This is a genomic window from Pseudomonas sp. G11, assembly GCF_029457515.1.
Classification (GTDB): Bacteria; Pseudomonadota; Gammaproteobacteria; order Pseudomonadales; family Pseudomonadaceae; genus Aquipseudomonas; species Aquipseudomonas gorinensis.
On record NZ_CP120377.1, the window covers coordinates 626,392 to 857,077 of the forward strand.

A 230,686-nucleotide genomic window follows, 5' to 3' on the forward strand; every position below is an offset into this window, starting at 1 on the left:
GTTCAATCCAGAGGGCTTGCTCCGGGCCGACAGCGCTGCCCGTGCTGCGTTCTACAGCTCCATGACGCAAAACGGCATCTATACCCGCGACGACTGCCGGATCAAGGAGAACCTTGCTCCTATGGGCGGTAACGCCGCGAAGCTCACCGTTCAATCCAACATGCTGCCGATCGACAAGCTAGGGGAAGGTGCTGGTGATGCCCAGCAAGCCCGATCCGCGCTGCTGGACTGGCTCAACGAAAAACCCAAGGGGAACCAGGAATGAAACGGAAAGACCAGTCCCTGGCGGTGAAGTACCGCTCTTTTGACTACGACGTGAAGGCTGTCAGCGATGACGGCCTTTTTTCTGGCTATGGATCGGTGTTCGGCGTCGTCGACAGCTACAACGAGGTCGTCGCACCCGGCGCATTTCTTGAGTCAATCGCTGACCTTAAGTCAAAAAGTCGGGCTCTGCCGGTCCTCTGGCAGCACCGCACTGGCGAACCAATCGGATCCTGGTCCATGGACACCTTGAAAGAGGATGCCAAGGGCTTGTTCGGCGATGGCGAGCTATGGCTTGCCGATGCGCCGTATGCCCGTATCGCCATGCGCGGCATGAAGTCGCGGTCGATCACAGGGCTTTCGATCGGCTACTACGTGCGGGAATCGACCTTCGACGAGAAGACCCGAATCCGCACGCTGACCAAGCTGGACCTGGTGGAAATTTCCATTGTGACCGTGCCGGCCAACGACGAGGCGCGCACCGACACCATCAAGTCGAAGCTGGCCCACGGCGGCCTGCCATCGCTTCCCGAATTTGAGCTGCTCCTGCGCGAGGCAGGCTTCTCGAAGACACAGTCCGCGGTGATTGCCAACCGCGGCCTGCAACACCTGCTCCGGAGCGAGTCCGCGGGCGACCTGGCTGAAGCTGAACTCGTCGAGGCGATCAAATCTCGCCCGGCACTGACTCTCCCATCGTTTTGAGGATTCACCATGCATAACGCCATGAGCAACGAGGCTCGCGCCGAAAACCGCCAGATTCAGCGTAAAGAACACGCTGGCGATCAGGTCCAACTGAAAGCGGTCACTGACCTGCTGGATCAGCGCGACAAGGAAATCAAGGCTTTTGCCGAGAAGGCAAGCCAGGAAATCAAAGAGCACGGCACCATCCTTGCCGACACCAAGACCGTTTTGGATGGTCTGGTCAAGGGCGGCCTGGGCTTGCAGGACCGTTTGCAGGACCTGGAGCAGAAGATGGCTCGCCGGTTCTCTGCCAATGACCCAACGGACGAAAAGTCCTTCGGTGAGCAGTTGGCCGAGTCGGATGGTTTCCAGAACCTGGTTAAAAATGACCACGGCCGCGCACGTCTTCGCCTGAAGGCGGTGACCAACATCACCAGTTCCACGTCCGGCACCGGCGGTGTGGGTGTAGGCATCCAGCCAACGCGTGTACCAGGCATCATTACTGACCCGGAGCGTCAGTTCACGATTCGCGACCTGATCATGCCAGGCCGCACCGGATCCAACGCGGTCGAGTTCGTGCAAGAGACGGGCTTCCAAAACATGGCCGCGCCGCAAGCAGGCGAGGGCGCAGCCAAGGCGCAATCCGATCTGTCCTTCGGTTTGGTCACCACCACCGTGAAGACGATCGCTCACTGGTTCCGCGCCTCGAAGCAGGTTCTGTCGGATATCCCCCTGCTGCAGAGCTATATCAATGGCCGCGCCATTTACGGCCTGAAGTATAAGGAAGAAGAGCAGCTGATCGCTGGTGACGGTACCGGTCAGAACCTGTTGGGCCTGATTCCTCAAGCGACCGACTTCAACAACGCGCTGCGCAAGGCGGGCGACACCAAGATCGACACGCTGCGCCGCGCAATCCTGCAGGTGCGCGTCGCTGAGTATCGCGCATCGGCTATCGCGCTCAACCCTGTGGACTGGGCAGACATCGAACTGACCAAGGACAGCACCGGTTCGTACATCTGGGTCAACGTCCAGGAAGGCGGCGCTCAGCGCTTGTGGAAGCTCCCGGTAGTCGATAGCAACGCGGTGCCTGAAGGTGAATTCCTGGTTGGCGCGATGAACATCGCGGCTCAGGTGTTCGACCGCGAGGACGCCGCTGTCGAGGTTTCCACCGAAGATGGCGACAACTTCCGCACCAACATGGTCACTATCCGTGCCGAGGAGCGTCTGGCACTGGCTGTGTACCGCCCCGAGTCATTCGTACACGGCGAATTCGCAGCGCCATAAGGCCTGGGCTCGCCGTCTCAAGGAGCGCGCCCGGGTAACCGGGCGTGTTTGCACATGGCAGATATCAAAGTCACAACCCGCAAGAGCTTTCGCGGAATCGAGGGTTATGTGAAGAAAAACACGACCATCGAAGTTGATGAGTTCCGCGCTCGAGAGCTTTTGCGCAGCGGTCTGATTGAGGACTACGAAATGAAAAGCGCCGAGAAGCCTGAAAACAAGCAGGCCCCAACCCCTTCGAATAAAGCTGCGCCAAAACCCGCAGCCAAGAAAAAGGCCGACTGAACATGAGTGTGATCGACATCGAACTGGCCATGAAGCATCTGCTCGCAGAGCCTGAAGACCAGGTCCTGGTGCAGTCGCAGCTGGATGGCGCTGAAGAGGCTGCCCAGCAGTTCCTGCAGCGCCGGTTCTTTGCCGATCAGGCTGCTGTTGATCTTGCCAAATCGACTGTAATCGCTCGAACCCAGGCGGCCCGCACTGTTTATAGGGCGGCTTTGGTGGTGGCAGATGATCCGGTTAATGCTGATGACCGTTGCCGGCTTCGTGAGCGTGCTCGCCAAGCGTTGTCCGACGCTTTCGAGGCCATCGACATGGACGACTTCGGGATCGTGATCAACAAGGCGATCGAGGCGGCCTGCTTGATCAAGCTGGGGCACCTGTTCGCCAATCGTGAAGAGGTGGTGGTTGGCAGCACTGCTGTGGAGCTTCCCCTCGCGAGTAAATCACTGCTGATGCCATATCGCATCAGGATGGGTGTGTGATGCGCGCCGGGCGCTTGCGGCACCGCATAGAGTTTCAGGCAAAGGCCATGGTCCAGAACCCCGAGAACGGTGAAATGGTCCCAACCTGGCAAAGCATTCGTGACAAGGTGCCGGCCGCGTATGAGCCGTTAAGCTCCAAGGACCTATTTGCGGCTCAGGCCGCACAGTCACAGGCCACAGTGAGATTCGTGATACGTCACTGGTCCGGGATTTTGCCGACCATGCGAATTCTTCACCGCGGCAAGATCTACAACCTCGAGGGCGAGCCTTTGCCCGATCGCGTGTCGGGCCTGGATTATTTGACGATCCTTGCAAAAACGGGGGTGAACGATGGCTGACTGGGTCTCGTACAACCTCACCGGCGCAGACGCGCTGTCAGCCAGGTTTAAGGGGCTGACCGAGGAGATGCGCCGCAAGGTCGTCATGCCGGCGGCCAAGGACGCAATGGACATCGTGCTGATCGACGCGAAGGACCGTGCATCGCGCATTGATGACCCGGAAACCGCCAACTTCATCCCGGCCAACCTGGCAATGGTGGAGCGTAAAGCCCTGGGCGAAGAGCTCGGCGCGGTAGTGATCTCGGTCGGCGTGCGAATGCGCAAGCGCGGACAGAAGGGCGGCAACACGTTCTACTGGTGGTGGGTGGAGCTCGGGACCGAAAAGAACCGGGCAAAACCATTCCTTCGGCCGGCCCTTGCCAACAACCGTGAGCAGCTGTTCCAGGAATTCCTCAGTTCGGCGAAGTATCAGCTGATCAAGCTGGGGGTGAATGAATGACCGCGCCTATTTTTCAGGTGTGCTGCGCGAGCCAGGCCGTCACTGCGCTGCTAGGTACCGGCCCGACGCGCCTTTACCCGCATGGCGAGGCCCCTGAGGGGGTAGAGCGGCCCTATGCCGTCTGGCAGGTCATCAGCGGATCGCCGATCAACTTCCTCAACTGCGTACCAAGCACGGACCGCTACGGCCTTCAGGTCGACGTGTACGCAGAAACCGCTTCTTCCGCTGAGGCCGTAGTGATGGCGCTGCGTCGGGTGATTGCCCAGCACGCGTATGTCACCGGTTTCGGGATCGACGACAAGGATAAGGACACACACAGCTACCGCAAAGGCTTCGACGTTGCCTGGTTGGTGAGTTTGTAGCCGTAAACCAGAAAAGAACGACCCGCTCCGGCGGGTTTTTTTATGCCCGCTCAAAAGTGATTTTCCAGGAAAATCGGGGAGTACAAATTGACGATTAAAACCCAAGGCACGGACCTCTATGCCATCGACCCCCTCACCAAAGCGATTTTGGTGGTGGGCTGCTTCACCTCCCTGGACGGGATTGATACCAGCATCGCGCAGATCGAAACGACCTGCATGAACTCCAGCGCGCGCGAATACGAGGCCGGTCTCGCAGAGCCTGGCTCGGCGTCGTTCGGTCTGAACATCGATCCGCAAAAACCCGCGCACGTACGCCTGCATCAACTCAAAACCGCCGGCACCAAACTGCTTTGGGCGATCGGCTGGTCTGACGGCCGCGTGGTGAACGCCCAAGGCGACCTGGAAGGCATCCCGCCGACTGTCACGCAGGAAGGCTCTCTTTCTGCCATCAGCCTCACCAGTGGCGGCACTGGCTACACCTCAGCCCCGGCTGTTGCATTGACCGGCGGCGGCGGTACCGGCGCGACTGCCACGGCTATCGTTTCGGCTGGCTCGGTGACCGGCTTCACCATCACCAATGCGGGCTCCGGTTACACCTCGGCCCCGAGCATCGCGCTCACAGGCGGTGGCGGCGGAACCGGCGCGGCCGCGACTGCTGTTGTCGGCTCTGAAGTCGATTTCGACCTGCCGAACACCCGCACCTGGATCACCTTCGAGGGCTACATGAACAGCTTCCCGTTCAGCTTCGCGCTGAATGACGTTGTGAAGTCCACCGTCGGCATCCAGGTATCGGGTGATCCGGTATTCGTCCCTAAAGTCATCGCTCCTTAAGGAATAACCATGGATCTCAGCATCAAAGCCCTGGCCGCCGCCGGCGCATTCGCCGGAACGGCTGTGAAAAAAGACATCAAGTGGTTTTCCGGCGGGAAGACCCAGGCGGCCACCATCTACGTGCGCCAGGAGTCGTTCACCGAGTTGACTCAGCGCTGGGATTCGAAAGAAGCCAGTGGTGATGTGTTCGCCGAGCGCATTGCAAACAACATCCTCAAGAAAGACGGCTCACCGGTGTTCTCGGTTGCCGATGTGCTTGGTACCAATGACACCGGCAACGGCCCCCTGTGCGCACAGTTGACCCTGGCACTGCTGGCCGCGCTCAACGAGGCGAACGGTGTCGGCGAAGGGGCTGAAGAAAAAAAATAGGGCCCGCCGATGAGTTCTGGCATGAGCTGGTGCTCAACGGCATCGGCGGGCGATCCGTAGCCGAAGCAAAGGCCAGCCTCAGTTATACCGAGGCGCTTTCGTGGATGGCTTACGTTGAGCAAAACGGAACGCTGAACTTGGGCCTGAAAATCGAGCGGGGTTTCGCCCTGCTCGCCACCATTTTGAACAACGTGCACGGCGGCAAGGCGACTTTCGACGATTTTCTGCCCGTGCGCGGCGCAGCGGCTGAGGAAGTTGAGACATCCGCATATGACCTGTTCAGTTTGCTGCAGTCGGTCAAGAGGTGATTTATGGCTGTTGATTCACTTGGCCAGCTGACGGTCGATCTGGTGGCCAACACCGGCGGCTTCGAAAAAGGCATGGATCGGGCAGAGCGCAAGCTCAAGTCCACCACCAAAGAGGCCGCTTACCAGGCGAAGGAGCTGGATAAGCTCGTAGGCCGCATTGATCCAGTCGTGGCGGCATACAGTCGCCTCGACAAGATGGAGGAGCAGCTCCAGGCCCACCGCAAGGCAGGGCGACTGCCCACCGCCGAGTTCGACCTTTACAAGAAAAAGATCGACGAGCAGCGCGCCTCGATTGAGCAAACCGACAAGGTAATGCTCAAGAACGGCCAAACTGCCAAGCAGTACGCGGCGAACTTGCGCGGCGTGCCTGCCCAGTTCACGGACATCGCCGTTTCACTTCAGGCCGGCCAGAACCCGATGACGGTGTTCTTGCAGCAGGGCGGCCAACTCAAGGATATGTTCGGTGGTGTCGTTCCAGCGGCAAAGGCTCTCGGGGGCTACGTACTCGGCCTGGTAAACCCATTCACCGTTGCCGCCGCTGCGGCCGCGGTTCTGGCCTTGGCGTACAAGCAGGGCAGTGACGAGGCCACCGCTTACAACACCTCCCTGGCGATGACGGGCAATACCGCCGGCACTACTTCGGGTCAGCTTTCAGCGTTGGCCCAGCAGATTGCGCAGTCCAACGGCACCGTCGGGAAAGCCTCGGCTGTATTGGCGCAGTTGGCCGGCTCGACGCGCATTCCGGTGCAGGCGTTCCAGGGCATTGCTGACGCTGCAATCCGTTTCGAGTCGGCGACTGGGCAGGCGGCAGAGGAAACGGTCAAGAACTTCGAGAAAATCGCGAAGGACCCGACTGCGGAAATTCTGAAGCTCAACGAGTCGATGAACTTCCTGACGGCTACGACCTACGAGCAGATCAAGGCGCTCCAAGAGCAGGGAAAAACCCAGGACGCGGCGGCGCTGGCAAACGACACCTATGAGAAGGGTCTCAACCGCACATCCGACTCAGTGAAAAAGAACCTCGGCTATCTCGAAGTCAGCTGGAACGCTGTCAAGAGCGCCGCCAAGGGGGCATGGGACGCCGCGCTAAACATCGGCCGTGAGGACACTCTCGATCAGCAGATCGAGGCGTTGGACAAGCAGCTAAACAGCATCGCTGAAGCGCGAAAGCTGAATAAGGCTGACGGCTTTGGGAATCTGGCACCCGACGATAGCTATCGAACCCAGGCCCTGGAAGCTGAGCGCACCCAAAAACTTGTGCTCAAGGCGGAGGAAGACCGGCGGGCAGCTTCGAAGGGTTTCCAGCAGCAGCAACAGCAGCAGGCTCTTTCAGATCAGGTTGCCCTGGACAAACTGAGAAAGGAAACGGAAACCAACGCCGACAAGCGCGCCCGGGAGTTAGGCGAATATCGACTACTGGTCGAGCGTCGAATCATCCAGGCTAAAGCCTCTGGCGATAAGTCACTGTTGATCTCTCCCGATCAGCAGGCGAAAGACATCGCCAATATCAACGACAAGTACAAAGACCCAAAGGCCGCAAAAACACCGCAATACCGCGAAGACGCGGGCATGAAGATGCTCGACTCGCTTCGTCAGCAAAACGCGGCGCTTCAGGTTCAGTCCGGTTCGATTGATGAGCAAACCGGGAAGTACGCAACGCTCGGTGTCCAGGCGCAAGCCCTGGCGAAGTTTGAACAGCAGATCGCCGATATCAAGACGAAGGATATCCAGACGGCCGATCAGAAGTCGCTGCTCGCAAATGAAGCGCTGATCACGGCACAACTCAAGCGCAACGTTGCGCTCGAGCAGGAAGTGGCCGCACGGAAAAGGAGCTACGAGGAGGCACAGAAACTTCAAGCCTTCGAGGAGAACCTGAAAAGCCAGCTATCAAGCGCCCAGGTTGGTATCGACAACACCCTGGCAGGCGCCGGCATGGGCCAGCAGCAAAAGCAGCGCCTGCAGGAGCAGCTGAGCATTCAGCAGTCCTACCAGTCCCAACTGGATAGACTCGAGGCTCAGCACAACAAGGGCGAGATCAGCGACGATCTCTACGCCAAGGAAACCACGGCCCTGCGGTCTGCGCTTGATCAGCGCATGGCGATGCAGACCAAGTATTACCAGGATCTGGACAAAGCCCAGGGCGATTGGACATTGGGGGCTCAGTCGGCTTACGAGGACTACCTGGAGAGTGCGCGCAACGCTGCCGAGCAAAGCCACAACCTGTTCAGTAATGCATTTAGCTCCATGGAAGATGCGATCGCGCAGTTCGCGTTGACGGGCAAGCTCTCCTTCTCGGATCTGGCCAAGTCGATTTTGGCTGATATGGCGAAAATTGCCGCCAGGCAGGCTGCGTCGTCGGCTCTGAGCGCCCTTTTCGGGGCGGCCAGTTCTGCCATAGGCGCCTATTTTGGCGGTGCAGGGGGGGCCACTGGTGCCGCAACAGCGGGCGGGGCGGCGCAAGGGGCAGCCAATTTCGGTAGCCAGTTTGACGCCAGCGCGGGCTCGGTTAAATGGCCGGCGTTCTCCGATGGAGGATGGACTGGGCCTGGAGGCAAGCATGAGCCTAAGGGCGTGGTGCACGGTGATGAATTCGTTCTCCGCAAGGAAGTGGTTCAGCAGCCTGGTATGCGCGAATACCTGGAGCGGCTCAACAAGCGCGGATATGCAGACGGCGGCTATGTCGGTCTTGGTGGCGGTTCTTCTTCATCTCCGGCGTCTGGCGGCGCGATATCCATTCAGCAAACGATCGTAGTGCCGGACACCGGCAGCGGATCGCCGGATGACGCCCAGGGCCAGGCTGTAGCACAAGCCTATGCGAAGGCGGCAAAACAGGGAGCCCAAGAACAGATCGCCCGAGATCTGAAGCCGGGCGGTCAAATTTGGGCGGCCATCAACGGTCGCTGATCAGACCCCGCTTCGGCGGGGTTCTTTTTTTGCCGAGTGATGAAATATGGCCATTGAGGTTTTTACGTGGTGCCCGAAAGTCGAGCCGGTTGGCACGACAAGCTTTCGAAACAAGTCGGCAAAGTTCGGGGATGGCTACGAGCAGAGGGCCAAGGACGGCATAAACAATCGATCGGAGTCCTGGCCGTTAACGTTCGTTGGCGCCAGAGCAAAGATCATGCTCATCAAAGACTTTCTGGATGCCAGGGCCGGTGTCGACCCTTTCTACTGGACACCACCGTTGGGCACCCAGGCGCTTTTCCGCTGCGACAGCTACCAGGCCTCACCACTGGGCGCTGATATTTTTTCACTGACAGCAACCTTCGAACAGGCATTTCACCCATGAGTATTGTTCCTCTCAACATCGGCTCCGCGCCGAACGATGGGAATGGCCAGGATCTGCGTTCAGGTGGCCAAGTCATCAACGCAAACTTCGCCGAACTCGATCAGCGCGCCGCGGCAGCTCAATCGGCGGCCGATGGCGCGCAAGCTGCTGCCGATGCCGCTATACCTGGAACACAGAAAGGCCAGCCGAATGGTGTCGCGGGCCTGGACGGAAACGGCACGGTACCTGCCAGCCAGTTGCCGAGCTACGTCGACGATGTGCTTGAGTTCGACAGCTTCGCCACGCTTCCCGCGACTGGCGAGACCGGCAAGATCTACATCACCAAAGACACCAACAGCCAATACCGCTGGAGCGGCACACAGTATATTTTGCTCACGGCCTCGCCCGGCTCTACTGACGCGGTGCCGGAGGGCGCGGTCAACAAGTATTGGACCTTGGCACGCACGCTCGGCAGCGTACTCACCGGTCTGGTAACGACGAATCCAGCGGTGATCGCGGCAACAGACACGGTCCTTGCTGCCTTCGGGAAGCTGCAAAAGCAGATCACCGACTTGGCCTCGAGCAAGGCCAATAACGGAGCCAATAGTGATATCACCTCACTTGGCGGTCTCACAACTCCGCTCAGCAAAGCACAGGGCGGCACGGGAAGTTCCAACGGAATCCCTGTGATGGCTGGTGCTACCGCTGCTGCGCCAGGGGTAGCAGGTCTTGCGCCGGCCGGCGCAGCTGGCGACCAGGATAAGTTCCTAACCGCCGGCGGGGTGTACAAGGAGGCTGGTGGTGCAGCTCTGCCAGTTGGCTCGATCGTTCCCTGGCCAGTTTCACGAAGCACGCTGCCGGCCGGATGGATCGCTCGCGACGGGCAGTTGCTCAATCGCGCGGACTGGCCGGATCTGTGGGCACTGGTATCGGCGAGCGCTGTAACTGATGCCGCATGGCTCGCTGCTCCATACACATCGCGAGGCAGGTACTCCAGCGGCGATGGCTCGACCACGTTCCGCATGCCGGACACCAACGCCAAGCACGCCGATGGCAATACCATTGCGGCGATGTTTCTTCGTGGTGATGGGAAGAATTCTGCCGGCACTGCCGGGCTGCATGCCGCAGATCAGGTTCAAGGCATGAAGCACCGCACGATGCTCGCTGCCTCGGCAGGTGGACAGGCGGGCTTTACTGCGGATGCGGCGATAACTAATGGGCTGGTCGCAGGTGCAAGTAACGTCAACCTCTATTCCTCTCACACTGGCGGCCCTGTAACGGACAGCATCAATGGCGCCCCACGGGTCGGCACAGAAACCCGCCCATCCGCCGAAACCGTCATCTGGTGCACCGTCGGCGCAGGCAAGGCGACCAACCCTGGATCTGTAGACGTGACGGCACTGGCTACCACGGTTTCACAGCAATCGGGTCGTCTTGATGCGCTTGAATCTTCCGCGGGATTCACTGTTCTTTACCCGAACGGAGGTACTGCTGCCTCACCAGCTGCAATTGGTGCAAATCAGAGGTATGTCGTTACAAACCCATTCCCGGGCTTTCATGTGTTTGTGAGGGTGGATGTTCTTTGGAACGGTATTTGGTCCGATCCAGGTTGGGGGGACAACGCAGGCAGCGCTGGCAACTCTTACGGAACAAGGGTTAGTCAGTTTTTCGGAACCGGTGATATTGCAGTTCAAACTGGCATTAACGCAGTTATGCTGGCAACTTCAGCTCAAGCCGGTGGCGGGCATGGCGCAACGGGGGGCGCACTTATCGCTAGCGCTCAGTGCAGACTGAAAGTCTGGAAACTCAAGGGAGCTGCGTAATGATGAGGTATTACGGGATTTTGGGCCAAAGCATCTGCGAAGTCGATGAGACCGATAAGGGCCCTGATGAAGGCTGGATTGAGATGTCAGGCCCCCGCCCAAGCTCAATCGATTACACCGCCAAAGAGGATGGCACTTGGGAAATCACAACCGAAACCCTAACTGCGAAACTTCGTCAAACTGAGATCGCGTGGCGTGACGCTGAGATGCCTACGGCGCAACAGAACGTGACTGCAATAGAATACGGCGAGGAAGATATCCCAGGCACCGCTCAGCAGTGGCAGAAGTACTGGCTGTCCCTGCGCAAGTGGACTAGTGATAACCCCGACTTTCCCGACAGCGCCAAGCGTCCAGTCGCGCCTACCTGATCGTTACCAGAACACCGATACCCGCGATGAGCGGGTTTTTTATTGCCCGAGGAAACCGTATGCCGATCACGGCCGACATCCAGACCCTGGAGCCCGGCGCGTGGGTGGAGCTATTTGAGCTCGATGCCACGTTGCTGGGTGCCGAGCTTTACCGATTTCACGGATACCCGCAGCAGTCGCCGATCTTCTGGCAAGGCCTGGAGTACTCGCCGTGGCCTATCAAGGCGGGCGGCTTCGAGATGACTGGCCAGGGCGCGCAGCCCACGCCAACGCTCTCCGTGGGCAACGTCGGCGGCTTCATCACTGCCTTGGTGCTGTATTTCGAGGACCTGGTGGGCGCGAAGCTCATTCGCCACCGAACCTTGGGCAAGTACCTGGACGGCCAGCCCGAGGCGGACCCTGACGAGGAGCTGCCGCCGGACATCTGGTACGTGGAGCGCAAGTCCTCAGAAGACAATGAAGTGGTCCAGTTCGAGCTGGCTTCTGCGCTGGACTTCCAGGGTGTCCAGCTGCCGCGCCGCCAGATCGTGGCCAACGTGTGCTGGTGGCTTTCCTGCGGCGGATATCGCGGGCCGTACTGCGGCTACAACGGGCCGCCGGTGGCAGACGAGAACGACATCATCGTGACCGATGCCGCCAAGGATAAGTGCGGCGGGCGGCTCACCAGCTGCAAGCTTCGCTTCGGCGCCAATAACCCGCTGCCGTACGGATCTTTCCCGGCCGCCGGCCTGATCAGGGCTTAACCCATGAACAAAGCAAGCAAGGCAGCAATTGAGGCTCATGCGCTCGCGGAGTACCCCCGCGAGTGCTGCGGGCTGCTGGTGCGCGAGGGCCGCAAGGAAGTCTACGTGCCGTGCCGCAACACCGCCTCGACGCCCAGCGAGCATTTCCGCCTGGCGCCGGAGGACTACGCCACCGCCGAGGACCGTGGCGCGGTCCTAGCAGTGGTGCACAGCCACCCGGACTACCCAGCAGCACCCAGCGAGGCCGATCGCATCTCTTGCGAGGCATCGGCACTGCCGTGGCACATCCTGGAAGTGCGAAAGGGAGACGACGACGTGGTGCGCGCCGGCGAGATGGTGAGTTTTGCGCCGTCCGGTTACCAGGCTCCGCTGATTGGCCGGGCCTTTGCGCACGGCGTCAGCGACTGCCTGAGCATCATCCTCGACTTCTACCGCCGCGAGTTGGACATCGAGCTTGGCGACTTCGAGCGCGAAGACGGCTGGTGGGATAAGGGCGGCAACCTGTACCTGGAGAATCTGCCGGCCGCCGGCTTCGAGAAGGTATCGACGCTGCAGCACGGCGACCTGGTGCTGATGCAGATTCGCTCACCGGTTCCCAACCACGCTGCGATCTATCTGGCCGACGGCGTGCTGAAGACTGAGCCGGACCACTACCCGGCGCCCGGGTCGATCCTGCACCACCTCTACAACCGCGACAGCAAGCGCGACGTGTACGGTGGCTACTGGTCCGAGGTGACGGTCGGCTACTGGCGGCACCGGGACGCCAAGCCCTGATCAAAATGTTATCGTCTGGCCAAATCACATGGAGTTGACGATATGCGTATTTTTGTCGCGGCCCTTGGCTTGCTGATACTTGCAGGCTGTGTCGGTCCCAGCGAGCTTGCCAAAAACAAGCCGTCGATCACGGTAAGTACAAGCAAAAGCCCCAAGGCGTACGCTCTTTGCGTATTCCCGAAGTGGCAGGCGGCCAGGACGGACTCGTCGATGGTTGAGACCGAAACCGGTTATAGGCTGCTGGTGGCGAGCAACAACATGGCTGATGAGCTTCTCGAGATCAATAAGTCCTCCTCAGGGAGCAAAGTCGCTCTCTATCAGCGCATGGCATGGTCCATGATGATGGGGCGCGAGGCTATCGAGTCATCGGTTAGATCGTGTCTTTGATTAAGCGAACCTAAAGCCGCCTCCGGGCGGTTTTTTATTGCCCGGAGAAATAATGAGCAGTTCGACCTCAGAAGAAAAAATGCAGACCGTTCTCCTCTCGGGCTCTCTGGCCCGTCTTTTTGGGCGCGAACACCGCATGACTACAAGTGGTGGATTCCGAGACGTGATGGGCTATTTCAAGCAGTTCCCTGGCTTCGAGAAGTTCATGGTTGGAAGCGCCGAAAAAGGTCTGAGATTCGCCGTTTTCAACGGTCGAGAAAATATCGGAGAGGCGGAGATGAATAAGCCGACCGGACGGGACGTGATTCGCATCGTTCCGGTAATCGCCGGCTCTAAGCGTGCGGGCCTGCTGCAGACGGTTCTCGGCGCCGTACTTTTGGTCGCGAGTATCTGGTTTCCTGGTCTAGCACCTTATGGATTCGCGCTATTCGCCGGCGGAGCTCTTCAGCTTTTGAGTCCGCAAGCCAAAGGCCTCGGCACCCAGGACGGCCCAAACAACCGGCCCAGCTACAGCTTCAACGGGCCGGTAAATACCAGCGTTCAGGGCAACCCCGTCCCGCTGCTTTACGGCCGGATGATCGTTGGCAGCGCTGTGATCAGCGCCGGCATTTACTCAGAAGACCAGATGTAAGCGCCCACCCACCACCAGGCCCGCCACCGCGCGGGCTTTTTTTCGCCTGAAGGAAAGCCATGACCAATCTAGCTATCGCCGGCAGCAAGGGCGGCGAGGATAAGCCGCGCCCGTCAGTTGAGGCCCCTGACAACCTGCAAAGCGTTGCGTACGCCCGAATTCTGGACCTGGTAAGTGAGGGTGAAATTGTCGGTTTGGTGGACGGCATGCGCTCCGTCTTCCTTGGTGAAACGCCGCTGGCCAACGCGGATGGTTCACTGAACTTCAGTGGTGTGACGCTCGATGTTCGGACGGGCAGTCAGGACCAGCTGCATATCCCAGGCTTCCCCTCGGTGGAAAGCGAGGTCGGGGTTGGCGTAGAACTCCGTTACGACCAGCCGTGGGTGAGGGCTGTCACCAATCTTCAGTTGTCGGCAGAGCGTGTCCGAATTTCAGTGCCTCGGCTCGCGCAGACAAACACCTCGAACGGCGACACCAACGGCTATACCGTGCAGTACCGGATCGAACTCTCTACTGACGGCGGCCCATACGTGCCTATGGTTATTTCGTCGTTCAGCGGCAAAACTTCGACGAAGTACGAGCGGTCCCATCGGGTTGATCTTCCCCCGGCCAACAGTGGTTGGCAGGTACGCGTGGTGAGAACCACCCCAAACGCGACCAGTTCCGCCATCGCCGACACCACTACCATCGACGCGATCACGGAAGTAATCGACGCGAAGCTGCGCTACCCGGGCTCGGCGATGATTGGCGTCCAGTTCGACGCTTCTCAGTTCCAGTCGATCCCGACACGCTCGTTCGACTTGTACGGTCGAATCATCAGGGTACCGAGCAATTACGATCCCGCGACCCGTATCTACTCTGGTGTCTGGGACGGCAGCTTTAAAAGCGCGTGGACCGATAACCCCGCCTGGATCTTCTACGACCTGCTGCTGCACTTTCGCTATGGGCTGGGTCACCTCCTGAACGCTGGCCAGGTCGACAAGTGGGAGCTTTACCGGATCGGCCAGTACTGCGATCAGCTGGTTCCGGACGGCAAAGGCGGGACTCACCCGCGCTTCACCTGCAATCTTTACTTATCTGTGCGCGCCGACGCCTTGCGCGTGCTGCAGGACCTTTCGACGACATTCCGTGGCATGGCTTATTGGGCTGCCGGGTCTGTCACTGCTGTGTGCGACATGCCAGAGGACCCCGTTTACACCTATTCGAACGCTAACGTGATTGACGGGAAATTCGGCTACTTCGGCTCGTCTAAGAAAACGCGCTACACCGTAGCCCTGGTTAGCTGGAATGACCCGACAGACTTCTACCGGCAGAAGGTCGAGTATGTTGATGACCAGGCGGGGATCAGCCGCTACGGCATTCAGCAGACAGAAATCACTGCTACGGGGTGCACTTCCCAGGCCCAGGCCCAACGGATCGGTAAGTGGGCTCTGCTCACCAACCGTCTGGAGACGGAGAGCGTGGGTTTCTCGGTTGGCCTCGACGGCACCCTGGCGCGCCCGGGGCAGATTATTCGCATCGCAGACAACGACCGCGCGGGTCGCCGCATTGGTGGGCGGCTGCGCTCTTCCACGCTCGATACGCTCGTCCTCGATGCCGACGTGACCGCTTACCCGGGCGATACCATCACGCTGATCATGCCGAACGGCAAAGCCATTTCCCGGGCGGTTAAATCCGTTGGCTATCCGCTGACCTGGGACAGTACGGGTATCACCTGGGACAACGGCAACATCACCATGGACACCACGGGATTCCCGTCGGACGTGCAACAGGTGGTGCTGGCCGAGCCGCTGGCCGATCTGCCCCCCACTCACTCCATGTGGGCGATCGATTCGCCGACCCTGGCGGTGCAGCAGTTCCGTGTAATGTCCGTGGTTGAGGATTTTTCCGACACGGAGATCAAGTTCACCGTCAACGCAGTTCGCCACAATTCCAGCAAGTACAGTGCGATCGATAACGGGAGCCGCATCGAGCAGCCGCCGGTGACCGTCATTCCGCCGAGCGTCCAGCCCCCACCGGAAAATGTGACAGTCAGCAATGACCACTTCGTCGACCAGGGCACAGCGGTCAGTGTTATGACGATCTCCTGGGAGAAGCCAGAGGCAGCGATCGCCTACGAGGTCTACTGGCGCAAGAACGACGGCGACTGGATCTATCAGGGCCGCACCGGCACCACCTCGGTCGATGTAAGCGGGATCTACGCCGGGCGCTACGTGGCCAAGGTTCGGGCTATCAACTCGCTCGATATTGGTTCCGTGTTTGCGACCTCGGCTGAAACCGTGCTGAACGGAAAGACCACGCCGCCACCGACGGTATCCTCGTTCACGGCTCAGTCGATCGTTTTCGGCATCAAGCTGCAGTGGTCGATCCCTCAGGACCTGAGCACCGCTGACTTGCAGCGCACGGAGATCTGGTACAGCGAGACCTCCGATATTGCCAGCGCGGTCAAGTTCGGTGATTACGCAAACCCGCAGACGGACCTGACGATCATGGGCCTGGCCGCCGGCAAGCGATTCTTCTTCTGGGCGCGCCTGGTGGATCGGATCGGCAACATGGGGGCGTTCTTCGGCCCAGTTAACGGCCAGTCGTCTTCGGATGCTGGCCCTATCCTGGACTACCTAAACGATCAGATCACCGAGACGCAACTCAGCCAGCACCTGCTGGAGAAGATCGATTCGGGCGGCGGTGCCCAGATTGAGATTGATGCCCTCAAGTCCGAGCTGGCGGCGATGTACAGCATCAAGACCCAGCTCACCGTGGACGGGAGGCCGTATCTGGCCGGCATTGGCGTTGGCGTTGAAAACAACGAGGGGATCATCACCAGCCAGGTGCTGATCGCCGCGAGCAGGTTCGCGATCATTGATCCGAACACCACAAACGTCTTTTACCCATTCGTGGTGCAGGACAACGCGGCCTACATCGACACTGCTTTCATCCGTGACGGCAGTATCACGATGCTGAAGATTGGCCAGGCGCTGGAGTCTGACGACTATGAGGAAGGCGTCCAGGGCTGGCGCCTTGATAAAGCGGGGAATTTGGAATTCAACGGGCCGGCACCTGGTGGCGGCCGCCTGACGATGACCAATCGCGCGATCAAGGTTTACGACGAAAACAACGTTAAGAGGGTCCAGCTTGGAGATCTGACCGCATGAGCTTCGGAATGAGAATCTGGGGGCCAACCGGCTTCCTTGAGCTAGATGAAACCTCGTTCACTGTTAGGATTGTGTATTCCGCAGTTGTTCAAAAAGTAGCGGGCGAGAATAGAACGAGGTGGATATCTATTCCTGGTATATCACCAGCAACTCACTCCGCTGTCTGTTTTCCAGTGGGGGCTTACGACACTAGCGCGCAAAACATTGCGTCCATTCAATACATACCCATAGTCGCTGAAGGAGGGCTGACTTTATATTTCGGGCAACCAGGAACAAGAGAGGGAGCCCCTCTAGGTATTGGGCCTCAAAGACTTATGGTGACGAGGTATAGATAATGTCTTTCGGTCTCAGATTCTTAAATAACGATGATGTCGTCACGCTCGACTCTGAGTTTGCAAGACTTGTAGTGCTTCATAAAGGAAGTTTTACGAATGGAGGCTCTGGTGCGAGCGTTTCATTCCCTTCCGTGATCACTTCAGCGGAGCCGCCGCTTGTTTTTGTTCGGCCCAGTTCCTCCTGCACGATGTGCTTTTGCCTTATCAATGGATCTCCGGGTGCCTGGACTGGGTTTTCCTTTCGAGGGATTGTGGGGCAAGCTTATTCGGGTAGTTATTTCGCAGCCGCGTTCAAGGCCTCGCCTGTTGGTAAGTTTGGTCTCAGGCTATGGGATGGCGCTGCAACACTGCTATTTGATAGCTCTAACCCCTGCGCCCAATTTACAAAGACAATTACATCATGGGGTTATCTTGGAGCATCTCAGACCGGGCAGGGAACACTGCGCCTTAGCTGGACGGCATTTACTCCGCTTAACACTGGTGAGTACATGCTTATCAACAATATAGCTATGGACGTTGCCGGTAGTACCTCTCGACAAGGTAATCAGTACGCGGTTTGGGAGTACGAGAACAACAGGTTGGTTATGCAAGTAGTTGGAGTCGATATTCAAACGACTTTGTATACGCCTGTCGTGTGGGCCAAGCCGGTGTCCTAAATATTCGCATTTACCTGTTTCCACATCCTGGAGAAAACTATGCCGATCACCCAGCAGCAGTTGCTGCTAATCCTCCCGAACGCCGGCCCTCGAGCCGGTATTTTTTTGCCTGCGCTGAACCGGGCGATGCTCCGTTTCAATATCGACACACCGAGGCGCCAGGCCGCATTCATAGCGCAGATCGGGCATGAATCAGGCCAGCTGTCGCGCGTTTCCGAGAACCTAAACTACAGCGCTGATGGCCTGGCCAACAGTTGGGCACCTCGTTATGCGGAGCCGGACGGGAAAGGCGGCTACCTGAAGGTCGACGTGAAGGGTAAGGCACGAAACAAGCCAAATGCTCTCGCGCTGAGCCTGGCTGGGAAGCCGGAGGCGATCGCGAACAATGTGTACGCCTCGCGCATGGGCAACGGCTCACCGGCCACTGGTGACGGCTGGAAGTACCGCGGGCGTGGGCTGATCCAGGTGACGGGCAAGTCGAACTTCCTGGCCGCCGGCACGGCGCTGCAGATCGACTTGTTGAATCAGCCCGAACTGCTTGAGCAGGCGGAGTGGGCGGCAATGTCTGCAGCGCACTACTGGGACGCGCGCGGCCTGAACGAGCTAGCAGACGCCGGCGCCTTCCAGGATATCGGCAGCATCATCAACACCGGGCAGCGAGGCAGGGTGCCGAATGGTCAGGACGACCGCCAGGCGCTGTACGAGAAGGCGTTGAAGGTGCTGGCGTGAGTGGCACAGGATTCACCAGGCTGTCGCGGGTGCTGGCCCAGGCCAAGGAGGGCGACCTCTTCTTCAGGTGCCCGGGCTGCGAAATGGTGCACGGCATCTCCACTGGAAAGGGCCCCGGCCCGCGCTGGGGCTACAACGGCAATGCCGAAGCACCTACATTCACGCCGTCGGTGCTTGCTCGAACCACCGGCGCACCTGATGGACGCAGTGTAATGACGCCTGAGGATGAGGCCGAATACGACGCCATCTATGCCAAGGGTGGAAGAGAGGCAGTTTTTGCCAGCCGCTTCGGCAAGGTCTGCCACTCATTCGTCACCAATGGTCGAATCCAGTTCCTGGGCGACTGCACGCATAAGCTGGCCGGTCAGACCGTTGACCTACCTGACTGGGAGGATGAGAAATGATGACGCCCGGGCAGATCCTGGCCGCAATCCTGCTGGCGCTGGTCGTCGGCTTTGGGGGCGCCTGGCAGGTTCAGGATTGGCGGATGGGCAAGCAGCTGGCCGAGCAGGCGGGCCTGCATAAGGATGACTTGGCGGCGATCAGCAACGCCGCATCCGCTCAGGCCCGCGCCGAACAAGATAAGCGGCTGGACCTGGAGCAAAAGCTCTCCGGCCAGGACCAACAACATACCAAGGAATTATCCGATGCCCAGCGCAATCAAGCTCGCCTGCGTGACCAGCTTGCTACTGCTGATGTCCGGCTGTCAGTCCTCCTCGAGGATTCAGCCAGTGGCTGCGACGTGCCTGCCACCCCCGGCGCCGTCGGCGTGGTTCATGCAGCCCGTCGAGCCCAACTTGACCCAGCGCATGCTAAACGAATTATCGCCATCACCGACGACGGGGATAACGCCGTGATCGCGCTGCGGGCGTGCCAGGCGTATGTCAAAACAGTTTCGGGAGCGAGCGCCGGGAGGTAACTTTCTGATGGGCGGCTCTGTGGATAACTCGCGAGCCTCAGAAAACAATTGTACGTCTATTTGTACGTTTGGCAGAAAAACAAAGGGCCTGCATCGCTGCAAGCCCTTGTTTTAAATGGTGCCGGCACCAGGAGTCGAACCCGGGACCTACTGATTACAAGTCAGTTGCTCTACCAACTGAGCTATACCGGCGTGTTAGGGCGACGATTATAGCGATTGGCAAGCATCTGTAAACCCCTGAATTCTGACTATTTTTACAAACCTTGCCGCGATCCCTTTTTCTTCCCCATGTCAGTAGGATTCATCCTCCACTGCCAGGCGCAGTCGCAAGCCTTTCCACCTAAAAGGAAGCTCCACATGAAACGGACTCTCTCCCTCCTCCTCCTCCCCATCGCCCTCGGCGCCTGTTCAACTCAGAAGCCCGCCAATGACCCGGCCCTGGTTGGTACTTGGAAGGGCTTGCGCGCGCAAACCGATAAATGCCAGTTCCTGTCGTGGACCACCCACCTCAAGCCTGATGGGCGTTTCACCATTACTTTCTTCCGCGATGTACAGCAGGCGCAGGCGATTCAGACAGAGCAGGGCACGTGGTCGGCGGTGAATGGCAAGAATGAGTTGCGCACGGATGGGGTGCGTATGCCGGATGTGTACACCTATCAGCTGGTGGACGCGGATACGGTGCGTTACGTGAGTGTGGCGGCGGGGCCTTCCGGGGATTGTCAGGAGGATTACGCGTTTACGGAGCGGCGGCTGCGTTAACCGCTGCGGCTTGCGCTAAAGGCGGGCGCGCCGTTATCGCGGTTGCACTGGGGTGGGCCGTTTTGGGCGTGCTGCTCGGGGTGAATAAAGGCAGGGCTGATTGACGGCCCGGCCGATGGCGGTTGTGGGTCTGGCGGCGCGGGTTTTGCTTCGCTGTGTGTCGGCGCTGGGGGCATCTGTGCAGGGGTACGGCGGCTGCGACTTTGCCAGCGACCGCCCGGCGGGTTTTGCCTTGAATCCGGCAGGGGTTTGAGTATTCTGTCGCGCGATATGAACGGTGGGTTTAATTACTTAACCGTGTAGGCAAATTTTCGAGACAGTGTGAGGCAACTGATTAATTGTTGAAGGCTATGTCAGATTTGTGCCGTTCTTGACCAGTCGGACAACAAGAAACCGGATAAATCAGTGCAAGTTCATGTTCTTACAGATAATACGTTTTTATCCGGTAAATCGTCATAAAAATGGCGCCACGCCGTTCGTCGGATAATTAAGAGCAAAAAGCATCAAAATACTGACACCATCAATGTGATATCACAGAATGCGCCTCACACCACATAACTAGAAAAATACAAGGTCAGCTCTTTGCTGACCTTTTTATCGCCTTTAAAGCGCAAATCAGGTGGGGAGGGGCAGTGAGTGAGTCGAGCAGATGACATTTCAAAACTATTCAACAAGCTGGGTGCCAACCCAAATGGCTACCGCGAAATCGAATTTGTCCATGAGTTCATTGAGGACGATGTAGAGGTCCTGGAAAGCCCGGCGCTTGTTAAGCCCCTGCCTGTCGCTGCGGCGCTTGTGGATGAAGCCCCGTCGGCGCCGCTGCTGCGCCTGCTGGAAGAGCTGAACCACGGCGAAGCCGACCATCTGCGCCCTGAAGTGTCTTCGGCGCAGCCCACACCGAAAGTCGTGGTGGTGGTCTCGGTCAAAGGCGGTGTCGGCCGTAGCACCTTGGCCGCGGCGCTTGCCAGCAGTTTGCAGCGCCAGGGGCGGCCGGCGCTGGCCCTGGACCTGGACCCGCAAAACGCCCTGCGTCATCACCTGTGCCTGGGTCTCGACATGCCTGGTGTGGGCGCCACCAGCCTGCATAACCAAAGCTGGGAAGCCTTGCCGGAATTCGGTTTTGCCGGTTGCCGCCTGGTGGCGTTCGGGGACACTGACTACGAACAACAGCAGAGCCTGAATCGCTGGCTGGGCCAGGATGAGCAGTGGCTGAGCCAACGCTTGGCCGGTCTTAAATTGAGCGGCCAGGACATCGTGGTTATCGACGTCCCTGCCGGCAACACGGTGTACTTCAGCCAGGCCCTGTCGGTCGCCGACGCGGTGCTGGTGGTGGTGCAGCCGGATGTGGCGTCGTTCAGCACCCTGGCGCAGATGGACGCGATGCTCGCGCCCTACCTCCAGCGCGAGAAGCCGCCACAGTCCTTTTATGTGATCAACCAGTTGGACGCTGCCCACCGTTTCAGCGTGGACATGGTCGAGGTGTTCAAGACGCGCCTGGGCAATGCCCTGCTGGGCACGGTGCATCGTGATCTGTCGTTCAGCGAAGCCCAGGCCTACGGGCGTGATCCCCTCGACCCAACCGTCAACAGTATCGGCAGCCAGGACGTCCACGCTCTGTGCCGCGCCTTGCTCGAACGCATCGACTCGGACCTTCCATGACCGACAATACGCTCTCCACGCCCTTCGTCGAAGGGCGCGCTGAACAGCGCCTAAATGGCGCCATCGCGCGCTTCAATCGCTGGCCTGCGGCGCTGCGCACGGTACTGGTCGTTACCAGTTGCGTGCTCGGCGCCTTGTTGTTGCTGAGCATTATCAGCGCGCCGCTGGACCTCTACAGCCAATGCCTGTTCGCCGCCGTGTGCTTCGTCGTGGTGCTGGTGCTGCGCAAGATCCCGGGGCGCCTGGCGATCCTGGCTTTGGTGGTGCTGTCGTTGGTGGCGTCGCTGCGCTACATGTTCTGGCGCCTGACCTCCACCCTGGGTTTTGAAACCTGGCTCGACATGTTCTTCGGCTACGGGCTGGTCGCGGCCGAGTTCTACGCGCTGATCGTGCTGATCTTCGGCTACGTGCAAACCGCCTGGCCGCTGCGCCGCACGCCGGTATGGTTGACCACCGAGCCGGAAGAGTGGCCGACGGTCGACGTGTTTATCCCCACCTATAATGAAGCCCTGAGCATCGTCAAGCTGACCATCTTCGCCGCCCAGGCGATGGACTGGCCCAAGGACAAGCTGCGCGTCCACGTGCTCGATGACGGCCGCCGTGATGAGTTCCGCGACTTCTGCCGCAAGGTCGGTGTGAACTACATCCGCCGCGACAATAACTTCCACGCCAAGGCCGGTAACCTCAACGAAGCGCTGAAGGTCACCGACGGCGAATACGTCGCCCTGTTCGACGCCGACCACGTGCCGACGCGCTCCTTCCTGCAAGTGAGCCTGGGCTGGTTCCTTAAAGATCCGAAGCTGGCGATGCTGCAAACGCCGCACTTCTTCTTCTCGCCGGACCCGTTCGAAAAGAACCTCGACACCTTCCGCGCCGTGCCTAACGAGGGTGAGCTGTTCTACGGCCTGGTGCAGGACGGCAACGACCTGTGGAACGCCACCTTCTTCTGCGGCTCGTGTGCGGTGATTCGCCGTAAGCCGCTGCTGGAAATCGGCGGCGTGGCGGTCGAGACCGTGACCGAAGACGCCCACACCGCGCTCAAGCTCAACCGCCTGGGCTACAACACCGCTTACCTGGCGATCCCCCAGGCCGCGGGCCTGGCCACCGAGAGCCTGTCGCGCCACATCAACCAGCGGATCCGCTGGGCGCGGGGCATGGCGCAGATTTTCCGCACCGACAACCCGCTGCTGGGCAAGGGCCTCAAGTGGGGCCAGCGCATCTGCTACGCCAACGCCATGCTGCACTTCTTTTATGGCCTGCCGCGCCTGGTGTTCCTCACCGCGCCACTGGCCTATTTGATTTTCGGCGCGGAAATCTTCCACGCCTCGGCGCTGATGATCGTCGCCTACGTGTTGCCGCACTTGGTGCATTCCAGCCTGACCAACTCACGTATCCAGGGGCGTTTCCGTCACTCGTTCTGGAACGAGGTGTACGAGACCGTACTGGCCTGGTACATCCTGCCGCCGGTGCTGGTGGCGCTGGTCAACCCCAAGGCCGGTGGCTTCAACGTCACCGACAAGGGCGGCATCATCGACAAGCAGTTCTTCGACTGGAAACTCGCCCGGCCCTACCTGGTGCTGTTGGCGGTGAACCTGATCGGCCTGGGCTTCGGTATCCATCAGCTGGTCTGGGGCGATGCGTCCACGGCCGTGACGGTGGCGATCAACCTGACCTGGACCCTCTACAACCTGATCATCACCAGCGCCGCCGTGGCTGTAGCGTCCGAGGCGCGCCAAGTGCGTTCCGAGCCGCGCGTCAGCGCCAAGCTGCCGGTGAGCATCATTTGCGCCGATGGCCGCGTGCTCGATGGCGTCACCCAGGACTTTTCGCAAAATGGCTTCGGCCTGATGCTCAGCGACGGCCACTCGATCACCCAGGGTGAGCGCGTGCAACTGGTGCTGTCGCGCAACGGCCAGGACAGCCTGTTTGAAGCGCGGGTGGTGTTCAGCAAGGGCGCGCAGATCGGTGCCCAGTTCGAACCCCTCAGCCTGCGCCAGCAAAGCGAACTGGTTCGCCTGACGTTCTCGCGTGCCGACACCTGGGCCGCCAGTTGGGGAGCCGGCCAGCCCGACACCCCGCTGGCAGCCCTGCGCGAAGTCGGCGCCATTGGCATCGGCGGCCTGTTCACCCTCGGCCGCGCCACCCTGCACGAATTGCGTCTGGCCTTGCGCCGCACCCCTACACAACCGCTCGATACGCTGATGGACAAGCCATGACCTCGAATATGTTCTCTCGTCCTCATCCGCGCCGTGCACTCGCGCTGATGATCGCCTCGCTGATGGGCCTGAATTCGCTGGCGCAAGCTGCCGAGCAAGCCGTCACCACGGTACCGGTACAAAGCACCGACACCGGCTACAGCCTGACGCTCAAGCAACTGGGCCGTCGCGACACCATGAACCTGCAAGGCGTGGAGTCGTCCGACAGCGTCAACTTCGACATCCGTGCCGATGAAGTGGTGAAGGGCGCGCAGTTGTTGCTCAAGTACAGCTACTCGCCGGCACTGTTGGCGGACCTGTCGCAGATCAACGTGCTGGTCAACGGCGAAGTCGCCGCCAGCCTGCCGTTGCCTAAAGAAGGCGCGGGCACCCAGCAAGAACAATTGGTGCAGATCCCGCCGAAGTTGATCACCGAGTTCAACCGTCTGAGCCTGCAGTTCATCGGCCACTACACGATGTCCTGCGAAGACCCCTTGCACAGCAGCCTGTGGGCAAAAATCAGCAACAGCAGTGAGTTGAAAGTGCAGGTCGAGCCGATCGTGCTCAAGGACGACCTGGCTGTATTGCCGCTGCCGTTCTTCGACAAACGTGATGCGCGCCAGGTCAGCCTGCCGTTCGTGTTCGCGACCACCCCGGACAGCGCCGCGCTGGAAGCTGCCGGCACCTTGTCCTCGTGGATTGGCGGCCTCGCCAGCTACCGTGGCGCGACCTTCCCTACCACCCTCGGTGACCTGCCGGCCAAGGGCAACGCGATCGTGCTGGTGCAAACCACCGATGCAATGGATGTACACGGTATCGCCGTGGCCAAGCCGACCGGCCCGACCCTGACCTTGCTCGCCAACCCCAACGATGCCAACGGCAAGCTGCTGATCGTGACCGGTCGCGATGGCGCAGAGCTCAAGCGCGCCGCCACGGCGGTCGCCTTGGGCAACCCGGTATTGGCCGGCAACAGCGTGGTCATCACCAAGCTCGACAGCCTCGCGCCACGCCGTCCGTACGACGCGCCGAACTGGCTGCCGAGCAACCGCCCGGTGCGCTTGGGCGAGTTGGTCGAGCAGCAGAAACTCAGCGTGTCGGGCTACAACCCCGGCGCCATCAGTGTCGACCTGCGCCTGCCGCCCGACCTGTTCAACTGGCGTGAAGAGGGCGTGCCGCTCAAGGTCAAATACCGCTACACGCCGCAGCAGGTGTCGACCAACTCGTCGCTGCTGATCGGCCTGAATGACCAGTTCATGAAGTCCGTGGCCTTGCCGTCAGTGAGCAACCTCGGCGGTGGTCAAACCCTGCTCGACCAGCTGAAGAAAGACGAAAGCCTGCCGCGTGAAGTGACGACCCTGTTGCCGATCAGCTCGGCGTCGCCCAAGTCCAAGCTGCAATTGCGCTTTATGTACGACTACATCAAAGAAGGCGAATGCCGCGACATCATCGTCGACAACATGCGCGGTTCCATCGACCCGGATTCCACCCTCGATGTCACCGGCTACCAGCACTTTATCGCCATGCCGAACCTGGGCGTGTTCAACGACTCCGGCTTCCCGTTCACCCGCCTGGCTGACTTGTCGGAATCGGCTGTGGTCATGCCCGACAACTACGGCACCGACGAACTCACCGCGTACCTGACCGTGCTCGGCCGCTTCGGCGAAGCCACCGGTTACCCGGCGACCGCCGTCAAAGTGGTGCAGGCCAAGGACGTGCAAAGCGTTGCCGACAAAGACTTGCTGGTACTCGCCACCGCAGGCAACCAACCGTTGCTCAAGCAGTGGCAGCAATACCTGCCGGCAACCAGCGATGGCGAGCAACACCAGTTCCTGCTGTCTGACCTGCCGCGTTATGTGCGCAGCTGGGTCAGCCCGGACCCTGCGGCTAACACCCACACCGCCAATACCGGGATCACCTTCAACAGCTTGAGCAGCAGCACCTGGCTGGCGGGTTTCCAATCGCCGCTCAAGGCTGGCCGCAGCGTGGTGCTGATCGCCAGCAACCAGCCTCAGGGCCTGCTGGAAGCCACCTCCGCGTTGATCGGCGGTGACAACTACAAAGACTCGATCCAGGGCAGCCTGGCGGTGGTACAAGGCACGCAAATCAGCTCGCTGGTGGCGGACGAGCAGTACTACGTCGGCAAGCTCAACTACTTCAAGTTCATGCAGTGGCAACTCTCGCAGAACCTGGGCTGGATGCTGTTGATCACCTTCCTCGGCCTCGCCGTGGTGACCAGCCTGATCTACCTGTCGCTGCGTGCCCGTGCAAAACGGCGGTTGGCATGAGCCCGCTGCGTAGCATGGCCCTGATAGCGCTGGGCTCGGTGATGTTTGCAGGCGCTGCGCAAGCGCAGACCTGCGACTGGCCGCTGTGGCAGAACTACGCCAAACGCTTCGTGCAGGATGACGGTCGCGTGCTGAACTCGTCGATGAAACCCACCGAGAGCAGTTCGGAAGGGCAGTCGTACGCGATGTTCTTCGCCCTCGTCGGTAACGACCGCGCAGGCTTTGACAAGCTCTGGACCTGGACCAAGGCCAACATGTCGGGGGCCGATATCGGTCAGAACCTGCCGGGTTGGTTATGGGGCAAAAAGCCTGATAGCACCTGGGGCATCATCGACCCTAACTCCGCCAGCGACGCTGACCTGTGGATGGCCTACTCGCTGCTCGAAGCGGCCCGCGTATGGAATGCCCCGCAGTACCGCGCAGACGCGCAATTGTTGCTGGCCAACGTCGAACGCAACCTGATCGTGCGCGTGCCGGGCCTGGGCAAGATGCTGTTGCCAGGGCCGGTCGGCTACGTGCATGGCGGTGGCCTGTGGCGTTTCAACCCGAGCTACCAGGTGCTGGCGCAACTGCGTCGCTTCCATAAAGAGCGCCCGAACGCCGGCTGGAACGAAGTGGCCGAAAGCAACGCGCGGATGCTCGCCGATACCGCCAGCAACCCCCATGGCCTGGCGGCCAACTGGGTCGGCTACCGCGCCACCAGCGCCAACACCGGGCTGTTTGTGGTCGACCCGTTCTCCGATGACCTGGGCAGCTACGACGCGATCCGCACCTACATGTGGGCCGGCATGACCGCCAAGAGCGATCCACTGGCGGCGGGCATGCTCAAGTCCCTGGGCGGTATGTCCCGGGCGACGGCTGCGGCGGCCACCGGCTTCCCGCCGGAGAAAATCCACGTCACCACCGGCGAAGTGGAGAAGAACAACGGCTACTCGCCGCTCAGCTTCTCGGCATCGACCATTGCCTTCTTCCAGGCCCGTGGCGAAACCGCCCTGGCACAACTGCAAAAGGCCAAGGTCGACGACGCGCTCAACAAAGCCCTGGCCCCGTCGGCACCTGACAGCGCGCAGCCAATCTACTACGACTACATGCTCAGCCTGTTCAGCCAGGGCTTTGCCGATCAGAAGTACCGTTTTGAACAAGACGGTACGGTCAAACTATCCTGGGAGGCAGCATGCGCCGTCACACGCTAGCCATTGCGATTCTCGCCGCCCTGGCCTCCAGTGCCAGCCTGGCCGAAACCAGCGACCCCCAGTCCCTGCTGATCGAGCAGGGCTACTACTGGCAGTCGAAGAAAAACCCTGAGCGCGCCCTTGAGACGTGGCAAAAACTGCTGAGCCTGAGCCCGGACCAGCCGGATGCGCTTTACGGCATCGGCCTGATCCAGGTGCAACAGAACCGCCCGGCCGAGGCGCAGAAATACCTGGCCCGCTTGCAAGCGCTGAGCCCGGTCCCGCGCCAGGCATTGCAGTTAGAGCAAGACATCACCGTCAACAAGCCCGACAACGCCAAGTTGCTGGAGCAGGCCCGTGAACTGGGTGAGCCCGATGACGAGCGCGAAAAGGCCGTGGCCTTGTACCGCCAGATTTTCCAGGGCCGCCAGCCCCAGGGCCTGATTGCCCGCGAGTACTACAACACCCTGGGCTTCACCGCCAAGGGCACCAATGAAGCGATCGCCGGCCTGCAGCGCTTGTCCCGTGAGCGGCCGAACGACCCGATCGTCGCGCTGTTCCTGGCCAAGCACCTGGCGCGTAACCCGGCCACCCGTGCCGACGGTATTCGCGCGCTGGCCAAGCTGGCACCGAACAACGACGTGGGCGGTAACGCCGATGAAACCTGGCGCTTCGCGCTGATCTGGCTCGGCCCGCCCAAGCCCGACCAGGTGGCGTTGTTCCAGCAGTTCCTCACTGCGCACCCGGATGACACCGAGATCCGCGCGCTGATGAACAAAGGCATTGCCCAAGGCAAAAATGGCGGTACCTGGCAGCGCGATCCGCAGATGACCAAGGCGTTCAAGGCCCTGGACGCTGGCGACCTGAAAACCGCCGAGCCGCTGCTGGCCGCGCGCTTGGCCGAGAAGTCCAATGACGTCGATGCCCTCGGTGGCATGGGCGTGTTGCGTCAACAGCAAGAGCGTTACAGCGAAGCGGAAAACTACCTGGTACAGGCCACCCGTTTACCGGGTGGTGCGGCGTGGCAAACGGCGCTCAATGACGTGCGTTACTGGAACCTGATCAGCCAGAGCCGCGACGCCCAGCGCGCCGGCCGTGGCGCCCAGGCCCGTGACCTGGTGGCCCAGGCCGAACGCCTGAACCCCGGTCAACCCGGCGCCGCCGTCGCCCTGGCGGGTTTCCAGGCCCAGGACAATCAGTTCGACGCCGCCGAAGCCGGCTACCGCAAGGTGCTGGCCCGTCACCCTGGCGACCCGGATGCACTGAGTGGCTTGATCAACGTACTGTCCCAATCGGGCCAGCCGGACGAAGCCTTGAAGCTGATCGACTCGGTGTCGCCCGCCCAGCGTGCCAAGTTCGCGCCAAGCGTGAAAATCAACGCACTGCGCGCCACCCAGGTCGGCAAGCTGGCCGAACAACGCGGCGATGTGAAGGCCGCGCAGGCTGCCTACCGCCAGGCCCTCGATGCCGACCCGGAAAACCCCTGGACCCGTTTTGCCCTGGCCCGCATGTACCTGCGCGACGGCCAGATCCGCAACGCCCGTGCCTTGATCGACGGTCTGCTCAAGACCCAGCCCAACCAGCCGGACGCGCTGTACACCAGCACCTTGTTGTCGGCCGAGTTGAGCGAGTGGAAGCAAGCCGAAACCACCTTGGGCCGTATCCCGACCGCCCAACGCACCGCTGACATGAACGAGCTGGCGATCGATATCGCGCTGCACCAGCAGACCGACATCGCCATCGAAACCGCTCGCCGTGGCCAGCGCCCCGAAGCCCTGGCACTGCTTGGTCGCTCCGAACCGCTGACGCGGCAAAAGCCTGAGCGCGTGGCCGTGCTGGCCGCCGCTTATGTGGAAGTCGGTGCCGCGCAGTACGGCCTGGACATGATGCAGAAGGTGGTGGAGAACAACCCCAACCCGACGGTCGACCAGAAACTGCTGTACGCCAACGTGCTGCTCAAGGCCAACAAGTACAGCGAGGCGGGCGAGATCCTGCGCGAAGTGCAAGGCCAGCCATTGACCGAGATCGGTCGCCAGCGCTACGACGATTTGATCTACCTGTACCGGGTCAAGCAGGCCGATGCCCTGCGCGAGAAGAACGACCTGGTGGCGGCCTACGACATGCTCTCGCCGGCCCTGGCCCAGCGTCCCAACGACGCCTTGGGCGTCGGCGCCCTGGCGCGCATGTATGCCGCCAGCGGCAACGGCAAGAAGGCCATGGAGCTGTATGCGCCGCTGATCCAGCAGAACCCGAACAATGCGCGCCTGCAAATGGGCCTGGCGGATATTGCCTTGAAAGGCAACGACCGTGACTTGGCGCAATCGGCCAGCAACAAGGCCCTGGCGTTGGAACCGGCCAACCCGGAGATCCTCACCTCCGCCGCGCGTATCTACCAGGGACTGGGCAAGAACAGCGAAGCCGCTGAACTGCTGCGCAAGGCCCTGGCGATTGAAAACGCCATGAAGGCCAAGACCCAGGTGGCCCAGGCCGACACTCAAAGCAAGTCGTATAACCCCTTCGTGGGCCTGCCGGGCCAGCGTCGCCAGGTCACCGACCTGACTGTCGCCGGCGCTGTACCGCCGCCGATCGATGCGCCGACCAAGACCGTGACGTCCAGCGCGTTTGCCAGCGCGACGTCCAACGACTTGAGCGAGCCGTTTGTGCCGCCTTCGAATATCGCCTCCATCGACAGCCCTGAGCTGAGCCCGGCGCGGCGCGCGTTGGATACGATCCTGCGTGACCGTACCGGTTATGTGGTGCAGGGCTTGAGCGTGCGCAGCAACAACGGTGAGAAAGGCTTGAGCAAGATCACCGACGTGGAAGCGCCGTTTGAGGCGCGGATGCCGGTGGGTGACAACACCGTGGCGTTGCGCGTGACGCCGGTGCACGTGAGTGCGGGTAGCGTCGGTAGCGATGCGTTGTCGCGCTTCGGCAAAGGCTCCACGACCCCGGCGGGTTCCCAGAGCGACAGCGGTGTAGGCCTGGCCGTGGCATTTGAAAACCCGGATGAAGGCGTTAAGGCTGATGTCGGTGTGAGCCCGTTGGGCTTCCTCTACAACACCCTCGTGGGTGGCGTGAGTGTGTCGCGTCCGTTTGAAGCCAATCCGAACTTCCGCTATGGCGCGAACATTTCGCGGCGTCCGGTCACTGACAGTGTCACCTCCTTTGCCGGTTCCGAAGACGGCGAGGGCAACAAGTGGGGCGGCGTCACCGCCAACGGCGGCCGTGGCGAGTTGAGCTACGACAACCAGAAGCTGGGCGTCTACGGTTACGCGTCGCTGCATGAACTGCTGGGCAATAACGTCGAAGACAACACCCGCCTGGAACTGGGCAGCGGTATCTACTGGTACCTGCGCAACAACCCGCGGGACACGTTGACCCTGGGGATCAGCGGCTCGGCGATGACCTTCAAGGAAAACCAGGACTTCTACACCTACGGCAACGGCGGTTACTTCAGCCCGCAGCGTTTCTTCTCCCTGGGTGTGCCGATTCGTTGGGCGCAAAGCTTTGACCGCTTCAGCTACCAGGTAAAAAGTTCGGTGGGCTTGCAGCATATCGCGCAAGATGGCACGGATTATTTCCCTGGCGACAGCACACTTCAGGCGTCCAGGGGTAATCCCAAGTACGAAAGCTCCAGCAAAACCGGCGTCGGCTACAGCTTCAACGCTGCTGCCGAATATCGTCTGAGCTCGCGGTTCTACCTGGGTGGCGAAATCGGTCTCGATAACGCCCAGGACTACCGCCAGTACGCCGGTAATGCTTACTTGCGCTACTTGTTCGAGGACCTGAGCGGGCCGATGCCATTGCCGGTCAGCCCGTACCGTTCCCCCTATTCCAACTGATTAAATCGGAGTCATTCATGCCTGTTTCTGCGATTGCCGGCCTAACCATGCTGGTACTGGGCGAAAGTCATATGAGCTTTCCCGATTCGTTGCTCAACCCGCTGCAAGACAACCTGACCAAGCAAGGCGCGGTGGTTCACTCCATCGGCGCCTGCGGCGCGGGTGCGGCGGATTGGGTCGTGCCGAAAAAAGTCGAGTGCGGCGGCGAACGCATGCCCACCGGCAAAGCGGTGATCTACGGCAAGAACGCCATGAGCACCACGCCGATCAAAGACCTGATCGCCAAGGACAAACCCGATGTGGTGGTGCTGATCATCGGCGACACCATGGGTTCCTACACCAACCCGGTGTTCCCCAAAGCCTGGGCCTGGAAAAGCGTGACCTCGCTGACCAAGGCGATCACCGAGACTGGCACCAAGTGCGTGTGGGTCGGCCCGCCATGGGGCAAGGTCGGTTCCCAGTACAAGAAGGACGACACCCGCACCAAGCTGATGTCGTCGTTCCTGGCCAGTAACGTGGCGCCGTGCACCTACATCGACTCGTTGACCTTCTCCAAGCCGGGCGAGTGGATCACCACCGACGGCCAGCACTTCACCATCGACGGTTACCAGAAGTGGGCCAAGGCTATTGGTACTGCGTTGGGTGACCTGCCGCCATCGGCCTACGGTAAAGGAAGCAAATAATGAAACGGATGACCCTGGGTCTGGCGGCCTTGCTCGCCAGCGTCAGCGCCTACAGCGCCGACATCCCGTTGTATCCCACCGGCCCGGAGCAAGACGCAGCGTTCCTGCGGTTTGCCAACGGCACCGGCAGCGAACTGAAGCTGGTGGCCGCCGGCTCCAAGGCCAGCCTGGTGTTGAATGGCGACAAGTTGGTCTCGTCCTTCCTGCCGGTGGTGGGCGGTGACAAGCCGATCAAGGGCGTGCTGAGCCGCGATGGCAAGGACGCCGACCTGTCGGTGACCGTCGCCCCAGGCGAATTCGCCACCGTGGTGGCGCTGGTCGACGCCAAGGGCGCCACGCGCCAATTGGTGGTGCGCGAACAGCCGGACGACTTCAACGCGCTCAAGGCCTCCCTGGCCTTTATCAACGCCGACGCCACGTGCGTCGATGCGAGCCTGGAAGCCGTGGCGCAAAAAGCCGAGCTGTTCAAGCAGGTCGCCGAAGGTTCGTTGCAGCGGCGCATGATCAACCCGGTGGAACTGTCGGTGCAGCTCAAATGCGCCGGCGCGCCGGTTGGCCAGCCGTTGTCGTTCACCCTCAAGGCTGGCGAGCGCTATAGCGTGCTGGCTGTTCCTTCGGCTGCAGGTTCGAAGTTGCTGTTCGCCTCTGACGCACTCGCTAACTGATCGGGCCCGACACCACCATGGTCTTTGCCTCACTCGAATTCCTCACGCTGTTCCTGCCGGCCTTCCTGTTGATTTATGCCCTGGCTCGTCCGAGCTGGCGCAACGTCATCCTGTTGATCGGCAGCTGGCTGTTCTACGGCTGGTTGAGCCCGCTGTTCCTGTTCCTGCACATGGTCTTGACCGTGGTGGCATGGGTCGGCGGCTTGCTGGTGGACCGCTCCCGCGAGGATGGCAAAGGCCGGGTGCGCCTGTTGATCGCGTTGATCGTGTTCAACACGGCGGTGCTGTGTTGGTACAAGTACGCCAACATCGTGGCGGGCACCGTGAGTGAGGTGATCACCTGGTACGGCGCCATGCCACTGGACTGGCAGCGCGTGGCGTTGCCAGCCGGCTTGTCGTTCATCGTATTGCAGGCGATTTCATACCTGGTGGACGTACACCGGCATACGGTGCCGGTGGAGCGCAGCTTCATCAATTACGCCACCTATATCTCGATGTTCGGCCACTCGATTGCCGGCCCGATCATTCGTTACGACTGGGTCCGTCGCGAGCTGAACCAGCGGTATTTCAACTGGCCGAATTTCTCCCTCGGCGCGCGGCGCTTCATGATCGGCATGGGCATGAAAGTGCTGGTGGCCGACACCTTGTCGCCGTTGGTGGACATTGCCTTCCACCTGGAAAACCCGAGCCTGGTGGATGCGTGGATCGGTTGCCTGGCCTATTCGCTGCAACTGTTCTTCGACTTCGCCGGCTACAGCGCCATGGCCATCGGCCTGGGCCTGATGCTGGGTTTCCACTTCCCGGAAAACTTTAACCGGCCGTATCTGGCCAGCAGCATCCAGGACTTCTGGCGCCGTTGGCACCTGTCGTTGTCCAGCTGGTTGCGCGACTACCTGTACATCGCCCTGGGCGGTAACCGTGACGGTGTGTGGCGTACTTATCGCAACCTGTTCCTGACCATGGCGATTGCCGGTTTGTGGCACGGCGGCGATAGCTGGAACTACCTGTTGTGGGGTTCGGCCCACGGGGTAGCGCTGTGCGTGGACCGCGCCTGGTCGCGTTCGAGCTTGCCGAGTATTCCGCCGGTGTTGTCCCACGTCCTGACGTTGCTGTTTGTGTGCCTGGCCTGGACTTTGTTCCGCGCGCCGGACTTCCATTCGGCACTGACCATGTATGCCGGCCAGTTCGGCATGCACGGCATGGCCCTGGGTGACGCAATGGCGGTCGCCCTGCGCCCGGCCCATGGCATGGCGGCCTTGCTGGGCCTGGTATGCATCATCGCGCCGATCTGGCAGGTGCGCTGCGAGCAACGCTTTGGTACTCAGCCGTGGTTTTTGGTGGCGGCTTCGCTGTGGCCGGTGGCCGGGTTTGTGTTGTCGTTCGCGCTGATTGCCAGCCGCGACGCCGTACCGTTTCTGTACTTTCAGTTCTAAGGAAGCCCGACCATGCCCGCTCCTACCGCACCGACTCCACCGAGCGAATTGGCCGTTCGTACCAGCCCCCTGGCGGCCTGGGTGCTGGTGCCCTTCCTGGCGGCGGGGCTTCTGTCTTGCGCCTGGCTGATGGTGAAGGGCCCGATCAGCTTCGTGCCGGCCAAGGTGGACACCGACATGCTGCTGCATGGCGACGTGACCCACCGTTTCGCCAAGGAACTGGCCAAGGCACCGATGGCGATCCAGGCCGCCAACCTGGAGCGTGGCTCCAGCTGGCTGGCCTTCGGCGATACCGGGCCGCGCGTGCGCCAGGGATGCCCGGGCTGGTTGTTTATCAGCGATGAGCTGCGCATCAACCGCCATGCCGACGCCAATGCACAGACCAAGGCCCAGGCCGTGATCGACCTGCAACAGCAACTGGGCAAAAAAGGGATCGACCTGCAAGTGGTGGTGGTGCCGGACAAGAGCCGCATCGCGGCCGCACAGCGTTGCGGCCTGTACCGCCCAGCCGTGCTCGATGGCCGTGTCCAGGCCTGGACTGCCGCGTTGCAGGCTGCCGGCGTCTCCGCGCTGGACCTGACTGACACGCTCAAGCCCCTGGGCCCGCAGGCATACCTGCGCACCGATACCCACTGGAGCGAAATCGGCGCCAACGCAGGGGCCCAGGCCCTGGCCCAGCGCATTCAGCAGCGCGGTATCAAGGCCACGCCGGAACAAATCTTCACGATCACCCAGGCACCGCTCGCCGTGCGCCCAGGTGACCTGGTGCGCCTGGCCGGCCTCGACTGGCTGCCGCCGAAATTGCAGCCACCGGGCGAGTCGGTCGCGGCCAGTTCCGCCCATGAAAGCGGTGGCGCCACCAGCAATGCCGACGACCTGTTCGGCGATGCCAGCCTGCCGAATGTGGCGCTGATCGGCACCTCGTTCTCGCGCAACTCCAACTTTGTGGGCTTCCTGCAAAAGGCCCTGAATGCGCCGGTAGGCAACTTCAGCAAGGACGGTGGCGAATTCTCCGGTGCGGCCAAGGCGTATTTCGACAGCCCGGCGTTTAAGCAAACCCCGCCCAAGTTGCTGATTTGGGAGATCCCGGAGCGCGACCTGCAGACGCCGTACGACCCGGTGACGATTAGTCAGTAAATTGACTTTTTGCCACTTGTCTAAAAAATAGCCAGCTCCTACAGCAAAATAATGACACTGTTGCTGGCTTGAAGCAGACTGCGGGCATTAAGGCGACGACAAAAAGACCTGCGGTAAGCAGTCGTATCAGCTGACCTTTTTCACGTCTTTAAGCTTCGCCGTGAGGAGGAATGTGCGATGAGCTTCACCGACAGTCTTCTCGTTCTTCTCGGCCAGGACGTGAGCCGAGACCCCCAAGGGCAGCATGCGCGGCTGCACTTTTTCGGCAGCATCCCGGTCGATGACGGCACACCGTTCTCCGGCCAGTCTCCCCGCGCCAATGAACAAACCCAGGCGGTAGCCGGCGCGGCGCCGCGCCCGAGCGTGGTGGCGCTGGTATCGGTGAATGGGGGTGTGGGCCGCAGCACCCTGGCCACCGCCTTGAGCAGTGGCCTGCAGCGCCACGGCGAACCGGTGGTCGCGCTGGACCTGGACCCGCAAAACGCCCTGCGGCTTCACTTCGGGGTCAGCCCGACTGCGCCGGGCATCGGCGTGGCCAGCCTGCAACATGCGCAGTGGGAGACTCTCCAGCAGCCGGGTTTTGCCGGTAGTCGGGTCATTCCCTTTGGCGACAGCGATACACAGCAACAGGAAAAGCTGCAGCGCTGGCTCAAGGATGAACCCGACTGGCTGGCGCAACACCTCGCCCCCCTGGACCTGAGCGCACGCCATACGGTGGTCATCGATACCCCTGCCGGAAATAACGTGTACGTGCACCAGGCGCTGAACGTGGCCGATGTGGTGTTGGTCATCGCCCAGGCTGACGCGGCATCTTTGGGAACACTGGATCAATTGCAGGCGCTGTTGGCGCCGCACCTGGAGCGTGAGCGCCCGCCGCAGGTGCACTTCGTGATCAACCAGCTCGATGAAGACAACGCGTTCAGCCTGGACATGGTCGAGGCGTTCAAGCAACGGTTGAACAAGGCGCCGTGGGAGGTGCATCGCGACATGGCGATCAGCGAAGCCCTGGCCTTCGGCGCAGACCCGTTGGACAGCCTGGCGGCGGGCCTGGCGAGCGACGATATCAACGACCTTTGCCGGTGGTTGATCGCCTGCAGAAAGCTGCGGTAAAGCGCGGTTTATACGCCTATCACCAGATGCTTATGCACAATTGGGCAGTGGCCGCTGTCACCCAATACACGTTTTGTGGAGCCGTTCTCATCACGCTGCAACTGCCTGTTTTGCGGGTGGTTTATGCCGTGGGTAAAAAATGAGCAGCATGGCTTTTTGCCGGTAGCGTTGTTGGCTACAGCTTCTGTAAAGATTCCATCAACAGAGTTATCCACAGGCTGGGGTGCGACAATTTTGCCCTTTAATCGCGCTCGGCAAGCACCATCAGGTTGCGCGGCGTCAGTGTCGATTCGCAGAAGCTGCCTACCTCGACCCTGTAGCCTTTCTCGGCCAGAAACAATGCCCGATCCAGTACCAGCCAGAGCTCCAGCGGGCGCCGAAACAGACCACGCAGCAATTCCAGGTTCCTGACCTCGGCCAGGCGACGCCAACCGCTGGCCTCCAGTGCGGGCCAATCCTGCTCGCCTGTGGATAACCCTTTGAGACTCGCCAGCTCCCGGCAGTAGTCGGCGAAGGGTTGGTCGAGCCAGCTGGAGGGCAGCGAGGGCGTGGGCAAATACTCGTCGCAGCCGCGTAATTGACGTTGCAACTGATCGAACCCCAGGCGCCGGGCCATCGACGTATCCCGTTGCGCGCGCACGCGGGCACCGGCGGTGACGGTTTCGCTCAGCGGCAGGCCAAGGTCCTCGACCGACAGTTGCAGCCGCGACGCACGGCCGGCGCCGGACAGCGCCTGGTAGCGCTCGGCGTTGATGCGGTTATAACAACACGGTGCCAGCGCCAGTTGCTTGCAGCCGGCGGCACTGGCCGCGTGCAGCAGGCGCACATGCAGGTCGCCACAGGCGTGCAGGGCGACGGGGGTGTGGTCGGGGTTGATCGCTACGGTTGCCATTACGTCTTGCAGGCGATGGGTGACCGGCAACCGATGGCGATCGCTCAAGGCTTGGCCGGAGGCGATCAACGCCGGATCGTATTCCAGGCAGGTCAGCTGTTGGCCAGGTTGCAGCAGGCGGCGCCCGAGATGGCCTTTGCCGGCGCACCAGTCCAGCCAATGGGTCGGCGTCTGCGCAAAGTGCAGCGCGGCGCCGAACGCTTCGATCTGCTGCCATTTACGCCCGGGGACGTCGACATTCAAGCGATGGCGCGCGGCTGCCAGGGGCTGGGTCGGTAACTTATCCACAGCACTGAGGCGCAGGGCTTGCGCGGCCAGCTGTGGAAAAGGTGCGGGGGCGGGCAGGTCGTGGGGCTGGTTATGGCTGCTTTCGGCATCGGCCAACGAGCGCTGGCGCAACCATTGGGCGAGTTGCGGATGCTGGGTTTCCCAGGGTAGCCGGGAGTGCGTGAAGGGCCGTGGTCGCCACAGCCCTTGGTGCTCGACCAGGAACGCATCCAGCACCTGGAAGCGTGTCTCAACGTCCCTGGCAGGCATCGACGCGCAGCCAGCGTTCCAGCAGTTTGAAGCCGCGTACCAGGAGGTAGGCCATCAACAGGTAGAACAGTCCGGCCGCGAAGAAGATCTCAACCGGCAGGTAGGTGCGCGCGATGATGGTACGCGCCATGCCGGTCAGTTCCAGCAAGGTGACGGTACTGGCCAGGGCGCTGGCCTTGAGCATCAGGATCACTTCGTTGCTGTAGGCCGGCAGGCCGATGCGCGAGGCGCGGGGCAGGATGATGTAGAACAGCGTCTTGGGCTTGGACATGCCCAGGGCGCGCGCGGCTTCGATCTCGCCTGGCGGGATGGCCTGGATCGCACCGCGCAGGATCTCGGCGATATAGGCGGCGGTGTGCAGGGTCATGGTGGCGGTGGCACACCAGAACGGATCGCGCAGGTAAGGCCACATGAAGCTGTTGCGCACTGCATCGAACTGCGCCAGGCCGTAGTAGACCAGGAACAATTGCACCAGCAGCGGCGTACCGCGGAAGAAGAAAATGTAGCAATAGGGCAGGGTGCGTACGTACCAGCGCCGCGAGGAACGGGCAATGCCCAAAGGGATCGCCAGCAGCAGGCCGGCGATCACCGCGATGGCCACCAGCTCCAGGGTCAGGGTCGCGCCCTGGGCCAGTTTGGGCAGCCATTTGATGATCACGGCCCAGTTCAGGCCCAGGTCGAAATGGGACAGCCAGCTGTAGTCGCCGCTCATTGGGTGCTCCTTGTAAAGCCACGGCTGGCGCGTTTTTCCAGGAAGTGCATGCCGGTCATGGCCAGTACGGTGAGGCCCAGGTACATGAAGGCGGCGACCATGAAGAAGGTGAACGGCTGCTTGGTGACGGTCACGCCGATCTGCGCGTGGCGCATGATTTCTTCAAGGCCGATGACCGAGACCAACGCAGTGTCTTTCATCAGGATCATGAACAGGTTGCCCAGGCCCGGCAGGGCGATGCGCCACATTTGCGGCATGATCAAGCGGGTGAAGATGCGAAATTTCGACAGCCCCAGGGCGACACCGGCTTCACGATGGCCCTTGGGAATGGCAAGGATCGCGCCGCGGAACACTTCCGTGGCATACGCGCCAAAGCACAGGCCCAGGGCGATGACCCCGGCGGCAAAGGCGCTGAGGGACAGGTCGGGGTTACCCAGCATCTCCCCGAGGGCGCGCATCAGGTTGACTGTGCCGAAATAAATCAGCAGTACCCACAGCAGTTCGGGAATACCGCGGACGATGGTTGAGTACGCACCGCCCAGCCATTGCAGCGACTTGTAGGGGGAGGTCTTGGCCAAGGCACCGGCCAGGCCGAGCACCAACCCCAGGCACAGGGCCGTGAGCGCCAACTTGACGGTCATCAGCGCCCCGGCGGCGAGGGCGGGGCCGAATCCGTAGAGATCGAAATTCATGGTGTTTTCATATCGCGGCAGGCAAAGCTGAAAGCCGGCGCGCTTAAAGGCGCGCGCCGGGCAGGCCGATCAGATCATTCGATGCTGAACGGGAAGTACTTGTCGTTGATCTTCTTGTAGGTGCCGTCTGCCTTGATCTCTGCCAGGGCTTTGTTCAGGCGTTCGCGCAGTGGGTCGCCCTTGCGTACGGCGATACCGATCTTGTCGCTTTCTACAACCGGGTCGCCCTTGAACTCATAGGCCGAACCGTCTTTGCTCTTGAGCCATTCGTACTGCACGTACTTGTCGGCGAGGATCCCGTCCAGGCGGCCGGAGGTCAGGTCGAGGTAGGCGTTTTCCTGGGTGTCATAGAGCTTGGCGGTGGTGTCAGGCAGCTTGTCTTCCAGGTAGCTACCGGCCAACGTCGCACGTTGTGCGCCGATGATCTTGCCTTTGAGGTAGGCCGCGTCGGTCTTGAAGTCTGCCGTGGCTTTAGGAGCAATGAACTGCAGCTTGTTGGAGTAGTACGGGTCGGTGAAGTCGACGGCCTGCTTGCGTTCATCGGTGATCGACAGCGAGGACACCAGGAAGTCGAATTTCTTGGCGTTCAGGGCCGGGATGATGCCGTCCCAGTCGGAGACATACACTTCGCACTTCTCGACTTTCATCTTGGCGCACAGGGCATCGCCGATGTCTTTGTCGAAGCCCACGACGTTGCCGCTGGCGTCTTTATTGTTGAACGGCGGGTAGGCCGCTTCGATCCCCATTTTTAAGGTTTCTGCCATGGCCGTGGCGCTGAACGCCATCGAAACGGCCGCGGCCAGAAGGAATTTTTTATAGTTCTGCATGCAGGTTGCTCCGTTAACGGTTGCTGGACATGAATTGTTTGCAGCGCGCCGAAAGCGGGTTATCAAACACCTGCTGTGGCGATCCTTGCTCTTCGACCAGGCCCTGGTGCAGGAATACCACTTCACTGGACACCTGGCGGGCAAAGCCCATTTCATGGGTGACCAGCAGCATGGTGCGGCCCTCTTCGGCCAGCGCGCGGATCACATTAAGTACTTCCTGGACCATTTCCGGGTCAAGGGCCGACGTGGGCTCATCGAACAGGATGACCTTGGGCTGCATGGCCAGGGTGCGGGCGATGGCCGCTCGTTGTTGCTGGCCGCCGGACAGTTGCGCGGGGTAGGCGTGGCGTTTGTCACCGATGCCGACCTTGGCCAGCAGGGCCTCGGCGACTTCGATGGCTTCGGCCTTGCTCTGGCCGAGCACACGGCGAGGGGCCTCGATGATGTTGTCGAGGATGCTCATGTGCGGCCACAGGTTAAAGTTTTGAAACACAAAACCGATTTCGCTGCGCAGGCGGTTGATCTGCTTGCCGTCGGCGGCCATCAGCTCGCCGTTTTTCGCGGCCTTGAGCTTGAGCTCTTCGCCAGCCACCAGGATCTGCCCCTGGTGCGGGTTCTCCAGCAGGTTGATGCAGCGCAGGAACGTGGACTTGCCGGAACCGGAGGAACCCAGGATCGAGATCACATCGCCGTCGCGAGCGGTCAGCGAGATACCTTTGAGTACCTCCAGCTCACCATAGCGTTTATGCAAGTTGCGGATTTCAAGCGCGGGCGTGGCCTCAGCCATGTGCGGTCCTCATTGTGTTCATTGCGTTCGACGCTGTTGGGCCGCCTTCCTGGCGAGGCGCCAAGCTAGCATAGCGTCTGGATGACAGCCAACAGCGCTGCGGACGGTTAACCGGGGCTCTGCGGCAGGGTGTCGCATCGGCACAGCAGCGTGTCGCGCCATCAACAACCGAACAACCGTTTGATCCCGAAAATCCACAGGCTTTACGTAAAAAGGGCGCGATGGTGCCAGCTTTGGCCGGGTGTTGGAAGGGTTAACCGGGCAAACGGTGCCTGGCAGCACTTTTATAGAGCGTCGCGGACTTTGTGTGTGTGTTTGTGGTGCACGCGCTGCTCTGGAAAGTGGGTCGCTCGGTAACGCTGTAGCGGAATGCCAGCATTCTCAATGACTTGCAACGGTTAATGAATTGTCCTACAGCCCGCGTCAATTGCGGCTTTGTAACATTTTGGCGCAAATCTTGCGTAAAAAATAAAGAACGCCTTGTTGGTTTCTTTTCACAAGAAAGACTGCAGACCGGGCGAACCGTTTTCGCAATTCCTCGCAAAGGTGTGTCAATGAGTAGTACGCAAAGCTCCAATGACCTCGAACAGGGGCTCAAACCGCGTCACGTCACGATGTTGTCGATTGCCGGCGTTATTGGCGCCGGTTTGTTTGTCGGCTCCGGCCACGCGATAGCTGCCGCCGGCCCTGCGGTGCTGCTGGCCTACGCCGCTGCCGGTACGCTGGTGGTGCTGGTCATGCGCATGCTGGCCGAGATGGCCGTGGCGTCACCGGACACCGGTTCGTTCTCCACCTACGCCGACCGGGCAATCGGTCATTGGGCCGGTTTCACCATTGGCTGGCTGTACTGGTGGTTCTGGGTCTTGGTGATTCCTTTGGAAGCCAACGCCGCCGCCACCATTCTCAACGCCTGGTTCCCTAACGTGGCCATCTGGGCGTTTACCCTGATCATTACCTTGCTGCTGACGGCGACCAACCTGTTCAGCGTGAAGCACTACGGCGAGTTCGAGTTCTGGTTCGCGTTGATCAAAGTCGTGGCGATCGTGGGCTTTGTGATTCTCGGCCTGGCCGCGATCTTCGGCTTTTTGCCGACCAGCCAGGTCAGCGGCGTGTCCCACCTGTTCGATACCCAGGGCTTCATGCCCAATGGCATGGGCGCGGTATTGGCGGCGATCCTGACCACCATGTTCTCCTTCATGGGCACCGAGATCGTCACCATTGCGGCGGCTGAATCGAAGAACCCAGGCCAGCAAATCACCAAGGCCACCAACTCGGTGATCTGGCGGATTGGTTTGTTCTACCTGCTGTCGATCTTCATCGTGGTTTCCCTGGTGCCTTGGAATGATCCGAGCCTGGCGGCCGTAGGTTCCTACCAGACCGTGCTGGAGCGCATGGGCATCCCGAATGCCAAGCTGATCGTCGACCTGGTGGTATTGGTCGCCGTGACCAGCTGCCTGAATTCGGCGTTGTACACCGCCTCGCGCATGCTGTTCTCCCTGGGGCGTCGTGGTGATGCACCGGCTGTGTCCAAGCGCACCAACAAAAGCGGTACGCCTTACTGGGCGGTGATGCTGTCCACGGGCGCAGCGTTCCTGGCGGTGTTCGCCAACTACGTGGCCCCAGCGGCAGTGTTCGAATTCTTGCTGGCCAGTTCCGGCGCCATCGCGCTGCTGGTGTACCTGGTGATCGCGGTGTCGCAACTGCGCATGCGCCAGAAGCGCACGGCGGCGGGCGAGAAGATCGTCTTCAAGATGTGGCTGTTCCCGGGCCTGACCTACGCGGTGATGGTGTTCATCGTGGGCACGCTGACCATCATGCTGTTCCAAGAGGCCCATCGCGTGGAAATCATTGCGACTGGGGTCTTGAGCTTGCTGGTAGTGGCGGCGGGGTTGTTGGTGTCGAGCCGTCGCAAGGCGCAGAGAGTCGGCGCGGTGGTGCTGAATTGATGTGATGGAATGCGGTGCTTGATTGCGCCGCAGTTCAGATGTGGGAGGGGGCTTGCTCGCCTTCTGTAGGAGCGAGCTTGCTCGCGAAAAACCTCAACGATAACGCGTGTTTCCTGAATCAACGCGGCGCCTGTGAGTTTTTCGCGAGCAAGCTCGCTCCTACAGAAGGCGAGCAAGCCCCCTCCCACATGTTGTTTGGCGTCAGTCTTGGGCGTTGGTGAGGGCCTGGGAGGCGGCCACATAGTCGGCCTGGAACTGCGGCGACTCGATCCACGCCAGGGCGGCAGCTTCATCCTCGCTGTCCGTGGCCCACTGCCGATACTCGATCAGTGCCGCCAGGATAAAGTCGGTGGCTTCTTCTTCGCCTTCCTGTTCCAGCACCAGTGCGAGCAGTGGGTGGGCCAGGAACACCGCACACAGTGCCTGCTGGCTGGTCTCGCCGGCGGTACGCATCGCCACGAACAGCTCGGTCAAATCCACCGACTCAAGGTCAATCCGGTCATCATCCCCGGCAAACGCATCCGGCTTGGTCGCGACGGCGCGCTGGGTACGGTTCTGCTTGGCCTTGGCCTTGGCCCGGTGGGCACGTTTTTGCTGCTTGTTCGGCGAGGCCATGGGCTCACGTCCTTGGGTCAGGATCTGGGTGGGGTATTGAAGCGCAGGTTGGGGGAAATCCCAAGGGTATCTGGCGCTAATTGGCCGTTTTGAAGCCAGGCCAATGCGATCGGCCACAATCGGTCCTGATACTCGCTGCGAAAGAATGCGAAATGCCCGACCTGTTTTTCGCCGATGTCTTGTGGAGCGATGCGCAGATGGGTGCGCTCACTGTTTGCGAAATAGCCCAGCAAGCGCTCAATCGCCGCCACGGTGCCGAACGGGTCGTCAGTGATGCTGATCGCCAACATCTGCGCCGTCACACGACTGAATGGCAAGTCGGCCAGGGCACGCCCGCTGGGCCGCGTCTCATACCTGGGCGTTGGCGTGCTCCAGTCGCGCACCACGCCTGCCGGCGTATCCTCCAGCCAGCCCAACCGCTTGCCGGGGAAATACCCACAGAGTGCCGTCACCAGCGGCATCACCACATGCCACTTGGCAAACATCTGCCAGCGCCCGGCGGCTGCGTAATCGCGCCAGTAGGCGAACTGCGCGCCCACGGTGACGATTCGCCGGATCACCGCGCCGGATGCAGCCAACCCCGCCGCACAGCCACCAAAGCTGTGGCCGACCACATCAATCGGTTGGCCTGGAAACTCGCGCTGTGCCCGCCGCAGGATCGCTTCGAAATCCCGCGTGCCCCAATCCGACCATGACGCCTTGAAACCGCGCAACGAACCGAGGCGGGATTCGCCGATGCCGCGATAGTCGTAGGTGATCACGTCGAAGCCGTTGGCGAACAGGTAATCGGCGAAACGTGAGTAGTGGCGGCAACGTACGGAGGTGGCGGCATTGATGATGACGACCGGTCGTTCGAGATCGGTACGCGGGTGGCGCCAGGTGGAGCCTGCGAGGGGGTAGCCGTCGGCGGCGGATTCTTTGAAGGATTCGCGTTGGCTATTTCTGGGTGTAGTTGCACGTTCTATTGAAGAGGCGTCATTCAAGTTCATCGTTTCAAAGCCCCTGCCTGGATTATTGTTTTTAGTACCGAAATTATTGATTGCATCGAGCAGTACAACGCCTCTTCCCTCGACCTCGCGCCAGTAGAAGCATAGGCTCACGCCTTTGCGATTTACACTGAGTGTTTTCATGACCCGCGACACCCTCGAGCACAATCAGGTCCCGGTCTACTTCGTCGCCGTCCTGCTGGCTGCCGCTTTCGGCCTGCTCGCGCCTTCGTTGGCCCATGGCCTTGGCGTGCTGGTTACGCCCGCCATCGCGGTGCTGATGTATGCGATGTTCCTGCAAATCCCGTTTCTGGATCTGCGCCAGAGCCTGGGTCACAAGCGCTTTCTGGCAGCGTTGCTGCTGGCCAATTTCATCCTCGTGCCGTTGCTGGTGTGGGGGTTGACCCGTGGCCTGGTGGAGCGCCCGGCGTTGCTGGTGGGCGCATTGCTGGTGTTGCTGACGCCGTGTATCGACTACGTGGTGGTGTTTACCCATATCGGTAAGGGCGATTCCCGCCTGATGCTGGCGGCGACGCCGTTGCTGTTGCTGTTGCAGTTGGTGCTATTGCCGGTGTACCTGGGTTTTATGCTGGGGGCGCAGGCCGACGTGGTGGTGCAGGCAGGGCCGTTTGTCGAGGCGTTCCTGTTGTTGATCGTGGTGCCGATGATCCTGGCGGTGATCACCACCTCCCTGGCGCGGCGATCATCGCCGGTCAACGCTTGGAGCAATGCCTGGGCGTGGTTGCCGGTGCCGGCGATGGCGCTGGTGTTGTTCGTGGTGATCGCCTCGCAAATCACCTCGGTGGTGCGGGATATCAACCTGCTGCTCCCGGTACTGCCGGTGTATATCGGCTTTTTGCTGCTGGCGCCGCTGATGGGGGCGTTGGCCGCGCGGTTGTTCGCGTTGCCCGCGGTCACGGCGCGGGCGGTGACGTTCAGTGCATCGACGCGCAACTCGCTGGTGGTGCTGCCCTTGGCGCTGGCGCTGCCCGAAGACGTGCGTGGGGTGGCGGCGACCGTGGTGATCCTGCAGACCCTGGTGGAGCTGGTGGGTGAGTTGGTCTACGTCCGGCTGATCCCGAAGTGGGTGTGGCCTGCGAGTCGCTAGAAGCGGCAATCTTCAGGTTGTTCAGGCGCTATTCAGGGGCGGGTTCGGCACCATAGGTCCGCGCTCCCTACCTGACAGGTCAACCGATGGATCAACGCTACCGCTTTCGCCTGGAGTCCCTGGGCATTTTTCTGATGGCTTTGTTGCTGTTCACCCTGGGTATCTGGGATCAGCAGCCCCAGGGTTTTGATGGGCGCTGGGCGTTGTTCCTGCAGGAGATGTTTCGCCATGGCGCGAGTCTTTTCCCTACGACCTATGGGCAGCCCTACGCCGACTACCCTGGTACCGCGACGTTTTTCAGTTTTGTATTTGCGCGCTTGTTCGACGCGCCAAACCATCTGGCAAATGTCCTGCCGACGGCGCTGGCCTCGGCGGGTGTGGTTGCCCTGATCTATCGCTTGCTGGTGCCTTACGGCCGCAACTGGGCGTTGCTCACGGTGCTGCTGACCTTGCTCACCACTCAGTTGCTGGAAAAGTCGCGCTCGGTCTGCCTGGACCAGATGGTGGCGCTGCTGTGCGTCGGCAGTTTCTATCTGCTGCACAGTGGGGAACGCCTCGGTTCGCGCCTCAGGCAATTGGCGGTGTTCCCGCTGTTCGTCCTGGGCTTTGCGATTCGCGGGCCGTTAGGGTTGATCGAGGTCTGCGGCGTGGTCTGCGTGTATTGGGCGTTGGGCCGTCCCGGCGAGCGGGTCAGGCAGGTGCTGGTGCACGGTATGGTTGGCCTGGTGCTGTTGGCGGCGTGCTGGTGGTTGCTGATGAAGCTGGCGCGGATCAGCGGTGGCGATGCCTTTGCCGATGAAGTGTTCAGGATGCAGGTCGGTGGGCGCCTCGACGAAACCGGTGAGCCGTTCTATTTCTATTTCCAGTTGAGTTTGTACCGCTACTTCCCCGTGGTGCCCCTGGCGTTGGCCACGATGGTTGCGTTGCGACATCGCTGGGCGCAGCGCCAATGCGATGAGAATGTGCAACTGACAATACGGCTTGCGGCCTGTGGCTTGATGATTTTGCTCGGGCTGTCGGTGCCGCACTTCAAGCGTGCCTATTACATCTTGCCCATGGTGCCAATGTTCGCCGCTGTCGCGGCCTATGGGCTGCTCCACGCGCAGGGCTGGTTTGCGGGCATACGTCGATGTTACGAAGGGCTCGTCGTGGCGTTGCCGGCGTTGGGTGGGGTTGTGGTGTTTGTGTGCCGCTATGGGTGGCAGAAACACGGTTACTGGCCTAACGTTTCGTTGCCTCTGCTGATTGGCGCCCTGGTGCTTTTGCAGGTGGCGGCGTTGCTTGCCTGGCGTCGCAGTGCGCGACTGGTGTCGCTCAGTGCGATTGCACTCGCGGCGCAGTGGTTGTTGCTGGTGACGGTGGTGGAGCCGGCCAAGGACCTGCAGTTCGACACCCGGCAGTTTGTCAGCCAGGTGGAAGCGCTGCGTGCGACGGAGCCTGGGCCATTGGTGTTCGTCAATCTCGGTCGGGACACCTGGGCGGTGCGCTACATGATGAACCTGGACCACGACGAGCAACCGCTGTTCGTTGGGCGCAATGAGATGGAACGGTTGGGCGAACTGCCTCGGCCGGCGTGGGTAATAGTGGCGCGTAAGGAAACCGCGCTGCTGCAGGGAACGCCAGTGGAGCATTTGACTCCGATGTACAACGGGCGCTTGAACGACAACCCGTTGCTGGTGTTTCTGCTCAAGTGAACAGGCGATTTAGAGCGTGTTGGTGTATGTTTGCCGGGTAAATGACCGGCGGGTCATATAACGCCTATCTGGCTTTACCGTTTTTGTAATCGTTGTAACGTGCGGATCAAGGAAATGATGGAAATGGACTTCAAGCGGCCCGGCGCTCAATCACCCGGTGCGACCTCCCTCGCGGGTGGCGGTCACGTGATCGGCCGCTCGCGGCTTGGCTTGCTGAGCATCTGTTTCGACGGCGGCTGCAGTTACCCCTCGATGATTATCATGTTGCAGGGCGTGTTCAAGCGCTACGGGCGGCTGGTGCGCTTTGGCGAGAAGTTGTCGGCGCAGGACTGGTTAAATCGGGTCGAGGAGCGCGGCTTCCAGGTGTCGGACCAAGAGAGGGCGGCGGTGGTGACGCTGATGTGGGATCGGCGTTGAGTGACCGAGTGGCAGGGGCGATGTTGAATCGCCCTTGATCAAGGCGCCAAATCCAAGGCAACAAAAAACCCGCACCAGGCGGGTTTTTTGTGTGTTCCAGATGATAGTTGCACCACCTGAAACTTAATAGTGGTGCCCAGAGACGGAATCGAACCGCCGACACGGGGATTTTCAATCCCCTGCTCTACCGACTGAGCTATCTGGGCAACGGGGCGCATTAAACGGGTTTTTCAGGGGGTCGTCAAGCAAGTTTTCAAAAAATATTTAATTATTACCGTCGCTTACGTGCCGACCCCGGTTTTTGATCAATTATTGAGCAGGCGGCACGTAGCCGTCGGCCTTGGCGTAATCCTCGCCGGAAAAATACTTGTCCATCTCACCTTGCAGGTATTTGCGGTCTTCGGCGTTCATCATGTTCAGGCGTTTTTCGTTGATCAGCAGGGTCTGGTGTTTTTGCCAGTCGGCCCAGGCTTTGGCGGAAACATGATCGAACACGTCCTGGCCTTTGGCGCCTGGGTATGGAGGGCGTTCCAGGCCGGGCAGTTCTTCTTTGTACTTGCGGCACATTACGGTGCGGGTCATGACGACTCTCCTGCGTTCAATACTTCAGCCGCGCGCTTCAGCAGTTTTTTCACCGGGGCGGCAAGGCCCAGGCGCGGCGGGGTGGCGAGGTTATACCAGAGCCAGTCGGCCTCGGCCACGTGATGGGCGGATTCCTCGACCTGGACCAGCCAGGGTTCGATGGCCAGCTGGAAGTGGCTGAAGGTGTGGATCAGCCCCGGCAGTGCCTGTTGCGTGCCCAAGGCCAGTGCATGCTGGTGGGCAAGGTGTTCGAGGTCGTCGAGGTCGTCCAGCTCCGGCAAGCTCCACAAACCGCCCCACAGGCCCGTGGAAGGGCGACGGTAAAGCAGGATAGCGCCCTCGGCGTTGGCCAGCATTGGCATCAGCGTGCGCTTCTGGGGGATGGCCTTGCGTGGCTTGGGGATCGGGTAGCGTGTCTCCAGGCCGAGCATATGGGCTTCGCAGCCTTTTTCCAGCGGGCATAACAGGCAACTGGGCTTGCTGCGGGTGCAGAGGGTTGCGCCCATGTCCATCATCGCCTGGGTGTAGGCGTTGACGCGGGTCTGCGGGGTGAAGCGCTCGGCGGTGGCCCAGAGTTGCTTGGCGACCTTCGGGTCGCCGGGGTAGCCCTCCTGAGCGGTATAGCGCGCCAGGACGCGCTTGACGTTGCCGTCGAGGATCGGTGCGCGCAGGCCCATGCTCAGGCTGGCAATTGCACCGGCCGTGGACAGGCCGATACCGGGCAGCCCGGTGAGTTTTTCGACATCGCGGGGAAACTCGCCGCCGTACTCGGCCACGACGATCTTCGCGGTCTTTTGCAGGTTGCGTGCCCGGGTGTAGTAGCCCAGGCCGGTCCACAGGTGCAGCACTTCATCTTCCGGGGCGGCGGCCAGGGCTTCGACGGTTGGCAGCGAAGCCATGAAACGGTCGAAGTAGTTGAGCACGGTGCTGACCTGGGTCTGTTGCAACATGATCTCCGAGACCCACACCCGGTAAGGGGTGATGCCCTGTTGCCAGGGCAGGTCATGGCGACCGTGGCGGTCGTACCAATTCAGCACCGCCTGCGAAAACTGCTCGTTTCTCATCGTTTGAACAGGCCTTTCAACGCATCTTTGAGTTGCGGGTTAACCTTGTCGAGCTTCTCTTCCAGCTTCTCGTTGAGGCGGTTGCCGGCAGCCTTGATAGCGACCTGGCCCAGGCCATCCTTGTCCAGGCGGCATGCCTTGGCGCCCAGTTCCAGCGGGCCACGGCAACGTAACGGAACTTCGATGCCCTGGAAGTTGGCGCCTACTTCACACGCCGGGTCCGGTACTTCGCGTTGGTCGCCTTCGACGATGATGCCCACCCGATAATCCATGCCGAGCACACGCAGGTCGATGTCACCGTTGCCGTTCACCGTGAGGCCTGGGATACGCACTTTCAGGTCAGGGTTATTGGCTACGCCATTGCGGAAGCTCAGGTTGCCCTTCAGTTCCTCGAACGGTGTGTCCTTGCCACGTGGCTCGCTGTTCAAGGTCTTGCGGTTGAGCAGGGCAATACCGGTGCACAACTGCTGTTCAAGGTTGGCGTTGAGCAACACGCCATTGTTGATCACGAAGCTGGCGGTGCCGTTGAGGCTGTCGATCAGGGCCTTTTGGCTGTTGCCGCGGCCGCTGAGGTTGCTGTCGAGGGTGACCAGGCCTTTCACCGGCGGATTTTGCCCTTGGGCTTGCAGGATGCGTTCGACCGGCACCTGCTTGATGCGGCTCTGCAGCGCCAGTACCGGAATATCCTGGCGCACATCGAGGGTGCCGTTGGCCTGGAAGGTGCCGTTGTAGAGGCCGCCGCTCAGGGTGTCGAGCTTGAGCTGGCCGTCGAGGCCGGTGGCCTTCAGTGCCGCGTTCTGGATTGGCAGCTTGCTCAGGGTCAGTTGCCCAAAGGTGAGGTCGGCATTCACATCCAGGGTGCGCAGGCGGGTCAGTGGCAGCAGCTTGTCGGTGCTCCAGGCGCCCTTGGTCGGGGCGTCCGGCAGCGGTGTGGTGCCACCGGCGGCCATCGCGCCGGCTTCGCTGTTCTGGACTTCGGCCTGGCGTGCAGCGGCGGCGCCTTTGGCGGCGTCGGACTTGGCCGGCAGGTAGTTGTCGGCGTTGAACGTGTCGCCCTTCAGTTGCACGCGCAGTGACTGCTTGGCGAAATCGTCCACCGCGATGCGACCGGTAAAGGTGCTGCCGTCGAGTTTCAGGTTCAGGTCTTCCAGCGCCATGCTGGTCGGCGTGCCCTTGAGGCGGCTGACCAGTTCGACCTTGCTCAGGCTGCCCTCGGCCATGTGCGGCAGCGGGCTGCCGATGCTGTCGAGGAACGTGGCCAGGTCAAACTGGGCGATGGACAGTGCGCCACTGATCTGCGGTGTCTTGTCGAGGTCGTTGACCTTCAGCTCGCCGAGTGCGCGCAGCTGGTTGGCCGAGAGTTTCAGGTTGGTCCACTCGGCAATGTTGGCCGCCAGGTCCACCAGCAGTTGACCCTGGGTGGAGAAGGTCACGGTCTTGCCTTGCAGCGGTTCACCGGTGGCTTCGCCGCTGAGTTTCATGTCTTCGAACTGGTAGCGCTTGAGGGCGCGTTGAATGCGCAGGTTGCCGTTGAGCTCGGTCTTGACGCGCATCACCGGCTGGTTACTGCCGAAAAAGGCCGTGAGTTTCAGCGGAATGCTTGCCCCTTCGTGCACGGCACCGGCGCTCAGCTGGATGCTTTCGGCGCTGAACTGCTTGCCGGTCTGCTCATCGTTGTATTCGATGCGGGCGTTGTTGATCGTCAGGCTGTCGATATCGAGACGGATCGGTTTTGGCGGTTTTTCCGGTTCGTGCTCGGCAGACTGCTCCACTGGGGCAGGGGTGGCGGTACCTGCCTCCGGCGCGGTCTTACCGATGTCTTCCCAGTTGCCATGGCCCTGCTTGTCACGGTTCAGGCGCAGATTGAGGCCCTCGACACGCACATCGCTCATCTGCACCTCGCGGCGCAGCAACGGCAGCACGCGTACCGACAGGCCGAGCATCTGCAGGTCAGCGAACGGTTGGGTCGGGTTGGTTAGGGTCGCGACGCTGGCTTCGTGCAACTCCAGGCCCAGCCACGGGAACAGGCTCCAACCGATATCGCCATTGAGCGTCAGCTCGATGTGGGCCTTGTCGCGGGCAATCTGGCGAATCTCGTCTTTATAGTCGTTGGGATCGAAGAGATGGGTCAGGGCAAAGCCGAGAGCCACAATGATCAGCAACAACCCGAGAAGTACCAGACCCAGGATTTTGCCGAACGCTTTCATGGGCGAGTCCTTGTATGTCGATTTCAAAATGTAGCCGCAGAGTATAACGCCCGACGACCGGCGTCAGTTCACAGATCGTTACATTGTATCTAGGGCCAGGAAAACGGAATTTTGACGTCAAAAAGTGCAAAAAATCCGAAAAACGTAGTGGCACTTTGGTTTTTATGGCGTCCACTGATGCTAATCTCTGCACGTTCGTTCGCCTTCTGCGACTTAAGGTCGCGCCTAAATGGAGCTCTACTCAACAAAACGGCCACGCTTTGCGTGCAAGGCCGAGGGAGAGAGCGCCTGACGAACACATACTAACAACTGGGGGAAACACCAATGAGTACTAGCATGGCGGCGAGTATTACTGCCGCACAGCCTGCGTTCCTGTCCAAGGAACGCATCATCGCCAAGCCCGGTTTCAACCGCTGGCTGGTTCCACCGGCCGCCCTGGCCATTCACTTGTGCATCGGCATGGCCTACGGCTTCTCGGTGTTCTGGCTGCCACTCTCCAAGGCGCTGGGTATTACCGCACCTGTTGCCTGTGCGCCGGACATGAGCTTTATCGCCCAAGTCTTCTCGTCCCAATGCGATTGGCCCATCTCTATGCTGGGCTGGATCTACACCCTGTTCTTCATCTTCCTGGGCTGCTCGGCAGCGATCTGGGGCGGCTGGCTGGAACATGCCGGGCCACGCAAGGCGGGTGTTGTATCGGCGCTGTGCTGGTGCGGCGGCCTATTGATCTCGGCGCTGGGGATCTACACCCACCAGATCTGGCTGATGTGGATCGGTTCCGGGGTTATTGGCGGTATCGGCCTGGGCCTGGGCTATATCTCGCCCGTGTCCACCCTGATCAAGTGGTTCCCGGACAAGCGCGGCATGGCGACCGGCATGGCGATCATGGGCTTCGGCGGTGGCGCCATGGTTGGCGCGCCGCTGGCCGCTGCGTTGATGGGGCACTTTGCTTCGCCGACCAGCGTGGGCGTGTGGCAAAGCTTCCTGGTGATGGCGGCGATCTACTTCGTATTCATGATCGGTGGCGCACTGTCGTACCGTGTTCCGCCGACCGGCTGGAAGCCTGAGGGCTGGACCGCACCGGCGAAAAAAGCCAGCAACTCGATGATCACCCACCGTCACGTGCATGTGAACGTGGCCTGGAAAACCCCGCAATTCCGCCTGGTATGGCTGGTGCTGTGCCTGAACGTCTCCGCCGGTATCGGCATCCTGGGCATGGCTTCGCCGCTGCTGCAGGAAGTGTTTGGCGGCAAGCTGCTGGGTGTGGATGTACCGTTTGGCCAGCTGGATGCGGGGCAACTGGCGTCGATCGCGGCCATTGCTGCGGGCTTCACTGGGCTGTTGAGCCTGTTCAACATTGGTGGCCGGTTCTTCTGGGCGTCGTTCTCCGACTACCTGGGCCGTAAAAACACCTACTTCGTGTTCTTCGCCCTGGGCTTTGCCCTGTACGCGCTGATCCCGAACCTGGGGCACCTGGGTAACGTGGCGCTGTTCGTGGCGGCGTTCTGCATCATCCTGTCGATGTACGGCGGTGGTTTTGCGACGGTTCCGGCGTACCTGGCCGACCTGTTCGGTACCCAGATGGTCGGCGCGATCCACGGTCGCCTGCTGACTGCCTGGGCGGCGGCGGGCGTGTTGGGCCCGGTGTTGGTCAACTACCTGCGTGAATACCAGTTGAGCATCGGCGTTGAACGCGCAGCGGCCTACGACATCACCTTGTACATCCTGGCGGGCCTGCTGGTGCTGGGGTTCATCTGCAACATGCTGGTGCGTCCGGTGACCGACAAGTACTTCATGACCGATGCCGAGCTGGCTGCCGAACAGGCGCTGGGTCATGACAAAGGTGCTGATGCCACGACCGTGCTGGAGTGGAAAGCCTCCGCCGGCAGCAAGCCGCTGGCTGTTGCGGCCTGGTTGGTGGTGGGTATTCCGTTGGCATGGGGTGTGTGGGTGACCCTGCAGAAGACGGCGGTGCTGTTCCACTGACACCGCGCATGCCTTGTGGTCCCAGGCGTGTTGGGACCACAGGCGTGTTGGGGGTTGTGGCGAGCGGGCTTGCCCCGCGTTGGGCTGCGCAGCAGCCCCAATAAAACCAACGCGTTCTTCCCGTCAGAACGCGTTGGTACATTTTGGGGCTGCTGCGCAGCCCAACGCGGGGCAAGCCCGCTCGCCACGACAAGCCCGCTTAGACACTAAGCCCGCTCCGACACATAAGCCCGCTCTTGCTTGTATGCACATGTCTATCCCCGACACTCCATCAGTCTTATCCCCTTCGATGTTTCTGTTTAGCGCCCGCGCCCCTATAATGGCTGCCTTTTTCGCCCAATGATTTTGCGGAGCTGGTGATGGCCGAACGTAAGGCGTCCGTCGAGCGCGACACTCTGGAAACCCAGATCAAAGCCTCGATCAACCTGGATGGCACCGGAAAGGCCCGATTTGATATCGGTGTACCTTTTCTTGAGCACATGCTGGACCAGATCGCCCGTCACGGGCTGATCGACCTGGATATCGTCAGCAAGGGCGACCTGCATATCGACGACCACCACACGGTGGAAGACGTAGGCATCACCCTCGGCCAGGCGTTTGCCAAGGCCATTGGCGACAAAAAAGGCATCCGTCGCTACGGCCACGCCTATGTCCCGCTGGACGAAGCGCTGTCGCGCGTGGTCATCGACTTCTCCGGCCGCCCAGGCCTGCAGATGCACGTGCCCTACACCCGCGCCACCGTGGGCGGCTTCGACGTCGACCTGTTCCAGGAATTCTTCCAGGGCTTCGTCAACCATGCGCTCGTGAGCCTGCACATCGACAACCTGCGCGGCACCAACACCCACCACCAGATCGAAACCGTGTTCAAGGCTTTCGGCCGCGCGCTGCGCATGGCGGTGGAGCTGGATGAGCGTATGGCCGGGCAAATGCCCTCGACCAAGGGCGTCCTGTAATGCAGACGGTCGCGGTTATCGATTACGGCATGGGTAACCTGCACTCGGTGGCCAAGGCCCTCGAGCACGTCGGGGCCGGCAAGGTGCTGATCACCAGCGACGCCAATGTGATTCGCGAAGCCGACCGCGTGGTATTCCCGGGCGTTGGCGCGATTCGCGATTGCATGGCTGAAATTCGCCGCCTGGGCTTTGACAGCCTGGTACGCGAAGTCAGTCAGGATCGCCCGTTCCTCGGCATCTGCGTGGGCATGCAAGCCTTGCTCGACAGCAGTGAAGAGAACGACGGCGTCGACTGCATCGGCCTGTTTCCCGGCCAGGTGAAGTTCTTCGGCAAGGACCTGCACGAAGACGGCGCCCACCTGAAAGTCCCACACATGGGTTGGAACGAAGTCAGCCAGGCGGTGCATCACCCGCTGTGGCACGACATTCCGGACATGGCGCGTTTCTACTTCGTGCACAGCTACTACATCGCCGCCGGTAACCCGCGCCAGGTGGTGGGGGGTGGGCACTACGGCGTCGACTTCGCCGCTGCGTTGGCCGAAGGTTCGCGTTTTGCCGTGCAGTTCCACCCGGAGAAGAGCCATACCCATGGCCTGCAATTGCTGCAGAACTTCGCCGCCTGGGATGGGCGCTGGTAAATGGCCAGGAAACCGAAGCAGCCGATCTTGAACCTCACGCCTGAACAGGAGCGTGAGGCCACCGACAAGATCAAGCGCTTCATGGAGGATCGCTTCGAGCTCAAGCTGGGCTCGTTCGAGGTCGCCGAGATTCTTGAGTTGTTCACCACCGAAGTGGCTCCGCATTATTACAACAGGGCGATTTTCGATACGCAGACGCTCCTTAAAGAAAGGTTCGAAAGCATCGAAAGCGACCTGTGGTCGCTTGAGAAACCCTGATTTCCCAAGCATTGCTGAATATCGAATAAGGTTTGCCAGATGCTGATTATCCCCGCTATCGATCTCAAGGACGGCGCCTGCGTACGTCTGCGCCAAGGCCGTATGGAAGACTCCACCGTGTTCTCCGATGACCCGGTGAGCATGGCTGCCAAATGGGTGGAAGGGGGCTGCCGTCGTCTGCATCTGGTGGACTTGAACGGCGCCTTCGAAGGCCAGCCGGTCAATGGCGAGGTGGTCACCGCGATCGCCAAGCGCTACCCGAACCTGCCGATCCAGATCGGCGGCGGTATCCGCTCCCTGGAAACCATCGAGCACTACGTGAAAGCGGGCGTGAGCTACGTGATCATCGGCACCAAGGCGGTGAAAGACCCGGCGTTCGTCGCCGAAGCCTGCCGCGCATTCCCTGGCAAGGTGATCGTCGGCCTGGACGCCAAGGACGGTTTCGTCGCCACCGACGGCTGGGCTGAAATCAGCACCGTGCAAGTCATCGACCTGGCCAGGCAGTTCGAGGCCGACGGTGTGTCCGCCATCGTTTATACCGACATCGCCAAAGACGGCATGATGCAGGGCTGTAACGTACCGTTCACTGCGGCACTGGCGGCGGCGACGAAGATTCCGGTGATTGCTTCCGGCGGTATTCACAACCTGGGCGACATCAAGTCGCTGCTGGACGCCAAGGCTCCTGGGATCATCGGCGCCATTACCGGCCGCGCGATCTACGAGGGCACCCTGGACGTCGCCGAAGCCCAGGCTTACTGCGATGCCTACAACGGCTGAGGACTGACCATGGCGCTGGCCAAACGCATCATCCCTTGCCTGGACGTCGACAACGGTCGCGTGGTCAAGGGCGTCAAGTTCGAGAACATTCGTGACGCCGGCGATCCGGTGGAAATCGCTCGCCGCTACGATGAGCAAGGTGCCGACGAGATTACCTTTCTCGACATCACCGCCAGCGTCGACGGCCGCGATACCACGTTGCACACCGTCGAACGCATGGCCAGCCAGGTGTTTATCCCGCTGACCGTGGGCGGTGGCGTGCGCACCGTGCAAGACATCCGCAACCTGCTCAATGCCGGCGCGGACAAGGTCTCGATCAACACCGCGGCCGTGTTCAACCCGGAGTTCGTCGGCGAAGCCGCGCAGCACTTTGGCTCGCAATGCATCGTGGTGGCCATCGACGCCAAGAAAGTCTCCGGCCCCGGCGAAACCCCGCGCTGGGAGATCTTCACCCACGGCGGGCGCAAGCCAACCGGGCTGGACGTAGTGGAGTGGGCGATGAAGATGGAAGGCCTGGGCGCCGGTGAAATCCTGCTGACCAGCATGGACCAGGACGGCATGAAAAACGGCTTCGACCTGGGCGTGACCCGCGCGATCAGTGATGCGCTGGGTATCCCGGTGATCGCCTCCGGCGGCGTCGGTAACCTGCAACACCTGGCCGATGGCGTGATCGAAGGCCACGCCAGCGCGGTGCTGGCGGCGAGTATTTTCCACTTTGGCGAATACACCGTCCCCGAGGCCAAGGCCTACATGGCGGCGCGCGGTATCGTCGTTCGCTAAACGCTGCTGGACACCATGGCGGGCGCGCGGCACTCTCTGCGCTTGCCATGGATTCCGGTAGCCTTCATGTTCAAGACCCTGCTGCTTGCCCTCGCCAGCACCTCCATTTTTATGGTGAGTGCAGCTCACGCCGAAGAACCGTCTGATACCTCCCTGGTGCTGCTGACGGAAAATTTCCCGCCCTACAACATGGCGAAAAACGGCAAGAACTTCGCCAAGGAAGAGAACATCGAAGGCATCGCCGTGGACATCGTGCGAGAAACCTTCAAGCGTGCCGGCATTTCCTACAACCTCACCCTGCGTTTCCCGTGGGAGCGAATCTACAAGCTCGCCTTGGAGAAACCCGGCTACGGCGTATTTGTCATGGCGCGCCTGCCGGATCGCGAAGCGCTGTTCAAATGGGTCGGCCCCATTGGCCCGGACGACTGGGTGCTGCTGGCCAAGGCCGACAGTAAGATCCAGCTTGCCGACCTTGAGCAGGCGCGCCGCTACAAGATCGGCGCCTATAAAGGTGATGCGATTGCCCAGACGCTGGAGAAGCAGGGCTTGACCCCGCTGGTGGTGCTGCGCGACCAGGACAATGCGCAAAAGCTCATGGACGGCCAGATCGACCTTTGGGCGACTGGCGATCCCGCCGGGCGTTACCTGGCACGCCAGGTGGGTGTGACCGGGCTCAAGACGGTGCTGCGCTTCAACAGCGCCCAACTCTATCTCGCGCTGAACAAGGATGTGCCGGATGAGACCGTGGCGAAGCTGCAGGCGGCGTTGGACCAACTGCGCAAGGAGGGTGTGGTCGACCAGATCATGGCGAAGTACCTCTAGCCTTCCGTCGACTCTTTTTTGTAGCAAGCCCTAATGCCGTTCAATTAAGGCTTTTTTTGTAGGAGCGAGCTTGCTCGCGAAAAACTCACAGGCGCCGCGTTCATTCAGGGAGCCCACGTTATCGTTGACGTTTTTCGCGAGCAAGAACTAGGCGTCCCCCTCGCTCCTACAGAAGGCGATGTACGCTTTTTCGAATCGCCACAGAGGTATCAGATCCTTAGCGATAGATGCCGTTCTTACCGTGACCACCCATGGCCTGGTTACTGCGCACACTGATCATCAACTTGATATCGATCCAGTCGACGCCCTGGGCCTTGAGCTTGGGCAGCTCGCGTTCCAGTACCGCCAGGGTCTGCGGGTACGGATGACCGATCATCACTGCCGAACCCTGTTTATGCGCCAGCTTGATCGCGGTTTGCAGTTGCGTGGTGATTGCGGCTTCGGTGCGCTCGTCGTCGAGGAAGACATCCCGCGAGACATGGGCCAGGCCAATTTTCTGTGCCTCGGCGGCGGCGACGGTCTGCGCGCTGGTGCGGCTGTCGACAAAGAACTTGTTGCGTCGTTGCAGGTCGGCCATCAACCAGGCCATCGCCGCGGGCTGTGCGGTCATTCGACTGCCCATGTGGTTGTTGATACCGGCGGTGTAGGGCACGGCCTGGAACGCGGCGTCCAGGCGCTTGCCGAGCTCTTCGATAGGCAGGTCGGGGTGCCAGGCGAACGGACCGGTGGCCGGGTCCATGGGCATGTGCAGGATCACGATCTTGCCGGCCTTGTGCGCTTCGCGGGCGAATTCGGCGGCGTGGGGCGTGTCGGGCATGATTGCGGTGGTCACCGGCCCAGGCAGGGCCAGCACGCGACGATCCCGGGCCAGGTTTTGCCCGAGGTCGTCGATGATGAGGGTCAGGTAGGCTTTGTGCGGCTCGCTGGCGGGAGTCGCGTGAGCGACCCCTGCCAGGCTGCATAGCACAGCGATGATCAGGGCAAAGCGCATATCAACGGCTGCGCGTAATGCTCAGGCCCTTGAGCAGGCTCAGCGCCTGGGCCAATTGGTAGTCATCGTCCTGCGGCATCGGCTTGGCTTTGGAGCCGCTGCCGGTTGGCTGGTCGGCGCCGCCGTTGCCATTGCCCAGGTGGCCTTGCAGGTCCGCTTCCTTGTAGTACTCGCTGTCGACCTCGTTGGTGATCTTGGCCTTGCGCACTTCGATGTCCGGCACGATGCCCTGGGCCTGGATCGAGCGACCGTTTGGCGTGTAGTACAGCGCCGTGGTGATCTTCAGCGCACGCTCGTTGTTCAGCGGCAGCACGGTTTGCACCGAGCCTTTGCCGAAGCTGGTCGTGCCCATCAGCACGCCGCGCTTCTGGTCCTGCAGGGCACCGGCAACGATTTCCGAGGCCGAGGCGCTGCCGCCGTTGATCAGCACGGCCAGCGGTACGTTTTCGCTGAGGTCGTTGCCGGTAGCCGAGAAGCGCAACTCGGAATTGGCGATGCGGCCCTTGGTGTAGACGATCAGGCCCTTGGTGATGAAGTGGTCGACCACTTCCACCGCCGCCTGCAGCACGCCGCCTGGGTTGTTGCGCAGGTCGAGCACGATGCCGTTGAGCTTCTTGCCGTTGTCCTTGCGCAGTTTGGCCAGGGCCTTGGCCACTTCGTCGCCGGTCTTGACCTGGAACTGGGTAATACGGATGTAGCCGTAGCCTGACTCCAGCAACTGGCTCTTCACGCTCTTGACCGTGATGGTCGCGCGGGCCAGGGTCACGTCGAACGGGGCACCGCCGTCGCGCACCAGGGTCAGGGTGATTTTCTGGCCGATTTTGCCGCGCATCTTGTCGACGGCTTCGGTCATGGTCTGGCCGCGGGTCGGCTGGCCGTTGATCTTGACGATCAAGTCGCCGGCCTGGATACCGGCCTTGGACGCTGGGGTGTCGTCAATCGGGGAGACGACCTTGATCTGGCCGTCCTCGGCGCCGACTTCGATGCCCAGGCCGCCGAATTCACCGCTGGTGCTTTCCTGCAGCTCGGCGAAATCTTCCGGGCCGAGGTAGGCGGAGTGTGGGTCGAGGTTGCTGAGCATGCCCTTGATGGCATTCTCCAGCAGGGTCTTGTCGTCTACGGGTTCGACATAGGCGGCCTTGATCCGGTCCATGACCTCGGCAAAGGTGCGCAGCTCGTCCAGCGGCAACGGCGCCTTGGTGGTCGCGGCCGTGGCGGCAGGTGCAGCCGGTGCGGCCTGGTCGGCAAAAGCCAGAGGCGCGCCGATCACCAGGGCGATCGTCAGGGCCAGCGAAGTGAGGCGGGACAAATGCAGCATGTCGAACGAACTCCTAGTGTAGATGCGCCCCTATCCTTGGGAGCGGCACCATTGTGCGGGATCGCTCGGGCGACCCTGCTGACGAATAGCGAAGTACAGCGCCGGGGTGTCCTGGCCGCCACTGTTACCGACAGTGGAGATGGATTCACCGGCTTTTACAACATCACCTGCCGACTTGAGTAAAGTCTGATTGTGGCCATAAAGGCTCAAATAGCCATTACCGTGGTCGAGAATCACCAACAAACCGGCGCCCCGCAGCCAATCGGCAAACACCACGCGGCCACCGTGTACGGCATGGACCTGGCTGCCAGCAGCGGCGCTGATCATCACCCCGTCCCACTTGGCGCGGGTGTCGTCGCCACGGGTTTCCCCAAAGCGTGCCAGTAGTCGACCATCAACCGGCCATGGAAGTTTGCCGCGCGCGGAAGCAAAAGGGCCGCCGAAGGATTCGCCGGCGCTGGAAACCAGCGGGCCAGGTGCTGCGTGCGCGGGCTTGCGGGGGGCCGGAGCGTCCGTCGTGGCTGCCAGTTCGGCCTCACGCTGGCGCTTTTTTTCGGCTTCCTGCTGGGCGATCAGCGCTTTCTGGCGCGCTTCCTCGGCCTCGCGTGCCTGGCGGGCCAGGGTTTCTTCGATGGTCTTGAGTACCTTGGCCAGGTCGGCCTGGTCCTGCTCGCGAGCTTGCAGCTTGGCGTCGCGGGCCTTTACGTCTTCGTTGAGCTTGGCCAGGGCCAGCTGGCGTTCCTTGCGGACCTTGTCCAACTGGTCGCGCTGGACGTCGAGGGCGCTTTTCTGGTCGAGCAACTGCGACTGCTGGTCGGCGATTTCCTGTTCGACATTGGCCAGTTGGCGCAGGGTCTCGTTGAAACCCTTCAATTGCGCCAGGCGTGCCTGGCTCACGTAGTCGTAGTAGGTGAGGGTGCGCGCGAACTTTTCCGGGTTCTGCTGGTTGAGCAGCAGCTTGAGGTACTCCTGGCGGCCGCTCTGGTAGGCGGCGCGGGCCTGGATCGCGATCAGGCGTTGCTGTTCAACGCGTGCGCTCTGGAGTTTTTTTTTCTCAGCGTCGAGTCGCTCCAGTTCCGACTCGCTCTTCTTTAATTCTTTTTGCAGCTCCTGGACCTGTTTCTCCAGCTTGCCCATCTCGGTTTCCGTGCCGCGCAGGTCTTTCTGCACCCCGGATTTTTCTTCCTGGAGCTTGCCGAGCAGTTTTTTCAGCTCGGTAATGTCCTGACGCGTAGCGTCCAACTGTTGTTGGGTTTGCGCGCGCTCATCGGCAAACGCCGGTTGGAGCAGGCAGACAAGAGCGAGGGTAATCAAGGCGCGAAGCATAGAGGCGGGCGACACCACGGAAAGGGACGGCCTAGTATGCCCGCCAAGCGCTGCAAAAAAAACGCCCAATTCAGGCTTCCGGGCAAGATAGGTGCCGAGTGGCGCTGGTATGGCAAAAAGACATCTACCAAACGCGGAAGATCCAATGTGGGAAGGGGCTTGCGCCCGATAGCGGTGTATCAGCCACATAGGTGTCAGCTGATCTACCGTAATCGGGGGCAAGCCCCCTCCCACACTATTTTTCGGTGATTCTGAGAATCAGACCAGAATCGAAGTGCCGGTCATCTCTTTCGGCTTCTCCAACCCCATCAGCATCAACATTGTCGGTGCCACATCCGCCAGCACGCCGCCATCACGCACTTTGAAGTCGCGCTTGCCGACGTAGATGAACGGCACCGGCTCGGTGGTATGGGCCGTGTGGGCCTGCCCGGTGGATTCGTCGGACATCTGCTCGCAGTTACCGTGGTCGGCGGTGATCAGCGCTTCGCCGCCGACCTTTTCCAGCGCATCGACGATGCGGCCGACGCACTGGTCCAGGCATTCCACGGCCTTGATCGCGGCTTCCAGGTTGCCGCTGTGGCCGACCATGTCACCGTTGGCGTAGTTGACCACGATCACGTCATACCGCTGGTGGTCGATGGCGTCGACGATCTTGTCGGTGACTTGCGGTGCGCTCATTTCCGGTTGCAGGTCGTAGGTGGCGACTTTAGGCGACGGGATCAGGATGCGCTCTTCGCCGGGGAACGGTTCTTCGCGACCGCCGGAGAAGAAGAAGGTCACGTGGGCATACTTCTCGGTTTCGGCGATGCGCAGCTGGGTCTTGCCGTTTTTCGCCAGGTAGTCGCCCAGCACGTTGTCCAGGCTGCCTGCGGCAAAGGCTGCGGGGGCGGGGATGCTGGCGGCGTATTGGGTCAGGCCGACATATTGGACTTTTGGCTGGCGCGCACGCTCGAACTCCTTGAAACCGTCTTCGACAAACACACGGCTCAGCTCGCGGGCGCGGTCGGCGCGGAAGTTCATGAAGACCACGGCGTCGCCGTCTTCGACTTTCACCGGCTCGCCGATGGTGGTGGCTTTGACGAACTCATCGCTCTCGCCACGGGCGTAGGCGGCTTCAAGGCCCTCCTGGGCGGTGGCGGCGTTGAATTCGGCCTGGCCGTCGACGATCAGGTTGTAGGCCTGGGCCACGCGGTCCCAACGGTTGTCGCGGTCCATGGCGAAGTAGCGGCCGACCAGGCTGGCGATGCGGCCTTTGCCCAGGGCGGCGAAGGTGGCGTCCAGCAGCTCAATGGACGACTGCGCGCTCTTCGGCGGGGTGTCGCGGCCGTCGAGGAAGGCGTGCAGGTAGATCTTGTCGGCGCCCCGCTTGAAGGCCAGTTCGGCCATGGCCACCAGGTGGTCCTGATGGCTATGTACGCCACCGTCGGACAGCAGGCCCATGAAGTGCACCGCTTTGCCGGCGGCGACGGCTTTATCCACTGCCGCGCAGATAGTCGGGTTCTCGAAGAACTCGCCATCGCGGATCGCTTTGGTCACGCGCGTGAAGTCCTGATAGACCACTCGTCCGGCGCCCAGGTTCATGTGGCCGACTTCCGAGTTGCCCATTTGGCCGTCCGGCAGGCCCACGTCCATGCCGGAACCGGAGATCAGGCCGTTGGGGACGGTGGCGGTCAGGCGGTCCAGGACCGGCTTGCGCGCCGAGTACACGGCGTTGTCGTGGTGGCTTTCACTGTGTCCGAAGCCATCGAGAATTATCAGGACCAAAGGTTTAGGCGTAGTAGTCATAGATCCTCTCGCGGCGGTAATTAGTGAAGGGGATTGAAAAGGGAGTGGCAGTTTAAAGCGAAGTTCCGACCACGTCACCGCTTTACGGGGGTTGGCCCCCCCTGGCGGCTGTGTATACTTACCGCCATTTTAACGCCCTGGAACCTCCTTGATGGTTGATCACCTGATTGCATTTGCCACTGCCCACTATCTGCTCGCGGGTGCCTTCGTCATCCTGCTGGCGCTGCTGATCGCTCACGAGATGAGCCGCGGTGGCCGCAGCCTGAGCACGTCGGAGCTGACCGCGCTGGTCAACAAGGATGAGGCGATTGTCGTGGATATCCGCCCGGCCAAGGATTTTGCCACCGGCCATATCGTCGGCGCCCTGAACATTCCGCAGGACAAGCTGATTGCGCGCCTGGCCGAGCTGGAAAAACACAAGGCCAAGACCATCATCCTGGTCGACGCCCAAGGCCAGCACGCCGGCACCCACGCCCGCGAAATGCTCAAGACCGGTTTCACTGCGGCCAAGCTGTCTGGTGGTATCAGCAGCTGGCGCGCCGATAACCTGCCGCTGGTGAAGTGATATGAGCCAGGTTGTCGTCTATTCCAGCGATTGGTGCCCTTACTGCATGCGAGCCAAGGCTTTGCTGGAGAAAAAGGGTGTTGCCTTCGAAGAGATCAAGGTCGACGGCAAGCCCCAGGTGCGTGCCGAAATGGCCCAGAAGGCGGGGCGCACGTCCGTTCCGCAGATCTGGATCGGCACCCGGCACGTCGGTGGATGCGATGACCTGTTCGCCCTGGAGCGCTCCGGTAAACTCGATGCGCTGCTGCACGTCTGACTCCCAACCCCTAAAAGACCCCAAGATCAAGAAGGATCTGCGATGACTGACCAACAGAATACCGAAGCAGCAGAAGCCCAAGGCCCACAGTTCTCGCTGCAGCGCATCTACGTGCGTGACCTGTCGTTCGAAGCGCCGAAAAGCCCGGCTATCTTCCGCCAGGAATGGACCCCAAGCGTTGCCCTGGACCTGAACACCCGTCAAAAGGCACTGGAAGGCGACTTCCACGAAGTCGTGCTGACCTTGTCGGTCACCGTCAAGAATGGCGAAGAAGTGGCCTTCATCGCTGAAGTGCAACAGGCCGGTATCTTCCTGATCCAGGGCCTGGACGAGGCGTCCATGAGCCACACCCTGGGTGCGTTCTGCCCGAACATCCTGTTCCCGTATGCCCGCGAGACCCTGGACAGCCTGGTTACCCGTGGTTCGTTCCCTGCGCTGATGCTGGCTCCGGTGAACTTCGATGCCCTGTACGCTCAAGAGCTGCAGCGCATGCAACAGGAAGGCGCGTCGACGGTTCAGTAATCTCGAACCCGACGCAGAACCCAATGTGGGAGGGGGCTTGCCCCCGATGGCGGAGTGTCAGTCGACATCTATGTGACTGATCCACCGCTATCGGGGGCAAGCCCCCTCCCACATTTGCTGTGTGTGTTACTTGAAGCCGAGTTGGCGCCAGCCTTCGTAGACAGCAACGGCCACGGTGTTCGACAGGTTCAGGCTGCGGCAACCTTCGCGCATCGGCAAGCGCAGGCGATGCCCGTCAGGCAGGGCATCGAGTACCTCGGCCGGCAGGCCACGGCTTTCCGGGCCGAACAGGAAGGCGTCGCCTTCGGCAAAACTGGCATCATGGAACGGCCGCGAGCCCTTGGTGGTAAACGCGAACAGCCGTGGGTGGCCCAGGCTTTCCAGGCAGCTGGCCAGGTCGGCGTGGCGCTGCAAGGTGGCGTACTCGTGGTAATCCAGCCCGGCGCGGCGCAGGCGCTTGTCGTCCATGTCAAAGCCCAGGGGCTCGATCAAATGCAGGTGGCAGCCACTGTTGGCGCACAGCCTGATAACGTTGCCGGTATTCGGCGGAATTTCTGGTTGAAAAAGGATGACGTGAAACATGCACGGCTCCGAAGGCAAAGATGCGCTGCATTCTACCCTCGAAGAGGATCCCAGGCCGAAGCTATTGCCGAGGGTTTTGGGCTCGTTGGCGATTGTCGGCCTGATGGTGGGCCTGATGATCGGTCGCCTGACCACCCCCGACCCTGTCGAGTTGCTGCAGGTCGAGCCGGCGGCGGACGGCGTGCTGGTGTGGTTTAACCGCGAGCCCCAGCTGCACGGCGAGCAGGTAGATGGCACCGTGGCGCTGTTGTTCGACGCGCAGGGCAAGGCGGCCGGCGGGCAACTCAAGGTCAATGGCAAGGATGTGAACTGGCGCATACGCAAGACCGATGCTGGCCTGCTGCTGAACCTGGTGGCGGCTCGGCCGTTGCGCGGGGAATGGTCGGGGGAGAAGGCTGAAGGCCGCTGGCGGCTGGAGATCCATCTCCAAGAGCAATAAAAGAGGGAATCCCCGGCCTGCCTGTACCAAGGTCCCCAAAACGGGCTGGGGCTATGGGCGCTGTGCCACATAAGCCCCGGGTGTAAAGAAGGGAGTTCCCGGCCTGCCTGTACCAGGGCTCCCAAAACGGGGTGAAGCCTCAAGGGCTTCGGTGTTAAAGAGGGAATCCCCGGCCTGCCTGTACCGAGGTTCCCCAAAGCGGTGTGGAGCGCGACGCGGTTCGCATCAAGCACCCCGGGTGTAAAGAGGGGATTCTCGGCCTGCCTGTACCAAGGTCCCCGAAACTGGGTTGTACAAGGGATATTGCAGGGCGCGTGCCAGAGTCGCGAAGTGGCGCCAAAAAAAATCTTCAAAAAGCGCAAAGCCCCGGAATACGGGGCTTTGGTGTTTTCGGGGTTCAGGTTTTTTTCAGCGGTTCTGCGGTTTCAGGCGCCGGATCCATGCCCGATGCCGGTTCATGGTGCATTGAAGCGGTGCACGGTTCTGAAGCCTTTGGAGGTCCAAATGTGGGTGGGGGCTTGCCCCCGATGGCGGAGTGTCAGTCGACATCTATGTGACTGATCCACCGCTATCGGGGGCAAGCCCCCTCCCACATTGGATTTTCAGTGGATCTGAGACTCAGCCCTCATCGCCGTCGTCGTCGTCACCACCATCCACCTTCATCCCCAGTTCCTTGATCTTGCGAGTCAGGGTATTGCGGCCCCAGCCCAGCAGCACGGCGGCATCGCGGCGGCGACCTGCGGTGTGCTTGAGGGCCGTTTCGATCATGATCCGCTCGAACGCCGGTACGGCGCTGTCCAGCAGGTTTGACTGGCCGCGTGCCAGGGCCTGGTCGGCCCATTGGCGCAGGGCTTGTTCCCAGTTGGTCACTGGGGCCGAGTCCTGCGGCAGGCTCAACAGCTCCGGCGGCAGGTCGCTGATATGCACCTCGCGCCCGGATGCCATCACCGTGATCCAGCGGCAGGTGTTCTCCAGCTGGCGCACGTTGCCTGGCCACGGCAGGTTCTTCAGGTATTCCTCGGTCTCGGTTTTCAGCAGCTTGGGCTCTACGGCCAGCTCCTGGGCGGCGCGGCTGAGGAAGTGGCGAGCGAGGGTCGGGATATCTTCGCGACGGTCCGACATCCGGGGAATGTGGATACGGATCACGTTCAAGCGGTGGAACAAGTCCTCGCGGAACTTGCCCGCATGCACCAGGGTTTCCAGGTTCTGGTGAGTCGCGGCGATGATGCGCACATCGACCTTGACCGGCGTATGCCCGCCCACGCGATAGAATTCGCCGTCCGCCAGTACCCGCAGCAGGCGGGTCTGGGTATCGGCCGGCATATCGCCGATCTCATCGAGGAACAACGTACCGCCATCGGCTTGCTCAAAGCGGCCGCGACGCAGGTTGGCCGCGCCAGTGAACGCGCCTTTCTCATGGCCGAACAGCTCGGACTCCATCAAGTCCTTCGGAATCGCCGCCATGTTCAGTGCGATAAACGGCGAGGCCGACCTTGGGCTGTGACGGTGCAGGGCGTGGGCCACCAGTTCTTTACCGGTACCCGACTCGCCATTGATCAGCACGGTGATGTTGGAGTGGCTCAAGCGCCCGATGGCGCGAAACACTTCCTGCATCGCCGGCGCTTCGCCGATGATTTCCGGGGTGCGGGTCAGCGCCGGCGGCGCTTCCTGGTTCTGTTGTTCCTGGGCGTGCTGGTTGGCGCGCTTGACCAGCGCCACCGCCTCGTCCACGTCGAACGGCTTGGGCAGGTATTCAAACGCACCGCCCTGGTAGGACGCGACAGCGCTGTCCAGGTCCGAGTGCGCCGTCATGATGATTACCGGCAGGCGCGGGTGCTGTTCGCGAATCCGCGCCAGCAGGTCCAGGCCACTGGCGCCGGGCATGCGGATGTCGGAGATGATCACGTCGGGCTGCTGGCGCGCCAGGCGGCTCATCACCCCGTCAGCGCTGTCGAAGCTCTGGGTGGTCATGCCTTCCTGTTGCAAGGCTTTCTCGAGGACCCAGCGGATAGAACGGTCGTCATCGACGATCCACACAGTTTCACTACGGCTCATGTCGATGGGGCTCCTTGTTCCAGAGGCAGAAAGATCGAGAACGTGGTGTGGCCGGGATGGCTCTCACATTCGATCAGACCCTGGTGCTGGCTGATGATGTTCTGGGTAATGGCCAGGCCCAGCCCGGTACCGTCCGGGCGGCCGCTGACCATTGGAAAGAAGATGGTTTCCTGCAGTTCCGCAGGAATGCCCGGGCCGTTGTCGATGATCTCGACCTTAGTTACCAGGCGATGGCGCACGTGGCCGATGGTGAACTGGCGCAGGGCGCGGGTGCGCAGGCTGATGCGGCCCAGGCGCAGCTCGTTCTGGCTGCTGATGGCTTGCATGGCGTTGCGCACGATATTGAGCACGGCCTGGATCATCTGTTCGCGGTCGATCAATACGTCGGGAATGCTCGGGTCGTAGTCGCGCACCAGGGTGATGCAGCCCTGGCTTTCGGCTTCGACCAGCTGGCAGACGCGCTCGAGCACCTCGTGCACGTTGGTCATCGCCAGCGACGGCAGTTTGTTGGAGCCGAGCATGCGGTCCACCAGGTTGCGCAGGCGGTCGGCCTCTTCAATGATGACGTTGGTGTAGTCCTTGAGGTGCTCGTCCGGCAGCTCGCGGGCCAGCAACTGCGCGGCACCGCGAATCCCGCCCAACGGGTTCTTGATCTCATGGGCCAGGCCGCGGACCAGCATCTTGCTGGTTTCCTGCTTGGACAGCTGGGCTTCTTCTTTGGTGATGCGCAGCAGGCGGTCGCGGGGGTGCACTTCAAGCAGCAGCAGGGTGGCGCCGTTGCTCAGGATCGGGGTCACGGCGTAGTCGACGGTCAGGGTTTGGCCGGTCAGGGCCGTGAGCATCGCCTCACGCTTGGTGAATGGGTGTGCCTGCTCCACCGCCTGGCGCAATGAACTCAAGGCTTCGGCCGACTCGGTGAACAATTCGCTGATGAACTGCCCATGGCTGCGCTGGCCGCTGATGGCCAGGAGCATCTCCGCCGCCGGGTTCATGTACTCAAGACGCAAGTCGTCGTTGAGCAGGATGGTCGCGGTCGTCAGGTTGTCGAGTAACAAACGGTGCAGTGCATCGCTGATGGTCATCAGGACCTCTTTTGGAGCAAGGCGCGGGCTTGAGGCACACGCTGATACAAGGAAAATGCAAAAACCAAACCAAGGCTCCGAAAAGAAGCGTTAAACCCCTGAAATAAGGATTTAAGGCTCGAAACTGTGGCGTTCTGCCAGCTTCAACGGGAAGTTTCGAACCAAAATGGGCTGGGCAGGTGGGTAGGGTGCAAGTTGTCGCACCAATATAGTGCGGTTTTATGAAGGTTGTTCAGGAAGTGATGAGAGATCGTTCTCGGCCGATGTCGAGAGCGATCTCGGTGGCAGGACTTTATCAATGCGGCTGGGACAGCGGCATGCCCATGGTGCCGGCGTAAAACACCAGCAGCTCCACTGGGGTGCTTCCGGTTCTGCCGCGATGGACTGTGCCCACCATCTCGGCCAGGGTGTGCCCTTGAGTCAGGGTGAGAGCCCGCCCGCCTTTACGGGTTTCAACGATCAACTCGCCCGAGAGGATATACGCTGCGTTCGGCATGGGGTGGCTGTGCCAGGGCAACTGCGTATTCGCCGGGATCTTGAGTCGCAACAGCGTAAGTTCCGGCGGGCCGGAGGGGTAAGCCTCGTAAGGTGTTCCGTCCCATGATGCGCTGCTCTGCAGCAGGGTTTCCTTTTCGATCTGTACGGCGTCTTTGGGCTGGCTGCTGCAGCCTAGCGCAGCCAAACACGCCGCTGTTGCGATCAAGCATTTGAGGGCTTCCATGGTCGGTTTCATCCGTTCGCTGAGTGGCCGGTCAGGCTACGATCGCTGTCCGGGGGACGGATGCCGGAAGGGGCCTAAAATGATGTGGGTGTCATCTGTTATTCGCCTGTGTGGATACACAGCTCGGCAGTGGCGCGAATCATCGCCAGTTGCTGCAACGGCTCGTTCAACGGCTCATGCACCGCCTCGGCCAGCCACTGCGGGCACTTTGGGTCGGTGCGTTGCGGGGTGAAGTCCGCCAGTTCTTGCAGCAGGCGTTTTTGCAATTGATCCAGCTGCGGGCGAATCTGCTTCACCAGGTCGGGGCGCGGGTCATCGGGTGCCTTGCCCTGGAACTGCCAGTCGGACAGGTGGGTGTACTGCACCAGTTTGTTCGCCTCTATCTGCGCTGAGAAAAATTGCTCGGCGGCGGCGGGCGCCAGTTTGTAGTTGGGTGCCTGGGCGATGACGCTGGCGATGACCTCCTGTTCGCGCTTCTTGTCCTCTACGGGCTTTTTGCTGTCCCATTTGCTCAGGGCGACCTGGTCGGCGATGGCCAGGCGTTCGGCGATGCTGTTGAGCAATGGCTCAAGGCTGGCTGGCGCGGCGCTCGCACTGGTAGTGACGAACAGCAGGGCAAATACAAGTCGACGTTTCAAGGCTGATCTCCTTGTGGGAGGGGGCGAGCCCTCTCCCGCATGTTTAATAAAATTCGGGCAAAAAAAGACCTCCCGAAGGAGGCCTCTTTCATCACGCTGCGTCAAGCAGCGCTACCGGATCAGCAGCTGTAGTACAGCTCGTATTCCAGTGGGTGTACGAAGGTGCGTACTTTGATTTCTTCTTCGCTTTTCAGCTCGATGTAGGCATCGATGAAGTCGTCGCTGAATACGCCGCCTTTGGTCAGGAACGCACGGCCCTTGTCCAGCTCTTCCAGGGCTTCTTTCAGGCTGCCGCACACTTGTGGGATCTCTTTGGCCTCTTCAGGCGGCAGGTCGTACAAGTTTTTGTCGGCGGCGTCGCCAGGGTGGATCTTGTTCTGGATACCGTCCAGGCCAGCCATGACCAGGGCAGCGAAGGCCAGGTATGGGTTGGCTGCTGGATCCGGGAAGCGGGCTTCGATACGGCGAGCGCGCGGGCTGGACACGTAAGGAATACGGATCGAGGCAGAACGGTTGCGTGCCGAGTAGGCCAGCATGACCGGCGCTTCGAAGCCTGGAACCAGACGCTTGTAGGAGTTGGTCGACGGGTTGGTGAAGCCGTTCAGGGCCTTACCGTGCTTGATGATACCGCCGATGAAGTACAGGGCGGTGTCGGACAGGCCGGCATAACCTTCGCCAGCGAAGGTGTTCTTGCCTTCTTTAGCGATGGACAGGTGAACGTGCATACCCGAGCCGTTATCGCCGTACAGAGGCTTAGGCATGAAGGTCGCGGTACGGCCGTAGGCATCAGCCACGTTGTGTACGCAGTACTTCAGGGTCTGGACTTCGTCAGCCTTGGCCACCAGGGTGTTGAATTTCACACCGATTTCGTTCTGGCCGGCAGTGGCCACTTCGTGGTGGTGCACTTCGATGACCAGGCCCATTTCTTCCATGGCGTTGCACATGGAGGTACGGATTTCGTGGTCGTGGTCGAATGGCGGAACTGGGAAGTAGCCACCTTTGATGCCTGGACGGTGGCCTTTGTTGCCGCCTTCCACGTCCTGGTCGGACATCCACGAACCTTGTTCGGAGAAGATCTTGAACATGGAACCGGAGATATCGGACTTGAACTTGACCGAATCAAAGATGAAGAATTCTGGCTCAGGGCCTACGAATACGGTGTCGCCGATACCGGTCGACTTCAGGTATTCCTCGGCACGCTTGGCGATCGCACGTGGGTCGCGGTCGTAGCCTTGCATGGTCGAAGGCTCGATCACGTCGCAGACGATGATCAGGGTTGGGTCTTCGGTGAACGGGTCCAGCACGGCAGTGCTGTCGTCCGGCATCAGGATCATGTCGGAAGCTTCGATGCCTTTCCAACCGGCAATGGAGGAACCGTCGAACATTTTGCCTTCTTCGAAGAAAGCGTCATCCAGCGCGTCGCGAGCCGGCATGGTCACGTGGTGCTGAGTGCCTTTTGTGTCCGTGAAGCGCAGATCAATCCATTTAACGTCATGATCTTTGATGAGTTGAACCGACTTCGACATGGTGTCCTCCGGGTGGCTTCGGGCTGGGTAGTGGAGTTAGCCCTTAGAATGTGGGTGATGCCGGCGCGGATACTCCGCCATGGCAACCTGCCTCACAAGAGAGCAAATTGCATGCCAGTGCGCCAACATGGCCTTTCTGCCTCAAAATCGCCCCTATAACGGTGCAATCGGCCGAAATGGAATAATTAACGCACTGCAATGTAGCGCCGATTTGCATAAATGACCCGTTTTGGTGCGCATCACCTTCAATGCATATTAACTGGTTAAACCTTGAGCGATTTCCGCTATAATCCGCGCCCCCCTTTTTCGGCAGGCCCTGCGCGCGCTGTTTCCATGAAATTAATCGTTAAAGTCTTCCCAGAGATCACCATCAAGAGCCGACCGGTACGGATGCGTTTCATCCGTCAGTTGGCCAAGAACATCCGTGCCGTGCTCCGCGATCTGGACCCGGCTGTGGTGGTGAACGGCGTGTGGGACAACCTCGAGCTGGAAACCCGCGTGACCGACCCCAAAGCCTTGAAGGACATGACCGAACGGCTGAGCTGCATGCCGGGTATCGCGCATTTCCTGCAGGTGGACGAGTATCCACTGGGCGACTTCGACGACATCACCGAAAAGTGCAAGCAGCACTTCGGTGATGAGCTGGAAGGGAAGATTTTTTCGGTGCGCTGCAAGCGTGCCGGCAAGCACCCGTTCAGCTCCATGGACGTCGAGAAATACGTCGGCAGCAAGCTGCGTCGCGAGTGCGGCGCAGCCGGAATTTCCTTGAAAGCGCCACAAATTGAAGTGCGCATGGAAATTCGCGACCAACGGTTGTTCGTGATCCATAGCCAGCACGACAGCATCGGCGGCTACCCGCTGGGTGCCCTGGAACAGACCCTGGTACTCATGTCTGGCGGTTTCGATTCCACAGTGGCGGCCTACCAGATCATGCGCCGCGGGCTGATGAGCCATTTCTGCTTCTTTAACCTGGGCGGGCGTGCACACGAATTGGGCGTGATGGAAGTCGCGCATTACATCTGGAAGAAGTACGGCAGCTCCCAGCGTGTGCTATTTGTGAGCGTGCCGTTCGAGGAAGTGCTCGGGGAAATTCTCGGCAAAGTCGATAACAGTCATATGGGCGTAGTATTGAAGCGTATGATGTTGCGCGCTGCGTCCCGAATCGCCGATCAGTTGCAGATCGACGCGCTGGTGACCGGCGAAGCGATCTCCCAGGTCTCCAGCCAGACGCTGCCGAACCTGTCGCTGATCGACTGTGTGACCGAAAAGCTGGTGTTGCGCCCGCTGATCGCCAGCCACAAGCAGGACATCATCGACCTGGCGGAAAAAATCGGCACCGCTGATTTCGCCAAGCATATGCCTGAATATTGCGGGGTCATCTCGGTGAACCCCAAGACCCACGCCAAGCGCAACCGCGTGGAGTACGAAGAACAACAGTTTGACATGGCGATTCTGGAGCGTGCGCTCGAGAACGCCAAGCTGGTCCCGATCGATCGAGTCATCGATGAGCTGGGCCAGGATGTGCAGATCGAAGAAGTCAGCGAAGCCCTGGCCGGCCAGATCGTCATCGACATCCGTCACCCGGATGCCGCGGAGGATGAGCCGCTGGAAATCGCTGGCATCGACGTACAAACGCTGCCGTTCTATGCATTGAACGCGCGTTTCAAGGAACTGGATAACAGCCGTCAGTACCTGCTGTATTGCGACAAAGGCGTGATGAGTCGCCTGCATGCCCACCATTTGCTCAGTGAGGGGCATGCCAATGTGCGCGTTTATCGACCGAGCTAAGAGCCCGGGGCTGTTTGCCTGTGGCCTGCGTCACCGGCCCCCCGACTCTGCCGTCAAGCTGTAACGGCAAGGCCTGACTCTACTGTTAATCGCTGCCACGACCTGTCAGCACACCGAATCCTCTGATCGAGATACACAAGTGATCGAAAATCTACGTAACATCGCCATCATTGCTCACGTTGACCATGGTAAAACCACCCTGGTAGACAAACTCTTGCGTCAATCCGGCACCCTGGAGCGCAACGAGCTCAACGACGAGCGCGTGATGGACTCCAACGACCAGGAAAAAGAGCGCGGTATTACCATCCTGGCTAAAAACACCGCTATCAACTGGAACGGCTACCACATCAACATCGTGGATACCCCGGGCCACGCCGACTTCGGCGGCGAAGTAGAACGCGTAATGTCGATGGTTGACTCCGTTCTGCTGCTGGTTGACGCTCAAGACGGTCCTATGCCGCAAACCCGTTTCGTGACCAAGAAGGCTTTCGAAGCCGGCCTGCGTCCGATCGTGTGCATCAACAAGGTTGACCGTCCAGGCGCGCGTCCGGACTGGGTTCTGGACCAGATCTTCGACCTGTTCGACAACCTGGGCGCTACCGAAGAGCAACTTGATTTCCAAGTGATCTACGCATCGGCCCTGAACGGTATTGCCGGTCTGGAACACACCGCCATGGCGGAAGACATGACCCCGCTGTACCAGGCGATCGTTGACCACGTTCCACCACCGAAGGTTGACCGTGACGGTCCGTTCCAGATGCAAATCTCGGCACTGGACTACAACAGCTTCCTGGGTGTTATCGGCGTTGGCCGTATCGCCCGTGGTAGCGTCAAGCCGAACACCCCGGTTGTGGCTATCGGCGCCGACGGCAAGAAGCGTAACGGCCGTATCCTGAAGCTGATGGGCCACCACGGCCTGCACCGTATCGACGTTGAAGAAGCCTTCGCCGGCGACATCGTGTGCGTCAGCGGCATGGACTCGCTGTTCATCTCCGACACCCTGTGCCAGCCGGACACTGTCGAGGCGATGAAGCCTCTGACCGTTGACGAGCCAACCGTTTCCATGACCTTCCAGGTAAACGACTCGCCTTTCTGCGGTAAAGAAGGCAAGTTCGTGACTTCCCGTAACATCAAGGAACGTCTGGACAAAGAGCTGCTGTACAACGTTGCACTGCGCGTTGAAGAAGGCGACTCGGCTGACAAGTTCAAGGTTTCCGGCCGTGGTGAGCTGCACCTCTCGGTACTGATCGAAACCATGCGTCGCGAAGGCTTCGAAATGGGCGTTGGTCGTCCTGAAGTGATCATCCGTACTGTTGACGGCGTGAAGCAGGAACCGTTCGAAAACGTCACCATCGACACCCCTGAAGAATCCCAGGGCAAGGTCATGGAAGAGATGGGCCTGCGTAAGGGCGACCTGACCAACATGGTGCCGGATGGCAAAGGCCGTGTGCGTCTGGAATACAACATCCCTGCTCGTGGTCTGATCGGTTTCCGTAACCAGTTCCTGACCCTGACCAACGGTGCTGGCATCCTGACCTCGATCTTCGATCGCTACGACACCATGAAGTCCGGCGACATGTCCGGCCGTCAGAACGGTGTTCTGGTATCGGTAGAAACCGGCAAGGCGCTGACCTACTCCCTGGAAACCCTCCAGGCGCGTGGCAAGCTGTTCGTTGAACACGGTCAAGAGATCTACAACGGTCAGATCGTTGGCCTGAACAGCCGTGACAACGACATGGGCGTCAACCCAACCAAAGGCAAGAAGCTCGACAACATGCGTGCTTCGGGTAAAGACGAAACCATCGCCCTGGTTCCACCTGTTCGCTTCACCCTGGAACAGGCCCTGGAATTCATCCAGGACGACGAGCTGTGCGAAGTCACGCCTAAGTCGATCCGCCTGCGTAAGAAGATCCTGGACGAAGGCGAGCGTACCCGCGCTGCCAAGAAAGCCAAGAACTGAGTTAACTCAGGCTGAATGAAAAACGCCCCCGGTCGAAAGGCCGGGGGCGTTTTTTTATGTCTGCAGGTTGTGTGGTGGCTGTACCGGCCTCATCGGGGGCAAGCCCCCGATGGGGCCCTTGAGCCCCCTGCAAAACCTGGATCAGAACTTATCGAGGGTCTTGAACTTGGTTTCGCGCACCACTTCCTTCGGCTTATATGCGCAATACCCCGGGCGCGGCCCGATTTTCGGGTGGTTGCGGCAGGTATCCGGACGCTTGTCATAAATAGTGCAGAAGCGCGTCTTACGATCCAGGTACAAGCAGTCGTTGTTGCTCATGCGCTGCAGGGTAAAAATCTCGGATTTGTTGTTGTAGCGTTCGACAATGCCTTCCTTCTGCAAACGCTTGGCGATGTTTTTCGGCGGGTCGCCGCGCTCGAATTCATCGACGATGCCAATGCGGATCAGGTCCTTGATCTTCACCTCAACCGGCAGCGTGCAGCAGCTGGACACGCAGCCACCGCACATGTGGGCGGAGTATTTCTGCCAAGTCTCGAGACGGTCGAGTTCCGCGGCGGCGATCAGTTGAGGCTTCATCAGGGTTCCAAGGTGGGGCGGTATCCGGGCGCGCGATCATACCGGGATTGATGGTTTTTTGAACAATATTTTCTGGTTTTCAGCTCGAAGGCTGTTCGAGTGCAGATCGGGCACGACCCCTGCATTAAATTCGCGCAAAGGTGAATGAGTTAAAAAACTGCCGAACCAGAGCCTTCACCGTCTGTCAGACCGACTAGGCTCTAGCAACTCCTTCAATCTCGCCCGAGGTCGCACCGATGTCTCAGGAACCGCTTGCACGAGAAGCAGAGGTAGCCGCGTTTCGCGATGCTGTCTTGACCAAACTCACCTACGCGGTGGGCAAAGACCCGGATCACGCCTTCGACCACGACTGGTTCGAAGCCATTGCCCTGGCCGCCCGCGACCAGATGGTCGACCACTGGATGGACCACACCCGGCGTATCTACCGTAAAGGCCAGAAGCGGGTGTATTACCTCTCCCTCGAATTCCTCATCGGCCGCTTGCTCTATGACAGCCTGAGCAACCTCGGTGTGCTGGAGATCGCTCGCGAAGCCCTGAGCGAACTGGGTGTCGACCTGGAGCGCATCCGCCTGCTGGAGCCCGACGCGGCGCTCGGCAACGGTGGCCTGGGCCGCCTGGCGGCGTGCTTTATGGAAAGCATGTCGACCCTGGGGATTGCCGGCCATGGTTATGGCATTCGTTATGAGCACGGCTTGTTCCGCCAGGCGATTGTCGATGGCTGGCAGCAGGAACAGACCGAGCGCTGGCTGGATTTCGGCAACCCGTGGGAATTCGAACGGGCCGAGGTGATTTACCCGATCGGCTTTGGCGGCAGCGTCGAAACCCTGCCGGACCCTGCCGGCAAGATGATCCAAGTGTGGACGCCCAACGAAACGGTGCGTGCCGTCGCCTATGACACCCCGGTGGTCGGCTGGCGCGGCGCCAGCGTCAACACCCTGCGCCTGTGGCGTGCGCGGGCGGTGGAAGACCTGCATCTGGAGCGCTTCAACGCCGGTGACCACTTGGGTGCGGTCGCCGAAGTGGCCCGTGCGGAAAGCATCTCCCGAGTGCTTTACCCGGCTGACAGCACGGAAGCGGGGCAGGAACTGCGCCTGCGCCAGGAATACTTCTTCGTCTCGGCCTCGCTGCAAGACCTGCTGCGTCGCCACAAGAACATGCACGGCTCGGTACTCAGCCTGGGCGAGCATGCGGCGATCCAGCTCAACGACACCCACCCGTCGATCGCCGTGGCCGAGTTGATGCGTCAACTGGTCGACCTGCACGACATTCCATGGGACGCCGCGTGGGATGTCACCGTCGAAACCCTGTCGTACACCAACCACACCCTGTTGCCCGAAGCCCTGGAAACCTGGCCGGTCGGCCTGATGGAGCGCATGCTGCCCCGGCACATGCAGATCATCTACCTGATCAACGCCCAGCACATCGACTCGTTGCGGGCCAAGGGCACCCATGATTTCGACGTGCTGCGCGCCGTGTCGTTGATCGAAGAAGACAACGGCCGCCGTGTGCGCATGGGCAACCTGGCATTCCTCGGCTCCCACAGTGTCAACGGGGTCTCCGGCCTGCACACCCAGTTGATGCGCAGTACGGTGTTCTCCGAATTGCACAAGCTGTACCCGGAGCGCATCAACAACAAAACCAACGGCATTACCTTCCGCCGCTGGCTGTACCAGGCCAACCCCAAGCTCACCTCGATGCTGGTGGATGCACTGGGCCCCGACATTCTCGACACCGTGGAAACCCGCCTGGTCGAGCTGGAAACCTTTGCCGAGAAGCAAGCATTCCGCAAGGCGTTTGCCGAACAGCGCCTGCACAGCAAGCGCGCGCTGGCCGATATCATCCATGAGCGCCTGGGCATTGCGGTCAACCCGGCGGCAATGTTCGACGTACAGGTCAAGCGTATCCACGAGTACAAGCGCCAGTTGCTCAACCTGCTGCACACCGTGGCGCTGTACCAGGCGATCCGTGCCGAGCCGGGCACCGACTGGGTACCGCGGGTGAAGATTTTCGCGGGCAAGGCGGCGGCCAGTTATCACCAGGCCAAGTTGATCATCAAGCTTACCAACGACATTGCGCGCACCGTGAACAACGACCCGACCGTGCGCGGTCTGCTCAAGGTGGTGTTCCTGCCCAACTACAACGTCAGCCTGGCGGAAAGCATCATTCCGGCGGCCGACTTGTCGGAGCAAATCTCCACTGCCGGCTTTGAGGCGTCGGGCACCAGCAATATGAAGTTCGGCCTCAACGGCGCGCTGACCATCGGCACCATGGACGGCGCCAACGTCGAGATGCACGAGCGCGTGGGGGCCGAGCACATGTTTATCTTCGGTCTCAGCGCCCAACAGGTCGAGGCGCGCAAGCAGGCTGGCGAGTTCCATGCCGGGCCGGACATCGCGGCCTCCCATCGGTTGAACGATGTGCTGCAGGCGATTCGAGGCGGGGTGTTCTCGCCGGACGATCCAGGCCGATATGTGGGCTTGATCGATGGGCTGATCGACTATGACCGCTTCCTGGTGTGTGCCGACTTCGACGCCTATTGGGATGCACAAGCGCGGGTCGAAGCGCATTGGCATGATTCCAAGGAATGGTGGCGCTCGGCGGTACTCAATACTGCGCGGATGGGGTGGTTCTCTTCGGACCGGACGATCCGCGAGTACGCTACCGAGATCTGGAAAGCCCTGGACTAGATCTACTGTAGGAGCGAGCTTGCTCGCGAAAAACGCCAACGATAACGCGTGCTTTCTGATTTAACGCGGTATCTTTGCGATCTTCGCGAGCAAGCTCGCTCCTACAGCACGGTTTACCTAGGGAATATCGACCATGCAATGGATTTTCATGCTGATTGGCCTGGTGCTCGGCTGGACGCTCGATGAGTCGTTCAGTGACGCGGGCATCGGTGCGCTGTTGGGGTTGGGCATTGGCCAGGCGATTCGCCTGTCTAGGCTGGCGACCCAGGCGCAGCAGCAGGCTGCTCAGTTGGAAACCACGCAGAAGGCGTTGATCGCCCTGGGCGAGCGCCTGCGGCAACTGGAAGTGCCCGCGCCAACGAGCAATGGCATCGTCGAAACGCCTGTCCCTGAGCCGACACCTGTCGCCAAGGCGCCTGAACTGGTGTGGGAACTGCCGGCTGAATTGGCGCCTGTGGCGATGGTCGCCGAACCGAGCCAACCACTGCCGGAGGACGTCTGGACGCCCGCCCCGACGCCGCGTGCGCCTCAAGAACCTGCCGCTCCCCGTGGCCCCAACCTGATCGAACGCGCCATCAGCGGCGCACGCAATTGGCTGTTGGGTGGCAACACCGTGCTGCGTGTCGGCGTGGTGCTGTTGTTCCTCGGCCTGGCGTTCCTGTTGCGCTACGCCACCGAGGGCATGGTGGTGCCGATCGAGTTGCGCTACGCCGGGGTGGCTGCGGCCGCCGTGGGCCTGCTGGGCCTGGGCTGGTGGTTACGACTGCGCAACAGCAACTACGGATTGATGCTGCAAGGCACCGGGATCGCGGTGTTGTACCTGACGGTATTTGCCGCGATGCGCCTGCACCCGTTGATCGATCCGAGCGCGGCACTGGGCCTGCTGGTAGCGATCACCGTGTTCTCGGCGATCCTGGCGATTACCCAGGATGCCCTGGGCCTGGCCTGCGCGGCGGCACTCGGCGGGTTTGCAGCACCGATCCTCACGTCCACAGGCGCCGGCAACCATGTGGCGCTGTTCAGTTATTTCGCCCTGCTCAATGCCGGCATCCTCGCCATCGCCTGGTTCAAGGCCTGGCGCCTGCTCAACCTGATCGGCTTTGTCGGCACCTTTGGCATTGGCTTCGCCTGGGGTTTGCGTTCGTATACTCCGGAACTGCTGTGGAGCACCGAGCCGTTCCTGATCCTGTTTTTCCTGATGTACCTGGTCATCGGCCTGTTGTTCACCCGCCGCAAATTGCTGGAGATGAACGACGCGCCCGAAGATGGCAGCCGGGGGGCGCTGCTGCGCTGGTCGGCGGCCAAGGGCGATTACGTCGACGGTAGCCTGCTGTTCGGTCCGCCGTTGGTGGGCTTTGGCTTGCAGTTCGCACTGGTGCAGCATTTGGAGTTTGCCGCTGCGTTCAGCGCCCTTGGCCTGGGCGTTATCTATATGGGCCTGGCGCGATTGCTCAGTGGCGGGCGTGCCTTGCTGCTGGCGGAAACCTGCCTGGCCCTGGGGGTGATCTTCGCCAGCCTGGCGATTCCCCTGGGCCTCGACGCACGCTGGACGGCGGCGGCCTGGGCCGTGGAAGGCGCCGGGATCTTCTGGCTCGGCTTGCGTCAGCAACGGCCGTTGGCGCGAGCCTTCGGCGTGTTATTGCAATTGGGCTCGGCGCTGGCCTTTCTCAGCGAACTGCGCGTTGGCGACCATACGTTGCTCGACGGTGCGCCATTGGGCGCGCTGCTGCTGGGCGCGGCGCTGCTGTTCAGTTTCGACCAACTACGCAAGGCGTCGCCGGAGCAGGCGGCGGGATGGGAGCGCAAGGGGCTGCCGGTGCTGGCCAGCCTGGGCCTGACCTTTTTGTACCTGCTCGCGCCGCTGTTGTTGCTGACCCAAGGCACCGCCATCAGTTGGGCGGTCGCCGGCCTGGCTACCCTGTGGATCGGCCTGCGCATCGGCTCGCGTACGTTCCTGTTTAGCGCGTTCGCCGTGCAACTGCTGGGCGGCGCGCTGTTTCTGCTGCGTTTGCAAGGCGGTGACGGGGCGGCGGTATTCAGCGCTGGCTGGAGCGGCCTGCTGACGGCGTCGCTGATCGGCCTGGCCTTGATTGGCGGCATGCTCCTGGCGGTGCGCGACGACCAGGTGCGTGGCGATGTGCGGCTGTTGCGTGGCCTGTCGGTGGTGCTGCTCGCGGGTCTGGTATTGATCAACCTTGCGGTGCTGTTTGTGCTGCCGTGGGAAAGTGCCAGCGGTGTATGGGCGGCCAGTGGCTTGCTGATCATCTGGTTGAGCCTGTACCTGCAACAGCGCGTCAGTTTTGTATTTGGTTTGCTGCTGCAGGTGATCGGCGGTGCTGCGTTCCTGCTGTCGGTACCGGAGCTGCTCGGACCGTTGACCCCTGAAGGTGTGCGCCCCTTGGGGCACAGCGGTTTCTGGACGCCGATGGTCCTGGGCCTGGCCGCCCTGGTTGGCGCGTGGCGCTTGCAGCGTGAGCCCCATGCGCCGATGTTTGCCGTACTCAAGCTGCAACGCCTGTCCGACCTGTTGCTGGTGTGGGGCGCGGCCTGGTGGGCCGTGGCGCTGATCAGTGAAGTGTTGCGGTTTATCCCGCGGGAACTGCAGGGGGCTTTCCTGTTGGGCTGCGCGGCGCTCAGCGTGGCACTCTGGGCGTTGCTGGCGGCGAGATTGCGCTGGGCGTCGCTGGGCATGCTTTGCACCGTGTTGATGCCGGCGGCGGGGGTGGTGTTGCTGGTGTCCGCGCATGACTATTACCACCCGGCGGCCCAGTACGGCTGGCTGGCCTGGCTGACAGTATTTGCGGTGCACTTCGTGTCGTTGCGGCGGCTGGCGGCAGTGGCGCCGGGCAAGGCGCTGAGTGTCGCCCATGTGCTTGGCTGCTGGATGCTGATCGGCGTGCTGGCCCTGGAGCTGCGTTACGGCTTGTTGCGGCTGTCGGCCGAATACAACGCCTGGCGCTGGCTGGGCTGGGCGATTCTGCCAAGCCTGTATCTGGTGCTGGCAGCCACGCCGCGTCGTTGGCCGTGGCCGGTGTCGGCTTACCCGAAAGAGTACCGGGTGCTGGCGGCGCTGCCGCTGGCGGTGTTGATGCTCGGTTGGTTCTGGCTGGCCAATAGCTTCAGTGACGGCACGGCCAGGCCGTTGCCGTATGTGCCGCTGATCAGCCCGCTGGACCTGGGGCTGCTGTTTGCCCTCTTCGGTGTGTATCTGTGGTCGCGCAGCGTTGCGCCGCAACGTGGGGCTCGAGTCGAGTTGATCGCCGAAGGCGTGGCAGGTCTCTCGCTGTTTGCATTCTTCACCGCGCTGGTGATGCGCGCCGCCCACCACTGGGGCGGCGTGCCGTTCCAGGTGGATGCGTTGCTCGAATCGATGCTGGTACAAGCCAGCCTGTCGATCGTCTGGACCCTGGTCGCCCTCGGCCTGATGATCGGCGGCCACCTGCGCCATCGTCGCGAAGTGTGGCTGATCGGCGCAGCGTTGATTGCCGTGGTGGTGGCCAAGCTGTTCTTTGTCGAGCTGAGCAACCGTGGCGGCCTGGCGCGGATCGTGTCGTTTATTGGCGTGGGCGGGTTGTTGCTGGTGGTGGGCTACTTCGCGCCACTGCCGCCCAAGCGTGCCGAACCTGTGCTGGAAACTGAAGGAGCATCCTCTTGATCGGTAAGTTGAGCGTGGCGGTAGTGGGGTTGTGCGCAACGTGGTCGGTGTGGGCCCAGGAAACGCCTGCCGATTTCACCACCCAGGTACCGCTGAGCGTCAGTGGCAACGGCCCCTGGTATCGCCTTGAATTGCCTTTGGCTGTGCAACTGGGCGCACGCCAGGCCGACCTCAGTGATGTACGCGTCTTTAACGCGGCCGGTGAACCTCAGGCCTATGCACTGTCGCGACAATCGCCCCAACACACCGAAAACCGCAACGTCACCGAGGTGAAGTGGTTCCCGCTGTACGCGGCCGACACCCACGAAACCTTGCCCGATGTGGTGGTGAAGTCCAGCGCCGAAGGCACCTTGCTCGAGGTACGCCCCTCCACCGCCGCCAAGCCCGGCAAGCAGGTGCTGCGCGGCTGGGTACTGGACGCCAGCGCGATCAAGGCACCGTTGCAGCAACTGAGCCTTGACTGGAGCCACGAGCAGGAGGGCTTCCAGCGTTTCAGCATTGAAGCCAGCGATGACTTGCAGCACTGGGAAGCCTGGGGTGATGGGCAAGTGGCGCGCTTGTCGTTTGCCGACGAGCGGGTCGAACAGCATGACGTCAGCCTGCCGGGGCAACCGGCGCGCTACCTGCGCTTGTTGTGGCAAGGCCAGGCGGCGCCGCTGCTGACCTCGGCCAAGCTGACAAGCGCCACCCGCAGCAGTTTGCCGATGCCCTTGGTGTGGTCGCAGCCGCTGGCCGGTTCGCGGCTCAAGGCGGGGGAGTACAGCTGGCAGTTGCCGACGGGGCTGAATGTCGAGCGCCTGCGCGTCGAATTGAAGCAGCCCAACACGCTGGCGCCCGTGACCCTGGCGGGGCGGCGTGACAGCCAGCAGGCCTGGCAGCCGCTGAGCAACGGTGTGCTGTACCGCCTGACCCAGAATGGCCAGGACGTGGTGCAGGATGAATTACCGTTGCCGGGCCAAACGGTTACTGAGCTCAAGTTGCAGGTGGATGAGCGCGGCGGTGGCCTGGGCGTCGAAGCCCCGGCACTGCGCGTTGCCGTGCGTGCCACGCAACTGGTGTTCCTGGCGCGCGGCGAGCCGCCATTTACCTTGGCGCTGGGTAATGCGTCGGCCAAGGCGGCGAACCTGCCGCTGTCGACCCTGATCCCTGGCTACAACGCCGAGCGTTTCAATACGTTGGGGCAGGCCCAGGTAGCCGGGGGCGTGACCGTCACGTCGCCTGCGGCCGCAGCCGTTGTCGATACCGGGCCGAACTGGAAAAAGTTCGGGCTCTGGGCCGTGTTACTGCTCGGTGTCGCGGCGTTGGGGGCCATGGCCTACAGTTTGCTGCGCAAGCCTGCGGCGGTACGTTAAATAAAGTCCATGAACTCTATTGGGTTTAAATCCTCTGATAGGAGGAAATACGCCCCGACTCGCGTTAAACTGCGCGGGTTTTTAAGCCCCCCCATACATCGGAGCCTTCCATGTCCCGCGTTACCCTGAGTCGCTATTTGATCGAGCAGACCCGCAGCAACAACACGCCTGCCGATCTGCGCTTCCTTATCGAAGTGGTGGCGCGTGCTTGCAAGGAGATCAGCCACGCCGTGTCCAAAGGCGCACTGGGCGGTGTCCTGGGCAGCATGGGCACTGAAAACGTCCAAGGCGAAGTGCAGAAGAAACTCGACGTACTCTCCAACGAGATCCTGCTCGAAGCCAACGAATGGGGCGGTCACCTGGCCGGCATGGCGTCCGAAGAAATGGACAATGCCTACCAGATCCCGGGCAAGTACCCGAAAGGCGCCTACCTGCTGGTGTTCGACCCACTGGACGGTTCGTCCAACATCGACATCAACGCCCCCGTCGGTACCATCTTCTCGGTATTGCGTTGCCCGAACGAATACCTGAGCCAGAACGAAGCCCTCAACGAAAAGGCCTTCCTGCAGCCAGGCACCGAGCAGGTTGCGGCCGGCTACGCGATCTACGGCCCGCAGACCATGCTGGTGCTGACCCTGGGCGATGGCGTCAAGGGCTTCACCCTGGACCGTGAAATGGGCAGCTTCGTACTCACCCACGAAGACATCACCATTCCTGCTGCCACGCAGGAATTCGCGATCAACATGTCCAACCAGCGCCACTGGGAAGAACCGGTCAAGCGCTACGTCAACGAATTGATGGAAGGCGAAGAAGGCCCGTTGAAGAAGAACTTCAACATGCGCTGGGTTGCGGCGATGGTGGCTGACGTGCACCGTATCCTGACCCGCGGTGGCCTGTTCATGTACCCACGCGACAGCCGCGAGCCGTCCAAGCCGGGCAAGCTGCGCCTGATGTACGAAGCCAACCCGATGTCGTTCCTGGTTGAACAGGCAGGCGGTGCGTCGACCGACGGCCATCAGCGTATCCTCGACATCCAGCCCGAAGGCCTGCACCAGCGCGTGGCGGTGTTCCTGGGTTCGAAGGAAGAGGTTGAGCGCGTAACCGGTTACCACAAGAAGTAACTTTTCGCGATAAGTGATCGGCGTTGTTGTGAGCCGGTTCACCCTTAAATAAGCCCCGAAACGTTTCAGCGTTTTCGGGGCTTTTTTGTTTTCGTTCGTCGGGAACCAGACACCTCTTTTCCCTTCTAAGCTTCTGGCAGATACCCAAGCTGCTTCGTCCCTCCAGGAGTTATTCCATGTCGTTACGCCGTCTCGCTTTGCTGGCTTTTTGCGTGCTGTTGGCCGCTTGCAGCAAGGTCAACCAAGAAAACTACGCAAAGTTGTCGGCCGGCATGGCCAAGGCCGAGGTGGAGTCGTTGCTGGGTAAGCCGACCGATTGTTCCGGCGCATTGGGCATGTCCAGTTGCACCTGGGGTGATAAAAACAGCTTTATCAGCGTTCAATATGCCGGTGACAAGGTTCTGATGTTTTCCGGGCAAGGCCTGAAGTAAACCGGGGCGAGAGCCTGCGGGAGAAGAAGAATGATGCGTTTTGTTTTGTTCCTTTGTGCCAGCCTTTTTTTGGCGGGCTGTGCCAGCCATTCTGGCGACGATCTGCAACCCAAGACAGCGAGTAACGTCAATCTCAAGCGTTACCAGGGTACCTGGTATGAGTTGGCTCGATTGCCGATGTACTTCCAGCGCAACTGTGCACAGTCCGAAGCCCGCTACACATTGCTTCCCGATGGCGATATGTCGGTGTTCAACCGCTGCCTGACGACTGACTGGAAGTGGGAAGAAGCCAAGGGCACGGCTACGCCGCAGGTGCCGGGCAAGACCGACAAGCTCTGGGTGGAATTCAATAACTGGTTTACCGCGTTGTTGCCGGGCGTCGCCAAAGGCGATTACTGGGTGTTGTACGTCAGCGATGACTACAAGACCGCCATCGTTGGCAGCCCGAGCCGACGTTATATGTGGATCCTGTCACGTACGCCGACGGTCAGCGCCGATACCCGCGAAGACCTGCTCAGCAGGGCGCGCCAGCAGGGGTATGACACCACGCGTTTGATTTGGCGTACGTCGGATAAGCAGATGGCGAAGACCTCGCAGTAAACAATGTGGGAGGGGGGGGGGCGTTGTGGCGAGCGGGCTTGCCCCGCGTTGGGGCGCGAAGCGGCCCCCAAACCAGCTACTGAGGCGTGCCTGACACAGCGCAGGTGTCTTTTGTCAGGGGCCGCTTCGCGCCCCAACGCGGGACAAGCCCGCTCGCCACAGAGGCCCCCGCTAAATCGGAGATTTAGCGGGGGCCTCTACATTTGTTATGGATTGCCTGTCAGCCCAACAAATCCCTCAAGACCTGCGTAAACGCCCGGCTGCTTTCTTCCTCGCTGGCATGCCGCCCATCGCGCACTACCCACTTCCCGTTGACCATTACATCGCGCACCTGTCGATCCCCACCGGCAAACAACCAGCGATTGAGAATCCCGTCTTCGGTTGCCGTCGCCAGGTACGGATCGTTGCCGTCCAGCACGATCCAGTCCGCACGCTTGCCCACTGCCAATTGCCCAATCGGCTGTCCCAGCGCCTGGGCGCCGCCGTCGAGCGCGGCGTCGAACAGCGTGCGGCCGACCATCGGCTGATCACTGCGATACAGGCGGTTGCGCCGCTGATCGCGCAGGCGCTGGCCGTATTCCAACCAGCGCAGTTCTTCCACCACGCTCAGCGACACATGGCTGTCGGAGCCAATTCCCATGCGCCCACCCTGGGCGAGAAAGTCCACGGCCGGGAAGATCCCGTCGCCCAGGTTGGCTTCGGTGGTCAGGCACAAACCGGCAATCGCCCGGCTCCTGGCCATGCGCGTGACCTCTTCCGGGTTGGCGTGGGTGGCATGGACCAGGCACCAGCGTTCGTCGACGTCGACATTGTCGTACAGCCATTGCAGTGGGCGTTTGCCGCTCCAGGCCAGGCAGTCGTCGACTTCTTTTTGCTGTTCGGCGATGTGGATGTGCACGGGGCAGGTCTTGTCGCTGGCCGCGAGTACCTCATGGATCTGCTCCGGCGTGACCGCACGCAGGGAGTGAAAACACAGGCCCAGTTGTTGCGCTGGCTGCGCCGCGAGGATCGGTTGCAAGCGCGCCTGCAGGTCGAGGTAGTTTTCGGTGCTGTTGATAAACCGGCGCTGCCCTTCATTCGGTGCCTGTCCGCCAAACCCGGAGTGGCTGTACAGCACCGGCACCAGCGTCAGGCCGATCCCGCTGCTCGTGGCGGCCTGGCTGATCTGGCGCGACAGTTCCGTGCGGTCGGCATAGGGTTGGCCGCTGACGTCGTGATGCACGTAGTGGAACTCAGCCACCGAGGTGTAACCGGCCTTGAGCATCTCGATGTACAGCTGTCGGGCGATGACCTGCAACTGCGCCGGGTTGATCTTGCCGACCATGCGGTACATCAAGTCGCGCCAGGTCCAGAAGCTGTCATTCGGGTTGCCGGCGACTTCGGCCAGGCCCGCCATGGCGCGTTGAAACGCGTGGGAATGCAGGTTTGGCATGCCCGCCAGCAGCGGACCTCTGAGCCGTTCGGCGGCGTCTGCACTGGCATTGGCCTGGACGCGTGTCAGTACGCCAGCGGCGTCGACTTCAAGACGTACATCGTTGGCCCATCCATTAGGCAGCAGCGCGCGTTCGGCAAAGAAAGCGGACATGATTAGAGCACCCCGGTCGTGTGTTTATTTGTATATACATATACAGACGTTTGCCTGCTCGGTAAACTCCGGCAATCTATGCATCTTTTCCACCTGCAAGGATTCCCTGTGCCGACTCCGCCCGCCAAGTCTTCGCTGGCTGCCCACATGGACGAAAGTCCGGCGCCCTTGTATGCCCGCGTCAAACAGATGATCAGCCAGCAGATCCTCAACGGCAACTGGCCGCCCCATTACCGCGTACCGTCGGAGAGCGAACTGGTCAGCCAGCTGGGTTTCAGCCGCATGACCATCAACCGCGCCCTGCGTGAGCTCACCGCCGAAGGTTTGCTGGTGCGCATGCAAGGCGTCGGCACGTTTGTCGCCGAGCCCAAGAGCCAGTCCGCGCTGTTTGAAGTGCACAACATTGCCGATGAGATCGCCTCCCGCGGACATCGCCATACCTGCCAGGTCATCACCTTGGGCGAAGAGGCCGCCGGTTCCGAGCGCGCCGTCGCCCTGGAAATGCGTGAGGGCGGACGGGTGTTCCACTCGTTGATCGTGCATTACGAAAACGATATTCCCGTGCAAATCGAAGACCGTTTCGTCAACGCGCTGGTCGCCCCGGAATACCTGCAACAGGATTTCACCCAGCAAACGCCCTACGCCTATCTGAACCAGGTGGCGCCGCTGACCGAAGGCGAGCACGTGGTTGAAGCGATCCTCGCCGATGCCACCGAGTGCAAACTGTTGCAGATCGAGCCGAGCGAGCCATGCCTGTTGATTCGCCGCCGCACGTGGTCGGGTCGCCAGCCGGTGACCGCCGCGCGTTTGATCCACCCCGGTTCCCGTCATAGCCTGGAAGGACGTTTCAGTAAATGAGTGCAGTGAAAGTCTGGCGCGCCACCGATTACGTGCGCATGCCGTGGAAAAACGGCGGTGGCAGCACCGAAGAAATCACCCGTGATGCTGGCGAGGGCCTGGAGGGGTTTGGCTGGCGCTTGTCGATTGCCGACATCGGCGAGTCGGGCGGGTTTTCCAGCTTCGCCGGTTACCAGCGCGTGATCACGGTGATCAAGGGCGCCGGCATGGTGTTGACCGTGGATGGCGAAGAACAGCGCGGCCTGTTGCCCCTGCAACCATTTGCCTTCAAGGGTGATAGCCAGGTGTCATGCCGCCTGATCACCGGGCCGATCCGCGATTTCAACCTGATCTATTCGCCCCAGCGTTACCACGCGAGGCTGCAATGGGTGGACGGTGTGCAGCAGTTCTTCAGTACCGCGCAGACCGTGCTGGTGTTCAGCGTGGCGGATGAAGTGAAGGTGCTGGGGCACACGCTGGGTCATCACGATTGCCTGCAAATCGACGGTAACACCGGCCTGTTGGACATAGGCGTGGCTGGCCGCAGCTGCATCATCGAACTGACCGCACGCGGTTAAAAACTGTGGGAGGGGGCTTGCTCCCGATATAGGTGTGTCAGTACCAGATGGGCTGACTGATCCACCGCTATCGGGGGCAAGCCCCCTCCCACATTTGTTTCCCACTGTTCTTGCGACCTGTTTCCAGGTCTCGCACCATTTTGTTACCGAACGCCCCAGCGTGGCGCAAAACCGCGCTGTCGTGACAAACCTCCCTCGCTATAAAACGCCTTCGTAAGAAATTTCATCATCCCTCCAGGCCTTAATTTCCAAGGCTCGAACGCGCTTTCCAAAAAAATCCGAACACCTCGCTCAGAAAGTTGGCCGCTTGATTGCATATGCTTGTATGTACAAGTAAAGATGTGTGCGTAAGACTCTCCTTCGCACCGTCCATGTTCGCGCATCATGCCGAGGAGTCCAGCTGTGACCGATTTTTCGAAAGCAAGGCCTACAAAATACCGTGACGTCGAAATCCGTGCCGCCCGCGGTAATAAGCTCACCGCCAAAAGCTGGCTGACCGAAGCGCCGCTGCGCATGCTGATGAACAACCTTGACCCGCAAGTGGCCGAGAACCCGAAAGAACTGGTGGTGTACGGTGGTATTGGCCGTGCAGCGCGCAACTGGGAGTGCTACGACCAGATCGTCGAAAGCCTCACCCACCTGAATGACGACGAAACCCTGCTGGTGCAATCCGGCAAACCGGTCGGCGTGTTCAAGACCCACACCAATGCGCCGCGCGTGCTGATCGCCAACTCCAACCTGGTGCCGCACTGGGCCAGCTGGGAACACTTCAACGAACTGGATGCCAAGGGCCTGGCCATGTACGGCCAGATGACCGCCGGCAGCTGGATCTACATCGGTAGCCAGGGCATCGTCCAAGGCACGTACGAAACCTTCGTCGAAGCCGGTCGCCAGCATTACAACAGCGACCTCAAGGGCCGTTGGGTACTGACCGCCGGCCTCGGCGGCATGGGCGGCGCTCAACCACTGGCCGCAACCCTGGCTGGCGCCTGCTCGTTGAACATTGAATGCCAACAGGTCAGCATCGATTTCCGCCTGAACAGCCGTTACGTCGACGAACAAGCCACTGACCTCGACGACGCCCTGGCGCGCATTGCCAAGTACACCAAAGAGGGCAAGGCGATTTCCATCGCCCTGCTGGGTAACGCCGCCGAAATCCTGCCGGAACTGGTCAAGCGCGGCGTGCGTCCGGACATGGTCACCGACCAGACCAGCGCCCACGACCCGCTCAACGGTTACCTGCCGGCCGGTTGGACCTGGGACGAATACCGCGCCCGCGTCAAGACCGAACCGGCGGCCGTGATCAAGGCCGCCAAGCAGTCGATGGCCGTGCACGTCAAAGCCATGTTGGAATTCCAGAAGCAAGGCATCCCGACCTTCGACTACGGCAACAACATCCGCCAGATGGCGCAGGAAGAGGGCGTGGAAAACGCGTTCGACTTCCCAGGCTTCGTACCGGCGTATATCCGCCCGCTGTTCTGCCGTGGCATCGGCCCGTTCCGTTGGGCGGCGCTGTCCGGTGACCCGCAGGACATCTACAAGACCGACGCCAAGGTCAAGGAGCTGATCCCCGACGACGCCCACCTGCACAACTGGCTGGACATGGCGCGCGAGCGCATCAGCTTCCAGGGCCTGCCGGCGCGTATCTGCTGGGTTGGCCTGGGCCAGCGCGCCAAGCTGGGCCTGGCGTTCAACGAAATGGTGCGCAGCGGTGAGCTGTCGGCACCGGTCGTGATCGGCCGTGACCACCTGGACTCCGGCTCGGTGGCCAGCCCCAACCGCGAAACCGAAGCCATGCAGGACGGTTCCGACGCCGTGTCCGATTGGCCTCTGCTCAACGCCTTGCTCAACACCGCCAGCGGCGCGACCTGGGTTTCGCTGCACCACGGCGGCGGCGTGGGCATGGGCTTCTCCCAACACTCCGGGATGGTAATCGTCTGTGACGGCACCGACGAAGCCGCTGAGCGGATTGCTCGCGTACTGCACAACGACCCGGCCACCGGGGTGATGCGTCATGCCGATGCGGGTTACCAGATCGCGATCGACTGCGCCAAAGAGCAGGGGCTGAACCTGCCGATGATCAAGTAACCGATGTGGGAGGGGGCTTGCTCCCGATGGTGGTGTATCAGCCAATAGGTCTGGCGACTGACCCACTGCCATCGGCAGCAAGCCCCCTCCACATGTGATCGGCGGCGAACCCAAAACAATCCATCAGAGGTTGAACACCCATGGCTGCAAATGATGCGCGTGCAAGCACCACCCCGTTGATCGAAAGGCGTTCGATCGACTACATCCCGGAAGCGGAAAGACACGGTCGTCTATTGAGCCAGTTCACCCTGTGGCTGGGTGCCAACCTGCAGATCACTGCGATCGTCACCGGGGCCCTGGCCGTGGTGCTGGGCGGTGATGTGTTCTGGTCGTTGATCGGCCTGCTGATCGGTCAACTGCTGGGCGGTGGCGTGATGGCGTTGCATGCGGCCCAAGGGCCCAAGCTGGGCCTGCCGCAGATGATCTCCAGCCGGGTGCAATTCGGTGTGTATGGCGCGGCGATCCCGATCGTACTGGTCTGCTTGATGTACCTCGGTTTCACCGCGACGGGCACGGTGCTTTCCGGTCAGGCGCTGGGCCAATTGTTCGGTGTCAGCGACAGCGTCGGGATCCTGGCCTTCGCCAGTGTCATCGTGCTGGTCACGGTGCTCGGTTATCGGGTGATCCACTTTATCGGCCGCGTTGCCAGCGTCATTGGCGTGATTGCCTTTGTCTACCTGTTCAGCCGTCTGATGAGCCAGGCCGACGTTGGTGCGCTCCTGCAAATCCGCCACTTCAGTTGGAGCAGCTTCCTGCTGGCGGTGTCGCTCGCGGCATCCTGGCAAATCGCCTTCGGCCCTTACGTGGCGGACTATTCACGCTACCTGCCGAGCACGACGTCCTCGGTGAAAACCTTTCTGGCGGCCGGTGCCGGTTCGGTGGTTGGCGCACAGGTGGCGATGATCCTCGGCGTGTTTGCCGCGGCCATGTCCAACGGGCAATTTGCCGGTCATGAAGTGGCCTACATCGTAGGTCTGGGTGGTGCGGGGGCCTCGGCTGCGCTGCTGTACTTCAGCATCGCGTTCGGCAAGGTCACCATCTCCACGCTGAACTCCTACGGCAGCTTCATGTGCATCGCGACCATCATCAGCGGCTTTCGGGGTCGCCTGGAGGTCACGCGCTTGCAGCGTCTTGTGTTCGTGCTGGCCATCGTTGGCGCGGCGACCCTGATCGCCTTGCTTGGCCAGCACTCGTTCCTCGGTGCATTCAAGTCTTTCATCCTGTTCCTGCTGGCGTTCTTTACGCCTTGGAGTGCGATCAACCTGGTCGACTACTACTGCATCACTCGTGATCGCTATGACGTGTCGGCGCTGGCCGATCCGAACGGTCGCTACGGCCGTTGGAACCCGGTCGGTATCAGCGTCTACGTATTCGGGGTGCTGGTGCAATTGCCATTCATCTCCACCAAGTTCTACACCGGCCCGCTGGTGGCGGCCCTGGGGGATGTGGACATTTCCTGGATCATCGGCCTGGTACTTCCCGCCGCGCTGTACTACTGGGCGGCAAAAAAATGGCCCAGATCGATGCCTGAACACCTGATCCTGCCGCTAGAGCAGGGCGCTGTACCAACGACGACAAACGGGCTGGTTGCACAGGCCTGAGGGGACGTGGACAGGGCAGGATGCCTAATGACTGCCGTAATCCATTTCATGATTGGGAGCGTCACAACAATGAAAATGCACAAGACCCTGTTGGCCACCGTATTCTCCGCGGGCTTGCTGGCCACTGCTGGCGCCCAGGCGGCCGGTTGGTGTGAATCCGGTAAACCGGTGAAGTTCGCCGGCCTGAACTGGGAAAGCGGCATGTTGCTCACCGACATCCTGCAAACCGTTCTGGAAAAAGGCTACGACTGCAAAACCGATAGCCTGCCCGGCAACTCCATCACCATGGAAAACGCCCTGAGCAGCAACGATATCCAAGTGTTTGCCGAAGAGTGGGTTGGCCGCAGCGAAGTGTGGAACAAGGCCGAGAAGGCCGGCAAAGTCGTCGGCGTCGGTGCGCCGATTGTGGGCGCTATCGAAGGCTGGTACGTGCCGCGCTATGTGGTCGAAGGTGATGCCAAGCGCAAGCTGGAACCCAAGGCGGCGGGCCTGAAAAACATCGCCGACCTGGCCAAGTACGCCTCTGTGTTCAAAGACCCGGAAGAGCCCTCCAAGGGCCGTTTCTACAACTGCCCGGCCGGCTGGACCTGCGAGCTGGACAACAGCGAAATGCTCAAGAGCTACGGCCTGGAAAGCAGCTACACCAACTTCCGTCCAGGCACCGGCCCGGCGTTGGATGCCGCGGTGCTGTCGAGCTACAAGCGTGGCGAACCGATCCTGTTCTACTACTGGTCGCCGACACCGCTGATGGGCCAGGTCGACCTGGTGAAACTGGAAGAAAAACCGGGTGTGGATAAAAGCGTGAGCATCAAGGTCGGCCTGTCCAAGACCTTCCACGAACAAGCCCCGGAACTGGTGGCTGTGCTGGAAAAAGTCAACCTGCCCATCGACCTGCTGAACCAGAACCTGGGGCGCATGGCCAAGGAGCGAATTGAGTCGCCGAAACTGGCGAAAATTTTCCTCAAGGAACATCCTGAAGTCTGGCACGCCTGGGTGAGTGAAGACGCAGCCAAGAAAATCGACGCGGCCTTGTAGGTCAAGTGTGCACGGCTACCCTGAGGGGTAGCCGGGCGCCTGGCCACAACCCACTGGATCGAGAGCACGCTATGTTTCCTGAGAGTTTTACGTTTTCCATTGCCGACTGGGTCAACGGTTGGGTGGACTCACTGGTCACCAATTACGGCGATGTGTTCCGGCACATCTCCGACACCCTGCTGTGGGCCATCGTCAACCTGGAAGGGTTGCTGCGTGCAGCTCCCTGGTGGCTGATGCTGGCCATCGTCGGCGGTGTTGCCTGGCATGCCACCCGCAAAGTGCTGACCACGGCGGTGATCGTCGGCTTGCTGTTCCTGGTGGGCGCGGTCGGCCTGTGGGACAAGCTGATGCAGACCCTGGCGCTGATGATGGTCGCCACGGTGATCTCGGTGCTGATCGGCATTCCGCTGGGCATTTTGTCGGCACGCAGCAATCGCCTGCGTTCGGTGCTGATGCCGCTGCTCGATATCATGCAAACCATGCCCAGCTTCGTGTACCTGATCCCGGTGCTGATGCTGTTCGGCCTGGGCAAGGTGCCGGCGATCTTCGCCACAGTGATCTACGCCGCGCCGCCGCTGATTCGCCTGACCGACCTGGGGATTCGCCAGGTCGACGGCGAAGTCATGGAAGCCATCAACGCCTTTGGTGCCAACCGCTGGCAGCAACTGTTCGGCGTGCAACTGCCGCTGGCCCTGCCGAGCATCATGGCCGGTATCAACCAGACCACCATGATGGCGTTGTCGATGGTGGTGATCGCCTCGATGATCGGCGCCCGTGGCCTGGGCGAAGACGTGCTCGTCGGCATCCAGACCCTCAACGTCGGTCGTGGCCTGGAAGCCGGACTGGCGATCGTGATTCTCGCAGTGGTCATCGACCGCATTACCCAGGCCTATGGTCGTCCACGGCATGAGGCGAGCAAATGACTACTGTCAGCAAAATCGAAGTAAAAAACGTCTTCAAGATCTTCGGCGCGCGCTCCAAGGAGGCGCTGTCGTTGATCGGCCAGGGCAAGACCAAGGATCAAGTGCTGGCCGAGACCGGTTGCGTGGTCGGCGTTAACGATTTGTCCCTGAGCATCGGTACCGGTGAGATCTTCGTGATCATGGGCCTGTCGGGCTCGGGCAAATCCACGCTGGTGCGCCACTTCAATCGCCTGATCGACCCCACCAGCGGTGCGATCCTAGTCGACGGTGAAGACATCCTGCAACTGGACATGGATGCCCTGCGCCAATTCCGTCGGCACAAGATCAGCATGGTGTTCCAGAGCTTCGGCCTGTTGCCCCACAAGAGCGTGCTCGACAACGTCGCCTATGGCCTCAAGGTGCGCGGCGAAACCAAGCAAGTCTGTACCGAACGCGCACAGCACTGGGTCGAAACCGTGGGCCTCAAGGGCTACGAAAACAAATACCCGCACCAGCTCTCCGGCGGTATGCGCCAACGTGTGGGCCTGGCCCGCGCCCTGGCGGCCGACACCGACATCATCCTGATGGACGAAGCCTTCAGCGCCCTCGACCCGCTGATTCGCGCCGAGATGCAGGACCAGTTGCTCGAGCTGCAAAAGACCCTGCACAAGACCATCGTATTCATCACCCACGACCTCGACGAGGCCGTGCGTATCGGTAACCGCATCGCGATCCTCAAGGACGGCAAGCTGATCCAGGTCGGCACGCCGCGGGAGATCCTGCACTCGCCGGCGGATGAGTATGTGGATCGGTTTGTTCAGCGGCGGGCGGCGGTGGTCTGATCCTGGATGTGTGGGAAGGCTGCTGGCCCTATCGGGGGCAAGCCCCCTCCCACATTTTGAATTGTGAACACCTTCAAAGGTGGGAGGGGGCTTGCCCCCGATAGGGCCGGTAAGGCTGCACAAGAATTGAAGAAGGTATGAAGATGTCCCAGGCAGCAAAAATCATCATCGCCGACACCCTCCTGCGCTGGCAGGACGTGGTCGCCGTCGCCCGTCACGGCGCGGTGCTCCAACTCTCCGGCCAGGCCTGGGCGCGGATCGACAATGCCCAGGCCATCGTGCAGCGCATCGTCACCAGCGGCGAACGCGCCTACGGCGTGAACACCGGGCTGGGCGCGTTGTGCAACGTGTCGCTTGAGGGCGAGCAACTGAGCCAGTTGTCGCGCAATACCCTGTTGAGCCACGCCTGTGGCGTCGGCCCGGTACTCAGCGACGAGCAGACCCGCGCGATCATCTGTGCGGCCGTCATCAACTACAGCCACGGCAAATCCGGCCTGCATCCGCAGGTGGTGCATTCGCTGCTGGCGCTGCTCAACCACGGCATCACGCCGCAAGTACCGTCCCAGGGCTCGGTGGGTTATCTGACCCATATGGCCCATGTCGGTGTGGCGCTGCTGGGCGTCGGTCATGTGAGCTATCGCGGTCAGGTCGTCCCGGCGCAACAGGCCCTGGACCAAGAAGGTTTGCAGCCGGTGGTACTCGGCGCCAAGGATGGCCTGTGCCTGGTCAACGGCACGCCGTGCATGACCGGCCTGAGTTGCATGGCCCTGGCCGATGCTCACCACCTGCTGCAATGGGCCGATGTGATCGGCGCCATGAGTTTCGAGGCCCTGCGTGGCCAGATCGATGCGTTCGACGAAGAAATCATTGCCCTCAAGCCTCACCCCGGCATGCAGCAGGTCGGTATCAACCTGCGCGCGTTGCTCGATGGCAGTGAAGTGATCGCCAGCAGCAAAGGCATCCGCACCCAGGACGCTCTGAGCATCCGCTCGATCCCGCAGATCCACGGTGCGGCGCGCGATCAGCTGGAGCACGCGACCCGCCAGATCGAGACCGAACTCAACAGCGCCACCGACAACCCACTGGTACTCGGTACGCCGGACAACTACCGCGTAGTGTCCCAGGCCAACCCTCACGGGCAGTCCGTGGCGCTGGCTGCCGATATGCTCGCCATCGCCATGGCCGAAATCGGCTCGGTGGCCGAGCGCCGTCTCGACCGCCTGATCAACCCCCACGTCAGCGGCCTGCCGGCGTTTCTGGTGAGCAACCCCGGGGTCAACTCCGGGATGATGATCGTGCAGTACGTCGCCGCTTCGTTGTGCGGGCAAAACCGCCAGCTGGCGCAACCGGCGGTACTCGACAACTTCGTCACGTCGGGCCTGCAGGAAGACCATTTGAGCATGGGCACCAATGCCGCGCTCAAGCTGCACCAGGTGCTGGCCAACGTCACTCAGATCCTCGCCATCGAGTACCTGCTGGCGGCCCAGGCATTCGAATTCCTCAAGGGCCAGCGCTTCGGCGCGGGCACCGACAGCGCCTGGCGCCTGTTGCGTGAACACGTGCCACCGTACGAGCAGGATCGCTGGCTGGCGCCGGACATCGCCACCGCCGCCGCGCTGCTCAAGAACACCGCTTTGCTGCACCCGGTTTTTCCCGAATTGCACTGAACAATAATTCACAAGGAGCACGAATGTGACTGCGCTAAACCTGATTCCAGGCCAACTGAGCCTCGCCCAACTGCGGGCCATCTACCAGCAGCCGGTAACCCTCAGCCTGGATGACAGTGCCTCGGCCCAGATTGAAGCCAGTGTCGCCTGCGTGGAACAGATTCTCGCCGAGAACCGCACTGCCTACGGCATCAACACCGGTTTCGGCCTGCTGGCCTCGACCCGCATTGCCAGCGAAGACCTGGAAAACCTCCAGCGCTCCCTGGTGCTGTCCCATGCCGCAGGCGTCGGTGAGCCCATCAGCGATGCGCTGGTGCGGCTGGTCATGGTGCTCAAGGTCAACAGCCTGAGCCGTGGCTTTTCCGGGATTCGCCGCCAGGTCATCGACGCACTGATCGCGCTGATCAACGCCGAGGTGTACCCGCATATTCCGCTGAAAGGTTCGGTCGGTGCGTCCGGCGACTTGGCGCCCTTGGCCCATATGTCCCTGGTGCTGCTCGGCGAAGGCAAGGCGCGCCACAAGGGCGAATGGCTGGAGGCGACCGACGCGCTGAAAGTCGCCGGCCTCACGCCGCTGACCCTGGCCGCCAAGGAGGGGCTGGCGCTGCTCAACGGCACCCAGGTGTCCACTGCCTACGCCTTGCGCGGCCTGTTCGAAGGTGAAGATCTGTTCGCCGGCGCCCTGGCCTGTGGCGGCCTCACCGTGGAAGCGGTGCTGGGTTCGCGTTCGCCGTTCGATGCGCGTATCCACGCAGCCCGTGGCCAGCGAGGGCAGATCGACTCGGCGGCGGCTTATCGCGACCTGCTCGGCGACAGCAGCCAGGTGTCGCAGTCGCACCAGAATTGCGACAAGGTGCAGGACCCGTACTCCCTGCGCTGCCAGCCACAGGTCATGGGCGCCTGCCTGACCCAGTTCCGCCAGGCCGCCGACGTGCTGGTGATCGAAGCCAACGCCGTGTCAGACAACCCGCTGGTCTTCGCCGCGGAAGGCGACGTGATCTCCGGCGGCAACTTCCACGCCGAACCGGTGGCCATGGCTGCTGACAACATGGCGCTGGCCATCGCTGAAATCGGTTCCCTGAGCGAGCGCCGTATCTCGTTGATGATGGACAAGCACATGTCGCAACTGCCGCCGTTCCTGGTGGGCAATGGCGGGGTGAACTCCGGCTTCATGATTGCCCAGGTGACCGCCGCGGCACTCGCCAGCGAGAACAAGGCGCTGGCCCATCCCCATAGCGTCGACAGCCTGCCGACCTCGGCCAACCAGGAAGACCACGTGTCCATGGCGCCGGCGGCCGGCAAGCGCCTGTGGGAAATGGCCGAGAACGTGCGCGGTATCTTGGCGGTTGAATGGCTGGCCGCCTGCCAGGGCCTGGACCTGCGCGAAGGCCTGAAAACCTCGCCGAAACTGGAAAAGGCCCGTGGCATCCTGCGCGCCAAGGTGGCGTTCTACGACAAGGACCGCTTCTTCGCCCCGGACATCATCGCCGCCAGCGAACTGCTCGCCAGCCGCTGCCTGAATGAACTGGTGCCGGCCAAGTTGCTGCCGAGCCTCTAAACACACCACACCCCCCTGTAGGAGCGAGCTTGCTCGCGAAAAACTCAAGGACACCGCATTCATCCAGGATGCACGCGTTATCGCTGACGTCCTTCGCGAGCAAGCTCGCTCCTACAGGGATCAGGGATCACATCGGGAGCCGTTGATGAAAACCCTTTGGCAGCACTGCCACGTTGCAACCATGGCCCAAGGCAAATACTCGATCATCGAGGATGCCGCGATGGTCACCGTGGGTTCGCTTATCGAGTGGATCGGCCCGCGCAGCCAAGTGCCCACGCTGGACTATGCCCAGGTGCATGACCTGCAAGGCGCCTGGGTGACTCCCGGGCTGATCGACTGCCACACCCACACGGTGTTCGGCGGCAACCGCAGTGGCGAATTCGAGCAGCGCCTTGAAGGCGTGAGCTATGCCGAGATCGCCGCCCAGGGCGGCGGTATCGCCAGCACCGTGCGCGCCACGCGCGCCGCCAGCGAAGACGAATTGTTCGAAAGCAGCCGCAAGCGCCTGTGCAGTTTGCTGCGCGATGGCGTGACCACGGTGGAGATCAAATCCGGCTACGGCCTGGACCTGGCCAGCGAACGCAAGTTGCTGAGGGTGATTCGCCGCCTCGGTGATGCGCTGCCGGTCAGCGTGCGCGCCACCTGCCTGGCGGCCCACGCCTTGCCACCGGAGTACAAGGACCGCGCCGACGACTACATCGATCACATCTGCACCGAGATGCTGCCGGCGCTGGCCGCCGAAGGGCTGGTGGACGCGGTGGATGCCTTCTGCGAATACCTGGCGTTTTCGCCCGAACAAGTCGAGCGCGTGTTTAAAGTCGCCCGGCAACTCGGCCTACCGGTCAAGCTGCACGCCGAGCAACTGTCATCGCTGCACGGTTCGAGCCTGGCGGCGCGTTACCAGGCGCTGTCGGCGGATCACCTGGAGTTCATGACCGAAGACGACGCCATCGCCATGGCCGCGTCCGGTACCGTCGCAGTCTTGCTGCCGGGGGCGTTCTACTTCCTGCGCGAAACCCAGTTGCCGCCCATGGATGCCCTGCGCCGGCACGGCGTGAAAATCGCCATCGCCAGTGACCTCAACCCCGGTACCTCGCCGGCGTTGTCGGTGCGGTTGATGCTGAACATGGCCTGCACCCTGTTCCGCATGACCCCGGAAGAAGCCCTGGCCGGCGCCACGCAACACGCGGCCACCGCCCTGGGCATGGGCGATACCCATGGCTCGCTGGAAGTGGGCAAGGTTGCCGACTTTGTGGCCTGGCAGATCGATCGCCCCGCCGACCTGGCCTATTGGCTGGGCGGCGAGCTGGATAAACGCGTCGTGCGCCACGGCGTCGATATCAATGTTTAAGGAGTACCGTTGTGGATAAGGTTCTGAGCTTCAAACAAGGCCGCGTGCCGCTGCTGATCAGCATGCCCCACGCCGGGTTGCGCCTCACGCCCGCGGTCGAAGCCGGTTTGATCCCCGAGGCGCAAAGCCTGCCGGACACCGACTGGCACATTCCGACCCTGTATGACTTTGCCGAGGAACTGGGCGCCAGCACCTTGGCGGCGCAGTACTCGCGCTTTGTCATCGACCTCAACCGGCCGTCCGACGACAAGCCGCTGTACGCCGGCGCCACCACCGGCCTGTACCCGGCGACGCTGTTCGATGGCGTGCCGTTGTTCCGTGAAGGGCTGGAACCGAGCGCGACCGAACGCGCCAACTACCTGCAAAAGGTCTGGGGCCCGTACCACCGCACACTGCAAGAGGAACTGGCCCGCCTCAAGGCTGAGTTCGGCTATGCGCTGCTGTTCGATGCGCATTCGATCCGCTCGGTAATCCCCCACCTGTTCGACGGCAAGCTGCCGGACTTCAACCTGGGCACCTTCAACGGCGCCGCCTGTGATCCGGAGCTGGCCAGCCAGCTCGAGGCCATCTGTGCCACTTATCCACAGTACACCCACGTCTTGAACGGGCGCTTCAAGGGCGGCCATATCACCCGCCATTACGGCAACCCGGCGCAGGATATCCACGCCGTGCAGCTGGAGTTGTGCCAGAGCACCTATATGGAAGAGTTCGAGCCGTTCCGCTATCGCCCGGATCTGGCCGAACCGACGCGGGTGGTGTTGAAGCAGTTGCTGCAAGGGCTGCTAGCGTGGGGGAAACAGCGTTATTCAAAGTAATTGAAGTGCGAGCTCTCGGGGGCGTGGGCACTGTGCTGTACCTCGGCAAAGGGCTGGTCCACGCTCGTTTGCGGGCCCAGGGCCAGGCGGCTGAGGTCGATCCGTTGTATCGCTGTCTGTTCCAGTACTTACATGGCGAACGGCTGACACCGGTCTAAGTACTCAAGGACATGCTCATTGCACAATTCGGGTTTATAGTGCCAGACGGCAAAATAAAAGACGTCCCACCAGGGATGAACCCGACCCCTTATGGAGCGCGCAATGCAGACTTGGTACCCGCAGATCAAACCCTACGCCCGGCACGATCTGGCCGTTGATGCCATTCACACGCTGTATGTCGATGAAAGTGGCTCCCCCGAAGGCTTGCCTGTGGTCTTCATCCACGGTGGCCCAGGCTCAGGTTGCGACGCCCAGAGCCGCTGCTATTTCGATCCGAACCTGTACCGCATCGTCACATTCGACCAACGTGGCTGCGGCCGCTCTACACCCCGCGCCAGCCTGGAAAACAACACCACCTGGGACCTGGTCGCCGACCTCGAGCGCATCCGCGAGCACCTGGGCATCGACAAATGGGTGCTGTTTGGCGGCTCCTGGGGCTCGACCCTGGCCCTGGCCTACGCGCAAACCCACCCCGAGCGCGTGCATGGCCTGATCGTGCGCGGCATTTTCCTCGCCCGCCCGCAGGACATCGAGTGGTTCTACCAGGCCGGCGCCAGCCGCCTGTTCCCGGATTACTGGCAGGACTACATCGCGCCGATTCCTGCCGATGAGCGTCACGACATGATCGCGGCCTATCACAAGCGCCTGACCGGCAACGACCAGATCGCCCAGATGCACGCGGCCAAGGCCTGGTCCGGCTGGGAAGGTCGCATGCTGGGCCTGTGCCCGAGCCCGCAGCATGTGGAGCGTTTCTCCGAGCCGCAACGCGCACTGTCCATTGCGCGTATCGAGTGCCATTACTTCACCAATAACTCCTTCCTGGAGCCCAACCAACTGATTCGCGACATGCATAAGATCGCCCATCTGCCTGGCGTAATCATCCATGGGCGCTACGATATGATCTGCCCTCTGGATAACGCTTGGGAGTTGCATCAGGCGTGGCCCAACAGCGAACTGCAGGTGATCCGCGAGGCTGGCCATGCGGCGTCCGAGCCCGGTATTACGGATGCTCTGGTCCGCGCGACCGGCGAAATGGCGCGACGCCTGCTCGACCTGCCACCAGAAGAAGCATGAAGGGCCTGTTGCAGCGGGTGCGTGGCGCCCGTGTCGAAGTCGCAGGCGAAATCGTAGGGGCGATCGACCAGGGTTTGCTGGTGCTGGTGGCCGTTGAGCCATCGGATACACGCGAGAGTGCCGACAAACTCCTGCACAAGCTGCTTAACTACCGGGTATTCAGCGACGACGAGGGCAAGATGAACCGTTCGCTGAAGGATATCGGCGGCGGTTTGCTGCTGGTGTCGCAGTTCACCCTGGCGGCTGACACCAGGAGCGGGCTGCGGCCAAGCTTCTCCACGGCGGCGCCTCCCGCCTTGGGAGCGGCGCTTTTTGAGCACTTGTTGTCACAAGCGCAACAATTGCATGGCACGGTGGCGTCGGGGCGTTTTGGTGCGGATATGCAGGTGCATTTGGTCAATGATGGCCCTGTGACCTTCCTCCTACAGACATGAATGTATTAAAAACGACTTTAATGCCTAAAAACGCAGGGTTTCGCTACAAATACTTCGTTGTCCCTGATGCGTTGTATCGCGGGCTACTAGATAATCGCGCGCTACGGGGATCAGCGTTGATTGGTCCATTTTTGACTTAGGTAGAGACTTGTCCGATAGCCTCAGGGGAATCATTTTGACCCAGGGGAGTCGGAACAATGCTCGCCAACCTGGCATATAGATAGCTGGCCGTTGGTTTTTTGATCTGTTTTCGGCGAGGGTTGCTCGTGATTGTTAGTCCCTGTAATGCACCAAAATTGTCTGCCAAACGGTTACGAAACGCACTGGTGACGGGCTCCGCCCTGTTTTGCCTGTTCGGCGCGGGTCAACTGTGGGCATTCAGTCTGGACGATGTGTCGGCCAAGGCAAAAGAGCTGGCCGGGCAGAAATACGAAGCTCCGCGCAGCAATCTGCCGAACGAATTCCGCGAAATGAAATTCGCGGACTACCAGAAGATTCGTTTCCGCAACGAAAAAGCCGAGTGGGCCGATCAGAACACCCCGTTCAAACTGTCCTTCTATCACCAGGGTATGCACTTCGATACACCGGTGAAAATCAACGAAGTCACCGCTGACAGCGTCCAGGAAATCAAGTACGACGCGTCGCGTTTCGATTTTGGCGACGTCAAGGTTGATCCCAAGGCCACCGAACAGCTCGGTTATGCCGGTTTCCGTGTGCTGTACCCGATCAACAAGGGCGACAAGCAAGACGAAATCATGACTATGCTCGGCGCCAGCTATTTCCGCGTCGTGGGCAAGGACCAGGTGTATGGCCTGTCCGCCCGTGGCATGGCGATCGATACCGCGCTGCCGTCCGGCGAAGAGTTCCCGCGTTTCACCGAGTTCTGGATCGAACGTCCAAAGCCGGGTGACAAGCACCTGGTGATCTTCGCCCTGCTGGATTCGCCACGCGCCACCGGCGCCTACCGCCTGATCCTGCGCCCGGGCACCGACACCGTGGTCGACGTCAAGTCCCAGATGTTCCTGCGCGACAAAGTCAGCAAGCTGGGGGTTGCCCCGTTGACTTCCATGTTCCTGTTTGGCGCCAACCAGCCATCCAAGGTCCTGAACTACCGTCGCGAACTGCACGATTCCAGCGGCCTGTCGATCCATGCCGGTAATGGCGAGTGGATCTGGCGCCCGCTGAACAACCCTAAACACCTGTCGGTCAGCAACTTCACCGTGGAGAACCCGCGTGGGTTCGGCCTGCTGCAACGCGGCCGCAACTTCAGCCACTACGAAGACCTGGACGACAACTACGACAAGCGCCCAAGCGCCTGGATCGAGCCTGAAGGCGACTGGGGCAAGGGTTCCGTCGACCTGGTCGAGATTCCGACCGCCGATGAAACCAACGACAACATCGTAGCGTTCTGGAGCCCGGCCGAACTGCCGGAAGTCGGCAAGCCGCTGGATGTTGCCTACCGCCTGCACTGGACCCTGGACGACGCCGCGTTCCATTCGCCGGACAGCGCCTGGGTCAAGCAGACCCTGCGTTCGACCGGTGACGTGAAACAATCCAACCTGATCCGTCAGCCCGACGGCAGCGTGGCGTACCTGATCGATTTCGAGGGCCCGTCCCTGAAGAAACTGCTGCCGGACGCGCCTGTGCGCAGCCAGGTGAGTGTGGGTGACAACGCTGAGCTGGTTGAAAACAGCGTGCGCTACAACGAGCACACCAAAGGCTGGCGCCTGACCCTGCGCATGAAGATCAAGGATCCCGGAAAACCCACCGAGATGCGTGCGTCCCTGGTGCAGGACATCGTGCAGCCTGAGCCTGAGCAGGTTTCGACCCAAGTGCTCAAGGCCGACAAGGTCCTGGCCAAGCAGCACGAGAAACAGGCCAAGAAAGACGCGAAAGACAAGGACGCCAAGCAGCCAGAAGCTGCCCCAGCCACACCGGAGCCGATCAAGACCGAGCAAGTCCTGACCGAAACCTGGAGCTATCAGTTGCCTGCCGATGAGTAATTCTCAAGCCCAGCCAGAGACTCTGTCCGAGTATCTGGCGCATCTCCCGATGACCGCTGAGCAGCGTGCCGAACTGGCAGGCTGCACATCCTTCACCGAACTGCACGAGCGTTTGTCGTCTTCGACCTTCGATGCGCCCGTCGACGCCGCCCAGGCGTCGGTCGGCCGCCGGTTGACCCTCAGCACGGCCGAAGAGCTGCAAGACGCCGAAATGCTGGTGCTCGACGCCAGCGGCCGCGTGTGCCTCAAGGCCACGCCGCCGATTCGTCGCACCAAGGTCGTACCGGAGCCATGGCGCACCAATATCCTGGTGCGCGGCTGGCGTCGCCTGACTGGCCGAACCAACCCGCCGAAGCCGCCGAAAGACGAGCGCGTGCTGCCGGCGGCGCGCTGGCGCACCGTGGGGTCGATCCGTCGCTACATCCTGCTGGTACTGATGCTCGGCCAGACCATCGTGGCCGGCTGGTACATGAAAGGCATCATGCCGTACCAGGGCTGGTCGCTGGTCGACTTTGACGAGATCCGCAACCAGACCCTGTTGCAAACCGCCACCCAGGTCCTGCCTTACGCCCTGCAAACCAGCATCCTGATCATGTTCGGGATCCTGTTCTGCTGGGTTTCGGCCGGTTTCTGGACCGCGTTGATGGGCTTCCTTGAACTGCTCACCGGTCACGATAAATACCGTATCTCCGGTAAAAGTGCCGGCAACGAGCCGATTCCCAAGGATGCACGCACCGCGCTGGTGATGCCGATCTGCAACGAAGACGTGCCGCGGGTATTCGCTGGCCTGCGCGCCACGTTCGAGTCGGTCGCGGCCACGGGTGACCTGGACCGCTTCGATTTCTTCGTGCTCAGCGACAGTAACGACGCTGACATCTGTATCGCCGAGCAACAAGCCTGGCTGGACGTGTGCCGCGAAGCCGGTGGCTTCGGCAAGATTTTCTATCGCCGCCGTCGCCGTCGCGTCAAACGCAAGAGCGGCAACCTCGACGACTTCTGCCGTCGCTGGGGCGGTGAATACAAGTACATGGTGGTGCTCGACGCCGACAGCGTGATGAGCGGTGAATGCCTGACCAGCCTGGTGCGCCTGATGGAAGCCACGCCGGATGCCGGGATTATCCAGACCGCGCCACGGGCGTCGGGCATGGACACCCTGTATGCGCGCATGCAGCAGTTCGCCACCCGCGTCTATGGCCCGCTGTTTACGGCTGGCCTGCACTTCTGGCAGTTGGGTGAATCCCACTACTGGGGTCACAACGCAATCATCCGCATGAAGCCGTTTATCGAACACTGCGCCCTGGCGCCGTTGCCAGGTAAAGGTGCGTTCGCCGGTGCGATCCTGTCTCACGACTTCGTCGAAGCCGCGCTGATGCGTCGTGCCGGTTGGGGTGTGTGGATTGCCTACGACCTGCCGGGCAGCTATGAAGAACTGCCGCCGAACCTGCTGGACGAACTCAAGCGTGACCGTCGCTGGTGCCACGGTAACCTGATGAACTTCCGCCTGTTCCTGGTCAAGGGCATGCACCCGGTACACCGTGCCGTGTTCCTGACCGGTGTGATGTCCTACCTGTCGGCGCCGTTGTGGTTCTTCTTCCTGGTGCTGTCGACGGCCCTGCTGGCGGTGAACACCCTGATGGAGCCACAGTACTTCATGGCACCGCGCCAGTTGTACCCGCTGTGGCCGCAATGGCATCCGGACAAGGCGGTGGCGCTGTTCTCCACCACCATTGTGTTGCTGTTCCTGCCAAAGTTGCTGAGCATCATCCTGATCTGGGCCAAGGGCGCGAAAGAGTTCGGCGGCAAGTTCAAGGTGACCCTGTCGATGTTGCTGGAGATGCTGTTCTCCATGCTGCTGGCGCCGGTGCGCATGATCTTCCACACCCGTTTCGTACTGGCCGCGTTCCTCGGCTGGGCCGCGACCTGGAATTCGCCGCAGCGTGACGACGACTCCACCCCATGGGGCGAAGCGATCAAGCGCCACGGTACCCAGACCTTGCTCGGCTTCCTGTGGGCACTGCTGGTGGTGTGGTTGAACCCAAGCTTCCTGTGGTGGCTGGTGCCGATCGTGGGGTCGCTGATGCTGTCGATCCCGGTATCGGTGATTTCCAGCCGGGTCAATCTGGGCCTCAAGTCCCGCGACGAAAGCCTGTTCCTGATCCCTGAGGAATACAATCCGCCGCAGGCGTTGCTGTCTACCGAGAAGTACACCCACGAAAACCGTTGGCACGCCCTCAATGATGGCTTCATACGTTCGGTGGTCGACCCGCAGCAGAACGCCCTGGCCTGCGCCCTGGCGACCTCGCGTCACCGTGAGGCGGAGCCGATCGAGTACCTGCGTGGCGAGCGTGTTCGTCATGCGTTGAAAGTCGGCCCTGCCGGCCTCAACAACGCTGAACGCCTGGCCCTGCTCAGCGACCCGGTCGCCCTGGCTCGCCTGCACGAGCAGGTCTGGAACGATGGGCACGCCGAGTGGCTGGCCGCTTGGCGTAACTCGATCAAGGCCGACCCGCACGCCCCGTTGCTACCGTTGCAACCGGTGGTGTCCCAGGCTCAACCGGCCTGATGCTGAAGCCCTCAGGGGGTTACCCTGAGGGCGTTCACGGCGTCTTCCTACAGCGCCCTCTGTTGCTCCAACCCCTTGTTATTTCGAAACAAAAGACCCCTGTCCAAGGCGTATTGCCGCGGCGACGGGTGGGTTAGCATCGCCCCCCAATCTGACTCGACCACCCAGGTTTACGCGCACTGGCGCTGTAGCGGGTTGTCGTGTGCTCAATGGAACGGGGGTATCTCATGATCAAAAGGTGTTTGTGTGCTGTGTTGCTGGGTGTCGTCGGGTTCTTATACGGTGCTCCGGCCAACGCTGGCGCCATCGACGACGCGGTTCAACGAGGGGTATTGAGGGTCGGCACGACGCCCACCTACGTGCCCTTCGAAATGACCGATAAGCGTGGGCAGATCGTCGGCTTCGAAATCGACTTGCTCCAAGCCATGAGCAAGGCCCTGGACGTCGAGCTGGAGATGGTGCCGGTGCCCTATACCGAACTGCTGCCGGGGCTGATGCAAAAGCAATACGACCTGATCGGCAGCGGCATGACGGTGACCCAGCAGCGCAACCTGAAATTGAACTTCAGCGACTCTTTCATCATTGTCGGCCAGACCGTGTTGCTGCATCCCGACCTTGCCGGCAAGGTCAGCAGTATCGAAGACCTGGATGATGCCGGTTATCGAGTCGTCGCCATCGAGGGGACGACCGGTGAGTTGGCCGCCAGGCGATTCCTTGGAGCGGCGCGGTTACGTACGTTCCCGACGCCGGAAGAAGGCGTGCGTCAGGTGGTAGAGGGCAAGGCCGACGCTTTTATCCACGATGCGCCTTACAACCTGATCGCCATCGCCAAGCCCGAAAACAGCTCGCTGTTGGCCCTGGAGCAGCCTTTCACCTATGAGCCACTGGCGTTCGGCCTGAAAAAAGGCGATTACGACAGCCTCAATTGGATCAACCATTTCCTGAACCAGGTGGCCCAGGACGGGACCTACGATCGTCTGTATGACAAGTGGTTCAAGGACACCGCCTGGATGGCGGAAGTCTACTGAAGTCATAACTGCTTACACATCAATCAATGGCTATTGCCAGGTGGCGAAGTGTCTGCCTCTGCGCTTTGCTGCACCGTTGTAGGGCGTTTCTGACATACCCCGACAACAAATCCCGGTGAAACCTTTGTGACAGGCATCGAGTGGGTTAGGATCGCACCCCGAAATGGTGCAGCCCTTTTGCGCGCCGACCTCATAAGAATGGTTCAGGGGACTTGATGATGAAAAAGTATCTTTCGATGCTGCTGCTCGGCGTCACCGCGCTGGTCGCGGCCAATGCGGCCCAGGCCGGCGCGATCGATGATGCGGTCAAGCGCGGCACGTTGAAAGTCGGCATGGACCCGACCTACATGCCGTTCGAAATGACCGACAAGCGCGGTGAAATCATTGGTTTCGAAGTCGACATTCTCAAGGCCATGGCCAAGTCCATGGGCGTCAAGCTGGAGCTGGTGTCCACCGGCTACGACGGCATCATCCCGGCGTTCCTGACCGGCAAGTTCGACATGATCGGCAGCGGCATGACCCTGACCCAGGAACGCAACCTGCGCCTGAACTTCAGCGAACCCTTCATCGTGGTGGGCCAGACCCTGCTGATTCGCAAGGAGCTGGAAGGCACCATCAAGTCCTACAAAGACTTGAATGACGAGAAATACCGCCTGACCTCCAAGCTCGGCACCACCGGCGAGATGGTTGCCAAGAAGCTGATCTCCAAGGCCAAGTACCACGGCTATGACAACGAGCAGGAAGGTGTGCTGGACGTCGTCAATGGCAAGGCCGATGCCTTCGTGTATGACGCCCCGTACAACGTCGTTGCCGAGAAAAAAGTCGGCAACGGCAAGCTGGTGTTCCTGGAAGAACCCTTCACCTTCGAACCGCTGGCGTTCGGTCTGAAGAAGGGCGACTACGACAGCATCAACTTCATCAACAACTTCCTGCACCAGATCAAGAACGACGGCACCTACGATCGCATCCATGACAAGTGGTTCAAGAGCTCCGAATGGCTCAAGGACATGGAATAACGCTGTAGTGCTTTGGTGCGACGGCTTGATGTGGTGAGCGGGCTTACTGTGGCGAGCGGGCTTGCCCCGCGTTGGGCTGCGAAGCAGCCCCAAAAACCTCAGGCCACGGTCCAGCTGAAACAGCGCGGCGATCTTAGTGGGGCTGCTTCGCAGCCCAACGCGGGGCAAGCCCGCTCGCCACAACAAGCCCGCTCAGCACAGTAAGCCCGCTCGCCACAGAGCAAGCCCGCTTGCCACATCAGGTGCGCGTACCCCGATTCTTTTGGATGTTGAGTAATGAAACAGAAAAAAGCCCAATGGCCCTGGCACCTGCTGACCGTGGTCGTGCTGGTCGGCCTGGCGGGCGCCTTGTACTACGCCACCTCGCTGATGTCCTACGAATGGCGCTGGAACCGTGTACCGCAATACTTCGCCTACCAGGCCGAAGAGTCCCAGCGCGCCGCAGACATTTCCACCGTCGTTGAACTGGTGCGCAAAGGCGATGTGGCCGAAGTCACCCTGCGCAACGATGCCGGCGTCGAACAACGCGTGAGTGTGGCCGGCAACAGCCTGCAAGTGGCGCGCGGCGATGATGTGGCCGAAGGCGATGTCATCGGGGTTAACCGCCATTGGGCGTTGGGCCCCTTGATGTGGGGCTTGTGGACCACGTTGTGGCTGTCGGTGGTGTCCGGGATTCTCGGCCTTGCGATTGGCCTTGCCACCGGATTATGCCGGCTGTCCAATAATCCGACCCTGCGCGATCTGTCGACGATCTACGTCGAACTGGTGCGCGGTACGCCGCTATTGGTGCAGATCTTCATTTTCTATTTCTTTATCGGCACGGTGCTCAACCTGTCCCGGGAATTCGCCGGGATCGCCGCGCTGTCGCTGTTCACGGGCGCCTACGTGGCGGAAATCGTCCGCGCCGGCGTGCAGTCCATTACCCGTGGCCAGAACGAGGCGGCTCGCTCCCTGGGCCTGAGCGCCAGCCAGTCGATGCGCCATGTGGTGCTGCCGCAGGCCTTCAAGCGCGTGCTGCCGCCGTTGGCCGGGCAATTTATCAGCCTGGTGAAAGACACCTCGCTGGTCTCGGTGATCGCGATTACCGAGCTGCTCAAGAGCGGGCGCGAAGTGATCACCACCTCGTTCTCGCCGTTTGAAATCTTGTTCTGCGTCGCAGGCCTGTACCTGCTGATCAACCTGCCGCTGTCGAAAATGGCCAGCCGGCTTGAGCGGAGGCTCGCACAAAGTGATTGAAGTCCGCGATCTGGTAAAAGTCTTCGACACCCGAGGCCATGTGGTGCGCGCGGTGGACCATGTGACCACTCAGGTGGCCAAGGGCGAAGTGCTGGTGGTGATTGGCCCGTCAGGCTCGGGCAAGTCCACGTTCCTGCGGTGCCTCAATGGTCTGGAAGAGTTCGATTCGGGCTCGGTCAGCATCGATGGCCTGCAACTGGCCGACCCGAAAACCGACGTGAATGCCTATCGGCGTGAAGTCGGCATGGTGTTCCAGCACTTCAACCTGTTCCCGCACATGACGGTGCTGGAAAACCTCTGCCTGGCGCAAAAAGTCGTGCGCAAGCGCGGCAAGAAGGAGCGCGAAGCCAAGGCCCTGGCACTCCTGGAAAAGGTCGGCATCGCGCAAAAGGCCAATGAATTTCCGTCGCGCCTGTCCGGCGGCCAGCAGCAGCGGGTGGCGATCGCCCGTGCCCTGGCGATGGAACCCAAGGTGATGCTGTTCGATGAGCCCACCTCGGCCCTCGACCCGGAAATGGTCGGCGAAGTGCTGGACGTGATGAAGACCCTGGCCCTGGAAGGCATGACCATGGTTTGCGTCACCCATGAAATGGGCTTTGCCCGTGAAGTGGCAGACCGTGTGTTGTTCTTCGACCACGGCAAGTTGCTCGAAGATGCATCACCGGCGCAGTTCTTCGACGCGCCGAAAGACCCGCGTGCCCAGGCGTTCCTGCGCCAGGTGTTGTAGCGCTGATGGTTCTTGGGGGAAGGGCGCTGTGTGGTGGGCGAGCACGCTCACTCACCACGCGTGCCGTGAACCTCAGAGCTTGAACTTGCCGACCAACGCCTGCAAATCCAGGCTCAGCCGCGTCAACTGAACGCTCGCCGCCGCCGTTTCCTCACTGGCGGCGGCGGCTTGTTCGGTCACGTCCCGTACCTTCAATACGCTGCGATTGATCTCCTCGGCCACCGCGCTTTGCTCCTCGGCGGCGGCAGCTATCTGTGGGTTCATTTCCTGGATCACCGATACCGTGCGCGCGATGGCCGCCAGCGCGTCGCCCGCATCGCGGCTCAGGCCGACGCTGAAGTCGGTCAAATTGCGGCTGCTGTCCATGATGTCTGCCACCTGCCGGGTGCCGTTGTTCAGGCCAAGGATCAGCCCTTCGATTTCCTCTGCCGACGCCTGGGTGCGCTGGGCCAGGCTGCGTACTTCATCGGCCACCACGGCGAACCCTTCACCGGCATTGCCCGCACGTGCCGCTTCGATCGCCGCGTTCAACGCCAGCAGGTTGGTCTGTTGGGACACCGACTTGATCACATCCAGCACACTGCCGATCTTGCTGCTTTCCTGCTGCAGCGTCAGCATCGCTCGACTGGAGAGCGCCATTTCATCGGCCAGTTGGCCGATTTGTTCGATCACCTGCGCAACCACTTTGTCGCCTGCGTGGGCCTGGTGGTCTGCCTCGATGGCCGCGAGCGAGGCTTGTTCGGCATGCCGTGCGACCTCCTGGGCCGTGGCGAGCATTTCGTTCATGGCGGTGGCGACCTGGTCGGTTTCAACTTTCTGGTGGTTCACGCCGGTCCGGGACTGCTCGGTCACGGCGGACAGTTGCCCGGCCGCGCTGGCAATCTGTCGGGCGCTGTCACCAATGCCGCTGATCAGGTGGCGCAGGTTACGGGTCATCTGCCCGATGCTGTGCTGCAACTGGCCCAGTTCATCCCGGCGCTTCACCTCGGCGGTGTGGCGCAGGTCGCCCTCGGCGATGCAATTGGCGGTGATCAGTACCTGACGCAGGGGGGCGACAATTTGTCGAGCGATCCCCCAGGCGGCCAGCGAGCCTAGCAACAAGGCGCCGAGGGTCACGCTGATCAGCAGGCGGCGTGTATTGTCCGCCTCTTTGTCGCGTTTGAAGGTCTGGGCCTCTATCACCTGTTCGCTTTGTTCGAGCAATTGGTTGAGCAGGTGTTCAAGCCGGTCCTGGACCGTCTCCGTGGCCACTTGGGCCTCCTTGAGTTTGATCAACTGCGCGCGATAGGCGGCCACGTCTGTCTTGAGCAAGGCCGAGTCCACGGGCAGGCTGGTCACGGCCGCATGCGTGACGTCCAGGGTGTCGAGGGTCCGGCCCACCCCTTCGGCGTACGCATCCAGTGAATCGGCGGCCCAGGCAGGCGCCTGGGCGCGATCCTCGGCCCGTGCCATGGCCTGGCGCAGGTTCTCGATGGCGTCGAGGGCCTGCTGGTCATTCTGGTCGGGCAGGTCGCTGGCCACTTGGGTGAGGGTATCGCTGGCCTGGAGGCTGGACTGATGCAGGGAGGCGTGGGTGGCTTCTCGCCGTTCGATCAGGGGCGGTAGCTCTGCCAGGCCGGTCTTGAAGCCGATCACCAGGCGCTCCGCTTCCTGAATGCGCTGCAAGTCGGCCGGGGCGAGCAGATGGTTTGCCAGATAACTCAGGTGTTGGCCGATTTGCTCGATCCGCGTGTTCATGGCGTCGAGGCTGGCAGTGTCCGTGAGGGTTCGATACACGATACGGTCGGCGCGCACCGCTTCGGCGGCCGCAGTGAGTTGACCCAGGACCGTCAGGTTGGCTGAGCGGAAAAGCGCGGCATTCAAGGCTTGCCAGCCGGTTGCGGCGATGATGAGGCTGAGGATCAGCACTTGGCCGAACCCCAGGGCGAGCTTGAGGCGGACGCTGGCATTGGCCAGCAAGCGGATCAGCCGAGGAAACATGGTGAACCTCCGAATCGGAATAAACGCTTCGTTAGAAACGCTAAAACGATTCGAGGTGATGGCGGGCTGATAACTGCGTAGGAAATTTCACAAGTAGTCGTGCGGCGGCGACCTGGAGGGGGCGCCGCGCACGACCGCTCAGATGCGGAAGCGTCCGACCAGGGTTTGCAGGTAGTTACCCAGGCGCGCGAGTTCGGCACTGGACGCGGCCGTTTCTTCACTGGCGGCGGAGGTCTGCTCGGACACATCGCGCACGTTCAGTACGCTGCGGTTGATCTCCTCGGCCACCGCGCTTTGTTGCTCGGCCGCCGTGGCGATCTGTGAGTTCATCGTCTGGATGGTCGACACGGTGCGAGTGATGCTCGCCAGGGCGCTGCCGGCCCGGCGGGTCAGCTCGACACTGCTGTCGGTGAGCCCACGGCTGTTGTCCATGATGGTCGCCACTTGCTGGGTGCCGCTTTGCAGGCCGACGATCAGTTCTTCGATCTCTTCGGTGGACTTCTGGGTGCGTTGGGCCAGGCTGCGCACCTCATCGGCCACCACCGCAAAACCACGCCCGGCCTCGCCGGCGCGCGCCGCTTCAATGGCGGCGTTCAGGGCCAGCAGGTTGGTTTGCTGGGCCACCGACTTGATCACGTCGAGCACGCTGCCGATCTTGTCGCTTTCGCGCTTCAGATCGCCCATGGCCACCGTGGAATTACCGACCTCCGTGGCCAGGCGCTCGATCTGGGCGATGGCTTCACCGACTACCTTGTCGCCTTCGCGGGCCTGCTGATCGGCGGCTACGGCGGCTTCGGAGGCTTCTTCCGCGTTGCGGGCGACTTCCTGCACAGTGGCCGCCATTTCGTTCATGGCCGTGGCCACCTGGTCCGTCTCGACTTTCTGGCTGTTGACCCCGGCGCTGGTTTGCTCGGTGACGGCCGAGAGCTGCTCGGCAGCGCTGGCAATCTGGGTGACGCCTTCGCTGATGCCGCCGATCAATTCGCGCAAGCCGACGGTCATGCTTTGCATGGCGCGTTGCAGTTGGCCGAGTTCGTCCTGGCGCTCCGACGTCAGGTTTTGGCTCAGGTCGCCCGAGGCGACGCGCTCGGCCAACTTGAGGGTCTGGCTCAGCGGGATGATGATCTGACGGGTAATGGCCCAGGCGGCGACCAGGCCGAAGATCAACGCCAGCACGGTGGCCAGCAGCAACAGGTACTTGGCTTGTGCAGCGTCGGTGTCACGCACCACGGTCTGGGAGGCCGTGAGTTTTTCGCTATGGCTGAGCAGGATATCGCCCTGGGCACCCATGGCCTTGAGTGCTGCCGCGCTGGCCACCTGGGAGTCACGGTACTGGCTGACGGCCGCGCGATAGGCTTGCAGCGAAACGCTGGCCTGTTGCAGGTTGGCCTGGTAGTTGGCCGGCAGTTGGCCTTCCAGCTCGGTGATTTTTTTCAGGGCGTTGTCGATGGCATCAAGGGCCGGTTGCTCGGCTTCGACCTTGGCGCTGTAGGTGTAGCCGCGCACTTGGAAGCGCGCTTGCTGGATCAGCTTGCTCAGGCTGACCACGTTGTTGAACTGGGTGACGCTGTCGCCTTGCAGCAGGGATTTTTCGACTTCGCCTATCTTGAGCACGGCATTGTCGGCGGTATCGCCCAACTTGCTGCGCGCGTTTTCGCGATTGGCACCGGCTTGTGCCATGTCGTTGAAGGCCCGCTTGTACTGCTCCACGGCCGCCAGTTGCTCGTCGATCAGGGCGACGTCGGCCGGTTGTTCGATCAGGGTGCGGGCGGTCTTCAGGCCGCTGTCGAGCTGGTTCAGCAACTCGCTGACAGCGCTGGTGCCTTGCTCGCCACGGCGCATTTCGTAGTCCAGGCGGGCCAGACGCAGGTCTTTGGTCAAGGCATTGAGGCTGGAGATATACCCCAGTTTGTCGCCACGACTGATCACATCACCCAGGCCGGTCCAGCCAGTGAAGGTGATCACCAGCGTCAGCAGCAGTACCAGACCAAAGCCGACGCCCAGTTTGGTTTTGACGCTGACATTTCCCAGCTTTTCGGCTAACCAACGATACATGCTGCGAACTCCCCTGGAGCAAAGCTTAGATTTATTCAGGGGGTATCGGCCTGCAAACGGGATTCTGTAGCGCCGTGGTGCGACTGTGGGAGGGTCGTGTGGTTAGAAGAGGCGGGCGAGCAGGGCAGTGACGGCGGTTTCCACGCGCAGGATGCGAGCGCCCAACTGCACCGGCTGCAGGCCGGCCTTGGCCAGCAGATCCACCTCGTAGGGAATCCAGCCGCCCTCCGGGCCGATGGCCAGGGTGACCGGCTCGTCCAGGGCACGCGGGCAAGGCGGATAGTCGCCGGGGTGGCCGATCAGGCCGAGGGTGCCTTGCGTCATGGCTGGCAGGCGGTCTTCGACGAATGGCTTGAAACGTTTTTCGATGATGATTTCCGGCAGCACCGTGTCCCGAGCCTGCTCGAGACCGAGGATCAGTTGCTCGCGAAGCGCCGCAGGCTCCAGGAACGGGGTTTGCCAGAAGCTCTTCTCAACCCGGTAGCTATTGAGCAGTACCACTTTCGGCACACCCATGGCCGCCACGGTTTGCAGCACCCGACGCAGCATCTTCGGGCGCGGCAGGGCGAGCAACAGGGTCAGGGGCAGTTTGGCCGGGGGCGGCAGCTCGAAGCTGACTTGCAGCTCGGCCTCACGGGCGTCCAGGCGCAGCAGTTGCGCATTGCCCATCAGGCCGCCGATGCGCCCCACGCGCAGGTTGTCGCCCACCGCCACACGGTGGACGTCCTGCATATGCACCAGGCGCCGATCACGCAGCACCACCCGGTCGGCCGCGATAAAGTCGGCCTCCTCCAGCAGCAGCAGGTTCACGGCTGGGTCGCTGGCGGCTGGTCATCGTCGGCGGGTTGGTCATCCGGGTGCTCGCCCCGCTTGCTGATCAGGCCGCTGAACAGGATGCCAATCTCGAACAGCATCCACATCGGCACCGCCAGCAGGGTCTGGGAGAAGATGTCCGGCGGCGTCAGGATCATGCCGACCACGAAGCAGCCGATGATCACGTACGGGCGGACCTTCTTCAGGTACTTCACGTCGACTACGCCGATCCATACCAGCAGCACCACGGCCACGGGGATTTCGAAGGCCACGCCGAAGGCGAAGAACAACGTCATCACGAAGTCGAGGTAGCTGGTGATGTCGGTCATCATCTCCACGCCAGCGGGGGTGGCCGCGGCGAAGAACTTGAAGATCAGCGGGAACACCAGGAAGTAGGCGAATGCCATGCCGGTATAGAACAGCAGGATGCTCGACACCAGCAACGGCACGGCGATGCGCTTCTCATGCTTGTACAGCCCTGGTGCGATAAAGCCCCAGATCTGATGCAGGATCACCGGGATCGCCAGGAACAGCGAGACCATCATCGTCAGCTTCAACGGCGTCAGGAACGGCGACGACACATCGGTGGCGATCATCGTCGCGCCGGCCGGCAGGTACTGGCGCAAGGGCGTGGAGACGAAGGTGTAGATCTGCTGGGTGAAGGCGAACAGCCCGGCGAAGATCACGAAGATTGCCGCTACGCAACGCAGCAGGCGGGTACGCAGCTCGGTGAGGTGCGAGACCAGCGGCATATGCTGGTCGTTTTCCGGTTTATCAGCGCTCATGGGGCTCGCGGCGGCAATGTAGGGTCATGGGGAGCGGGCGACGCCACGGGCGCCGGCGCTGGCTCTGTCGGGGTAGCGGTCGGGCCTGGCGCGACCGGTGTGGCTTCGGTCGCTGCGGGTGTGGGCGCGATGCTGTGCTCGGCCACAGGCTCCACCGGTTTGGCCGGCTCCTGCACCGGCGACAGAATTTTGCGCGCCTCTTGCTCCAACGACAGGATGTGTTCGTTGTGCAGTTGGCGGCGGATTTCATCGGCGCCGATTTCCCGTTCAACTTCCTGTTTGATGGCGTTGAAACTGCGTTTCAGGCGCCCGATCCACAGGCCGGCCGTGCGTGCGGCACCGGGCAGGCGTTCCGGCCCCAGCACCAGCAAGGCCACGAGGCCGACGAGGAGCAGTTCAGAGAAGCTGATACCAAACATTAGTCAGTGCTCACGAGTCTTTGCGGGTCGGCTCTTCGACTTTTTCAGCCTGCACGTCGAAGGTACGACGCTCGGTAATCGGCTGGGCGGCCTGCGGGTGGACAGGCTGGGCCGGCGGCACCGGGTTGACGACGGGCTCGGCCGGTTTTTCGTCGTCGTTCATGGCCTTGCGAAAGCCCTTGATCGACTCGCCGACGTCAGTGCCGAGGTTTTTCAGTTTCTTGGTGCCGAACACCAGTACCACCACCACCAGAATGACGATCCAGTGTTTCCAGTCAAAAATGCCCATGCTGCAATTCCTCGTTGAAAGTTATTCAGGCGGACGGGCGCGAGGCCTTTTCGGCATGCCCGGACAGGCCGAAGCGACGGTCCAGTTCATCCAGCACTGCCTGTGGGTGCTGCCCCAGTTGGGCGAGCATGACCAGGCTGTGGAACCACAGGTCGGCGGTTTCGTAGATCACATCGCTGCAGTCGCCGCTGATCTCGGCATCCTTGGCAGCGATGATCGTCTCGACGGATTCTTCGCCGAGTTTTTCCAGGATCTTGTTCAGGCCCTTGTGATACAGGCTCGCCACATACGAGCTGTCGGCGTCCGCGCCTTTGCGGTCTTCCAGCACCTGGGCCACACGGTTCAGGGTATCGCTCATGTTCAGTGTCCTGCCGAATAAATGGCGTGCGGGTCTTTGAGTACCGGTTCCACCACCTTCCATTCGCCGTTCTCGAACACGCGATAGAAGCAGCTGTGGCGGCCGGTGTGGCAGGCAATGCCGCCGATCTGCTCGACCATCAGGATCACCACGTCGGCGTCGCAGTCGAGGCGTATCTCGTGCAGGGTCTGCACGTGCCCGGACTCTTCGCCCTTACGCCACAGTTTGCCACGCGAACGTGACCAGTAAATGGCGCGCTGCTCGGCGGCAGTGAGGCTCAGGGCCTCGCGGTTCATCCAGGCCATCATCAGCACGCGCCCGGTCTTGTAGTCCTGGGCAATGGCCGGCACCAGGCCGTCACTGTCCCACTTGATCTCGTCCAGCCAGTCTTTCATCGTTCGGCTCCGGCAATTTGCGACAGTGTATAACCGGATCGGCTATCGACGCACGATCAGATAAACACCCACGGCGACCATGATCCCGGCCGGCCAGTGGCCCAACTCGTTCAATGGCCCGCCGATGGCCAGCATCACCCCGCCCACCAGGTGCGCGGCCCCCAGCAAGCGCAGGAACCAGTCATCCTTGCGCTGTTGCCACGGTGGCGACGGGTCCTTGGCGTGGGGCTGGGACATGCGCTCCAGCAGGTCGCGGGTCATATTGGCCAAGTGCGGCAGCTGTTCGACCTGGCTTTGCAGGTTGCCCAGCAGGGTTTTCGGGCTGACGCGCTCGCGCATCCAGCGTTCGAGGAACGGTTGTGCGGTGTTCCACAAGTCGAGGTCCGGGTACAGCTGACGGCCCAGGCCCTCGATGTTCAGCAGGGTTTTCTGCAAAAGAACAAGCTGCGGCTGCACTTCCATATTGAAGCGTCGCGCGGTCTGGAACAGGCGCATCAGCACCTGGCCGAAGGAAATATCTTTTAACGGTTTTTCGAAGATCGGCTCGCAAACGGTACGGATTGCCGCTTCGAATTCATTGAGCTTGGTTTCTGCCGGTACCCAGCCCGAGTCGATGTGCAACTGCGCCACGCGGCGGTAGTCGCGCTTGAAGAAGGCGAACAGGTTGCGCGCCAGGTAATCCTGGTCTTCCGGGGTCAGGCTGCCGACGATGCCGCAGTCGATCGCGATGTACTGCGGGCTCCACGGGTTGACGGTGCTGACGAAGATGTTGCCTGGGTGCATGTCGGCATGGAAGAAGCTGTCGCGGAACACCTGGGTGAAGAAAATTTCCACGCCACGCTCGGCCAGCATTTTCATGTCGGTGCGCTGGTCGGCCAGGGTGGCGAGGTCGGTGACCTGCACGCCGTAGATACGCTCCATTACCAGCACTTTCGGGCGGCACCAGTCCCAGTAGACTTGCGGCACATACAGCAGCGGCGAACCTTCGAAATTGCGCTTGAGCTGGCTGGCGTTGGCCGCTTCGCGCAGCAGGTCGAGCTCGTCGTAGATGGTTTTTTCGTAGTCGGCGACCACGTCCACCGGGTGCAGCAGGCGCGCATCGGCAGAAAAGCGTTCAGCGGCGCGGGCGAGGATAAACAGCCATGCCAGGTCCTGGCCGATGATCGGCTTGAGGCCCGGACGGATCACCTTCACCACCACTTCTTCGCCGGTCTTGAGTTGCGCGGCATGCACTTGTGCCACCGAGGCCGAGGCCAGGGGCTCGACGTCGAAGCGGCTGAACACGTCGCTGATTTTCTTGCCCAGTTGCTCTTCGATCAGCTTCATCGACTGCTGCGAATCGAACGGCGGCACGCGGTCTTGCAGCAGCATCAGTTCGTCGGCGATGTCTTCGGGCAGCAGGTCGCGGCGGGTCGAGAGAATCTGCCCGAACTTGATAAAGATCGGCCCCAGGTCCTGCAGGGCCAGGCGCAGGCGCGCGCCACGGCTCAGTTCCAGCGGCTTGCGCGGGAACCAGCGCCACGGCAGCACATAGCGCACCGCCAGCAGGAACCAGGGGAGAGGCAGGGCGAACAGCAGGTCATCGAGGCGGTAGCGGATTACGACGCGCTGGATACGAAACAAACGGCGGACGGCGAGCAGCTTCATGCGTTATCGCTTGGATCAAGGGAACGGCTCAGGCGCTCGAAGCGTGCCTCAAGGCGTTCCAGGTCGATTTTGGCCTTGTCGAGTTCGCGAAAGCGCGCTTGCGCTTCCCGTTGTCCGACCAGGGTGCGCGATTCTTCGCTCAGGTATTCGGCGAGGTTCTGGTTGAGGCTGGCGAACCCCTGCTGGTACCAGCGTGCGCGGCTGCGCAGGTGCCCGCTGATCAGTTGGGTGGCGACTGGGCCGATCCATTGTGACAGCTCGTATTCCCAGTCCAGCTCCAGGTCCTGCAGCACGGCGGCCAGGTCCATCAGCACCGCGCTATCGCCTTCCAGCTCCACTTCCGGGCCATGCAGGATGGCGGTCTTGTTACGGCTCAGCGCCAGATGCAACAGGCTGGAGGCCGGCGCGCGCAGGGTGCAGTCGGCCTCGGCAGCCCAGTGGCTGGCAAGCAGCAGGCCTTCATCGCTGGGCAGGATAAACAGCTGCAAGGCAGGGCTGCGGCAGTCGACGGCAATGATCTTGCCGTTCAGGTGCGCGAGCCGTGCCAGGGCGGTGCTGTCCAGGTGCAGTACACGGTTGAGGCCGTGTTCGACGCTGGCGAGAAGACCTTTGAGCAGCATCAGGGCTTGATGCCGCGGTGCAGGGCGACGATGCCCGACGTCATATTGTGGTACGTCACGCGGTCGAAACCGGCCTCCACCATCATCGACTTCAGGGTTTCCTGGTCGGGGTGCATGCGGATCGACTCGGCCAGGTAGCGATAGCTTTCGGCGTCATTGGTGATCAGCTTGCCCATCAACGGCATGAAGGCGAACGAGTAGGTGTCGTAGACCTTGGACATCAGCGCGTTGGTCGGCTTGGAGAACTCCAGCACCAGCAGGCGGCCACCCGGCTTGAGCACGCGCAGCATCGAGCGGATCGCGTCTTCCTTGTGGGTCACGTTGCGCAGGCCGAAGGCGATGGTCACACAGTCGAAATGGTTGTCGGGGAACGGCAGCTTTTCAGCGTCGGCCTGGACGAATTCGATATTGCCGGCCACGCCTTTGTCGAGCAGGCGATCGCGGCCGACCTTGAGCATCGAGCCATTGATATCTGCCAGCACCACCTGGCCGGTCGGGCCGACGAGCTTGGAGAACTTGGCCGCCAGGTCGCCCGTGCCGCCGGCGATGTCCAGCACGCGGTTGCCGGTGCGCACGCCCGACAGCTCGATGGTGAAGCGTTTCCACAGGCGGTGCATGCCACCCGAGAGCACATCGTTCATCAGGTCGTACTTGGCGGCTACGGAGTGGAACACCTCAGCGACTTTTTCCGCTTTCTGGCTTTCCGGGACGTTCTTGAAACCGAAGTGAGTGGTGGGTTCGGCATCGCTGCCTTTGCGCTGATCAGTCATATCGCTGTCACCAAAAGAGAATGCGGGACATGATAATCCCCAAGGCCTGCTTTGTCTTGGCAAGGCTGAAGGTAAGATAGAGGGCCACCGAGACCTTTTGCCGCATGGCGGGTGTTCCAGTCGTTATAAAGAGGAGTCATTGCAATGGCCCGTATTACCGTTGAGCGCGCACATTCCCTGGGTAAAGAAGGCGCACGCGCCAAGGCCGAAAAGTTGGCGAGCAAACTCCAGGAGCAATATGGCCTGGAGCCGTCGTGGTCTGGCGACACCTTGAACCTCAAGCGTTCGGGGGTTAAAGGCACGGTGTGGGTGGCGGATGATTCGCTGCGTATTGATGTGGAACTGGGCCTGTTGATGTCGGCCATGAGTAGCACCATCAAGTCCGAAATCGAGAAAGCCCTGGATAAAGCCCTGGCCTGATCCGATTGCTCTTAGGGTGCCGATTCTAATTTTTCAACCTACTTTGTGCCCAAGCCCTCAACTCCTGTGGGCCGTTCCTCCACCCTATTCTGCGTGAGGTGCACCATGGCCAAAGTTATCCTGAAGAAAAAAATCGACGCTCAGACCACTGCCCTGAGTGACGTTAAAAGCTACGCCCGCAAGATCTGGCTGGCAGGTCTTGGGGCCTACGCCAAGGTCGGAAGCGAGGGCGGCGAGTACTTCAAAGAGCTGGTTAAAACTGGCCAACATGTTGAAAGTAAAGGCAAAAAAGTTGTAGTTGAACAACTTGATGCTGCCAATAGTCAGATTGACCAAGTAAAGAGTAATGTCTCCAGCGTCAAAGGCCTGGTTGAAGTTCAGCTGGATAAAGTTGAAAAAGCTTTTGATACTCGTGTTGCAAGTGCCTTGAATCGAATCGGCATTGCGACTAAACATGACGTGGAGACACTCTCTGCTAAGCTCGAAGAGCTGACGGCATTGCTCGAACGTGTCGCGCGTAAACACTAAGGAGACATCGGGATGGCTGTTAAAAAGACTACTCAGAAAGAAGGCAGCTCGTGGGTCGGGAAAGTTGAAGAATATTCCCGCAAAATCTGGCTCGCTGGTTTAGGCGTTTACTCGAAGATCGACAGTGACGGCAGCAAACTCTTCGAGACGCTGGTTAAAGACGGCGAGAAAGCCGAGAAGTTGACCAAGAGCACGGTGGGTAAAAAAGTTGAAGCGGCGAAGGCAACTGCCGGCTCCGCCAAGTCGAGCATTTCTGACACTTGGGGCAAGTTGGAAGAGACGTTCGATAAACGCCTCCACAGTGCTATTTCGCGGCTTGGGGTGCCAAGCAAAGCGGAATTGAAGGCGCTGCATAGCAAGGTCGATACCCTGACCAAGCAGATCGAAAAGCTCACCGGCGCCAAAGTGACTCCGGTGAAAACCGCAGCCGCCAAACCGGCAGCCAAGCCTGCCGCTAAAATCGCTGCTGCCAAGCCCGCCGCGAAAGCCGCTGCCAAGCCTCTGGTAAAAGCTGCCGCCAAGCCGGCTGCCAAGGCTCCAGCCAAAGCTGCCGCCAAGCCAGCAGCCAAGCCAGCGGCAAAAACCGCAGCGGCCAAACCGGCCGCCAAGCCTGCCGCTAAACCAGTGGCCGCAAAAGTGGCTGCCAAGCCAGCAGCTAAACCTGCAGCTAAACCAGCAGCCAAGGCAACTGCTAAACCCGCCGCCAAGCCAGCAGCTAAAACCGCAGCCGCCAAACCCGTTGCCAAGGCAGCCACTGCAAAACCTGCAGCCAAGCCAGCGGCCAAACCGGCCGTCGTGAAGAAGCCAGCTGCGGCTAAAAAACCAGCGGCGCCCAAGCCAGCTGTAGCGGCCAAACCTGCCAGTGCACCTGCATCCACTGCTTCCACGGCCAACTCGGTGTCCGCACCGACGCCCGCAGCTGTGGCTCCGACTGCAGCGCCGGTTACCCCGACGCCATCCAGTCAGTCCTGATTTCTTCCGGGACATAAAAATGCCTGACCCGCAAAGGTCAGGCATTTTTTTTGCCCAGGGCGCAGCCGCTTAAGTCGCCATCAGTTGTACGTGATCGATACGGTCACCGCGCTGGCCAGGGTTCCCTGGGTGATCGCACCGATTTTATAGTAGGCCGCGTTGAGCGGTATGACGGCTTTTTTGTTGCTTGTCGCAATCGTCCGGCTGCGCTGAGCGGCGGTGCCGTTGGCAGGGATGGCATCAACAGAGGTCGCACGATGTGCCAGCCAAAGAGCCGTGCCGGCCGACGTTCCGGTATTGGCAAACAGTGCAGCGTTCCCGGTGGATGGGGTGCCGGCGAACAGGAAAACCACGTTGCGGATGTCCGATTCGCAGTCGGCGGATATTTCGAAGTCGTGCGAGCCTGCCGAAGCACTCTTGTCGAAGTCTGAAATCTTGACGGTTGGCAGCGTAATGGTGCGGTTCACATCGCCGGCCGCCAGGTTACAGGTGCCGGCGTTGACCTGGCCGGTAAAACGCAAGGTGCCTGTCGTTGCGGCCTGGGCCGTGATGTGGACAAGGCTCGCCGTAATAACCAGCAGCAGGGGCAGGGGTGGGATCTTCATCGGGTCGTTCTCAGGGTTTCAGTTGTAGGTAATGTTGACGGTGGCGGTACTCACCAGCGTGCCTTGGCTCACCGTACCGTTTTTGTGATAAGCGGCACCGAGCGGCAAAACTGCACGGTTGCCGGAAACCGCCAGCGTGCGCTCGCCATTGATGCGTGAGTACAGCCACAATGCGACGCCCTTGGCCGTGCCTGTATTGGCGAAGAGCGCGTTGTTCCCCGATGCGGGCGTGCCGCTGAAGCGGAAGGTGACGTTGGCGGCATTGCTGCAGTTGGCGATCAGTTCAAAGTTGTGTGCGCCCGCATGGACGGCCTTGTCCAAATCGCTGACCTTGATGGCGGGAAGTGTAATCGTGCGGTTTATGTCGCCGGCTGCCAGGTCGCAGGTGGCCGCGGGCCTGATAAAGCGAACCGAGTTGCCCAGCATCAGGGTGAATTTGTCTGGAACGCTGCCCCATCTGTCCGACCAGAGGAACCCGCCAGGCACTGTTCCGTCCGTGACAGGACCGGTTTTGTAGAACAAGGCCTCTGCGGCGATGAAGCTGGGAACCCGCCCAGGGGGTATCGCGCCTGTTTGGCTATGTAACCCAAAGGTTGCGGGGCCTCCATCGGCCCATTTCAATCTGACGTGCAGCCCAACCCCCGGCGCCTCGGTTTGATAAGCGCCTGTTGCCGGGTCTGTTTGGCGTGGGTATCGGCCGATGATTGTTCTCAGGGTAGGCCCGCAATTGGCAAAAAAAGCTTCTGACGTACCGCTGAATGTCTGGCGGGTGATGACACTCCCGACAGGCAGGTTGTCCGGTACGGTGATAGTCGTCGGCATGTTCAGCGTCAGCGTTGCATCGGGATACCGGGTGCACGCCGCTTGCGCGGCGATTGGCAGCGCAAGGGTCGCGAGGGTCGAAACGAGTTTGGTGGAATGTTTCATCTTCAGTCCGCTAGGAGAAATAGAGGGGCTGCGGCAACATGCAGGCTTGCGCCCAATCAACCGCTCGTATGGGTTTTGCAAGTGCCTGCGTCCAGATGGCGCAAACGCGCTGAGCCATTCACCTTCGGCCCTGTGCCCAGGCGGTATTGCAGCCGGCAAGAGTCCTCGGTATCGCCCCCCCATTTGACGGTTAACCACCCCTGCGCACGCGCCACTCGCACAAAGGCTTTACCGCCCTGGCCGACAATGCCGACGCTGGCGCCGTCTTCATCGAATACGTCCGAACCGAACGGCAGTGGGCTGGCATCGTCGCGCAGTGCCGTGATCAAGATGGCTTGACCGCTGACGGTAGCGAACTGCAGCTTCACCACTGAACCGGCACGCGGTGCGACGTTTTGCGCAGCGGTCTTGAGTTCCACATCCACCGATAGGTCTTTGGGGTCGAGTTCCACCGCGTTCTGTCGATACGGCGTGAGGTGGGGCACCACGGCAAAGCCGCTCCGGCCGACCTGGGCGCTGTGGTTGCCATTGATCCGCGCACCCTGGGCATCAGGCGCCTGGACGACACCGATGGTGTCGCCCAGCTCCGGAGCGAAAGTCACGCCCTCTGCATGGGCAACGATACCGCCGGTCATGCCGAGCGACATCGCGCGGTAGGTGTTGCCCTGCCCGAAACCGGCGGACACCACCCCCTGGCTGGTCTGGTACTTCGCGTCAGCGCTCGTCGCCGTACTGGCACCCTGTACCCGGCTGGCCCCTATCCCGTAGGTGAACTCGTTGCGCTCACCCAGAGTGCCGCCCAGGCTCAACCGCTCGCCGTCGCCTTGGTTGCCGCGATACGCGGTGGTGGTCAAGGTCGGTGTGCGTGCGCCGCTGCCCAAGGGCAGGCTCAGGGTCAGCTCCAATTGCTGGTCGATCCGCTCACTGAGTAAGTCCTTGGTGCGCTGGGCGCTGACGGTGTAGTGCAGGCCCTTCCAACTGCCCGTGTACCCCGTGGTGAACGTCAAGTTGCCGCTTTTGCGGTTCCAATAGTTCTGCGACGAGCCGGTAAGGTATATCGATCCGTTGCCCAGGCTTTGATTGAGGCTGATGTCCATCCTGTCGCGCAAACGCGATACGTGCTCCAGGTTGCCTCCGTCTATGGCCAGGTCGCGAACCCGGGCGGCATCGGCAGCGCTCAGGAAACCTTCGGTGGAGTAGCGATAGGCGCCGAGGGCAAAGTGGGTGCCGGTCTCGGTGAAGTTCTTGCTGTAGCGCAACTGCACGCTTCGTCCGTCACGGGACCCGTGGCCCGGCAACGTTGCATTCGAATGGGTCAGGTCAATGGACAGCGCGCCAAACGGGGTATTGAACGCTGTACCCAACAAATGGGACCGGTAGTCTTCGCCCAGCACCGCACCGGTATAGCCGGTCAGCAGGTTGCTGAGGCCATGTTGGTAAGTGGCTTGCATCAGCTTGGGTGGGTGGCGCAGGCCAATTTCATCCAACTGGCCGACACTCAGTGCGTAACGGTGATAGCCCGTACGCAGCAGGTTGGCGTTGGCGGCGAACGGAACGATGAACTCGCGTTGACGACCATCGGCCTCGGTGATCGTAACGGTCAGATCGCCACCATAGCCGGTGGGAAACAGGTCGTTGAGCACGAAGGGGCCAGGGGCGACGGAAACTTCATCCAGCAACACGCCGCGCTGGCGCACCGTGACCCGCGCATTGGTCTCGGCGATGCCGCGCACGACCGGCGCAAAACCTGTCTGGGAGTCCGGCAGCATCCGATCATCGCTGAACAGGCTGATCCCCCGCAGGCGCACACTGTCGAACAGATCGCCTGGCGTGTAGGTTTCTCCCATCATCAACTGTGACTGGAGCGGGCTCAGTTCCCGCTGCACATAGGTGGCACTGCTTTGGTACTTCGAAGTGGAGTCGGTGCGGTTGAAGCTGGCGTTATGACGCCAGTGCCAATCGCCCAGGTTGAGCCCGGTGTTCAGCCCCAGGTACTGGGAGTCGAGCGAGCGGCCATTCGTACGGGTCACAAACGTGTTGGCGTTGTAGCGTACAAAGGCGGCGTCGATCCCACTGTCCCAATGTTGTGGGTCGACATAGCCCCGCGCCTTGCGCGCCAGGTAGATCTGCGGAACCTGCAGCGCCAGGCGGTTTTCGCCGGCGTCGAACTGGCTGCTGCTGCCCGGCAGGTAGGACGAAATATCATCGCAGCTGGCAAAGGTACGACGCGGTGCTTGAGCGGGTTCGGTGGGTTGATTGTGCGGCGCATCCACCTGGATTCCAAACCGCAGAAGCGCTTCGCGCTCCAGGCACATTTGTGCAGAGTCTCGGCCTTGCACCGCAACGAATGACAGGGTTTCCCGCCCGATCCACTGACCGTTCAGATAAATATCGATGCGGTAGCTTCCGGGCAGAACAACGTTGCCCTGGCTGAACTTTGAAATATCAACCTGTCGGCCTCTGACGGCATCCGGGAAGAAGGCGGGGTTGAATTCGACATTCTCGACAGCGCCTGCACCCCAGGCGTGAGCGCTGGTCAGCAGTATCAGGCCACGCGCCATGAACGGTAATCGACGACGTATCAGGGACCCGTTTCTCACCCTGGCGGGCGTGTTCAAACTCATGTTTGGCATTCTCAAAAAAAGGTGCTGTCCGAATGTGGGCAAAGGGAAGCCCTGCCCTGAACAATGGGCATCAACCGAACGTAGGTAATGAAGTGAGCTGCGTGACCCGCCAGGCGATGGCGGCTCGCGAGGCGGCGGCGTCAGGTGGTCATGTGGAGACCTTGGCGCGGTGAGAGACCGTTACTCCGAAGTCATCCAGCGTCTGAAACTCCACGGTTGCCGCGCTGCCTGGCGGCGACTTGAGGTTGGGCAGTTCAAAACGGCTGCGACCGCCGGGCATCACCATATTCGCGGTGCCTGAGGTGGAGGCCTGGTGGGTAGGGCCGTGCTGGGCCTCGAGCAGTTGGACCTGTTCGAAAGTCACGTAGTAAGGCGTGGGGTTATAGACTTCCAGAACTTGGCCTTGCTCGGTCAATTCGCGACGCCATTGCAGTTTTCCGGGTGCGGCGTCGGCGCCGTAAGGCAGGTTGGGCGGACGGAAAAACAGCTTGATCCGAGAGCGGAAGGCGAGCTGCAACTGGTTGCTGTGTTCGGGGCCTTGCGATTGGGCGGGTACTTCGAGCACGTTGAACCAAAACAGGCTTTCCTGGGCCGACGGCAAGGCCTCTCCCGTATACGCCAGGCGCATGACCTGTTGTTTGCCTGGTTCCATACGAAAAATGGGAGGGGTGGCAATAAAAGGAATGCCGGTCAGGTCCGGTGTCGAGTGCTCGTCGCCCTTGTCCAGCCAGGCCTGGATCAACACCGGTGCCTGATTCTTGCTTTCAAGCCTGACCGTCACCTCCTTGGCGTGCTGCGGGTAGACAATACGGGTGTTGTCGATGACAACACTCGCGTGTGCGGCAGTGCTGCCCGACAGCACGAAAACCAAGGCCATGAACTTGGCTAACAAGTATGAAATGGAGCGCGCGTTCATCTGGGTATTCATCTGGCGGCTGGAGGGGCAAGGGGGGCCGAGTGGCGCACGCGGGCACCGAAGTCACTGACGCTGGTGAACTCGACTTCTGCCACATCGTTGGGGCGACTGCGCAGCAGCGGCAGTGCAAACAATTTGATGTCACCGGCCGGCATGAGCAGGCCATCGTTGGCATCCTTGTTTGCCGCTTTGCTGAAGCGTTTGCCGCCGCTCAGCAAGTCAACCGAGGTCAAGGAGATATGGTAGGGCGTCGGGTTGGTCGCTTGCAGTGCATAGCCCTGCTCGTGGGCCACCAGTGCCCATTGCAGTTTTGATGGGGCGCTGCTCGCCGGGTAGGGCAATGCATCGGGCCGCAGGAACACGCGCACGCGGGTACGGAACGCCAGTTCGATCTGGTTGTTTTGTTCGGTATTGGCGGTGCGCGGCGGTACTTCCAGCACATTCAGCCAGTACAGGCTTTCGCGATCGGCAGGTGCTGGTTCGCCGGAGTAGCGTAGGCGCAACGCCTGTTGCTGATGCGGCTCAATGCGGAAGATCGGCGGCGAAAGGGTGAACGGCGTTTGCGTTGTGCTCGGTGTTGAGTGTGGATTGCCCGTATCCAGCCAGGATTGCACCAGCGCCGGACGGTCTCCCTTGTTTTCCAGGCGCACGACGACCTCTCGTTGTTCCGCCGGGAAGATCACGCGGGTACCGTAAATAATCACGCCGGCATGGGCTGGGGGCGCTAGCGGTGGGAGCAACCCAAATCCACAGGCTACAAATGCGAGGCAGACCATTCTTTTCATGGTGTCAGAGGTCTCTTCGGGTCAGGGGAGGACCTGCCTGACGGCTGCAGGTCCGTTGTCTACACACCTTAATCGGCGTACACGATCGTAAAGCCGACCCGAGTCTTGACCGTACCTTCAGTGGACGCGCCGCTGGCATACATTTGTGCGGCCAGTGGGATCAATGCCTGGTTGTCGGCGATTACCACGCCTTCAGATTTTTCGGTGTATACGTTCAGGGGCGAGCCATCGCGTTTAGTCACTTCAACCTGTACGTTCTTGGCATTGGTTGTGTCGGACGGGTCATCATGGCCATCGATGTTCAAACGGCCGGTCGCCACATCAATGGCGGGGCTGGTGGGATCGAATGCAACCATGGCGGTGCGACCGTTGGTGCAGCTGCCTTCGCCAGGCGCGCCAATGCGAATGGTGAAGCCTGTGAGGTTGGCGCGATCACCCGGTTTCGCCAAGCGCGCGGCAGAAACCCCGCCCAGGTTGACGTCCTTGACCACGGCCCCGGTGCCCGGTGCCGCACCCTCGACCGTGCAAGTCACATCGGTGACCAGGCCGCTGAAGTTCATAACGCCATCTGCAGCGTGCGCGCAGTGTGATACAGCAACAGTCAAGGCCAATGCGGCCGCGACAGTAGATAAAACATTTACGTTCATGACATTTCCACTGATGAATGACAGGTGTTGCCAGCCACGGGTTGAAACACAGCATGTGTTGAGTGGCGGGTGGCTGTAATTTGTATCTAAACGTGAATGACTTCTATAGAAGCGTGACGAGTTTTAGTTCGAAATTGTTCGAAAGCATGCTGTTTTAGTTAATTTTTTTTCGGCTGTAATTTGGGTTTTTACTGTTCTATTGGGAATATTCTTTCAGTTGTTTCTGTAGGAAGTGGCGGGGCTTATTGCGTGCCTGTATTGAACCCTGTGCATGGCTGGGCTATACCGGGCTAGAAACAATGGGTGATTGTGGGTTCGATGCTGCATTTATTCATGCGGGTATCTTTATGCCGACTTCAAGTTCCAATCCATATACCGTCGTTCTGTTGGATGATCATGAGATGGTTCGGCAGGGGATCGAGTTGGGCTTGAGAAAAGAGGCCGACCTCAGTGTGATCGGCTCCTTCGGCACGGGGAAGCAATTATTGGAGGCGCTGACCCTGCGGCCGGCGGATGTGGTGGTCATGGACTTTATTCTGGCACCGTCGGAAATCGACGGCCTCAGTTTGATCCAGACGTTGAACCGACGTTTTCGCCAGTGCAGGCCCTTGATTGTATGTTCGCACTACACGCCCGCCACTGTTTCAATGTCTTTGAAGGCGGGTTGTTGGGGGGTACTGGGCAAAACCCAGAACATGAGCGAGTTGGTTACGGCGATTCGAACGGTGGCCCAGGGGCGTATTTATCTGCACCCCTGCATGATGCCAGCGTTGCAGGGTATGCAATCACTTATTGATGTTGCCCATAAACCGTCGAACATGGAGTTTTCAACTTCGTCATGGTTGAACGCCTGCCTTACGCCAAAAGAGCAGGAAGTTCTGCGGTGTTTTCTGGATGGGATGTCTGTGAATTCAATCGCGGCAAAGTTCTCGCGCAGCGTCAGTACGATCAGTACACAAAAACAATCGGCGTATCGAAAGTTGGGCATCAAGAGCGACAGCGAACTGTTCAGGTTTACCCAGCAGTTCGGGGAGTTTGGCTGACCGTATTGAACACTCCGTTAAACCGCATCCTCCAGATAACGCAGCGCCAACCGCTCGGTCGCCTGTCGTGTCGGTAGCAGCAGATGGGGGGCCACCAGCATCATGATTTGATATATCACCACCCGTACCTCCCCTTCACGATCGAGAATCCGTTGATAGTCCAGGGAGAACAGCAGGGTCATGGTGATCTGTTCCACTAATTGCCCCAGCGCCTGGGTATCGCTGACCAATTGCCCCGCAGCCTTCAAGTGCGCAAGCAGCGATGCAAGGGTGCGCTTGAGCGCGGTGAGCAGGTTGCGAATGCCCTTGGCCAGTTTCGGCAGGCGCCCCGCCAGGTTTGACAGATCCTGGAACAAAAAACGGTAGTGAGCCATATGCTCGATGATCAAGTGCAGGAACAGCCAATAGTCCTCGGCTTCCAGTTGGGCGTCTGCCGGTGGGTCGAGCAGGGGCATCAGCTCACTCTGGAAGCGCTCGAACAGCCCGAGCACCAGTGGCTCCTTGCCATGGAAGTGGTAGTAGAGGTTGCCGGGGCTGATCCCCATTTCATTGGCCACCTCCATGGTAGACACGTTCGGTTCGCCCTTCTGGTTGAACAGCTGCAGTGCGCATTCAAGGATACGGTCGCGGGTCTTCATCCAGTCTTCTTAATGTGATCGTTGAGCTCAGCGCACGCGCACGTAAGTGCCCGGCGCCGCTTCCATCGGTGGGTAATTCTGGTTGCCCAGGGCGGTTAGGGTTTCGCGCTGTACGCCTGAGCGTTGCTGGATCCACTCCAGCCACTGCGGCCACCAACTGCCCTCGACGTGATTGGCGTCGTAGTACCAGGCCCGTGGGTCGCTGCTCAGCTTGGGGTTCTCGACATAGTTGGCCTTGGGGTTACCCGGCGGGTTGAGGATGCTCTGGATATGCCCGCTGTTGGACAGCACGAAGCGCCGGTCGCCGCCGAGCAACTGGGTGGAGCGGTACACCGCGTCCCACGGCGTGATGTGGTCGTTGATCCCGGCCACGCTGAAGCTGTCCACCGTGACCTTCTGCAAATCGATAGGCGTGCCGCATACCTCCAGGCCACCGGGGTGGCTCAGGGGGTTGTGCTTGAAGAAGTCCAGCAGGTCGCCATGCAGTGCGGCGGGCAGGCGCGTGTTGTCGTTGTTCCAATACAGGATGTCGAAGGCCGGCGGTTCCTTGCCCAGCAGGTAATTATTGATCCAGTAGTTCCAGATCAGGTCGTTGGGACGCATCCAGGCGAACACCTTGGCCATGTCGCGGCCCTCGAGCACGCCTTGCTGGTAGGAACGGCGCTTGGCGGCTTCGAGGGTTTGTTCGTCGGCGAACAGGGTGGCGGGGCTGTCAATCTGGCTGTCCAGCAGGCTCACCAGGTAGCTGGCGCTGGAGATGCGCCGCAACTGGCGCTTGGCCTGCAAATGGCCTTGCAGGGCGGCAATGGTCAGGCCCCCGGCGCAGGCGCCCATCAGGTTGACTTCGCGGGCACCGGTGATGGCCCGGCAGACGTTGAGCGCTTCCTCCAGCGCCGCCACATACGTGGACAAGCCCCATTCGCGATGACGCACATCCGGGTTGCGCCAACTGACGATAAAGGTTTGCAGGCTGTTCTTCAGTGCGTATTGCACAAAGCTGTTGGCCGGGCTCAGGTCGAAAATGTAGTACTTGTTGATTTGCGGCGGCACGATCAGCAGCGGCTTGGCGTACTGTTTTTCGCTCATGGGCTTGTACTGGATCAGCTCCAGCAGCTCATTGCGAAACACCACCGAGCCTGGGGTCGTGGCCACGGTCTTGCCGACTTCGAACGCCTGCTTGGTCACCTGGCGCGGCAGGCCGTTGTTGTGCAGCAGGTCGTCGAGCAGGTTGCTCACGCCGCGCACCACGCTGTTGCCGCCGGAGTTGAGCAACTCCTTGACGGCCAGCGGGTTGAGCAGGGTGTTGGAGGGGGAGACGGCGTCGTTGAGCAGCGAGAAGGCAAAGTGCGCACGGGCCCGGTCGTCGCTGCTCAGGGTGCTGTCGTCGATCCAGTGGCGGACTTCTTTCTGCCAGCTCAGATAGGCCTGCAGGCTGCGTCGGTAGAAGGGGTTGAGCGTCCAGGTCGGGTCCGTGAAGCGGCTGTCGCGCGGGTTGGGCTCATGCACGGTCTCACCCAGCAGCACGCGCCCCAACTGACCGCCCAGGGCCAGGGCGTGACGGGCGGTATGCAGGGGGTTACGCCAACCGTGGGCGGCAACGCTGCGCAGGGTCGACAGCAAATCCCGACCGTGCAGGCCGGTGATCGCGTTTTGCGCGTTGATGAACGCGGCGGGGGTGGGCGCCGGGTTCGTCACGGGTCTTTCTCGCATGAGCCAACACTCCTTCGTCAAGCCATCAACAGGCACGCCAATTCAGAACCATAGTCGGTTCTCGGCAAGTTGCGCGGCGGTGTGGTCCTTACACCGCTGGTCGCGGGTGAATCACGGCCCGCATGCGCTCCTCCTCGAGAAATTTCATGATGATCGGTGCCACGGCTTCAGCCCGGGTGATCAGGAACAGGTGGCCGTCATCGATGATGTGCAACTGTGCGTTGGGAATGCGCCAGGCCAGCATGCGCATGTTGACCAGCGGGATCAGCGGGTCGTCGTCCCCGGCCAGCACCAGGGTCGGCTGGCGGATCTTGTGCAGCCAGTGGATGCTGGTCCAGCCCAGCCCCGCGAACAGTTGCCAGTAGTAGCCCAGCTTGCCGGCCGAGCGCACTTTGCTGGCGTGCTCGGCGGCCAGTTTCGAGTCGCGGCGGAACGAGCCGCCATAAATCATCGGCGCAATGCGCACCACGTGGGACGGTTGGATATACCGCCGGGGGCTGGCCATCAGCCACAACACTTTCGGCTTGCCCGGCACCATCACCGCACCGGCGGCGGTGGCAGCGAGGATCAGCTTCTTGCAACGCTCCGGGTAGTCATAGGCAAATTGCTGCGCCAGTGCGCCGCCCCAGGACACACCCACCACATTCACCTGGCCATAATCCAGGTAATCGAGCATGCGCGCGGTGAGCTTGGCCAGGCCAGGGAAACGATACGGCCGTTTGGGCGTGGACGAACCGCCCACCCCTGGCACATCGAAGGCAATCACTTCCAAGTCCGGGTCCAGGGCCTGGACGAACGGAAACACCAGCTCAAGGTTGGCGCCGATGCCGTTGAAGATCAGCAACGGTGTCAAGTGGGGCTTGCCCGGGCGTACCGCCGTGCGGATGGTCTGGCCATCCAGGTCGATGGTACGGAAGATGAACGGTTGCGGCATGCTCAAGCCCTGTGAAGTATTGCAGTCCGAGTGAGGTCAGTGTGGGAGGGGGCTTGCCCCGATGGCGGTGTATCAGTCACCACAGGATCAACTGGTCCACCGCTATCGGGGGCAAGCCCCCTCCCACATTTGAACGCATTTCAATCTAGCGTTCGTGCACATAGGTGCCTGGCGCCGCCTCTGCTGCGGCGTAGGTTTTATTGCCTAATGTTGTCGGAGCCTTCTTCAGCTTGCCCGCTCTTTCCGCCTGCCACGCCTGCCAATGCAGCCACCACGAGTCAGTGTGCTTGGTCGCATTCTCCTGCCATTCAAGCGGCTTGCCCGCCAGGCTGTCGCTGGTCTGGTAGCGTGCCTTGGGGTTGCCCGGAGGGTTGAGGATGCTCTGGATATGCCCGCTGCTGGACAGCACGAACTCTACTTTGCCGCCAAACAGCTGCGCCGACTTGTAGCAGGACTGCCACGGCGTGATGTGGTCGTTGGTGCCGGCCAGGGAGTAGATGTCGGCGGTGACCTGCTTGAGGTCGATCGGTGTACCGCACACTTCCAGGGCGTTGGCGCGTACCAGTGGGTTGTTCTTGAACAATTCGATCAGATCGCCGTGGAACGCGGCGGGCAAGCGCGTGGTGTCGTTGTTCCAGAACAGGATGTCGAACACCGGCGGCTCGTTGCCCAACAGGTAGTTATTGACCCAATAGTTCCAGATCAGGTCGTTGGGGCGCATCCAGGCAAACACCTTGGCCATGTCGCGGCCTTCCAGCACACCGGCCTGGTAGGAGTGGCGCTTGGCCGCTTCCAGGGTCTGCTCGTCGACGAACAGCGCCACCTGGGTGTCCAGGGTTGTGTCCAGCACGCTCACCAGCAGGGTCAGGGCGTTGACCTTCTTCTCACCCAGCGCGGCGTAGTGGCCCAGCAGGGCGGTGCAGGTGATGCCGCCGGAGCAGGCGCCGAGCATGTTGATGTCTTTGCTGCCGGTAATCGCCGTGACCACGTCCACCGCTTCCTTGAGTGCCTCGATGTAGGTGGACAGGCCCCACTCGCGCTGGGCCTTGGTCGGGTTGCGCCAACTGACGATAAAGGTCTGCTGGCCATTGCGCAGGCAGAAGCGCGCCAGACTCTTATCCGGGCTCAGGTCGAACACATAGAATTTGTTGATCTGCGGCGGCACCACCAGCAACGGGCGCTCATGCACCTGCTCGGTGATCGGCTTGTACTGGATCAGCTCCAGTACGTCATTGCGAAACACTACCGCGCCTTCGGTGGTGCCCAGGCTCTTGCCGACTTCAAAGGCGCCCATGTTGACCTGGCTCGGCATGCCGCCGTTATGCACCATGTCCTTGGCCAGGTGGGACAGGCCATCGAGCAGGCTCTTGCCGCCGGTTTCGAAGAAGCGCTTGATTGCCGCCGGGTTGGCCGCGCTGTTGGTGGGGGCCATGGCTTCGGTCATCAGGTTGATCACGAAGTGGCCGCGACTGATGTCCTGTTCCGACAGGTTGCTGTCGCCGATCCAGTCGTGCAGTTCCTTGCGCCACGCCAGGTAGGTTTGCAGGTAGCGTTTGTACAGCGGGTTCTGGCTCCAGGCCGGGTCGTGAAAGCGACGGTCATCGTTTTCGGGTTGCAGCTGCGATTTGCCGAACATCACGTTCTTCAATTCAACGCCAAAATGGGCGACGTGCTTGACGCTGTGCAACGGCTGCTTGATGGCTTGGGTCAGCACCATCTTGGCCGAGGCCAGTAAATCCTTTTTACGTAACGCGATGATCGGGTTGAGCCCCAGGGTGTTTTCCGAGGCCTGGCGTTTCAAGTCATCGTTATTCTTGTTACTCATCTACGACGCTCCATTGTCCGAAAGACGAGTACCGGGTACCGCTGCGCACCAGTTTTCGATACACAACACAAGCCAGGTACTGCGACTCGGGTGACCGTTGATACCGCATCGTCAAATGCAGGGAACTTGCCAGTTCCATTGGTTACCCGAGTTTAATTTTTTTCGCAAGCGGGCCAATCGTTGGCCACGCGACAGGGCATTCAAGCAGATGAAATTAGAAAATGCCCTCTAAAGAGCAAGAAGCCTGGGCTAGAGCATCAGCCGTACGACCGACTGACTCGGGTCGCGGGTTTTGCCGGCTGCCTTGAGCTCGGCGAGGTAGTCAGCCCACAGTGCGTCCTGACGCACGGCCAATTGGTAGAGGTAGTCCCAGGTGAACAGTCCGCTGTCATGTCCGTCGTCGAAGGTCAATTTCAGTGCGTACTGACCGGCCGGTTCGACCTTGCTCAAGCGCACGTTGAGCTTGCCGAATTGCAGGATGGGTTTGCCGTGGCCCTGGACCTCGGCGGAGGGCGAGTGAACCCGTAGGAATTCGGCGGGCAACCGGTAGGCCTCATCGGGCCCGTAGGTGAGGCCGAGGGTGTTGGAGGTTTTGTGCAGGTTTACAGCAGTAGGAAATTTGGACATTGATGATGATCCTGAATAAACCGGCTCAAAATGTGGGAGGGGGCTTGCCCCCGATAGCAGTGGTCAGTCAGGCATACATCTTTCTGACAGACCGCTATCGGGGGCAAGCCCCCTCCCACATGAAAGCAAAGCGATCCTGTATATGGCTTACAGGATATAACGAGACAGATCTTCGTTCTGCGCCAATTCACCCAGGTGGCTGTTGACGTAGTCGGCATCGATCTTGATCGTTTCGCCATTCTGCGCACCGGCCAGGTCACCGGCGCTGAAGGACACTTCCTCAAGCAGGCGCTCCAGCAAGGTGTGCAGGCGACGAGCACCGATATTCTCGGTCTTCTCGTTGACCTGCCAAGCGATCTCCGCCAGGCGCTTGATACCGTCCGGCAGGAACTCGATGCCCAAGCCTTCGGTTTTCAGCAACTCACAGTACTGCTCGGTGAGCGATGCATGCGGCTCGCTGAGGATGCGCTCGAAGTCGCCTGGGGTCAGCGCCTTGAGTTCCACGCGAATCGGCAGGCGGCCTTGCAGCTCCGGCACCAGGTCGCTTGGCTTGCTCAGGTGGAATGCACCGGAGGCGATAAACAGGATGTGGTCGGTCTTGACCATGCCCAGCTTGGTGTTCACGGTGCAGCCTTCGATCAGCGGCAACAGGTCGCGCTGTACGCCTTCACGGGACACATCGACGCCGCCGGAGTTACCGCGCTTGGCGACCTTGTCGATCTCGTCGATAAACACGATGCCATGCTGCTCGACCGCTTCCAGGGCCTTGGCCTTGAGCTCTTCCTCATTGACCAGGCGCCCGGCTTCTTCGTCGCGTACTAGCTTCAGCGCTTCTTTCACCTTGAGCTTGCGGCTTTTCTTCTTGCCCTTGCCCATGTTGGCGAACAGGTTCTGCAACTGGCTGGTCATTTCTTCCATGCCAGGCGGCGCGGAGATGTCGACGCCGGACACTTCGGCGATTTCGATCTCGATTTCCTTGTCGTTCAACTGGCCTTCGCGCAGGCGCTTGCGGAACAGCTGGCGGGTGTTGGAGTCCGAGGCCGGTGCGGCGTCTTCGTTGAAGCCCATGCGTGCCGGCGGCAACAGGGCATCGAGGATGCGTTCTTCGGCGGCGTCTTCGGCGCGCAGGCTGACCTTGGTCATTTCCTGCTCGCGCAGCAGCTTCAGGGCCGCGTCGGCCAGGTCGCGGATGATCGACTCGACATCGCGGCCTACATAGCCGACTTCGGTGAACTTGGTCGCTTCGACCTTGATGAACGGTGCATTGGCCAGTTTGGCCAGGCGCCGGGCGATTTCGGTTTTACCGACGCCGGTCGGGCCGATCATTAGGATGTTCTTCGGCGTTACTTCAACGCGCAGTTCTTCGGGCAGTTGCATGCGGCGCCAGCGGTTACGCAGCGCAATGGCAACGGCGCGCTTGGCATCGTCCTGGCCGATGATATGGCGATTGAGTTCATGGACGATTTCGCGGGGAGTCATGGACATAGTGTGTGCGGCCCTCAAGCGGGAATAAGCCTACGGCTTACTCGGCGAGGTCCTGCTCCTCAATGGTGAAGTTGTGGTTGGTGAATACGCAGATATCGCCCGCGATGCCCAGGGCGGTCTCGACGATTTCGCGGGCCGACAAGTCGGTTTTCTTCAACAGCGCGCTGGCCGCCGCCTGGGCGTAGCCACCGCCGGATCCCATGGCGATCAGGCCATGTTCAGGCTCAACCACATCGCCATTGCCGGTGATGATCAGCGACGCGTCTTTGTTCGCGACGGCCAGCATGGCCTCGAGACGGCTGAGGGAGCGGTCGGTACGCCATTCTTTGGCGAGCTCGACGGCGGCACGGACGAGGTGGCCCTGGTGTTTTTCCAGTTGGCCTTCAAAACGCTCGAACAGGGTGAAGGCGTCGGCGGTGGCACCGGCGAAACCGGCGAGCACCTGGCCGTGGTACAGGCGACGCACTTTTTTCGCGTTGCCTTTCATCACGGTATTGCCCAGGGAAACCTGGCCGTCGCCACCCATGACGACTTTGCCGTGGCGACGTACTGAAACGATGGTGGTCAAGGGGAGAGTCTCCACGCAGCGGGGCGAAAATGCCCGGATGGAAACTCATATGGGGGTGGCGGGGGGGATTTCAACCGTAGGGGTTTATGGCGGACGAGTGGTGTTTATCGGTCTGACACACTTTCGAGAACACCCAAGAACCAATGTGGGAGGGGGCTTGCCCCCGATGGCGGTGTATCAGTCACCAGATTGATTGACTGACACTCCGCTATCGGGGGCAAGCCCCCTCCCACATTTTGATCGGTGTTGAGCTTGAATCAGCGGCTCTGGCGTTGTTGTAACAACAGGTTGCTAAAGCCCGCGCCCGCCAATTGTTTCTGCGCCACGGTCAGCTGTTCGCGGTTGCTGAACGGCCCCACCAGTACGCGATACCAGGTCGCATCTTTCACAGTGCCGGATTCTACCGTCACCGACTGGCCCAGCAGGATGATCTGCGCACGCACACGATCCGCATCCGCCTGTTTCGGGAAGGAGCCCGCTTGCAGGAAGAACTTGGTCACCGGCGCTGCCTTGGTCTCCGCAACCGGTGGTGCTGGCGGCGGGGTGATCCCGGCCAGCGCGGCCTGGGCCCGGGCGGTGTCGATTTTCGCCGCTTCCGCCGGGGTTACCGGGGTGGTCGGCACTTGTGGCGTCGGCAGGGTTTTTTCCGGCACGGCGTCAGGCGGCACGATCACTTCCGATTCCGGCAGCAACGTATAGAAGTCGTATTTCGGCTTCACCGGTGCGGTCGGACTTGGCGTGGTCTTGTTGGCCTCGGCGATTTTCGTGGCTTTTTGCTGCTCCTGCTTGACGCGTTTGACGTCATCGCCCTGGCCTGGGTCGAGCTTCATCAGGAACACGATAAACGCGCCGACCGTGAGGCCGATGGCCATCCACAGCCAGCCCGGAATGGGCTTCTTTGCCGGTGCCTGGTAGCGGCTGGCGCCGCGCTTGGGGGCAGGTTTTTTCTTGGCGGCCAACTTACATACGCTCCAGGGTTTCCAGGCCTAACAGTTCCAGGCCTTGCTTGAGGGTCCGTCCAGCCAGTGCGGCGAGGCGCAGGCGACTTTGCTTGTGGGCTTCGTCGTCGGCGCTGAGGATCGGGCAGTTCTCGTAGAAGCTGGAGAACAACCCGGCTACTTCGTACAAATAGGTGCACAGGATATGCGGCGTGCCTTTCTCGCCGACGCTGTTCAGCACTTCGCCGAATTGCGCCAGCTTGGCGCCCAGCTCCTGTTCCTGGGGGGCTTCCAGCACGATCCGCCCTTGCACTTCGCTGAAATCCTTGCCCAGCTTGCGGAACACCCCGGCCACGCGGGTGTAGGCGTACAGCAGGTACGGCGCGGTGTTGCCTTCGAAGTTGAGCATCAGTTCAAAGTTGAAGCTGTAGTCGCTGGTGCGATGCTTGGACAGGTCGGCATATTTCACCGCGTCTATGCCCACCACACGGGCGATGTTGCGCAGATCGGCCTCGGCCAGCTCCGGGTTCTTTTCCTTCACCAGGGTGTAGGCGCGTTCCTGGGCTTCGGTCAGCAGGTCGATCAGCTTCACGGTGCCGCCGTCGCGTGTCTTGAACGGGCGGCCATCGGCGCCGTTCATGGTGCCGAAGCCCATGTGTTCCATGTGCATCGGGTGGGTGACGAAACCGGCGCGGCGCGCCACTTCGAACACCTGCTGGAAGTGCAGGGCCTGGCGCTGGTCGACGAAATACAGCGCACGATCCGCCTTGAGCACGCCGCTGCGGTAGCGCACGGCGGCCAGGTCAGTGGTGGCGTAGAGGTAGCCGCCATCGGCCTTGACGATGATCACCGGCAGCGGCTCGCCATCGGCGGTCTTGAATTCTTCGAGGAACACGCACTGCGCGCCATTGCTCTCGACCAGCAGGCCCTTGGCCTTGAGGTCGTTGACCACGTTGATCAGGTCGTCGTTGTAGGCGCTTTCGCCCATCACGTCGGCCATGGTCAGCTTGACGTTGAGCAGTTCGTAGAGGTGTTGGCAGTGGGCCAGCGAGATATCGCGGAAGCGGCTCCACAGTTCCAGGCATTCCTTGTCGCCGGCTTGCAGCTTGACCACCAGGCCACGGGCACGGTCGGCGAACTCTTCGGATTCGTCGAAGCGCTTCTTCGCGGCGCGGTAGAAGTTCTCCAGGTCCGACAGCTCGTTGCTGGTGATCGGGTTTTCCTGCAGGTAGGCCATCAACATGCCGAACTGGGTACCCCAGTCGCCCACATGGTTCTGGCGGATCACGGTGTCACCGAGGAACTCCAGTACCCGCGCCACGCCGTCGCCGATGATGGTCGAACGCAGGTGACCCACGTGCATCTCCTTGGCCAGGTTCGGCGCCGACAGGTCAATGACCACACGCTGGGTATCACCCGCTTTGCGCGTGCCGATCCTGGCATCGGCCAGCGCGGCGTCGAGGCGCGAGGCCAGGGCCTGGGTGTTTTGGAAGATATTGATAAAGCCTGGGCCAGCGATTTCGGCCTTGCTCACCTGTGGGTCGGCGGGCAGCGCGGCGATGATTTTCTCTGCCAGGTCGCGCGGCTTCATGCCGGCGGGCTTGGACAGCATCATGGCAATGTTGCTGGCGAAGTCACCGTGGGTCTTGTCGCGGGTGTTTTCCACCTGGATCGCCGGCGTCAGGCCTTCAGGCAACACACCTTCGTTGACGAGTTGGGTGAGGGCTTGTTGGATCAGCTGGCGAATGGTGTCTTTCATGGTGTTCTCTTTCGACCGCAAGCGGCGGTGCGCGATGCGCAGGTGGAAAAGCTGGGCATTATCCGTGGCGAGGGCGGGCTTGCCAACCTTCGCAGGACCTATGGCCAGGCTTAATACAAATCTACCGGGTCTACATCCAGTGACCATCGCACCTGGCGGCCGCTGGGCATTTGCTCCAGCGCAAGTAACCAGCTACTTAATAGCCGGTGCAGGGGCGCGCGGGAGGTGGCTTGCAGGAGTAGTTGAGCGCGATAACGTCCGGCGCGGCGCTCCATGGGGGCGGGCACGGGGCCGAGCAATTCGATGCCGCCCAGGCCCAGTTCGCCGAGCAAGCGTTCGGCAGCGCTGCACGCTTCATCCAGAAAACCTTCGGCCTGCCCCGGCTTGTGGGCTTCGGCGCGCAGCAACGCCAGGTGCGCAAAGGGCGGCAGGCCAGCGGAGCGGCGTTCACTCAGCGCCTGCTCGGCGAAGGCGAAGTAGCCTTGTTCTGTCAGTTGAATCAGCAGTGGATGGTCGGCCAGGTGTGTCTGGATGATCACCTTGCCCGGCTCCTCGGCCCGCCCGGCGCGCCCGGCGACCTGCACGATCAGTTGTGCCATGCGCTCGCTGGCGCGGAAATCGCCGGAAAACAGGCCACCATCGGCATCCAGGATCGATACCAGGGTCACCCGGGGAAAGTGATGGCCTTTGGCAAGCATCTGCGTGCCCACCAGGATGCACGGCTGGCCTTTCTGGATCGTGGCGAACAGTTGGTTCATCGCGTCTTTGCGCGAGGTGCTGTCGCGATCGACCCGCAGTACCGGGTAGTCCGGGAACAGAATGCCCAGGCGCTCTTCGGCGCGCTCAGTGCCGGCACCCACCGGGCGCAGGTCGACCTTGCCGCACTGCGGGCAGTGGCGTGGCACGCGCTCCACATGGCCGCAGTGGTGGCAGCGTAGTTCGCCATGGCGCTGGTGGACGGTCATGCGCGCATCGCAGCGCTCGCACTCGGACATCCAGCCGCAGTCATGGCACAGCAGCGTCGGCGCAAAGCCACGGCGGTTGAGAAACACCAGGACTTGCTGGCCGGCAGCGAGGGTCTGGCCGATGGCCTGCTGCATCGGGCCGGAAATCCCGCTGTCCAGCGGGCGGCTTTTCACGTCCAGGCGCAGGAAGCGGGGCTGTTTGGCGCCGCCGGCCCGTTCATTCAAGCGCAGCAGCCCATAACGACCGGTGTAGGCGTTGTGCAGGCTTTCCAGGGACGGCGTGGCTGAGCCCAGCACGATCGGGATGTCTTCCTGGCGGGCGCGCACCAGCGCCAGGTCGCGGGCGTGATAGCGCAGGCCTTCCTGCTGTTTATAGGAGCCGTCGTGCTCCTCGTCGATGATGATCAGCCCGGGATTTTTCATCGGCGTGAACAGCGCCGAACGGGTGCCGATAATGATGTCTGCTTCGCCGTCCCGCGCCGCCAGCCAGGACTCCAGGCGCTCCCGGTCGTTGACCGCCGAATGCACCAGGGCGATACGCGCGTTGAAGCGTTGCTCGAAACGCGCCAGGGTCTGCGGGCCCAGGTTGATTTCGGGGATCAGCACCAGCGCCTGCTTGCCGGCTTGCAGGGTTTCGCGGATCAGCTGCAAATAGACTTCGGTCTTGCCGCTGCCGGTGACACCGGCCAGCAGGAATGCGTGGAAACAGTCGAAACCGGCGCGAATGGCTTCGTACGCGGCGCGTTGTTCGGGGTTGAGCGGCAATTCCGGCTGGGCCAGCCAGTGTTCGTGGCGTGGGTCGGGGGCGTGCTTGCGGATTTCCACTTGCACCAGGCCCTTGGCCAGCAGCAGGTCGAGGCTGTCTTTGCTCAGCATCAGCTTGCTTAATAGCTGATGCGCGACGCCATGGGGGTGCTGGGCCAGGGTGGCGAGGGCTTCACGCTGGCGCGGGGCACGGGCGATGCGTGGGTCGTCAAGGCGCGCGCCGGGCACCATCGACCAGAAGCGCTCCTGGCGCGCCTCGGCCGGCTCGCCCTGGCGCAGCAGTACGGGCAGCGCCCAGCTCAATGTGTCGCCCAGGCTGTGCTGGTAATACTGGGCGGTCCACAGGCACAGCTTGAACAGCGCGGGCGGCAGAGGCGCCGTGGCATCAAGGATGGCCACGGCGGGCTTGAGTTTTTCGGCGGGCACTTCGCTGTGGTCGGCGACTTCCACCAGGATGCCGATCATCTCCCTGCGGCCAAACGGCACGCGCACGCGCATGCCCGGCTGCAACTGCGCGCGCAGCACACCGGCTGGGGCCCGGTAGTCGAACAGGCGGCGCAGGGGCGAGGGCAGGGCGAGGCGCAGGATGGCGTCGGGCACGCGGGGGGTCTCATCTATAAGGGCAGGCGGTGGCGCAGGGGCGGGAGACTAGCAGACCGGCGGTGAGCATGCAGCACTGCGGTGCCTGCATCGCGAGCCAGAGCGCTCCCGCAAGGGCCAGGCTATGCCGTTGTTTTCTGATGAAAGGCGCTTTTATCTTTACCGGCGACGGGCGTCGACGCTTGCGCGTTTAAAAAGGTCTGGTAGAATCCGCGGCCTAATTACGTGCGGTATTCGACAATAGTGTCGAGTGGCGGCACGCTAGCCCGAGGAAGTCACCATGAAAGCCGATATCCATCCAGCGTACGAAACCATCGAAGTAACCTGCAGCTGCGGCAACAAGTTCGAAACTCGCTCGAACCTGTGCAAGCCACTGGGTACTGACGTATGCAACGAGTGCCACCCGTTCTACACCGGTAAGCAGAAAACTCTGGACACCGGCGGCCGTGTACAGCGCTTCGCAGATCGCTTTGGTGCTTTCGGCAAGAAGCCTGCTGCTACTCCAGCAGAGTAAGGCTCAAGGGCCTTATGGGCTTTTGCCAGCTGTTGAAAAAGGCGTCCCTTGTGGGCGCCTTTTTTGTGCCTGGGATTTGGCTGTCGGCGGCCCAGGCCCAGGTGTTCTGCCCCGCACCGGCGGCCCTGGCGCGCGTAGACGTGCAGCGCGTGGTGGATGGCGACACGGTGCGCCTCAAGGATGGCCGCAGCGTGCGTATGATCGGCCTCAACGCGCCGGAAATCGGTAAGAAGGGCCGCCCCGACGAACCTTTTGCCGTTGCCGCCCGCCTGCGCCTGCAGACACTGGTGGACGCCAGTGAGGGGCGCGTGGGCCTGGTGCCGGGGCGTGAGCGCAAGGATCATTATGGTCGCACGCTGGCCCACCTCTACGGTGCCAACGGCGAGAACCTGGAGGCACAACTGCTGGCCGACGGCCTGGGTTTCCAGGTGGGCGTGGCGCCGAATGTCGACCTTGTCACCTGTCAGCAGGCGGCGGAAGACAGCGCTCGCCAGGCACGCCTGGGGGTGTGGCGCCAATCGCCGGTGCAAAGCGCGGAGCAGCTCAAGCGTTCCGGGTTTGCCGTGGTCGGCGGCCGGGTCAGCAGGATAGAGCGCAATCGCGGCGGAATCTGGATTGAATTGCAAGGGGCGCTGGTATTACGCATTGCGCCCGATTTGATCAGTCAATTCGACACGGTGCTGCTCGATGGTCTGCAAGGCCGCTCGATCGAGGCGCGTGGCTGGGTACAGGATCGTGCGCGACGTGGCGGCCTGAAAAGTGGACAGGCCCGTTGGCTCCTGCCACTGACCGCCCCCGGCATGTTGAAAACCACGCCTTGAGAAAAAATTGTAGACATTTTTTGTGTCGATTGTGAACAGTTAAGCCCTTGTATCCCGTGGCTCTTGGCCGAAAGTCTTAGTGCAGGGCCCTTGACACCGGTGACTGCCCAGTCTTGTAGGGACTTTGCGACACGAGTATCCTCGGCGGTCCGTCGACCAACAGTAAAAGCGGAATGCCGATATGTCTGATTTGAAAACTGCCGCTCTCGAATATCATGCCCATCCTCGTCCAGGAAAGCTGAGTGTAGAGCTCACCAAGGCCACTGCCACTGCCCGCGACCTGTCGCTGGCCTACAGCCCTGGCGTTGCCGAGCCCGTACGTGAAATCGCCCGCGACCCTGAGCTGGCGTACAAGTACACCGGCAAAGGCAACCTGGTTGCAGTGATTTCCGATGGCACCGCGATCCTTGGCCTGGGTAACCTCGGCCCATTGGCCTCCAAGCCAGTCATGGAAGGTAAAGGCGTGCTGTTCAAGCGCTTTGCCGGCATCGACGTTTTCGACATCGAAGTCGATTCCGAAAGCCCGCAGGCTTTCATCGACACCGTTAAGCGCATTTCCATCACCTTCGGTGGCATCAACCTGGAAGATATCAAGGCACCTGAGTGCTTCGAGATCGAAAAGGCCCTGATCGAGCAGTGCGACATTCCGGTATTCCACGATGACCAGCACGGCACCGCGATCGTTACCGCGGCCGGCATGATCAACGCCCTGGAAATCGCTGGCAAAACCCTGGCTGACGCCAAGATCGTCTGTCTGGGTGCTGGCGCTGCGGCCATCTCCTGCATGAAGCTGATCGTCAGCATGGGCGCCAAGCTGGAAAACATCTACATGGTCGACAGCAAGGGCGTGATCCAGTCCGAGCGTACCGACCTGAACCAGTACAAGGCGATGTTTGCCCACCCGTCCTCCAAGCGCACCCTGGCTGAGGCCCTTGACGGTGCCGACGTGTTCGTCGGCCTGTCCGGCCCGAACCTGCTGAGCGCTGAAGGCCTGAAGGCTATGGCGGCCAACCCGATCGTGTTCGCCTGCTCCAACCCGGACCCGGAAATCGCCCCGGAGCTGGCTCACGCCACCCGCGACGACGTGATCATGGCCACCGGCCGTTCCGATTACCCGAACCAGGTCAACAACGTACTGGGCTTCCCGTTCATCTTCCGTGGTGCCTTGGACGTTCGCGCCAAGCGCATCAACGAAGAAATGAAAGTGGCTGCCGCAAACGCCCTGCGTGAACTGGCCAAGCTGCCAGTCCCTCAGGATGTGTGCGATGCCTACGGTGGCGCCAAGCTGGAATTCGGCCGTGAGTACATCATCCCGAAACCAATGGATAAGCGCTTGATCACCGTGATCTCCGATGCCGTGGCCAAGGCCGCCATCGAGACCGGTGTGGCGACCCTGCCGTATCCGAAGAACTACCCGCTGCAAAGCGTGGATGATGTGTTCAACGGCTAAGCCGTTGTAGCGCACCAACAAAAAGCCCCGGCTCTCACGAGTCGGGGCTTTTTGTTGGGTGACCGTTATCTGAAGATTTTTGAAGGCCCCAATGTGGAAGGGGGCTTGCCCGATGGCGGTGTGTCAGTCACTCGATGAGCTGGCTGGTCCACTGCTATCGGGGGCAAGCCCCCTCCCACATGAGGCCCAGGTCAGAATAAATCGATCGGCGCTGCCTCATCCGCTGGCAGCGGGCTGCCCGGTGCAACGCCATTGCCCAGCTCGTTGACCGAGGGCGGGGTGTCTTCGCTCTTGAACAGCTCGAAGTACGCATTCGGGGTGCTCGGCGATGCCGCACGGCCACTCACCGGGTCGATCCGCAGGCTCAGGATGCCTTCAGGTTCCGGTTGGGTATGCAGCGGTTTGTCCTTCAATGCCGCGCCCATGTAGCTCATCCAGATCGGCAATGCGACGGTGCCACCGAACTCGCGGCGGCCAAGGCTTTCCGGTTGGTCGAAGCCCGTCCAGACGGTGGTCACGTAGTCGCCGTTGTAGCCGGAGAACCAGGCATCCTTGGATTCGTTGGTCGTACCGGTCTTGCCTGCGATATCCGCGCGGCCCAGGGCCAGGGCGCGGCGGCCGGTACCCTTCTTGATCACGTCTTCGAGGATGCTGTTGAGGATATAAGTGGTGCGACCGTCGACCACGCGCTCTGCCACGGCGGGTACCTGTGGGTCGGTGGCGGCGGCGCCCGGTGCTACGGGGGCGGTGCCTGGGGTCGGCTCGATGGTGATACCACCGTGGCTAGGCGCCGCAATGCCATCGCTGGCTGCCACGCCGTTGACCACGTCACCCGGCACGCGTGGCGGGTTGGCGGTGAACAGGGTATCGCCATTGCGGCTTTCGATCTTGTCGATCAGGTAGGGCGTGATCTTGTAGCCGCCGTTGGCGAAGGTGCTCCAGCCGGTGGCGATTTCCATCGGCGTGAGGGTCGCCGTACCCAGGGCCAGGGACAAGTTGGGTGGCAGGTCCGACTTGGCGAAACCAAAGCGGGTGATGTAGTCGATGGTCTTGCCTACGCCCATCGCCTGCAGCAGGCGGATCGACACCAGGTTGCGCGACTTATACAGCGCCTCGCGGATACGAATCGGGCCGAGGAACGTGTTGGTGTCGTTCTTGGGGCGCCAGACCTTGTCCAGGTACTCATCGACAAACACGATCGGCGCGTCGTTGACCAGGCTGGCGGCGGTGTAGCCGTTATCCAGTGCGGCGCTGTAGATGAACGGCTTGAAGCTCGAACCCGGTTGGCGCTTGGCCTGGGTCGCGCGGTTGTAGTTGCTCTGCTCGAAGGCAAAGCCGCCGACCAGGGAGCGGATTGCGCCGTTCTGTGGGTCGAGGGACACCAAGGCGCCCTGGGCCACGGGGAGTTGGCTGAATTTGAGGCTGTCGTCTTTCTGGCGTTGCACGCGGATCAGGTCACCCACCTGCGCCACGTCTGACGGCTGCTTGGGCATTGGGCCCATGCTGTTGGTATTCAGGAATGGGCGTGCCCATTTCATGCTGTCCCATGCGACATGGGCTTCGCCGGTACGGGTCAGTACCTGCAGGCCATCCTTTTGCACCTGGATGACGATGGCCGGCTCCAGGCCGCTGATCGCGCGCTGCTTGCCCAGCTCGGCGGTCCAGGCGCTCAGGGTCTTGCCCGGCAGGCGCGACTCAGGGCCGCGATAGCCGTGGCGCTGATCGTAGGTGATCAGGCCGGAATGCAACGAGGTATTCGCGATTTCCTGCAAGTCGCTCGACACTGTGGTCGTGACGCGGAAACCTTCGGTATAGGCATCGCTGCCATAGCGGCCGACCATCTCGGCCCGCGCCATCTCGGCGATATACGGGGCGTTCACTTCCGGCGTCGGCACGTGGTAGCTGGCGTTCAGCGGCTCGGCCACCGCACTTTCATAGGCGGCCTGGTCGATCTTGCCCAGCTTGTACATGCGGCCCAGGATCCAGTCGCGGCGTTCTTTACTGCGCGCCGGGTTGGCCAGGGGGTTGAAGCGCGACGGCGCCTTGGGCAGGCCGGCAATCATCGCCATCTGCGCCAGGCTGGCGTCACGAATCGACTTGCCGTAGTACACCTGGGATGCGGCTTCGATGCCGTAGGCGCGGTTGCCCAGGTAGATCTTGTTGACGTACAGCTCGAGGATTTCGTCCTTGGTCAGCTGACGTTCGATCTGTAAGGCCAGGAGAATCTCGGTGGCTTTACGCGAAAAACTGCGTTCGCTGGTGAGGAAGAAGTTCTTCGCCACCTGCATGGTGATGGTGCTGCCGCCGGATTGAATGTGTCCGCTTTTGACCAACTGCGTGGCGGCCCGTACCAGGCTGCTGGGGTCGACACCGTAGTGGTTGGCGAAATTATCGTCTTCAGCCGACAGCAATGCGCTGATGAAATTGGGCGGGATGTCGGCGAAACGGATCGGGGTACGGCGCATTTCGCCGAACTCTGCGATCAGTTTTTCATCGCTGCTGTAGACCCGCAAAGGAATCTGCAACTGGATGCTTCTCAGGGCCTCTACAGAGGGCAAACCCGGACTAAGGTAGAGGTAGGCCCCGCTGAGTACGAGCAGTAGCCCGCAGACGATCGCGATGATGGAGTACCCGAAAAACTTCAGCAGACGAATCAAGGCTTTTGGATTTCCAGAGAAAAGAATGAGTTAGGCGCCGGGGTATGCATGGGAAACGATGGATCGACCCGACCTGCAGATAAAAAGCGGGAAAAAACGCTGGGCATTAAAGCATTTTTCGCCTTGGGGCGTCATTCGCGCCTCTTAAACAAGCCGACCGAATGCAGGGTGCCCGGCCGCAATCAGGCGGTATGACAGGGAAAGCAATGAGGAGTTTTATGGTAAAGGGATTTTTCAGGCGAAAAGTCGACACCGTCCTGGGGGTCGATATCAATGAAGCGGGGATCAAACTGGTCGAGCTGGGGCGTTCAGCCAGCGGCTACACCGTTCAAGGCTATGCCACGCAGGCCCTGCCGGCCCGCGCGGTGGTCGATGGCACGTTGCTCGACCTTGAGGGCATCGGGCTGGCGCTGCAGCAGGCGTTGTCCCGGCTGCATACGTCGGCCCGGCAGGCGGCGATTGCCGTGTCTGGGTCCTCGGTGATCACGCGGGTGATCGAAATGGAGGCAGGGCTCAGTGACGATGAAATGGCCAGCATGATCCTGGTGGAGGCAGACCAATACATTCCCTACCCATTGGAGGAGATGGCCCTGGACTTTCAGGTGCGCGGTCCATCGGCCGCGGACCCGAAGCGGGTCGAGGTGTTGCTGGCGGCATGCCTCAAGGAGCAGGTCGAGGCGCGTGAGGCGGTTCTGGCCTTGGCCGGGTTGGTGCCGCGAGTGGTCGATGTGGAAGGGTTTGCATTGGCGCGCGCAAGCAGTCAGGATTTCGCCAGCTTCACGCCGGGCCGTCGAGTCGATGGCGCACAGTGGGCCTTGGATGCCCAAGGGATGGGAGTAGCCTGCGGGTTGGCCCTGAGGAGTTTCGCTGGATGACACGAATCAATCTTTTGCCCTGGCGCCAGGCACTGGCGGAGCGGCGGCGCAAGTATCTCCTGATGCTGTTGCTGGCGTTTGCCTGCGTGGCTCTGGCGGCGGTATGGCTGGCGGACCAGGTTATCGACCAGGCGATCGACCGGCAGGTGACGCGTAACAATCACCTGGGCAAGGAAATCACTGTCCAGGACGCGCGCATCAAGACCATCGACGACCTGCAGGTGCAAAGCCAGCAACTGGCGGAGCGCATGAAAGTCGTGCAGGACCTGCATGACGCCCGCTCCGGCAGCGCGCGGTTGTTGGATCAACTGGCCCGTGCGGTGCCTGATGGCGTACATCTGCATGAGGTCGTGGCAAAGGGCAATACGGTGAGCATCAGCGGCAGCGCTGATTCGAGCCAGGATATCGCCCAGTTGATGCGCCGCCTGGACGCCTCCGAAGGCGCCCACGCGACGCGTCTGCAACAGGTGCGGGCGGAAGGCGAGCGGGGCAGCAACGGGTTTCAATTGATGGTACGCCAGGGAGCGTCCACCGAGGCCCAGCCATGAGCCTGCCCAGGCTCGACTTTTTTGCACTCTCTCACCACGCTGCGAAATGGCCCTTGCCTGGCAAGGTCCTGCTCGGCTGCGCGCTCGCCGGCCTGGTGCTGGTAGTGGGCGAGGCTGCATGCCTGAGTCCGTCGCGGGACCGGTTGAAGGTACTCGAGGTGCAGGAAGGAGGCTTGCGGCAGCAGCTCGCCGAGAAAGTTGGGCTGGTCGCCGCGCTTGAACAGCAAACCCAACAGTTCCAGGCGATGCAACAGCGCTTCGCCGGGCTTTTGCAGGCGTTGTCCCAAGAGGCTGAAGTGCCAAGGCTGCTTGAAGACATAGCGCGGTTGGGCGTCGCCAATGGCTTGGCAGTCGAGGGCATCGTCCTGTTGGATGAGCAGGCGCACGCCTTGTATATCGAGCAGCCCGTGCAAATGGCTGTCACCGGGGGGTATCACGACCTGGCGACATTCCTGAGCGCTCTGGCCGGGTTGTCGCGAATCGTCACGGTACACGATCTGGCTCTGCGATCTGATGGGCCACTGCTGCGCCTCGACCTGCAGGCCAGGACCTATCGGCGTACGTCGCCAGGTGTCCGGTCGGTAGAGCTCGGCCAGGGCGTCGAGCCGCGGCCGCACTTTGTCTACGACGCTTCGTCCTTGCGCGATCCCTTCCAGCCGCCCGCGTTGCAGGTACATCACACGCCAGGCCGGCCAACCCAGGCCCCCGACTTCGCGCGGCCACGAGGCGCGCTCGAAGCTATCGCTATCGACCAGTTCGAAATGGTCGGCACGCTGTCCCGTGGTGTGCAGCGCTTTGCCCTGCTGCGGGCGGCCTCCGCGGTGCATCGGCTCGCAGTGGGTGACTACCTGGGGCCCGACCATGGTCGGGTGACCGCCATTCATGATGGTCATGTCGAACTGGTCGAGCTTTTCCCGAATGAACAGGGTGCCTGGCTGGAGCGCCCACGAACCCTCGTACTCAACGTCAACTCATAACGGAATCAAACAATGAAAAGGACTTTCTCGTCCTTCGGTGTGGCGCTATGGATAGCGTTCACGGCACCGATGGTTTTCGCTGTGCCCAATCGTGTGGACCTGATCCAGCTGCCGCCACCCGAAAGCGCGTCGCCGAGCTACTCCGGCGACAAGCTGAGCCTCAATTTCCAGAACATCGAGCTACGCGCGGTGCTGCAACATATCGCCGATGTGGCGGGCCTCAATCTGGTGGCCAGCGACGAAGTGCAGGGCGCGATCACCCTGCGGCTCAGGGACGTGCCCTGGGATCAAGCCCTGGACCTGGTGTTGCAAAGCAAGGGCTTGGACAAGCGCATCAAGGCCGGTGTCTTGCTGGTGGCGCCTGCCGACGAGCTGGCCGCCCGCGAACTGCTGACCCTGGAGTCGCGGCGGCAGATGGCCGAACTCGCGCCACTGCGCCGCGAACTGTTACAGGTCAACTACGCCAAGGCAGCGGACCTAGCCAAGCTGTTCCAGTCGGTGACGGGGCACGAGGGCGCGACCGATGAGCGCGGTTCGGTGGCGGTGGATGATCGCACCAATAACATCATCGCCTACCAGACCGGCGAGCGCTTGGAGGAGCTGCGGCGGATCGTGGCGCAGTTGGACATCCCGGTGCGCCAGGTGATGATCGAGGCGCGGATTGTCGAGGCCAACGTTGACTATGACAAAAGCCTGGGCGCGCGTTGGGGCGGTCGATTGAGTCACGGCAAGTGGGGCGCAGGTGGTATCAGCAAACCCTTGGCGAGCGGCGAGGAACTGCCGGATAACCCGCCCAGTTCGCCCTTTGTCGACCTGGGCGCGGTTACGGGCACCTCAGGGCTGGGCGTCGCGTTTATCACCGATAACCTGCTGCTGGACTTGGAACTGACGGCCATGGAGAAGACCGGCAATGGCGAAATCGTCTCGCAACCCAAGGTAGTGACGTCCGACAAGGAAACCGCGCGCATCCTCAAGGGCACCGAGATCCCCTACCAGGAATCCAGCTCCAGTGGCGCCACCTCGGTGTCCTTCAAGGAGGCCTCGCTGTCACTGGAGGTCACCCCGCAAATCACGCCTGACGACCGCGTGATCATGGAGGTCAAGGTCACCAAGGACGAGCCCGACTACCTGAACAAGCTCAACGACGTACCGCCGATCAAGAAAAACGAGGTGAACGCGAAGGTGCTGGTCAAGGATGGCGAGACCATCGTCATCGGCGGGGTTTTCTCGAATACCCAAAGCAAAGTGGTAGATAAAGTGCCATTTTTCGGCGATGTGCCGTATCTTGGCCGCCTTTTCCGGCGCGATGTGCTGGCGGAGAAAAAATCCGAGCTGCTGGTATTCCTGACTCCGCGTATTATGAATAACCAGGCGATTGCTGTGAGTCGTTGATTCTGTGCGAAATTTGATTCTTGTAGGACCGATGGGCGCTGGCAAAAGCACCATCGGCCGTTTGCTGGCCAAAGAGCTGCGCCTGCCATTCAAAGATTCCGACAAGGAAATTGAATTGCGCACGGGCGCCAATATCCCATGGATCTTCGATAAGGAAGGCGAGCTGGGCTTTCGCGACCGCGAGCAGGCGATGATTGCCGAGCTGTGCGGCTGCGATGGCGTGGTATTGGCGACCGGCGGTGGCGCGGTGATGCGCGAGGAAAATCGCCGGGCCCTGCATGCCGGTGGTCGGGTGGTCTATCTGCATGCGTCGGTCGAGCAGCAGGTGGGCCGCACTGCTCGCGATCGCAATCGCCCATTGCTGCGCACCGCCGACCCGGCGAAAACCTTGCGGGATCTGCTGGCGCTGCGCGATCCGTTGTATCGGGAAATCGCCGATCTGGTGGTGGAAACCGATGAGCGGCCGCCTCGTATGGTGGTACTCGACATTCTTGAGCGCCTGCAACGGTTGCCACCCCGTTAAAGCCAGGCCCGAAATGCGTTATTCTCGGCGGCGCGTTATCACCCTGCGGGGTGTGGCGTAGAGCCATCAGGTGGCGTCGGATTTCGACGTTACCGGTCGTCAAAACATCTTCAACGCGGGGACACATGCAGACACTTAAGGTCGATCTAGGCGAGCGCAGCTACCCGATCCATATTGGCGAAGGTCTGCTGGACCAGCCCGAGTTGCTCGCACCGCACATTGCCGGGCGGCAAGTGGCGATCATCTCCAACGAAACGGTCGCGCCGCTGTATCTTGAGCGTCTGAGCCGCAGCCTGGCGGCTTATTCGGTGATCTCCGTGGTATTGCCCGACGGCGAAGCCCACAAGAACTGGGAAACCCTGCAACTGATCTTCGATGGTCTGCTCACCGCACGCCATGACCGCCGCACCACCGTGGTCGCCCTCGGCGGCGGCGTGATCGGTGACATGGCCGGCTTTGCGGCCGCCTGTTACCAGCGTGGCGTGGACTTTATCCAGGTGCCCACCACCCTGTTGTCCCAGGTTGATTCGTCGGTGGGCGGCAAGACTGGCATCAACCACCCGCTGGGCAAGAACATGGTGGGTGCGTTTTATCAGCCTCAAGCCGTGCTGATCGACACCGCGACCCTCAACACATTGCCACCGCGCGAGCTGTCGGCGGGGCTGGCCGAAGTCATCAAGTACGGGCTGATCTGCGACGAACCGTTCCTGACCTGGCTGGAAGAACACGTCGACGCCCTGCGCGCCCTCGACCAGGTGGCGCTGACCGAAGCGATTTCCCGCTCCTGCGCCGCCAAGGCGTTGGTGGTGAACGCCGATGAACGGGAGTCCGGCGTACGGGCCACCTTGAACCTCGGGCACACCTTCGGCCATGCGATCGAAACCCACATGGGCTATGGTGTGTGGTTGCATGGAGAGGCCGTAGCGGCTGGCACAGTGATGGCATTGGAGATGTCGCAACGCCTGGGCTGGATCAGCGCCCAGGAGCGTGATCGCGGTATCCGCCTGTTCCAGCGCGCCGGCTTGCCGGTCATCCCGCCTACCGAGATGACCGAGGCAGACTTCCTCGAACATATGGCGATAGACAAGAAAGTGATCGACGGTCGACTGCGACTGGTGCTGTTGCGCCACATGGGTGAAGCGGTAGTGACCGACGATTATCCGAAAGAGATTTTACAGGCCACGCTGGGAGCGGATTACCGCGCCCTGGCCCAGCTTAAAGGTTAATAAGATCCCGATGACTAGTTTGCATGCCGACGAGGCGTTCCTCGGCCATTACCAGTTAAGCCACGACCCTTTTGCTCCACGGGTGCCTGGTTTCAAATTTTTCCCGGCCCAGCGCAAGCCGGTGCTCGGCCAGTTGCACCATCTCGCGCGCTACAGCCAGTTGCTGCTGGTGGTCACCGGCCCACTGGGCAGTGGCAAGACCCTGTTGCGCCAGGCGCTGGTCGCCAGTACCAACAAGCAATCGGTACAGAGCGTCGTAGTATCGGCTCGCGGTGCCGGTGATGCGGCGGGTGTACTGCGCCAGGTGGCCCAGGCTCTTGATGTGCCCACTGCCGAGCCGAACGCGATTCTCAAGCAGGTGGTGCAACTGGGCCTGACCGGCCAGGAGGTCTACCTGCTGGTGGATGACGCCGAGCAGCTTGACGAATCCGCCCTGGAAGCGCTGTTGGCGCTGGCCGCCGGTACGCCGGAAGGTCGCCCGCATGTGTTCCTGTTCGGTGAGTCGTCGCTGATCGCCGATCTGGAGCAGATCAGTGGCGAACAGGAGCTGTTCCACGTCATTGAGTTGCAGCCTTACGAAGAGGAAGAAACCCGTGAATATCTGGCCCAACGCCTTGAAGGCGCCGGGCAGGGCATCGAACTTTTCTCCGCTCAACAGATCTCTGATATTCACGAAAGCTCCGACGGCTGGCCTGGCACCATCAATCAGGTCGCCCGCGATGCAATGATCGAAGCCATGATTGCCAGCCGCTCTGCGGTCAAGCGTCCAAAGATGGGGTTCACTATGCCTAAGAAGCACGTATTGGCCATTTCCGCCGTGGTCGTGGTCGCCGTTGCCGCCGCCTGGTTGATCCCGGGCCGCAGCAAGGCACCGACGACCGCCGGCGCGCCAACCGAACAGGCGCAGTTGCCACTGGGCAAGCCCACGCCAAACGTAGAATTCGCCAACTCCGGTCAACCGACCAGCCTGCCGATGGTGGGCCAGCCGGTCATGCGCGGCCCGCTTGCCGAAGAAGCCGGTGGCATCTCCGAAGGCGACGACGGCGTGCCGGTAGAAGGCTCCAGCGCCACGCCGCCGACCGTGACCACCACCGCGCCACCTGCGGGCGTGCCAGCCGGTCAGCCGGCGGCAAAACCGACACCAGCGCCGACGGTCGCGACCGCCAAGCCTGCGCCTGTCACCAAGCCCGTCGCAGCTGCACCGGTCGCCAAGCCAGCCCCGGCGCCGGCCGCCAAGCCTGCTGAAAAACCCGTGACCGTTGCCAAGGCCGGTGCCGCCGGCAGCAGCTGGTACAGCAGCCAGCCTACCGGTAACTTCGTGGTGCAGATTCTCGGCACCAGTTCCGAAGCCAACGCCCAGGCGTTCGTGAAAGAGCAGGGCGGCGAGTACCGTTATTTCAAGAAAGTGCTCAACGGCAAGCCTCTCTACGTGATCACTTACGGCAACTTCTCCAGCCGCGCAGCAGCTGAATCCGCTATCAAGGCCTTGCCAGCGAAGGTTCAGGCTGGTAAACCTTGGCCTCGCACTGTCGCCAGCGTTCAACAAGAACTGGCAACAACTCGCTGAAGATCCGGCGGCCTTACCCAGGCCGCCCTCTCGGCACCTCAAAAAAACAACAAAGCGTGCAGCCCTGAAGGCCGCGCGCTTTGTGGTGTCTGCGTCACAGTAGCTTTTGAGTCGTAGCGGTCAGAATTAAAAAAGTTTTGACTAGCACAGCATATCGCTTTAAACCTTTCATAAATGCGACATAGATTTGCGACATTTCGTCGCTAAATTTGTGGGCGTCTGTGTCGGTGTGTACAATGACCTCCCTTTTGCCCCCGCAAAGCCGGCGTACGTTCGGCGTGGAAGGTAACCGGTTGAATTGAAAAGAAATTTGCCTCGATATAAGAGGCAGCCTGGTGAGAAAGTGTCTATGAAAGCAGGTCTGTACCAACCCGATGAATTCAAGGATAACTGCGGTTTCGGCCTGATTGCCCATATGCAGGGCGAGCCCAGTCATACCCTTTTGCAAACGGCCATCGAGGCCCTGACCTGCATGACCCACCGCGGTGGGATCAACGCCGACGGCAAGACCGGTGACGGTTGTGGCTTGCTGATTCAAAAGCCCGACCTGTTCCTGCGCGCCGTCGCCAAACAGCATTTCGCTGTCGACCTGCCCAAGCAGTACGCCGTGGGCATGGTGTTTTTCAACCAGGACCCGGTCAAAGCCGAAGCCGCTCGCGAGAACATGAACCGCGAAATCCTGGCTGCCGGCCTGCAACTCGTCGGCTGGCGCAAAGTGCCGATCGACACCAGCGTGCTCGGCCGCCTGGCCTTGGAGCGCCTGCCGCAGATCGAACAAGTGTTTATCGCGGGCGATGGCCTGAGCGACCAGGACATGGCGATCAAGCTGTTCACGTCCCGTCGTCGTTCGTCCGTGGCCAACGCTGCCGACACCGATCACTACATCTGCAGCTTTTCCCACAAGACCATCATTTATAAAGGCCTGATGATGCCGGCGGACCTCACCGCCTTCTATCCAGACCTGAGCGATGAGCGCCTGCAAACCGCAATCTGCGTGTTCCACCAGCGCTTCTCCACCAACACCCTGCCGAAATGGCCGCTGGCCCAGCCATTCCGCTTCCTCGCCCACAACGGCGAGATCAACACCATCACTGGCAACCGTAACTGGGCCGTGGCCCGTCGCACCAAGTTCGCCAACGATTTGATGGACCTCGAAGAGCTCGGCCCGCTGGTCAACCGCGTCGGTTCCGACTCCTCCAGCATGGACAACATGCTCGAGCTGATGGTCACCGGCGGCATCGACCTGTTCCGTGGCGTGCGCATGATCATTCCGCCTGCGTGGCAGAACGTCGAGACCATGGACCCCGACCTGCGGGCGTTCTATGAATACAACTCGATGCACATGGAACCCTGGGACGGCCCGGCCGGCGTGGTGATGACCGACGGCCGCTACGCGGTGTGCCTGCTCGACCGTAACGGCCTGCGCCCGGCGCGTTGGGTGACCACCACCAACGGTTTCATCACCCTGGCGTCGGAAATCGGCGTGTGGAACTACCAGCCGCAAGACGTGATCGCCAAAGGCCGCGTCGGCCCTGGCCAGATCCTGGCCGTGGACACCGAAACCGGGCAGATCCTCGACACCGATGCGATCGACAACCGCCTGAAGTCCCGTCACCCCTACAAGCAATGGCTGCGCAAGAATGCCCTGCGCATCCAGGCGACCATGGAAGACAACGACCACGGTTCGGCGTTCTACGACATCGACCAGCTCAAGCAGTACATGAAGATGTACCAGGTCACGTTCGAAGAGCGCGACCAGGTGCTGCGCCCGCTTGGCGAGCAAGGCTACGAAGCCGTCGGCTCCATGGGTGACGACACGCCGATGGCCGTGCTGTCCCAGCGTGTGCGCACGCCGTACGACTATTTCCGCCAGCAGTTCGCCCAGGTGACCAACCCACCGATCGACCCGCTGCGCGAAGCCATCGTGATGTCCCTGGAAGTCTGCCTCGGTGCCGAGCGCAACATCTTCCAGGAGTCGCCTGAGCACGCCTCCCGCGTGATCCTCAGCTCGCCGGTCATTTCCCCGGCCAAGTGGCGTTCGTTGATGACCCTGGAGCGTCCGGGCTTCGACCGCCAGATCATCGACCTGAACTACGACGAGAGCCTCGGCCTTGAAGCCGCTGTGCGCAACGTCGCCGACCAGGCCGAAGAGGCTGTGCGCGCCGGGCGTACCCAGATCGTGCTGACCGACCGCCATATCGCGCCGGGCAAGTTGCCGATCCACGCCTCCCTGGCCACTGGTGCAGTACACCATCGCCTGACCGAAAAAGGCCTGCGCTGCGACTCCAACATCCTCGTGGAAACCGCCACCGCCCGTGACCCGCACCACTTTGCGGTGTTGATCGGCTTCGGCGCCTCGGCGGTGTACCCGTTCCTTGCTTATGAAGTGTTGGGTGACCTGATCCGTACCGGTGAAGTACTGGGCGACCTCTATGAGGTGTTCAAGAACTACCGCAAGGGCATCACCAAGGGCCTGTTGAAGATCCTGTCGAAGATGGGCATCTCCACCGTCACCTCGTACCGCGGTGCTCAATTGTTCGAAGCGATCGGCCTGTCCGAAGAAGTCTGCGAGCTGAGCTTCCGTGGCGTGCCGAGCCGCATCAAGGGTGCGCGTTTCGTCGATATCGAAGCCGAACAGAAAGCCCTGGCCGCCGAAGCCTGGAGCGCGCGCAAGCCGATCCAGCAAGGTGGCCTGCTCAAGTTCGTCCACGGTGGCGAATACCACGCCTACAACCCGGACGTGGTCAGCACCCTGCAAGCCGCCGTGCAGCAGGGCGACTACGCCAAGTTCAAGGAATACACCGCGCTGGTGGATAACCGCCCGGTGTCGATGATCCGCGACCTGTTCAAGGTCAAGACCCTGGACACGCCGCTGGCCATCAGCGACATCGAACCGCTGGAATCGATCCTCAAGCGCTTCGACTCCGCCGGTATCTCCCTGGGCGCCTTGTCGCCTGAGGCCCATGAAGCCCTGGCCGAAGCCATGAACCGCCTGGGTGCGCGTTCCAACTCCGGTGAAGGCGGTGAAGACCCGGCGCGCTACGGCACCATCAAGAGCTCGAAAATCAAGCAAGTGGCGACGGGCCGTTTCGGGGTGACCCCGGAGTACCTGGTCAACGCCGAAGTGCTGCAGATCAAGGTTGCCCAAGGCGCCAAGCCCGGCGAAGGCGGCCAGCTGCCAGGCGGCAAGGTCAACGGTTTGATCGCCAAGCTGCGTTACGCAGTGCCGGGCGTGACCCTGATTTCGCCGCCGCCGCACCACGACATCTACTCGATTGAAGACTTGTCGCAGCTGATTTTCGACCTCAAACAAGTCAACCCGCAGGCGCTGGTCTCGGTGAAACTGGTAGCAGAAGCGGGCGTCGGTACCATCGCCGCTGGCGTGGCCAAGGCCTATGCCGACCTGATCACCATCTCCGGCTACGACGGCGGCACCGGTGCTTCACCGCTGACCTCCATCAAGTACGCCGGTGCGCCGTGGGAACTGGGCCTGGCTGAAACCCACCAGACCCTGCGCGGCAACGACCTGCGTGGCAAAGTGCGCGTGCAGACCGACGGCGGCCTGAAAACCGGCCTCGACGTGATCAAGGCCGCGATCCTCGGCGCCGAAAGCTTCGGCTTCGGCACCGCGCCAATGATCGCCCTGGGCTGCAAATACCTGCGCATCTGCCACCTGAACAACTGCGCCACCGGCGTCGCCACTCAGAACGAGAAGCTGCGCAAGGATCACTACATCGGCACCGTCGACATGGTGGTGAATTTCTTCACCTACGTCGCCGAAGAAACCCGTGAGTGGCTGGCCAAGCTGGGCGTGCGCTCCCTCGAAGAGCTGATCGGTCGTACCGATCTGCTGGACGTCCTCGAAGGCCAGACCGCCAAGCAACAGCACCTGGACCTGACGCCACTGTTGGGCAGCGATCACATCCCGGCAGACAAGCCTCAATTCTGCCAGGTGGACCGCAACCCACCGTTCGACAAGGGCCTGCTGGCCGAGAAGATGGTCGAGATGGCTGCTTCCTCGATCAACGATGCCAGCGGTGGCGAATTCGCTTTGGATATCTGCAACTGCGACCGTTCCATCGGCGCCCGCATCTCCGGCGAAATCGCGCGCAAGCACGGCAACCAAGGCATGGCGAAAGCGCCGATCACCTTCCGCTTCAAGGGCACTGCGGGCCAGAGCTTTGGCGTGTGGAACGCCGGTGGCCTGCACATGTACCTGGAAGGTGACGCCAACGACTACGTGGGCAAGGGCATGACCGGCGGCAAGCTGGTCATCGTTCCGCCCAAAGGCAGCGTCTACAAGACCCAGGACAGTGCCATCATCGGCAACACCTGCTTGTATGGCGCCACGGGCGGCAAGCTGTTCGCCGCCGGTACGGCCGGTGAGCGTTTCGCCGTGCGTAACTCCGGTGCCCACACCGTGGTGGAAGGCACTGGCGATCACTGCTGCGAGTACATGACCGGGGGCTTTGTCGCGGTACTGGGCAAGACCGGCTACAACTTCGGTTCGGGCATGACCGGCGGTTTCGCCTACGTGCTGGACCAGGACAACACCTTCGTCGACCGGGTCAACCACGAGTTGGTCGAGATCCAGCGGATCAGCGGCGAAGCGATGGAATCCTACCGTAACCACTTGCAGCACGTGCTGGACGAGTACGTCGAGGAAACCGGCAGCGAATGGGGTCGTAACCTCGCCGAGAACCTCGATGATTACCTGCGTCGTTTCTGGCTGGTCAAGCCCAAGGCTGCCAACCTGAAATCGTTGCTTTCCAGCATCCGTGCCAACCCGCAGTGATATGCGCCTGAAGAGTTTGATGAGGTTTTAACATGGCTGAACGTCTGAATAACGACTTCCAGTTCATCGATGTCGGGCGCAAAGATCCGAAGAAGAAACTGTTGCGTCAACGCAAGAAAGAGTTCGTGGAAATCTACGAACCCTTCAAACCCCAGCAGTCGGCCGACCAGGCCCACCGCTGCCTGGGTTGCGGTAACCCGTATTGCGAATGGAAGTGCCCGGTGCACAACTTCATTCCCAACTGGCTCAAGCTGGTGGCCGAGGGCAACATCCTCGCCGCCGCCGAGCTGTCGCACCAGACCAACACCTTGCCGGAAGTCTGCGGCCGGGTGTGCCCGCAAGACCGTCTGTGCGAGGGTGCCTGCACCCTTAACGACGGCTTCGGCGCGGTGACCATCGGTTCGGTGGAGAAGTACATCACCGACACCGCGTTCGCCATGGGCTGGCGTCCGGACATGTCCAAGGTCAAACCGACGGGCAAGCGCGTGGCGATCATCGGTGCGGGCCCGGCGGGCCTGGGCTGCGCCGACGTGCTGGTGCGTGGCGGCGTGACCCCGGTGGTGTTCGACAAGAACCCGGAAATCGGCGGCCTGCTGACCTTCGGTATCCCCGAGTTCAAGCTGGAAAAAACCGTACTGAGCAACCGTCGTGAAGTGTTCACCGGCATGGGCATCGAGTTCCGCCTGAACACCGAAATCGGTAAAGACGTGACCATGGAGCAACTGCTCGCCGAATACGATGCCGTGTTCATGGGCATGGGCACCTACACCTACATGAAGGGCGGCTTTGCCGGTGAGGACCTGCCGGGCGTGTATGACGCCTTGGATTTCCTGATCGCCAACGTCAACCGTAACCTGGGCTTTGAAAAGTCGCCGGAAGATTTCGTCGACATGAAGGGCAAGAAGGTCGTGGTGCTGGGTGGTGGTGACACCGCGATGGACTGCAACCGCACCTCGATTCGCCAGGGCGCCAAGTCGGTGACCTGTGCCTACCGTCGTGACGAAGCCAACATGCCTGGCTCGCGCAAAGAGGTGAAGAACGCCAAGGAAGAAGGCGTGAAATTCCTCTACAACCGCCAGCCGATCGCCATCGTGGGTGAAGACCGTGTCGAAGGCGTGAAGGTGGTCGAGACCCGTCTCGGCGAACCGGACGCCCGTGGCCGTCGCAGCCCCGAGCCGATCCCGGGCTCCGAAGAGATCATCCCGGCCGACGCCGTGGTCATTGCGTTCGGCTTCCGCCCAAGCCCGGCCCCCTGGTTCGAGCAGTTCGAAATCCAGACCGACAGCCAGGGCCGTGTCGTCGCCCCGGAACAAGGCCAGTACAAGCACCAGACCAGCAACCCGAAAATCTTCGCCGGTGGCGATATGGTGCGCGGCTCTGACCTGGTGGTAACCGCGATCTTCGAAGGCCGTAACGCCGCCGAAGGGATCCTGGACTACCTGAACGTCTAACCCATTTCAGGCTGAAATGCGGTCAAAAATGTGGGAGGGGGCTTGCCCCCGATAGCGGTGGTTCAGTTACAGATACTGAGACTGACACACTGCAATCGGGGCAAGCCCCCTCCCACATTTGATTTGCGCAGGTTCAAGAGATTGTCGTAAATCAACCCGATAGATAAAAGGCACGCCTCATCCCGTGCCTTTTGCGTCGCGCTCTGAGAAAATGCCCGCACTTTTTTTGCGGATGCCGACATGACTGCCCTCAAGAACGACCGTTTCCTTCGTGCCCTGCTCAAGCAACCTGTAGACGTGACCCCTGTGTGGATGATGCGTCAAGCCGGTCGCTACCTGCCGGAATACCGCGCCAGCCGCGCCCACGCCGGTGACTTCATGAGCCTGTGCATGAACCCGGAGTTCGCCTGCGAAGTCACGATGCAGCCGCTGGACCGCTACCCGCAACTGGACGCGGCCATCCTGTTCTCCGATATCCTCACCATCCCCGACGCCATGGGCCAAGGCCTGTACTTTGAAACCGGCGAAGGCCCGCGTTTCAAGAAAGTCATCAGTACCCTGGCCGATATCGAAGCCCTGCCGATTCCCGATCCCCACAAAGACCTCGGCTATGTGATGGACGCCGTCAGCACCATCCGCCGTGAGCTCAATGGCCGCGTGCCGCTGATCGGCTTCTCCGGCAGCCCCTGGACCCTGGCTACCTACATGGTCGAAGGCGGCTCGTCGAAAGACTTCCGCAAGACCAAGGCCATGCTCTACGACAACCCGCAGGCCATGCACCTGCTGCTGGACAAGCTGGCGCAGTCGGTCACTTCTTACCTCAATGGCCAGATCATGGCCGGCGCCCAAGCGGTACAGATCTTCGATACCTGGGGTGGCAACCTGTCGGCGGCGGCGTACCAGGAATTTTCCCTGGCCTACATGCGCAAGATCGTCAGCGGTCTGATCCGTGAACACGAAGGCCGTAAAGTGCCGGTGATCCTGTTCACCAAGGGCGGCGGCCTGTGGCTGGAAAGCATCGCCGACGCCGGCGCCGATGCACTGGGCCTGGATTGGACCTGCGACATCGGCGAAGCCCGCCGTCGTGTCGGTGGTAAGGTCGCGCTGCAAGGCAACATGGACCCGACCGTGCTCTACGCCAAGCCGGAAGCGATCCGCAGCGAAGTCGGCCGCATCCTGGCCAGCTACGGCAAAGGCACCGGGCATGTGTTCAACCTCGGCCATGGCATCACTCCGGAAGTGAACCCGGACCATGCCGGCGCGTTCCTGCAAGCCGTGCACGAGTTGTCCGCGCAATACCATCAGTAATACTCCCGTCAGAACTTCATCACCCTCTTCCTCGAAGAGGGTGATGCTTGTCGTTTAAGTAAATAATAAGAAATTTCCTGTTGCGACTTTCTATCGTAGGGATACTTCAGTGTTTTTGTAGGAGTATTCTTTTTGGGCGGTGGTCATTAGTCGAAGCTTGTTTTTTTAATCGTGATAATTCAACTTGTCCTACATTAATTTTTTTTAACGCCCGTAAAATCCATCTCGCTCGTTTTGCAGTAGCCGTAGAAAAACGTCTTCCATATTGCAAAGTATGGGTTTTTATTGGGTTGTGTGTTAGGGCTGGATTGTATGATTAAAAAAGATATTTCCCGTTGGGGCGGTGTTTCGTCGTTGGCATTGTTAAGTGCCTTGTTATTACCCTCCCAAAGTGCACAGGCGCATGGTTATTTGAATGATCCACCGTCACGCGCCTTTCAATGTCAGAAAGGTCTGAATAAAGACTGTGGTGGTGCACAGTACGAGCCTCAAAGTGTCGGTGAAACCTTCAAGGGGTTTCCTGCTGGCGTCGGCGGTAAACCGATGCAGGGGCCGGTAGACGGTAAGATCGCCAGTGGTGGCATCGGCCTGTTCTCGGCTATGGATGCGCAGTCGGCCACTCGCTGGCACAAGACTGAAATCAAAGACCGAAATATCACGTTCGACTGGAAGTACACGGCGGCTCACCCGGCCACCAAGCACGAGTACTTCATCACCCGCAACGGATGGAACCCCAATGAGCCGCTCAAGCGTGCATCGTTTGACGGTACGCCGTTCTGTGTCGTGGAGGGTGGCAATGTACTGCCGGTCAGCGGCGAAAAACATGCGTGTGTGATCCCTCAAGACAAGACGGGCTCTCATGTGCTCCTCGGTATCTGGACCGTCGGTGATACCGATGCGGCGTTCTACAACGTCGTCGACGTGGACATCCTGGCCGAACCCGAATTACCGGGCGGTTGGAGCGCCGTCGGTAGCATCACGCCATCCGCCACGTTGCTGGTGGGCGACAAGGTCAAGGCTCGTGCCTTCACCGCCATGGGCGAAAGCGCGGCGTACACCGTCGAAATCTCGATAGACAATGCCGAAGAGGGCCAACCGCAGAATTGGGCGTTCAAACTGGCTGAAAAGATCAACCAGACCCAGACCCTGATTCAAGCGGGCATTCGCGATGAGCAGGGCGGTATAGCGCCGGTCAAAGGCAAGAACAATCTGTTCGCTCAGAAAGACAGCGGCGTGATTCGTTATGAGCTGGCGATGGACGTCAAGGAAGATACCGAGGCACGCATGGCGCTGTCGGCGTTCGCCGAAGAGTACGTTTTGGATAAGGGCCGCGCGAAGGTTCGCTTCGCCATGATCGCCAACCGCGATATGAATGTCGAAGCGACGCTGTTCAATGCCAGCAACAAGCCGGTGGGTACCGTCAAAGCGCTTGCGCAAGGCACCAGTAACTGGCTTGAAATGGATGTTCGCAGCGAGCCAGGGCTTCACCACATGACCTTGCTGGGCACCACCACAGATGGTCGTACCACTCGCCAGGATACCCAGGCCGTCAACCTGACGGGTGAAGGGGGCGCGAAGGACTATCACTTCGTGTTCCCTGAAGGTCTGGCCAGTTACGAAGCAGGCACTCGCGTGTTGCATCCGCAAACCGGCGAAGTGTATGAGTGCAAGCCGTTTCCGAGTTCGGGCTACTGCAAACAGTACCTGCCAACCGCCAATGGCTTTGAGCCGGGTGTAGGCCATCATTGGCAGACCGCCTGGGACCAGCTCTGATCGTTCGTTGACGAAGTCCCAGGCAGGCGCGTTCGAGCCTGCCTGGGCATTTCTATCGTGCAGTTATTCTTTTCTGGATGTGGATTTTCAATTGACGACGTATATGCGCTATTCGGTCGGCCAGATTTGGCTTCATTGGATTTCGGCCGTGGTTATTTTGTGGACCTTATTCTCAGGCTTTTATGTCGCGTTTATTGATGTGGCGATGGAAACCAAGAATTGGGTGGGGTTTATAAACGTTTCGTTGACTGCTCTATATATTCCAATCTTTATTCTCAGAGTCTATTTTTCTTTTTTTCATGGTTTTTTAGCGTATGGCAGAAAGCGCTGCGCGGCCGAGTATGTGGCATTAGTTGTTCATAAAGCCATTTATCTGGTGTTGGGCATTGTGCTCGTGACGGGAGTCCTGATGATGGACCGCCCGATCAACATATTTGACGTCCTGTTGATTGCACAACTGCTGACTGATCCGACGGCCATTGAGTGGTTCACGCAGATCCATATTCAAGCCTGTGTGGTGCTCGCGGTGCTGGTTGCCCTGCATGTGGGAGCTGTTTTCAAGCATGAGATGAGCGGTCGCCCGGTTCTGAAGAATATGTCTTTTTCCCAAGAAACGATCCGCCAGTGAACGCGCCATGAAGACGGCTGGCTGGCGGGTGCTCGTCTTGATGCTGCCCTTGGGTTATGGGCTGATGTTGGCGTGGCAGGAGTGGCAGTTTCGTCAGGCGCGGATGCCGGCAGCGCAGGCGCTGCCTGTTCCGTCGGCCATGCCCCAGCCGACCGTCGCTCTCGATACCCTGGCCGTCGCGTCGGTGCTCGGCTTGAGCGCGCAGGGCGGTGCCTTGAGCAGCGCTGAACCACTGACATTGCGAGCCACTGTGGTTGCCAGCGACAGCGAGTCACGTGCCTTGCTGGCCGGGCCCGACAGTGAGCGGTTTTACCGCGCCGGCGAGCGCTTGCCGGGAGGTAGCCTGCTGCGTCGCATCGAGCCTGCACAGGTGGTGTTGTGGCGTCAGGGGCGCGAGGAGTTGCTCAGGCTCCATCCGGCGAGCGGGGGCTTTCTGCAGCCCGCCCACGCGCAACGTAAAGCGACGGCGGCCCTTCATCTACGGCCCATGGTCGAACAACCGAGGAGTGAGTAGTCCCATGAACCGCATCATCGGACAGCGCGCTCTGACCGGCGTATTTGGCACGTTCGTGTTGGGCGCGTTGTTACACGTTGGGCCGTCGTCGGCGGCTGAGCAGCGTTGGCAGTTGACGATGAATAACGCTGAGTTGCGTGATGTTGTTGAGGAAATGTCGACCATCCTCGACACCACCGTCATCCTCGACCCCAAGGTACAAGGACGCATCACCGTCATGTCCAGGCAGGCCCTGAACCGTGAAGGCGTGCGCCAGCTGTTTTATAGCGTGCTGGATGCCCATGACTTCAGCGTGATCGATCAAGGCGACCAGATCCTCATCGTACCGGTGGCCCAGGCTAAATCGCTGGCCGGTACGGCGGACCCGCACTCATCGCCCCCGCAGCAGTTTGTCACTCAGGTCATTGCGTTAGGCGCCAGCAATGCGGCGGATCTGGCTGGGCTGGTGCGACCGTTGATTTCGCCCAATGGCTATGTCGGCCCTTCGGTATCGGCCAATGCCTTGGTGATTACCGACACCGCGAGCAACGTCCGTCGCATCGGTGAGGTCGTCAGGCAACTGGATTCCGGAGCGAAAAATGCCTATGAGCTGGTGGACTTGCGCCATGGGGTGGCGGTGGATATCGCCCGGTTGATGGAAGCGTCCCTCGGTAAGCAGAGTGCCGACGGTGCCATTCAGGTCTTGGCCGACTCGCGCAGCAACCGGTTGGTCATTGTCGGTACGGCGCAGGTTCGTCAGCGCCTCGTGCAACTGGCCCGTAGCCTGGACACGGTCACCCCTGCGCGGCTGGACAATGCCCGCGTCATACGCCTGCGCTACAGCGATGCCAAGCAATTGGCCGAAGTGCTAGACACCATGGGCCAGAGCATGAAAACGCCACTGGCGAGCTCGGGCCTGAAAGAAACGGCCGCTGCCGCAGCGTTCATGGTACGGGCCGATGAAAGCCAGAACGCCCTGGTGATCGTGGCGCAGACGGCCCAGCTCGCGACCCTCGAAGGCATTGTGCGTGAGTTGGATCGGCCGCGGGCTCAAGTACTGATTCATGCCGCCATCGTTGAGGTCACCGGTGATATCAGCGAGGCCCTGGGTGTGCAATGGGCGCTGAACAGCAGTGATGCCAAGGGGCTTATCAACTTCCCCGGCACAGGCATTCCGATCCTCGGTGCCCTTAAGTTCGATGAAAGCACGGTTGCCCCGGAGGGCGGCGTGCTTAAGCTGGGCGGTGATCGTTTCGGTGCATTGGTGTCCGCCCTGGCCGGCAACTCGCGCAGCAACCTGCTATCGACGCCAAGCCTGCTGACGCTGGACAACCAGGAAGCCGAAATCATTGTGGGTCAGAACGTGCCGTTCAAGACTGGCTCCTACGCTACCAACGGCAGTGGCGCGGATAACCCGTTCACCACGGTGGAGCGCAAGGACGTCGGGATCAGCCTCAAGATCAAGCCCTATATCAACGAAGGTTCGACCCTGCGCCTGGAGGTCGAACAGGAGGTCTCCGACATTGCGCCGGCGGTGTCCGGTGTCGACTCGTCGGACCTGATCACCAATAAGCGTGCATTGAAAAGTACGATCCTGGCCGACGATGGCGAAATCATCGTGATCGGCGGACTGATCAAAGACAGCGTGCGTACCCAGAAAAGCGGCGTGCCACTGTTGCGTGATATTCCCTACCTTGGGGCGCTTTTTCGCTGGAGCCGCGACACCCAGACCAAGAGCAACCTGATGGTGTTCCTGCGCCCGACCATTGTGCGTAGCGGTCAGGATCTCTCCGGGATCAGCCGGCAGCGTTACCAGGACCTGCGCCAGCACAGCCTGCCGAACGCCCGCCCGGAGCACTCGCTGCAACTGCCCGATAGTGCGTCGCAGCTGTTCGACCTGGGTCAGCCTGCGCGGGAGGTTCCATGAAACCCCTGCCGTTCGGTTTCGCCCGACGTTTTGGTGTACTGCTCGACGATGGGCACCTGATCGTTCGCTGTGATACGTCGTTGAGCGCCATTGCCGAAGCGCGGCGCCTGACCGATCACGAGCTGCCGCTGCGGATGCTGACAGTCGAGGACTTCGCCACACGCCTGGCGGTGGTCTACAGCGAAGGCCAAAGCGCCGCCGAACAGGTTGCCCAAGGCTTGGATGATGAGTTGGATCTGCTCAGCCTGGTGGACCAGGTGCCGCAGACCGCCGACCTGTTGGAGCAGCAAGGCGATGCGCCGATCATACGTCTGATCAACGCACTGCTCAGTGAAGCGGTGCGGGAAAAGGCCTCGGATGTGCACCTTGAAACCTTCGAACACACACTGACCGTTCGCATGCGGGTGGATGGTCAACTGCGCGAAATGCTGCGGCCACGGCGTGAGCTGGCAACGCTGCTGGTGTCGCGAATCAAGGTCATGGCGCAGCTGGACATCGCTGAAAAACGCGTCCCCCAGGATGGCCGCATGGCGTTGCGCCTGGCGGGCCACGAAGTGGACGTACGGGTCTCCACGCTGCCCTCGGCCCATGGCGAGCGGGTCGTGTTGCGCCTGCTCGACAAGCATGCCGGGCGCCTGCAATTGGTGCGATTGGGCATGGCTGAAGAAACCCTGGACGGCCTGCTGCAATTACTGGGCAGGCCCCATGGCATTTTACTGGTGACCGGCCCCACCGGCTCCGGCAAGACCACCAGTTTGTATGCGGCGCTGACCCACCTCAATGACCAGACCCGCAATATTCTCACGGTCGAAGACCCGATCGAATATCACCTGCCGGGCATCGGCCAGACACCGGTCAACCCCAAGGTCGAGATGACATTTGCCCGTGGGCTGCGCGCGATCCTTCGCCAGGACCCGGACGTGGTGATGGTCGGCGAGATTCGTGACAGTGAAACCGCCGAGATCGCCGTTCAGGCGTCACTCACCGGGCATTTGGTGTTGTCGACACTGCACACCAACAGTGCCATCGGTGCCGTTACCCGGTTGGTGGACATGGGGGTCGATGCCTATCTGCTCGCATCGTCGTTGGTGGGCGTGCTGGCGCAGCGTTTGGTGCGCAAGCTTTGCCCCGCCTGCAAGGCCCCCGCAGCGGCGGACGCCGACGTATGCCGGCGGTTGGGGTTAGACCTCGACCAAGTGCCTCGGGTGTTCAAGGCCACCGGTTGCGAACAGTGTCGCCAAGGTTATCGCGGGCGGATCGGTATCTACGAATTGGTCAGCCTCACGCCCACGCTCTGCGCGCTGATTCATCAGGGCGCCAGTGAACAGCAACTGCTGGCTGAAGCGCGGCGTGCCTCGCCCAGCCTGTTCGAGGATGGGCGCCGTCGGGTGCTCGAAGGGCTCACCAGCATGGATGAGCTGTTGCGGGTTACCCAGGAGGACTAGCTGTGCCCACTTATGACTACCGGGCCCAGGACCGCGAGGGACGTCCGTGCAAGGGCCGGCAGGAGGCTGACAGCCCACGTCATGCCCGACAGTTGCTGCGCGAACGGGGGCTGTTGCCGAGCCAGGTGCAGGTTGCGAGCGCACACGGTGGCAGGGGGCCGGTGGGTGTGGCAAGGCTGAGTGCGGGTGATCTGGCTTTGCTGACCTTACAACTGTCGACTCTGGTCCAGGCCGGTTTGCCATTGGAGCTGGCATTGCAAGCCGTTGCCCAGCAAAGCCAGAAGCGGCGGGTCAGCAACTTGCTGGCGCAGATTCGTGAGCGGGTCATGGAAGGGCACTCGCTGGCGGCCGCTCTCGGTGCGTTTCCTCGGGCGTTTCCCGATGTGTTTCGCGCCACGGTTGCCGCGGGCGAACGCTCGGGTCACCTGGGCCATGTGCTGGAGCAATTGGCAACCTATACCGAGGCGCGCCAGGCGTCCCGGCAGAAGATCCAGCTGGCGCTGGTGTACCCGGCACTGCTGATGTTCGCCTGCATGGCCATCGTTGGCTTTCTGCTCGGCTATGTGGTGCCCGATGTGGTGAACATTTTTGTCGACAGTGGCCAGCCGCTGCCCTGGCTCACCCAAGCCATGATCGTCGTGAGCAATGGTCTGCGTACCTATGGCCTGGTGCTGTTGGGGGTATTGGCGAGCATCGCAATGGCGCTGCGCTGGAGCCTGCGCCAGCCACGCGGACGCTGGCGCTGGCATTGTCTGGCGCTGCACCTGCCTTTGCTGGGCAGTGTCTTTCGAGCCATGGAAGCCGCGCGGTTCGCCAGCACCCTGGCGATACTCGGCAAAAGTGCCGTCCCCCTGGTCGATGCGCTGGAAATTGCCGCCGCCGTGATTGGCAACGTGACCATCCGTGCGCGCATGAGCGATGTGGCCCGCTCGGTCCGTGAGGGCGGCACCCTGACCCGTGGCCTCGAGGCCGGGGGCGATATACCACCGTTGATGTTGCACATGATTGCCAGTGGCGAACGTGCCGGTGAACTCGACGCGATGCTGGCGCGCGCGGCCGAGCAACAGGAAAAAAATCTCGCTGCCCGCATCGCGCTGGTGGTGAGTTTGTTTGAACCGGTGATGCTGGTGGTGATGGGCGGGGTCGTGCTGCTGATCGTCATGGCCATTCTGTTGCCGATTCTCAGCCTTAACCAATTGGTGAACTGAATGGTGAAAATACTCAAGCAACAACGCGGGTTTACCCTGATCGAGATTATGGTGGTGGTGGTCATTATCGGCGTGCTGGGGGCCATCGTGGTGCCGCAGTTCATGAGCCGACCCGACCAGGCCAAGGTCACCGCCGCCAAGACCGATATCCAGGCGATCGCGACCAGCCTGGAAATGTACCGTCTCGACAACGCTGTTTACCCCTCGACCCTGCAAGGGCTGGAGGCCCTGAGCAAGCGTCCGACCGGCACACCGGCCGTCAGGAACTGGAACGCCCAGGGCTACCTGAAAGGCCAGCCGGTGGATCCGTGGGGGACGCCTTACCAGTATCTGAACCCTGGCGTGCGCTCCGCTAACGGTGGCTATGACCTCTATTCCCTGGGGGCCGATGGTGCCCCCGGTGGCGAAGGTTCAGCGGCCGATATAGGTAACTGGGAGGGTTGACCGAGTGCCCAGGCATAGCCGCGGTTTTACCCTGCTGGAGCTGATGGTGGTGATCGCATTAGTCGGCATCGTGCTCGGTGTGGCTGGCCTGGCAGCGGGTAATACGCCGGCGCGTCAGGCCCGACAGGAGGCCGGCCAGGTGTTGCAACTGATCCAGCAATTGCGCGAGCAGGCGGTGATTGAAGGGCGTGAATACGGTGTGCGCGTGCGGCGTACCGAGTACCAGGTGTGGCGCCTTGAACCTCCGGGGTGGCAGCCGGCGGGCGCGGTTCATCGGTTGGGACAAGGTGTGCAAATGCACCTTGAACAGGAGGGGCAGCGTCTGAGTCTCGATAGCCTGGCCCCGCAATTGCTGATGCTCAGCAGCGATGAAATCAGTGCGTTTGTGTTGTCCTTCGTCGCCGAAGAACAGGTGCTGGCGCACATTGTCAGCGATGGGATTGGAGAACTGTCCGTTGAAAGCTAATCACCGTCGACGTCGACAGCGTCCGGCGAACACCCGTGGTTTCACCCTGTTGGAAGTGATGATTGCATTGGCGGTTTTTGCCGCCCTGGCGGGAGCGGTGATTGCCGCCGGGCACTATTCATTGCGCCAGAATGCTCGCTTGCAACAGCAGGTGCAGTGCGCCTGGGTAGCGGACAACCAATTGAGCGAGCTGCGTTTGCAAACGGCGTCGCCGGGGCACCAGCAACTGTTACGGCGCTTCGATGGGCGCGACTGGAAGGTGGACCAAACCATCACCCCCGAAACGGACCCGCGCCTGCTGAGGGTCGATATCGATGTCAGCCCGGCCGACGACGATCAGCCGGTCTACCGCACCCGGGGTTGGATACCCGCTGGGCATGAATAAGCAGTCTGGCTTCACGTTGTTGGAGCTGGTTATTGCGCTGGCCATCTTCGCCTTGCTGGGGCTCGCCAGTGGGCGCTTGTTCGACACCGTGGTGCGCGCGCAGCAGGCAACGACCAGCCATGAACAGGATCTGCGGCGCCTGCAACGAGCGGTCGGGGTGATTGAGCGTGACGTGCTGCAATTGGCGTCGGCCGTCATTGTCCTGGGGCCCACCACGTTGCAATTGCAGCGCGGCAACTGGCGCAATCCGCAAGACCTGCCGCGCAGTGAGCGCCAGCAGGTGATTTATCGGCTGGACAACCAAATGCTATGGCGCGAAAGCCGCGGCCTGGAGTCATCAACCGTCGAGCGGCAACGATTGCTCGACGATGTGCGCATGTTGAACTGGCGCCTGTTTGACCGCGATGTGGGTTGGAGCCACGTCTGGCCAGTGGGCAAAGGCGCGGCGGCGACGCCCCCGCAGGCGCTTGAAATGGTGCTGTCGGCTGGGCGCTTCGAACAGGTGCGACGCGTCTTGCCATTGCCCCAGGGACACCCATGAAAACTCGCCAGCAAGGTGTCGCGCTGCTCAGTGTCTTATTGGTCATGAGCCTGGCGTTGTTGCTGACGGCCGGCATGTTGCGCAGTCATCAACTGATGGTGCAGAGCAGCGCGCGCCAGGTGCATCAAGTGCAATTGCGTCAGTTGGGGTTTTCGGTCGAAGCCTGGGCGATGGCGGCATTGGCGCGCACGGATGACGCCGAACAGTCAGTGGTGCACCTGGGTCAGGCGTGGGCTCGGGTCACCTGGCCTTTTGAGACGCCAGGCGCGCAGGTCGCGCTGGAAATCGAAGACCTGTCTGCACGCTTCAACGTCAACGCGTTGCTCGGCACCGGGCAAGTCGATGAAGTCGCGCGCCAGCGTTGGTCAAACCTGCTCGCCAGCCTGGGGTTGCAGCCATTGGACTTGCGGGCCGCCGGCCAGGTTTTGCAACGTCAGGAACTGAGCCAACTGCGTGAGCTCCCAGGTGTGGACGGCGCGATCTTGCGACAACTGGAACCCTGGGTCGCGCTGTTGCCCAGGGATGCCGGCTTGAATATCAACACGGCTGCGCCACAGATGCTGGCAATACTCGATGGGGTCTCGCTGTCGACCGCTGCAGCCCTGGTCCGCCAGCGACCCGTCGGCGGTTATGCGCGAGTGGCAGCATTTACCCATGATCCGTTGATCGCCGGGCAGGGGGTGACCAGCCATGGGCTGGGCGTCAGCAGCCGCTGGTTTCGCATCAACATCGACGTGAGCTTCGGCAGCAGCCGACTGCGTATGGCCAGCGACGTCGAGCGCGAGCTTAAGTCCGGGCGTTGGCGTGTGGTGCAGCGACGCTTCCTCCCTGCGAATCTGAACGAGATCTGATGATGAAAACCTGGCTTCATTTGAGTGCCGAAGGCTTGACCTCACCCTCGAAGCAATGGCCGTGTTGTGTCTGGCGCGCAGCAGGGGACAATCGGCAAATGACCCTGGATGAAGCGGCGGTTTACCTGGCTGGGCAGCCGGTGCACCTGCTGCTGCCAATGGAGATGTGCAGCGGTTTGCGCACCGACGTGTGGCCTTCAAAGCGACGACCCAGCGCCCAGGCCATCGCCTTCGCCATTGAAGAACAGGTGGGCGAGGACCTTGAAGCCTTGCATGTGTGTGTCGGACCTCGTGACGGGGCGGGCTGCTACCCCGTGCTGGTAACGCACAAGGCGCGTTTCAAGGCGTTGTTGCACCTGCTGGCGACGCTGGCCATTGAGGTGCGTGCCGTGCATGTCGATGCCGATATGCTGCCTGGCGACTGCGCCGTTGCAGTCCACTGGTACGGTCGCCGGGTTGTCCGCTGTCCCGCGCCACTGGCCATGTCCGCAGTGGCCCTCAAGACGCTTGAAGGGGTGTTGAGCGAGCCGTTGCAGTGGCTGGATGAAGAGGCGAGCAGGGCACAGGTCGAACAGGCGTTATGGGGGGCTCAAGGTCAACCGATCAACCTGCTGCATGGGGAATTGGGCCGTGTCCGGCAACGCTGGCCCTGGTCAACGCTGGTCCTGGCCACCGCGGTGTTATTCCTGCTTGAGGTGGGGTTTATGCAGCTACGTAGCCAGTACGTCGAAGGGCAAGCCCATCGGCTGTATGCGCAGAGTGTGGAGCGCTTCCAGGCGATGTATCCCGAGCAGACTCGCATTGTCGATCTGGCCGCGCAGCTCAAGGCGCTACAGGGGCAAAATGCAAACCAGCTCGCGACGCCGCTGACACGATTGGTCAGCCTCAGCGAGCAGGTGATCGGTGGTGCCGATGTGGAGGTACAGCGTATGGAGTTTCGCCGTGGTGAAGGGTGGACGATCCAATTGGCCGCCAACGGTTTCACCGCATTGGAACGGTTGCGGGAGCAGGGGCAGCGCAGCGGTATGCCAGTGCGTATCGGTCACGCCAGCAAGGAAGGTCATCGAGTGCATGCCGTGCTGATGCTGGAGGACCCATCATGAAGGGGCTCCAGACCTGGAAAGCGCTGTCGCCACGTGATCGGTTTTTGTTGAAAGGACTGACGGTATTCGTGATCGGTGTGCTGGCCTTCCAAATGCTGTGGCAGCCCAGCCGACAACGTGTGACCAGCGTCGAGCGCCATTACCAGCAGCAACTGGCGTTGGCGCAGCAGGTCAACAGCACTCAACCCCAACGCGCGTTGCCGGTGGCAGGGCAACCGCTAGCCTCGACCATCAACGACAGTGCCGAAGCGGCGGGGCTGAAGGTGCAGCAGATCGAGGTGCAAAACGAGCAGTTGCGCCTGACCCTCAGCGGCGATGCACACGCTTTGCTCAAATGGCTTGCGGAACTGGAGCGCGATGCGGGCGCTTTCCAGACGCTGACGCTGGAAAAGCGCGGCAGCCACCTGGAGGCACGCTTGGTGCTTTAAGCATGGGCCAACGGCGGCAGCTTCGCCCAGGCGGCGGGGGATTCGCTGCGCTTCAGCGTTCGTTAAGTCCTGCCTTGGTAGTTTGGGCGCCTTGGGATTTCTCCTACAGCCTTCGGTAACTCGCCTCGGTAAAAATCCTACCCGACTCTTCCTCTCGCCAGTGCATGGCGTTCATTGTCAGGTGATATCAGGATGAACACTTCAGCGTATTCAACGAGCCAGAAACTGCTGCATTGGGTTTCGGCTGTCATTATTGTGTGGGCGTTACTCTCAGGCTTTTTTGTGGCCGTATTCAGCGTGCCTGCGTCGGTCAAGGCGTGGGTGGCGTTCTTCAATGTATCGTTGACCACCCTCTATATCCCGGTGTTTGTCTTGCGGGTCTATTGTTCCTTTGCCCACGGCCTGGACTTTTCCATCAAGCGAACACCGCAGGAATACATGGCGTTGCTGGTCCACAAAGCCATGTACCTGGTGCTTGCCTTGGTGTTGGCGACGGGCGTGCTGATGATGGATCGTCCGATCAATGTTTTTAACCTGGTTTCCTTCGGCCCGTTTGAAAGCGATCCGGCCCGCATCGCCTTGTATACCCGTACGCATGTGCTGTCCTGCGTAGGGTTGTTGCTGATGCTGGTCCTGCATATCGGCGCCGTAGTCATGCACGAGCGCCGGGGTAAGCGGGTGCTGGCGCGAATGTCGTTCAAGGTGGCGGCCCCTCAAGCCGAGGCCAGTGGCGGCAGCTTCGCCAGCTTCAACGCCACCAGCAGCGCGCCGACCAACAGCGCCACGATGAAGGCACCGATGCCGTTCCACCCGGCAAAGTGCCAAAAGAACCCGCCCGCCGTACCGGCGATACTCGACCCTACGTAGTAGCAGAACAGGTACAACGACGACGCCTGCCCCTTGGCCTTCACCGCGCGGCGCCCGATCCAGCTGCTGGCCACCGAGTGGGCGCCGAAGAAGCCGAAGGTGAAGATCAGCATGCCGGGCACCACCAGCCAGAGTGGGGTGAACAGGGTCAGGGCCATGCCGGCGAGCATCAGTACAATGGTGCCCCACAGCACACGGCGGCGGCCGAGGCGGTCGGCCAGGGAGCCGATCTTGGCCGAGCTGTAGATGCCCGACAGGTACACCAGCGACAGCAGGCCGACCACGGCCTGGCTCAGGTCATACGGGTCGGCCAGCAGGCGGTAGCCGATGTAGTTGAACATCGTCACGAATGCACCCATCAGCAGGAAGGCTTCAAGGAATAACCACGGCAGGCCCGCGTCCTTGAAGTGCATGACAAAGCCGTTCACCAGGCTGCGCGGCTTGAGGCTGCTGGCGCGGAAGTTGCGCGATTCGGGGAGGATCTTCCAGAACACGGTCGCGGCGATCAGGGCCAGGCCGCCGATGATCAGCATTGCGGTGTGCCAGCTGACGAAGTCGATCAGCACGCCGATGATCAGGCGCCCGCTCATGCCGCCAATCGCGTTGCCGCCGATATACAGGCCCATGGCCAGGCCGATGTGTTGGGGGTGGATCTCTTCACTCAGGTAAGTCATGGCCACGGCGGCCAGGCCGCTCAAGGACAGCCCCACCAGCGCGCGCATCAACAGGATCCCTTGCCAGGTCGGCATCAAGCCGCTGGCGATGGTGGCCAGGGCTGCGCAGAACAACGCCGCGACCATCACCGGCTTGCGCCCCAGGGTGTCGGAGATCGGCCCGGTAATCAGCAGGCCCAGGGCCAACATGGCGGTGGACACCGACAGGATCAGGCTGCTCTGGGCTGCGTTGATGGAAAATTCCTGGGACAGCGCCGGCATCATGGGCTGCACGCAATACAACAGGGCAAAGGTGGCGAAGCCGCCGGAGAACAGCGCCAGCACCGTGCGCATGAACATCGGTGTGCCTTTTTCGATGTACGCATCGTTGAGCTGGGCTACCACCTCATCCAGGGCGGTCGACGGGGCTTCTTGAGGGAGTGGAGCGACAGCAGATTTCACGGGGACCTCGGGGAGGAAGAACGTGCCAGGACCGGCAATGCAAAAAAGCATATAGCTGCCTAATGATTCTTTCCAATATATTGTTCGACCTGTTTGATAGCTTTTACGACCTAATGAGGCTTGCATGGAATTACGTCACCTGCGGTACTTCATCGCCGTCGCCGAGGAACTGCATTTTGGCCGTGCGGCGCAGGTGCTGGGCATCTCGCAGCCGCCGCTGAGCCAGCAGATCCAGGCGCTGGAGCAGGAGGTGGGGGCGCGGTTGTTTGAGCGGACCAATCGTCGGGTCGAACTGAGTGAGGCGGGGCGCCTGTTCCTGCACGAGGCGCGGTTGGTGCTGGCCCAGGTCGACAAGGCGGCGGATGTGGCGCGACGGGCGCAGTTGGGTGAGCTGGGGGAGTTGAAGATCGGCTTTACCTCGTCGGCCCCCTTCAACTCCAGCATCCCCCAGGCCATCTTTGCCTTTCGCCAGGCGTTCCCGGCCGTGCACTTGAATCTGCAGGAAATGAGCAGCACCGAGGTGGCGGAGTCGCTGGTGGACGAGTCGATCCAGGTGGGTTTGATGCGCCCGCTGCCTTTGCCCGATTCGCTGAGTGTCATCGAGCTGATGCGTGAGCCCCTGGTCGCGGTACTCAACGCCGGACACCCGTTGGTGGACGACAGCGAGCGCGGCCTGCACCTGGCGCAACTGGCGCAGGAACCGTTTGTGTTTTTCCCGCGCACCTACGGCAGCGGTCTGTATGCGCAACTGCTCAACCTGGCCCGCGACGCCGGTTTCAGCCCGCACTTCGCCCAGGAGGCGGGGGAGGCGATGACCATCATCGGCTTGGTGGCGGCGGGGCTGGGGGTGTCGGTGCTACCGGCGTCGTACCAGCGCATACGTATCGATGGCGTGGTCTATCGCACCTTGCTTGATCAGGAAGCGGTGACAGCGGTATGGCTGGTGCAGCGCAAGGGCGCGCAAACACCGATGGCGAAGGCGTTTGTGGCGTTGTTGGTGGCGAGCGGCTTGCCCTGATGCCAGTCAGTTCAGGAGGAACACAGTAAGCCCGCGCGCCACAGGTTACTGTTGCCCGTTCTATCTCTTAACTACTGTCCGGTCGTATTCGCTTCATTTACGCCATACACCCGCAACCCCGCCAGGATATCGCGGTCCAGCATGCTCACCCAACGGTTGTAGTTGCGGTGGATCTTGCCGTCCTTGTAGCCCAGGTCACGGCTGTCGCGGTAGGTGATGGCGTAGCTGTTGCGGGTGTAGCGGATGTCGATGGCGGCATAGAACTGGTTACGCACGGTGATCTCCGCCTGTACCAGTTGCGGGCTCAGGCGTTGCACGCTCCATTCGCGTTTTTGCAGGGCGGCAACGATCACCTGCTTGATTTTTTCTTCGCTGACCTGGGCATTCGCCGGCAGGTCGTGCTGGGTGTTGAGCACCGGTTTGCTGGTGCAAGCGGCCGTGGTCAGCAGGGCCAGGGTGATCAGGGTCGCGCGTAGCAAAGAAGACATTCCGTTTTCTCCAGTCGATTAAAAAGTCAGGACCAGCGGCGGAAGATCAACGAGGTGTTGACGCCGCCAAAGGCAAAGTTGTTGTTCATCACGTAGTCGTGGTGCATCTCGCGGAATCCACCTTGCAGGTAGTCCAGCTCGCCGCACTGTGGGTCGACATGGTCGAGGTTGAAGGTGTGTACGTACTGGTCGCGATTCATCATCTCGATGCTGAACCACGACTCCAGCGCGCCGCAGGCGCCCAGGGTGTGGCCGAGGAAGCTTTTCTGCGAGCTGATGGGCATGCGGCTGCCAAACAGGCTGCTGGTGGCCAGGGTCTCGGCGATGTCGCCCTGGTCGGTGGCGGTGCCGTGGCCATTCACGTAACCGATGGCCGCGGGCTCAAGCCCGGCGTCTTCCAGGGCCAGCTCCATGGCGCGGCGCATGGTTTTCTGTTCCGGGCGAGTGGTGTGCTGGCCGTCGGCGTTGCTGCCAAAGCCGACAATCTCGGCGTGGATATGTGCACCCCGCGCCAGGGCGTGTTCCAGCTCTTCGAGCACCAGCATGCCGCCGCCTTCGCCGATCACCAGGCCGTCGCGGGCGCTGTCATACGGGCGCGGGCTGGTCTGCGGTGCGTCGTTCTTCAGGCTCGTGGCGTACAACGCATCGAACACCATGGCCTCGGTGGGGCACAGTTCTTCAGCGCCGCCGGCCAGCATCAACGGCAGGCGCCCGAATTTGATCGCCTCGTAGGCATACCCAATGCCCTGGCTGCCGCTGGTGCAGGCGCTGGACGTGGGGATCAAGCGCCCGGTGAGGCCAAAGAAGATGCTGATATTCGCCGCCGTGGTGTGGGGCATCATTCGCACGTAGGAGTTGGCGTTGAGCCCTTCGGCCACCGAGTTGAGCAGCATATTGCCGAACGCCTTGATCTCGTCGGTGCTGCCGGTGGACGAACCACAGGCCACACCCATGCGCCCGTCCTTGATCGACTCATCGCCGAGCAGGCCCGCATCCTTCAAGGCCTGCTCCGCCGCCCACACGGCCAGGCGCGACACGCGGCCCATGCTGCGCAACTGCTTACGGGTCCAATGGGCAGGCACGACGAAATCATCGATCGGCCCGGCCAGGCGCGTGTTCAGTTCGGTGAAGCGGTTCCACTCGTCCATGCGACGGATACCGCTGCGGTTGGCGCGAAAGTTGGCGGCGATGGTCTCCCAATCGCTGCCCAGGGAGGTCATGCCGGCCATGCCGGTGACTACGACGCGCTTCATCAGCACAGGCCCCCATTCACGGCCAGGACCTGGCGCGTGATATAGCCGGCTTCGGCCGACATCAGGAAATTCACCGCGCTGGCCACCTCTTCCGGGGTCCCCATGCGCTGCGCCGGGATCATTTTCATCAGTTCTTCGACCGGTACGTTCTCATCGAGCATGGCAGTGTCGATCAAGCCGGGGGCGACGCAGTTGACGGTGATCTTACGCTTGCCCAATTCGATGGCCAATGCCTTGGCCGCGCCGATCAGGCCGGCTTTCGAGGCACTGTAGTTGACCTGCCCGCGATTGCCGATCAGGCCCGATACCGAAGTGATGCACACGATACGCCCGGCCGCGCGCCGCCGAATCATCGGCATCATCACCGGGTGCAGTACGTTGTAGAAACCATCGAGGTTGGTACGCATCACCACGTCCCAGTCCTCATCGGACAAGGCCGGGAACGCACCGTCACGGGTCAGGCCGGCGTTGAGCACCACGCCGTAGTAGGCACCCTGTTGCTCCACATCTGCCTCAAGGATGGCCTTGCACGCCGCGCGGTCCGCCACGTCGAATTGCAGCACCCGCGCCTTGCGGCCCAGGGCTTCGATCTCGACCTGCACCGCGTCGGCTTCAGCGCGACCACTGCGGCAATGCAGCACGATGTCATGGCCGGCCTGGGCCAGGCGCAGGGCAATGGCGCGGCCGATACCACGGCTGGAGCCGGTGACCAGTACGGATTCAGTCATGGCGTTTCGTCCTTCGATTCTTCTAAATAGTTGGCCGCCTGGGGCGGTCGAAATACGTTCAGGCGCGCGGTGGCCTGGATACCGTCACCGGTGAGGTGGCATTCGAACACACCCATGCCGTTGTCGTCTTCCAGGGAGCGCAGGCCGTGGATGCGTAACTCGGCGCCTGCCGGGAAATGCGCCACGTTGCACTCGAACTTGCGTGTGCCCAACAGGAAACCCAGTTCCACGGCCTGGCCTTTTTGGCGGGCGCGACAGCCGGCATAGGCGGCGACACTCTGCGCCATCAATTCGATGCCGACCCAGGCCGGCAGGCTGCCGTCGGGGCGATTGAACAGGCCGCCGGGCTTGACGGTGGCGCGGGTGTGTATCTGCTCTTCATCGAACGACAGCACCTGGTCGATCAGGATCATGTCGCCCGCATGGGGCAGCAGTTCGGCGAGTGGCCAATCGATCATGGGGCCTCTGCGATAATCAGGCTGACGTTATTACCGCCGAAAGCAAACGAGTTGCTCATCAGGCAGCGTTTTTCCAAGGCGTCACCGGCCTGCGCCCAGTGCAAGGCCGGCAGCGTCGGGTCGGCCTGGCCGTCCCACACGTGCGGCGGCACCCGGCCATGGGCCAGGCTCAGCCAGCAGAACGCCGCTTCCAGTGCGCCGGCGGCGCCCAGGGTGTGGCCGCTCATGGGTTTGGTCGAGGAGCAGGCCACCCCGGCAGGGAACAGGCTGGCGACGGCCAGGCTTTCCATGGCGTCGTTGTGTTGGGTGGCGGTGCCGTGCAGGTTCAGGTAACCGATCTGCTCGGGCTGCAACCCGGCACTGGCCAGCGCCTTGCGCATCGCCTGCAACGCGCCTTTGCCCGTCGGCTCCGGCGCAGAAATATGGTGCGCATCGCAACTGGCGCCGCTGCCCAACAGGGCGATCGGGGCGGTCTCGCGACTCATCAGGAACAGCACCGCCGCTTCGCCGATATTGATGCCGTTGCGGTTCACTGAAAAGGGGTTGCAACGTTCGTTGGATACCGCCTCCAGCGCCGTAAAGCCGTTAAGCGTCAACTTGCACAGGCTGTCGACGCCGCCGCAGATCACCGCGTCGCACACGCCCAGATCCAACAGGCGCCGGGCACTCATCAGCGCGCGTGCGCTGGAGGTGCAGGCGGTGGAGATCACGTAGGCCGGGCCGCTCAGTTGCAGCCAGTCGGCGAGGAAGTTCGCCGGGGCGCTGAGTTCCTGTTGCTGGTAGTCGTAGTCCCTGGGGAAGTGCTTGTCGCGCAGGTAATGGGCGATGCTGCGGCTGGCCTCGTCAATGCCCGAGGTGCTGGTGCCCAGCACGATGCCGACCCGTGAGGCGCCGTAGGTCAGGATCGCCTGGCGGATATCCGCTTCGATCTGCAACGCGGCTTCCAGCAACAGTTGGTTATTGCGGCTGTTCTGCCGGCCCAGTTGCGCAGGGATGCTCGCCAATTCGCCGGGTACGCTGCCCACCGGCAACACTCGTTCCGGCACCCAGCCGCTTTCGGCGCGCATCCCTGTGCAGTCGCCGGCAAACAGGCTGCGGCTGACTGCGTCCTGGCCGCGCCCGAGGGCGCAGATCACGCCGAGGGCATTGAGGTAGGCGGTCATCGGGCGGCCCCAAGCGGTGTGATGCGATAACTCAACGGCTGCCCGCTGATGTTCACACTGAACACTTCTGAAGACTGATAGACGATTTGCCAATGGCCCGGAAGCGTGCGTGTCAGGTCCATCGCCTGGGCGTTGGGGTAAAGGCTGCGCACGTCATCCGCCGAAGCCAAGGCAAACAGCAACGCGGCAAACAGCTCGCGCGCCTGGGGGTTGGGCGGCAGCAAGCCGTCGGCCTGCCACTGGCCATCGATGAGTTTCTGCCGGGCCAGGGGGATGCCCAGCGGGTCCATCATCGACCAGCGGATGGCGTTGCCCTCGCGTTGGATCACCAACAGCCAATCCTGGCTCTGGCCACGTTCCATGCGCTGCACATGCAATTGCAGCGGCAACGCCAGGGTCGGGGTTTTCTCCGGCAGCGGTGGCTGGCTGGCGCAGGCGCTCAGCAGCAACAGGCAACCGATCAACAACAGGCGCATCATGCCGCGACGCTCGCCAAGGGTTTGCGCGCCACGCAGTTGACCAGGGTTTCTTCCCGCTGGCCCACCGGGGGCGCCTTGCGCAGGCCCCAGCGCTCGAGCAGGCCGAAATCGCGGGCACGGCTCCACCACAAGTACGGGTAAGAGACATTCCGTGCGTCGAATTCAAAGCCCTGCTCGCGGAGCATCTCCAGGTACTGCTCGGCGCTTTTTTGCACGTGCATCGGGTGGCGGAACAGCCAGCGAATGACCCAGGTGTCGATATAGGCTTCGGTGGACTCGGCAAACAGCAGGTAGCCACCGGGCTTGAGGACCCGGTAGAACTCGTTCAGCGCGCGATGCTGCTCGACCAGATGATGGAAGGTCTGGTGGCAGAACAGGATGTCGACGCTGGCATCCGCCACATCGAGGGTGGCGCAGTCGCTGCCGATCAACTCGACGGCCAGGCCCTGGCGCGTGGCTTCTTCACGGCTCCGTTCCAGGCTGTGGGGGTCGGCGTCCAGGCCGATCAGGCGCGAGGGCGCGAACACCTGCTGCAACAGCTTGAAGGATTTCCCCTGGCCGCAACCGGCGTCGAGCAATACCGGCGCGACGGGCAACGGCTCGCTGAACAGGCTGCGCAGGTCGTTGATGGCCACGCGCAACACATGATGCTGCCAGGTGTGGCTGCGCAGGAACCAGAAGCCGAACCTGGTTTCTTCGACGTAGTGCTTACTTAAGTACTGACTGCTCACGCGGCATCCCCCGCACAAATCTCCGACAACATCCGCAGCCGCCGCTTGGGTTCGCTGACGAATGGGTTGCGCTCATCCCAGGCATAACCGGCGAGGATCGAGCTGATCATCCGGCGAATCTCTGGCGAGCTGCCCGCATGGAAAATCACATCCTGGAAGGTCCCGGCGTACCAACCTTCGACGTAGCAACGGAAGGTGTCGACACCGCGCTTGAGCGGCTCGGCAAACTCAGTTTGCCAATCCACCGTCTCCCCCTTGAGCTGGCGGTGCAGCACACCGGCCGCCATGCTCGCCGAACGCATGGCGATGGTCACGCCGGACGAGAACACCGGGTCGAGGAATTCCGCAGCGTTGCCCAGCAGCGCAAAGCCCGGGCCATGCAGGGTTTTGACGTTGGCCGAATAACCGCCGATGGTCCGCGCAGGTGTATCCCATACCGCATTTTGCAGCACGCCGGACAGGCTTGGCGTCTCGTCGATAAAACCGCGCAGGCAGGCATCGAGGTCACTGTCGCGGCCGTCGAAATGCGCCTTGGCCGCGACCACGCCCACCGAGCAGCGGCCGTTGCTGAACGGGATGGTCCAGAACCAGATATCGCGCTGGGTCGGGTGGGTGGTCACGAGGATCTTGGTGCGGTCAAAGCCTGGGTGTTCGATGCGGTCTTCGACATGGGTGAACACCGCCTGGCGCAGTGGGAAGTTCGACGGCGCTTCCAGGTCCAGCAGGCGCGGCAGCACGCGGCCGTAGCCGCTGGCATCGAGCACGAACTTGGCTTTGACGTGGTACTCGCTGCCATTCTCGCGGCGCACATGCAGGTAGCGACACTCGCCGGAAAAATCCACGCCGACGATGGTTTGGCCGTAGCGGATGTCCACCCCTTGCAACGCCGCCTGGTCTGCCAGCAGCTTATCGAACTCGCCGCGCTGCACCTGGAAGGTGGTCGGCTTGCCCTGGCTGAAGGTATCGCCAAAATCGAACGCGCTGTAGCGCTCGCCCCAGGCAAACGCGGCACCGGTTTTCACCTGGAAACCCGCCGCCTGCACAGCGTCGAGCATCCCGGCTTCTTCGATAAAGTCGATGCAGTGGGACAACAGGCTTTCGCCAATCGAGAAGCGCGGGAAATGCTGGCGCTCGATAATCAAGACATCATGCCCCTGGCGCTTTAGCAGCGTCGCGGCGATGGCACCGGATGGGCCGGCACCGATCACCACCACCTGGCGACGTTCCATTTCAACTATGGGCACGAGGGCTCCTTGCCACATTGGCGATAATCACATTCATAAGGCGTGCTTCTGTTGGCCGGCCCAGGGCGCCAGCATAAAGCTGAACGCCAGGCCCAGGCTGACCGATAGACCGAAATTACTCACTGCCGGCGTGCTCGACACCGCCAGCAGGCCGAACGACAACCAGGTTGTCAGTGCCGCCAGCAGTGTTCCTAAAAGGCTGACCGCGGGCCCGCCGATCTGTTCACGCATCAGGATCGCGTAGTCGACACTGATGGCCGTGACCAGCAGCAGGCCGAACAGGCTGAACAGCGTCAGTGGCTGGCCCAGCCAACCCAGGCTGGCCAGGCTGCACAGCGCCGCCAGCAACGGCAGGGCAACGATACGCAATGCACCGCCCAAGCCGAACGGCAGGACCAGCAGTAGCACGATCAGCCCGCACGACATCAACTTCAATTCAGCCGCGCTGATCTGGGTCGCGGCGAAAACGCGATTCAAGTCACCCAGGCGATCGACCAGTTGCACGCCGGGCAAATCCACGGCCTGCACCTGCAGCAGTGCCGGGTTGTTCAAACCTTGCAGGCTGACCATGGCCGCCACGCCGCCGTCCACCGGGCCCAGCCACAGCGTGCGCCAGGGTTCAGCCAGGGGCCCGACCAGCGCAGCGTCGATGTCTTCGGTGGGCAGCGCCTGCAACTGCGCGACTTCGGCTTGCAGCGCGCTGGCCGGCACACCGAGGTCCAGCAGCGGTTGCCAATGTTCCGGCAGTTTATTCAATGCCTCGCGCAGCCGTTGTTGCTCGGCCGGCAGGTTGACCAACTGGTTCAGCGCCAGGTAGCCCTGGAGCTTGTCCATATTCACCAACTGCTCCAGGCGCTGGCCCAGGGCGGCTTGGCGTTCCAGTAACTGTTGCTGATTGTCCGCGCGCACCAGGAAGAACTGGCTGGTGGGCTGGAACCCGGTAATACGCGCCACGGCCTGGGCCTCTTGCAGCAATTGCGGCGGTGCGCCGATCCACTGGCGAATATCGTTTTTGCTGTTCAACTGCCACAGGCCAGCGGCGCAGAACAGCAGTACCCACACCAGCAGCACCGCGCTCGGCACGCGCTTGACCAGCGAGGCGCGCATGCGCCACAGGCCCTCGGCGATGCGCAGCGGCCATTGCGCCGGGCGCAGTTCCACGCCCCTGAGCAACGCCGGCAACAGGCAGACGGCCGACAGATAGGCGCCGACCAGCCCCGCCGCGGAGAACACCGCGATTTGCGTCAAGGCCGGGAAGGGCGTCCAGGCCAGCGCCAGGTAACCGATGCAACTGGTGGCCAGGCTCAGGGTCAGCCCCGGCAGGGTCAGGCGTAATGCCGGCCAGCTGCGCCACGGCTGCATGCTCCAGCTTTTGGACAGGTAGTGCAGCGGGTAATCCACGGCCACGCCGATCAAGCTGGAGCCGAGTACCAGGGTCATCACGTGCATATGGCCAAACAGCGCCACACAGGCCACCGCGCCAAACAGCATGCCCACCAGCACCGGCACAAACGCCAGCAACACGCGCCAGCGGCGGAACGCAAGCAACAGCAGCAACAGGATGCCAACGGTCGCGCCGCCGCCGACCCAGGTGATTTCCCGGCTGGCCTGCTGCTGCCCGTTGGCGGCGTAGAGCAGGCCGCTGGCGGCGAGCAACTGCGCGCCTTGTTCACTGGCCTGCGTGCGGCTGGCCTGGAGCAAATCCGCCACTTGCAACGGCAGTTTCATATCGAAGGCATTGCCGGTGGTACGCGCGCGCAGCAGCACCCAGCTCTTGCCGTCGGCCTCGGCGATCAGCGCACCGCTGCCGATATCCAGCTGCACCGCGCCTTGTTGCGGCTGGCTGTTCTGGATGCGCCCGGTGAGGCCCAGCCAGTCATCCTGGCTCGGCACCAGGCTGAACCCGGTGAAGGGGTCGAACAGTGATTGCACACGCTGCTGGATGAACGCGTCGGGATGGTCGATCAGTTGCTCGCGGTCTTTGCCCGACAGCATCGCCAAGCGCCCGCGCAGCAATTGCTCACGCAGTGCCGGCAAGTCGGCTTGCAGGTTCCATTGCACCTTCTCGAACAACCCGCTGGCCTGCCAGCGCTCGCCCAATTGTTGGGCCACGGCCACCGCCTGCTGGCGATCGGCATGCCCGACCAGCACCAGCATCTCGCGATTCAACGGCTCCTGCATGCGCTGTTCGGCTTGCTGCTCCAGGGCGTCCGGCGCGCCGCCCGGCACCAGTTCCATCAGGTTGGCCGACAGCGGTGCACCGTGGCGCCACTGCCAGCCGGCCAGGGCCAGCACGGCCACCAGCAGGATCAGGAACAGGCGCGGTAACTGGCGCTCACTGGGCAAAGTCGTGTTGCTCCGCGTCGCTCAAGGGTTGGCTCGCCGTGCTGTCTTGCATGCGCAATACGGTGCTGTCGCCCTGGGTTTCCAGCAGTTCGATGGTATGCACCAGTTCGCCGCCGTCGATATTGATCTGGGTGAACACTTGTTTGAGCAGCAGCGAACGCGGGATCAGCGTCAGCTTCCACTGCGTGGCCTCACCTTGCAGTTGCAGTTCGAAATCGCGTTGCAAACCGCTGCTGTCGCCCTGGAGCACGGCGAGGAACAGACGGTTCTGCTCGGCCCCGGCGCTCTTGTTCGGCAGGGTTTGCCAGCCATTGGCGTCGCGGCGGGCAATGCCTTGTGGGCTGATGCGGTAATCCTGCTGCAACGGGGTTTTCAGCAGCCAGAGCAGGCCGTGGTCCTTGGCCAGCACAAAGGTGCCTTTGCTGACCAACGGTTGCGGCAGTGCACGCAGGTGTTTTTCCTGGATGAAGCTGCCGTGGATCACTGAGGGTTTGGCCAACTGGTCGCTGAGTTGTTGCAGGTCGAAGGCGTGTGCCGCCCCCGAAAAACCAAACAACACCAACACTGTAGGAGCGAGCTTGCTCGCGAAAAACCCGAGAGCGCCGCGGGGGATCAGGAAACCCGCGTTATCGTTGACGATCTTCGCGAGCAAGCTCGCTCCTACAGAGAACGGGGTCAGCATTTCAGGGCCCTTTCGACGGCGTCGGTGAAGACTTTGGGCGAGGCCAACTGCATCTCGCGGCTGGCAATTTCCACCGCCACTTGCACGGTACTGGCGCGGGTCAAACGCTCGCCGCTGGCCAGATCGGTGATCAGGTAATTGACCTTTAAACGGTTCTCCCACTCCACCAGGCTGGCGCGCACGTTGATCGTCTGGCCGAACACCGCACCGCGCACATAGCGCAGTTGCATGTCGATCACCGGCCAGGCGTAGCCGGCTTCGAGCATCGCCGCGTAGTTATGGCCGATCTTGTCCAGCAACGCGCAGCGCGCCACTTCCAGGTACTTCACGTAATGCCCGTGCCACACCACGTTCATGGTGTCGACGTCGAAAAACGGCACGAGGATTTCGGTGTCGCTGTGCAGTACGCCAGGGCTACGCATGCAGCCCCCAGTGTTGCTCGGCGATGCGTTGCAGGCACAGGCGCAGTTCGCCTTCCAGGGCACGGTCTTCGATGACCGGCGGGAAGTCCTTGGCCAGTTCCTCGTGCATGGCGGCCAATGCCGGTGGCAGTGGGCGTGCATCCTCGGCCTGGGCGCGCAGCCACACACCCTGGTTGGCCGCGAGCAAGGTGGCGGCGGCCACCTGTTCGGTCAGCTCCAGCACGCGGATCGCGTCGCGGGCGGCAATGGTGCCCATGCTCACCTTGTCCTGGTTATGGCATTCGGTGGAGCGCGAGAACACGCTGGCCGGCATGGTATTTTTCAGCGCTTCGGCGGTCCAGGCGCTGGTACCGATCTGCACGGCCTTGAACCCGTGGTTGATCATCGCGCGGTCCGCCGGCGCGCCGGACAGGTTGCTCGGCAGGCCATGGTTGTAACGCACGTCCACCAGCAGCGCGAGTTGCCGGTCCAACAGATCAGCGACGTTGGCCACCAGGGTCTTGAGGCTGTCCATGGCGAACGCGATATGCCCGCCGTAGAAATGCCCGCCGTGCAGCACGCGCTCTTCTTCGGCGTCGATGATCGGGTTGTCGTTGGCGCTGTTGAGCTCAATCTCGATAAACGAACGCAGCCAGTTCAGGCTGTCGGCCAGCACGCCGAGCACATGGGGCGCGCAACGCAGTGAATAACGATCCTGCAAGCGGTGCAAAGGGGCTGTCGGCGCATCAATCGCCAGGTCCTTGCGCAGCCAGGCCGCAACTTGCATCTGCCCAGGGTGCGGCTTGGCGGCGAACAGGCGCTCGTCGAAGTGCTCCGGGTTGCCTTGCAGCGCCACCACGTTCAGCGCGGTAATGCGCGTGGCCAGTTGCAGCAGGTAATCGGCGCGGGCGAACGCCAGGCAGGCGAGGCCAGTCATCACCGCAGTGCCGTTCATCAGCGCCAGGGCTTCCTTGGGGCGTAGCACCAGCGGCTGCCAGCCCAATTCGCGGTGTACGTCGATGGCCTGGCGGCGTTCGCCACGGAACAGCACGTCACGTTCGCCGGACAGGGTCGCAGCCACATAGGACAGCGGCGTCAAATCACCGCTGGCACCCACCGAGCCTTCTTCCGGGATCAGCGGCAGTACATCGTGTTCCAGGAATGCATGCAGGCGCTCGAGCAGCTCCACACGCACGCCGGACACGCCGTGGCACAGCGACTGCAAACGCGCCGCCAGCACGGCACGGGTGGCTTGTGCGTCGAGCAACTTGCCCAGGCCGCAACCGTGGAAGGTGTACAGGTGACGCGGCAGCGCTTCGACGTGCTGCAATGGCACCGCCACCACGCAGGAGTCACCGTAGCCGGTGGTCACGCCGTAGATCACGCCTTCCTTGTCGAGCAGCGAGTCGAGGAACTGCGCGCCTTTGGCGATGCGCTGGCGATAGGCGGCGTCATCCTGCAAGTGCGTGGGCACCTGACGGTTGGCCAGGGCCAATACGTCTTCAATGCGCAGAGGGCGTTCGCCAAAGGTTACCGGCTCAAGATGCGTCGTCATCGGTCTTCCAGAAGGGATAAAAGTTGAACCATTGTTGGGGCGCTTCCAGGCAGAACTGGCCCAGGCGTGCGGCGTAGCGCGCGGTCCACTGCGCGATGACCTGCTCGCGGGTGCTGCGCTTCCATTCGATCGATTGCGCGAAGGGCTCGATGGTCAGGCGATAGCGGCCCTGGTGTTTGAGGCACATCAGCAGGTTTACCGGGCATTTGAGCAGGCCGGCCAGCAGCCACGGGCCCTGGGGGAAGGCGGCGTCATGGCCGAGGAAGTCCACGCGCACCGTGCGCCCGCCATGCAGCGGTACGCGGTCGCCGGCAATTGCCAGCCATTCGCCTTCGTCCAGGCGCTGGCTGAGCAGCAGCATGGTGGCCGGGTCCAGCTCGCTGACCTGGATCAGGCGTAAATGGGTCGCGCCGGCTTCGCCCAGCAGGCGGTTGAAACGCTCGGCATGCTTGGTGTGCACCAGCACGTTCATGGTGACGCGTTCGCCGATTTCCGCCAGCGCACGGCACACTTCGAGGTTGCCCAGGTGCGCACCCACCAGCATCTGTCCGCGTTCGCCACGCAGTTGCCCGCGCAATTGCGCCGGGTCGTGGATCTCGATCTGCTCCAGGCGCAGCTTGCCGTTCCAGACGTCGAGCTTGTCGAGCAAGGCGTCGGCAAAGGCCATGAACTGGCCGAAGACTTTGCGCTGGCTCGGGCGCAGCTCATCCCGACCGCTCCACTCAGCCAGGCGCTGCTGGTACTGCCAGGCGCTCTGGCGCGCCGTGCGGCCGAACAGGAAGAAGTACAACACGATGCCGTACAACAGCGGGCTCAGCAGGCGTCGGCCAAGCACCTTGGCGGCGACGGCGGTGAATTTCATCAGCCAGTAGCTGCCGCGCTCCTCGCGATCGGCCCAGTGTTTGCTGCTGTCGCTCATGCCTGCCACCGTCGCCACAGGATCATCGGCGCGCGCACCAGCATGCCGAAGAACAACCGGGTGTGCATGGCCGAAATGCGCACGTTGTCACGGAACAGGCGGAAGTGTGACAGCCCGTCGGCGGGGTAATGCACCTGGGTCGGCAGCCAGCGCATCGGCTGGTTGCGCCAGGCCAGGCGCACCAGGATGTCGGAGTCGAAATCCATGTGTGTGCCGATGTAGGCCGAGTCCATCAGGGCCAGCGTGGGCGCCAGCGGGTATACGCGAAAGCCGCACATCGAGTCGCGAATCTGTAGCGACAGGGTATTGATCCATACCCACACATGGGTCAGGTAGCGCGCATACAAACGAGCCTTGGGCACGCTGTCATCGTATTCGGGGTAGCCACAGATCACGGCCGTGGGGTGCCGGCGTGAGGTGTCGATAAAGCTTTCGACTTCGCGCAGGTCATGTTGGCCGTCGGCGTCCACTTGCAGGGCGTGGGTGAAGCCCAGGCGCGCGGCTTCGCGAAAACCGGCCATGACCGCACTGCCTTTGCCCTGGTTGTTGGGCAGGGTCAGCAGGGTGACGTTATCGAGGCTCGCCAGTTGCGCCAATACCGCCGCGCACGCCGGGCTGCTGCCATCGTCCACCAGCAGACAGGGCAGGCCGCTGTTCAGCAGGCTATAGACCACGGCCGGCACGGCGGCTTCGTGGTTGTAGACCGGGATCAGGGCGCAGGGGTTATGCATGGTGTCCCTCATTGATAGGAAAACACCCTGTGGCGAGCGGGCCCGCTCGCCACAGGAAGCCGATTTGCCACAAAAGCTTATGCATGGGCGGCTTCCAATTGGATCCGGCCGCTGGAGCAGGTGGCGACGCCGTTGCGGTAGGCGAAATACAGCTTGCCGCGTTCCTGGTCGAAGCGCAGGTGCAGTTCGATACAGTCGCCCGGACGCACCAGTTGCTGGAACTTGAGCACTTCCATGCCGGCGAAGGTCGGCGGCAGGTCCAGGCACTGCTGGCCGAGGTTGAATGCCCACTCCACTTGCACCACGCCCGGCAGCACCGGGGTGACCGGGAAGTGGCCGCTGAAATAGGCCAGGTCCGGCGGGACGCTCAGTTGCAAGGTCCATTCGCCATCGACTTCGACGTGTTCCAGCACTTCCGGCGCTTTTGGCCGGGGGGCCAGCAGCAGTGCTTCGACATCCGCCTGGGGCAGCTTGCCTTGGCTGTTCAGTGGCAACTGGCGCAGCAAGCGCCAGCGCCGAGGCAGGGCCAGGGCTTCGCAGTGTTGGCTCAGGTGCTGGCGCAGGGTTTGGGTCACGGTGCGTCGGCCCTGGTTGCGCAGGGCATGCAGGCCCTCGGGGCTCAACACCACCAGCGCGCCGAGTGACGCACGGTTTTCCTGGACCACGCCCAGGCGGGTTTCGGTGACCCACGGGTGGGCCATCAGCGCGTGTTCAAGCATGGGCAGGGAGATGCGTTTTTCTTCCAGCTTGACGATGCGGTCCAGTCGGCCGAGCAGTTCGAAGCGGCCATCGGCGTGGATGCGGGCGGCGTCGGCGGTCTGCTCGATGTGCCCGGCGGGCAAGTACGGCGAGGCGATGCGCAGGGCGCCGTCGGCGTCCTGGCTCAGCTCGACACCGGCAAACGGCTGCCACGGCTGTGCGCCTTGGCGCCAGGCAATACCACCGGTTTCCGAGCTGCCGAGGATTTCTGTCGGCCATTGCTGCAGGCGATCGTAAAGGCTGCCGGCGGCCTCGATGGGCAGCGCGCCACCGGAAGAGAACACCCGCGACACTTGGCTCAGCGCCGTCCAGTCGAGGTTATCGCCCATGCGCTTGAGCAGCGCCGGGCTGGCGACCCAGGCAAAATGCGCGTGTTCGCGGCTGGCGCGCTGTAAATCCTCGGGGAAGGCCAGTTGTTGGCGCACAAAGGGACGGCCGGCGCACAACGGCCATAGCACCCGGAACAGCAAACCGTAGATATGTTGGGTGGCGACGCTGCCGATGATGCACGCGTCTTCAAGGTCTGGACCCCATAGGGCTTCCAGGGCCTCAACTTCGTTGGCCAGCTGGCGCAGGGTCTTGTCGATGCGCTTGGGTTCGCCGCTGGAACCGGAGGTACACAGGCTCAGTTGGCAAGTGTCCAGATCCAGTGCCGCCGGGTCCAGCGGCGCTTGGTCGAGCGCGGCGAGGTCATCGGCGGCGATCAACCAGGCGTCGACGGCATCGGCCCAGCGTAGGCGGGTTTGCGGTTGCAGGTCGGCGGGCAGCAGCACGCTGGCCCCGGCGCGCCAGGCAGCCAGCAAGGCGACGGCCAATAAGCCGGCATCTTCCAGATGGACAGCCACGCGCTTGATGCCATGTGCCTGCAAACCCGCCGCCAGACGCAGGGATTGTTCCCACAGCTGGGCGTGATTCATTGCAGGTTCGGTGGTGACCAAACGCTGTTGCAGCGGCTCAAGCAGCAACTGCTCAAGTTTCAACCCTTTCATACGCGGCCTCGAACCCTTTGTCGTACCAGCCATTCCACGGCAAACAACAGCCCCATCAGCCCGTAGGCGATCAGGCCGTTGTACAACGTCCACCAGCTCAGCGGCGCCCACAGGGTGAGGGCGGCGGCGAGCAGGCCATTACATAGAAAAAACACACTCCACACCACGGTGACCTGGCGCGTATACACGACGGCGTGGGTTGGCAGCTGAGGGTCGCTCATGCGGGCCAGGCGCTCGACCATCGGCGGGCCGTATTTCAGGCTCAGGCCGAACAGCGTGAGCATGAATGCACTGACCAGGCTCGGGTACCAGCGCAACAGGCGAGGGTTGTCGAACCAGGCCAGCAGCAGGCAAAACACGATGACCGCCACGGCCATCCAGCGGCTACCGGGGCGCCGTGCAGCGGTCAGCGCGCGCAACAGCCACAGGCTGCCCAGCAGCAAGCCAAATTGCCACGGCGCAAAGTGCTCGGTGCCGTAATACACGGCAAAAGGGTACAGCAGCCCCGCCAACAACAGGCCAAGGCTAATCAACCGGCTCATGCGGCTGGCTGGACCAGACGGTACACCGCCTCAACCACATCGTTCACGGTGCGTACTGCCTTGAATTCCTCAGCGGCGATCTTCTTGCCGGTCTGGCGCTTGATATGGTCGATCAGGTCCACGGCGTCGATGCTGTCGATTTCCAGGTCCTGGTACAGGTTGGCGTCGAGGGTGACGCGTTCCGGGGGCAGTTCAAACAGTTCCACCAAGGCGTCGCGCAGGGTGTTGAAAATATCGTCACGAGTTTGCATGGTCCGGTCTCAAGCTGCCTGTCTGGCCGTGACGAACGCCGCAAGGCTGGCCACGTTGGTGAAGTGATTGCGGGTGTCCTTGGCGTCGGCATCGATTTTTATGCCGTACTTTTTCTGGATCGCCAGGCCCAATTCCAGGGCGTCTACCGAATCCAGGCCGAGGCCTTCGCCGAACAGGGTTTGATCGTTTCCGATGTCGTCGGCGCTGATGTCTTCCAGGCCCAGGGCCTCGATGATCAGCACCTTTATGTCGTGCTCAAGGCTGTGTTGGTCGCTCATCTTCGGCGAGCTCCTTAATAAAATAGTGATGCAGGTAATCGTTGAGCTTGCGTGAAGCCTGGGGCGCGGGCCCGAGTGCGGCAAACGCCTGTGGTTCTATATCGGCCCCTACCTGCAAACTGAAGTGCACGCGGCGTTTTGGGATGCGATACCAGGGTTCGGCCTTGGTCAGGGTGGTGGGGCTGACCTTGATCACCACGGGGGTAATGATTGTCGCACCGCGCAGCGCAATGGCGGCGGCGCCGCGATGAAAGGCAGGCGCCGAGCCAGGCGTGGTGCGGGTGCCTTCGGGAAAAATGATCAGGGTCTGGCCGCCGCGCAGGGCATCGGCGGCGGCATCGAGCATTTCGCTGCTGCCGTCGTTGCTGATATAGCCCGCATCGCGCACCGGCCCACGGGTGAAGGGGTTCTGCCACAGGCTTTGCTTGACCACGCAGTTGGCCTGGCGCACCAGGCCGATCAAAAACACCACGTCGATCAGCGACGGGTGGTTGGCGATGATCATCTGGCCTGGGCGCCCGAGGTTTTCCGCACCTTCGACGCTGTAGGTCAGCACGCCGGCGCGTTGCATCAGGCGGATAAAGAACCAGAACAGCTTGCTGATGGTATGGCGGGCGCGGCGTTGGTGTTTTTCGGCGCTTCCTGGCAGGCACGCGAGCAACGGGAACACCAGCAAACGCAGGCATAGGCCGCCTGCTCCGAACAGCGCGAAGCTGGCGGCGGTGGCGAGCAGGCGCCAGTAGTAGGCGTCCCGTGGTTTGTCGGTCAGGGCTTGCGTTGCCAGTTCCATACGCGGTTCTTCCAGGCATGTTGGCAGGCGACCTGTTCAGTGAGCAGGGTGCGCAGCAGGTTCAGGGCATGGGGCCACTGGGTTTGAGTGGGTTGGACAGTGCCGCGGGTAAGTTCCAGTTGCCACTCGTCGCCTGGGGTCAGCAGCAGGCCGAGGGCATAGGGGAACGGCACGTCCGCGATCCAGTCGGCATAGGCTTCAGGCGGCTGTTCTTCGGTAATCACCAGCAACACGGCCGGGGCGCCTTCATTGAGCAGGGCGGCGGCTTCGAGCAGGCCGTGTTCCAGGCCGTCGCCAGCGGCAGCAAGGGCCGTCATCTCGCTGGTTTCATTGCGTAGGATCGACCACAGGCCAATCACTGCGTTATGTACCGACAGGCTGAACTGGGTCGGCGACAGCGGCTGGTCATTGGCCAGGTCGCTGAGGATGTCGAGGGTGCGCGGGGTTTCGCCGTGACGCGAAATAAACACCAGGGGCAGGTCTTGCCGGCCCTCGGCCAGCGGCCAACCCACGCTGAACGCCATGCGTGCCAGGCGGCTGAGGCGGCGGCGCTGCATGGCGGGCAAGAACGATACGTCGGGGCTGGCTTCGCTGGCGGGCAGCAACACCGGGGCCCGGCACCAGGCGTACCAGTCGTCCGCGCTGTCCAGGCCAGGAGCCCAGGCACGCCATTGGGCGATGTTGAAGTTGATCACTGAGAAGTTATCCCGCCCCTGCGGGCTTCCATGTGCGGCCATTGGCCGAGTTTACCGGGACGGTGAGCAAGAGCCGAATGGCGCGCATTATCCGGGTGCTGTGGGGTTCTAGCAAACTTTGGTAAAGAATTGTTCACGGCTGATTACAAAATTTGCGGAGAGATTTACAGATTGTCCTTTACCGCAGGACGAATTGGATTGTCGGACCCTTCCTATTCGTTTGTACGCGATGAGCCATGGCTCGCGGTTAATGCAGCCGTGCATGGATGAACGAGGTAGCGAACAGGCGCTTTTGCCCTCTACACTCGGACATTCATTGATACACGGAGGTTTTTCCATGCGGCGCGTGGTGTTCAATCAGAAAGGCGGCGTTGGCAAGTCCAGTATCGCCTGCAACCTGGCGGCGGTCAGCGCCAGTGAAGGCTATCGAACCCTGTTGGTGGACCTCGATGCACAAGCCAACTCCACCCAGTACCTTACCGGGCTGACCGGCGACGATATCCCGATGGGCATTGCCGAATTCTTCAAGCAAACCCTGTCTTCCGGGCCTTTTTCCAAGAAAAACCGCGTGGATATCTACGAGACACCGTTCGACAACCTGCATGTGATCACGGCCACCGCAGAGTTGGCGGATTTGCAGCCCAAGCTCGAGGCCAAGCACAAGATCAACAAGCTGCGAAAGCTGCTGGATGAATTGAGCGAGGATTACGACCGGATTTACCTGGATACCCCGCCGGCATTGAATTTTTATGCGGTTTCGGCGCTGATTGCCGCTGATCGTGTATTGATCCCCTTCGATTGCGACAGTTTTTCGCGCCAGGCGTTGTATGGCCTGCTGGCGGAAATCGAAGAGTTGAAGGAGGACCACAACGAGGGGCTGGAAGTGGAAGGCATCGTCGTCAACCAGTTCCAGGCCCGGGCGAGCCTGCCGCAGCAGATGCTCGATGAGTTGATGGCCGAAGGCTTGCCGGTATTGCCGGTGTACCTGGCCAGCTCAGTGCGCATGCGTGAGTCGCACCAGCAGAACAAGCCGCTGATCCACCTGGACCCACGGCATAAGCTCACTTTGCAATTCGTGGAGCTGCACAACCTGCTGGAAAATGCCTGATCTCAAGCGCTACCCGGACCCAATGTGGGAGCGGGCAAGCCCGAATGCCAGTCAGTTAAGCGTACATCGCCTTCTGTAGGAGCGAGGGGGACGCCTAGTTCTTGCTCGCGAAAAACTCACAGACGCCGCATTCACTCAGGAAACACGCGTTATCGTTGACGTTTTTCGCGAGCAAGCTCGCTCCTACAAAAAAACTTAACTGACTGGCATTCGGGTTACACCCCCTGGCTACGCAACCAACTCATCAACTGCGGTAACGGAAAGGCGCCGCTCTGGCGCGCCACTTCGCGGCCGTTCTTGAACAGAATCAAACTGGGGATCGAACGAATCCCCAACTGCGCCGACAGCTGCTGATTAGCCTCACTGTCCAGCTTGGCCAGCCGGCACTTGCCCGCCAGCTGCGCGGCCGCCTGTTCGAATACCGGCGCGAAGGATTTACACGGCCCACACCAATCGGCCCACACATCCACCAGCAACGGTAAATCGCCCTTGATCTGGCTGGCGTAGTCGCCTTGCTTCAGCTCGAAAGGCTTGCTCAGTAGAACCGGCTGCTTGCAGCGCCCACATTTGGGCGTATCCCCCAGGCGCTCTCCGGGGATGCGGTTGAGGCCGTTGCAATGGGGGCAGGGGATAACGAGAGGTTCGGACATGGTGGCGCTCCGTGGATGTGGCCAATGCTCCCTATCTGGAGTCAGGTAGCCGTTTTATCAAGCTCGAGGGCGACGACGCATGCGCTAACAGATTCGCAAATGTCGATTGGCGCATGCCTATCTAGGCTGGGAGTGCTTGTTCGAAACAGCACCATTGGTCCGTTCGGCGCCATAGCAAATTGCGATAGTCGCAGTTCGGGTTTAACCTCCATAGCAATATGCGATAGGGATGTTGCATGCGCGTAATCAGTGCGAAACAAATCCGCAATGCCAAAGTGAAGTGGCCTCATTCAGCCTGTGCTTTGGATGCGTGGTATCGGAAGGTCAAAGTCCTCAATCCAGAAGACTTCGCGGCGTTGAAATCGATTTTTCCGGCCGTGGATAAAGTGGGGGCGTTACACGTCTTCAACGTAGGTGGTAACAAGCTGCGCCTCATTGCGATTGTGCGCTACCGAATGCAGCGGCTCTATATTCGACATGTGCTGGACCATCGGGAATACGACAAGGGTAATTGGAAGGAGTGAGTGGAAATGAGTGTGCTGATCGAGCAGGTGGCCGAGCATTGGCAATTCGTGTCGCCCCTGTTGCGCAAGCCCAAAACCGAGGCTGACTACGATGTGCTGGTGGAGGCGCTCGACGAATTGCTGGATATCGTAGGGGAAGACGAAGCTCACCCGTTGATGGGCGTGGTCGATATCATCGGTGACTGGGTCGAGGCTTATGACTTGGAGCATTGGCCAGTGCCAGAGGCCAGCGGTGTCGACGTATTGCGGTCCCTGATGCGGGAGCATGGTTTGACGCAGAGTGATTTGCCAGGTGTTGGCGCTCAATCGGTTGTCTCGGAAATCCTCAGTGGAAAACGCCAGCTCAACGTTCGGCAGATTCGTTGGCTGGCGGATTATTTCAAGGTGCCGGTCGATATGTTCATCTAACCGCGAGCATGGCGCGAATCACGACGAACAACTGATCTCCAAATGCTTGCCCCAATCCGGCGGCCGCTGCGCGTACTGTTCCATCCCCGCCTGTTCCTCGAATGGCTTGGAAAGCACCTCGTGCAAGCGCCGCACTTCGCTGTAATCGCCTGACTCGGCGGCGGTGATGGCGTTTTGTGCGAGGTAGTTGCGCAGGATGTACAGCGGGTTCACCGCGTGCATTCGCGCACGGCGCTGTTCTTCGGTGCCGTCCCCATCCCGTTCGACACGGGCCTTGTACAGCTCGGCCCAGGCATCAAACCCGGCTCTATCGACGAAATCATCGCGCAACCGCGTCACGGCCAACGCTGCCGATTCATCCCCCAGCCGTCGGAAGAACAGCGTGTAGTCCACGCCGCTGTTCTGCATCAGCTTGAGCAAGCGCTCCACCAATTTCTGATCATCGTCTTCAGCAGTGGTCAGCCCCAAACGACGACGCATCAAATCCAGGTAGTGCGCCTGGTACAACGGCAGGTACAGGCCCAGGGCTTCCTTCAAGGCATCGACGCTGATAAACGGCGTGAGTGCCTGGGCCAGCGCGCTGAGGTTCCACTGGCCAATCGGCACCTGGTTGCTGAAGGAGTAGCGTCCTTCGTGATCGGAGTGGTTGCAGATGAAGTGCGCGTCGAAATCATCCAGAAACGCAAACGGCCCGAAGTCGAAGGTGATGCCGAGGATCGACATGTTGTCGGTGTTCATCACCCCATGGCAAAAACCATACGCCTGCCATTTGGCGATCAGTTCTGCATTGCGTTCGACGATTTCGCGGAACATCGCCAGATACGGTTCGGGCTGTTCGCGGCACTCGGGGTAGTGCAGGTTCAACACGTGTTCGGCCAGTTCAGCCTGCTGTTCGGGCTTCTTGGTGTAATAAAAATATTCGAAATGACCAAAACGGATATGGCTGCGGGCCAGGCGCAGGACCATGGCCCCGCGTTCCTGCTTCTCACGCCACACCGGGGTGCTGGAGCCGATCACGCACAGTGCGCGGCTGCTGGGAATGCCCAGCGCGTGCAGCGCTTCAGAGGCGAGAAACTCACGAATCGAAGAGCGCAGCACGGCGCGGCCGTCGCCCATGCGCGAGTAAGGCGTCTGCCCGGCGCCCTTGAGGTGCAGGTCCCAATGCTCGCCGACGGCGTTGTACACCTCGCCCAGCAGCAACCCACGGCCATCGCCCAATTGTGGGTTGTAGGAGCCGAACTGGTGCCCGGAGTAGACCATCGCCCGCGGTTCCGCCTCGGCCCATAGCTTGTGCCCGCCAAACAGCTCGGCGAATACCGGGGTTTCGGCCACCGTCGGGTCGAGGTCGAGCAGGGCCATGGCGGCATCGCTCGCCACGACCAGGCGTGGTTCGTCGAGGGGTTCAGGCAATACGTGGGTCGAGAACGCGTCGCCCAGGCGTGCGAAGCGGTTGTCGAAGGTCAGTTCGTCGAGGGCTTTCACCGGCCATCTCCAGCAGAATGTCCGAGCATTCTGCTGGGGATAGGCGGTTTAGTCGAGCTTGGAGGGTGGCGGCTCGGGGGCATCCGCCACTTTGCCCGGTGGTGGCTCCGGGGTATCCGGGGATTCGACCGGACCGACGATGGTCCTGTTTTCGTCTTCTACCGGCACCAGCTTGTACTCCTGGCCGTGGAGGTTTTTCAGGTAGACCTCCATCTGCCGGAACGAGATGTTGATGTGGTGGTTCTTGAACTCGCGGTTGATAAAGCGGTTCACCTCGTCGATCACCGGGTTGCGGTCGCCCAGGTCGCGCACGTGCATGCGCAATTCATGGTCGAGGGTGCTTTCGCCGAAGTTGAGGAAGTAAACATGGGGTTCCGGTTCCTTCAGCACCCGTGGGTTTTCTCGCGCAGCCTTGAGCAGCAATTCCTTCACCAGGTCCAGGTCGGAGCCGTAGTCCACTCCCAGTTTCAGGGTGACTCGGGTGATGGTGTCGGTCAGCGACCAGTTGATCAATTGCCCGGTGATGAAGGTCTTGTTCGGGACAATGATGTCCTTGCGGTCGAAGTCGGTGATGGTGGTCGCGCGGATGCGGATCTTGCTCACGGTGCCCGACAGGTTGCCGATGGTAATGGTGTCGCCGATCCGTACCGGGCGTTCGAACAGGATCATGATGCCGGAGATAAAGTTGGCGAAGATCTCCTGCATGCCGAAGCCCAGGCCCACCGACAGCGCGGCGACCAGCCATTGCAACTTGTCCCAGCTCACACCGAGGGTGGACAGGGTCGAGACAAAGCCGACGCCGGCAATCACATACGACAGCAACGTGGTGGTGGCGTAGGCGCTGCCCTGGGCCAGGTCCAGCTTGGACAGCACCAGCACCTCCAGCAAGCCGGGCAGGTTGCGCGCCAGGGCGAAGGTGATGCCGATGATGATCAGCGCGCCGAGCAGGTCGCCGATGCTGATTGGCACCATGCTGATATTGGCGCCGGTGCCGCTGGTGTATTCGTAGAGGGTGACGTTGTCCAGGTAGGAGAACACCGAGATCAGGTCTGACCACACCCAGTACAGCGCCGCGATGAAGCCGCCGAGCAAGGCCAGGCGGATCAGGCGCATCGATTGTTCGTTGACCTGTTCGATGTCCAGGGTCGGTTCTTCGATCACCGCCTCGCCGTCGCCGGCTTCCTTGGCTGCTTGGCGCTTGGCCAGGGCGCGGGAGTAGGCCAGGCGCCGTGCGGCAACGCCCAGGCCGCGTACGAAGGTGGCTTCGATGACCAGCCAGAGCATCAGCAGGTACAGGGTATTGATCAACCGGTCACTGAGCTTGAGCGCGGTGTAGTAGTAGCCGAAGCACACGGCGATAAACAGGGCGATGGGCAGCGCGGTAAACACCAGGCCCATGGCTTTGCGAAACAGCGAGGCTTTTTCGTGGGTCGGGCTGTGTAACAGCAGGCGCCCCAGTAGCCAGGCCATCAGCGCATAGCACAACAGCACCACGCCAATGCCCAGCACGTCGTCGGCCAGCGCTGCCGGTTGATGTTCGGCAATCGCCACCACGGCCACCAGGGCCAGAACCACCAGCCCGAGCTTGCGCACCCAGCCTTGCAGGAATTCGACCTGGGGTTTTTCCCAGCGGAAGTGCAACTCGGCCACGCCGCCCGGCGCCAGGATGCGGTAGGCGGTGTAGAACACCAGCCACGCCTGGGCGATCTGCAACAGTGCCGCGCCGAGGTTGGCGTTTTGCCCACGGGCGTCGATCTGCAGTGCATAGCCGCACAGCGCCAGGCCCAGGGCCACCGGCATCGCCAGCAGGATGTTCACCAGGATCGCCTGTGGTGTGTGCCACTGGCTGTCGCGCTTGAAGTGGCCGATATCCAGGTGGACCTTTTTCAGGCGGGCGTACAGGGCGTTACGTCGCCACAGCAGGGCGCCGATCAACAGCAGGAGCGGCAGGAACAGCAGGGGGCGCTGGGTCAGGCCATCGTACAGTTCGCTGACGCTGGAGGCCCAAGGCAGGCTGGTGACTTGCTTGCTCAGGTGCGCCGGTACGGTTTCCAGCCATTCGGTGTCCAGCGGCTTGTTGCTGGGGATCCAGAACATCTGCTCGTCCAACGTCGCACGCAGGGTGGTGGCGGTGCTGAGCAGTTGTTTCTGGTTCAGTTGCAGGGTGATCGATTCGTTAAGCAGTGCGCTCAGTTCGCGGCTCAGGCGCTCCAGCAGGTCGCTGCGGGTGATCGCCAGTTCCAGCAGGGTGCGGCGCAGTTGCGGGGTGATATCGTCCGGCGGCTGGTTGGCCAGCAGGTTGTCTACGTAGGTGCTGGGGGAACTGATCAGCTCGCGCTGCTGGTTGACTTCGAACTGATACAGGCGAATGTTGGCGATATCGTCCGCCAGGTCGCGGTCTACCGTGAGGCGTGGCAGTGCCTGTTTTTGCTTGTAGAGGATCTTGGAGAGCAGCAGGCTGCCCTTGAGGACGTTGATCTGTTCATCCAGCGCCGAGTCGCTCTGGGTCACGGTGTCCAGTTGCTGCTTGGTCTGCAGGTTTTTCTGGGTCAGGTCGTTGAGGCGGTCGGTGCTTTTGAGCAGGTAATCGGACAGCTTCAGGTTGGCCGCGCTTTCCGTGGCCAGCAGGCTGCTGCCACCGGCTTTCTGCGCTTCGATCGATTGTTGGGTAACGGTCTGTTGGGACTGGGCCAGGCGTTTCTGGTTGATCAGGGTTTGCAGGTCCTGGATCTCTTGTTCCAGGCGCGCGGTCTTTTCGACTACCAGGTCGTGCTGGCTGTTGCCCAGGTCTTGCAGTTGGCTGTTGCCGGCCAGTTCCTGGCGGCGCAGGGGGATCAACGCGTTCAGGGCGGCGAGTTCGGCGTTCAACTGGTTGCGCTGGTCGCTGCTGAGGGTCTTGCCATTGTCCTTGCCGGCCTTGAGGGTCGAATTGATCTGCTGGATGCGCGTCTGGCTGTTGCTGATTTCGGTCTGGGCGCGCTCGGGGCGGGTCTGGGCGGCAATGGTCAGGCTGTTGGCTTCGGCCAGGTCTTTTTGCAGGTCGCCTTGCTGGGTGGTGCGCTGCACCAGCAATTGCTCCAGTTGCGGCACCGGCAGCGAGGCGTAGCGCTGGGCTACCGGAATGACCTTGGTGGCCTTGAGCCGGGTCAGTTCGCGCTGGTTCTCGCTGGTCTGGCGCGGCGCGTCTTCCAGCTGGCGCTTGAGGTCCGCCAGGCGCTGTTCGTAATCCTGTTTGTTACCCAGATAGGTCAGGGTCTGTTGCAGGATCGACTGCAGCGCCTTCATGTCGGCGTCGGGCAGCTTGCGATCAGGCAGCTTGTCCAGGGTTTGCTGGATGGCGTCGGCGCTGGGTGGGTCGGCGGCATATACGCTGCCGACACAAAGAGTCAGGCCCAGCAGGGCAGTGGCGAGAAAAGTGCGCAGGGTTAGCATAGAGACCGGTCGAGCAAGGTGAAGAATCAGGGGCGTTGTCGCCCCGCAGTTTAGAGGAAGAGTCCGGGGCCCGGGCGACTTCCTTCGGGGAATCTGACGCCGACTTTGCCAATCTTGTTCCCGTCCATGACCGCGACGGTCCAGATGGTGTTGTTCCACTCCACCTGGTCGCCGACCACGGGCGCACCGCCGACTTTCTGGGTGATGAAGCGGCTCAGTGGCATGTCCGGGTCGATACCTTCCAGCTTGAGGCCGTACAGGGCGGAAACCGCGCCCAGCTGGGCGTCGCCCTCGAGGACGAAGTCGCCGAAAAAGCGCAGATCCAAGCCGCGTTGCGGCGCCTGGCTGAACAGTTTGCCCAGGGCCGGCAGGTTGTGTTCGTGGCCGATCACGCAGAGCAGATCGCCGACTTCCAACACCGTACTACCCGACGGGTGGAGCAGTTGCTGGCCACGGAACAGCGCGGCGATCCGTGTGCCTTCGGGCATTTTCAGTTCGCGCAGGGCGGCGCCGATGCACCATTTCTCTGCGCCGAGGCGGTAGACGAACAGCTCCCACTCGCTGGTGACGTGGACTTCCAGGGCCGCCCGGGAAATCGGTGCGGGCTCCGGCGGTACGGTCACTTTCAGCAACTTGGCCACCCACGGCAGGCTGGTGCCCTGTACCAGCAGCGAGACCAGTACGATAAAGAACGCCAGGTTGAAGTACAGCTGCGCATGAGGCAGGCCGGCCATCAGCGGGAACACCGCCAGGATGATCGGCACCGCGCCGCGCAGGCCGACCCAGGCAATAAAGGCTTTTTCGCGGCCGTGGAACGCCTTGAACGGCAGCAGGCCGACCATCACCGACAATGGCCGCGCAAACAGGATCATCCACAGTGCCAGGCCCAGGGCCGGCAGGGCGATGGGCAGCAGGTCATGGGGCGTGACCAGCAACCCCAGCACCAGGAACATGCCGATCTGGGCCAGCCAGGCCATGCCGTCGAGCATATGCAAAATGCCATGGCGGCTGCGCACCGGGCGGTTGCCGATCACCAGGCCGCACAGGTACACCGCGAGGAAGCCGCTGCCGTGCAGGGCGTTGGTCAGGGCGAATACCACCAGGCCGCCGGCGATCACCAGGATCGGATAGAGGCCGGTGGCCAGGTTGATGCGGTTGACCATTTGCAGCATCAGCCAGCCGCCGCCGAGGCCGATGAGGCCGCCGATGCCGAATTCGCGGATCAGGTGGGTCAGCAGGCTCCAGTGCAGGCCGGTCTGGCCGCTGGCAAGCATGTCGATCAGGGTGACGGTGAGGAACACTGCCATCGGGTCGTTGCTGCCGGATTCGATTTCCAGGCTGGCGGTGACCCGTTCGTTGAGGCCCTTGCCGCCGAGCAGCGAGAACACCGCGGCGGCGTCGGTGGAGCCGACGATGGCGCCGATCAGCAGGCCCTGGATGATATTGAGGTTGAACAGCCAGGCGGCGGCCATGCCGGTGAGGCCGGTGGTAATCAACACCCCCACCGTGGCCAGCGATAGTGCCGGCCAGAGCGCCACGCGAAAACTCGCCACCCGCGTGCGCAAGCCGCCGTCGAGCAGGATCACGGCCAACGCGAGGTTGCCCACCAGGTAGGCGGTCGGGTAGTTATCGAAGATGATACCGCCGCCGTCAACGCCGGCGACCATGCCCACGGCCAGGATGATCACCAGGATCGGGATGCCCAGGCGGGACGACAGGGAACTCACCAGAATGCTTGCACCCACCAGCAACGCGCCGATCAAGAACAGGCTGTTGATGGTCGTCGCATTCAAAGGCAGTACTCCATGAGCATATAAGACGGGCGCAAACTGACCATGCAGTCTACGTGCCAGCGATTCTAACCTGTTGAATTGCCGCGCTGTCAAAAAGCTTTTTCTGATTCATATAGATCCAAATGTGGGAGGGGGCTTGCCCCCGATTACGCTGTATCAGAATCAGATGTGCTGATTGACACACTGCTATCGGGGGCAAGCCCCTCCCACCTTCTTGACCCAGTTGTATCAGTTAGAGGCGGAAGCGCCCGACCATCCCGTTCAAATCCACCGCCAGGCGCGACAGCTCACCGCTCGCCGCACTGGTCTGGCTGGCGCCGGTTGCCGATTGCACCGACAAGTCGCGGATATTCACCAGGTTGCGGTCCACTTCCCGCGCCACCTGGGCCTGTTCTTCCGCCGCGCTGGCGATGACCAGGTTGCGCTCGTTGATCTCGATGATCGCCGTGTTGATGGTGTCCAACGACATACCTGCGCCTTTGGCGATGTTCAGCGTCGATTCCGCGCGCTCGGTGCTGTTACGCATCGAGTCCACGGCGTGCTCGGTGCCGGCCTGGATGCTGCCGATCATGCGCTCGATTTCGCTGGTGGATTGTTGGGTGCGATGGGCCAGGGCCCGCACTTCATCGGCCACCACGGCAAAACCGCGGCCGGCTTCGCCCGCCCGCGCCGCTTCAATCGCCGCGTTCAGGGCCAGCAGGTTGGTCTGGTCGGCCAGGCCGCGAATCACGTCGAGTACCTTGCCGATATCACGGGACTCATTGGCCAGCTCGCCAATCAGCGTGGCAGTGGCTTGCACGTCGCCACTCATGCGCTCGATGGCGCTGACGGTTTCCTGTACCAGGTCGCGGCCGTCACCGGCAGAGGTGGTGGCGTTGCGCGAGGCCTCGGAGGTGCTCACCGCATTGCGCGCGACTTCCTCGACGGCGCTGGTCATCTCGTTGACGGCGGTGGCGGCTTGTTCGATTTCGTTGTTTTGCTGGGTCAGGCCGCGAGCGCTTTCATCCGTGACCGCGTTCAGTTCTTCCGCGGCGGAAGCCAACTGGGTGGCCGAGCCGGCGATGCGTTGCAAGGTGTCGCGCAGTTTGTCCTGCATCTTCGTCATCGCCGCCAGCAGGCGACCGGCCTCGTCGTTGCCGTCGACCTTGATCGGCCGCGTGAGGTTGCCTTCGGCGATTTCTTCCGCGGCATCCAGGGCCTGGGAAATCGGCACGGTGATGCTGCGGGTCAACAGCCAGGCGAACAACAACGTCAGCGCGGTGGCGATCACCAGCAGGCCCACCACCAGGTCAAAGGCCAGGTTGTACTGGTCTTCGGCTTGTTGGTTGGTGGCCAGGGCCATCTTGTTATTAATCTCCAGCAGGCGCGTGAGTACGGCGTTGACCTGCTCGGAGTTGCTCAGCAATTCGGTGTTGAGCAGGCTGCGCAATTCCTCCATCTGGTTGGCGCGCGACAAGCTCTTCATGCGCTCTTCGATCTGATGGTATTGGCTGAGCAAACGTACGTACTCGTCGTAGGTCGAGCGTTCCTCGCTGCTGTCGATCAGTTTTTCGTAGACACCCTGTGCTGTGCGAATCTGCTGGTTGCGCAGGTCAAAGGCTTCCAGGGTTTTTTGCTGCACATCCGGTTCGCGGTTGGTCAGCAAGCGGTATGACAGCACCCGCAGGCGCAGGGTCAGTTGGGTGAATTCATCAAGGGCGCGAATGCTCGGCACGCTGGACAGGGTGATGTCTTCCGCGGCGCCACGGATCTTGCTCATCTGGTTCAGGGCGAATACACCGAGAAACAACATAAGTGCACCAATCAACGCGAAGCCTAGGAAGGCGCGCGGCGCGATATTCATATTACGAAGAGACATGCTGGAGTCCTGGGGGAGGAGCGCGATCCATGCGGCCATGAGACGGGGTGTGCATCGCATATCGGCCGTACGACTAAAGTCTAAAGGGGCGTGTGCTTTTGTCGCATCTGACGAGGGGTTGCACCGATTCCGGAACCAGATGGGGTAAATGCAGTCACTAAGGCTCGAAAGTGCGGCCCGGCCCTTAACTATCGGGCTGCGCGCCGGGGATAACCCTGGCATCCGAGGTGAATTTTCTTTATCGTCACCGCCCTTTTAAAAAGCCAGAGAAATCAAAATGTTAGAAGCATCCCTCAGCCAACTGGAACAACTGGTCAGCGACCTGGTACAGCAGAATCAAGACCTGCTGGGCAGCAACGAGGCCCTCAAGGCCGAACTGGCCCGCGCCAAGGATGAGAACGACAGCCTGCAACTGAACCTGATGGAGCAGGAAGAAAAGCACGGTGCCACCGCCGCGCGCATTCAAGCACTGGTTGAACGCGTGAGCGCAGGGCCTGTCAGCGCATGAACCAAGGGATAAAGGTCGTTTCGATTCTCGGAGAGGATTACTCGATCAAGGCACCGGCCGGGGAAGATCAAACCCTGATGCACGCCGTGACGATGCTCAAGGCCTCGCTGGCCACCACCAAGAAAAAGTACCCGACCCTCATCGGTGACAAATTACTGGTGCTGGCCGCGCTGAACCTGTGCGCCGAGCAGATCGAAATGCAGCAGCGTCACCAGCAGGAACTCGACCGTTACCAAGAGCAAGTCAGCGCCACGGTCGAGGTGATTTCGAAGGCGATCGGGCAGCCTTGATACTGCCGTTGAACCGATGGCTGCATGCCAGGCGGTATCTAACCGCAAACTCGGCGATACGCTCCCATCTACCGGGAGCGTATGCCTGCTGAACATGGGCGCGTCGCTTTTGAATGTTCAGCCTTAACCCAGGTAATAGCCGATCGTCAGTCGGCCCCCTGACATAGGGCGATAGTATTTTCGAAGCACGGACGCTGTTTGGTTTGATCTGTCGGTCAAGCGATCGCCAATGGTGATGGAGAACACGTATTCGGGGTTGTGTTCCGTCCCTGGTACTTCCGGGAACGCGCGATCATTTTTAACAGTAAAGACCACTTCGACTTTGCGCGCCGAGGCGGGCTCTGTTGTCGCTTTTTCTGAAAATACGGCTTCGACGGTGTAGCGGTTTTTCTCCTCGCCCACGTCAGGCAGCAGCTTGTATGTTTTCTCGGTGCAAACGTAGGTCTTGTCTACGATCCACTCCTCACCGATTCTGATCAAAACATCTTCCGGCGCATCACCGACATAGCTGGATGTGCCGATGTTTTTTTGTTGAAGCATGATTTTCGTTTTCATTGATGTTGATCCTATGCGTAGTCGCGCTGCAGAAAAAACTGCACTTATCCCGAATACGGCAAGACAACGTTCAGGGCATACGATTCTATCTGCCTCTCGTGTGATCAACACCTGTCAACCTTGACAGGTGCTTAGTACCATTTGTCCTGCATGTTCAGGCAGGTGTCATCCCTGTTCTCCAGCAGGCGCAATTCGTGATGACAACCCGGCACCTCCCACGTCAGGAAATACCGCGCAGCCTGGAGCTTGCCTTTATAGAAGTCGACATCCGCTGCATTGCCCTTGGCCAACCCTTCCTCGGCGCGAATCGCCTGTTCCAGCCAGCGCCAACCGATCACCGTGTGCCCGAATACCTTCAGGTACAGCGCCGAGTTCGCCAGGCTGCTGTTGACCTTGCCTTGGGCGAGATCGGTCAGCAGGCCAATCGTGACGCTTTGCAGGCGGGCCACCAGGTGTTCCAGCGGTTCCCTCAGGGCGGTCAGCGAAGGGTATTTCTGCGCGCGTGCGCCGGTCTCGGCGATCAACCGAATCAACTGTTTTAGACCAGCGCCGCCGTTCTGTGCGAGCTTGCGCCCGAGCAAATCCAGGGACTGGATGCCGTGGGTGCCTTCGTGGATCGGGTTCAGGCGGTTGTCGCGGTAGTACTGTTCCACCGGGTATTCACGGGTGTAACCGTGGCCGCCGAGGATCTGGATCGCCAGCTCGTTGGCCTTCAGGCAGAACTCCGAAGGCCAGGATTTGACGATGGGGGTGAGCAGGTCCAGCAGTTCGTGGGCTTGCCGGCGTTCGATGTCGGTGGCCAGGGTGGTGGTGTCATCGAACAGCCGAGCGGCATATAGGCCCAGGTCGAAGGCGCCTTCGACGTAGGCTTTCTGGGTCAGCAACATGCGCTTGATATCGGCGTGCTGGATGATGGACACCGGTGCAGTGGTCGGGTCCTTGCTGTCCGGCAGGCGGCCTTGGGGGCGTTCGCGGGCGTACTCCAACGAGTAGAGGTAACCGGCGTAGCCGAGCATCACCGCGCCCATGCCCACGCCGATACGTGCTTCGTTCATCATCTGGAACATGCAGCTCAGGCCCTGGTGGGGTTTGCCCACCAGGTAGCCGACGCAGTGGCCGTTATCGCCGAAATTCAGCGCTGTGGACGTGGTGCCGCGCCATCCCATCTTGTGGAACAGCCCGGCCAGCAACACATCGTTGCGCGCCCCCAGGCTGCCGTCGTCGTTGACGAGGAATTTGGGCACGATAAACAGCGAAATGCCCTTCACCCCGGCTGGTGCGTCCGGCAACTTGGCCAACACCATGTGCACAATGTTTTCCGACAGCGGATGGTCGCCGCCGGAGATGAAGATCTTGTTGCCCTTGAGGCGATAGCTGCCGTCGGCCGCAGGCTCCGCGCGGGTTCGGATATCTGATAGGGAGGAGCCGGCATGGGGTTCGGTCAGCGCCATGGTGCCGAAGAAGCGGCCCTCGATCATCGGCTGCAGGAAGCGTTGTTTCTGCTCCTCGGTGCCGAAGCTTTCGATCAGGTTGGCTGCGCCCATGGTCAGGAACGGGTAGGAAGTAGAGGCGGCGTTGGCGGCTTGGAAGTGGGCGAAACAGGCCTGGGACAGCAGGGTGGGTAGCTGCATGCCACCGGCTTCGAAACTGCGCGCAGCATTGAGGAAACCGGCTTCCAGAAAGGCATCCACGGCGGGTTTCACTTCTGGAATCAGAATTGCCTTGCCGTCTTCGTAGCGCGGTTCGTTTTCGTCGTTTTTGCGGTTGTGCGGCGCGAAGTACTTTTCCGCGATGCTGCGCGCGGTGCTGATCGCGGCGTCGAAGGTTTCGCGGTTGTGTTCGGCAAACCGCTCGCGCTGGGTCAGGCCCTCGGCGTCGAGGACTTCGTACAGCTCGAAAGCCAGATTGCGGGAACTGAGGAGCGTCTCGGACATGGCGGCTTACCTATATGGAGTAGGCCGGAGTCTAAGTGCGCGAATAGAGGCTGGATAGCAAGATTGATTTGGGTGATGAAGAGGCAGAACGCGGGGAGGGGAATTGAAAGGCGATCAAATGTGGGAGGGGGCTTGCCCCGATAGCAGTGTGTCAGTATCCGATGGACTGACTGATACTCCGCTATCGGGGGCAAGCCCCCTCTCACATGTTGACCGTGTTTCGTCAGGGTTAGCCGATGGTCATCAGGCTGGCGTTGCCGCCCGCCGCAGCGGTGTTGACGCTCAACGCTCGCTCGATCACCAGGCGCTCCAGGGCAATTGCCGTTTCCCCTTGGGACAGACCATGCACGCCGACAATCGCCCCGCCACGCTGGGCCACTTGCTGGCACACCGCACGCAGTTGGTCGGAATCGCCGTGGTGCAGGACCGCGTCGAACACCACTTCGTCTTTGGTCCAGTCCGCCACGCGTTTGATCTTCGCCTGAATCTCCTTCGGCAGGCGTGTGAACACGGCTTTGGTCAGGTCAGTTTCCGGCCATACCGCTGAACCGCCAACGGCCAAGACCGCCGCGAGCTGGGTCAGCAGGTCGCCTTCGACTTCCGCCAGGCACAACACGTGCTCGCGAGGCAGGATGGCGTAGCTGTTGCGCTCGCCGGTCGGGCCGGCCAGTTGGCGAGTGATACCGCTTTGCGATTGCGCGGCGAACTGCGTGCACAGGGCGCTCAGTTCGCTGAACTTATTGCTGTCGGCCCAGGTTTTCAGGGCGTTCAGCGGTTGGCTCATGGCGTCGCGCAGGCGCACATCGGGTGCAGTCAGCTTGTCGCCGCGTACGAAGGATTGCTCGATGGCATCCGTAGGACGGGTCGACAGCAGGCGATACAGGTACAACGGGCCACCGGCTTTCGGGCCGGTCCCCGACAGGCCTTCGCCGCCGAATGGCTGTACGCCGACCACGGCCCCGACGATGTTGCGGTTCACATAGACGTTACCGGCATTGACGTTGTCGATCACCTTGGCGATGGTCTCGTCGATGCGGGTATGCACACCCAGGGTCAGACCGTAGCCGGAGGCGTTGATCTGGCCGATGAGCTGGTCGATTTCTTTGCGCTTGTAGCGCACCACGTGCAGTACCGGGCCGAAGATTTCCCGTTGCAGCTCGTCGAAGCTTTCCAGCTCGATCAGGGTCGGCATCACGAAGGTGCCACGCTTGATCTCTTCGCCATCGGCAATCGCCACCTGATACACATTGCGGCCTTTGTCGCGCATGGCCTGGATATGTTTCTCGATGCCGGCCTTGGCTTCGGCGTCGATCACCGGGCCGATATCCACCGACAGGCGCTCCGGGTTGCCCAGGCGGCATTCCGCCATGGCGCCCTTGAGCATTTCGATCACGCGGTCTGCCGAATCTTCCTGCAGGCACAGGACGCGCAGGGCCGAGCAACGTTGGCCGGCGCTATCAAACGCGGACGACACCACATCGATGACCACTTGTTCGGTCAGCGCCGAGGAGTCGACGATCATTGCGTTCTGGCCGCCGGTTTCGGCGATCAGCGGGATCGGACGACCCTGGGCATCCAGGCGCCCGGCGACGCTGCGTTGCAGCAGGCGCGCGACTTCGGTGGAACCGGTGAACATCACGCCTTTGACGCGATCATCACCGACCAGGCGTGCCCCCACACTTTCACCCTGGCCTGGCAGCAGTTGCAGCACGCCTTCCGGGATACCGGCTTCGAGCAGGATGCGCACGGCTTGGGCGGCAACCAGTGGGGTCTGTTCGGCAGGCTTGGCCAGCACCGGGTTACCGGCGGCCAGTGCCGCGGCGACTTGGCCGCTGAAGATCGCCAATGGGAAGTTCCATGGGCTGATGCAGACCACCGGGCCCAACGGGCGATGGGCATCGTTGGTAAAGTCGTTGCGCGCCTGTACCGCGTAGTAGCGCAGGAAGTCCACGGCTTCACGCACTTCGGCGATGGCGTTGGCGAAGGTCTTGCCGGCTTCGCGTGCCAGCAGGCCCATCAGTGGCTGGATCTCGCCTTCCATCAGGTCGGCGGCCCGTTCCAGGATCGCGGCGCGCTCGGCGGGCGGGGTGGCCTGCCAGATCGGGCCGGCGTTGATGGCGCACTGGATCGCGTTATCGACGTCTTCGACGGTGGCTTCCTGTACGTGGCCGACCACATCGCGCAGGTCGGACGGGTTCAATACCGCTGCCGCTGCTTGATTGCTGGCGGCGCATCCGAGCATCGGCGCGGCTTTCCAGTCGTTGTGCGCAGTGGCCAGCAGGGCGCAGGAGAGCGACGCCAAGCGGTGTTCGTTGGCCAGGTCGATACCGGCCGAGTTGGCGCGGTCGCTGCCGTACAGGTCACGCGGCAGCGGGATACGCGGGTGCGGCAGGCCGAAGCCGCCTTCCAGCGTCGCCATCTGCTCGATGCTGGCCACTGGATCGGCCACCAGCTCCTGAATCGAGATCGATTGGTCGGCGATACGGTTGACGAACGAGGTGTTGGCGCCGTTTTCCAGCAGGCGGCGTACCAGGTAGGCCAGCAGTGTTTCGTGGGTGCCGACTGGTGCATAGACGCGGCACGGACGGTTCAGCTTGCCTTCCGACACCTTGCCCACGACCTGTTCGTACAGGGGTTCACCCATGCCATGCAGGCATTGGAACTCGTACTGGCCGGGGTAATAGTTCTGACCGGCGATATGGTAGATGGCCGACAGCGTATGGGCGTTGTGCGTGGCGAACTGAGGGTAGATGGCTTCCGGCACCGACAGCAGTTTGCGTGCACAGGCAATGTAGGAAACGTCGGTGTACACCTTGCGTGTGTATACCGGGTAGCCTTCCAGGCCTTCGACCTGGGCGCGCTTGATTTCGCTGTCCCAGTAAGCGCCTTTCACCAGGCGGATCATCAGGCGATGGCGGCTGCGGCGCGCCAGGTCGATGACGTAGTCGATCACATACGGGCAGCGCTTCTGGTACGCCTGGATCACGAAACCGATGCCGTTCCAGCCGGTCAGTTGCGGCTCGAAGCACAGGCGTTCGAGCAGGTCCAGGGACAGCTCCAGGCGGTCGGCTTCCTCGGCGTCGATGTTCAGGCCGATATCGTATTGCTTGGCCAGCAGGGTCAGGGACAGCAGGCGCGGGTACAGCTCGTCCATCACGCGTTCGTACTGCGCGCGGCTGTAGCGCGGGTGCAGTGCCGACAACTTGATGGAGATGCCCGGGCCTTCATAAATCCCGCGACCATGGGACGCTTTGCCGATGGAATGAATGGCTTGTTCGTACGACGCGAGGTATTTCTGCGCATCGTGTTCGGTCAGTGCGGCTTCACCGAGCATGTCATAGGAATAGCGGAAACCCTTGGCTTCGAACTTGCTCGCATTGGCCAGGGCTTCGGCGATGGTTTCGCCGGTGACGAATTGTTCGCCCATCAGGCGCATGGCCATGTCGACGCCCTTGCGGATCATCGGCTCGCCGCTCTTGCCGATGATGCGGCTCAGGGACGAGGTGAGGCCGGCTTCGTTGTGGGTGGCGACCAGTTTCCCGGTCAGCAGCAAGCCCCAGGTGGCGGCATTGACGAACAGCGACGGGCTGTTGCCCAGGTGCGGCTGCCAGTTGCCGGTGCTGATCTTGTCGCGGATCAGCGCGTCACGCGTGCCTTTGTCCGGGATGCGCAGCAGCGCTTCGGCCAGGCACATCAGTGCCACGCCTTCCTGGGATGACAGGGAAAATTCCTGCAACAGGCCCTGGACAATACCGGCACGGCCGCCGGCGCTCTTCTGGTTGCGCAGTTTTTCGGCAATCGAAGCGGCCAGCTTGTTGGTGGCTTCGGCCATCTGCACTGGCAGGCGAGCCTGCTCGATGAGCATCGGCACCACTTCTGGTTCGGGGCGACGGTAAGCGGCGGTGATCGAGGCGCGCAGTACCGATTGCGGCAGGATGCTCTCGGCGAACTCCAGGAAGCATTGGTGGGCGTGGTCGGCCTGAACCTCACCGGCATCATCGGCATCCTTGCTGCTCAAGCCATTGAGCTCGGTCAGGGTTGCACCACCCTCGAGTTTCTCCAGGTAATTGAAAATCGCCTGCTTGATCAGCCAGTGCGGCGTGCGATCAATGGAGGTCGCGGCGGCCTTCAGGCGCTCGCGGGTCGGGTCGTCGAGTTTGACCCCAAGGGTGGTCGTAGCCATTTTCTTATCCTCATGGGTGCCACTACCGAGTGGCATCAGCTGGCGGCAAGATTAGCTTTGCGCATGAAGAGGTGCAACCGGGTGCAACCCTTTTTGTTCAGGAAATTTTCGATGCTTCATCGGAAAAAAACCGGCCTTCGACGGAATCGGCTTGGTATTGGTGCATTTGCTTCTGAGATCGGCTGTTCTTGCTCCGAAAAGGAGCAAAAACGCGCTGTTTTCTCGAATTTACACCTGGGTGCAACTTATTCCCCAGAAACTGGTTGCACCTTATTTGCTTTGTTGAATAGCATTCGCGCCCAAGGTGCAACCGCCTTCAGGGTTCGGTTCATCGGCTGGCGGCTTTCCTGGGGAAACGCCAGTCATAAATGCACGGCACGCCGGTTCGTCTACCCCACTATCCACGGGTGGCCGTCCGACAGACCGTCGCTACATAAAAACAAAGCCAGGGCGTCACTCTAATGAGCGTTAGCAATCCCACCCTGATCACGTTTGTGATCTACATCGCAGCAATGGTACTGATCGGCCTCATGGCCTATCGCTCCACCAACAACCTTTCCGATTACATCCTGGGCGGCCGCAGCCTCGGTAGCGTGGTGACGGCCTTGTCGGCCGGAGCTTCCGACATGAGTGGCTGGTTGTTGATGGGCTTGCCGGGCGCAATCTACATGTCCGGCCTGTCGGAAAGCTGGATCGCCATCGGCCTGATCGTCGGTGCCTACCTCAACTGGCTGTTCGTGGCCGGTCGCCTGCGGGTACAGACCGAACATAACGGCGACGCCTTGACCCTGCCGGACTACTTCTCCAGCCGTTTCGAAGACAAGAGTGGCCTGCTGCGGATCATCTCCGCGGTGGTGATCCTGGTGTTCTTCACCATCTATTGCGCCTCCGGCATCGTGGCCGGTGCCCGTCTGTTCGAAAGCACCTTTGGGATGTCCTACGAGACGGCCTTGTGGGCGGGTGCTGCGGCGACGATTGCCTACACCTTCGTCGGTGGTTTCCTGGCGGTGAGCTGGACCGACACCGTACAAGCCACCCTGATGATCTTCGCGCTGATCCTGACGCCGATCATCGTGCTGTTGGCCACCGGTGGCGTCGATACCACCTTCCTGGCGATCGAAGCGAAGAACCCCGACAACTTCAACATGCTGAAAAACACCACCTTCATCGGCGTCATTTCGCTGATGGGCTGGGGCCTGGGTTATTTCGGCCAGCCGCATATCCTCGCGCGTTTCATGGCGGCGGACTCGGTGAAGTCGATCGCCAACGCACGACGCATCTCCATGACCTGGATGATCCTGTGCCTGGGCGGCACCGTCGCCGTAGGCTTCTTCGGTATTGCTTACTTCTCGGCGCACCCGGAAGTGGCCGGCCCGGTCAATGAGAACCACGAGCGTGTGTTCATCGAGCTGGCCAAGCTGCTGTTCAACCCCTGGATCGCGGGTGTGCTGCTGTCAGCCATCCTGGCGGCGGTGATGAGTACCCTGAGCTGCCAGTTGCTGGTGTGCTCCAGCGCCCTGACCGAAGACTTCTACAAGACTTTCCTGCGCAAGAACGCCTCCCAGGTTGAACTGGTGTGGGTCGGTCGCGCCATGGTGCTGCTGGTGGCCTTGATCGCCATCGCCATGGCCGCCAACCCGAACAACCGTGTCCTCGGCCTGGTCAGTTATGCCTGGGCCGGTTTCGGTGCGGCATTCGGCCCTGTGGTGCTGATCTCGGTGATCTGGAAACACATGACCCGTAACGGCGCACTGGCCGGTATCCTGGTCGGCGCGATTACGGTGATCGTGTGGAAGCACTTCGCGTTACTGGGCCTGTACGAAATCATTCCAGGCTTCATCTTTGCCAGCCTGGCGATCTACATCGTCAGCAAGCTGGGCGCACCGACTGCCGGTATGGTCGAGCGTTTTGATGCAGCGGAAAAAGACTACAACCTCAACAAGTAATTCGCCGAGTGCTGAGCACTCGTTGAGTTGAGAAAGGCCCGCCTCCTTCGGATGGCGGGCCTTTTTTTGGCCTGCGATTCGTTCGGCTCTAAGAAAACCCAGACGCTCAGTTGTAGGGATTTACTGATTTGCCTGAAGCGTGCCCAGTGGGGTGTGGGGCTGGTGCAAAATCGCTCGCCCACCCTTTGCAGAGAAACACCGGATGTTCGCTCCTGCCAATCAAAGTGCCTTCACCCTGACCCTGGATGGGGTTGCCAGTGATCTCAAGGTCTACAGCTTCAAAGGCCAGGAAACCCTGAGCCAGCCCTATTGCTTTGATCTTGAAGTGGTGGGTGAGCAGCCGGACCTTGACTTGGAAAGCCTGATGCATCGCGAGGCGTTTCTGGGATTCGCCCCCCAGGGCCACGGTATCCATGGCCTGGTTTATCTCGCCGCCCAAGGCGACGCCGGCCGGCGCCTGACCCGCTATCAGTTGCGCCTGGTGCCGCAGCTGGCTTACCTGCAACACAGCAGTCATCAACGTATTTTCCAGGGTAAGACGGTGCCGCAGATCATTTCGCTGGTGCTGGAAGGGCAGGGGTGCCAGGGCGATACCTTCGAGTTTCGCCTGAGTGGCAAATACCCTGAGCGGGAGTATTGCGTGCAGTTTGATGAGACCGATCTGGCGTTCGTACAGCGCTTGTGCGCCGAGGTGGGTATTCACTATCACTTCCAGCATTCGCCGGACAGGCACTTGCTGGTGTTTGGTGACGACCAGACGGTATTTGCCCAGGCCGAGCAGGCCACGCCCTATCACCCCGGTTCGGGAATGGTGGCGGATACGCCGGCGATCAAGCGCTTTACCGTAAGAGTCCAGGCCCGCACCACGGCGGTCAGCCTGCGCGACTACGACTTTTCCAAGCCGAATGTGACATTGGAAAGTGCGGTGGCCGGGGAGCAGTTCCCGCGCCTTGAAGAGCAGCGCTATCCGGGCCGCTTCAGCGACCGTTCCCATGGCAAGTACCTCGCGCAGCGCGCCTTGGAACGTCACCGCTGTGATCATCGCCTGGCTCATGGCAGCAGCGATCAGTCGGCCATGCTCTGTGGCCAGTTTCTACGGCTCGCCGGTCACCCCCGTGAGGAGTGGAATGATTTGTGGCTGGTGACGGCCGTTACCCACGAGGGGTTGCAACCCCAGGTGCTGGAGGACTCGGTGACGCAAGTGCCGGGCGCTGAGTTTCGCCAGGGCTATCGCAACGACTTTGTCGCCGCCCCCTGGGATGTCACGTTTCGTCCACCTTTGCCGCAGGCTCGTACGTTGGTCGCCGGTTACCAGAATGCCGTGGTGACCGGCCCCGGTGGCAGCGAGGTTCATTGTGACGCCTTGGGGCGGGTCAAGGTGCAAATGGCGTGGGACCGCGCCGGGCAGCACGACGAACACTCCAGTTGCTGGCTGCGGGTGGCCAGTGGTTGGGCTCATCAGCGCTATGGTTCGATGTTGATCCCGCGGGTCGGCATGGAGGTGTTGGTCGGGTTCGTCAATGGTGACGTCGACATGCCGATGGTGATGGGCTGCGTGCCCAATGCGGTGACGCCCGTGCCGCTGACGTTGCCGGCTGACAAGACCCGCAGCATCTTTCGCAGCCAGAGCAGCCCCGGTGGGGGTGGGTACAACGAGCTGTGCATCGAGGACCGCAAAGGTGCCGAGGAAATCTACCTGCGCGCCGAGCGTGACTGGCGCCAGCAGGTGTTGCACGACTTCCGTCTGCAGGCCGGCCAGGACATGGCGTTCAACGCGGGGCAGCGGGTTACGGTGGACGCAGCGGGAAGTATCACGCTGCAGGCGGGAGGGCATTCGATCACGGTATCGGCGGCGGGGATTTTCAGCAGTGCGCCGATTCAACTCAGTGCCGCGCCGGCGAGTGTGCCTGCGGTTCCCCCGGTGTTGCTGGGCATGGCGCAGGTACTCAATTTCAAGCGCAGCGCACCATTTTGCGCGGAATGTGAGCGATGCAAGAACGGCGTCTGCACCACGACCCATGGCGGTGCCCTGTGATCGCCCCCCGCGAATGGCTGAAGCGTGACCCCCTGCAGCCAGGGGAGCAATTGTTTGCCGTGTTGGGCAGCGCCAGCGATTATTGCCCCGTTGCAGCCTGGCGCGAGTCGGGAGAGCAACCCCCCGAGGCGATCTGGGCTGGAACCGAATACGCTCAATGGGAACCGGTGATGCCCCATGCCGCAGTGGTTGCCGTGGACAGCGCATTTCTGGATTGGGCGGCTGAGTGCGAGGGCCGCGATTGGGGCTGGTTGGCGGTGTCCACCTGTCCGTTATCGACCGTCGTGGCGCATTTGCGCAGCCTGACCAAAGTGCTGATGCCGGATGGGCAAGCAGTGTTCTTCCGCTTTTGGGACGGGACTTACCTGCTGCCGATGCTGCAAGCGATGGGTTCGGAGGCGAAGGCGATGTTGCCGGTGTTTCATCGTTACTGGATCAACGGTGAGCTGCATGCGCTGGCAAGCAGCGGAGCAGGGCCGGCCAAAAGCAGCCCGTGGTGGGCGATGTCGGAGGCAGTACTCCAGGCCCTGGCCGATCACTCCAGCGTCACCCAGGTGGAAAACCTGCTGCAATGGCTGGAGGAGGAGCGGCCCGATTTGCATGGGGCCTTTGCGGCTGCGACCTTGAGGCACAAGGTCGCCTATTTCGTGCGTATGCCGCACGCAACCCCGGCGGCACTGGCCGATTACCTGGCCTTAGAGTCGGGCTGACGCCAGCGCCTGTTGCAAATCATCGATCAGGTCTTCGATCGCCTCGATGCCCACTGACAACCGAATCATTTCTGGCTTCACGCCGGCCTTGGCCTGTTCCTGTTCGTTCATCTGTCGATGGGTGGTGGAGGCTGGATGGCAGGCCAGGGACTTGGCATCGCCGATATTGACCAGACGTTTGAAGATTTGCAGCGCATCGTAGAAGCGCACGCCGGCGTCGTAGCCGCCCTTCAAGCCGAAGGACAGGATCGCCGACGGCTTGCCCTGCATGTATTTCTGCGCCAGCGCGTAGTGCGGGTGGTCCGGCAGCCCGGCATAGCTGACCCATTCGACCTCGACGTGGTGTTGCAGGAACTGTGCGATCTTCAGGGCGTTCTCGGTGTGGCGTTCCATACGCAGGGCGAGGGTCTCCAGGCCTTGCAGCAACAGAAAGGCATTCATGGGGGCGAGCGCCGCGCCGGTATTGCGCAGGGGCACGGTGCGCGCGCGGGCGATAAAGGCGGCAGGGCCGAATTTCTCGGTGTAGACCACACCGTGGTAAGCCGGCTCGGGCTGGTTGAGGCCGGGGAATTTTTCCGGGTATTTCGTCCACGGGAACGTGCCACTGTCGACGATCACGCCGCCGAGGGAATTGCCATGCCCGCCGACATACTTGGTCACTGAGTGCACGACGATATCGGCGCCGAACTGGATCGGCTTGCACAGGATCGGCGTGGCCACGGTGTTGTCCACCATCAGCGGCACGCCGCGGGCGTGGGCGACGTTGGCCAGGGCTTCGAGGTCGATGATATTACCCGCCGGGTTGCCGATGCTTTCGCAGTACACCAGCCTGGTATTGTCATCGATCAGCTCGGCGATGGCTTCGGCAGAGTCGTTGCGTGCGAAGCGCACGTCGACGCCAAAGCTCGGTAGCAGGTGGGCGAACAGGGTGTAGGTGCCGCCATAGAGTTGCGGGGTGGTGACGATATTGTCGCCGGCACGGGTCAGGGTCTGGATCGCATAGTGGATTGCCGCGCTGCCGGCGGAGACCGCCAGGGCGGCGATGCCGCCTTCCAGTGCGGCCATGCGCTGCTCAAGTACATCGTTGGTCGGGTTCATGATCCGCGTGTAGATGTTGCCGGGCACATCCAGGTTGAACAGGTCGGCGCCATGCTGGGCGTTATCGAATTCAAAGGCGACGTTCTGGTAGATCGGTACGGCAACGGCCTTGGTGGTCGGGTCCGATTTGAAACCGTGGTGCAGTGCGAGGGTGGCGTCTTTCATAATTGTTATTGACCTCCTTGGAGAGTGGGCGCTGGCTTGCCGGTGATGGCCCCATCGCGCAGTGCAGGTAATACCGCGTCGCTTACATCATGGGCAAGCCCGCACAGTCTGTAGGGATTAGATTGTTTTCAGCGGTTGTCCTGTATTTGCGGCATAAGCACCGCCTGGCATGCGGCCCTGCACCTTTGCCCCGGTAGAAGGTAAACTTCGCCCCCTGCGCAGGAGCAACCATGAATTATCGTCACGCCTTTCACGCCGGCAACCATGCCGATGTCTTCAAACACCTGACCTTGACCCGCCTCATCGCCCTGATGTCGCGCAAGGAGCAGCCGTTCGCCTATCTCGACACCCATGCCGGCATTGGCCTGTACGACTTGCAGGGCGACCAGGCCAACCGCACGGGTGAGTACCTGGAAGGCATCGCCCGGCTGTGGGGCGAGAGCGACCTGCCGCCGCTGACCGCCGATTACATGCGCGTACTGCACGAGATGAACCCGGACGGCCAGTTGCGCTACTACCCCGGCTCGCCCGAGCTGGCCCGCCGCCTGACACGGCCTCAGGACCGTGTGCTGCTCAATGAAAAGCACCCGGAAGACGGCGTGTTACTCAAGGACAACATGAAGGGTGATCGTCGGGTCAAGGTGCACTTGGGCGAGGGCTGGCACGTGCCGCGAGCCCTGTTGCCGGTGCCGGAGAAACGCGCGTTGATGCTGATCGACCCGCCGTTCGAACAACTCGATGAGATGCAGCGCTGCGCGGCGTCCCTCAAGGAAGCGGTGGGCCGCATGCGCCAGACGGTCGCGGCGATCTGGTATCCGGTAAAGGACCAGCGCATGTTGCGCCGCTTCTACCAGGACCTGGCCGGCACCGGTGCACCGAAGTTATTGCGTGTGGAGTTGCTCGTGCATCCGCTGGACACCCCCAGCACCCTGACCGGCTCGGGCCTGGCGATCGCCAACCCGCCGTGGGGCCTGGAGGAGGAGTTGCGTGAGCTGCTGCCGTGGCTGTCCAAGAAGCTGGGCCAGACCCAGGGTGGGTGGCAGATGGATTGGCTTATTGCCGAGTAACCACGTCTGGCGCTAAACCAATGTGGGAGGGGACTTGCCCCCGATTGTGGTATGTCAGTTACAGATGTACCGACTGACGCTCCGCTATCGGGGGCAAGCCCCCTCCCACATTTTGATTCATGTTGATCTTAGATCGGGCAGGTCACGCCGGTACCGCCAATCCCGCAGTAGCCCTGCGGGTTCTTCGCCAGATACTGTTGGTGATAGGCCTCGGCGAAGTACACCGTCGGTGCTTCGTCGATTTCCGTGGTGATAGTGCCCAGGCCCGCTTTGGTCAGTTCGGCCTGATAGGCCTCGGCACTGGCCTTCGCTGCCGCCAGCTGTTCAGGCGTAGTGGCATAGATCACCGAGCGGTATTGGCTGCCGATGTCATTGCCCTGGCGCATGCCCTGGGTCGGGTTATGCAGTTCCCAGAACATCTTCAGCAGGTCTTCGTATTTGACCTTGGCCTGGTCGTATACCACCAGCACCACTTCGCTGTGGCCGGTCAGGCCCGAGCAGACTTCTTCGTAGGTCGGGTTCGGTGTGAAGCCGCCGGCGTAGCCGACCACGGTACTGACTACGCCGTCGCGCTGCCAGAACTTGCGTTCCGCGCCCCAGAAACAACCCAGGCCGAAGATTGCGAAACCGACGTCGTCGAGGAATGGGCCCAGCAGTGGGTTGCCGTTGACGAAGTGCGTCTCTGGCAGCGCCATCGGGGTTTCACGGCCAGGCAAAGCTTGTTCTTGAGTAGGAAGCACGTTTTTGTTCACCAGAATTTCCGAGCGCAAGACCATGATCAGTCCTCTCAGTCAGATTGAGTTAGGTAAAAATTCAGACCGCCAGTGTGCCCGAGTGTTACCGCGCTGTCAGGCGATTGGCCCGCGCGGGTAGCGTTTAAGCTTCTCGAGCAGTTCTGAGCCGGGGATGGGCCGGTCGAACAGGTAGCCTTGGCCGACGTCGCAACGATGCCGACGCAGGAATGCCAATTGTTCGGAGGTCTCAATGCCCTCGGCCACGACCTTGAGCTTGAGGTTGTGGGCCATGGCGATCACGGCCGAGGTGATTTCCATGTCGTCCTGGTTGTCCGGGATCTCGTGGATAAAGCTGCGATCGATCTTAATGATGTCGATGGGGAATTTTTTCAAGTAGCTGAGCGACGAGTAGCCGGTGCCGAAATCGTCCATCGCCAGGGTCAGGCCGAAGCTTTTCAGTTGGTCCAGTTGCAGGCGCGTGTCCTCGGTGGCTTCCAGCAGCAAGCCTTCGGTCAGTTCCAGTTCCAGCAGGTTGGCTGGCAGCTCTTCTTCCTTGAGGATCGCGGCAATCGAGGCCACCAGGTCCGGGTCGGAAAACTGTTTGGGCGACAGGTTGATCGCCACCTGCAAGTTGCCCATGCCGGCGGCGCTGAGTCGTTTGCTCATGCGGCATGCCTGGCGCGCGATCCATTTGCCGATGGGGATGATCAGCCCGGTCTCTTCTGCCACGCTGATGAACTGGTCGGGGCGGATCATGCCCTTTTCCGGGTGGTTCCAGCGCAACAACGCCTCCATGCCCAGCAAGCGACCGCTGCGCAGGCACAGCTTGGGCTGGTAGAACACATCCAGCTCGTTCTGGGTCAGGGCGCGGCGCAGGTTGTTTTCCACGAACAGCTTGTAGCTGGCCTCGGCATTCAGCGCCTCGGTAAACACCTGCACCTGGTGTTTGCCGTTGGCCTTGGCCTTGTGCAGCGCCAGGCCGGCGTTACGCATCAGGGTTTGCGGGTCGCGCCCATGTAGCGGCGCACAGGCCAGGCCCACGGAGCCGGTGACGCTGATTAATTGGTTGTCGACGAACATCGGTTTGTCGAGGGTCGCCAACAACTGGCTGGCGACCTGCTGGCCACTCTCCAGGTCAGTGTCGTCGAGCAGTACCGCAAACTCGTTGCTGGCGAAGCGTGCCAGGCTGCCGCCGGCGCTGAGGCTGTTACGCAGGCGACGGGCCAGGCTGATCAACAGTTTGTCGCCAGTCTGGTGGCCGAGGCTGTCGTTGATCCGCTTGAAGTTGTCGATGTCCACCAGCAGCAGGCTGATCGGGCTGTCGCTGTCGCGGGCAAAGCGCTCGTCGAGGTTGCGGATAAACGCCGGACGGTTACCCAGGTTAGTCAGGTTGTCGGTATAGGCCAGGCGCTCGATACGCTGCTGGGCCAGCTTGGTCTGGGTGATGTCTTCGTAGATGCCGATGTAGTGGGTCAGTTCACGGTTGTCGCCGTAGACCTTGGAGATCGACAACTGGCCCCAGTAGGGTTCCAGGTTCTTGCGTCGGCTCTTGAACTCGCCCTGCCAGCTGTTGCTCTGGGCCAGGCTGGAAGGGGCGTCGAACAGCAGCTCGCTGAGGTTCTCCAGCGCCGGTAATTGTGCCAGGCGGTGGCCGTGGACTTCTTCGGTGCTGTACTGGGTGATCGCGGTAAAGCTGGGGTTGACGTACTCCACCACGCCATCGCAATTGACCAGCAGGAAGGCGTTGGCGCTTTGTTCCACCGCGCGCTGGAACAGGTGCAAGGCGCTGGTGGCGGTGCGGCGGTTGTGGTTGTTGATGACCTGGGCGAACTGGTCGGCCAGCTCGCCGGCAAAGGCGATCTCGTCGGACTGCCAGGCCCGCGGGCTGCCGGTCTGCTCCAGGCACAACACGCCAACCACCTGGCCATCCACCCGGATGCTCGCGTCGAGCATGGCGTACACATCCTTGGCCCGCAGGGATTCGGCCATCTCCCGGGTCCGCGGGTCGCGCATGGCATTGGTGGCATCGATGGCCCGGCTGGTTTGCAGGGCTTCCAGGTAGTCCGGAAAGCCACTGGCATCGATCGGTTCGGGCAAATGGTACTGCTGATCGGCGTGGCGGTAAGCCGAGATCGGTACCAGACGCTGGCCTTCGAGGTTCCAGATACTGGCGCAACCGATCTGGTAGATATCGCAGGCGCTACGGGTGATCAGCTCGGCGGCTTCCTGCAGCGAATTATTCGTGGTGTAGCGCTGGCGGGCCAGCAGCAGGATCAGCTCCTGCTGGGCGCGCACCCGCTCCAGGTGTTGCAATTGCTCCTGTTGCGCACGCTGGTTGAGTTCCAGCGCAATCTGCAGGCGGCTGTTCTGGCTTTCCAGGTCCGTTGTCGGGGCATCGGAAGGCGGGGCGTTGAAGAGGCCGTCGACCACCATCAGGTAGCCACGCAGCAGGTGACGATTGTGCTGTTTGTAGGCTTCTCCCATTTCCAGCACGCTCAGCGGGCCATTGCTGGTGTGCAAGGTGTAGCGCACCAGATAGTGGGGGCTCTGGGCCAGTTGCTGCTGGATGGCGTCATGCAGCTGATAGCGCGCCTGTGGCTCCATCAGGCTGGCGTACGGAGAACCGATCAGGGCGCACAGCTCCACCGCCGGCAGGCCGAATTGGCGCTCGCAATTGGGGTCCAGGTACAGCAGGGCCCAGCTTGCCTCATTAAGCCGCTCGAAACGCAGCATACCGAGGCGCGAAGGCACCGGTAATTGCGTCACTACCTCGGCCGCCGTACGGGCGACATCGGGTTGGCTTTTCATGGGGGAAGCTCACTTGAAAAAACGCACTCGGCGCCGGGCTCGCGCCCTCTTTACTGTTGCCTGCGGCAAGGTTGCATCATGCAGCACAGGCTGACAAGAGAGGATGAAGGCTAAGTGCTATATGTGTGTTATCGGCTGCGTGGAGGATTTCTGCAATCGGGGGGATGGGTGGTGTACAACCCTGTTTCCCCCGTCCAACAATTGCCCAAAAAAAAGCCCCGCCAAGTGGCGGGGTTGAGGTACGAGCGTGGCGCTCGGAAAACGGTGCAACCAGGCCTCCCGGGGTGAACGGGAGGCCTGTGGAGGCTTACAGCAAGATGGTACGGATGTCGTTCAACAGCTGGCTCAGGCGCTGGGTGAAGCGCGCAGCGGCCGCGCCGTTGATCACACGGTGATCGTAGGACAACGACAGTGGCAGCATCAGCTTCGGCTGGAACGCTTTACCATCCCAGACAGGCTGGATAGTGGCCTTGGACACGCCCAGGATCGCCACTTCCGGCGCGTTGACGATTGGCGTGAAGCCAGTGCCGCCAATGTGACCGAGGCTGGAGATGGTGAAGCAAGCGCCTTGCATGTCGTCGGCGGTGAGCTTTTTGTCGCGGGCCTTGGCCGCCAGCGCAGCAGCCTCGGCCGCAAGTTGCAGCAGGCTCTTCTGGTCGACGTTCTTGATGACCGGTACCAGCAGGCCATCCGGGGTGTCGACCGCAAAGCCGATATGCACGTACTTCTTGCGAATGATCGCCTTGCCGCTTGGGGCCAGCGAACTGTTGAAGTCCGGCAGCTCCTTGAGCAGGTGCGCGCAGGCCTTGAGCAGCAGTGGCAGCACGGTCAGTTTTACACCAGCCTTCTCGGCCACGGCTTTCTGCGCAACGCGGAAAGCTTCGAGGTCGGTGATGTCAGCCTGGTCGAACTGGGTCACGTGCGGGATGTTCAGCCAGCTGCGGTGCAGGCTCGACGCGCCGATCTGCATCAGGCGGGTCATCGGCACTTCTTCGGTCTCGCCGAAGCGGCTGAAGTCCACGACCGGGATCGGTGGAATGCCCGCGCCGCCAGTAGCAGTGCCGGCAGCCGGAGCTTCCTTGGCTTTCTGCATCATGGCCTTGACGTAGACCTGCACGTCTTCCTTCAGCACCCGACCGTGTGGGCCGGTGGCCGATACGGCGCTCAGCTCGACGCCGAATTCACGCGCCAGTTGGCGAACCGCCGGGCCTGCGTGGACCTTGGCACCGCTTGGCGCAGGTGCGGCAGCCGCCGGGGCCGGAGCGGCCTCGGCTTTTGCAGCAGGTGCAGGTGCAGGTGCAGGGGCGGCGGCGGCCGGAGCGGCTTCAGCCTTGGCGGCCGGGGCGGCCGGGGCGGCAGCGGGTGCTGGAGCCGCAGCCGGTGCAGCGCCTTGGACTTTCAGCTTAAGGATGAAGTCGCCAGTGCCGACTTCGTCTTCCAGCTTGACCGCGATGCTTTCCACCACGCCGGCAGCCGGCGATGGGATTTCCATCGAGGCCTTGTCGGACTCCAGGGTGATCAGCGACTGGTCGGCTTCGACGGTGTCGCCGACCTTGACCAGCAGCTCGATGATCTTGGCCTTGCCCGACGAGCCGATGTCTGGAACATGAATGTCCTGGACAGTGGCGGCGGCAGGTGCAGCCGCAGCCGCCGGGGCTGCAGGAGCCTCGGCAGCCGCCGGTTTTTCAGCGGGGGCAGGTGCAGCAGCGGCAGCAGGAGCCGCTGCCGCAGGGGCCGCATCGGCGGCGCCTTCGATTTCCAGCTCCAGCAGTTCGTCGCCTTCTTTAAGGCGGTCGCCCAGCTTCACTTTCAGGCTCTTGACCACGCCGGCCTTGGGAGCAGGGATTTCCATGCTCGCCTTGTCCGATTCCAGGGTCAGGATGCTCTGGTCGGCTTCGACGGTGTCGCCGACCTTCACAAACAGCTCGATTACTTCACCTTCACCGCTGCCGATGTCAGGTACGCGAATGAGTTCGCTCACAAAAAGTCTCCTCAGCAGTCCAGTGGGTTGCGTTTTTCCGGGTTGATCCCGAACTTGACGATAGCGTCAGCCACCACCTTAGGTTCGATCTCACCACGGTCAGCCAAGGCTTCCAGGGCTGCCAACACCACGAAATGACGGTCGACTTCGAAGAAGTGACGCAGCTTCTTGCGGCTGTCACTGCGGCCGAAACCGTCGGTGCCCAGGACTTTGAATTCCTTGGACGGGACCCACTGGCGAATTTGTTCAGCAAACAGCTTCATGTAGTCGGTGGAGGCAATGACAGGGCCCTTACGGCCGGTCAGGCACTCTTCGACATAGCTCTGCGCAGGCTTCTGGCCTGGGTGCAGGCGGTTGTTGCGCTCGACGGCCAGGCCATCGCGACGCAGTTCGTTGAAGCTGGTCACGCTCCATACGTCGGCGCCGACGTTGAACTCGTCACGCAGGATCTTCGCCGCTTCACGCACTTCGCGCAGGATGGTGCCGGAGCCCATCAGTTGCACGTGGTGTGCCGCTTCCTTGGTGTCTTCTTCGAGCAGGTACATGCCCTTGATGATGCCTTCCTCCACGCCGGCCGGCATGGCTGGCTGCTGGTAGGATTCGTTCATCACGGTGATGTAGTAGAAAACGTCCTGCTGCTCTTCGGTCATCTTCTTCATGCCGTCCTGGATGATCACCGCCAGCTCATAGCCGTAGGTTGGATCAAAGGTGCGGCAGTTCGGGATGGTGGCAGCCAGGATGTGGCTGTGACCGTCTTCGTGTTGCAGGCCTTCGCCGTTCAGCGTGGTACGGCCGGCGGTACCGCCGATCAGGAAACCACGGGTACGGCTGTCGCCGGCAGCCCAGGCCAGGTCGCCGATACGCTGGAAGCCGAACATCGAGTAGAAGATGTAGAACGGCAGCATTGGCTGGTTGTGGCTGGAGTACGAAGTACCGGCAGCGATGAAGGAGCTCATGGCGCCCGCTTCGTTGATGCCTTCTTCGAGGATCTGGCCCTTCTTGTCTTCCTTGTAGAACATCACCTGGTCTTTATCGACTGGCTCGTAGAGCTGGCCGACGGAGGAGTAGATGCCCAACTGACGGAACATGCCTTCCATACCGAAGGTACGGGCTTCGTCCGGGATGATCGGCACGATACGCGAGCCGATTTCCTTGTCCTTGACCAGCTGCGCGAGGATCCGCACGAAGGCCATGGTGGTGGAGATTTCACGGTCGCCCGAGCCGTCCAGGATTGCCTTGAGGGTATCCAGTGGCGGTGTCGGGATGGTGAAGCTCTTGGCGCGGCGCTGTGGCACGAAGCCACCGAGTGCGGCACGACGCTCGCTCAGGTAGCGGGCTTCGGCGCTGTTCGGCTCCGGCTTGAAGAACGGCAGGTTTTCCAGCTCTTCGTCTTTGACGGGAATGTCGAAGCGGTCGCGGAACAACTTCAGGCTGTCGACATCGACTTTCTTGGTGTTGTGCGCAGTGTTTTTCGCTTCGCCGGCACCGGTGCCATAACCCTTGATGGTCTTGGCCAGGATGACGGTGGGTTGTTCCTTGTGGTTGACCGCTTCGTGGTACGCCGCGTAGACCTTGTACGGGTCGTGGCCGCCACGGTTGAGTTTCCAGATCTCGTCGTCGGACAGGTCTTCAACCATCGCCTTGAGTTCAGGCGTGTTGAAGAAGTGCTCACGCACGAATGCGCCGTCTTTGGCCTTGTAGTTCTGGTACTCGCCGTCGATGACTTCGTCCATGCGACGTTGCAGGATGCCGTCGACGTCCTTGGCCAGCAGTGGGTCCCAGAAACGGCCCCAGATGACTTTGGTCACGTTCCATTGGGCACCACGGAACACGCCTTCGAGTTCCTGGATGATCTTGCCGTTGCCGCGAACCGGGCCGTCGAGGCGCTGCAGGTTGCAGTTGATGACGAAGATCAGGTTGTCCAGCTTCTCGCGGCCGGCCAGGGAGATGGCACCCAGGGATTCCGGCTCGTCACACTCGCCGTCGCCCAGGAAGCACCAGACTTTCTGCTTGCCTGCCGGGATGAAGCCACGGGCTTCCAGGTACTTCATGAAACGTGCCTGGTAGATCGCCTGGATCGGGCCCAGGCCCATGGATACAGTCGGGAACTGCCAGAAATCTGGCATCAGCCACGGGTGCGGGTACGACGACAGGCCGTTACCGTCTACTTCCTGGCGGAAGTTGTTCATGTGTTCTTCGGTGATGCGGCCTTCCATGAACGCACGGGCGTAGACGCCTGGCGAGGTGTGGCCCTGGAAGTAGATCAGGTCGCCGCCGTGTTCTTCGGTAGGGGCCTGGAAGAAGTAGTTGAAGCCGATGTCATACAGGGTGGCGCTGGAAGCGAAGCTGGAGATGTGACCGCCCAGGTCAGAATCTTTCAAGTTCGTGCGCATTACCATCGCCATGGCGTTCCAACGTACCAGCGAGCGAATGCGGCGTTCCATGAACAGGTCGCCAGGCATGCGTGCTTCGTGGGTAACGGGGATGGTGTTGCGGTACGGCGTGGTGATGGCGTAGGGCAGTTGCGAGCCGCTGCGGGTCGCGAGTTCGCCCATACGGGTCATCAGGTAGTGAGCACGGTCTTCGCCTTCTTTGTCGAGAACCGATTCCAGGGCGTCCAGCCATTCCTGGGTTTCGACGGGATCGAGGTCTTGCATGGCTTGCTCCAGGGCGGAAAGGCTACCAGAATCGGTTGCCTGAAGTTTGCGACTGGCCTTGTGGGCAGACGACATAAATTCTTGGATGGCCGAAGGTTGCTTCGGCGTCCTGTAGTTTTACTACAAATCGTCGGCCATTTCAGCCTTTCGAATGTATATACGAGTAGTAAAACTACACAAGACTGAGCGGATTGCTCGGTCTGATCGGTGAGCATAATCGTTATTGTTGATCTTTTGCGAACAAGAAAAGGTAGAAGTTTAATGTTGCCTGCCAAAATTAATGTTTTTTCAGCTATTTCTAACTTTTGTTCGACAGTCCTCCATCGAGCGCGCTGCCTGCGTTCACAGCAACAAGCCGTTTACGCGCCGATCAAGGATAGACCATGAGCCTTCCAACGCTGGCCGAACTACCGGCCATTCTCTTGCCATTTGCCAGCCGGGCCGAGCAGTCATTTCGTGACGCAGTGGCCGCGCTGGATGACGATCATGGCCTTTCTGCGTGGACGCCGCAACGGTGGGCCGACTTCGCCCGGGTGTGCGCCGCCAGTGACTTTGTGATTGAACAGAGTGTTCGTGACCCTTTGATGTTGCTGGAACTGGTGGCATGGGGCGAACTGGACCGCGGCTTTGCGCCGGGCGAGCTGTGCGGGCAGATTGCCGGTGCGGTGCAACAAGCTGAAACAGAAGATGAACTGGGCCGCGTCTTGCGTCGCCAGCGTACCCGCCAGCAAGTGCGCATCATCTGGCGCGACCTGACTCGCCAGGCCGACCTGGTGCAAACCTGCCGCGACCTTTCCGACATGGCCGACGCCAGCATCGACCAGGCCTACCAATGGCTGTACCAGCGTCACTGCGTGCAGTTCGGCACGCCGACCGGCCGGCGCAGTGGTGAGGCCCAGCAAATGGTGATCCTCGGCATGGGCAAGCTCGGTGCGGTGGAGCTGAACCTGTCATCGGATATCGACCTGATCTTCGCCTACCCCGAAGGCGGTGAGACGGTGGGCGTCAAGCGCGCCCTGGATAACCAGGAATTTTTTATCCGGCTTGGTCAAAAATTGATCAAGGCTCTCGACCCGATGACCGTCGACGGTTTTGTCTTTCGCGTCGATATGCGCCTGCGCCCCTACGGTTCGGCCGGCGCCTTGGTGCTCAGCTTCAATGCGCTGGAGCAGTACTACCAGGACCAGGGCCGCGACTGGGAACGCTACGCCATGATCAAGGCGCGGGTGGTGGCTGGCGACCAGGTGGCCGGCGCGCAACTGCTGGATATGCTGCGTCCGTTCGTCTATCGCCGTTACCTGGACTTTTCCGCCATCGAAGCGCTGCGCACCATGAAGCAGCTGATCCAGCAGGAG

General features: G+C 61.4%; 201 protein-coding genes, 2 tRNA genes and 2 pseudogenes (2 of these 205 running past the window's edge). 119 read left to right on the forward strand and 86 right to left on the reverse strand.

Annotated features, from left to right (window positions below; all coding sequences use genetic code 11):
• The 24 genes from P2T68_RS02810 to P2T68_RS02925 all read left to right on the forward strand — a co-directional run.
• Positions 1–265, forward strand: partial view of a phage portal protein gene (locus tag P2T68_RS02810; protein ID WP_049710511.1) — the 3' end only. 1,073 nt of this gene lie to the left of the window's left edge; the window shows 265 of its 1,338 coding nt (coding positions 1,074–1,338); its start codon lies off the left edge, out of view; it ends in the stop codon at positions 263–265.
• A complete protein-coding gene (locus P2T68_RS02815) occupies positions 262–963 on the forward strand; it encodes an HK97 family phage prohead protease (protein ID WP_277379023.1) in 702 nt (233 codons plus the stop codon). The genes P2T68_RS02810 and P2T68_RS02815 overlap by 4 nt, the downstream gene beginning before the upstream one ends.
• 9 nt (positions 964–972) lie before the next feature.
• Positions 973–2,226, forward strand: a complete 1,254-nt coding sequence (locus P2T68_RS02820; RefSeq protein WP_277379024.1) for a phage major capsid protein — start codon at positions 973–975, stop codon at positions 2,224–2,226.
• Between the two features lie 54 nt (positions 2,227–2,280).
• Positions 2,281–2,508, forward strand: a complete 228-nt coding sequence (locus P2T68_RS02825) for a hypothetical protein (protein WP_049710508.1) — start codon at positions 2,281–2,283, stop codon at positions 2,506–2,508.
• Positions 2,509–2,510: 2 nt separating this feature from the next.
• Positions 2,511–2,987, forward strand: coding sequence for a head-tail connector protein (locus P2T68_RS02830; RefSeq protein ID WP_277379025.1), 477 nt, complete (start codon positions 2,511–2,513; stop codon positions 2,985–2,987).
• Positions 2,987–3,325 (forward strand): phage head closure protein, encoded by a 339-nt coding sequence (locus P2T68_RS02835; protein ID WP_277379026.1) that lies wholly within the window; start codon positions 2,987–2,989, stop codon positions 3,323–3,325. Before P2T68_RS02830 ends, P2T68_RS02835 begins: the two co-directional genes overlap by 1 nt.
• Entirely contained in the window at positions 3,318–3,764 is a 447-nt protein-coding gene (locus P2T68_RS02840; protein WP_277379027.1) for an HK97-gp10 family putative phage morphogenesis protein, read from the forward strand. The genes P2T68_RS02835 and P2T68_RS02840 overlap by 8 nt, the downstream gene beginning before the upstream one ends.
• Positions 3,761–4,126 carry a DUF3168 domain-containing protein gene (locus tag P2T68_RS02845; RefSeq protein ID WP_277379028.1) on the forward strand — a complete coding sequence of 122 codons (366 nt, stop codon included), beginning with the start codon at positions 3,761–3,763 and terminating at the stop codon, positions 4,124–4,126. Before P2T68_RS02840 ends, P2T68_RS02845 begins: the two co-directional genes overlap by 4 nt.
• A gap of 87 nt (positions 4,127–4,213) precedes the next feature.
• Positions 4,214–4,957, forward strand: a complete 744-nt coding sequence (locus tag P2T68_RS02850) for a phage tail tube protein (RefSeq protein ID WP_277379029.1) — start codon at positions 4,214–4,216, stop codon at positions 4,955–4,957.
• Between the two features lie 9 nt (positions 4,958–4,966).
• Complete coding sequence (locus tag P2T68_RS02855; RefSeq protein ID WP_213552228.1) at positions 4,967–5,326, forward strand: phage tail assembly chaperone family protein, TAC; 360 nt, start codon at positions 4,967–4,969, stop codon at positions 5,324–5,326.
• Positions 5,327–5,355: 29 nt separating this feature from the next.
• Positions 5,356–5,634: a hypothetical protein gene (locus P2T68_RS02860; RefSeq protein WP_277379030.1), complete on the forward strand. Its 279-nt coding sequence runs from the start codon at positions 5,356–5,358 to the stop codon at positions 5,632–5,634.
• Between the two features lie 3 nt (positions 5,635–5,637).
• Positions 5,638–8,538 (forward strand): phage tail tape measure protein, encoded by a 2,901-nt coding sequence (locus P2T68_RS02865; protein ID WP_277379031.1) that lies wholly within the window; start codon positions 5,638–5,640, stop codon positions 8,536–8,538.
• A 46-nt stretch (positions 8,539–8,584) separates the two neighbouring features.
• Positions 8,585–8,923 carry a phage tail protein gene (locus P2T68_RS02870; protein ID WP_277379032.1) on the forward strand — a complete coding sequence of 113 codons (339 nt, stop codon included), beginning with the start codon at positions 8,585–8,587 and terminating at the stop codon, positions 8,921–8,923.
• Entirely contained in the window at positions 8,920–10,725 is a 1,806-nt protein-coding gene (locus tag P2T68_RS02875) for a tail fiber protein (RefSeq protein ID WP_277379033.1), read from the forward strand. The genes P2T68_RS02870 and P2T68_RS02875 overlap by 4 nt, the downstream gene beginning before the upstream one ends.
• The gene (locus P2T68_RS02880; RefSeq protein WP_277379034.1) at positions 10,725–11,093 is read left to right on the forward strand and encodes a hypothetical protein; all 369 of its coding nucleotides are present in this window, start codon (positions 10,725–10,727) and stop codon (positions 11,091–11,093) included. Before P2T68_RS02875 ends, P2T68_RS02880 begins: the two co-directional genes overlap by 1 nt.
• A 59-nt stretch (positions 11,094–11,152) precedes the next feature.
• On the forward strand, positions 11,153–11,836 hold the full coding sequence (locus P2T68_RS02885; protein ID WP_277379035.1) for a phage minor tail protein L: 684 nt from the start codon (positions 11,153–11,155) through the stop codon (positions 11,834–11,836).
• A 3-nt stretch (positions 11,837–11,839) separates the two neighbouring features.
• Positions 11,840–12,610 carry a Mov34/MPN/PAD-1 family protein gene (locus tag P2T68_RS02890; RefSeq protein ID WP_277379036.1) on the forward strand — a complete coding sequence of 257 codons (771 nt, stop codon included), beginning with the start codon at positions 11,840–11,842 and terminating at the stop codon, positions 12,608–12,610.
• Positions 12,611–12,652: 42 nt separating this feature from the next.
• Entirely contained in the window at positions 12,653–12,997 is a 345-nt protein-coding gene (locus tag P2T68_RS02895; RefSeq protein WP_277379037.1) for a hypothetical protein, read from the forward strand.
• Between the two features lie 52 nt (positions 12,998–13,049).
• The gene (locus tag P2T68_RS02900) at positions 13,050–13,628 is read left to right on the forward strand and encodes a tail assembly protein (protein WP_277379038.1); all 579 of its coding nucleotides are present in this window, start codon (positions 13,050–13,052) and stop codon (positions 13,626–13,628) included.
• Between the two features lie 59 nt (positions 13,629–13,687).
• On the forward strand, positions 13,688–16,780 hold the full coding sequence (locus tag P2T68_RS02905) for a host specificity protein J (protein WP_277379039.1): 3,093 nt from the start codon (positions 13,688–13,690) through the stop codon (positions 16,778–16,780).
• Between the two features lie 334 nt (positions 16,781–17,114).
• Positions 17,115–17,771: a hypothetical protein gene (locus P2T68_RS02910; RefSeq protein WP_277379040.1), complete on the forward strand. Its 657-nt coding sequence runs from the start codon at positions 17,115–17,117 to the stop codon at positions 17,769–17,771.
• A 39-nt stretch (positions 17,772–17,810) separates the two neighbouring features.
• Positions 17,811–18,500 carry a glycoside hydrolase family 19 protein gene (locus tag P2T68_RS02915; RefSeq protein ID WP_277379041.1) on the forward strand — a complete coding sequence of 230 codons (690 nt, stop codon included), beginning with the start codon at positions 17,811–17,813 and terminating at the stop codon, positions 18,498–18,500.
• Positions 18,497–18,904 carry a DUF6527 family protein gene (locus P2T68_RS02920; RefSeq protein WP_277379042.1) on the forward strand — a complete coding sequence of 136 codons (408 nt, stop codon included), beginning with the start codon at positions 18,497–18,499 and terminating at the stop codon, positions 18,902–18,904. Before P2T68_RS02915 ends, P2T68_RS02920 begins: the two co-directional genes overlap by 4 nt.
• Positions 18,904–19,419, forward strand: a complete 516-nt coding sequence (locus P2T68_RS02925) for a lysis system i-spanin subunit Rz (RefSeq protein ID WP_277379730.1) — start codon at positions 18,904–18,906, stop codon at positions 19,417–19,419. The genes P2T68_RS02920 and P2T68_RS02925 overlap by 1 nt, the downstream gene beginning before the upstream one ends.
• Positions 19,420–19,535: 116 nt before the next feature.
• On the opposite strand, the gene P2T68_RS02930 is transcribed toward P2T68_RS02925, so the two are convergent.
• Positions 19,536–19,611, reverse strand: a tRNA-Thr gene (locus P2T68_RS02930).
• A 165-nt stretch (positions 19,612–19,776) separates the two neighbouring features.
• Here P2T68_RS02930 and P2T68_RS02935 point away from each other — a divergent pair.
• The 11 genes from P2T68_RS02935 to bcsQ (P2T68_RS02985) all read left to right on the forward strand — a co-directional run bounded on the left by P2T68_RS02935 (position 19,777) and on the right by bcsQ (P2T68_RS02985) (position 36,359).
• Positions 19,777–20,178: a hypothetical protein gene (locus P2T68_RS02935; protein ID WP_277379043.1), complete on the forward strand. Its 402-nt coding sequence runs from the start codon at positions 19,777–19,779 to the stop codon at positions 20,176–20,178.
• A 705-nt stretch (positions 20,179–20,883) separates the two neighbouring features.
• On the forward strand, positions 20,884–21,837 hold the full coding sequence (gene bcsQ, locus P2T68_RS02940) for a cellulose biosynthesis protein BcsQ (protein ID WP_277379731.1): 954 nt from the start codon (positions 20,884–20,886) through the stop codon (positions 21,835–21,837).
• A complete protein-coding gene (gene bcsA, locus P2T68_RS02945) occupies positions 21,834–24,053 on the forward strand; it encodes a UDP-forming cellulose synthase catalytic subunit (protein ID WP_024072836.1) in 2,220 nt (739 codons plus the stop codon). The genes bcsQ (P2T68_RS02940) and bcsA overlap by 4 nt, the downstream gene beginning before the upstream one ends.
• A complete protein-coding gene (gene bcsB, locus P2T68_RS02950; protein WP_024072837.1) occupies positions 24,050–26,317 on the forward strand; it encodes a cellulose biosynthesis cyclic di-GMP-binding regulatory protein BcsB in 2,268 nt (755 codons plus the stop codon). The genes bcsA and bcsB overlap by 4 nt, the downstream gene beginning before the upstream one ends.
• A complete protein-coding gene (gene bcsZ, locus P2T68_RS02955; protein ID WP_024072838.1) occupies positions 26,314–27,510 on the forward strand; it encodes a cellulose synthase complex periplasmic endoglucanase BcsZ in 1,197 nt (398 codons plus the stop codon). Before bcsB ends, bcsZ begins: the two co-directional genes overlap by 4 nt.
• On the forward strand, positions 27,492–31,331 hold the full coding sequence (locus tag P2T68_RS02960) for a cellulose biosynthesis protein BcsC (protein WP_024072839.1): 3,840 nt from the start codon (positions 27,492–27,494) through the stop codon (positions 31,329–31,331). Before bcsZ ends, P2T68_RS02960 begins: the two co-directional genes overlap by 19 nt.
• A gap of 17 nt (positions 31,332–31,348) precedes the next feature.
• Positions 31,349–32,014 (forward strand): SGNH/GDSL hydrolase family protein, encoded by a 666-nt coding sequence (locus tag P2T68_RS02965; protein WP_024072840.1) that lies wholly within the window; start codon positions 31,349–31,351, stop codon positions 32,012–32,014.
• A complete protein-coding gene (locus P2T68_RS02970; RefSeq protein ID WP_024072841.1) occupies positions 32,014–32,679 on the forward strand; it encodes a cell division protein FtsQ in 666 nt (221 codons plus the stop codon). Before P2T68_RS02965 ends, P2T68_RS02970 begins: the two co-directional genes overlap by 1 nt.
• Positions 32,680–32,696: 17 nt before the next feature.
• Entirely contained in the window at positions 32,697–34,112 is a 1,416-nt protein-coding gene (locus P2T68_RS02975; RefSeq protein ID WP_024072842.1) for an MBOAT family O-acyltransferase, read from the forward strand.
• A gap of 12 nt (positions 34,113–34,124) precedes the next feature.
• Positions 34,125–35,249: a cell division protein FtsQ gene (locus P2T68_RS02980; RefSeq protein ID WP_277379045.1), complete on the forward strand. Its 1,125-nt coding sequence runs from the start codon at positions 34,125–34,127 to the stop codon at positions 35,247–35,249.
• A 177-nt stretch (positions 35,250–35,426) separates the two neighbouring features.
• A complete protein-coding gene (gene bcsQ / locus P2T68_RS02985; RefSeq protein ID WP_069075098.1) occupies positions 35,427–36,359 on the forward strand; it encodes a cellulose biosynthesis protein BcsQ in 933 nt (310 codons plus the stop codon).
• A gap of 241 nt (positions 36,360–36,600) precedes the next feature.
• On the opposite strand, the gene P2T68_RS02990 is transcribed toward bcsQ (P2T68_RS02985), so the two are convergent.
• The 5 genes from P2T68_RS02990 to P2T68_RS03010 all read right to left on the reverse strand — a co-directional run bounded on the left by P2T68_RS02990 (position 36,601) and on the right by P2T68_RS03010 (position 40,806).
• A complete protein-coding gene (locus P2T68_RS02990) occupies positions 36,601–37,788 on the reverse strand; it encodes a methyltransferase (protein ID WP_277379047.1) in 1,188 nt (395 codons plus the stop codon).
• Positions 37,769–38,458: an ABC transporter permease gene (locus tag P2T68_RS02995; protein WP_041161076.1), complete on the reverse strand. Its 690-nt coding sequence runs from the start codon at positions 38,456–38,458 to the stop codon at positions 37,769–37,771. Before P2T68_RS02995 ends, P2T68_RS02990 begins: the two co-directional genes overlap by 20 nt.
• Before the next feature lie 38 nt (positions 38,459–38,496).
• Positions 38,497–39,192, reverse strand: coding sequence for an ABC transporter permease (locus P2T68_RS03000; RefSeq protein WP_024072847.1), 696 nt, complete (start codon positions 39,190–39,192; stop codon positions 38,497–38,499).
• A gap of 74 nt (positions 39,193–39,266) precedes the next feature.
• Complete coding sequence (locus P2T68_RS03005; RefSeq protein ID WP_024072848.1) at positions 39,267–40,019, reverse strand: ABC transporter substrate-binding protein; 753 nt, start codon at positions 40,017–40,019, stop codon at positions 39,267–39,269.
• A gap of 13 nt (positions 40,020–40,032) precedes the next feature.
• Entirely contained in the window at positions 40,033–40,806 is a 774-nt protein-coding gene (locus P2T68_RS03010; protein WP_024072849.1) for an ABC transporter ATP-binding protein, read from the reverse strand.
• Between the two features lie 554 nt (positions 40,807–41,360).
• Here P2T68_RS03010 and gabP point away from each other — a divergent pair.
• Complete coding sequence (gabP, locus tag P2T68_RS03015) at positions 41,361–42,752, forward strand: GABA permease (protein WP_024072850.1); 1,392 nt, start codon at positions 41,361–41,363, stop codon at positions 42,750–42,752.
• A 201-nt stretch (positions 42,753–42,953) separates the two neighbouring features.
• Here the strand turns inward: gabP and P2T68_RS03020 are convergent, their stop codons facing one another.
• Together P2T68_RS03020 and P2T68_RS03025 are read right to left on the reverse strand one after the other, a co-directional pair.
• Positions 42,954–43,367, reverse strand: a complete 414-nt coding sequence (locus P2T68_RS03020; protein WP_024072851.1) for a hypothetical protein — start codon at positions 43,365–43,367, stop codon at positions 42,954–42,956.
• A 17-nt stretch (positions 43,368–43,384) separates the two neighbouring features.
• Complete coding sequence (locus P2T68_RS03025; RefSeq protein WP_277379048.1) at positions 43,385–44,356, reverse strand: alpha/beta fold hydrolase; 972 nt, start codon at positions 44,354–44,356, stop codon at positions 43,385–43,387.
• Positions 44,357–44,495: 139 nt separating this feature from the next.
• Here P2T68_RS03025 and P2T68_RS03030 point away from each other — a divergent pair, with 139 nt between their 5' ends.
• The 3 genes from P2T68_RS03030 to P2T68_RS03040 all read left to right on the forward strand — a co-directional run bounded on the left by P2T68_RS03030 (position 44,496) and on the right by P2T68_RS03040 (position 47,572).
• Positions 44,496–45,461: an arsenic resistance protein gene (locus P2T68_RS03030; RefSeq protein WP_193690084.1), complete on the forward strand. Its 966-nt coding sequence runs from the start codon at positions 44,496–44,498 to the stop codon at positions 45,459–45,461.
• A gap of 86 nt (positions 45,462–45,547) precedes the next feature.
• Positions 45,548–47,155 carry a glycosyltransferase family 39 protein gene (locus tag P2T68_RS03035; RefSeq protein ID WP_277379049.1) on the forward strand — a complete coding sequence of 536 codons (1,608 nt, stop codon included), beginning with the start codon at positions 45,548–45,550 and terminating at the stop codon, positions 47,153–47,155.
• Between the two features lie 114 nt (positions 47,156–47,269).
• Complete coding sequence (locus P2T68_RS03040; RefSeq protein WP_223817908.1) at positions 47,270–47,572, forward strand: hypothetical protein; 303 nt, start codon at positions 47,270–47,272, stop codon at positions 47,570–47,572.
• A gap of 130 nt (positions 47,573–47,702) precedes the next feature.
• Here P2T68_RS03040 and P2T68_RS03045 read toward each other — a convergent pair.
• From P2T68_RS03045 to P2T68_RS03060, 4 genes are all read right to left on the reverse strand, one after another.
• A tRNA-Phe gene (locus P2T68_RS03045) sits at positions 47,703–47,778 on the reverse strand.
• Between the two features lie 103 nt (positions 47,779–47,881).
• Positions 47,882–48,154 (reverse strand): oxidative damage protection protein, encoded by a 273-nt coding sequence (locus P2T68_RS03050; protein WP_024072880.1) that lies wholly within the window; start codon positions 48,152–48,154, stop codon positions 47,882–47,884.
• Positions 48,151–49,218, reverse strand: a complete 1,068-nt coding sequence (mutY, locus tag P2T68_RS03055) for an A/G-specific adenine glycosylase (RefSeq protein ID WP_102625375.1) — start codon at positions 49,216–49,218, stop codon at positions 48,151–48,153. Before mutY ends, P2T68_RS03050 begins: the two co-directional genes overlap by 4 nt.
• Entirely contained in the window at positions 49,215–51,425 is a 2,211-nt protein-coding gene (locus tag P2T68_RS03060; RefSeq protein WP_277379050.1) for an AsmA family protein, read from the reverse strand. The genes mutY and P2T68_RS03060 overlap by 4 nt, the downstream gene beginning before the upstream one ends.
• Positions 51,426–51,749: 324 nt before the next feature.
• Between P2T68_RS03060 and P2T68_RS03065 the strand changes: the two genes are divergently transcribed.
• The 7 genes from P2T68_RS03065 to P2T68_RS03095 all read left to right on the forward strand — a co-directional run bounded on the left by P2T68_RS03065 (position 51,750) and on the right by P2T68_RS03095 (position 57,639).
• Complete coding sequence (locus tag P2T68_RS03065; protein ID WP_277379051.1) at positions 51,750–53,411, forward strand: OFA family MFS transporter; 1,662 nt, start codon at positions 51,750–51,752, stop codon at positions 53,409–53,411.
• 359 nt (positions 53,412–53,770) lie between these two features.
• Positions 53,771–54,364 (forward strand): imidazoleglycerol-phosphate dehydratase HisB, encoded by a 594-nt coding sequence (hisB, locus tag P2T68_RS03070; RefSeq protein ID WP_017849940.1) that lies wholly within the window; start codon positions 53,771–53,773, stop codon positions 54,362–54,364.
• Positions 54,364–55,002: an imidazole glycerol phosphate synthase subunit HisH gene (gene hisH, locus P2T68_RS03075; protein ID WP_024072884.1), complete on the forward strand. Its 639-nt coding sequence runs from the start codon at positions 54,364–54,366 to the stop codon at positions 55,000–55,002. Before hisB ends, hisH begins: the two co-directional genes overlap by 1 nt.
• On the forward strand, positions 55,003–55,260 hold the full coding sequence (locus P2T68_RS03080; RefSeq protein ID WP_024072885.1) for a DUF2164 domain-containing protein: 258 nt from the start codon (positions 55,003–55,005) through the stop codon (positions 55,258–55,260).
• A gap of 39 nt (positions 55,261–55,299) precedes the next feature.
• Positions 55,300–56,037 (forward strand): 1-(5-phosphoribosyl)-5-[(5-phosphoribosylamino)methylideneamino]imidazole-4-carboxamide isomerase, encoded by a 738-nt coding sequence (gene hisA / locus P2T68_RS03085; protein ID WP_016972250.1) that lies wholly within the window; start codon positions 55,300–55,302, stop codon positions 56,035–56,037.
• Positions 56,038–56,046: 9 nt separating this feature from the next.
• Positions 56,047–56,817: an imidazole glycerol phosphate synthase subunit HisF gene (gene hisF / locus P2T68_RS03090; protein ID WP_277379052.1), complete on the forward strand. Its 771-nt coding sequence runs from the start codon at positions 56,047–56,049 to the stop codon at positions 56,815–56,817.
• A 66-nt stretch (positions 56,818–56,883) separates the two neighbouring features.
• A complete protein-coding gene (locus P2T68_RS03095; RefSeq protein ID WP_069075090.1) occupies positions 56,884–57,639 on the forward strand; it encodes an ABC transporter substrate-binding protein in 756 nt (251 codons plus the stop codon).
• A gap of 217 nt (positions 57,640–57,856) precedes the next feature.
• Here the strand turns inward: P2T68_RS03095 and P2T68_RS03100 are convergent, their stop codons facing one another.
• From P2T68_RS03100 to gpmI, 4 genes are all read right to left on the reverse strand, one after another.
• A complete protein-coding gene (locus P2T68_RS03100; RefSeq protein ID WP_277379053.1) occupies positions 57,857–58,630 on the reverse strand; it encodes a divergent polysaccharide deacetylase family protein in 774 nt (257 codons plus the stop codon).
• Between the two features lies 1 nt (position 58,631).
• On the reverse strand, positions 58,632–59,948 hold the full coding sequence (locus tag P2T68_RS03105) for a S41 family peptidase (protein ID WP_024072888.1): 1,317 nt from the start codon (positions 59,946–59,948) through the stop codon (positions 58,632–58,634).
• Between the two features lie 30 nt (positions 59,949–59,978).
• A complete protein-coding gene (locus P2T68_RS03110; RefSeq protein WP_024072889.1) occupies positions 59,979–61,274 on the reverse strand; it encodes a murein hydrolase activator EnvC in 1,296 nt (431 codons plus the stop codon).
• A 258-nt stretch (positions 61,275–61,532) separates the two neighbouring features.
• Positions 61,533–63,059, reverse strand: coding sequence for a 2,3-bisphosphoglycerate-independent phosphoglycerate mutase (gene gpmI / locus P2T68_RS03115; RefSeq protein WP_069075088.1), 1,527 nt, complete (start codon positions 63,057–63,059; stop codon positions 61,533–61,535).
• A 151-nt stretch (positions 63,060–63,210) separates the two neighbouring features.
• Here gpmI and P2T68_RS03120 point away from each other — a divergent pair, with 151 nt between their 5' ends.
• Genes P2T68_RS03120 through secB form a run of 3 tightly spaced genes read left to right on the forward strand, consistent with a single transcriptional unit; the run spans position 63,211 to position 64,402 of the window.
• A complete protein-coding gene (locus P2T68_RS03120; RefSeq protein WP_041160819.1) occupies positions 63,211–63,624 on the forward strand; it encodes a rhodanese-like domain-containing protein in 414 nt (137 codons plus the stop codon).
• A gap of 1 nt (position 63,625) precedes the next feature.
• Positions 63,626–63,880 (forward strand): glutaredoxin 3, encoded by a 255-nt coding sequence (gene grxC / locus P2T68_RS03125; protein WP_024072892.1) that lies wholly within the window; start codon positions 63,626–63,628, stop codon positions 63,878–63,880.
• 42 nt (positions 63,881–63,922) lie between these two features.
• Complete coding sequence (gene secB / locus P2T68_RS03130) at positions 63,923–64,402, forward strand: protein-export chaperone SecB (protein ID WP_024072893.1); 480 nt, start codon at positions 63,923–63,925, stop codon at positions 64,400–64,402.
• A 126-nt stretch (positions 64,403–64,528) separates the two neighbouring features.
• Here the strand turns inward: secB and P2T68_RS03135 are convergent, their stop codons facing one another.
• Positions 64,529–64,984 (reverse strand): tRNA (cytidine(34)-2'-O)-methyltransferase, encoded by a 456-nt coding sequence (locus tag P2T68_RS03135; RefSeq protein ID WP_010563141.1) that lies wholly within the window; start codon positions 64,982–64,984, stop codon positions 64,529–64,531.
• On the opposite strand from P2T68_RS03135, the gene P2T68_RS03140 reads away from it, so the two are divergent.
• Positions 64,983–65,423, forward strand: coding sequence for a hypothetical protein (locus tag P2T68_RS03140; RefSeq protein WP_277379054.1), 441 nt, complete (start codon positions 64,983–64,985; stop codon positions 65,421–65,423). The genes P2T68_RS03135 and P2T68_RS03140 overlap by 2 nt on opposite strands.
• 618 nt (positions 65,424–66,041) lie before the next feature.
• Here P2T68_RS03140 and ntrC read toward each other — a convergent pair.
• From ntrC to glnA, 5 genes are all read right to left on the reverse strand, one after another.
• Positions 66,042–67,478 (reverse strand): nitrogen regulation protein NR(I), encoded by a 1,437-nt coding sequence (gene ntrC, locus P2T68_RS03145; protein WP_024072895.1) that lies wholly within the window; start codon positions 67,476–67,478, stop codon positions 66,042–66,044.
• Positions 67,475–68,560 carry a nitrogen regulation protein NR(II) gene (glnL, locus tag P2T68_RS03150; RefSeq protein ID WP_024072896.1) on the reverse strand — a complete coding sequence of 362 codons (1,086 nt, stop codon included), beginning with the start codon at positions 68,558–68,560 and terminating at the stop codon, positions 67,475–67,477. The genes ntrC and glnL overlap by 4 nt, the downstream gene beginning before the upstream one ends.
• 295 nt (positions 68,561–68,855) lie before the next feature.
• Positions 68,856–69,281, reverse strand: a complete 426-nt coding sequence (locus tag P2T68_RS03155) for a cupin domain-containing protein (protein ID WP_277379055.1) — start codon at positions 69,279–69,281, stop codon at positions 68,856–68,858.
• A 98-nt stretch (positions 69,282–69,379) separates the two neighbouring features.
• A complete protein-coding gene (locus P2T68_RS03160; RefSeq protein WP_150054324.1) occupies positions 69,380–69,919 on the reverse strand; it encodes a chorismate mutase in 540 nt (179 codons plus the stop codon).
• A gap of 119 nt (positions 69,920–70,038) precedes the next feature.
• Positions 70,039–71,445 carry a glutamate--ammonia ligase gene (gene glnA / locus P2T68_RS03165; RefSeq protein ID WP_024072899.1) on the reverse strand — a complete coding sequence of 469 codons (1,407 nt, stop codon included), beginning with the start codon at positions 71,443–71,445 and terminating at the stop codon, positions 70,039–70,041.
• Between the two features lie 333 nt (positions 71,446–71,778).
• Between glnA and thiI the strand changes: the two genes are divergently transcribed.
• Both thiI and typA read left to right on the forward strand, forming a co-directional pair.
• Positions 71,779–73,233: a tRNA uracil 4-sulfurtransferase ThiI gene (gene thiI, locus P2T68_RS03170; protein WP_024072900.1), complete on the forward strand. Its 1,455-nt coding sequence runs from the start codon at positions 71,779–71,781 to the stop codon at positions 73,231–73,233.
• Positions 73,234–73,372: 139 nt separating this feature from the next.
• Positions 73,373–75,193, forward strand: coding sequence for a translational GTPase TypA (gene typA, locus P2T68_RS03175; RefSeq protein ID WP_024072901.1), 1,821 nt, complete (start codon positions 73,373–73,375; stop codon positions 75,191–75,193).
• 141 nt (positions 75,194–75,334) lie between these two features.
• Here the strand turns inward: typA and P2T68_RS03180 are convergent, their stop codons facing one another.
• Positions 75,335–75,769 carry a YkgJ family cysteine cluster protein gene (locus tag P2T68_RS03180; protein ID WP_024072902.1) on the reverse strand — a complete coding sequence of 145 codons (435 nt, stop codon included), beginning with the start codon at positions 75,767–75,769 and terminating at the stop codon, positions 75,335–75,337.
• Positions 75,770–76,005: 236 nt separating this feature from the next.
• On the opposite strand from P2T68_RS03180, the gene P2T68_RS03185 reads away from it, so the two are divergent.
• The 6 genes from P2T68_RS03185 to P2T68_RS03210 all read left to right on the forward strand — a co-directional run bounded on the left by P2T68_RS03185 (position 76,006) and on the right by P2T68_RS03210 (position 85,615).
• Positions 76,006–78,456, forward strand: a complete 2,451-nt coding sequence (locus P2T68_RS03185; protein WP_024072903.1) for a glycogen/starch/alpha-glucan phosphorylase — start codon at positions 76,006–76,008, stop codon at positions 78,454–78,456.
• 133 nt (positions 78,457–78,589) lie between these two features.
• Complete coding sequence (locus P2T68_RS03190; protein ID WP_277379056.1) at positions 78,590–82,111, forward strand: DUF2339 domain-containing protein; 3,522 nt, start codon at positions 78,590–78,592, stop codon at positions 82,109–82,111.
• Positions 82,111–83,463, forward strand: coding sequence for a DUF3999 domain-containing protein (locus P2T68_RS03195; protein WP_041161078.1), 1,353 nt, complete (start codon positions 82,111–82,113; stop codon positions 83,461–83,463). The genes P2T68_RS03190 and P2T68_RS03195 overlap by 1 nt, the downstream gene beginning before the upstream one ends.
• Positions 83,464–83,573: 110 nt before the next feature.
• A complete protein-coding gene (locus P2T68_RS03200; RefSeq protein WP_024072906.1) occupies positions 83,574–84,584 on the forward strand; it encodes a class 1 fructose-bisphosphatase in 1,011 nt (336 codons plus the stop codon).
• Between the two features lie 176 nt (positions 84,585–84,760).
• Positions 84,761–85,015, forward strand: coding sequence for a hypothetical protein (locus P2T68_RS03205; RefSeq protein ID WP_017849914.1), 255 nt, complete (start codon positions 84,761–84,763; stop codon positions 85,013–85,015).
• Positions 85,016–85,045: 30 nt separating this feature from the next.
• A complete protein-coding gene (locus P2T68_RS03210) occupies positions 85,046–85,615 on the forward strand; it encodes a lipocalin family protein (protein WP_024072907.1) in 570 nt (189 codons plus the stop codon).
• A 220-nt stretch (positions 85,616–85,835) separates the two neighbouring features.
• On the opposite strand, the gene P2T68_RS03215 is transcribed toward P2T68_RS03210, so the two are convergent.
• Positions 85,836–87,200, reverse strand: coding sequence for a formimidoylglutamate deiminase (locus tag P2T68_RS03215; protein WP_277379057.1), 1,365 nt, complete (start codon positions 87,198–87,200; stop codon positions 85,836–85,838).
• A 78-nt stretch (positions 87,201–87,278) separates the two neighbouring features.
• Here P2T68_RS03215 and hutC point away from each other — a divergent pair, with 78 nt between their 5' ends.
• The 19 genes and pseudogenes from hutC to P2T68_RS03310 all read left to right on the forward strand — a co-directional run bounded on the left by hutC (position 87,279) and on the right by P2T68_RS03310 (position 110,714).
• Positions 87,279–88,058, forward strand: a complete 780-nt coding sequence (gene hutC / locus P2T68_RS03220) for a histidine utilization repressor (RefSeq protein WP_172831335.1) — start codon at positions 87,279–87,281, stop codon at positions 88,056–88,058.
• A complete protein-coding gene (locus P2T68_RS03225) occupies positions 88,055–88,615 on the forward strand; it encodes a HutD family protein (protein WP_024072910.1) in 561 nt (186 codons plus the stop codon). Before hutC ends, P2T68_RS03225 begins: the two co-directional genes overlap by 4 nt.
• Positions 88,616–88,999: 384 nt before the next feature.
• Positions 89,000–90,703, forward strand: a complete 1,704-nt coding sequence (gene hutU / locus P2T68_RS03230) for a urocanate hydratase (protein WP_277379058.1) — start codon at positions 89,000–89,002, stop codon at positions 90,701–90,703.
• A gap of 140 nt (positions 90,704–90,843) precedes the next feature.
• On the forward strand, positions 90,844–92,304 hold the full coding sequence (locus P2T68_RS03235) for a cytosine permease (RefSeq protein ID WP_024072912.1): 1,461 nt from the start codon (positions 90,844–90,846) through the stop codon (positions 92,302–92,304).
• Between the two features lie 69 nt (positions 92,305–92,373).
• Positions 92,374–93,339: an ABC transporter substrate-binding protein gene (locus tag P2T68_RS03240; protein ID WP_024072913.1), complete on the forward strand. Its 966-nt coding sequence runs from the start codon at positions 92,374–92,376 to the stop codon at positions 93,337–93,339.
• 71 nt (positions 93,340–93,410) lie between these two features.
• On the forward strand, positions 93,411–94,262 hold the full coding sequence (locus P2T68_RS03245; RefSeq protein WP_017738813.1) for a proline/glycine betaine ABC transporter permease: 852 nt from the start codon (positions 93,411–93,413) through the stop codon (positions 94,260–94,262).
• Positions 94,259–95,083, forward strand: a complete 825-nt coding sequence (locus P2T68_RS03250) for a glycine betaine/L-proline ABC transporter ATP-binding protein (protein ID WP_024072914.1) — start codon at positions 94,259–94,261, stop codon at positions 95,081–95,083. The genes P2T68_RS03245 and P2T68_RS03250 overlap by 4 nt, the downstream gene beginning before the upstream one ends.
• Before the next feature lie 143 nt (positions 95,084–95,226).
• Entirely contained in the window at positions 95,227–96,750 is a 1,524-nt protein-coding gene (gene hutH, locus P2T68_RS03255; RefSeq protein ID WP_277379732.1) for a histidine ammonia-lyase, read from the forward strand.
• Positions 96,751–96,775: 25 nt separating this feature from the next.
• The gene (hutH, locus tag P2T68_RS03260; protein ID WP_024072916.1) at positions 96,776–98,308 is read left to right on the forward strand and encodes a histidine ammonia-lyase; all 1,533 of its coding nucleotides are present in this window, start codon (positions 96,776–96,778) and stop codon (positions 98,306–98,308) included.
• A 145-nt stretch (positions 98,309–98,453) separates the two neighbouring features.
• Positions 98,454–99,659 (forward strand): imidazolonepropionase, encoded by a 1,206-nt coding sequence (gene hutI / locus P2T68_RS03265; RefSeq protein WP_069075079.1) that lies wholly within the window; start codon positions 98,454–98,456, stop codon positions 99,657–99,659.
• 11 nt (positions 99,660–99,670) lie between these two features.
• Positions 99,671–100,474 carry an N-formylglutamate deformylase gene (gene hutG / locus P2T68_RS03270; RefSeq protein WP_069075078.1) on the forward strand — a complete coding sequence of 268 codons (804 nt, stop codon included), beginning with the start codon at positions 99,671–99,673 and terminating at the stop codon, positions 100,472–100,474.
• Positions 100,475–100,735: 261 nt separating this feature from the next.
• Complete coding sequence (pip, locus tag P2T68_RS03275; RefSeq protein ID WP_024072919.1) at positions 100,736–101,707, forward strand: prolyl aminopeptidase; 972 nt, start codon at positions 100,736–100,738, stop codon at positions 101,705–101,707.
• Positions 101,704–102,141 (forward strand): D-aminoacyl-tRNA deacylase, encoded by a 438-nt coding sequence (gene dtd, locus P2T68_RS03280; RefSeq protein ID WP_024072920.1) that lies wholly within the window; start codon positions 101,704–101,706, stop codon positions 102,139–102,141. The genes pip and dtd overlap by 4 nt, the downstream gene beginning before the upstream one ends.
• 266 nt (positions 102,142–102,407) lie before the next feature.
• Complete coding sequence (locus P2T68_RS03285) at positions 102,408–104,144, forward strand: glucan biosynthesis protein G (protein WP_041161080.1); 1,737 nt, start codon at positions 102,408–102,410, stop codon at positions 104,142–104,144.
• Positions 104,137–106,709 (forward strand): annotated as a pseudogene (mdoH, locus tag P2T68_RS03290) (glucans biosynthesis glucosyltransferase MdoH); the annotation flags it as partial. The gene P2T68_RS03285 and the pseudogene mdoH, both read left to right, overlap by 8 nt.
• Positions 106,710–106,934: 225 nt before the next feature.
• The gene (locus P2T68_RS03295) at positions 106,935–107,735 is read left to right on the forward strand and encodes a transporter substrate-binding domain-containing protein (protein WP_069075075.1); all 801 of its coding nucleotides are present in this window, start codon (positions 106,935–106,937) and stop codon (positions 107,733–107,735) included.
• Positions 107,736–107,953: 218 nt separating this feature from the next.
• The gene (locus P2T68_RS03300) at positions 107,954–108,751 is read left to right on the forward strand and encodes a transporter substrate-binding domain-containing protein (protein WP_041160821.1); all 798 of its coding nucleotides are present in this window, start codon (positions 107,954–107,956) and stop codon (positions 108,749–108,751) included.
• A gap of 276 nt (positions 108,752–109,027) precedes the next feature.
• Positions 109,028–109,987: an amino acid ABC transporter permease gene (locus tag P2T68_RS03305; protein ID WP_024072925.1), complete on the forward strand. Its 960-nt coding sequence runs from the start codon at positions 109,028–109,030 to the stop codon at positions 109,985–109,987.
• Positions 109,980–110,714, forward strand: a complete 735-nt coding sequence (locus tag P2T68_RS03310; protein WP_024072926.1) for an amino acid ABC transporter ATP-binding protein — start codon at positions 109,980–109,982, stop codon at positions 110,712–110,714. Before P2T68_RS03305 ends, P2T68_RS03310 begins: the two co-directional genes overlap by 8 nt.
• A 72-nt stretch (positions 110,715–110,786) precedes the next feature.
• Here P2T68_RS03310 and P2T68_RS03315 read toward each other — a convergent pair whose 3' ends face one another.
• From P2T68_RS03315 to ubiE, 11 genes are all read right to left on the reverse strand, one after another.
• Entirely contained in the window at positions 110,787–112,694 is a 1,908-nt protein-coding gene (locus P2T68_RS03315) for a methyl-accepting chemotaxis protein (RefSeq protein ID WP_168232204.1), read from the reverse strand.
• A 138-nt stretch (positions 112,695–112,832) separates the two neighbouring features.
• A complete protein-coding gene (locus P2T68_RS03320) occupies positions 112,833–114,749 on the reverse strand; it encodes a methyl-accepting chemotaxis protein (RefSeq protein WP_024072928.1) in 1,917 nt (638 codons plus the stop codon).
• A 102-nt stretch (positions 114,750–114,851) separates the two neighbouring features.
• Positions 114,852–115,559, reverse strand: coding sequence for a 16S rRNA (uracil(1498)-N(3))-methyltransferase (locus P2T68_RS03325; RefSeq protein ID WP_024072929.1), 708 nt, complete (start codon positions 115,557–115,559; stop codon positions 114,852–114,854).
• Entirely contained in the window at positions 115,556–116,347 is a 792-nt protein-coding gene (tatC, locus tag P2T68_RS03330; RefSeq protein WP_024072930.1) for a twin-arginine translocase subunit TatC, read from the reverse strand. Before tatC ends, P2T68_RS03325 begins: the two co-directional genes overlap by 4 nt.
• A complete protein-coding gene (gene tatB, locus P2T68_RS03335) occupies positions 116,344–116,766 on the reverse strand; it encodes a Sec-independent protein translocase protein TatB (RefSeq protein ID WP_024072931.1) in 423 nt (140 codons plus the stop codon). The genes tatC and tatB overlap by 4 nt, the downstream gene beginning before the upstream one ends.
• Positions 116,767–116,776: 10 nt before the next feature.
• On the reverse strand, positions 116,777–117,055 hold the full coding sequence (locus P2T68_RS03340; protein ID WP_024072932.1) for a twin-arginine translocase TatA/TatE family subunit: 279 nt from the start codon (positions 117,053–117,055) through the stop codon (positions 116,777–116,779).
• A gap of 25 nt (positions 117,056–117,080) precedes the next feature.
• Complete coding sequence (locus tag P2T68_RS03345) at positions 117,081–117,413, reverse strand: phosphoribosyl-ATP diphosphatase (protein ID WP_024072933.1); 333 nt, start codon at positions 117,411–117,413, stop codon at positions 117,081–117,083.
• Between the two features lie 2 nt (positions 117,414–117,415).
• Positions 117,416–117,808, reverse strand: coding sequence for a phosphoribosyl-AMP cyclohydrolase (hisI, locus tag P2T68_RS03350; RefSeq protein ID WP_024072934.1), 393 nt, complete (start codon positions 117,806–117,808; stop codon positions 117,416–117,418).
• A gap of 42 nt (positions 117,809–117,850) precedes the next feature.
• On the reverse strand, positions 117,851–119,455 hold the full coding sequence (gene ubiB, locus P2T68_RS03355; RefSeq protein ID WP_024072935.1) for a ubiquinone biosynthesis regulatory protein kinase UbiB: 1,605 nt from the start codon (positions 119,453–119,455) through the stop codon (positions 117,851–117,853).
• Positions 119,452–120,075 carry an SCP2 sterol-binding domain-containing protein gene (locus P2T68_RS03360; RefSeq protein ID WP_024072936.1) on the reverse strand — a complete coding sequence of 208 codons (624 nt, stop codon included), beginning with the start codon at positions 120,073–120,075 and terminating at the stop codon, positions 119,452–119,454. Before P2T68_RS03360 ends, ubiB begins: the two co-directional genes overlap by 4 nt.
• Positions 120,075–120,845, reverse strand: a complete 771-nt coding sequence (ubiE, locus tag P2T68_RS03365) for a bifunctional demethylmenaquinone methyltransferase/2-methoxy-6-polyprenyl-1,4-benzoquinol methylase UbiE (protein ID WP_003171186.1) — start codon at positions 120,843–120,845, stop codon at positions 120,075–120,077. The genes P2T68_RS03360 and ubiE overlap by 1 nt, the downstream gene beginning before the upstream one ends.
• A 144-nt stretch (positions 120,846–120,989) precedes the next feature.
• On the opposite strand from ubiE, the gene P2T68_RS03370 reads away from it, so the two are divergent.
• The 3 genes from P2T68_RS03370 to P2T68_RS03380 all read left to right on the forward strand — a co-directional run bounded on the left by P2T68_RS03370 (position 120,990) and on the right by P2T68_RS03380 (position 122,765).
• A complete protein-coding gene (locus tag P2T68_RS03370; protein WP_277379059.1) occupies positions 120,990–121,265 on the forward strand; it encodes a polyhydroxyalkanoic acid system family protein in 276 nt (91 codons plus the stop codon).
• Between the two features lie 105 nt (positions 121,266–121,370).
• On the forward strand, positions 121,371–121,793 hold the full coding sequence (locus P2T68_RS03375) for a phasin family protein (protein ID WP_024072939.1): 423 nt from the start codon (positions 121,371–121,373) through the stop codon (positions 121,791–121,793).
• 12 nt (positions 121,794–121,805) lie between these two features.
• Positions 121,806–122,765: a phasin family protein gene (locus P2T68_RS03380; protein WP_168232205.1), complete on the forward strand. Its 960-nt coding sequence runs from the start codon at positions 121,806–121,808 to the stop codon at positions 122,763–122,765.
• Between the two features lie 80 nt (positions 122,766–122,845).
• On the opposite strand, the gene P2T68_RS03385 is transcribed toward P2T68_RS03380, so the two are convergent.
• The 6 genes from P2T68_RS03385 to P2T68_RS03410 form a co-directional block, all read right to left on the reverse strand.
• Positions 122,846–123,370 carry a fimbrial protein gene (locus P2T68_RS03385; RefSeq protein WP_024072941.1) on the reverse strand — a complete coding sequence of 175 codons (525 nt, stop codon included), beginning with the start codon at positions 123,368–123,370 and terminating at the stop codon, positions 122,846–122,848.
• 18 nt (positions 123,371–123,388) lie between these two features.
• Positions 123,389–124,297, reverse strand: coding sequence for a fimbrial protein (locus tag P2T68_RS03390; protein ID WP_277379060.1), 909 nt, complete (start codon positions 124,295–124,297; stop codon positions 123,389–123,391).
• 56 nt (positions 124,298–124,353) lie between these two features.
• Positions 124,354–126,858 carry a fimbria/pilus outer membrane usher protein gene (locus P2T68_RS03395; RefSeq protein ID WP_240968546.1) on the reverse strand — a complete coding sequence of 835 codons (2,505 nt, stop codon included), beginning with the start codon at positions 126,856–126,858 and terminating at the stop codon, positions 124,354–124,356.
• Positions 126,859–127,069: 211 nt separating this feature from the next.
• The gene (locus P2T68_RS03400) at positions 127,070–127,837 is read right to left on the reverse strand and encodes a molecular chaperone (RefSeq protein ID WP_277379061.1); all 768 of its coding nucleotides are present in this window, start codon (positions 127,835–127,837) and stop codon (positions 127,070–127,072) included.
• Between the two features lie 8 nt (positions 127,838–127,845).
• A complete protein-coding gene (locus tag P2T68_RS03405) occupies positions 127,846–128,622 on the reverse strand; it encodes a fimbria/pilus periplasmic chaperone (protein ID WP_277379062.1) in 777 nt (258 codons plus the stop codon).
• 68 nt (positions 128,623–128,690) lie between these two features.
• Entirely contained in the window at positions 128,691–129,269 is a 579-nt protein-coding gene (locus P2T68_RS03410) for a fimbrial protein (RefSeq protein ID WP_024072946.1), read from the reverse strand.
• A gap of 347 nt (positions 129,270–129,616) precedes the next feature.
• Here P2T68_RS03410 and P2T68_RS03415 point away from each other — a divergent pair, with 347 nt between their 5' ends.
• Complete coding sequence (locus P2T68_RS03415) at positions 129,617–130,312, forward strand: response regulator transcription factor (RefSeq protein ID WP_041161082.1); 696 nt, start codon at positions 129,617–129,619, stop codon at positions 130,310–130,312.
• Positions 130,313–130,329: 17 nt separating this feature from the next.
• Here P2T68_RS03415 and P2T68_RS03420 read toward each other — a convergent pair whose 3' ends face one another.
• From P2T68_RS03420 to P2T68_RS03465, 10 genes are all read right to left on the reverse strand, one after another.
• The gene (locus tag P2T68_RS03420) at positions 130,330–130,950 is read right to left on the reverse strand and encodes a TetR/AcrR family transcriptional regulator (RefSeq protein WP_024072948.1); all 621 of its coding nucleotides are present in this window, start codon (positions 130,948–130,950) and stop codon (positions 130,330–130,332) included.
• A 27-nt stretch (positions 130,951–130,977) separates the two neighbouring features.
• On the reverse strand, positions 130,978–132,660 hold the full coding sequence (gene phaC, locus P2T68_RS03425; RefSeq protein WP_069075067.1) for a class II poly(R)-hydroxyalkanoic acid synthase: 1,683 nt from the start codon (positions 132,658–132,660) through the stop codon (positions 130,978–130,980).
• An 88-nt stretch (positions 132,661–132,748) separates the two neighbouring features.
• Positions 132,749–133,594: a poly(3-hydroxyalkanoate) depolymerase gene (phaZ, locus tag P2T68_RS03430; protein ID WP_024072950.1), complete on the reverse strand. Its 846-nt coding sequence runs from the start codon at positions 133,592–133,594 to the stop codon at positions 132,749–132,751.
• A gap of 145 nt (positions 133,595–133,739) precedes the next feature.
• Positions 133,740–135,419, reverse strand: coding sequence for a class II poly(R)-hydroxyalkanoic acid synthase (gene phaC, locus P2T68_RS03435; RefSeq protein ID WP_024072951.1), 1,680 nt, complete (start codon positions 135,417–135,419; stop codon positions 133,740–133,742).
• Positions 135,420–135,668: 249 nt separating this feature from the next.
• The gene (locus tag P2T68_RS03440) at positions 135,669–136,046 is read right to left on the reverse strand and encodes a DUF971 domain-containing protein (protein ID WP_069075066.1); all 378 of its coding nucleotides are present in this window, start codon (positions 136,044–136,046) and stop codon (positions 135,669–135,671) included.
• 147 nt (positions 136,047–136,193) lie between these two features.
• Positions 136,194–137,531, reverse strand: coding sequence for an ATP-dependent protease ATPase subunit HslU (hslU, locus tag P2T68_RS03445; protein ID WP_024072953.1), 1,338 nt, complete (start codon positions 137,529–137,531; stop codon positions 136,194–136,196).
• Positions 137,532–137,568: 37 nt separating this feature from the next.
• Positions 137,569–138,099, reverse strand: coding sequence for an ATP-dependent protease subunit HslV (gene hslV, locus P2T68_RS03450; protein ID WP_010563201.1), 531 nt, complete (start codon positions 138,097–138,099; stop codon positions 137,569–137,571).
• Positions 138,100–138,356: 257 nt separating this feature from the next.
• Positions 138,357–139,058, reverse strand: coding sequence for an SPOR domain-containing protein (locus tag P2T68_RS03455; RefSeq protein ID WP_024072954.1), 702 nt, complete (start codon positions 139,056–139,058; stop codon positions 138,357–138,359).
• Position 139,059: 1 nt separating this feature from the next.
• Positions 139,060–140,796 (reverse strand): arginine--tRNA ligase, encoded by a 1,737-nt coding sequence (gene argS, locus P2T68_RS03460; protein WP_150054090.1) that lies wholly within the window; start codon positions 140,794–140,796, stop codon positions 139,060–139,062.
• Positions 140,797–140,906: 110 nt separating this feature from the next.
• Positions 140,907–143,126, reverse strand: a complete 2,220-nt coding sequence (locus tag P2T68_RS03465) for a primosomal protein N' (RefSeq protein ID WP_069075065.1) — start codon at positions 143,124–143,126, stop codon at positions 140,907–140,909.
• A 280-nt stretch (positions 143,127–143,406) separates the two neighbouring features.
• Here P2T68_RS03465 and rpmE point away from each other — a divergent pair, with 280 nt between their 5' ends.
• The 3 genes from rpmE (at position 143,407) to P2T68_RS03480 (ending at position 145,911) form a co-directional block, all read left to right on the forward strand.
• Positions 143,407–143,640, forward strand: coding sequence for a 50S ribosomal protein L31 (gene rpmE, locus P2T68_RS03470; protein ID WP_005784030.1), 234 nt, complete (start codon positions 143,407–143,409; stop codon positions 143,638–143,640).
• Between the two features lie 14 nt (positions 143,641–143,654).
• Positions 143,655–144,461, forward strand: a complete 807-nt coding sequence (locus P2T68_RS03475; protein WP_069075064.1) for a thermonuclease family protein — start codon at positions 143,655–143,657, stop codon at positions 144,459–144,461.
• Between the two features lie 181 nt (positions 144,462–144,642).
• Complete coding sequence (locus P2T68_RS03480) at positions 144,643–145,911, forward strand: malic enzyme-like NAD(P)-binding protein (RefSeq protein ID WP_024072958.1); 1,269 nt, start codon at positions 144,643–144,645, stop codon at positions 145,909–145,911.
• Between the two features lie 191 nt (positions 145,912–146,102).
• Here P2T68_RS03480 and P2T68_RS03485 read toward each other — a convergent pair whose 3' ends face one another.
• Positions 146,103–148,568: a penicillin-binding protein 1A gene (locus P2T68_RS03485; RefSeq protein ID WP_024072959.1), complete on the reverse strand. Its 2,466-nt coding sequence runs from the start codon at positions 148,566–148,568 to the stop codon at positions 146,103–146,105.
• A gap of 218 nt (positions 148,569–148,786) precedes the next feature.
• Between P2T68_RS03485 and pilM the strand changes: the two genes are divergently transcribed.
• The 24 genes and pseudogenes from pilM to P2T68_RS03605 all read left to right on the forward strand — a co-directional run.
• On the forward strand, positions 148,787–149,443 hold the full coding sequence (gene pilM, locus P2T68_RS03490) for a type IV pilus assembly protein PilM (protein ID WP_102625309.1): 657 nt from the start codon (positions 148,787–148,789) through the stop codon (positions 149,441–149,443).
• On the forward strand, positions 149,440–149,991 hold the full coding sequence (locus P2T68_RS03495; RefSeq protein ID WP_024072961.1) for a PilN domain-containing protein: 552 nt from the start codon (positions 149,440–149,442) through the stop codon (positions 149,989–149,991). The genes pilM and P2T68_RS03495 overlap by 4 nt, the downstream gene beginning before the upstream one ends.
• On the forward strand, positions 149,988–150,968 hold the full coding sequence (locus tag P2T68_RS03500) for a pilus assembly protein PilP (RefSeq protein WP_102625308.1): 981 nt from the start codon (positions 149,988–149,990) through the stop codon (positions 150,966–150,968). The genes P2T68_RS03495 and P2T68_RS03500 overlap by 4 nt, the downstream gene beginning before the upstream one ends.
• Positions 150,969–151,037: 69 nt before the next feature.
• Positions 151,038–152,360: a type IV pilus secretin PilQ family protein gene (locus tag P2T68_RS03505; RefSeq protein ID WP_041160823.1), complete on the forward strand. Its 1,323-nt coding sequence runs from the start codon at positions 151,038–151,040 to the stop codon at positions 152,358–152,360.
• Between the two features lie 4 nt (positions 152,361–152,364).
• The gene (gene aroK, locus P2T68_RS03510; RefSeq protein ID WP_024072964.1) at positions 152,365–152,883 is read left to right on the forward strand and encodes a shikimate kinase AroK; all 519 of its coding nucleotides are present in this window, start codon (positions 152,365–152,367) and stop codon (positions 152,881–152,883) included.
• 125 nt (positions 152,884–153,008) lie between these two features.
• Positions 153,009–154,109, forward strand: coding sequence for a 3-dehydroquinate synthase (gene aroB, locus P2T68_RS03515; RefSeq protein ID WP_024072965.1), 1,101 nt, complete (start codon positions 153,009–153,011; stop codon positions 154,107–154,109).
• Between the two features lie 10 nt (positions 154,110–154,119).
• The gene (locus P2T68_RS03520; RefSeq protein ID WP_102625307.1) at positions 154,120–155,676 is read left to right on the forward strand and encodes an AAA family ATPase; all 1,557 of its coding nucleotides are present in this window, start codon (positions 154,120–154,122) and stop codon (positions 155,674–155,676) included.
• 349 nt (positions 155,677–156,025) lie between these two features.
• Complete coding sequence (gene gltB / locus P2T68_RS03525) at positions 156,026–160,471, forward strand: glutamate synthase large subunit (RefSeq protein WP_024072967.1); 4,446 nt, start codon at positions 156,026–156,028, stop codon at positions 160,469–160,471.
• Positions 160,472–160,503: 32 nt separating this feature from the next.
• Positions 160,504–161,922 (forward strand): FAD-dependent oxidoreductase, encoded by a 1,419-nt coding sequence (locus P2T68_RS03530; protein ID WP_024072968.1) that lies wholly within the window; start codon positions 160,504–160,506, stop codon positions 161,920–161,922.
• Positions 161,923–162,162: 240 nt separating this feature from the next.
• Positions 162,163–163,230: a uroporphyrinogen decarboxylase gene (gene hemE, locus P2T68_RS03535; RefSeq protein ID WP_069075057.1), complete on the forward strand. Its 1,068-nt coding sequence runs from the start codon at positions 162,163–162,165 to the stop codon at positions 163,228–163,230.
• Positions 163,231–163,542: 312 nt separating this feature from the next.
• Complete coding sequence (gbpA, locus tag P2T68_RS03540) at positions 163,543–165,003, forward strand: N-acetylglucosamine-binding protein GbpA (RefSeq protein WP_069075056.1); 1,461 nt, start codon at positions 163,543–163,545, stop codon at positions 165,001–165,003.
• 7 nt (positions 165,004–165,010) lie between these two features.
• Positions 165,011–165,631: a cytochrome b/b6 domain-containing protein gene (locus P2T68_RS03545; protein WP_227496841.1), complete on the forward strand. Its 621-nt coding sequence runs from the start codon at positions 165,011–165,013 to the stop codon at positions 165,629–165,631.
• Positions 165,632–165,671: 40 nt separating this feature from the next.
• Positions 165,672–166,145 carry a type II secretion system protein N gene (locus P2T68_RS03550; RefSeq protein ID WP_256581035.1) on the forward strand — a complete coding sequence of 158 codons (474 nt, stop codon included), beginning with the start codon at positions 165,672–165,674 and terminating at the stop codon, positions 166,143–166,145.
• A gap of 4 nt (positions 166,146–166,149) precedes the next feature.
• Entirely contained in the window at positions 166,150–168,051 is a 1,902-nt protein-coding gene (gene gspD / locus P2T68_RS03555; RefSeq protein ID WP_277379063.1) for a type II secretion system secretin GspD, read from the forward strand.
• Positions 168,048–169,496 carry a type II secretion system ATPase GspE gene (gspE, locus tag P2T68_RS03560; RefSeq protein WP_168232212.1) on the forward strand — a complete coding sequence of 483 codons (1,449 nt, stop codon included), beginning with the start codon at positions 168,048–168,050 and terminating at the stop codon, positions 169,494–169,496. The genes gspD and gspE overlap by 4 nt, the downstream gene beginning before the upstream one ends.
• 2 nt (positions 169,497–169,498) lie before the next feature.
• On the forward strand, positions 169,499–170,704 hold the full coding sequence (gene gspF / locus P2T68_RS03565) for a type II secretion system inner membrane protein GspF (protein WP_277379064.1): 1,206 nt from the start codon (positions 169,499–169,501) through the stop codon (positions 170,702–170,704).
• Complete coding sequence (gene gspG / locus P2T68_RS03570; RefSeq protein WP_069075050.1) at positions 170,705–171,148, forward strand: type II secretion system major pseudopilin GspG; 444 nt, start codon at positions 170,705–170,707, stop codon at positions 171,146–171,148.
• Positions 171,149–171,152: 4 nt separating this feature from the next.
• Entirely contained in the window at positions 171,153–171,614 is a 462-nt protein-coding gene (gene gspH, locus P2T68_RS03575) for a type II secretion system minor pseudopilin GspH (RefSeq protein WP_168232213.1), read from the forward strand.
• Positions 171,604–171,999 (forward strand): type II secretion system minor pseudopilin GspI, encoded by a 396-nt coding sequence (gene gspI / locus P2T68_RS03580; protein WP_277379065.1) that lies wholly within the window; start codon positions 171,604–171,606, stop codon positions 171,997–171,999. The genes gspH and gspI overlap by 11 nt, the downstream gene beginning before the upstream one ends.
• Positions 171,992–172,540: a type II secretion system protein GspJ gene (locus P2T68_RS03585; RefSeq protein WP_024072979.1), complete on the forward strand. Its 549-nt coding sequence runs from the start codon at positions 171,992–171,994 to the stop codon at positions 172,538–172,540. Before gspI ends, P2T68_RS03585 begins: the two co-directional genes overlap by 8 nt.
• Entirely contained in the window at positions 172,537–173,391 is an 855-nt protein-coding gene (locus tag P2T68_RS03590; protein ID WP_024072980.1) for a type II secretion system protein GspK, read from the forward strand. Before P2T68_RS03585 ends, P2T68_RS03590 begins: the two co-directional genes overlap by 4 nt.
• Positions 173,392–173,393: 2 nt before the next feature.
• Positions 173,394–174,494, forward strand: coding sequence for a type II secretion system protein GspL (gspL, locus tag P2T68_RS03595; RefSeq protein ID WP_041160824.1), 1,101 nt, complete (start codon positions 173,394–173,396; stop codon positions 174,492–174,494).
• The gene (gene gspM, locus P2T68_RS03600) at positions 174,491–174,922 is read left to right on the forward strand and encodes a type II secretion system protein GspM (RefSeq protein WP_024072982.1); all 432 of its coding nucleotides are present in this window, start codon (positions 174,491–174,493) and stop codon (positions 174,920–174,922) included. Before gspL ends, gspM begins: the two co-directional genes overlap by 4 nt.
• 192 nt (positions 174,923–175,114) lie before the next feature.
• Positions 175,115–175,603, forward strand: a pseudogene (locus tag P2T68_RS03605) (cytochrome b/b6 domain-containing protein); the annotation flags it as partial.
• A 32-nt stretch (positions 175,604–175,635) separates the two neighbouring features.
• On the opposite strand, the gene P2T68_RS03610 reads toward P2T68_RS03605, so the two are convergent.
• On the reverse strand, positions 175,636–176,904 hold the full coding sequence (locus tag P2T68_RS03610) for an MFS transporter (RefSeq protein ID WP_277379066.1): 1,269 nt from the start codon (positions 176,902–176,904) through the stop codon (positions 175,636–175,638).
• A 124-nt stretch (positions 176,905–177,028) separates the two neighbouring features.
• On the opposite strand from P2T68_RS03610, the gene P2T68_RS03615 reads away from it, so the two are divergent.
• Positions 177,029–177,922 (forward strand): LysR family transcriptional regulator, encoded by an 894-nt coding sequence (locus P2T68_RS03615; protein WP_069075047.1) that lies wholly within the window; start codon positions 177,029–177,031, stop codon positions 177,920–177,922.
• A gap of 71 nt (positions 177,923–177,993) precedes the next feature.
• Here P2T68_RS03615 and P2T68_RS03620 read toward each other — a convergent pair whose 3' ends face one another.
• The 20 genes from P2T68_RS03620 to P2T68_RS03715 all read right to left on the reverse strand — a co-directional run bounded on the left by P2T68_RS03620 (position 177,994) and on the right by P2T68_RS03715 (position 195,405).
• Positions 177,994–178,410 carry a hypothetical protein gene (locus P2T68_RS03620; protein ID WP_024072986.1) on the reverse strand — a complete coding sequence of 139 codons (417 nt, stop codon included), beginning with the start codon at positions 178,408–178,410 and terminating at the stop codon, positions 177,994–177,996.
• Positions 178,411–178,436: 26 nt separating this feature from the next.
• A complete protein-coding gene (locus P2T68_RS03625) occupies positions 178,437–179,663 on the reverse strand; it encodes a beta-ketoacyl-ACP synthase (RefSeq protein WP_024072987.1) in 1,227 nt (408 codons plus the stop codon).
• Positions 179,663–180,391, reverse strand: coding sequence for a 3-oxoacyl-ACP reductase FabG (fabG, locus tag P2T68_RS03630; protein ID WP_277379067.1), 729 nt, complete (start codon positions 180,389–180,391; stop codon positions 179,663–179,665). Before fabG ends, P2T68_RS03625 begins: the two co-directional genes overlap by 1 nt.
• Positions 180,388–180,849, reverse strand: coding sequence for a hotdog family protein (locus tag P2T68_RS03635; protein WP_024072989.1), 462 nt, complete (start codon positions 180,847–180,849; stop codon positions 180,388–180,390). Before P2T68_RS03635 ends, fabG begins: the two co-directional genes overlap by 4 nt.
• The gene (locus P2T68_RS03640) at positions 180,846–182,012 is read right to left on the reverse strand and encodes a beta-ketoacyl-[acyl-carrier-protein] synthase family protein (RefSeq protein ID WP_024072990.1); all 1,167 of its coding nucleotides are present in this window, start codon (positions 182,010–182,012) and stop codon (positions 180,846–180,848) included. The genes P2T68_RS03635 and P2T68_RS03640 overlap by 4 nt, the downstream gene beginning before the upstream one ends.
• Complete coding sequence (locus P2T68_RS03645; protein ID WP_150054005.1) at positions 182,009–182,491, reverse strand: hypothetical protein; 483 nt, start codon at positions 182,489–182,491, stop codon at positions 182,009–182,011. The genes P2T68_RS03640 and P2T68_RS03645 overlap by 4 nt, the downstream gene beginning before the upstream one ends.
• Positions 182,488–183,222, reverse strand: a complete 735-nt coding sequence (locus tag P2T68_RS03650; protein WP_024072992.1) for a class I SAM-dependent methyltransferase — start codon at positions 183,220–183,222, stop codon at positions 182,488–182,490. Before P2T68_RS03650 ends, P2T68_RS03645 begins: the two co-directional genes overlap by 4 nt.
• On the reverse strand, positions 183,219–184,466 hold the full coding sequence (locus tag P2T68_RS03655; RefSeq protein WP_024072993.1) for an NAD(P)/FAD-dependent oxidoreductase: 1,248 nt from the start codon (positions 184,464–184,466) through the stop codon (positions 183,219–183,221). Before P2T68_RS03655 ends, P2T68_RS03650 begins: the two co-directional genes overlap by 4 nt.
• A 33-nt stretch (positions 184,467–184,499) precedes the next feature.
• Positions 184,500–186,812 (reverse strand): MMPL family transporter, encoded by a 2,313-nt coding sequence (locus tag P2T68_RS03660; protein WP_277379068.1) that lies wholly within the window; start codon positions 186,810–186,812, stop codon positions 184,500–184,502.
• Positions 186,802–187,494: an outer membrane lipoprotein carrier protein LolA gene (locus tag P2T68_RS03665; RefSeq protein WP_069075107.1), complete on the reverse strand. Its 693-nt coding sequence runs from the start codon at positions 187,492–187,494 to the stop codon at positions 186,802–186,804. Before P2T68_RS03665 ends, P2T68_RS03660 begins: the two co-directional genes overlap by 11 nt.
• A complete protein-coding gene (locus P2T68_RS03670) occupies positions 187,488–187,916 on the reverse strand; it encodes an acyl-CoA thioesterase (RefSeq protein ID WP_069075108.1) in 429 nt (142 codons plus the stop codon). Before P2T68_RS03670 ends, P2T68_RS03665 begins: the two co-directional genes overlap by 7 nt.
• Complete coding sequence (locus tag P2T68_RS03675; protein WP_024072997.1) at positions 187,909–189,450, reverse strand: aromatic amino acid ammonia-lyase; 1,542 nt, start codon at positions 189,448–189,450, stop codon at positions 187,909–187,911. Before P2T68_RS03675 ends, P2T68_RS03670 begins: the two co-directional genes overlap by 8 nt.
• The gene (locus P2T68_RS03680) at positions 189,434–190,369 is read right to left on the reverse strand and encodes a glycosyl transferase (protein WP_024072998.1); all 936 of its coding nucleotides are present in this window, start codon (positions 190,367–190,369) and stop codon (positions 189,434–189,436) included. The genes P2T68_RS03675 and P2T68_RS03680 overlap by 17 nt, the downstream gene beginning before the upstream one ends.
• Positions 190,366–191,100 (reverse strand): glycosyltransferase family 2 protein, encoded by a 735-nt coding sequence (locus P2T68_RS03685; protein ID WP_069075110.1) that lies wholly within the window; start codon positions 191,098–191,100, stop codon positions 190,366–190,368. The genes P2T68_RS03680 and P2T68_RS03685 overlap by 4 nt, the downstream gene beginning before the upstream one ends.
• Before the next feature lie 77 nt (positions 191,101–191,177).
• A complete protein-coding gene (locus P2T68_RS03690) occupies positions 191,178–192,848 on the reverse strand; it encodes an AMP-binding protein (RefSeq protein WP_277379069.1) in 1,671 nt (556 codons plus the stop codon).
• A complete protein-coding gene (locus P2T68_RS03695; protein WP_024073001.1) occupies positions 192,845–193,390 on the reverse strand; it encodes a membrane protein in 546 nt (181 codons plus the stop codon). Before P2T68_RS03695 ends, P2T68_RS03690 begins: the two co-directional genes overlap by 4 nt.
• Positions 193,387–193,641 (reverse strand): acyl carrier protein, encoded by a 255-nt coding sequence (locus P2T68_RS03700; RefSeq protein WP_003187949.1) that lies wholly within the window; start codon positions 193,639–193,641, stop codon positions 193,387–193,389. The genes P2T68_RS03695 and P2T68_RS03700 overlap by 4 nt, the downstream gene beginning before the upstream one ends.
• 9 nt (positions 193,642–193,650) lie before the next feature.
• Entirely contained in the window at positions 193,651–193,920 is a 270-nt protein-coding gene (locus tag P2T68_RS03705) for a phosphopantetheine-binding protein (RefSeq protein ID WP_024073002.1), read from the reverse strand.
• Entirely contained in the window at positions 193,898–194,710 is an 813-nt protein-coding gene (locus P2T68_RS03710; protein ID WP_277379070.1) for a lysophospholipid acyltransferase family protein, read from the reverse strand. The genes P2T68_RS03705 and P2T68_RS03710 overlap by 23 nt, the downstream gene beginning before the upstream one ends.
• Positions 194,686–195,405, reverse strand: coding sequence for a beta-ketoacyl synthase chain length factor (locus tag P2T68_RS03715; RefSeq protein WP_024073004.1), 720 nt, complete (start codon positions 195,403–195,405; stop codon positions 194,686–194,688). The genes P2T68_RS03710 and P2T68_RS03715 overlap by 25 nt, the downstream gene beginning before the upstream one ends.
• Before the next feature lie 337 nt (positions 195,406–195,742).
• Between P2T68_RS03715 and P2T68_RS03720 the strand changes: the two genes are divergently transcribed.
• Positions 195,743–196,513, forward strand: a complete 771-nt coding sequence (locus P2T68_RS03720; protein ID WP_024073005.1) for a ParA family protein — start codon at positions 195,743–195,745, stop codon at positions 196,511–196,513.
• Positions 196,514–196,728: 215 nt separating this feature from the next.
• Here the strand turns inward: P2T68_RS03720 and trxC are convergent, their stop codons facing one another.
• The gene (gene trxC, locus P2T68_RS03725) at positions 196,729–197,163 is read right to left on the reverse strand and encodes a thioredoxin TrxC (protein WP_024073006.1); all 435 of its coding nucleotides are present in this window, start codon (positions 197,161–197,163) and stop codon (positions 196,729–196,731) included.
• Positions 197,164–197,399: 236 nt separating this feature from the next.
• Between trxC and P2T68_RS03730 the strand changes: the two genes are divergently transcribed.
• Positions 197,400–197,687, forward strand: coding sequence for a type II toxin-antitoxin system HigB family toxin (locus tag P2T68_RS03730; protein WP_277379071.1), 288 nt, complete (start codon positions 197,400–197,402; stop codon positions 197,685–197,687).
• A 6-nt stretch (positions 197,688–197,693) separates the two neighbouring features.
• Entirely contained in the window at positions 197,694–198,095 is a 402-nt protein-coding gene (locus P2T68_RS03735; protein WP_277379072.1) for a transcriptional regulator, read from the forward strand.
• An 18-nt stretch (positions 198,096–198,113) separates the two neighbouring features.
• Here P2T68_RS03735 and selO read toward each other — a convergent pair whose 3' ends face one another.
• From selO to P2T68_RS03755, 4 genes are all read right to left on the reverse strand, one after another.
• A complete protein-coding gene (gene selO, locus P2T68_RS03740; protein WP_277379073.1) occupies positions 198,114–199,577 on the reverse strand; it encodes a protein adenylyltransferase SelO in 1,464 nt (487 codons plus the stop codon).
• Between the two features lie 48 nt (positions 199,578–199,625).
• A complete protein-coding gene (mscK, locus tag P2T68_RS03745) occupies positions 199,626–203,009 on the reverse strand; it encodes a mechanosensitive channel MscK (protein WP_024073010.1) in 3,384 nt (1,127 codons plus the stop codon).
• 50 nt (positions 203,010–203,059) lie between these two features.
• On the reverse strand, positions 203,060–204,802 hold the full coding sequence (locus P2T68_RS03750; protein ID WP_024073011.1) for a potassium/proton antiporter: 1,743 nt from the start codon (positions 204,800–204,802) through the stop codon (positions 203,060–203,062).
• 232 nt (positions 204,803–205,034) lie between these two features.
• Entirely contained in the window at positions 205,035–206,660 is a 1,626-nt protein-coding gene (locus P2T68_RS03755) for a methyl-accepting chemotaxis protein (protein WP_024073012.1), read from the reverse strand.
• A 277-nt stretch (positions 206,661–206,937) separates the two neighbouring features.
• Here P2T68_RS03755 and P2T68_RS03760 point away from each other — a divergent pair, with 277 nt between their 5' ends.
• Positions 206,938–207,168 carry a hypothetical protein gene (locus P2T68_RS03760; protein ID WP_024073014.1) on the forward strand — a complete coding sequence of 77 codons (231 nt, stop codon included), beginning with the start codon at positions 206,938–206,940 and terminating at the stop codon, positions 207,166–207,168.
• Positions 207,165–207,458 (forward strand): cell division protein ZapA, encoded by a 294-nt coding sequence (locus P2T68_RS03765; protein ID WP_024073015.1) that lies wholly within the window; start codon positions 207,165–207,167, stop codon positions 207,456–207,458. Before P2T68_RS03760 ends, P2T68_RS03765 begins: the two co-directional genes overlap by 4 nt.
• A gap of 123 nt (positions 207,459–207,581) precedes the next feature.
• Here the strand turns inward: P2T68_RS03765 and P2T68_RS03770 are convergent, their stop codons facing one another.
• The 3 genes from P2T68_RS03770 to putA all read right to left on the reverse strand — a co-directional run bounded on the left by P2T68_RS03770 (position 207,582) and on the right by putA (position 214,130).
• Positions 207,582–208,013 carry a hypothetical protein gene (locus P2T68_RS03770; protein WP_277379074.1) on the reverse strand — a complete coding sequence of 144 codons (432 nt, stop codon included), beginning with the start codon at positions 208,011–208,013 and terminating at the stop codon, positions 207,582–207,584.
• 131 nt (positions 208,014–208,144) lie between these two features.
• Positions 208,145–209,947: an acyl-CoA dehydrogenase gene (locus tag P2T68_RS03775; RefSeq protein WP_024073017.1), complete on the reverse strand. Its 1,803-nt coding sequence runs from the start codon at positions 209,945–209,947 to the stop codon at positions 208,145–208,147.
• A gap of 229 nt (positions 209,948–210,176) precedes the next feature.
• On the reverse strand, positions 210,177–214,130 hold the full coding sequence (gene putA, locus P2T68_RS03780) for a trifunctional transcriptional regulator/proline dehydrogenase/L-glutamate gamma-semialdehyde dehydrogenase (protein ID WP_024073018.1): 3,954 nt from the start codon (positions 214,128–214,130) through the stop codon (positions 210,177–210,179).
• Positions 214,131–214,591: 461 nt separating this feature from the next.
• On the opposite strand from putA, the gene putP reads away from it, so the two are divergent.
• From putP to P2T68_RS03795, 3 genes are all read left to right on the forward strand, one after another.
• Positions 214,592–216,076, forward strand: coding sequence for a sodium/proline symporter PutP (putP, locus tag P2T68_RS03785; protein ID WP_024073019.1), 1,485 nt, complete (start codon positions 214,592–214,594; stop codon positions 216,074–216,076).
• Between the two features lie 202 nt (positions 216,077–216,278).
• Positions 216,279–218,111, forward strand: coding sequence for a type VI secretion system tip protein VgrG (tssI, locus tag P2T68_RS03790; RefSeq protein WP_024073020.1), 1,833 nt, complete (start codon positions 216,279–216,281; stop codon positions 218,109–218,111).
• A complete protein-coding gene (locus tag P2T68_RS03795; protein ID WP_223817921.1) occupies positions 218,108–218,821 on the forward strand; it encodes a DUF4123 domain-containing protein in 714 nt (237 codons plus the stop codon). Before tssI ends, P2T68_RS03795 begins: the two co-directional genes overlap by 4 nt.
• On the opposite strand, the gene P2T68_RS03800 is transcribed toward P2T68_RS03795, so the two are convergent.
• Positions 218,807–220,084, reverse strand: coding sequence for an O-acetylhomoserine aminocarboxypropyltransferase/cysteine synthase family protein (locus tag P2T68_RS03800; RefSeq protein ID WP_150292191.1), 1,278 nt, complete (start codon positions 220,082–220,084; stop codon positions 218,807–218,809). The two genes, P2T68_RS03795 and P2T68_RS03800, sit on opposite strands and share 15 nt — an antisense overlap.
• A gap of 230 nt (positions 220,085–220,314) precedes the next feature.
• Between P2T68_RS03800 and rlmJ the strand changes: the two genes are divergently transcribed.
• Positions 220,315–221,151, forward strand: coding sequence for a 23S rRNA (adenine(2030)-N(6))-methyltransferase RlmJ (gene rlmJ / locus P2T68_RS03805; protein WP_277379075.1), 837 nt, complete (start codon positions 220,315–220,317; stop codon positions 221,149–221,151).
• A 128-nt stretch (positions 221,152–221,279) separates the two neighbouring features.
• Here the strand turns inward: rlmJ and msrA are convergent, their stop codons facing one another.
• From msrA to aceE, 4 genes are all read right to left on the reverse strand, one after another.
• On the reverse strand, positions 221,280–221,927 hold the full coding sequence (gene msrA, locus P2T68_RS03810) for a peptide-methionine (S)-S-oxide reductase MsrA (RefSeq protein WP_024073024.1): 648 nt from the start codon (positions 221,925–221,927) through the stop codon (positions 221,280–221,282).
• Between the two features lie 72 nt (positions 221,928–221,999).
• Entirely contained in the window at positions 222,000–224,693 is a 2,694-nt protein-coding gene (locus tag P2T68_RS03815; RefSeq protein ID WP_024073025.1) for a GGDEF and EAL domain-containing protein, read from the reverse strand.
• A gap of 307 nt (positions 224,694–225,000) precedes the next feature.
• Entirely contained in the window at positions 225,001–226,674 is a 1,674-nt protein-coding gene (gene aceF / locus P2T68_RS03820) for a dihydrolipoyllysine-residue acetyltransferase (protein ID WP_277379076.1), read from the reverse strand.
• A gap of 11 nt (positions 226,675–226,685) precedes the next feature.
• Positions 226,686–229,331, reverse strand: coding sequence for a pyruvate dehydrogenase (acetyl-transferring), homodimeric type (aceE, locus tag P2T68_RS03825; RefSeq protein WP_024073027.1), 2,646 nt, complete (start codon positions 229,329–229,331; stop codon positions 226,686–226,688).
• 383 nt (positions 229,332–229,714) lie between these two features.
• On the opposite strand from aceE, the gene glnE reads away from it, so the two are divergent.
• Positions 229,715–230,686: the beginning of a bifunctional [glutamate--ammonia ligase]-adenylyl-L-tyrosine phosphorylase/[glutamate--ammonia-ligase] adenylyltransferase gene (glnE, locus tag P2T68_RS03830; protein WP_069075122.1), read on the forward strand. The gene runs 1,968 nt beyond the window's last position; only the first 972 of its 2,940 coding nucleotides appear in the window; it begins with the start codon at positions 229,715–229,717; its stop codon lies beyond the right edge, outside the window.

Bases quoted from the DNA above. Each gene is read 5' to 3' on its own strand.
- P2T68_RS02815 (WP_277379023.1), top strand. From the start codon at position 262: ATGAAACGGAAAGACCAGTCCCTGGCGGTGAAGTACCGCTCTTTTGAC.
- P2T68_RS02820 (WP_277379024.1), top strand. From the start codon at position 973: ATGCATAACGCCATGAGCAACGAGGCTCGCGCCGAAAACCGCCAGATT.
- P2T68_RS02825 (WP_049710508.1), top strand. From the start codon at position 2,281: ATGGCAGATATCAAAGTCACAACCCGCAAGAGCTTTCGCGGAATCGAG.
- P2T68_RS02830 (WP_277379025.1), top strand. From the start codon at position 2,511: ATGAGTGTGATCGACATCGAACTGGCCATGAAGCATCTGCTCGCAGAG.
- P2T68_RS02835 (WP_277379026.1), top strand. From the start codon at position 2,987: ATGCGCGCCGGGCGCTTGCGGCACCGCATAGAGTTTCAGGCAAAGGCC.
- P2T68_RS02840 (WP_277379027.1), top strand. From the start codon at position 3,318: ATGGCTGACTGGGTCTCGTACAACCTCACCGGCGCAGACGCGCTGTCA.
- P2T68_RS02845 (WP_277379028.1), top strand. From the start codon at position 3,761: ATGACCGCGCCTATTTTTCAGGTGTGCTGCGCGAGCCAGGCCGTCACT.
- P2T68_RS02855 (WP_213552228.1), top strand. From the start codon at position 4,967: ATGGATCTCAGCATCAAAGCCCTGGCCGCCGCCGGCGCATTCGCCGGA.
- P2T68_RS02865 (WP_277379031.1), top strand. From the start codon at position 5,638: ATGGCTGTTGATTCACTTGGCCAGCTGACGGTCGATCTGGTGGCCAAC.
- P2T68_RS02870 (WP_277379032.1), top strand. From the start codon at position 8,585: ATGGCCATTGAGGTTTTTACGTGGTGCCCGAAAGTCGAGCCGGTTGGC.
- P2T68_RS02875 (WP_277379033.1), top strand. From the start codon at position 8,920: ATGAGTATTGTTCCTCTCAACATCGGCTCCGCGCCGAACGATGGGAAT.
- P2T68_RS02880 (WP_277379034.1), top strand. From the start codon at position 10,725: ATGATGAGGTATTACGGGATTTTGGGCCAAAGCATCTGCGAAGTCGAT.
- P2T68_RS02885 (WP_277379035.1), top strand. From the start codon at position 11,153: ATGCCGATCACGGCCGACATCCAGACCCTGGAGCCCGGCGCGTGGGTG.
- P2T68_RS02890 (WP_277379036.1), top strand. From the start codon at position 11,840: ATGAACAAAGCAAGCAAGGCAGCAATTGAGGCTCATGCGCTCGCGGAG.
- P2T68_RS02895 (WP_277379037.1), top strand. From the start codon at position 12,653: ATGCGTATTTTTGTCGCGGCCCTTGGCTTGCTGATACTTGCAGGCTGT.
- P2T68_RS02900 (WP_277379038.1), top strand. From the start codon at position 13,050: ATGAGCAGTTCGACCTCAGAAGAAAAAATGCAGACCGTTCTCCTCTCG.
- P2T68_RS02905 (WP_277379039.1), top strand. From the start codon at position 13,688: ATGACCAATCTAGCTATCGCCGGCAGCAAGGGCGGCGAGGATAAGCCG.
- P2T68_RS02910 (WP_277379040.1), top strand. From the start codon at position 17,115: ATGTCTTTCGGTCTCAGATTCTTAAATAACGATGATGTCGTCACGCTC.
- P2T68_RS02915 (WP_277379041.1), top strand. From the start codon at position 17,811: ATGCCGATCACCCAGCAGCAGTTGCTGCTAATCCTCCCGAACGCCGGC.
- P2T68_RS02925 (WP_277379730.1), top strand. From the start codon at position 18,904: ATGACGCCCGGGCAGATCCTGGCCGCAATCCTGCTGGCGCTGGTCGTC.
- P2T68_RS02935 (WP_277379043.1), top strand. From the start codon at position 19,777: ATGAAACGGACTCTCTCCCTCCTCCTCCTCCCCATCGCCCTCGGCGCC.
- bcsA (WP_024072836.1), top strand. From the start codon at position 21,834: ATGACCGACAATACGCTCTCCACGCCCTTCGTCGAAGGGCGCGCTGAA.
- bcsB (WP_024072837.1), top strand. From the start codon at position 24,050: ATGACCTCGAATATGTTCTCTCGTCCTCATCCGCGCCGTGCACTCGCG.
- bcsZ (WP_024072838.1), top strand. From the start codon at position 26,314: ATGAGCCCGCTGCGTAGCATGGCCCTGATAGCGCTGGGCTCGGTGATG.
- P2T68_RS02960 (WP_024072839.1), top strand. From the start codon at position 27,492: ATGCGCCGTCACACGCTAGCCATTGCGATTCTCGCCGCCCTGGCCTCC.
- P2T68_RS02965 (WP_024072840.1), top strand. From the start codon at position 31,349: ATGCCTGTTTCTGCGATTGCCGGCCTAACCATGCTGGTACTGGGCGAA.
- P2T68_RS02970 (WP_024072841.1), top strand. From the start codon at position 32,014: ATGAAACGGATGACCCTGGGTCTGGCGGCCTTGCTCGCCAGCGTCAGC.
- P2T68_RS02975 (WP_024072842.1), top strand. From the start codon at position 32,697: ATGGTCTTTGCCTCACTCGAATTCCTCACGCTGTTCCTGCCGGCCTTC.
- P2T68_RS02980 (WP_277379045.1), top strand. From the start codon at position 34,125: ATGCCCGCTCCTACCGCACCGACTCCACCGAGCGAATTGGCCGTTCGT.
- bcsQ (WP_069075098.1), top strand. From the start codon at position 35,427: ATGAGCTTCACCGACAGTCTTCTCGTTCTTCTCGGCCAGGACGTGAGC.
- P2T68_RS02990 (WP_277379047.1), bottom strand. From the start codon at position 37,788: ATGCCTGCCAGGGACGTTGAGACACGCTTCCAGGTGCTGGATGCGTTC.
- P2T68_RS03000 (WP_024072847.1), bottom strand. From the start codon at position 39,192: ATGAATTTCGATCTCTACGGATTCGGCCCCGCCCTCGCCGCCGGGGCG.
- P2T68_RS03005 (WP_024072848.1), bottom strand. From the start codon at position 40,019: ATGCAGAACTATAAAAAATTCCTTCTGGCCGCGGCCGTTTCGATGGCG.
- P2T68_RS03010 (WP_024072849.1), bottom strand. From the start codon at position 40,806: ATGGCTGAGGCCACGCCCGCGCTTGAAATCCGCAACTTGCATAAACGC.
- gabP (WP_024072850.1), top strand. From the start codon at position 41,361: ATGAGTAGTACGCAAAGCTCCAATGACCTCGAACAGGGGCTCAAACCG.
- P2T68_RS03020 (WP_024072851.1), bottom strand. From the start codon at position 43,367: ATGGCCTCGCCGAACAAGCAGCAAAAACGTGCCCACCGGGCCAAGGCC.
- P2T68_RS03025 (WP_277379048.1), bottom strand. From the start codon at position 44,356: ATGAACTTGAATGACGCCTCTTCAATAGAACGTGCAACTACACCCAGA.
- P2T68_RS03030 (WP_193690084.1), top strand. From the start codon at position 44,496: ATGACCCGCGACACCCTCGAGCACAATCAGGTCCCGGTCTACTTCGTC.
- P2T68_RS03035 (WP_277379049.1), top strand. From the start codon at position 45,548: ATGGATCAACGCTACCGCTTTCGCCTGGAGTCCCTGGGCATTTTTCTG.
- P2T68_RS03040 (WP_223817908.1), top strand. From the start codon at position 47,270: ATGATGGAAATGGACTTCAAGCGGCCCGGCGCTCAATCACCCGGTGCG.
- P2T68_RS03050 (WP_024072880.1), bottom strand. From the start codon at position 48,154: ATGACCCGCACCGTAATGTGCCGCAAGTACAAAGAAGAACTGCCCGGC.
- mutY (WP_102625375.1), bottom strand. From the start codon at position 49,218: ATGAGAAACGAGCAGTTTTCGCAGGCGGTGCTGAATTGGTACGACCGC.
- P2T68_RS03060 (WP_277379050.1), bottom strand. From the start codon at position 51,425: ATGAAAGCGTTCGGCAAAATCCTGGGTCTGGTACTTCTCGGGTTGTTG.
- P2T68_RS03065 (WP_277379051.1), top strand. From the start codon at position 51,750: ATGAGTACTAGCATGGCGGCGAGTATTACTGCCGCACAGCCTGCGTTC.
- hisB (WP_017849940.1), top strand. From the start codon at position 53,771: ATGGCCGAACGTAAGGCGTCCGTCGAGCGCGACACTCTGGAAACCCAG.
- hisH (WP_024072884.1), top strand. From the start codon at position 54,364: ATGCAGACGGTCGCGGTTATCGATTACGGCATGGGTAACCTGCACTCG.
- P2T68_RS03080 (WP_024072885.1), top strand. From the start codon at position 55,003: ATGGCCAGGAAACCGAAGCAGCCGATCTTGAACCTCACGCCTGAACAG.
- hisA (WP_016972250.1), top strand. From the start codon at position 55,300: ATGCTGATTATCCCCGCTATCGATCTCAAGGACGGCGCCTGCGTACGT.
- hisF (WP_277379052.1), top strand. From the start codon at position 56,047: ATGGCGCTGGCCAAACGCATCATCCCTTGCCTGGACGTCGACAACGGT.
- P2T68_RS03095 (WP_069075090.1), top strand. From the start codon at position 56,884: ATGTTCAAGACCCTGCTGCTTGCCCTCGCCAGCACCTCCATTTTTATG.
- P2T68_RS03100 (WP_277379053.1), bottom strand. From the start codon at position 58,630: ATGCGCTTTGCCCTGATCATCGCTGTGCTATGCAGCCTGGCAGGGGTC.
- P2T68_RS03105 (WP_024072888.1), bottom strand. From the start codon at position 59,948: ATGCTGCATTTGTCCCGCCTCACTTCGCTGGCCCTGACGATCGCCCTG.
- P2T68_RS03110 (WP_024072889.1), bottom strand. From the start codon at position 61,274: ATGCTTCGCGCCTTGATTACCCTCGCTCTTGTCTGCCTGCTCCAACCG.
- gpmI (WP_069075088.1), bottom strand. From the start codon at position 63,059: ATGACTACTACGCCTAAACCTTTGGTCCTGATAATTCTCGATGGCTTC.
- P2T68_RS03120 (WP_041160819.1), top strand. From the start codon at position 63,211: ATGGTTGATCACCTGATTGCATTTGCCACTGCCCACTATCTGCTCGCG.
- grxC (WP_024072892.1), top strand. From the start codon at position 63,626: ATGAGCCAGGTTGTCGTCTATTCCAGCGATTGGTGCCCTTACTGCATG.
- secB (WP_024072893.1), top strand. From the start codon at position 63,923: ATGACTGACCAACAGAATACCGAAGCAGCAGAAGCCCAAGGCCCACAG.
- P2T68_RS03140 (WP_277379054.1), top strand. From the start codon at position 64,983: ATGCACGGCTCCGAAGGCAAAGATGCGCTGCATTCTACCCTCGAAGAG.
- P2T68_RS03135 (WP_010563141.1), bottom strand. From the start codon at position 64,984: ATGTTTCACGTCATCCTTTTTCAACCAGAAATTCCGCCGAATACCGGC.
- ntrC (WP_024072895.1), bottom strand. From the start codon at position 67,478: ATGAGCCGTAGTGAAACTGTGTGGATCGTCGATGACGACCGTTCTATC.
- glnL (WP_024072896.1), bottom strand. From the start codon at position 68,560: ATGACCATCAGCGATGCACTGCACCGTTTGTTACTCGACAACCTGACG.
- P2T68_RS03155 (WP_277379055.1), bottom strand. From the start codon at position 69,281: ATGGAAGCCCTCAAATGCTTGATCGCAACAGCGGCGTGTTTGGCTGCG.
- glnA (WP_024072899.1), bottom strand. From the start codon at position 71,445: ATGTCGAAGTCGGTTCAACTCATCAAAGATCATGACGTTAAATGGATT.
- thiI (WP_024072900.1), top strand. From the start codon at position 71,779: ATGAAATTAATCGTTAAAGTCTTCCCAGAGATCACCATCAAGAGCCGA.
- P2T68_RS03180 (WP_024072902.1), bottom strand. From the start codon at position 75,769: ATGAAGCCTCAACTGATCGCCGCCGCGGAACTCGACCGTCTCGAGACT.
- P2T68_RS03185 (WP_024072903.1), top strand. From the start codon at position 76,006: ATGTCTCAGGAACCGCTTGCACGAGAAGCAGAGGTAGCCGCGTTTCGC.
- P2T68_RS03190 (WP_277379056.1), top strand. From the start codon at position 78,590: ATGCAATGGATTTTCATGCTGATTGGCCTGGTGCTCGGCTGGACGCTC.
- P2T68_RS03200 (WP_024072906.1), top strand. From the start codon at position 83,574: ATGTCCCGCGTTACCCTGAGTCGCTATTTGATCGAGCAGACCCGCAGC.
- P2T68_RS03205 (WP_017849914.1), top strand. From the start codon at position 84,761: ATGTCGTTACGCCGTCTCGCTTTGCTGGCTTTTTGCGTGCTGTTGGCC.
- P2T68_RS03210 (WP_024072907.1), top strand. From the start codon at position 85,046: ATGATGCGTTTTGTTTTGTTCCTTTGTGCCAGCCTTTTTTTGGCGGGC.
- P2T68_RS03215 (WP_277379057.1), bottom strand. From the start codon at position 87,200: ATGTCCGCTTTCTTTGCCGAACGCGCGCTGCTGCCTAATGGATGGGCC.
- hutC (WP_172831335.1), top strand. From the start codon at position 87,279: ATGCATCTTTTCCACCTGCAAGGATTCCCTGTGCCGACTCCGCCCGCC.
- P2T68_RS03225 (WP_024072910.1), top strand. From the start codon at position 88,055: ATGAGTGCAGTGAAAGTCTGGCGCGCCACCGATTACGTGCGCATGCCG.
- hutU (WP_277379058.1), top strand. From the start codon at position 89,000: ATGCCGAGGAGTCCAGCTGTGACCGATTTTTCGAAAGCAAGGCCTACA.
- P2T68_RS03235 (WP_024072912.1), top strand. From the start codon at position 90,844: ATGGCTGCAAATGATGCGCGTGCAAGCACCACCCCGTTGATCGAAAGG.
- P2T68_RS03240 (WP_024072913.1), top strand. From the start codon at position 92,374: ATGAAAATGCACAAGACCCTGTTGGCCACCGTATTCTCCGCGGGCTTG.
- P2T68_RS03245 (WP_017738813.1), top strand. From the start codon at position 93,411: ATGTTTCCTGAGAGTTTTACGTTTTCCATTGCCGACTGGGTCAACGGT.
- P2T68_RS03250 (WP_024072914.1), top strand. From the start codon at position 94,259: ATGACTACTGTCAGCAAAATCGAAGTAAAAAACGTCTTCAAGATCTTC.
- hutH (WP_277379732.1), top strand. From the start codon at position 95,227: ATGTCCCAGGCAGCAAAAATCATCATCGCCGACACCCTCCTGCGCTGG.
- hutI (WP_069075079.1), top strand. From the start codon at position 98,454: ATGAAAACCCTTTGGCAGCACTGCCACGTTGCAACCATGGCCCAAGGC.
- pip (WP_024072919.1), top strand. From the start codon at position 100,736: ATGCAGACTTGGTACCCGCAGATCAAACCCTACGCCCGGCACGATCTG.
- dtd (WP_024072920.1), top strand. From the start codon at position 101,704: ATGAAGGGCCTGTTGCAGCGGGTGCGTGGCGCCCGTGTCGAAGTCGCA.
- P2T68_RS03295 (WP_069075075.1), top strand. From the start codon at position 106,935: ATGATCAAAAGGTGTTTGTGTGCTGTGTTGCTGGGTGTCGTCGGGTTC.
- P2T68_RS03300 (WP_041160821.1), top strand. From the start codon at position 107,954: ATGAAAAAGTATCTTTCGATGCTGCTGCTCGGCGTCACCGCGCTGGTC.
- P2T68_RS03305 (WP_024072925.1), top strand. From the start codon at position 109,028: ATGAAACAGAAAAAAGCCCAATGGCCCTGGCACCTGCTGACCGTGGTC.
- P2T68_RS03315 (WP_168232204.1), bottom strand. From the start codon at position 112,694: ATGTTTCCTCGGCTGATCCGCTTGCTGGCCAATGCCAGCGTCCGCCTC.
- P2T68_RS03320 (WP_024072928.1), bottom strand. From the start codon at position 114,749: ATGTATCGTTGGTTAGCCGAAAAGCTGGGAAATGTCAGCGTCAAAACC.
- tatC (WP_024072930.1), bottom strand. From the start codon at position 116,347: ATGAGCGCTGATAAACCGGAAAACGACCAGCATATGCCGCTGGTCTCG.
- tatB (WP_024072931.1), bottom strand. From the start codon at position 116,766: ATGTTTGGTATCAGCTTCTCTGAACTGCTCCTCGTCGGCCTCGTGGCC.
- P2T68_RS03340 (WP_024072932.1), bottom strand. From the start codon at position 117,055: ATGGGCATTTTTGACTGGAAACACTGGATCGTCATTCTGGTGGTGGTG.
- P2T68_RS03345 (WP_024072933.1), bottom strand. From the start codon at position 117,413: ATGAGCGATACCCTGAACCGTGTGGCCCAGGTGCTGGAAGACCGCAAA.
- hisI (WP_024072934.1), bottom strand. From the start codon at position 117,808: ATGAAAGACTGGCTGGACGAGATCAAGTGGGACAGTGACGGCCTGGTG.
- ubiB (WP_024072935.1), bottom strand. From the start codon at position 119,455: ATGAAGCTGCTCGCCGTCCGCCGTTTGTTTCGTATCCAGCGCGTCGTA.
- P2T68_RS03360 (WP_024072936.1), bottom strand. From the start codon at position 120,075: ATGCTGCTCAAAGGTCTTCTCGCCAGCGTCGAACACGGCCTCAACCGT.
- ubiE (WP_003171186.1), bottom strand. From the start codon at position 120,845: ATGACTGATCAGCGCAAAGGCAGCGATGCCGAACCCACCACTCACTTC.
- P2T68_RS03370 (WP_277379059.1), top strand. From the start codon at position 120,990: ATGGCCCGTATTACCGTTGAGCGCGCACATTCCCTGGGTAAAGAAGGC.
- P2T68_RS03375 (WP_024072939.1), top strand. From the start codon at position 121,371: ATGGCCAAAGTTATCCTGAAGAAAAAAATCGACGCTCAGACCACTGCC.
- P2T68_RS03380 (WP_168232205.1), top strand. From the start codon at position 121,806: ATGGCTGTTAAAAAGACTACTCAGAAAGAAGGCAGCTCGTGGGTCGGG.
- P2T68_RS03385 (WP_024072941.1), bottom strand. From the start codon at position 123,370: ATGAAGATCCCACCCCTGCCCCTGCTGCTGGTTATTACGGCGAGCCTT.
- P2T68_RS03390 (WP_277379060.1), bottom strand. From the start codon at position 124,297: ATGAAACATTCCACCAAACTCGTTTCGACCCTCGCGACCCTTGCGCTG.
- P2T68_RS03395 (WP_240968546.1), bottom strand. From the start codon at position 126,858: ATGGCGCGTGGCCTGATACTGCTGACCAGCGCTCACGCCTGGGGTGCA.
- P2T68_RS03400 (WP_277379061.1), bottom strand. From the start codon at position 127,837: ATGAACGCGCGCTCCATTTCATACTTGTTAGCCAAGTTCATGGCCTTG.
- P2T68_RS03405 (WP_277379062.1), bottom strand. From the start codon at position 128,622: ATGAAAAGAATGGTCTGCCTCGCATTTGTAGCCTGTGGATTTGGGTTG.
- P2T68_RS03410 (WP_024072946.1), bottom strand. From the start codon at position 129,269: ATGAACGTAAATGTTTTATCTACTGTCGCGGCCGCATTGGCCTTGACT.
- P2T68_RS03415 (WP_041161082.1), top strand. From the start codon at position 129,617: ATGCCGACTTCAAGTTCCAATCCATATACCGTCGTTCTGTTGGATGAT.
- P2T68_RS03420 (WP_024072948.1), bottom strand. From the start codon at position 130,950: ATGAAGACCCGCGACCGTATCCTTGAATGCGCACTGCAGCTGTTCAAC.
- phaC (WP_069075067.1), bottom strand. From the start codon at position 132,660: ATGCGAGAAAGACCCGTGACGAACCCGGCGCCCACCCCCGCCGCGTTC.
- phaZ (WP_024072950.1), bottom strand. From the start codon at position 133,594: ATGCCGCAACCGTTCATCTTCCGTACCATCGACCTGGATGGCCAGACC.
- phaC (WP_024072951.1), bottom strand. From the start codon at position 135,419: ATGAGTAACAAGAATAACGATGACTTGAAACGCCAGGCCTCGGAAAAC.
- P2T68_RS03440 (WP_069075066.1), bottom strand. From the start codon at position 136,046: ATGTCCAAATTTCCTACTGCTGTAAACCTGCACAAAACCTCCAACACC.
- hslU (WP_024072953.1), bottom strand. From the start codon at position 137,531: ATGTCCATGACTCCCCGCGAAATCGTCCATGAACTCAATCGCCATATC.
- argS (WP_150054090.1), bottom strand. From the start codon at position 140,796: ATGAAAGACACCATTCGCCAGCTGATCCAACAAGCCCTCACCCAACTC.
- rpmE (WP_005784030.1), top strand. From the start codon at position 143,407: ATGAAAGCCGATATCCATCCAGCGTACGAAACCATCGAAGTAACCTGC.
- P2T68_RS03475 (WP_069075064.1), top strand. From the start codon at position 143,655: ATGGGCTTTTGCCAGCTGTTGAAAAAGGCGTCCCTTGTGGGCGCCTTT.
- P2T68_RS03480 (WP_024072958.1), top strand. From the start codon at position 144,643: ATGTCTGATTTGAAAACTGCCGCTCTCGAATATCATGCCCATCCTCGT.
- pilM (WP_102625309.1), top strand. From the start codon at position 148,787: ATGGTAAAGGGATTTTTCAGGCGAAAAGTCGACACCGTCCTGGGGGTC.
- P2T68_RS03495 (WP_024072961.1), top strand. From the start codon at position 149,440: ATGACACGAATCAATCTTTTGCCCTGGCGCCAGGCACTGGCGGAGCGG.
- P2T68_RS03500 (WP_102625308.1), top strand. From the start codon at position 149,988: ATGAGCCTGCCCAGGCTCGACTTTTTTGCACTCTCTCACCACGCTGCG.
- P2T68_RS03505 (WP_041160823.1), top strand. From the start codon at position 151,038: ATGGTTTTCGCTGTGCCCAATCGTGTGGACCTGATCCAGCTGCCGCCA.
- aroB (WP_024072965.1), top strand. From the start codon at position 153,009: ATGCAGACACTTAAGGTCGATCTAGGCGAGCGCAGCTACCCGATCCAT.
- P2T68_RS03520 (WP_102625307.1), top strand. From the start codon at position 154,120: ATGACTAGTTTGCATGCCGACGAGGCGTTCCTCGGCCATTACCAGTTA.
- gltB (WP_024072967.1), top strand. From the start codon at position 156,026: ATGAAAGCAGGTCTGTACCAACCCGATGAATTCAAGGATAACTGCGGT.
- P2T68_RS03530 (WP_024072968.1), top strand. From the start codon at position 160,504: ATGGCTGAACGTCTGAATAACGACTTCCAGTTCATCGATGTCGGGCGC.
- hemE (WP_069075057.1), top strand. From the start codon at position 162,163: ATGACTGCCCTCAAGAACGACCGTTTCCTTCGTGCCCTGCTCAAGCAA.
- gbpA (WP_069075056.1), top strand. From the start codon at position 163,543: ATGATTAAAAAAGATATTTCCCGTTGGGGCGGTGTTTCGTCGTTGGCA.
- P2T68_RS03550 (WP_256581035.1), top strand. From the start codon at position 165,672: ATGCTGCCCTTGGGTTATGGGCTGATGTTGGCGTGGCAGGAGTGGCAG.
- gspD (WP_277379063.1), top strand. From the start codon at position 166,150: ATGAACCGCATCATCGGACAGCGCGCTCTGACCGGCGTATTTGGCACG.
- gspE (WP_168232212.1), top strand. From the start codon at position 168,048: ATGAAACCCCTGCCGTTCGGTTTCGCCCGACGTTTTGGTGTACTGCTC.
- gspG (WP_069075050.1), top strand. From the start codon at position 170,705: ATGGTGAAAATACTCAAGCAACAACGCGGGTTTACCCTGATCGAGATT.
- P2T68_RS03585 (WP_024072979.1), top strand. From the start codon at position 171,992: ATGAATAAGCAGTCTGGCTTCACGTTGTTGGAGCTGGTTATTGCGCTG.
- P2T68_RS03590 (WP_024072980.1), top strand. From the start codon at position 172,537: ATGAAAACTCGCCAGCAAGGTGTCGCGCTGCTCAGTGTCTTATTGGTC.
- gspL (WP_041160824.1), top strand. From the start codon at position 173,394: ATGAAAACCTGGCTTCATTTGAGTGCCGAAGGCTTGACCTCACCCTCG.
- gspM (WP_024072982.1), top strand. From the start codon at position 174,491: ATGAAGGGGCTCCAGACCTGGAAAGCGCTGTCGCCACGTGATCGGTTT.
- P2T68_RS03615 (WP_069075047.1), top strand. From the start codon at position 177,029: ATGGAATTACGTCACCTGCGGTACTTCATCGCCGTCGCCGAGGAACTG.
- P2T68_RS03620 (WP_024072986.1), bottom strand. From the start codon at position 178,410: ATGTCTTCTTTGCTACGCGCGACCCTGATCACCCTGGCCCTGCTGACC.
- P2T68_RS03625 (WP_024072987.1), bottom strand. From the start codon at position 179,663: ATGAAGCGCGTCGTAGTCACCGGCATGGCCGGCATGACCTCCCTGGGC.
- fabG (WP_277379067.1), bottom strand. From the start codon at position 180,391: ATGACTGAATCCGTACTGGTCACCGGCTCCAGCCGTGGTATCGGCCGC.
- P2T68_RS03635 (WP_024072989.1), bottom strand. From the start codon at position 180,849: ATGATCGATTGGCCACTCGCCGAACTGCTGCCCCATGCGGGCGACATG.
- P2T68_RS03640 (WP_024072990.1), bottom strand. From the start codon at position 182,012: ATGACCGCCTACCTCAATGCCCTCGGCGTGATCTGCGCCCTCGGGCGC.
- P2T68_RS03645 (WP_150054005.1), bottom strand. From the start codon at position 182,491: ATGATGCGCCTGTTGTTGATCGGTTGCCTGTTGCTGCTGAGCGCCTGC.
- P2T68_RS03665 (WP_069075107.1), bottom strand. From the start codon at position 187,494: ATGCTGACCCCGTTCTCTGTAGGAGCGAGCTTGCTCGCGAAGATCGTC.
- P2T68_RS03670 (WP_069075108.1), bottom strand. From the start codon at position 187,916: ATGCGTAGCCCTGGCGTACTGCACAGCGACACCGAAATCCTCGTGCCG.
- P2T68_RS03675 (WP_024072997.1), bottom strand. From the start codon at position 189,450: ATGACGACGCATCTTGAGCCGGTAACCTTTGGCGAACGCCCTCTGCGC.
- P2T68_RS03680 (WP_024072998.1), bottom strand. From the start codon at position 190,369: ATGAGCGACAGCAGCAAACACTGGGCCGATCGCGAGGAGCGCGGCAGC.
- P2T68_RS03685 (WP_069075110.1), bottom strand. From the start codon at position 191,100: ATGCATAACCCCTGCGCCCTGATCCCGGTCTACAACCACGAAGCCGCC.
- P2T68_RS03690 (WP_277379069.1), bottom strand. From the start codon at position 192,848: ATGAAAGGGTTGAAACTTGAGCAGTTGCTGCTTGAGCCGCTGCAACAG.
- P2T68_RS03695 (WP_024073001.1), bottom strand. From the start codon at position 193,390: ATGAGCCGGTTGATTAGCCTTGGCCTGTTGTTGGCGGGGCTGCTGTAC.
- P2T68_RS03700 (WP_003187949.1), bottom strand. From the start codon at position 193,641: ATGCAAACTCGTGACGATATTTTCAACACCCTGCGCGACGCCTTGGTG.
- P2T68_RS03705 (WP_024073002.1), bottom strand. From the start codon at position 193,920: ATGAGCGACCAACACAGCCTTGAGCACGACATAAAGGTGCTGATCATC.
- P2T68_RS03710 (WP_277379070.1), bottom strand. From the start codon at position 194,710: ATGGAACTGGCAACGCAAGCCCTGACCGACAAACCACGGGACGCCTAC.
- P2T68_RS03720 (WP_024073005.1), top strand. From the start codon at position 195,743: ATGCGGCGCGTGGTGTTCAATCAGAAAGGCGGCGTTGGCAAGTCCAGT.
- trxC (WP_024073006.1), bottom strand. From the start codon at position 197,163: ATGTCCGAACCTCTCGTTATCCCCTGCCCCCATTGCAACGGCCTCAAC.
- P2T68_RS03730 (WP_277379071.1), top strand. From the start codon at position 197,400: ATGCGCGTAATCAGTGCGAAACAAATCCGCAATGCCAAAGTGAAGTGG.
- P2T68_RS03735 (WP_277379072.1), top strand. From the start codon at position 197,694: ATGAGTGTGCTGATCGAGCAGGTGGCCGAGCATTGGCAATTCGTGTCG.
- mscK (WP_024073010.1), bottom strand. From the start codon at position 203,009: ATGCTAACCCTGCGCACTTTTCTCGCCACTGCCCTGCTGGGCCTGACT.
- P2T68_RS03755 (WP_024073012.1), bottom strand. From the start codon at position 206,660: ATGTCTCTTCGTAATATGAATATCGCGCCGCGCGCCTTCCTAGGCTTC.
- P2T68_RS03760 (WP_024073014.1), top strand. From the start codon at position 206,938: ATGTTAGAAGCATCCCTCAGCCAACTGGAACAACTGGTCAGCGACCTG.
- P2T68_RS03765 (WP_024073015.1), top strand. From the start codon at position 207,165: ATGAACCAAGGGATAAAGGTCGTTTCGATTCTCGGAGAGGATTACTCG.
- P2T68_RS03770 (WP_277379074.1), bottom strand. From the start codon at position 208,013: ATGAAAACGAAAATCATGCTTCAACAAAAAAACATCGGCACATCCAGC.
- P2T68_RS03775 (WP_024073017.1), bottom strand. From the start codon at position 209,947: ATGTCCGAGACGCTCCTCAGTTCCCGCAATCTGGCTTTCGAGCTGTAC.
- putA (WP_024073018.1), bottom strand. From the start codon at position 214,130: ATGGCTACGACCACCCTTGGGGTCAAACTCGACGACCCGACCCGCGAG.
- putP (WP_024073019.1), top strand. From the start codon at position 214,592: ATGAGCGTTAGCAATCCCACCCTGATCACGTTTGTGATCTACATCGCA.
- tssI (WP_024073020.1), top strand. From the start codon at position 216,279: ATGTTCGCTCCTGCCAATCAAAGTGCCTTCACCCTGACCCTGGATGGG.
- P2T68_RS03800 (WP_150292191.1), bottom strand. From the start codon at position 220,084: ATGAAAGACGCCACCCTCGCACTGCACCACGGTTTCAAATCGGACCCG.
- rlmJ (WP_277379075.1), top strand. From the start codon at position 220,315: ATGAATTATCGTCACGCCTTTCACGCCGGCAACCATGCCGATGTCTTC.
- msrA (WP_024073024.1), bottom strand. From the start codon at position 221,927: ATGGTCTTGCGCTCGGAAATTCTGGTGAACAAAAACGTGCTTCCTACT.
- P2T68_RS03815 (WP_024073025.1), bottom strand. From the start codon at position 224,693: ATGAAAAGCCAACCCGATGTCGCCCGTACGGCGGCCGAGGTAGTGACG.
- aceE (WP_024073027.1), bottom strand. From the start codon at position 229,331: ATGCAAGACCTCGATCCCGTCGAAACCCAGGAATGGCTGGACGCCCTG.